At 73.9% G+C, this 170,895-nt stretch carries 142 protein-coding genes and 1 riboswitch; of the genes, 57 read left to right on the forward strand and 85 right to left on the reverse strand.

All coding sequences use genetic code 11. The annotated features are described in order from the left end of the window. Nucleotides 1–791, reverse strand: a 791-nt coding sequence (locus tag ACYVGT_RS10485; protein WP_460856534.1) for an ATP-grasp domain-containing protein, incomplete at its 3' end; no start/stop codon positions are given. Nucleotides 792–982: 191 nt separating this feature from the next. Here ACYVGT_RS10485 and ACYVGT_RS10490 point away from each other — a divergent pair. From ACYVGT_RS10490 to ACYVGT_RS10520, 7 genes are all read left to right on the forward strand, one after another. Then, nucleotides 983–2,392 (forward strand): MFS transporter, encoded by a 1,410-nt coding sequence (locus tag ACYVGT_RS10490; protein ID WP_460856537.1) that lies wholly within the window; start codon nucleotides 983–985, stop codon nucleotides 2,390–2,392. Between the two features lie 130 nt (nucleotides 2,393–2,522). Then, nucleotides 2,523–4,235, forward strand: coding sequence for a thiamine pyrophosphate-binding protein (locus ACYVGT_RS10495; RefSeq protein ID WP_460856539.1), 1,713 nt, complete (start codon nucleotides 2,523–2,525; stop codon nucleotides 4,233–4,235). A gap of 23 nt (nucleotides 4,236–4,258) precedes the next feature. Further along, on the forward strand, nucleotides 4,259–5,488 hold the full coding sequence (frc, locus tag ACYVGT_RS10500; RefSeq protein WP_460856541.1) for a formyl-CoA transferase: 1,230 nt from the start codon (nucleotides 4,259–4,261) through the stop codon (nucleotides 5,486–5,488). Between the two features lie 3 nt (nucleotides 5,489–5,491). Then, the gene (locus tag ACYVGT_RS10505; protein WP_460856543.1) at nucleotides 5,492–7,645 is read left to right on the forward strand and encodes an acetate--CoA ligase family protein; all 2,154 of its coding nucleotides are present in this window, start codon (nucleotides 5,492–5,494) and stop codon (nucleotides 7,643–7,645) included. 482 nt (nucleotides 7,646–8,127) lie between these two features. Continuing rightward, nucleotides 8,128–9,747 carry an Nramp family divalent metal transporter gene (locus tag ACYVGT_RS10510; protein ID WP_460856545.1) on the forward strand — a complete coding sequence of 540 codons (1,620 nt, stop codon included), beginning with the start codon at nucleotides 8,128–8,130 and terminating at the stop codon, nucleotides 9,745–9,747. Then, on the forward strand, nucleotides 9,747–10,319 hold the full coding sequence (locus ACYVGT_RS10515; protein ID WP_460856548.1) for a hypothetical protein: 573 nt from the start codon (nucleotides 9,747–9,749) through the stop codon (nucleotides 10,317–10,319). Before ACYVGT_RS10510 ends, ACYVGT_RS10515 begins: the two co-directional genes overlap by 1 nt. An 82-nt stretch (nucleotides 10,320–10,401) precedes the next feature. Continuing rightward, a complete protein-coding gene (locus ACYVGT_RS10520) occupies nucleotides 10,402–11,523 on the forward strand; it encodes a TerC family protein (RefSeq protein ID WP_460856550.1) in 1,122 nt (373 codons plus the stop codon). Between the two features lie 130 nt (nucleotides 11,524–11,653). On the opposite strand, the gene ACYVGT_RS10525 is transcribed toward ACYVGT_RS10520, so the two are convergent. From ACYVGT_RS10525 to ACYVGT_RS10545, 5 genes are all read right to left on the reverse strand, one after another. Then, a complete protein-coding gene (locus ACYVGT_RS10525; RefSeq protein WP_460856553.1) occupies nucleotides 11,654–12,244 on the reverse strand; it encodes an HhH-GPD-type base excision DNA repair protein in 591 nt (196 codons plus the stop codon). Nucleotides 12,245–12,421: 177 nt separating this feature from the next. Next, the gene (locus ACYVGT_RS10530; protein ID WP_460856555.1) at nucleotides 12,422–12,718 is read right to left on the reverse strand and encodes a putative quinol monooxygenase; all 297 of its coding nucleotides are present in this window, start codon (nucleotides 12,716–12,718) and stop codon (nucleotides 12,422–12,424) included. Between the two features lie 126 nt (nucleotides 12,719–12,844). Next, complete coding sequence (locus ACYVGT_RS10535) at nucleotides 12,845–13,372, reverse strand: hypothetical protein (protein WP_460856557.1); 528 nt, start codon at nucleotides 13,370–13,372, stop codon at nucleotides 12,845–12,847. Nucleotides 13,373–13,434: 62 nt separating this feature from the next. Beyond that, nucleotides 13,435–15,396, reverse strand: a complete 1,962-nt coding sequence (locus ACYVGT_RS10540) for a serine hydrolase domain-containing protein (protein ID WP_460856560.1) — start codon at nucleotides 15,394–15,396, stop codon at nucleotides 13,435–13,437. 60 nt (nucleotides 15,397–15,456) lie between these two features. Then, entirely contained in the window at nucleotides 15,457–16,044 is a 588-nt protein-coding gene (locus tag ACYVGT_RS10545) for a TetR/AcrR family transcriptional regulator (RefSeq protein ID WP_460856562.1), read from the reverse strand. Nucleotides 16,045–16,356: 312 nt separating this feature from the next. Between ACYVGT_RS10545 and ACYVGT_RS10550 the strand changes: the two genes are divergently transcribed. Further along, a complete protein-coding gene (locus tag ACYVGT_RS10550) occupies nucleotides 16,357–17,868 on the forward strand; it encodes an FAD-dependent monooxygenase (protein ID WP_460856564.1) in 1,512 nt (503 codons plus the stop codon). Between the two features lie 58 nt (nucleotides 17,869–17,926). On the opposite strand, the gene ACYVGT_RS10555 is transcribed toward ACYVGT_RS10550, so the two are convergent. After that, complete coding sequence (locus ACYVGT_RS10555; protein WP_460856566.1) at nucleotides 17,927–18,670, reverse strand: FadR/GntR family transcriptional regulator; 744 nt, start codon at nucleotides 18,668–18,670, stop codon at nucleotides 17,927–17,929. Nucleotides 18,671–19,144: 474 nt separating this feature from the next. On the opposite strand from ACYVGT_RS10555, the gene ACYVGT_RS10560 reads away from it, so the two are divergent. From ACYVGT_RS10560 to ACYVGT_RS10570, 3 genes are read left to right on the forward strand one after another with little or no spacing between them, the layout of a single operon-like run. Further along, nucleotides 19,145–19,891 carry a (Fe-S)-binding protein gene (locus ACYVGT_RS10560; protein WP_460856568.1) on the forward strand — a complete coding sequence of 249 codons (747 nt, stop codon included), beginning with the start codon at nucleotides 19,145–19,147 and terminating at the stop codon, nucleotides 19,889–19,891. After that, nucleotides 19,888–21,411, forward strand: coding sequence for a LutB/LldF family L-lactate oxidation iron-sulfur protein (locus ACYVGT_RS10565; protein ID WP_460856570.1), 1,524 nt, complete (start codon nucleotides 19,888–19,890; stop codon nucleotides 21,409–21,411). The genes ACYVGT_RS10560 and ACYVGT_RS10565 overlap by 4 nt, the downstream gene beginning before the upstream one ends. Next, the gene (locus ACYVGT_RS10570; RefSeq protein WP_460856572.1) at nucleotides 21,408–22,169 is read left to right on the forward strand and encodes a LutC/YkgG family protein; all 762 of its coding nucleotides are present in this window, start codon (nucleotides 21,408–21,410) and stop codon (nucleotides 22,167–22,169) included. The genes ACYVGT_RS10565 and ACYVGT_RS10570 overlap by 4 nt, the downstream gene beginning before the upstream one ends. A 101-nt stretch (nucleotides 22,170–22,270) precedes the next feature. On the opposite strand, the gene ACYVGT_RS10575 is transcribed toward ACYVGT_RS10570, so the two are convergent. Together ACYVGT_RS10575 and treZ are read right to left on the reverse strand one after the other, a co-directional pair. Continuing rightward, the gene (locus ACYVGT_RS10575; RefSeq protein WP_460856574.1) at nucleotides 22,271–23,326 is read right to left on the reverse strand and encodes a lipoate--protein ligase family protein; all 1,056 of its coding nucleotides are present in this window, start codon (nucleotides 23,324–23,326) and stop codon (nucleotides 22,271–22,273) included. Nucleotides 23,327–23,565: 239 nt separating this feature from the next. Beyond that, the gene (gene treZ, locus ACYVGT_RS10580; protein ID WP_460856575.1) at nucleotides 23,566–25,344 is read right to left on the reverse strand and encodes a malto-oligosyltrehalose trehalohydrolase; all 1,779 of its coding nucleotides are present in this window, start codon (nucleotides 25,342–25,344) and stop codon (nucleotides 23,566–23,568) included. Between the two features lie 380 nt (nucleotides 25,345–25,724). On the opposite strand from treZ, the gene ACYVGT_RS10585 reads away from it, so the two are divergent. After that, nucleotides 25,725–26,744 carry a zinc-binding dehydrogenase gene (locus ACYVGT_RS10585; protein WP_460856577.1) on the forward strand — a complete coding sequence of 340 codons (1,020 nt, stop codon included), beginning with the start codon at nucleotides 25,725–25,727 and terminating at the stop codon, nucleotides 26,742–26,744. A gap of 260 nt (nucleotides 26,745–27,004) precedes the next feature. Here ACYVGT_RS10585 and ACYVGT_RS10590 read toward each other — a convergent pair whose 3' ends face one another. From ACYVGT_RS10590 to ACYVGT_RS10605, 4 genes are all read right to left on the reverse strand, one after another. Continuing rightward, nucleotides 27,005–27,844, reverse strand: coding sequence for a putative RNA methyltransferase (locus tag ACYVGT_RS10590; RefSeq protein WP_460856835.1), 840 nt, complete (start codon nucleotides 27,842–27,844; stop codon nucleotides 27,005–27,007). Between the two features lie 146 nt (nucleotides 27,845–27,990). Beyond that, nucleotides 27,991–28,506 carry a putative immunity protein gene (locus ACYVGT_RS10595; protein ID WP_460856579.1) on the reverse strand — a complete coding sequence of 172 codons (516 nt, stop codon included), beginning with the start codon at nucleotides 28,504–28,506 and terminating at the stop codon, nucleotides 27,991–27,993. 27 nt (nucleotides 28,507–28,533) lie between these two features. Next, on the reverse strand, nucleotides 28,534–29,088 hold the full coding sequence (locus ACYVGT_RS10600) for a putative immunity protein (RefSeq protein ID WP_460856581.1): 555 nt from the start codon (nucleotides 29,086–29,088) through the stop codon (nucleotides 28,534–28,536). Between the two features lie 629 nt (nucleotides 29,089–29,717). Next, a complete protein-coding gene (locus ACYVGT_RS10605; protein ID WP_460856582.1) occupies nucleotides 29,718–32,339 on the reverse strand; it encodes an alpha-amylase family glycosyl hydrolase in 2,622 nt (873 codons plus the stop codon). Nucleotides 32,340–32,548: 209 nt separating this feature from the next. Here ACYVGT_RS10605 and aroQ point away from each other — a divergent pair, with 209 nt between their 5' ends. Both aroQ and pstS read left to right on the forward strand, forming a co-directional pair. Then, nucleotides 32,549–33,019, forward strand: coding sequence for a type II 3-dehydroquinate dehydratase (gene aroQ, locus ACYVGT_RS10610; protein WP_460856584.1), 471 nt, complete (start codon nucleotides 32,549–32,551; stop codon nucleotides 33,017–33,019). Between the two features lie 124 nt (nucleotides 33,020–33,143). Next, complete coding sequence (gene pstS / locus ACYVGT_RS10615; RefSeq protein WP_460856586.1) at nucleotides 33,144–34,256, forward strand: phosphate ABC transporter substrate-binding protein PstS; 1,113 nt, start codon at nucleotides 33,144–33,146, stop codon at nucleotides 34,254–34,256. A gap of 622 nt (nucleotides 34,257–34,878) precedes the next feature. Here pstS and ACYVGT_RS10620 read toward each other — a convergent pair. Beyond that, the gene (locus ACYVGT_RS10620; RefSeq protein ID WP_460856588.1) at nucleotides 34,879–36,774 is read right to left on the reverse strand and encodes a glycosyltransferase family 2 protein; all 1,896 of its coding nucleotides are present in this window, start codon (nucleotides 36,772–36,774) and stop codon (nucleotides 34,879–34,881) included. Between the two features lie 186 nt (nucleotides 36,775–36,960). On the opposite strand from ACYVGT_RS10620, the gene ACYVGT_RS10625 reads away from it, so the two are divergent. Continuing rightward, nucleotides 36,961–37,374 (forward strand): Rv3235 family protein, encoded by a 414-nt coding sequence (locus ACYVGT_RS10625; RefSeq protein WP_460856590.1) that lies wholly within the window; start codon nucleotides 36,961–36,963, stop codon nucleotides 37,372–37,374. A gap of 43 nt (nucleotides 37,375–37,417) precedes the next feature. Here the strand turns inward: ACYVGT_RS10625 and ACYVGT_RS10630 are convergent, their stop codons facing one another. Further along, nucleotides 37,418–38,440: an Lrp/AsnC family transcriptional regulator gene (locus tag ACYVGT_RS10630; RefSeq protein WP_460856592.1), complete on the reverse strand. Its 1,023-nt coding sequence runs from the start codon at nucleotides 38,438–38,440 to the stop codon at nucleotides 37,418–37,420. A gap of 208 nt (nucleotides 38,441–38,648) precedes the next feature. On the opposite strand from ACYVGT_RS10630, the gene ACYVGT_RS10635 reads away from it, so the two are divergent. The 7 genes from ACYVGT_RS10635 to ACYVGT_RS10665 all read left to right on the forward strand — a co-directional run bounded on the left by ACYVGT_RS10635 (nucleotide 38,649) and on the right by ACYVGT_RS10665 (nucleotide 46,925). Further along, on the forward strand, nucleotides 38,649–39,908 hold the full coding sequence (locus tag ACYVGT_RS10635; RefSeq protein ID WP_460856594.1) for a metal-dependent hydrolase family protein: 1,260 nt from the start codon (nucleotides 38,649–38,651) through the stop codon (nucleotides 39,906–39,908). Between the two features lie 90 nt (nucleotides 39,909–39,998). Further along, nucleotides 39,999–41,597: an AbgT family transporter gene (locus ACYVGT_RS10640; protein WP_460856596.1), complete on the forward strand. Its 1,599-nt coding sequence runs from the start codon at nucleotides 39,999–40,001 to the stop codon at nucleotides 41,595–41,597. A 124-nt stretch (nucleotides 41,598–41,721) separates the two neighbouring features. After that, nucleotides 41,722–42,966: a metal-dependent hydrolase family protein gene (locus tag ACYVGT_RS10645; RefSeq protein WP_460856598.1), complete on the forward strand. Its 1,245-nt coding sequence runs from the start codon at nucleotides 41,722–41,724 to the stop codon at nucleotides 42,964–42,966. A gap of 270 nt (nucleotides 42,967–43,236) precedes the next feature. Next, nucleotides 43,237–44,058: a glycerophosphodiester phosphodiesterase family protein gene (locus tag ACYVGT_RS10650; RefSeq protein WP_460856600.1), complete on the forward strand. Its 822-nt coding sequence runs from the start codon at nucleotides 43,237–43,239 to the stop codon at nucleotides 44,056–44,058. Next, on the forward strand, nucleotides 44,055–45,503 hold the full coding sequence (locus ACYVGT_RS10655; protein ID WP_460856837.1) for an MFS transporter: 1,449 nt from the start codon (nucleotides 44,055–44,057) through the stop codon (nucleotides 45,501–45,503). Before ACYVGT_RS10650 ends, ACYVGT_RS10655 begins: the two co-directional genes overlap by 4 nt. Before the next feature lie 229 nt (nucleotides 45,504–45,732). Next, a complete protein-coding gene (locus ACYVGT_RS10660; RefSeq protein ID WP_460856602.1) occupies nucleotides 45,733–46,137 on the forward strand; it encodes a nitroreductase family deazaflavin-dependent oxidoreductase in 405 nt (134 codons plus the stop codon). A 404-nt stretch (nucleotides 46,138–46,541) separates the two neighbouring features. Further along, complete coding sequence (locus ACYVGT_RS10665; RefSeq protein WP_460856604.1) at nucleotides 46,542–46,925, forward strand: RNA polymerase-binding protein RbpA; 384 nt, start codon at nucleotides 46,542–46,544, stop codon at nucleotides 46,923–46,925. Between the two features lie 287 nt (nucleotides 46,926–47,212). On the opposite strand, the gene ACYVGT_RS10670 is transcribed toward ACYVGT_RS10665, so the two are convergent. The 3 genes from ACYVGT_RS10670 to lnt form a co-directional block, all read right to left on the reverse strand. Continuing rightward, the gene (locus tag ACYVGT_RS10670) at nucleotides 47,213–47,983 is read right to left on the reverse strand and encodes an HAD-IIA family hydrolase (RefSeq protein ID WP_460856839.1); all 771 of its coding nucleotides are present in this window, start codon (nucleotides 47,981–47,983) and stop codon (nucleotides 47,213–47,215) included. Between the two features lie 134 nt (nucleotides 47,984–48,117). Next, nucleotides 48,118–48,702: an FxsA family protein gene (locus tag ACYVGT_RS10675; RefSeq protein WP_460856606.1), complete on the reverse strand. Its 585-nt coding sequence runs from the start codon at nucleotides 48,700–48,702 to the stop codon at nucleotides 48,118–48,120. Nucleotides 48,703–48,853: 151 nt separating this feature from the next. Further along, complete coding sequence (gene lnt / locus ACYVGT_RS10680) at nucleotides 48,854–50,635, reverse strand: apolipoprotein N-acyltransferase (RefSeq protein WP_460856608.1); 1,782 nt, start codon at nucleotides 50,633–50,635, stop codon at nucleotides 48,854–48,856. A 647-nt stretch (nucleotides 50,636–51,282) separates the two neighbouring features. On the opposite strand from lnt, the gene ACYVGT_RS10685 reads away from it, so the two are divergent. Next, nucleotides 51,283–52,509, forward strand: coding sequence for an ABC transporter ATP-binding protein (locus ACYVGT_RS10685; RefSeq protein ID WP_460856610.1), 1,227 nt, complete (start codon nucleotides 51,283–51,285; stop codon nucleotides 52,507–52,509). 69 nt (nucleotides 52,510–52,578) lie between these two features. On the opposite strand, the gene ACYVGT_RS10690 is transcribed toward ACYVGT_RS10685, so the two are convergent. The 5 genes from ACYVGT_RS10690 to ACYVGT_RS10710 form a co-directional block, all read right to left on the reverse strand. Then, complete coding sequence (locus ACYVGT_RS10690) at nucleotides 52,579–53,523, reverse strand: carbohydrate ABC transporter permease (RefSeq protein ID WP_460856612.1); 945 nt, start codon at nucleotides 53,521–53,523, stop codon at nucleotides 52,579–52,581. Continuing rightward, entirely contained in the window at nucleotides 53,520–54,893 is a 1,374-nt protein-coding gene (locus tag ACYVGT_RS10695) for an ABC transporter permease (RefSeq protein ID WP_460856614.1), read from the reverse strand. The genes ACYVGT_RS10690 and ACYVGT_RS10695 overlap by 4 nt, the downstream gene beginning before the upstream one ends. Before the next feature lie 130 nt (nucleotides 54,894–55,023). Beyond that, the gene (locus ACYVGT_RS10700; protein WP_460856616.1) at nucleotides 55,024–56,346 is read right to left on the reverse strand and encodes an ABC transporter substrate-binding protein; all 1,323 of its coding nucleotides are present in this window, start codon (nucleotides 56,344–56,346) and stop codon (nucleotides 55,024–55,026) included. 284 nt (nucleotides 56,347–56,630) lie between these two features. Further along, nucleotides 56,631–57,785: an acyl-CoA dehydrogenase family protein gene (locus ACYVGT_RS10705; RefSeq protein ID WP_460856619.1), complete on the reverse strand. Its 1,155-nt coding sequence runs from the start codon at nucleotides 57,783–57,785 to the stop codon at nucleotides 56,631–56,633. 319 nt (nucleotides 57,786–58,104) lie between these two features. After that, nucleotides 58,105–58,848, reverse strand: a complete 744-nt coding sequence (locus ACYVGT_RS10710) for a phosphotransferase enzyme family protein (protein WP_460856621.1) — start codon at nucleotides 58,846–58,848, stop codon at nucleotides 58,105–58,107. A gap of 401 nt (nucleotides 58,849–59,249) precedes the next feature. On the opposite strand from ACYVGT_RS10710, the gene ACYVGT_RS10715 reads away from it, so the two are divergent. After that, a complete protein-coding gene (locus ACYVGT_RS10715; protein WP_460856623.1) occupies nucleotides 59,250–59,555 on the forward strand; it encodes an ArsR/SmtB family transcription factor in 306 nt (101 codons plus the stop codon). After that, nucleotides 59,555–60,631 (forward strand): ACR3 family arsenite efflux transporter, encoded by a 1,077-nt coding sequence (gene arsB / locus ACYVGT_RS10720; protein WP_460856626.1) that lies wholly within the window; start codon nucleotides 59,555–59,557, stop codon nucleotides 60,629–60,631. Before ACYVGT_RS10715 ends, arsB begins: the two co-directional genes overlap by 1 nt. A gap of 162 nt (nucleotides 60,632–60,793) precedes the next feature. On the opposite strand, the gene ACYVGT_RS10725 is transcribed toward arsB, so the two are convergent. From ACYVGT_RS10725 to ACYVGT_RS10740, 4 genes are all read right to left on the reverse strand, one after another. Continuing rightward, complete coding sequence (locus ACYVGT_RS10725) at nucleotides 60,794–61,207, reverse strand: arsenate reductase ArsC (RefSeq protein WP_460856628.1); 414 nt, start codon at nucleotides 61,205–61,207, stop codon at nucleotides 60,794–60,796. Between the two features lie 244 nt (nucleotides 61,208–61,451). Beyond that, the gene (locus ACYVGT_RS10730; RefSeq protein ID WP_460856630.1) at nucleotides 61,452–62,501 is read right to left on the reverse strand and encodes a flavin-containing monooxygenase; all 1,050 of its coding nucleotides are present in this window, start codon (nucleotides 62,499–62,501) and stop codon (nucleotides 61,452–61,454) included. A gap of 56 nt (nucleotides 62,502–62,557) precedes the next feature. After that, complete coding sequence (locus ACYVGT_RS10735) at nucleotides 62,558–63,793, reverse strand: MFS transporter (protein WP_460856633.1); 1,236 nt, start codon at nucleotides 63,791–63,793, stop codon at nucleotides 62,558–62,560. Next, the gene (locus ACYVGT_RS10740) at nucleotides 63,790–65,172 is read right to left on the reverse strand and encodes an FAD-dependent oxidoreductase (RefSeq protein ID WP_460856635.1); all 1,383 of its coding nucleotides are present in this window, start codon (nucleotides 65,170–65,172) and stop codon (nucleotides 63,790–63,792) included. Before ACYVGT_RS10740 ends, ACYVGT_RS10735 begins: the two co-directional genes overlap by 4 nt. Nucleotides 65,173–65,267: 95 nt before the next feature. Here ACYVGT_RS10740 and ACYVGT_RS10745 point away from each other — a divergent pair, with 95 nt between their 5' ends. Continuing rightward, nucleotides 65,268–66,167, forward strand: coding sequence for a helix-turn-helix domain-containing GNAT family N-acetyltransferase (locus tag ACYVGT_RS10745; protein WP_460856638.1), 900 nt, complete (start codon nucleotides 65,268–65,270; stop codon nucleotides 66,165–66,167). A 213-nt stretch (nucleotides 66,168–66,380) separates the two neighbouring features. Here ACYVGT_RS10745 and ACYVGT_RS10750 read toward each other — a convergent pair whose 3' ends face one another. Genes ACYVGT_RS10750 through ACYVGT_RS10760 form a run of 3 tightly spaced genes read right to left on the reverse strand, consistent with a single transcriptional unit; the run spans nucleotide 66,381 to nucleotide 67,592 of the window. Next, nucleotides 66,381–66,560 carry a DUF397 domain-containing protein gene (locus ACYVGT_RS10750; protein ID WP_460856641.1) on the reverse strand — a complete coding sequence of 60 codons (180 nt, stop codon included), beginning with the start codon at nucleotides 66,558–66,560 and terminating at the stop codon, nucleotides 66,381–66,383. A gap of 32 nt (nucleotides 66,561–66,592) precedes the next feature. Beyond that, nucleotides 66,593–66,781 (reverse strand): DUF397 domain-containing protein, encoded by a 189-nt coding sequence (locus ACYVGT_RS10755; protein WP_460856643.1) that lies wholly within the window; start codon nucleotides 66,779–66,781, stop codon nucleotides 66,593–66,595. After that, nucleotides 66,759–67,592 (reverse strand): helix-turn-helix domain-containing protein, encoded by an 834-nt coding sequence (locus tag ACYVGT_RS10760; protein ID WP_460856645.1) that lies wholly within the window; start codon nucleotides 67,590–67,592, stop codon nucleotides 66,759–66,761. The genes ACYVGT_RS10755 and ACYVGT_RS10760 overlap by 23 nt, the downstream gene beginning before the upstream one ends. Nucleotides 67,593–67,769: 177 nt before the next feature. Between ACYVGT_RS10760 and ACYVGT_RS10765 the strand changes: the two genes are divergently transcribed. After that, nucleotides 67,770–68,315 (forward strand): ATP-binding protein, encoded by a 546-nt coding sequence (locus tag ACYVGT_RS10765; protein WP_460856648.1) that lies wholly within the window; start codon nucleotides 67,770–67,772, stop codon nucleotides 68,313–68,315. Nucleotides 68,316–68,690: 375 nt separating this feature from the next. On the opposite strand, the gene ACYVGT_RS10770 is transcribed toward ACYVGT_RS10765, so the two are convergent. Both ACYVGT_RS10770 and ACYVGT_RS10775 read right to left on the reverse strand, forming a co-directional pair. Beyond that, entirely contained in the window at nucleotides 68,691–69,794 is a 1,104-nt protein-coding gene (locus tag ACYVGT_RS10770) for an LURP-one-related/scramblase family protein (protein WP_460856650.1), read from the reverse strand. Between the two features lie 147 nt (nucleotides 69,795–69,941). Further along, nucleotides 69,942–71,204, reverse strand: a complete 1,263-nt coding sequence (locus ACYVGT_RS10775) for an MFS transporter (protein WP_460856653.1) — start codon at nucleotides 71,202–71,204, stop codon at nucleotides 69,942–69,944. 49 nt (nucleotides 71,205–71,253) lie between these two features. On the opposite strand from ACYVGT_RS10775, the gene ACYVGT_RS10780 reads away from it, so the two are divergent. Then, nucleotides 71,254–71,610 (forward strand): MerR family transcriptional regulator, encoded by a 357-nt coding sequence (locus ACYVGT_RS10780; protein ID WP_460856655.1) that lies wholly within the window; start codon nucleotides 71,254–71,256, stop codon nucleotides 71,608–71,610. A gap of 154 nt (nucleotides 71,611–71,764) precedes the next feature. Here the strand turns inward: ACYVGT_RS10780 and ACYVGT_RS10785 are convergent, their stop codons facing one another. From ACYVGT_RS10785 to ACYVGT_RS10800, 4 genes are all read right to left on the reverse strand, one after another. Continuing rightward, entirely contained in the window at nucleotides 71,765–72,592 is an 828-nt protein-coding gene (locus ACYVGT_RS10785; protein ID WP_460856657.1) for a hypothetical protein, read from the reverse strand. Between the two features lie 934 nt (nucleotides 72,593–73,526). Further along, nucleotides 73,527–76,388 (reverse strand): DEAD/DEAH box helicase, encoded by a 2,862-nt coding sequence (locus ACYVGT_RS10790; protein ID WP_460856659.1) that lies wholly within the window; start codon nucleotides 76,386–76,388, stop codon nucleotides 73,527–73,529. A gap of 170 nt (nucleotides 76,389–76,558) precedes the next feature. Next, complete coding sequence (locus ACYVGT_RS10795) at nucleotides 76,559–77,017, reverse strand: PaaI family thioesterase (protein WP_460856661.1); 459 nt, start codon at nucleotides 77,015–77,017, stop codon at nucleotides 76,559–76,561. A gap of 88 nt (nucleotides 77,018–77,105) precedes the next feature. Beyond that, a complete protein-coding gene (locus ACYVGT_RS10800) occupies nucleotides 77,106–77,966 on the reverse strand; it encodes a DUF1707 SHOCT-like domain-containing protein (RefSeq protein WP_460856663.1) in 861 nt (286 codons plus the stop codon). A 361-nt stretch (nucleotides 77,967–78,327) separates the two neighbouring features. On the opposite strand from ACYVGT_RS10800, the gene ACYVGT_RS10805 reads away from it, so the two are divergent. Further along, nucleotides 78,328–79,242, forward strand: coding sequence for a lysostaphin resistance A-like protein (locus tag ACYVGT_RS10805; protein WP_460856665.1), 915 nt, complete (start codon nucleotides 78,328–78,330; stop codon nucleotides 79,240–79,242). A 94-nt stretch (nucleotides 79,243–79,336) separates the two neighbouring features. After that, nucleotides 79,337–79,747, forward strand: a complete 411-nt coding sequence (locus ACYVGT_RS10810; RefSeq protein WP_460856667.1) for a VOC family protein — start codon at nucleotides 79,337–79,339, stop codon at nucleotides 79,745–79,747. 73 nt (nucleotides 79,748–79,820) lie between these two features. On the opposite strand, the gene ACYVGT_RS10815 is transcribed toward ACYVGT_RS10810, so the two are convergent. From ACYVGT_RS10815 to ACYVGT_RS10845, 7 genes are all read right to left on the reverse strand, one after another. Continuing rightward, on the reverse strand, nucleotides 79,821–80,861 hold the full coding sequence (locus ACYVGT_RS10815; RefSeq protein WP_460856670.1) for an alpha/beta fold hydrolase: 1,041 nt from the start codon (nucleotides 80,859–80,861) through the stop codon (nucleotides 79,821–79,823). A 93-nt stretch (nucleotides 80,862–80,954) separates the two neighbouring features. Next, a complete protein-coding gene (locus tag ACYVGT_RS10820; protein WP_460856673.1) occupies nucleotides 80,955–81,899 on the reverse strand; it encodes a diacylglycerol/lipid kinase family protein in 945 nt (314 codons plus the stop codon). Between the two features lie 879 nt (nucleotides 81,900–82,778). Then, nucleotides 82,779–83,180, reverse strand: a complete 402-nt coding sequence (locus tag ACYVGT_RS10825; RefSeq protein ID WP_460856675.1) for a DUF397 domain-containing protein — start codon at nucleotides 83,178–83,180, stop codon at nucleotides 82,779–82,781. 72 nt (nucleotides 83,181–83,252) lie between these two features. Next, complete coding sequence (gene tatC / locus ACYVGT_RS10830) at nucleotides 83,253–84,101, reverse strand: twin-arginine translocase subunit TatC (protein ID WP_460856678.1); 849 nt, start codon at nucleotides 84,099–84,101, stop codon at nucleotides 83,253–83,255. Between the two features lie 189 nt (nucleotides 84,102–84,290). Beyond that, entirely contained in the window at nucleotides 84,291–84,653 is a 363-nt protein-coding gene (locus ACYVGT_RS10835; protein WP_460856680.1) for a twin-arginine translocase TatA/TatE family subunit, read from the reverse strand. 15 nt (nucleotides 84,654–84,668) lie between these two features. Next, the gene (locus ACYVGT_RS10840) at nucleotides 84,669–84,896 is read right to left on the reverse strand and encodes a hypothetical protein (protein WP_460856682.1); all 228 of its coding nucleotides are present in this window, start codon (nucleotides 84,894–84,896) and stop codon (nucleotides 84,669–84,671) included. 106 nt (nucleotides 84,897–85,002) lie between these two features. Beyond that, complete coding sequence (locus ACYVGT_RS10845; protein WP_460856684.1) at nucleotides 85,003–87,069, reverse strand: helix-turn-helix transcriptional regulator; 2,067 nt, start codon at nucleotides 87,067–87,069, stop codon at nucleotides 85,003–85,005. Between the two features lie 84 nt (nucleotides 87,070–87,153). Here ACYVGT_RS10845 and ACYVGT_RS10850 point away from each other — a divergent pair, with 84 nt between their 5' ends. Next, nucleotides 87,154–88,356 (forward strand): DUF3866 family protein, encoded by a 1,203-nt coding sequence (locus tag ACYVGT_RS10850; protein ID WP_460856687.1) that lies wholly within the window; start codon nucleotides 87,154–87,156, stop codon nucleotides 88,354–88,356. A gap of 363 nt (nucleotides 88,357–88,719) precedes the next feature. On the opposite strand, the gene ACYVGT_RS10855 is transcribed toward ACYVGT_RS10850, so the two are convergent. The 9 genes from ACYVGT_RS10855 to ACYVGT_RS10895 form a co-directional block, all read right to left on the reverse strand. Continuing rightward, on the reverse strand, nucleotides 88,720–89,268 hold the full coding sequence (locus ACYVGT_RS10855; protein WP_460856689.1) for a TspO/MBR family protein: 549 nt from the start codon (nucleotides 89,266–89,268) through the stop codon (nucleotides 88,720–88,722). Nucleotides 89,269–89,491: 223 nt separating this feature from the next. After that, a complete protein-coding gene (locus tag ACYVGT_RS10860) occupies nucleotides 89,492–90,547 on the reverse strand; it encodes an FKBP-type peptidyl-prolyl cis-trans isomerase (protein ID WP_460856691.1) in 1,056 nt (351 codons plus the stop codon). Between the two features lie 184 nt (nucleotides 90,548–90,731). Then, complete coding sequence (gene pafA, locus ACYVGT_RS10865; RefSeq protein WP_460856693.1) at nucleotides 90,732–92,090, reverse strand: Pup--protein ligase; 1,359 nt, start codon at nucleotides 92,088–92,090, stop codon at nucleotides 90,732–90,734. A 258-nt stretch (nucleotides 92,091–92,348) separates the two neighbouring features. Continuing rightward, nucleotides 92,349–93,122: a proteasome subunit alpha gene (gene prcA, locus ACYVGT_RS10870; RefSeq protein WP_460856841.1), complete on the reverse strand. Its 774-nt coding sequence runs from the start codon at nucleotides 93,120–93,122 to the stop codon at nucleotides 92,349–92,351. Nucleotides 93,123–93,174: 52 nt separating this feature from the next. Then, nucleotides 93,175–94,023 carry a proteasome subunit beta gene (prcB, locus tag ACYVGT_RS10875; RefSeq protein WP_460856695.1) on the reverse strand — a complete coding sequence of 283 codons (849 nt, stop codon included), beginning with the start codon at nucleotides 94,021–94,023 and terminating at the stop codon, nucleotides 93,175–93,177. Between the two features lie 161 nt (nucleotides 94,024–94,184). Then, nucleotides 94,185–94,388 carry a ubiquitin-like protein Pup gene (locus tag ACYVGT_RS10880; RefSeq protein WP_460856697.1) on the reverse strand — a complete coding sequence of 68 codons (204 nt, stop codon included), beginning with the start codon at nucleotides 94,386–94,388 and terminating at the stop codon, nucleotides 94,185–94,187. 333 nt (nucleotides 94,389–94,721) lie between these two features. After that, nucleotides 94,722–96,248 (reverse strand): depupylase/deamidase Dop, encoded by a 1,527-nt coding sequence (gene dop / locus ACYVGT_RS10885; RefSeq protein ID WP_460856699.1) that lies wholly within the window; start codon nucleotides 96,246–96,248, stop codon nucleotides 94,722–94,724. 227 nt (nucleotides 96,249–96,475) lie between these two features. Beyond that, nucleotides 96,476–97,186, reverse strand: coding sequence for an ABC transporter ATP-binding protein (locus ACYVGT_RS10890; protein WP_460856702.1), 711 nt, complete (start codon nucleotides 97,184–97,186; stop codon nucleotides 96,476–96,478). Next, complete coding sequence (locus ACYVGT_RS10895; protein ID WP_460856704.1) at nucleotides 97,183–98,268, reverse strand: FtsX-like permease family protein; 1,086 nt, start codon at nucleotides 98,266–98,268, stop codon at nucleotides 97,183–97,185. The genes ACYVGT_RS10890 and ACYVGT_RS10895 overlap by 4 nt, the downstream gene beginning before the upstream one ends. 276 nt (nucleotides 98,269–98,544) lie before the next feature. Between ACYVGT_RS10895 and ACYVGT_RS10900 the strand changes: the two genes are divergently transcribed. Then, on the forward strand, nucleotides 98,545–99,852 hold the full coding sequence (locus ACYVGT_RS10900; protein WP_460856707.1) for a sensor histidine kinase: 1,308 nt from the start codon (nucleotides 98,545–98,547) through the stop codon (nucleotides 99,850–99,852). Further along, on the forward strand, nucleotides 99,849–100,535 hold the full coding sequence (locus tag ACYVGT_RS10905) for a response regulator (RefSeq protein WP_460856709.1): 687 nt from the start codon (nucleotides 99,849–99,851) through the stop codon (nucleotides 100,533–100,535). The genes ACYVGT_RS10900 and ACYVGT_RS10905 overlap by 4 nt, the downstream gene beginning before the upstream one ends. Before the next feature lie 153 nt (nucleotides 100,536–100,688). On the opposite strand, the gene ACYVGT_RS10910 is transcribed toward ACYVGT_RS10905, so the two are convergent. Next, complete coding sequence (locus ACYVGT_RS10910) at nucleotides 100,689–101,462, reverse strand: APH(3') family aminoglycoside O-phosphotransferase (protein ID WP_460856844.1); 774 nt, start codon at nucleotides 101,460–101,462, stop codon at nucleotides 100,689–100,691. Nucleotides 101,463–101,580: 118 nt separating this feature from the next. Here ACYVGT_RS10910 and ACYVGT_RS10915 point away from each other — a divergent pair, with 118 nt between their 5' ends. Further along, nucleotides 101,581–101,991 carry a hypothetical protein gene (locus ACYVGT_RS10915; RefSeq protein WP_460856711.1) on the forward strand — a complete coding sequence of 137 codons (411 nt, stop codon included), beginning with the start codon at nucleotides 101,581–101,583 and terminating at the stop codon, nucleotides 101,989–101,991. Between the two features lie 135 nt (nucleotides 101,992–102,126). Here the strand turns inward: ACYVGT_RS10915 and ACYVGT_RS10920 are convergent, their stop codons facing one another. From ACYVGT_RS10920 to ACYVGT_RS10930, 3 genes are all read right to left on the reverse strand, one after another. Further along, complete coding sequence (locus ACYVGT_RS10920; protein ID WP_460856714.1) at nucleotides 102,127–103,161, reverse strand: FAD-dependent monooxygenase; 1,035 nt, start codon at nucleotides 103,159–103,161, stop codon at nucleotides 102,127–102,129. Between the two features lie 473 nt (nucleotides 103,162–103,634). Further along, complete coding sequence (arc, locus tag ACYVGT_RS10925) at nucleotides 103,635–105,401, reverse strand: proteasome ATPase (RefSeq protein ID WP_460856716.1); 1,767 nt, start codon at nucleotides 105,399–105,401, stop codon at nucleotides 103,635–103,637. Nucleotides 105,402–105,773: 372 nt separating this feature from the next. After that, complete coding sequence (locus ACYVGT_RS10930; protein WP_460856718.1) at nucleotides 105,774–106,748, reverse strand: tRNA (adenine-N1)-methyltransferase; 975 nt, start codon at nucleotides 106,746–106,748, stop codon at nucleotides 105,774–105,776. A 270-nt stretch (nucleotides 106,749–107,018) separates the two neighbouring features. On the opposite strand from ACYVGT_RS10930, the gene ppgK reads away from it, so the two are divergent. After that, entirely contained in the window at nucleotides 107,019–107,861 is an 843-nt protein-coding gene (gene ppgK / locus ACYVGT_RS10935; RefSeq protein WP_460856721.1) for a polyphosphate--glucose phosphotransferase, read from the forward strand. Between the two features lie 376 nt (nucleotides 107,862–108,237). On the opposite strand, the gene ACYVGT_RS10940 is transcribed toward ppgK, so the two are convergent. After that, nucleotides 108,238–108,627, reverse strand: a complete 390-nt coding sequence (locus ACYVGT_RS10940; RefSeq protein ID WP_460856724.1) for a hypothetical protein — start codon at nucleotides 108,625–108,627, stop codon at nucleotides 108,238–108,240. A 196-nt stretch (nucleotides 108,628–108,823) separates the two neighbouring features. Here ACYVGT_RS10940 and ACYVGT_RS10945 point away from each other — a divergent pair, with 196 nt between their 5' ends. Together ACYVGT_RS10945 and ACYVGT_RS10950 are read left to right on the forward strand one after the other, a co-directional pair. After that, nucleotides 108,824–110,113: a helix-turn-helix domain-containing protein gene (locus ACYVGT_RS10945; RefSeq protein ID WP_460856727.1), complete on the forward strand. Its 1,290-nt coding sequence runs from the start codon at nucleotides 108,824–108,826 to the stop codon at nucleotides 110,111–110,113. 188 nt (nucleotides 110,114–110,301) lie between these two features. Further along, a complete protein-coding gene (locus ACYVGT_RS10950) occupies nucleotides 110,302–110,775 on the forward strand; it encodes a hypothetical protein (protein WP_460856730.1) in 474 nt (157 codons plus the stop codon). A 444-nt stretch (nucleotides 110,776–111,219) separates the two neighbouring features. Here the strand turns inward: ACYVGT_RS10950 and ACYVGT_RS10955 are convergent, their stop codons facing one another. Next, nucleotides 111,220–112,305 (reverse strand): site-2 protease family protein, encoded by a 1,086-nt coding sequence (locus ACYVGT_RS10955; protein ID WP_460856847.1) that lies wholly within the window; start codon nucleotides 112,303–112,305, stop codon nucleotides 111,220–111,222. Nucleotides 112,306–112,459: 154 nt separating this feature from the next. Here ACYVGT_RS10955 and ACYVGT_RS10960 point away from each other — a divergent pair, with 154 nt between their 5' ends. The 4 genes from ACYVGT_RS10960 to ACYVGT_RS10975 all read left to right on the forward strand — a co-directional run bounded on the left by ACYVGT_RS10960 (nucleotide 112,460) and on the right by ACYVGT_RS10975 (nucleotide 117,642). Next, nucleotides 112,460–113,290 carry a RecB family exonuclease gene (locus ACYVGT_RS10960; RefSeq protein WP_460856733.1) on the forward strand — a complete coding sequence of 277 codons (831 nt, stop codon included), beginning with the start codon at nucleotides 112,460–112,462 and terminating at the stop codon, nucleotides 113,288–113,290. 285 nt (nucleotides 113,291–113,575) lie between these two features. Next, a complete protein-coding gene (locus tag ACYVGT_RS10965) occupies nucleotides 113,576–114,805 on the forward strand; it encodes a sensor histidine kinase (RefSeq protein ID WP_460856735.1) in 1,230 nt (409 codons plus the stop codon). 330 nt (nucleotides 114,806–115,135) lie between these two features. Beyond that, the gene (locus tag ACYVGT_RS10970) at nucleotides 115,136–115,819 is read left to right on the forward strand and encodes a response regulator (protein WP_460856738.1); all 684 of its coding nucleotides are present in this window, start codon (nucleotides 115,136–115,138) and stop codon (nucleotides 115,817–115,819) included. A gap of 464 nt (nucleotides 115,820–116,283) precedes the next feature. Continuing rightward, on the forward strand, nucleotides 116,284–117,642 hold the full coding sequence (locus ACYVGT_RS10975; RefSeq protein WP_460856849.1) for a threonine/serine exporter family protein: 1,359 nt from the start codon (nucleotides 116,284–116,286) through the stop codon (nucleotides 117,640–117,642). 748 nt (nucleotides 117,643–118,390) lie between these two features. Here the strand turns inward: ACYVGT_RS10975 and ACYVGT_RS10980 are convergent. The 3 genes from ACYVGT_RS10980 to ACYVGT_RS10990 are packed head-to-tail and all read right to left on the reverse strand — an operon-like array spanning nucleotide 118,391 to nucleotide 121,304. Further along, entirely contained in the window at nucleotides 118,391–119,092 is a 702-nt protein-coding gene (locus ACYVGT_RS10980; RefSeq protein ID WP_460856740.1) for a LutC/YkgG family protein, read from the reverse strand. Between the two features lie 11 nt (nucleotides 119,093–119,103). Continuing rightward, on the reverse strand, nucleotides 119,104–120,588 hold the full coding sequence (locus tag ACYVGT_RS10985) for an LUD domain-containing protein (RefSeq protein WP_460856743.1): 1,485 nt from the start codon (nucleotides 120,586–120,588) through the stop codon (nucleotides 119,104–119,106). Next, entirely contained in the window at nucleotides 120,585–121,304 is a 720-nt protein-coding gene (locus ACYVGT_RS10990; protein WP_460856745.1) for a (Fe-S)-binding protein, read from the reverse strand. The genes ACYVGT_RS10985 and ACYVGT_RS10990 overlap by 4 nt, the downstream gene beginning before the upstream one ends. A gap of 1,247 nt (nucleotides 121,305–122,551) precedes the next feature. Between ACYVGT_RS10990 and ACYVGT_RS10995 the strand changes: the two genes are divergently transcribed. The 3 genes from ACYVGT_RS10995 (at nucleotide 122,552) to ACYVGT_RS11005 (ending at nucleotide 124,275) form a co-directional block, all read left to right on the forward strand. Continuing rightward, a complete protein-coding gene (locus tag ACYVGT_RS10995; RefSeq protein WP_460856747.1) occupies nucleotides 122,552–123,106 on the forward strand; it encodes a YciI family protein in 555 nt (184 codons plus the stop codon). 49 nt (nucleotides 123,107–123,155) lie between these two features. After that, on the forward strand, nucleotides 123,156–123,863 hold the full coding sequence (locus ACYVGT_RS11000; RefSeq protein ID WP_460856749.1) for an endonuclease V: 708 nt from the start codon (nucleotides 123,156–123,158) through the stop codon (nucleotides 123,861–123,863). Between the two features lie 217 nt (nucleotides 123,864–124,080). After that, nucleotides 124,081–124,275 carry a DUF5999 family protein gene (locus ACYVGT_RS11005; protein WP_460856751.1) on the forward strand — a complete coding sequence of 65 codons (195 nt, stop codon included), beginning with the start codon at nucleotides 124,081–124,083 and terminating at the stop codon, nucleotides 124,273–124,275. A gap of 125 nt (nucleotides 124,276–124,400) precedes the next feature. Here ACYVGT_RS11005 and ACYVGT_RS11010 read toward each other — a convergent pair whose 3' ends face one another. The 7 genes from ACYVGT_RS11010 to ACYVGT_RS11040 all read right to left on the reverse strand — a co-directional run bounded on the left by ACYVGT_RS11010 (nucleotide 124,401) and on the right by ACYVGT_RS11040 (nucleotide 133,546). After that, entirely contained in the window at nucleotides 124,401–125,027 is a 627-nt protein-coding gene (locus ACYVGT_RS11010) for an alpha/beta hydrolase family protein (RefSeq protein ID WP_460856753.1), read from the reverse strand. Nucleotides 125,028–125,114: 87 nt separating this feature from the next. Beyond that, nucleotides 125,115–125,501: an SdpI family protein gene (locus ACYVGT_RS11015; protein WP_460856755.1), complete on the reverse strand. Its 387-nt coding sequence runs from the start codon at nucleotides 125,499–125,501 to the stop codon at nucleotides 125,115–125,117. Nucleotides 125,502–125,627: 126 nt separating this feature from the next. Next, nucleotides 125,628–126,857 (reverse strand): tetratricopeptide repeat protein, encoded by a 1,230-nt coding sequence (locus ACYVGT_RS11020; RefSeq protein ID WP_460856756.1) that lies wholly within the window; start codon nucleotides 126,855–126,857, stop codon nucleotides 125,628–125,630. A gap of 324 nt (nucleotides 126,858–127,181) precedes the next feature. After that, entirely contained in the window at nucleotides 127,182–128,066 is an 885-nt protein-coding gene (locus tag ACYVGT_RS11025) for a glycoside hydrolase family 16 protein (protein WP_460856758.1), read from the reverse strand. A 390-nt stretch (nucleotides 128,067–128,456) separates the two neighbouring features. Continuing rightward, nucleotides 128,457–131,375 carry an aminomethyl-transferring glycine dehydrogenase gene (gene gcvP, locus ACYVGT_RS11030; RefSeq protein WP_460856761.1) on the reverse strand — a complete coding sequence of 973 codons (2,919 nt, stop codon included), beginning with the start codon at nucleotides 131,373–131,375 and terminating at the stop codon, nucleotides 128,457–128,459. Nucleotides 131,376–131,502: 127 nt separating this feature from the next. After that, a riboswitch (glycine riboswitch) is annotated at nucleotides 131,503–131,591 on the reverse strand. A gap of 346 nt (nucleotides 131,592–131,937) precedes the next feature. Then, a complete protein-coding gene (locus tag ACYVGT_RS11035; RefSeq protein WP_460856851.1) occupies nucleotides 131,938–132,432 on the reverse strand; it encodes a MerR family transcriptional regulator in 495 nt (164 codons plus the stop codon). A gap of 628 nt (nucleotides 132,433–133,060) precedes the next feature. Then, complete coding sequence (locus ACYVGT_RS11040; RefSeq protein WP_460856763.1) at nucleotides 133,061–133,546, reverse strand: hypothetical protein; 486 nt, start codon at nucleotides 133,544–133,546, stop codon at nucleotides 133,061–133,063. A 326-nt stretch (nucleotides 133,547–133,872) separates the two neighbouring features. On the opposite strand from ACYVGT_RS11040, the gene ACYVGT_RS11045 reads away from it, so the two are divergent. Together ACYVGT_RS11045 and ACYVGT_RS11050 are read left to right on the forward strand one after the other, a co-directional pair. Then, the gene (locus tag ACYVGT_RS11045) at nucleotides 133,873–134,769 is read left to right on the forward strand and encodes a hypothetical protein (RefSeq protein WP_460856765.1); all 897 of its coding nucleotides are present in this window, start codon (nucleotides 133,873–133,875) and stop codon (nucleotides 134,767–134,769) included. Between the two features lie 496 nt (nucleotides 134,770–135,265). Next, nucleotides 135,266–136,501: a PrsW family intramembrane metalloprotease gene (locus ACYVGT_RS11050; RefSeq protein ID WP_460856767.1), complete on the forward strand. Its 1,236-nt coding sequence runs from the start codon at nucleotides 135,266–135,268 to the stop codon at nucleotides 136,499–136,501. Between the two features lie 776 nt (nucleotides 136,502–137,277). Here the strand turns inward: ACYVGT_RS11050 and ACYVGT_RS11055 are convergent. The 6 genes from ACYVGT_RS11055 to ACYVGT_RS11080 all read right to left on the reverse strand — a co-directional run bounded on the left by ACYVGT_RS11055 (nucleotide 137,278) and on the right by ACYVGT_RS11080 (nucleotide 144,262). Continuing rightward, entirely contained in the window at nucleotides 137,278–137,748 is a 471-nt protein-coding gene (locus ACYVGT_RS11055) for a bifunctional nuclease family protein (RefSeq protein WP_460856769.1), read from the reverse strand. A gap of 148 nt (nucleotides 137,749–137,896) precedes the next feature. Further along, complete coding sequence (locus ACYVGT_RS11060; protein WP_460856771.1) at nucleotides 137,897–138,439, reverse strand: FHA domain-containing protein; 543 nt, start codon at nucleotides 138,437–138,439, stop codon at nucleotides 137,897–137,899. 353 nt (nucleotides 138,440–138,792) lie between these two features. After that, nucleotides 138,793–141,291: a sugar phosphate nucleotidyltransferase gene (locus ACYVGT_RS11065; RefSeq protein ID WP_460856775.1), complete on the reverse strand. Its 2,499-nt coding sequence runs from the start codon at nucleotides 141,289–141,291 to the stop codon at nucleotides 138,793–138,795. Nucleotides 141,292–141,385: 94 nt separating this feature from the next. After that, nucleotides 141,386–142,063, reverse strand: coding sequence for a CDP-alcohol phosphatidyltransferase family protein (locus ACYVGT_RS11070; protein WP_460856853.1), 678 nt, complete (start codon nucleotides 142,061–142,063; stop codon nucleotides 141,386–141,388). Between the two features lie 382 nt (nucleotides 142,064–142,445). After that, nucleotides 142,446–143,303, reverse strand: a complete 858-nt coding sequence (locus ACYVGT_RS11075; protein ID WP_460856778.1) for an SDR family NAD(P)-dependent oxidoreductase — start codon at nucleotides 143,301–143,303, stop codon at nucleotides 142,446–142,448. Nucleotides 143,304–143,494: 191 nt separating this feature from the next. Next, nucleotides 143,495–144,262: an SDR family oxidoreductase gene (locus tag ACYVGT_RS11080; protein WP_460856781.1), complete on the reverse strand. Its 768-nt coding sequence runs from the start codon at nucleotides 144,260–144,262 to the stop codon at nucleotides 143,495–143,497. Between the two features lie 220 nt (nucleotides 144,263–144,482). On the opposite strand from ACYVGT_RS11080, the gene ACYVGT_RS11085 reads away from it, so the two are divergent. The 3 genes from ACYVGT_RS11085 (at nucleotide 144,483) to ACYVGT_RS11095 (ending at nucleotide 148,963) form a co-directional block, all read left to right on the forward strand. After that, nucleotides 144,483–145,232: a TetR family transcriptional regulator gene (locus ACYVGT_RS11085; protein ID WP_460856783.1), complete on the forward strand. Its 750-nt coding sequence runs from the start codon at nucleotides 144,483–144,485 to the stop codon at nucleotides 145,230–145,232. A gap of 415 nt (nucleotides 145,233–145,647) precedes the next feature. Continuing rightward, nucleotides 145,648–146,772: a hypothetical protein gene (locus ACYVGT_RS11090; RefSeq protein WP_460856785.1), complete on the forward strand. Its 1,125-nt coding sequence runs from the start codon at nucleotides 145,648–145,650 to the stop codon at nucleotides 146,770–146,772. 46 nt (nucleotides 146,773–146,818) lie between these two features. Then, entirely contained in the window at nucleotides 146,819–148,963 is a 2,145-nt protein-coding gene (locus ACYVGT_RS11095) for an ATP-binding protein (protein ID WP_460856788.1), read from the forward strand. 88 nt (nucleotides 148,964–149,051) lie between these two features. On the opposite strand, the gene ACYVGT_RS11100 is transcribed toward ACYVGT_RS11095, so the two are convergent. Together ACYVGT_RS11100 and ACYVGT_RS11105 are read right to left on the reverse strand one after the other, a co-directional pair. Continuing rightward, a complete protein-coding gene (locus ACYVGT_RS11100) occupies nucleotides 149,052–149,723 on the reverse strand; it encodes a histidine phosphatase family protein (protein ID WP_460856790.1) in 672 nt (223 codons plus the stop codon). A 28-nt stretch (nucleotides 149,724–149,751) separates the two neighbouring features. Then, nucleotides 149,752–150,336: a hypothetical protein gene (locus ACYVGT_RS11105; RefSeq protein WP_460856794.1), complete on the reverse strand. Its 585-nt coding sequence runs from the start codon at nucleotides 150,334–150,336 to the stop codon at nucleotides 149,752–149,754. 94 nt (nucleotides 150,337–150,430) lie between these two features. On the opposite strand from ACYVGT_RS11105, the gene ACYVGT_RS11110 reads away from it, so the two are divergent. Continuing rightward, nucleotides 150,431–151,126 (forward strand): TetR/AcrR family transcriptional regulator C-terminal domain-containing protein, encoded by a 696-nt coding sequence (locus tag ACYVGT_RS11110; protein ID WP_460856797.1) that lies wholly within the window; start codon nucleotides 150,431–150,433, stop codon nucleotides 151,124–151,126. 87 nt (nucleotides 151,127–151,213) lie between these two features. On the opposite strand, the gene thyX is transcribed toward ACYVGT_RS11110, so the two are convergent. Both thyX and ACYVGT_RS11120 read right to left on the reverse strand, forming a co-directional pair. Next, a complete protein-coding gene (thyX, locus tag ACYVGT_RS11115) occupies nucleotides 151,214–152,014 on the reverse strand; it encodes an FAD-dependent thymidylate synthase (RefSeq protein WP_460856799.1) in 801 nt (266 codons plus the stop codon). A gap of 238 nt (nucleotides 152,015–152,252) precedes the next feature. Continuing rightward, entirely contained in the window at nucleotides 152,253–154,478 is a 2,226-nt protein-coding gene (locus tag ACYVGT_RS11120) for an anthranilate synthase component I (RefSeq protein ID WP_460856802.1), read from the reverse strand. Nucleotides 154,479–155,271: 793 nt separating this feature from the next. On the opposite strand from ACYVGT_RS11120, the gene ACYVGT_RS11125 reads away from it, so the two are divergent. The 3 genes from ACYVGT_RS11125 to ACYVGT_RS11135 all read left to right on the forward strand — a co-directional run bounded on the left by ACYVGT_RS11125 (nucleotide 155,272) and on the right by ACYVGT_RS11135 (nucleotide 158,867). Further along, complete coding sequence (locus ACYVGT_RS11125; protein WP_460856804.1) at nucleotides 155,272–157,725, forward strand: HelD family protein; 2,454 nt, start codon at nucleotides 155,272–155,274, stop codon at nucleotides 157,723–157,725. 104 nt (nucleotides 157,726–157,829) lie between these two features. Continuing rightward, nucleotides 157,830–158,093 carry a DUF2277 domain-containing protein gene (locus ACYVGT_RS11130; protein WP_460856806.1) on the forward strand — a complete coding sequence of 88 codons (264 nt, stop codon included), beginning with the start codon at nucleotides 157,830–157,832 and terminating at the stop codon, nucleotides 158,091–158,093. 243 nt (nucleotides 158,094–158,336) lie between these two features. Next, nucleotides 158,337–158,867 (forward strand): pyridoxamine 5'-phosphate oxidase family protein, encoded by a 531-nt coding sequence (locus ACYVGT_RS11135; RefSeq protein ID WP_460856808.1) that lies wholly within the window; start codon nucleotides 158,337–158,339, stop codon nucleotides 158,865–158,867. Nucleotides 158,868–159,131: 264 nt separating this feature from the next. Here the strand turns inward: ACYVGT_RS11135 and ACYVGT_RS11140 are convergent, their stop codons facing one another. From ACYVGT_RS11140 to ACYVGT_RS11150, 3 genes are all read right to left on the reverse strand, one after another. Next, a complete protein-coding gene (locus ACYVGT_RS11140; RefSeq protein ID WP_460856810.1) occupies nucleotides 159,132–159,779 on the reverse strand; it encodes a DUF6928 family protein in 648 nt (215 codons plus the stop codon). An 87-nt stretch (nucleotides 159,780–159,866) separates the two neighbouring features. Further along, nucleotides 159,867–160,487 (reverse strand): TetR/AcrR family transcriptional regulator, encoded by a 621-nt coding sequence (locus tag ACYVGT_RS11145; RefSeq protein WP_460856813.1) that lies wholly within the window; start codon nucleotides 160,485–160,487, stop codon nucleotides 159,867–159,869. 77 nt (nucleotides 160,488–160,564) lie between these two features. Further along, nucleotides 160,565–161,353: a hypothetical protein gene (locus ACYVGT_RS11150; RefSeq protein WP_460856815.1), complete on the reverse strand. Its 789-nt coding sequence runs from the start codon at nucleotides 161,351–161,353 to the stop codon at nucleotides 160,565–160,567. Between the two features lie 187 nt (nucleotides 161,354–161,540). Here ACYVGT_RS11150 and ACYVGT_RS11155 point away from each other — a divergent pair, with 187 nt between their 5' ends. The 3 genes from ACYVGT_RS11155 (at nucleotide 161,541) to ACYVGT_RS11165 (ending at nucleotide 164,944) form a co-directional block, all read left to right on the forward strand. Then, nucleotides 161,541–162,902: a sensor histidine kinase gene (locus tag ACYVGT_RS11155; RefSeq protein WP_460856818.1), complete on the forward strand. Its 1,362-nt coding sequence runs from the start codon at nucleotides 161,541–161,543 to the stop codon at nucleotides 162,900–162,902. Next, complete coding sequence (locus tag ACYVGT_RS11160) at nucleotides 162,890–163,528, forward strand: response regulator transcription factor (RefSeq protein ID WP_460856820.1); 639 nt, start codon at nucleotides 162,890–162,892, stop codon at nucleotides 163,526–163,528. Before ACYVGT_RS11155 ends, ACYVGT_RS11160 begins: the two co-directional genes overlap by 13 nt. Before the next feature lie 555 nt (nucleotides 163,529–164,083). After that, nucleotides 164,084–164,944, forward strand: coding sequence for an SAM-dependent methyltransferase (locus ACYVGT_RS11165; RefSeq protein WP_460856823.1), 861 nt, complete (start codon nucleotides 164,084–164,086; stop codon nucleotides 164,942–164,944). Nucleotides 164,945–165,015: 71 nt separating this feature from the next. On the opposite strand, the gene ACYVGT_RS11170 is transcribed toward ACYVGT_RS11165, so the two are convergent. The 4 genes from ACYVGT_RS11170 to ACYVGT_RS11185 all read right to left on the reverse strand — a co-directional run bounded on the left by ACYVGT_RS11170 (nucleotide 165,016) and on the right by ACYVGT_RS11185 (nucleotide 169,630). Continuing rightward, entirely contained in the window at nucleotides 165,016–166,176 is a 1,161-nt protein-coding gene (locus tag ACYVGT_RS11170) for an acyltransferase (RefSeq protein WP_460856825.1), read from the reverse strand. 77 nt (nucleotides 166,177–166,253) lie between these two features. Then, a complete protein-coding gene (locus tag ACYVGT_RS11175) occupies nucleotides 166,254–166,754 on the reverse strand; it encodes an MFS transporter (protein ID WP_460856827.1) in 501 nt (166 codons plus the stop codon). Beyond that, on the reverse strand, nucleotides 166,724–167,953 hold the full coding sequence (locus ACYVGT_RS11180; RefSeq protein WP_460856829.1) for an RNA-guided endonuclease InsQ/TnpB family protein: 1,230 nt from the start codon (nucleotides 167,951–167,953) through the stop codon (nucleotides 166,724–166,726). Before ACYVGT_RS11180 ends, ACYVGT_RS11175 begins: the two co-directional genes overlap by 31 nt. 57 nt (nucleotides 167,954–168,010) lie before the next feature. Next, complete coding sequence (locus ACYVGT_RS11185; protein ID WP_460856831.1) at nucleotides 168,011–169,630, reverse strand: class I adenylate-forming enzyme family protein; 1,620 nt, start codon at nucleotides 169,628–169,630, stop codon at nucleotides 168,011–168,013. A gap of 168 nt (nucleotides 169,631–169,798) precedes the next feature. Here ACYVGT_RS11185 and ACYVGT_RS11190 point away from each other — a divergent pair, with 168 nt between their 5' ends. Continuing rightward, nucleotides 169,799–170,404: a TetR/AcrR family transcriptional regulator gene (locus tag ACYVGT_RS11190; RefSeq protein WP_460856833.1), complete on the forward strand. Its 606-nt coding sequence runs from the start codon at nucleotides 169,799–169,801 to the stop codon at nucleotides 170,402–170,404. Nucleotides 170,405–170,895: the final 491 nt, after the last annotated feature.

Here is a 170,895-nt window from a genome sequence, read left to right on the forward strand (position 1 = left end):
GACATGACCAGACCCGCACCATTACCGATAATCCCGACCTCACCGTCAAGCTTGACGTAATTGAGGCCCTTCTCCTTGGCGCGGGCTTCGCGGGGATCGCCGTCCCGGTCTCCGGCCTCGAAGAAGGGGGCGCGCTCGGGGTGGCGGAATCCGGCGGCGGGGTCGAGCGTGACCTTGCCGTCCAAGGCGAGGACGGCTCCGTCGCGCGTCCGCACGAGCGGGTTGACTTCGACCAGGGTGGCGTCCTCGTCGGCGGCGGTCCGCCACAGGCGGCGCATCGCGGCGGCGGCACCGAGGCGGATCTGCTCGGGCAGCCCTGCGCGGGTGCAGAGCTCTCCCGCAGTGCGGTCGTCGAGGCCGTGTGCGGGAACGGGGATGCGGACGACGGCGTCCGGCGTCCGGGCCGCGACTTCCTCGATGTCCATCCCGCCCTCGGCCGAGCAGATGGCGAGGAAGTTGCGGTTGGCCCGGTCGAGCAGCACCGCGAAGTAGTACTCCTCGGCGATGTCGGTCGCCTCTTCGACCAGGACGCTGTGGACCGTGTGGCCCTTGATGTCCATGCCGAGGATCTCCTCGGCCCGGACTCCGGCCTCACCCGGGCTGTCGGCGACTTTGACGCCGCCGGCCTTGCCGCGACCGCCGGCCTTCACCTGCGCCTTGACGACGACGCGGCCGCCCAGGGAGCGCGCGCTGGCCGCCGCCTGCTCGGGGGTGCGGGCGAGCTGCCGTTCAGCGAGCGGGACGCCGTGCTCGCCGAAGAGCTGCTTCGCCTCGTGTTCGTAGAGATCCACCGGGCCTCCTCGGGTTCGCTGCCCCCGGAACAGTCATACGCGAGATTGTATGCAGTATTCAAGATGCGTTTCCGGGACACCTTCCGCGACTCGGCCCCTCCGGCCCGCCCGCCGCCCGGCGATCCCGATTGCGGGGGTAGGCAGCGCCGATCGGTGTATGAATACTGTATGCAACGCACCGGAGGTGAGCCATGGACACGCTCGATCCGCCCCCCGCCCCGCCCGCCGCATCCAGGCCCGCAGCGGCCCGGACCAACTTCGTTTCGCCCTACGCCGCACCGGCCGGCGAGTGCCGGGACTGGGCGGGGCGCCGCTACGTCGTCGGCCCCTCCGCCCGCACCCTCGCCGGGCGGGACCGCTCCCGCCAGCTCGCCGGTGCGGCGGCCGCGCTCGCGGCCGTCGGCATCCTGCAGTTCGGCTACGGCGCCGCAGTCCCGGGCCTGGCCGCCCTGCACGGCTGGAGCCCCGCCGCCGCCCTCCTGCCGCTCGCCCTCTGGGCGGTGGTCCAGGCCGGCACCGCCGCACCGCTCGCACTCCTGCGCGAGCGCGGGCGCGCCCGCCCCGCCGCGGCGGTCCCGCTGGGGGCCGCCCTCGCTGCGGCCGGACTGCTGGCACTGGGCCACGCCGACACCCTCACCGGCGCCGTGCTGGGCTACGGCCTGCTCGGCGGCGCGGGCGCGGGGCTCGTCTACCACTCCTGCGTGCGCCTCGCCGCGGCCTGGTTCCCCGAGCGCACGGCGCTGCACACGGCCTTCACCGGCGGCGCGTTCGCGCTGGGGACCGTCCCGCTGCTGGCGGCCGCGGGCGGGCCCGTCGCGCCCGGCGCACTGCCGGGGGCGCCGGCCGCGCTGGCCGCCGCCGTCGCGGTGGTCGGTGCCTGCGCGGGCGCCCGGCTGAGCGAGCCGCCCGGCGACTGGTGGCCGCCGGGCAGCGACCCGCGCCGCTGGGCGCTCACACAGCGTCGCCCCCGCGCCGGCCGCGACCTCTCCCCCGCCCAGGCGCGGCGCAGCGGTGCGCTGGGCCGGCTGCACCTGGTGGTGGCGGCCTCCGGCGCCGCCGCACTCTTCGACCTGGCTGTCCTGCCGCTCCTGCTCAGCAGTGCGGGCTTCGCCCCGGCGGCGACGGCCGCGGCGGCGGCCGCCCGGGTCGCCGGGAGCGGACTGGGCCGCGCCGCGGCCGCCCGGTTCGCCGAAGCGGGCGACCCCCGGACGGTGCTGGCTGCGGCGTGCTCCGTCGCGGCGGCGGCGCACGCCGGGCTGGCCGCCGCAGTCGCGGCCGGCTCGCCGTGGGCGGCGGCGCTGTGCGCACTGCTGGCCGGCGCGGGCGCCGGCCCCTGCTATCCGCTGACCCGCGAACTCGCAGCCGACTTCTTCGGCCGCCGCAGCGCGGCGCGGATCCAGGGCCTGGTCTACAGCGCCAAGGGCGTCGGCGGCGCGGTGGGCATCGGCGGCGGCGCGCTGCTCATCACCGCGGCGCCGGCGGCGCTGCCGGTCGCGGGCCCTGCAGCGGCCGGCGCGGCAGCGGCGGTGGCGGCGGTGGCCGCCGTGCGCCTGCGCCGCCCCCTGCCGGTGGCCGTGCTGCCCCGGCCGGCGCCGCAGTGACGCCGCACCACCTGCACTGAACTGGCACTTTCCCCTCGGGGGTGGACACCCGACCGGGGCTGAGGTAGCAATAATGCCCATACTGTATGCAGTATCCGGGCGCATCGGTGAGTGAGGAGACGCACCTTCCATGAGCAACGGAACCGGCGACGAAACCCCCGCCCCCACCCCCGAACCGGCCACCATCTCCGGTGGCCACCTGGTGGCGAAGGCCCTGAAAGCCGAAGGGGTCGAAGTAGTGTTCACCCTCTGCGGCGGGCACATCATCGACATCTACGACGGCTGCGCCGACGAGGGCATCGACGTCATCGACGTGCGGCACGAGCAGGTGGCCGCGCACGCCGCCGACGGGTACTCCCGCATCACCGGCACGCCCGGCTGCGCGGTGGTCACCGCCGGCCCGGGCACGACCGACGCGGTCACCGGCATCGCCAACGCCTACCGCGCCGAGAGCCCGATGCTCCTCATCGGTGGCCAGGGCGCACTCAGCCAGCACAAGATGGGGTCCCTGCAGGACCTCCCGCACGTCGACATGATCACCCCGATCTCGAAGTTCGCGGCCACCGTGCCGCACACCGAACGCGTGGCCGACATGGTGTCGATGGCCTTCCGCGAGGCCAACACCGGCGCGCCCGGCCCGTCCTTCCTGGAGATCCCGCGCGACATCCTGGACGCGAAGGTGCCCGCCGACGCCGCGCGCATCCCCGAGCCCGGCCACTACCGCGCCTCCACCCGGCAGGCGGGCGACCCGGCCGCAGTGGAGCGCCTGGCCGAGCTGCTGGTCCGCTCCGAGCGGCCGAGCATCCTGCTCGGCGGGCAGGTGTGGACGACGCGGGCGACCGACAGCGCGACCGACCTGGTGCGCTCGCTGAACGTGCCGGCGTTCATGAACGGCGCCGGCCGCGGCACGCTCCCCCCGGGCGACCCGCACCACTTCCAGCTGGCGCGGCGGCACGCGTTCTCCGAGTCCGACCTGATCATCATCGTCGGCACGCCGTTCGACTTCCGGATGGGCTACGGCAAGCGGCTCTCGCCGGAGGCGACCGTCGTCCAGATCGACCTCAACTACGCCACCATCGGCAAGAACCGCGACGTGGACCTCGGCATCGTCGGCGACGCCGACACCGTGCTGTCCGCGGTACTGCAGGCCGCCTCCGGCTACGGCGACACCGGTGCGCAGGGCCGCAAGCCCTGGCTGGAGGAGCTGCGCGCGGTGGAGGCCAAGGCCCGCGGCAAGCGCCAGGAGCTGCTCACCTCGGACGCCTCGCCCATCCACCCCTACCGGCTGGTCTCCGAGATCAACGACTTCCTCACCGAGGACTCGATCTACATCGGCGACGGCGGCGACATCGTCACCTTCTCCGGCCAGGTCGTGCAGCCCAAGTCGTCCGGCCACTGGATGGACCCGGGGCCGCTGGGCACCCTCGGCGTCGGCGTCCCCTTCGTCATGGCAGCCAAGTACGCCCGCCCGGACAAGGAGGTCGTGGCGCTGTTCGGCGACGGCGCGTTCAGCCTCACCGGCTGGGACTTCGAGACGCTGGTCCGCTTCGACATGCCGTTCATCGGCATCGTCGGCAACAACTCCTCGATGAACCAGATCCGCTACGGCCAGATCGCGAAGTACGGCGAGGAGCGCGACGAGCTCGGCAACACCCTCGGCGACGTCCGCTACTCGGAGTTCGCGAAGATGCTCGGCGGCTACGGCGAGGAGGTGCACGACCCCGCCGAGATCGCGCCGGCGCTGCAGCGGGCGCGCGAGTCCGGCAAGCCGTCCCTGATCAACGTCTGGATCGACCCGGAGGTCTACGCGCCGGGCACCCGCAACCAGACGATGTACAAGTGACCGCCGGCGCGCAGGAGGCAGCCATGGCACAGGCACTCGACGGCATCCGCGTCCTGGACATGACCCACGTGCAGTCCGGCCCCTCGGCCACCCAGATCCTCGCCTGGCTCGGCGCCGACGTGGTCAAGCTGGAGGCGCCCACCGGCGACATCACCCGCCGCCAGCTGCGCGACGTCCCCGACGCCGACAGCCTCTACTTCACGATGCTGAACTCCAACAAGCGCAGCATCACGCTGAACACCAAGAGCGACGAGGGCAAGGAGATCTTCCTCGACCTGGTGCGCCGCAGCGACGTCCTGGTGGAGAACTTCGCTCCGGGCGCGCTGGACCGGATGGGCTTCACCTGGGAGGCGCTCCAGGAGGCCAACCCGCGGCTGGTCTACGCCTCGATCAAGGGCTTCGGCCCGGGCGCCTACGCCGACTTCAAGGCCTACGAGGTGATCGCCCAGGCGATGGGCGGTTCGATGAGCACCACCGGGTTCGACACCGGGCCGCCGCTGGCGACCGGGGCGCAGATCGGCGACTCGGGTACCGGCATGCACACGGTGGCCGGCATCCTCGCCGCGCTGCTGCAGCGCTCCTCCACCGGGCGCGGCCAGCGCGTCGAGGTGGCGATGCAGGACGCGGTGCTCAACCTGTGCCGGGTGAAGCTGCGCGACCAGCAGCGGCTGGCCCACGGGCCGCTCGCGGAGTACCCCAACGACGAGTTCGGCGACGAGGTGCCGCGCTCGGGCAACGCCTCCGGCGGCGGCCAGCCCGGCTGGGCGGTGCGCACCGCGCCGGGCGGGCCCAACGACTACGTCTACGTGATCATCCAGCCGCCCGGCTGGAAGCACCTGGCGGAACTGGTGGGCCGGCCCGAACTGGCCGACGACCCGGAGTGGGCGACGCCCGAGGCGCGGCTGGACAAGCTCGACAAGGCGTTCGGGCTGATCGAGGAGTGGTCCGCCAAGCTGCCCAAGGGCGAGGTCCTGGATGCGCTGACGGCACGCGGCATCCCGTGCGGCCCGATCCTGTCCACCAAGGAGATCGTCGAGGACGAGACGCTGCGCGCCAACGGCATCGTCACCGATGTCGAGCACCCCGAGCGCGGCACCTACACCACCGTCGGCCTGCCGATCCGGCTCTCGGACTCCCCCGCCGACGTGCGGCGCTCGCCGCTGCTCGGTGAGCACAACACCGACGTCTACGGCGGCGAACTCGGGCTTTCGGCCGAAGAGCTGGCCTCCCTGGCACAGAACGGAGTGATCTGACCGATGGCCGAACCCAAGGCCGACACGAGGAGCTACGACACCGCGGCCGTGCGCCGGGTGCTCGACGCTGCGCGGGCAGAGGGCCGCACCGCGCTCACCGCGCCGGAGGGCAAGGCGCTGGCCGACGCCTACGGCATCCCGGTACCGGGCGAGGCGCTGGCCGCGACGGCCGACGAGGCGGTGTCGCGCGCGGTCGAGATGGGGCTGCCGGTGGTGGCCAAGATCGTCTCCCCCGACATCCTGCACAAGACCGACGCGGGCGGCGTCGAGGTGGGCCTGGACTCGCCGGCCGCCGTCAAGGAGGCGTTCGGGCGGATCACCGCCAACGCGCGCGCCTACAACCCGCAGGCCCGGATCGACGGCGTGCAGATCCAGCAGATGGCCGGCGGCGGCACCGAGGTCCTCATCGGAGCCACCACCGACCCCACGTTCGGCAAGGTCGTCGTGTTCGGCCTGGGCGGCGTGCTGGTGGAGGTCCTCAAGGACGTCTCTTTCCGGCTGGCGCCGGTCACCGAGCAGGAAGCCCTGGAGCAGATCGGCTCGATCCGCGCCGCCGAGGTGCTCGACGGCGTCCGCGGGGGCGAGGCTGTGGACACCGGGCGGCTGGCCGACGTACTGCGCCGCCTGTCCGACCTGGTCAGCGACTTCCCCGAGATCTCCGAGGCCGACCTCAACCCGGTGTTCGCCTCCGCGTCCGGGGCGATCGCCGCCGACCTGCGGTTCGTGCTGGACTTCGCTCCCGCACCCGGGCCGAAGAAGTTCGCCCGCGAGGAGATCCTCTCCTCGATGCGCCGCATCTTCGAGCCGCGCTCGATCGCGATCATCGGCGCCTCCAACGAGGCGGGCAAGATCGGCAACTCGGTGATCCGCAACATCGTGGACGGCGGATACGCGGGCGAGGTCTACCCGGTCAACCCCAAGGCGGACGAGGTCTACGGCCGCACCGCCTACCGGACGGTCGCCGACATCCCCGGCGAGATCGACGTTGCGGTGTTCGCGATCCCGGCGAAGTTCGTCGCCGGCGCGCTGGAGGAGGTGGGCGGCAAGGGCGCCGCGGGCGCTGTGCTGATCCCCTCGGGGTTCGCCGAGACGGGCGAGCAGGAGCTGCAGGACGAGGTCCTGGCGGTGGCGCGCAAGCACGGCGTGCGGATCCTCGGGCCGAACATCTACGGCTACTACTACACGCCGCAGAAGCTCTCGGCGACCTTCTGCACCCCCTACGACGTGGCCGGCGGTACCGCGCTGACGTCGCAGTCGGGCGGGATCGGGATGGCGATCCTGGGGTACAGCCGCAGCACGGAGACCGGTGTGTCGGCGATCGTGGGCGTCGGCAACAAGGCCGACATCGACGAGGACGATCTGCTCACCTTCTTCGGCCAGGACGACAACACCAACGCCGTGGCGATGCACCTGGAGGACCTCAAGGACGGCCGCGCGTTCGTGCAGGCCGCGCGCGAGGTCGTGCCGCGCAAGCCGGTGGTGGTGCTCAAGGCCGGCCGCACCTCGGCCGGGGCGAAGGCGGCCGGCTCGCACACCGGCGCCCTCGCCGGCGACGACAAGGTCTACGACGACATCCTCCGCCAGGCCGGGGTGGTGCGCGCGCCGGGCCTGAGCGAGCTGCTGGAGTACGGCCGTGCGCTGCCGGTGCTGCCGGCCCCGGCCGGGGAGAACGTCGTGATCATCACCGGTGCGGGCGGCTCGGGCGTGCTGCTCTCGGACGCGGTGGTGGACAACGGGATGTCGCTGATGGAGATCCCGCCCGACCTGGACGCCTCGTTCCGGTCGTTCATCCCGCCGTTCGGCGCGGCCGGCAACCCGGTCGACATCACCGGCGGCGAGCCGCCGTCCACCTACGAGCAGACGATCCGCCTCGGCCTGGAGGACCCGCGGGTCCACGCGCTGATCCTGGGCTACTGGCACACCATCGTCACACCGCCGATGGTCTTCGCCGAGCTGGTGGCGAAGGTCGCCGCCGAGGCCCGCGCCAAGGGCATCGACAAGCCGATCGTGGCCTCGCTCTCCGGCGACACCGAGGTGGAGCAGGCCAGCGCCCACCTGTTCGCCAACGGCATCGTGGCCTACCCCTACACGACCGAGCGGCCGGTGCAGGTTCTCGGCGCGAAGTATCGCTGGGCGCGCTCCGCCGGGCTACTGTGATCGGGAGCACATAGAGTCCAGTCCACTGATCCACTCCCTTGCCGCGATCCCCGCCGGCAGCCGGTCCAGCCGCCGGCTGCCGGCGGGGCCGGGCGGCCTGACGATCCCCCCTGATCCCCCTTCCCCCGACCGCCGACACTCCGCATCCGCTCCGTGAGCCGCCGGGTGCGCGATCGGCCCGGACCCGCACCGCGGGCCCCGGGCCGGCCGCGGATCCGGCCCCGACCGGCACGGCGGCACTGCCACTGCAGTGCTCCGCCGGCCGCCGCGCACCGCAGCCCGGCGCTGTCCGAACCGCCATCCGGACGGCGCAGGGGCCGACGCTGGGCGGCCGCGCTCCGCCAGCGCGGCCGGCCGCGTATCCGCACGCACCGCCGGCCGCATCCGCCGCGGCCGTGAGCACTGAGGAGGTGGGGCCGCGCCGCACCCGGGGGCGTATGAGGGGCAACCGCATCGGTGATCTGCAAGGGAGAGATCCCGCCATGGATTCCTCAGACGTCAACTCCGGTCGTTCCCGCCGCGGGGACGAACCCGTCTCAACCGAAGGCATCGGCGTACCCGGGCAGCGCGAGCCGCTGCCGCGGGAGGCCGCCGCGCCGCCCGCGGACCCGCCGTCCGCACCCTCGGCAGGCACCGGCTCCGACGGCGGCGCGCCGGAGGAGGAGCGCGTGTGGCGGGCCGGCCGGCTTGAGCCGATGCCGATCCGCAAGCTGCCGGACGCTCCCCCGTCGATCCACATCCTCGGCCCCACCGTGTTCCTGGTGGCGCTGGGCGTGGGCATGGGCGAGTCCTACATGTGGCCGCGCCTGGTCCTGCTGTTCGGGCCGGAGATCCGCTGGCTGTTCCTGGTGGGCCTGACCCTCCAGGCCGTGGTGATGCTGGAGATGTCGCGCTACGCGATGGCCACCGGGGAGAGCATCTTCTACGGCGCCGCACGCGTGTTCAAGCCGCTGATGTGGTTCTTCTTCGTCACAGCGATCGCGGTCTATATCTGGCCGGGCCACCTGTCGGCGGGCGCCTCGGCATTCGAGCAGGCGACCGGCATCCCCTGGCAGGCCACCGCGGTCACCGGCATGCTGCTGGTGGGTGTCCTGTTCACGCTGGCCAAGGTGATCTACAACCTGCTGGAGAGCGTGCTCTCCATCTGCATCGGCCTGCTGGTGGTCGGCACCTCGGTCGTCGCGGCGCTGGTGGGCAGCTTCGCCGACCTGTCGTCCACCATCTCCGGCATGTTCGCGTTCGGCTACATGCCGCAGGAGGCCATGACGGCCGCATGGTTCCCGGTGATCGTCGGTGCGATCGCCTTCGCCGGCCCCTCCGGCATGCAGCAGATGTGGTACACGCTGCACCTGCGCGACAAGGGCGCCGGGATGGGAGCGCACATCCCCCAGGTGCGCGGTCTCCGGCACGCCGGCGAGCAGGAGTCCATGCCCTCGCGCGGCTTCATGTTCGACACCGAGAAGCCGGAGGAGATGCAGAAGTGGAAGGGCTGGCGCCGCTGGGTCACCTTCGACGCGTTCGTCCTCTTCTGGGGCATCACGATGCTGGTCACCATCTCCTTCACCGTGCTGGCGCAGTCGGCCGTGCGGATCGACCCGAACGTGACGGGGGTGATCCGCGACGGCGAGCAGGAGGCCGCCCTCAGCGCGATGGCGGGCGCGTTCAGCGCCGCCGGCAGCCCGGTGCTGGGCGTCGTCTTCTTCCTGTTCATCGCCCTGATCGGACTGAACGCGACGCTGGGCCTGTTCGACTCGTTCTCCCGCGGCCAGGCCGACATGACCTTCCACTTCGTGCCCGGGGCGAAGAAGGTCGGCTTCTCGAAGCTGTACGCGGTCTTCCTGTGGGGCCTGATCGCCTTCGGCATCGGCATCCTGCTGTTCGGCCCCGCCGACGGCCCGGCGGCGATCTTGGACACCCTGGCATTCCTGTCGACCTTCGCGATGGGCGCCTACTGCGTGGTGCTGCTGCTGGTCAACAACCTCACGCTGCCCAAGCCCATCCGGCCGGGCATCGTCAGCAACGGGATCATCGGCTTCGCCGCGGTGTTCTACCTCGGCATGCTCTTCTACTCGCTGTTCGCCTTCGGAGTGGTGGTGAGCTGATGGGCGCCGCAACGCACACTGCGGCACCGGGCCCGCAGCACTACGCCGAGGTCGCTCTGCCGGGCGCGCTGATCGGCCTGTTCGCCGGACTCTTCGCGGCCGGCGTCGCCGCCCTGGGCGGGCTCGGCGCCGCCATGACCGCCGCGATCGCCGCTGGGATGGGCGTGCCGCTGGCACTGCTGGGCGCCCTCTACGGGCTGGTGGTGGCCACCGGCCGGGTCGCACCGGGCTCGGTGGCGCCGACCGCGCTGTTCTGGCTTGCCGGGTTCCCGCTGGCGCGGCTCGCCGAGGAGGTCTTCGTCTCGACGGTGATGGGCTTCGACCGCGTCCTCTCCGAGCCGCTGCCCGCGTTCCTGCTGTTCCAGGCGCTGCTCAGCGTGGGGTTCGCGATCGGATTCCTCTGGCTGCACGAACGCCTGGGCCCCCTCTGGCTGCGGCGGATCCGCGACCGCAACCCGATCGCCGCCGCCCTGGTGCACTACTACGCCCCGCCGGCGGCGCCGCCGGCCCGTGCGGGCGGCGGCGCGCGCCGCCGAGCAGCGGAAAGGGGGAGGCAGGGGCCGAGGGCCTAGCGCAACCGCTGGTATCGTCCCCGGGCGTGTCGGCGCCCGGGGAACGGGTCCGCCACGTCTCACACAACAGGAGCATCAGCACGTGGACATCGCACCCTGGGTCTGGGCAGTGACGATCGCCGTCCTGCTCGGCATCATCGCCATCGACTTCTTCATTACCGCACGCCGGCCGCACGAGCCCTCGATGCGCGAGGCCGGCACCTGGATCGGCGTCTACGTGTCGCTGGCGATCGTGTTCGGCATCGGCCTGGCGCTGTTCACCGACGGGCAGGCTGCCGACTTCTTCACCGGCTGGATCGTCGAGTACTCGATGAGTATCGACAACCTGTTCGTCTTCATCCTCATCCTGGGCGCCTTCGCCGTGCCGCCGGAGCACCGCCAGCGTGTCCTGCTCGTCGGCATCGCGCTGGCGCTGCTGTTCCGCGGCGCGTTCATCGCGCTCGGCGCCGCGGCCGTCAACGCCTTCGCCGGCGTGTTCTACCTGTTCGGCGCCTTCCTGCTGTTCACCGCCTGGAACCTGATCTCCGGCGGCGACGAGGACGAGGAGTACAAGGAGAACGCGGCGCTGCGCCTGGTGCGCAAGGTGCTGCCCACCACCGACGAGTACCACGGCTCCAAGCTGACGGTCCGCATCGACGGCAAGCGCATGGTCACGCCGATGCTGATGGTCATGATCGCCATCGGCATGACCGACATCCTCTTCGCGCTCGACTCGATTCCGGCGATCTTCGGCATCACCCAGGAGCCGTACCTGGTCTTCACCGCCAACGCGTTCGCGCTGATGGGCCTCCGCCAGCTGTACTTCCTGCTCGGCGGGCTGCTGAACAAGCTCGTCTACCTCAGCTACGGCCTGGCCGCGATCCTCGGCTTCATCGGGGTGAAGCTGATTCTGCACGCGGTGCACGAGACCACCGACCTGCACGTGCCGGAGATCCCGACGCTGCTCTCGCTGGTCGTCATCGTGCTCACGCTGGCCGTCACGACCGTGGCCAGCCTGCTCAAGTCGCGCAGCATGGCCCGCACGGCCGCCGAGGCCGAGCGCGCCTGGGCCGGCGGCACGGATTCCGAGGAGGCCGAGGGCACCGAGGGCACCTCGGACTCGGCGCAGTCCGCCGAGTCCGAGGACTCGGGTGCCGCGGGGGCCGGCTCCGGCGGCTCCGGCGACGGCGGCGAGCCGGGCGGCGGCAACCGCGTCGAGGTCTGACCCCGCGCTGCGGCGGCGCAGCAGCCGCGGCACTGCGCAGGGCACGCACCCGGGCGCCCCGGTCCCCCGCGGACCGGGGCGCCCGGCGCTGTGCGGGGCGCCGGCCCGGGCCGGCGGCCGGGCTGGCGGATCAGCCGCCGCCCTTCTTCTTCGCCGCGGCGCTCTGCTTGGCGGCCTTCTTCTGCGCGCGGACCTCTTCGAGGGTCTGCTCGTCGACGACGTCAGCGATGGAGAGCCGGCTGCCGTCCTCGCCGTAGGGACCGGCCGCCTCCCGCCAGCCCTGCGGACGCACCCCGTACTGCTTGCCGAGCAGCGCGACGAAGATGCGCGCCTTCTGCTCGCCGAACCCCGGCAGCGCCTTCAATCGGCGCAGGACCTCGCGGCCGTCGGGCGCGCCCCCGGTCCACACGGCTTCGGCGCTGCCGCCGTAGGTGTCCACCAGGTCGGCGCAGAGCTTCTGCACCCGCTTGGCCATGGAACCGGGGAACCGGTGCACGGCGGGGTGCTCGGAGAAGACCGCTGCCAGTGCGTCCGGGTCGCGGCCGGCGATGTCGGCGGCGTCGAGGCGGCCGAGCCGGTCGCGCAGCTTCTTCGGCCCGGCGAACGCCGATTCCATGGTGACCTGCTGGTCGAGGAGTGCTCCGATGAGCAGCGCGAGCGGGCTTTCGCCGAGCAGCCGGTCGGCGTCGGCGTCGCCGGTGAGGTGCAGCGTGTGTTCCATGGCCCGATCCTCCCACCGCGGCGCAGCGCGCCCCGGCAGGCGGCGCGGGTGCGGCGGAGCACGCCTGCGTTTCCCCAGCCCCCCGTGCGGGCCGGCGGCAGGTTGCGCTCCGGCACGAGCCTGCTCGCCGCCCGGGCCTGCCGCCGGTCGGCACCGGAGCAGTACTCGGACCGGGATTCAGGCGATGCGGGCCACACGGGTGAGCCGGCCTTCGCCGGCGAGGAGCGGCGCGACGCTCTGGAAGACGGATCTGACGTGGTCCTGGGCCAGATGCGCGTCGAGAGAACTCTGGTCGCGCCATTCTTCGGTCAGGATGATGCGGTTGTCGTCGTCCAGGTCCTGGACGAGTTCGTACCGCAGGCAGCCGTCCTCGCCGCGGGTGCGCTCAACGATGCCGGCGAGGTGGTTGCGGATCTGCTCTGCGTTTCCGTCAGCAGCGCTGATCTCGGCGATGAGCATGACGCGCTCGGTCACGGCTGGTGTCCTTCCGGTGGTTTCGCGGGATGGCGTCCGGCCCGGGCCGGCTTCGTTCCGGCACGGTCGCCGGTCCGCTGCAGCCAGGGGGCCGGTGCCCGGACCGCTGGTGGCTCAGGCTGGATTTCAGCGCCGGCCGCCGCCCCGGGCGGCTCGGTGCGCGGCGAAGAACCTCCGCACGCTCGGCGGGGCCCACAGCAGGACCGCCATGGCGACGTGCAGCAGGTCGGTGGGGATCACGACAGCCAGGTACATCCCGCCCATCCCTGCGGAGTAGAGGCTGCCGGCGGTGGCGATCGCCAGGTACGCGGTCAGGGTGATCCGAGCCCAGTTCCGTCCGCGCAGCACCTTGGGCGTCAGCCACACCAGCAGGACCACGTCGAGCAGGTGCAGCACGATCGAGTAGACCATTACGAACAGGACGACCCGGTCCATCCACTCCCCGCTGAGGGTGCCGGCCGTTTCGCGCTCGATCGCCGCGACCAGGTCGGCCTGGTTGATGAGCATGAGGATCGGCAGGCCGATGAGCAGCACGATGCTGGCGACGATGCCGACCAGCAGCAACCGCAGCGGGGCCGGGGCGCGGGCCGGCGGGCGGCCGGGCTCGGCCGGAAGCACGGAAGATTCGGACGGTGCGTGGTCGGGTGATGACACGGGGGTCTCCTCGGGGTCGGCGGCGGGATTGCCGCGAGAGGGAGGTCGGCGAGGTCGTCGGATCAGACGGTGAGGGTCAGCGGCACTCCGATCAGGCGGTAGAACACCGCGACCCCCACCAGCGCCCAGGCCGAGACGGCGACCGCGGTATAGGCCAGCCGGCCCCGCGGGCTCCACCAATTGCGCACCCAGGCGAGGATCGCCATGCCGGCGGTGGCCGCCGCGACCAGCCCCAGTACCGACATGGTGTTCAGCGCAATCGACAGCGCCGGGTGGCCGGTCAGCGGAATCTGGGACATCAGGTTCGCGTCGGCGGTGACGATCACGAAACCGACCGCGAAGACCACCGTGCAGAGCCCTGCGCACCAGGCAAGGACCTGCGCAACCCGCGCCCCTGCAGGCTGGCGTGAGCGGGCGCCCCGCCGCCGGGCGAGCAGCCGCACCGGGGGCGCGGCGAACGCCGCCAGCAGAACCAGGGCGGCACAACCGAGCACCGCCAGGTGCAGGGTCGGCGACTCGAACCACGCCAGCCGTTCGAACGTGCTGCTGGGCATCTGACTGGTGACGATGGCTCCGGACTCGGTGACCCCCAGGTCGGCGCCGCCGCCTTCCAGGACGAAGTGGTCCGGGGAGGTTGCCACCCAGGCTTGCTCCCGCACGTCCGGGTCGTTCGAAAGGCCGGTGGTGGTGATCCGTCCCGGCCCGTCGGCCTCAACCGTGACGGGGGCGGTCAGCGTGGAGACTTTCGTGAAGTTGGAGTGCGAGGACCGCGCCGACCGGTATGTGCCGGCCACGTCCGCGGCCCCGCCGGTATCGGCGGCGGCCGGCGCATCAGCGGGCGGGGGCGCCCCGCTCTCGGCGAACGCCTCGGCCACGACAGCCCGGACCAGTTCCTTGCCGCCCCAGAAGGCCGCCTGGTTCGTGCCGTCGCCGTTGTAGGCGACGTGGATGCCCAGGTCGTGCTCTGGCAGGAGCGCCATGTTGTGGTGGGTTCCGGGCTGGTCCCCGTCCTTGGCCACCACCGGACGGCCCTGCATCGCCCGCTGCTCCCAGGCGTATCCCATGCCGGGCAGGTCCGGATGCGCGGAGAACTGCCGGTGCTGCATCGCCTCCGGGACCCCGGCCCCCAGCGCCGAGTCCTCGCGCAGCTGGGCGACCATGAAGCGGCCCAGGTCGGCGCCTGTCGTGATGACGTCGGGGCCGGCCGGGGTGGCCGGGCTGAGCTGCCCGCCGGCCCGCTGCTGGCCGCCCCCGGCCGGCCGGTAGCCGGGCGTCACCGAGTCCGGACGGCCGTCCGGGTGCGGCTGCCCGACCGAGGTGTCGGTCATGCCGGCAGGACCGAGCACGTGCTCGTCGAGGTAGTCGGAGAAGTCCTGGCCCGAGGCGATCTCGACCAGGCGCCCGGCCAGCACGTAGTCGTAGTTGTTGTAGGCGATCAGCTCGCCGGGAGGGCGTACCCGCTCCGGCAGCTCGCGGTCCGCGAACCCGCCGAGGCCGGGGAGTTCCTGCGGGCCCCATTGCGACCAGCCGTAGACGTCGTCGTCGAAGCCGGAGGTATAGGTCAGCAGGTGGTGCAGTGTCACCGGTCGGCCCTCGAAGGTGTCCGGGACCTCGATGCCGGTCAGGTACTCGTTCACGTCCGCGGTGAGATCGAGCTTCCCTTGCTCGACGAGCTGCATGGCGGCGGTCGCGGTGAACAGTTTCGCTATCGAGCCGGTGTACACGCCCGTGGTCTCGGGATCCATGGGGGCGCCCGAGTCAGGGTCGGCTTCGCCGTAACCGCGGGCGAGCACGGTCTCCCCGTCAGCCACCACGGTGACCACCGCACCGGGGATGTCACCGTCGGCGAGCTGCGCGGAGACCAGCTCGTCCAGCATCGGGCCGATGCCGCGCAGGTCGGGTTCGGAACCTCCGGGGTCGGCGCCGGCGGAACCCGGTGCGCAGAGGGCCAGGAGCGCGGCGAGAACCAGCACGAGGCTGCCGCGCCCCCTCCGGGATCTTTGTTGGTACACCTGTGATGCCACGGCGCCAGATCGTAACAGCGCCCCCCAGCGTTGGCAACGGGTTGTGCGCACCCCGCCCGGTCACGCCGCCAGCGAGTCCAGGTGCGCACGCAGCACGCGCCGCGCCCGCACCGAGTCGCCGCGGACCCCCTCGAAGACGAGATGCATCGCCAGCCCGTCGAGCAGGGCGTGCAGGCGCTGCGCCTCGACCTCCTGGTCGGCACCGGGGGCAAGGTCCGTGCCGTTGTCCAGCGCGCCGATGAGAGTCCGGCAGCTGGCGCGGAGGGCGGCATGCGCCCGCTCGCGGTGCGGCGCGAGCTCCGGGTTCGCGCCGGCCGCCATGAACAGCGAAAGGTAGACCTCCATCTCGGCCCAGCGCTCGGGACCGAGCGGCAGGAACTCGCAGGCGACCGACTCGACGCCGCGGCGGTCGGCCACCGGCAGCAGCGGCTCGACCCGCCGCCGCACCCTGTCCAGCACCAGTTCCAGCGCGAACACGAGCAGCTCATCCTGGGTGGAGAAGACGTGGCGCAGCGAGCTCACGGTCAAGCCGGCCTCCGTGGCGACGCTGCGCACAGAGACCCGGCCGACACCGTCCCGGAGTAGGACGCGCCAGGCCGCCTCGGCCAGCTCTTCGCGTCGGCGCGCGTGGTCGATCAGCTTCGGCATGCGACCACCGTAGCGACACGGACGTGCTTCCAAAAACCGCCCTGGGCCCGAGACGGGCAGGCCCCCGGCCCCAGGGAGGGCACCGCGGGCCCCGCTGGGGCCTCCGATGGGCCCCTCCCCCGGCTCGGTGCTTCGCCCGCCCCCGCACGGCGATGATCGGCGGGAGGGCGCTTTCACCGGGCGGCCGGTCCCGCGGCGCGTTCCGGAGTCGGCCAGGGGGATCGACACCGCGCGGTCCGCGGAGTAGCACTGGAGCGACCGGGCGCTCGCCCGCGCGACCTGCGGGCTCCACCGCCCGCCGAGGAGGGGCCGATGGGCGTCATCGTGGTGGGAGCGGGGCCGACCGGTCTGCTGCTGGCGGGCGACCTCGCCCGGGACGGTATCCCGGTGACGGTGCTGGAGCGCCGCACGGAGGAGTCGAACCTGACCCGGGCGTTCGCGCTGCACGCCCGCTCACTGGAGCTGCTCGACATGCGCGGCTTGGCCGACGGGCTCGTCGCCGGGGGCAGCCCGGTGCCCGAGGTCCGCATCACGCTGGACGACGGCGGCACGGCGGCGCTGGACATGCGCCACCCGGAGAGCCGCTTCCCGTTCGTACTCGTCCTGGCCCAGGCGCGCACCGAGGCGGCGCTGCTGCGCCGGGCGAGGGATCTCGGTGTGGAGATCGTGCACGGCGCCGAGGTGGACCGGATCGCCCAGGGCGCGGCGTCGGTCACGGTGGGCACGGCCGGCGGGGCGGAGTACACCGCCGACTACGCGGTGGGCTGCGATGGCGCGCACAGCAGTGTGCGGCGGCTGATCGGCGCGGAGTTCGCCGGCCGCTCCTATCCCACCCGGATCCTGCTCGCCGATGTGCGGCTGGACCGCAGCCTGCCGCGGGCGATCCTGCCGGTACTGGGCCGGGACGGCGTCGCGCTGCTGCCGCCGTACGGCGACGGCTGGTACCGGGCGATCGTCTGGGACCGCCGCACCCAGGACGTGCCCGACGACGCGCCGCTCACCATCGGCGACCTGCGCGACTCGCTCATCCGCATCGCGGGCTCCGCCCTGGGGCTGGCCGAGATGGGCTGGTCGACGCGGTTCCTCAGTGAGCGGCGCCAGGCCGACCGCTACCGGGAGGGCCGGGTGCTGCTCGCCGGCGACGCCGCGCACGTGCACTCACCGGTCGGCGGCATGGGGATGAGCACCGGCCTGCAGGACGCGGCCAACCTGTCCTGGCGGCTGACCGCCCAGCTGCGCGGGTGGGCGCCGCCGTGGCTGCTGGACTCCTATGAGACGGAGCGGCACCCGGTGGGCCGGACCGCGCTGCGCCTGACCGACGCGCTGAACACCCTGGTGAACGGGCCGGCTGCGATCCGGGCCGTGCGGCCCCGGCTGGTGCCGCGGATGCTCTCCGTTCCGGGGGTGGCCCGCGGAATCCGGCGGACGATGTCGTCGCTGGGCGTGCACTACCCGGCTCCGCCCGGGGTCGAGGAGACGCCGTCGATCGGCCGGCGCGTCCCCGACCTGCCGCTCAGCGGCGACGGGGTGCCGGAGCGGCTGTACGAACTGGCCCGCAGCGGCCGCTTCGTGCTCGTCGACGCCTCCCCGGCGGGCGCGGCGGCTCCGGCGGCTGCAGCGTGGTCGGACCGGGTCGACGCGGTCCGCACCGGACCGTTGGGCCTGTCCACCATGGACACCCTCCTGATCCGGCCGGACGGCTACCTCGCCTGGAGCGCGGCCGACCCGGATGCGCACGCGGTCCGGGCAGCGCTGCGCGCCTGGACCGGCGCGCCTGCAGACGCGGTCGGCCCCGCAGCGGACGGGGCCGGGCCGGCGCTCTGAGCGCCGCGGCGCCGACCGCCGTCCGGCTCCGGCCCGGCCGCTCCCTGTGCGGGCGCCATCACCAGCGCGGGCCGGAGCGGACGGCCGGCGCTGCGGCGAGGTCGGCGCGGAGGATGCGCTCGATTTCGAGGATGTGGGCGGTCGCTGCGGCGCGGGCCGCCTCGGGCTCGCGGGCGCACAGTGCTTCGTGGATGCGCCGGTGGTCCTCGCGCAGGCGCGCGGCGGTGGCGGGATCGGCGGCGCCCTTCCACAGCCGCGCATTGAACGCCTGGGAGGACAGCGCCGCGTTCACTGCGGACAGCGTCGCGTTGCCCGCGGCGGCCACGATGGCCTCGTGGAAGCCCGGCCCGGCGTCCGGTCCGCCGCCGTCCGCGGCTCCTCCGCTGCCGACCAGGCTGCCGATCTGGCGCAGCTGCTCATCCGTGGCGCGCGCCGCGGCCATGGCGGTGGCGGCCGGCTCCAGCATCCGCCGCACCTGCAGAATCTCCAGCAGCGTGTCGCCGGCCGATACTTCGGCCAGGACCGAGAACGCCGACAGCAGGTCGGCGGGGCGCAGCGCGGTCACGTAGACCCCGGCGCCGTGCCGCGCCTCCAGCACACCGAGGGTGGTGAGCGTGCGCACCGCCTCGCGCAGCGAGCTGCGCGAGACTCCGAAGGCGACGCAGAGCTCCCGTTCCGTCGGCAGCCGGTCGCCGGGCCGCAGCTCGCCGTCGGCGATCATCTGCTTGATCCGCTCCACGGGCCGCCGAGTGACCGGCGTCCGCACCTCCAGCGCTTCCTCGGCGCAGTCCGAGACTGTCACGCCTGTCCACTCCCCCCACCGCGGCGTGTGCCGCGGAACCATCACCGCACTGCGTGCTCTCCGCCCATTTTGGCACCGGTGACCGAATGCCCGGGGAAGTCATCGGACCAGAAGGGGCCCACGCCACCGGGAGACCCACCCTGGGACCCGGAGTATCCCCAGGGCAGCGCGGCCATTTCCGTGCGCCCGGCGCACATTGGTTAAGATCCACGGTGTTCATCAGACCAATTCCGGGCCGGCTTCGCTCCGCTGGCGGACTGCTCCGCGACCGGCCTCCGCCCGTAGGCGGCCGGGCCGCTGCGAGGGTCCGTCCACCCGGTTGCGCGCTGCGGGCGGGGCCGCGGAGAAAGGCAGAACCGCCCGGCCCGGCGGCCCTGCCGACACGCGGAGGCGGTGCGGGGCGCCCGGCCACCGCACCCCTAGAGTCGGCAGGGATCGGCGCCCTGTGAGGCCGACCCGGAGACGAGGGAGCGCATGCGGATCGCCCTGTTCATCACCTGTGTCAACGACACCCTCTACCCGGACACGGGCCGCGCCGTCGTCCGGCTCCTCGAACGCCTCGGGCACGAGGTGGTCTTCCCCGCCGACCAGACGTGCTGCGGCCAGATGCACTACAACACCGGCTACCGCAAGGACGCCCAGGCGCTCGCGGTGCGCTTCCTCAGCACCTTCTCCGCCGCCGACGCCGACGCCGTGCTCGCCCCCTCCGGCTCGTGCGCGGCGATGATCCGGGACAACTACCCGCGGCTCGGCCAGGAGGGCAGCCGGCTGGCCCGCGCCACCGCCGAACTCGCCCCGCGGGTGTACGACCTCGCCGAGCTGCTGGTCGACGTGCTCGGGGTGACCGACGTCGGCGCCTACTTCCCGCACACCGTCACCTACCACCCCACCTGCCACGGCCTGCGGCTGCTGAAGCTCGGCGACCGCCCCTACCGGCTGCTCCGCAACGTCCGCGGCCTCAGCCTCGTGGACCTGCCCGAGGAGCGGGAGTGCTGCGGCTTCGGCGGCACCTTCGCGATGAAGAACGCCGACGTCTCCGCTGCCATGGGATCAGACAAGGCCCGCAACATCGCCTCCACCGGCGCCGAGGTCGTCTGCGCAGTGGACAACTCCTGCCTGATGCACATCGGCGGCACCCTCGACCGCGAGCGGGCGGGGGTGCGGGCCGTGCACCTCGCCGAGATCCTCGCTTCGACCGAAGAGGAGCCCGCCCGGATATGACCACGACCTTCATGGGGATGCCGTCCTTCCCCGCCGCCGCGCACGAGGCGACCGGCAACGCCCAGCTCCGGCACAACCTGCGCAAGGCCACCCGCACGATCCGCGGCAAGCGGGGCGCCGTCGTCGGCGGGCTCGACGACTGGGCCGAGCTGCGCGAGGCGGGCCGGCAGATCAAGGACCGCACGCTCCGCCACCTCGACGGCTACCTGGAGCAGCTGGAGGAGGCCGTCACCGCGGCCGGCGGCACGGTGCACTGGGCCGGCGACGCCACCGAGGCCAACGCCATCGTGACGCGCCTGGTGCGCGCCACCTGCGAGAGCGAAGTCGTCAAGGTCAAGTCGATGGCCACCCAGGAGATCGAGCTCAACGAGGCGCTCGCCGAGGCCGGCATCACCGCCTACGAGACCGACCTGGCCGAGCTGATCGTGCAGCTCAGCGATGACTTCCCGTCGCACATCCTGGTGCCGGCGATCCACCGCAACCGGGCCGAGATCCGGGAGATCTTCACCGAGCGGATGGCGTCCTGGGGCATCCCCGCACCCGAGGGGCTCGGCGACGATCCGCGCGAGCTCGCCGAAGCGGCCCGCCTGCATCTGCGCAAGAAGTTCCTGTCGGCGAAGGTCGCGGTCTCCGGCGCCAACTTCGCGGTGGCGGAGACGGGCAGCCTGGTCGTGCTGGAGTCGGAGGGCAACGGCCGGATGTGCCTGACCCTGCCGGAGACGCTGATCTCGGTGGTCGGCATCGAGAAGCTGGTGCCCACCTGGTCCGACCTCGAGGTCTTCCTGCAGCTGCTGCCGCGCTCCTCCACCGGCGAGCGGATGAACCCCTACAGCTCGGTGTGGACGGGCGTGACGCGCGGCGACGGTCCGCAGGAGTTCCACCTGGTGCTGCTGGACAACGGGCGCACCGACACCCTGGCCGACGAGATCGGGCGGCAGGCGCTGCGCTGCATCCGCTGTTCGGCCTGCCTCAACATCTGCCCGGTCTACGAGCGCACCGGCGGCCACGCCTACGGGTCGGTCTATCCGGGGCCGATCGGCGCAATCCTCACGCCGCAGCTGCGCGGCATGCAGGGGTCGATGGAGGCGTCGCTGCCCTACGCGTCGTCGCTGTGCGGGGCCTGCTACGAGGTGTGCCCGGTGGCGATCGACATCCCCGAGGTGCTGGTGCACCTGCGCGAGCGCTCCGTGCAGGAGCACACGCACGCGGGCGAGCGCGCGGTGATGGCGGCGGCGGAGCAGGTGTTCTCCTCGCCGAAGCTGCTCAACCTGGCCCAGCGCGCGGCGTCGGCGGCGCGCTCGGCGGTGCCGCGGCGGATCCCCGGCCCCGCGTCTGCCTGGACCGACACCCGCGACCTTCCGGAGATCCCGGACCAGCCGTTCCGGGACTGGTGGCGGCAGCGGCCGCCGTCGGGCGGATCCAGACGGGGCGGCGCGGCAGAGGGCAGACCGGGCGGCTCCGGCGGGGGCGCGGAGAGCACCGGAAGCAGCGAAGGACCGGGATCGGGAGGCGGGGTATGAGCGGGCTGGGACCGCTGGGCTCACTGGGGCCGCTGGGATCGCGCGAGCGGGTGCTGGCCAAGGTGCGGGCCGCGATCGCCGACGTTCCGGACAGCGAGGCGCCGGAGGACGTGCCGGTGCCGCGCACCTACCGGCGCGAGCACGGCCAGGGGCCGCCGCTGGACGTGTTCGCCGAGCGGCTGGCGGACTACAAGGCGGTGGTGCACCGGGTGGCCGACGCCGAACTGCCGTCGGCGGTCGCGGCGGCGCTGGCGCGCCGGGCGCAGGCGCTCGGCCGGAGCGCGGACGGCGCAGCGGAGGGCGCGGAAGCGGCGAAGCCAGCGGGCGCGGCAGCGAAGTCCGCCGGGGCGCTGCGCATCGGCACGCCGGCCGACGCGCCGGACGAGTGGTTCGGCGAGGCCGCCGCCGACGTGGTGCGCGATGCCGCACTCGGCGAGGAGCCGGTACCCGCCCCGGAGCTGGTCGCGCTGGACGGCGTGGTCACCGGCTGCGCGGTGGCGGTCGCGGAGACCGGCACGATCGTGCTGGACACCGGTGAGCACCAGGGCCGGCGCGCCCTGACGCTCATCCCGGACTACCACCTGTGCATCGTGCGGGCCCGCCAGGTCGCCGCCTCGGTGCCCGAGGCCCTGGAGCGCCTCTCCCCGGAGCTGCCCCAGACCTGGATCAGCGGCCCTTCCGCCACCAGCGACATCGAGCTCGAGCGCGTCGAGGGCGTGCACGGCCCGCGCACGCTGGAGGTCGTCATCGTCGGCTGAACGGGCCTGCCGTGCGCACCGCGGCGGAGGCCCGCGGCGGGCAGCGGCGCGCCCCGCCGGGAGCAGGTCCAGGCGGGGCGCAGGCCGGATCGGGGCGCGGTTCAGGGGACGCGGTTCAGCCAGTCGCGGGAGCCGAACTTGGTGGCGGCGAGCTCCTGGGCGCGGGCCAGCTCACCGGGGGTGACGGCGTCGTCGGTGAGGCCGTGCCGGGCGCGGAAGGTGCGGACCATGGTCTCCATCACCTTCTCCCGGGACAGGCCGGTCTGCCGGCGCAGCGGGTCGACGCGCTTCTGCGCGCTCGCGGTGCCCTTGTCCGACATCTTCTCCCGGCCGATGCGCAGCACCTCGGTCATCTTGTCGGCGTTGATGTCGTAGGCCATCATCGCGTGGTGCAGGACGGCGGCGCCGTTGGACGAGATCCGCTTCTGCGCCGCGCCGGCGATCTTGCCGCCGGTGGAGGTGATGTCGTTGATCGGCTGGTACCAGGCGTCGATGCCCATCTCCGCCAGGGCGCCCAGCACCCAGTCGTCGAGGAAGGCGTAGCTGTCGGTGAACGGCAGGCCCTGCACCAGTGCTTCGGGGGCGTACAGCGAGTAGGTGATGCTGTTGCCGGGCTCCTGGAACATGGCGCCGCCGCCGGAGATGCGGCGGACCACGGTCACGCCGTGCCGGGCCGCGCCGTCCGGGTCGACCTCGTTGCGCAGCGACTGGAAGCTGCCGATGACGACGGAGGGCCGGTCCCACTCCCAGAACCGCAGTGTCGGCGGCCGGCGGCCCTCGGCCACCTCGCGCACCAGCACCTCGTCGAGGGCCATGTGCACCTCGGGCGGGTAGGGGCCGTCGGCGATGAGCCGCCACTCGTAGTCCCGCCAGGTGGTGGCGCGGGCGATGCCGCGGCGCACGGCGACCCCGACCGCTTCGGCGCCGAAGCCGATCATCGCGGTGCCCTCCGGCAGCGACGCCTCGATGCGGCGGCCCAGGCCGCGCGCGTCGGTGTCGGCCGGCGCGCCTTCGAGCGCGCGGTCGATCTCCTCCAGCGCGTGGTCGGGTTCGAGGAAGAAGTCGCCGGCCACGTGCACGTCGCGCAGGTGCCCGTCGCGCACCGCGAAGTCGACGACGACCAGCTTCCCGCCGGGAACCTTGTACTCTCCGTGCACGCCACACTCTCCTGACGTCGCGCCGGCAGGCGTCCCCCGCCGGGTCTGCGCCTCGCCGCCCGTGCGGCGGCACGAGCCAGACTATGCCGGCCGGCGCGGGCGGAGCCGGGGCGTGCGCGGTGAGCTTTTTCGCGGGCCGAGCGGGAATGCGCGGCGGCCGCCGGAGGTTGCCCGGCGCGCTCGCCGGCGCTCGGGGTGCCGCCCGCTCCCCGCACCCGCGGCGCAGGGCCGCGGGCCCGCTACCCCGCCACCGTGGTCTCCACCACGGCGAAGGAGTGGCCGGGCAGGTGCAGCGCGGTGCCGTCGGCGGTTGCGCCGTTCGCGGCGAGCAGCACGTGCTCGGCGGGCGCGTCCAGGTCGGCCGTTGCGGGGTCGGGGCGCAGGTTGACGCCGACGCGCAGCGGGCCGCGGGTGAGCACCAGGACGCGGCCGTCGGGGGCGGCCTCCACACCGAAGCGGTCCAGGCGCGGGTCGGCGAGCTCGGGGCGGGCGCGGCGCAGCGCGATGAGGTCCCGGTAGACGGCGAGGACCGACGCGTGCGGCTCCGCTGCGGCCTCGGCCCAGTCCAGGACCGAGGAGTCGCGGGTCTCCGGCGCCATCGGGTCGGCCGCTCCGGTGCCGCCCGAGGCGGCGAACTCGCGGGCGCGGCCCTCGCGCACCGACGCGGCGAGGGCGGGGTCGGTGAAGTCGGCGAAGAACCGCCACGGGGTGGACGCGGCCCACTCCTCGCCCATGAACAGCTGCGGCGTGTAGGGCGAGCAGAAGATGATCGCGGCGCCGCAGGCCAGCGCTTCGGGCGTCGCCTGGGCGGCGATCCGGTCCCCCCGCGCGCGGTTGCCGACCTGGTCGTGGGTCTGCAGGTAGGCGAGGTAGCGGGCGCCGGAGGCGGTGTGCGGATCGACCGGGGCGCCGTGCGAGCGGCCGCGGAAGGTGGAGGTGCGGCCGTCGTGGAAGAACACGCTGCGCAGGGTGCGGGGCAGCGCGTCGGGGGCTGCGAAGTCGGCGTAGTAGCCGCCGGTCTCGCCGGTGAGTGCGACGTGCAGCGCGTGGTGCAGGTCGTCCGACCACTGCGCCGCCATGCCCTGGCCGCCGGCTTCGCGGGGCAGCGTGGTGCGCGGGTCGTTGCGGTCGGATTCGGCGATGAGCGACAGCGGCCTGCGCAGTCCTGCGGCGAGCGCGTCGGCCTCGGCGGACAGTTCGGCGAGCAGGTGGACGGCTCGGGTGTCGTGCAGGGCGTGGACGGCGTCCAGGCGCAGCCCGTCGAGGTGGAAGTCGCGCAGCCAGGAGCGGGCGTTGTCGATGACGTAGCGGCGCACCTCGTCGGAGCCGGGACCGTCGAGATTGAGCGCCGGGCCCCAGGCGGTGCCGCCCGGGACGAAGTAGGGCCCGAACCGGGGAAGGTAGGCGCCCGAGGGGCCGAGGTGGTTGTAGACGACGTCGAGGACTACGCCCATGCCGCGGGCGTGGCAGGCGTCGACGAACCGCTTGAGGCCGTCCGGTCCGCCGTAGGGCTCGTGCACGGCGTACCAGAGGACCCCGTCGTAGCCCCAGCCGCGCTCGCCGTCGAAGGCGTTGACCGGCATGACGTTGACGACGTCGATGCCCAGGCCGGCCAGGTGGTCGAGGCGCCCGATCGCGGCGTCGAAGGTCCCTTCGGCGGTGAAGGTGCCGATGTGCAGCTCGTACAGGACCGCTCCGGGCAGGGCGCGGCCGCGCCAGCCGGAGTCGGTCCAGGCGAACCCGGCGTGCTCGTAGACCAGGGACGGCCCGTGCACGCCGGCGGGCTGTCGGCGGGAGCGCGGATCGGGGTAGACGGCGGGGTCTTCGTCGAGGAGGAAGCCGTAGGCACGCCCGGGCTCGGGGGCGGGCTCCGGCAGGAACCACCAGCCGCCGGGCAGCGGCTCCATCGCGTAGTCCGGGGCCCCCTCCAGCCCGCGCGCTCCGGGTTCACTGATGCGCACCCGCACCCGCTCCCGGTCAGGGGCCCACACCGCATACCGTCCGCTCTGCACGCTCACGACACGTGCCTACCCGCACCCCGCGGAAAACAGACGCCCCGGCGCGCTCTCGCGGGCTCTGCTCCGCCGCGCGGACCCCCATCCCGGACCGGGCGGAGGGGAAGCCGGCGGCGCGGCATGGCGGGAGAGCCGACCGGTACCGGGACGCACGCGCCCCGCCCCCGGGTTCGCGCCCGGCCGCCTTCACCCGCCCGCCCCCGGCGGCACCCAACTCAGCCGGCACCCGTGGCGATCCGGGAAAACGCCGCTCCCGTTCTCGGCAAAGTCCCGGGGGTCAGCGCTGCCGGGCGGCGGATGGCGGGCAGGGTGGCGGAGCACGGCGGCGCGGCCCGGGGCGGCCGGTCGAATCCGGAGCAGGCGCGCAGAGGCGAGGGGGAGCTATGCGGGGCGTGGTGCTGTACGGGCCCGGGGACGTGCGGGTGGTGGAGCGGGAGGATCCGCGCGTCACCGATCCGGCCGACGCGGTGATCCGGATCGTCGCGACCTGTATCTGCGGCTCCGACCTGTGGCCCTACCGCGGGCTGGACGCGGCCGACCACCAGGTGATGGGGCACGAGTACGTCGGGGTGGTCGAAGAGGCCGGCCCGGCGGTGCAGACGCTGCAGGCCGGCGACTACGTCGTCGGCTCGTTCGTCATCTCCGACAACACGTGCGCGATCTGCCGCGCGGGCTACCAGTCCAAGTGCGTGCACGCCTCCTTCGTCGCCGACATCGGCACGCAGGCCGAGCGGGCCCGCATCCCGTACGCGGACGGCACCCTCGTCGCGCTTCCCGGAAAACCGGACGACGATCTCCTGCCCTCGCTGCTGGCGGCTTCGGACGTGCTCGGCACCGGGTGGTTCGGCGCGGACGCCGCGGCCGCCGGCCCGGGAAAGACGGTGGCCGTGGTCGGCGACGGCGCGGTCGGCCTCATGGGGGTGCTGGCCGCGCACGCACTCGGCGCCGAGCGGATCATCGCGGTTTCGCGCCATCCGGACCGGGCCGAACTGGCGCGCTTCTACGGCGCCACCGATGTCATCGCCGAACGCGGCGATGCCGGCGCAGCGCGGGTCCGGGAGATGACCGGCGGACTCGGCGCGCACAGCGTGATCGAGGCGGTCGGCACGCAGGAGTCGATGATGCAGGCCATCAACTCCTGCCGGGGCGGCGGCCATGTCGGCTACGTCGGCGTCTCGCACGATGTGGAGCTCCCGGGCGACCAGCTGTTCTTCGCGGAGGTCCATCTGCACGGCGGGCCGGCTCCGGTCCGCCGGTTCCTGCCCGACCTGATCCGCCGCATCTGGGACCGCGAGATCGCCCCCGGCCGGGTCTTCGACCAGGTCCTGCCACTGGAACGGGCCGCGGAGGGCTATGCCGCGATGGACGAGCGGCGGGCGATCAAAACGCTGCTGACCCTGTAGCCGGACCGAGCGGGCTGCAGCACCGGGCTTGCCTCGGCCGCGCCGCCGCGGCAGGCCTGCTCCGGGGCGCCTTCCCGCTATTGCCTTCTCCCCGCGCCGGTTGCGCCGCGGGAAAGGAATGCGAAGCGGGCTGCGAGGCCGCTGGGAGCCCTGGAAAGACCGGGTGAACCGGGAGCCGCCACTGCGTCCAGCCGCGGCGCCGCTGCCCTGCGGCGGGGTCGGCGGAAGGCCCTCAGGTGCCCTTCCAGCAACGGTGGCCTTCAGGAGGGGCGGAAGACGGAGAGGGTGAAGGACGCCGTCACCTCGACCGGGTCGGGGAGCCGGGCGATGGCGGCGGCGCGGGCTTCGGGGGCGGTGTGGTGGGCGCTGGGTCCCATGCCGGCGGCGGTTTCGGCGTCGCGGTGCGGCAGGCGCATCGGGTAGGCGATCTCGTCGGTGCCGGCGAGGGTGAAGTGGCCGGCCAGGGCCGCCGCGAGGCGTTCGCGCTTGCGTTCGCCGACCGAGACGAGGCCGGCCGCGTCGATGAGCTCGCGCAGGTGGCCCTCGCCCGGGGTCACCACGAGGAGCGCGCCGCCCGGGGCCAGCACGCGGCGGAACTCTGCGGCGTCGCGCGGCGCGAAGACGTTGAGGAGCAGCGCGGCAGCGCCGTCCTGCACCGGCAGGCCCGTCCAGGCGTCGCAGGCGGCCGCGCCGGAACGCGGATGCGACTTCGCGGCGCGGCGCAGCGCGTACTTGGAGACGTCCAGTGCCAGCCCTTCGGCGGCGGGGGCGGCGTCGAGGACGTGGGCGAGGTGGTGGCCGGTTCCGGCTCCGACGTCGGTGACGAGTCCGCCGCCGGGCGGCAGCAGGGCGGCGGCGCGTTCGGCGAGCCGGTCGGTGAGCGGCGCGAAGTGGCCGGCGGCGAGGAAGCCGGCCCGGTCGGCGACCATCGCGGCGGTGTCGGCGGTGCCGGTCGGCCGCGCACCGGTGAGGAGGCTGGCGTAGCCCTCGCGGGCGACGTCGAAGGCGTGGCCCGCCGTGCAGGCGAGCGCGTTGCCCGCGGCGCCGATGCGGCCGCCGCAGTGCGGGCAGGCCAGCGCGTCCAGGACGCCCGCGGGCATGCGCAGCCGGGCCAGCACGGGCGCCTCCGGCTGCTGATCAGTTCTCCCCATGACCGCCCAGCTTAGGGCGGTGCGCCATGGGGTCCGGACGCTGCCGGGCGGCCGTGGCGCGCGGGAGGTTCCGCACCGCGGCGCAGCGGCCGCAGTCAGACGTCGAAGACCGACCAGCAGATGTCGTTGCGGAGCCGCTGGTCGTCGAGGACGAGGCCGCGGATCGGGTCCGGCAGCCGGTCCTGCTGCCAGCGGCATTCGGCGCGGCGCGCCTCTTCGGCCTCATCCTCGGGGACCGCAGCGCGGGCGGCTTTGATCGCGTAGGCGGCCGCGCCGAGTTCGTGCGCCGCCACATGGGCGACGACGCCGGCCTGGCCGGCGGCGTAGGCGGCGTGCCGGGGCGCGCCGCGCAGGTCGCGGGCCGCACCCATGGCGTGGCCGCCGAACGCCCTCGTCTCCATCATCTTCAGTTCGCCGCGCGTCCAGGCCCGGGCGGCGTCGATGGCCTCGCGGGGGCGCAGGTCGTCGGGCCGGGCAGCCTCGAACAGGCCGAGGACGTGCTCGGCGCAGTCGGCGGCCCACAGGGCCAGGAGGCGGTGGTCGGAGTCGGTGAGGGTGCCGCCGCGGCGGACAGTGGTGAACCGCGGGTCGCGGACTTTCGGCAGGATCATGCGGCGCCTTTCGAGGAGGGGGAAGGCTCAGGCAGCGGAGCGCAGCGCGCGGTCGAGGGCGTGCATCAGCCGTGCGACGCGGCCGCCGCGGTCGGGCACGGCCGGGTAGCGGTGCAGCACGGAGACGAGCCCGGGCGCTGCCCGCTGCCGGGACCGCTCCAGTTCGCCCTCCGCCGCTTCGGGGCCGCCGCCGAGTTCGGCGATGCGCGCGGCACAGGCCGCGGCGCGGAGGATGTGGCCGACCTGGCTGGCGCGGCGGAGCGGGTGCAGGTAGGCGGCCGACGCGGCGTCGCCCGCGGCTTGCGCGGCCAGCCGCGCCGCCTCATCCGGGGCGTCCCGGGCGGCCCGGTGGGCATCCAGTGACGCCGTGCGCTGCAACTTCGTCCGCGGATCGCCGCCGATGAACACGCGTGCCGCGTCCAGCGCGGACCGCGGCCGCGGATCGCCGGGCACCGCCCGCTCGAAGACGGCCAGCACGTCGTCGCCATGGCCTGCGACGTATTCGGCGACGGTGCGCAGCTCGGCCATCGTCAGAGTGAAGTCTCCGTGCACTTCGCCTTCGGTCCGCCCGCTGCCGCCCATATCCGCAACCTATCGCCGAACCCCCGGTGCCGCCGCTGCCCGCTCGGACGCTCCCCAGCACGCGAATGGCGTGCGCGCGGTCCCTGCACCGTTCCGGAATGCCCGTGACCACCCGGTTCCCTGCCGGCTGCCGACACCCGCCGCGGGGCCCGGACACAGGCCGGTACCGGCTCTCGGCGCTGGCGGCGCCCGCCTCCCCCGGCCCAGCGGCAGGGTGCGCAGGCCTCGATCCGCGGAGCCGCCGCGGAAGCCCCCTCCTACCGGAGCGCCCTCTCCGATCCACGCGCTGCCCCGCTGCTCTTCCCCCTGCCCGGCCCCGTCTCCGCCGCCGGTGGGGCTGTCGGTGCCCCGCAGCCCGGGCTTCCCCGCCGCCCGGCGCCGGGACGCGACGCGGCCGTCCGTCCGTGCCCGCCCTCGCAGGCCCGGCGGGCGGCCGCACCCGGTGGAAGGCGCTCCGCCACCGGGTCCGCGTCCCCGAGGCACCCCGCCCGCGGGCGGGGTACGGCCCCGGCAGCGCAGGAACGCGACGGCGGGTCCGGCGCCGCCGGGCGGGGCAGGCCCGGCCGCCGCTGCGGCGCCCGGTCCGCCGGCGGGGCCTTAGGCTGCCCCGCCACGGATTGGCCCGCTGTTCAGGCGAGCAGGGCGGTAGCGCTCTCCGGGCGGGTGAGGAGGGCGACGGGGTAGTCGGACAGCAGACCGCCCAGGTGGGCGGTGCCGGATGCGGGGCGGCCGGTGAGCAGGTCGGTCCACGGGCCGTCGGGCAGGCGGAGGGTGGTGGAGCGCCAGCCGCCGGCGTCTTCGAGGCCGACCGGGAGGCGGGTGGCGACGGCCACCGCGGCAGGGGTGCCGCCGGCGTCGCTGCGGGCGAAGGCGACGGCGTGGTCCGCGGCGGGGCCGTCTGCGGTGAGTGGGGCGTACCCGGTGAGCGGAACGGCGCGGCGGAGCCGGAGCGCCTGGCGGACGACGTGCATCTTCGCCGCTCCACTGGCGTCGACCGGCGGCCGGCCGCCGTCTTCGAGCTGCTCGAGGATGCTCGCACGGGCGGCGAAGTCGACCTGGCGGCGGTTGTCCGGGTCGACGAGGGAGTAGTCCCACAGCTCGGTGCCCTGGTAGACGTCGGGCACCCCGGGCATGGCGAGCTGCACGAGCTTCTGGCCAAGGGAGTTGCTCCAGCCGGGCGCGGTGGTGCGCTCGGCGAACGCCTCGGCGCCGGCGGCCAGCTCGGGGTCGGCGAAGACGCGGCCGGGCCAGCTCAGGACCGCCTCTTCGAAGTCCGGGTCGGGGGCGGTCCACGAGGTGCGTAACCCGGCTTCGCGGGCCGCTTTGAGCAGGTAGGCGGCGAGCCGGTCGGCGCTGATGGGCCAGGCGCCGATGAGCGTCTGCCAGGCGAGCAGGTCCAGCGCCGGCTCGCCGAGGCTGCACCGCTCCCGCCAGCGCCGTACCGACGCAGCGAACGCGCCGGCGTGCTCGGCGACGGCGGCGAGGCGCGCACGGACGTCTTCGGACCGCTTGGTGTCATGCGTGGACAGCGCCGTCATCGCGGCGGGCCGGTGCCCGGCGCGCCAGAGCGCCGCGGCGTGGAACTCCGCGGGCGAAACGCCGAAGCGGCCGGGGTCGCCGCCGACCTCGTTGAGCGCCGCGAACCGGGTGGCCCGGTAGTAGGCGGTGTCCTCGACGCCCTTCGCCGCCGCGGCTCCGCTGGTCTGCTGCAGCCGGGCCGCAAGCTCGCCCCCGGGATCGGCGCGGACCGCGGCGTCGATGCGCTCCAGGGCGGCACCGGCCGCGGCTGCCTCGGCATCGGTGGACGGCAGGTGCCGCCCCTCCCCCGCCGCAGCGTCCCCGGCGCCGGCCCGGAGACCCCCCGGCGAGCCGCCCGGATCCGGGACCGGCCCTCCGGCAAGCAGCTTCTCGGCCCCCGCCACCGCCTGCTCCCAGGCGTCGGCCCCTTCCGGCAGATAGCTCCGGTAGACGGGGAACGACGCCAGCAGCGCGGCCACGGCGCTCCGCAGCTCCGCCGGCGGTTCGGGCTGAGTCCCGGCGGCGCCTGCTCCGCCGTCCGCCGCGCTCCGGCCCGCTGCCCCCGGTTCTCCCGACGGCGCGCCGGCAACCCCTTCCGGACCTGCGGCGGAGGTGTTCTCCGGCGCCCGCCCCGCTGCAGCGAGGCCGAGCGAGGCCGCGAGGGCGGCGATGCGCCGGACGTCACCGCCGAGGAGGCCGGCCACGGCTTCGCGGCGGCCCCGGGCGGCGGAGGCGCCGGGGTCGGTGGCGGCGCCGCAGCCGGCGGCCAGTTCGGTGAGCGGGGCGGCGGCTGCCGGGTCGATGAACAGGCCGCACACCTCGCGCAGCGCGTCGTAGCCGGTGGTGCCGTCGACCGGCCAGGAGGGCGGCAGGTCCGCCTCCCGCCCGGGTTCGAGGATCTTCTCCACGACGATCCAGCCCGGGAAGCGGGAGCGCAGCCGGCGGAGGTAGCCGCCGGGGTCGGCGAGGCCGTCGACGTGGTCGATGCGCAGCCCGTCGACCTCGCCGCGGTCCGCCCAGGCGAGGACGGCGGCGTGCACGGCGTCGAAGACGCGCGGGTCCTCCATGCGCAGCGCCGCAAGGTCGTTGATGTCGAAGAAGCGCCGGTAGGAGACGGTGTGCGCGGCGCTCCGCCAGGACACCAGCCGGTAGTACTGCTGGCGGTGCTGGGCGCGCGGGTCGGTCCCGGCACCGGTGCCCTTCGCCAGCGGGAAGCGGCGGCCGTCCAGCACGAGGGCGCCGGCGTCCGAGGTGAGCCGGTCGAGGGCGGCCGCGCCGCCGTCGCCGTCGTCGGCCAGCACGGGCAGCCGGATCGGGCCCAGCGACCAGTCGATGTCGAAGACGTGCGCGAAGCGGGAGCCGGGTCCGTCCCGCAGGACCTCCCACCACCACGGGTTGGCCTCGGGCAGGGCGACGGAGAGGTGGTTGGGCACGATGTCGGCGACGAGGCCGAGGCCGTGCGCGCGCAGCCGCTCGGTGAACTCCTTGCGGGCGGGCTCTCCGCCCAGGCCGGGGCAGGCGCGGGTGGGGTCGACGCCGTCGTAGCCGTGCGCCGACCCGGGCGCGGCGGCGAGCAGCGGCGCCGTGTAGACCGCGCCGGCGCCGAGGCGGCGCAGGTAGCCGGCGGTGTCGGCGGCTTCGCGCAGCCCGCCGTGCGGGCGCAGCTGCAGCCGGTAGGTCGATTCGGGGACGCGGCGCTCCACCGGCTCCTCCAGATCCTCGGCGGGCCGCACCGTTGCACAGCCCGGACCGTCTGCATCATCCCCCACCGCCCCCGTCCGGACCGGGAGGCGACGCGGGCCTGTGGACAACCCGCCCGGGGAAAACCGCCGGTGGAAGCACTCGCCCCGCACGCGGCCGGGGCGGCCCGACGCCCTAAGCTGGCGGCATCCGAACCGCCGACCCGCTCCGGTGCGGGTCCGACCTGGGAAGGCGCCCTGCCGTGACCCACGCTCCCGCCGCCGCCCGCCCTTCCGTGCTGCTGCTGAACGGGCCCAACCTCAATCTGCTGGGCCACCGCGATCCCGGGCACTACGGCACCACCGCGCTCGCCGACATCGAGCGGCGCTTCACCGCCCTGGCCGACGAGCTGGGTGCGGACGCGGAGTGCGCGCAGAGCAACCACGAGGGCGTCATCGTCGACCACGTGCACCGGGCGCGGGACCTGGACGGCATCGTCATCAACCCGGGCGCGTTCGCGCACTACAGCATCGCGCTGCGGGACGCGGTGGACGCCGTGGACACGCCCTGTGTCGAGGTCCACATCTCCAACATCTACGCGCGCGAGGAGTTCCGGCACACGTCGGTCACCGCGCCCGTGATGGAGGGCTCCATCTCCGGCTGCGGCATCCTCGGCTATGAGCTGGGGCTGCGCGCGGTGCTGGCCCGCATCGCCGAACGGCGCTCCGCCTGAGGGGCCGCGCGGCTGCTGTGCGGGTGTCAGCGTTCTGGGCAGTGTGTGCCGGTTGTTAGTTTCATGTGCGGCGCCTGTTCACCGGCGCCGTGTATCCGGTGTCGGACAGGGAGATCCACTCAGCATGCGCGCGTCCACATCCCGCTCGCTCTCCGCGGCGGCCCTCGCCGGCGTCGTCGCCCTGACCGCGGGGTGCGGCAGCGACAACGCCGTCCGCGGCAGCGACCAGGTCCCGGTCCCCGCCGACCTGGCCTGCTTCGGCGGCAGCCTGGCCGGCTCGGGCTCCAGCGCCCAGGAGAACGCGATGATGACCTGGATCGCGGGCTACCAGACGGCGTGCGACGACGCCCTCGTCTTCTACGACGCCATCGGCTCCGGCGGCGGCCGCAGCCAGTTCCTGGACGCGGCCGTGGACTTCGCCGGCTCGGATGCGCCGCTGGACGCCGACGAGGCCGACGACGCGGTCGAGCGGTGCGGCTCGGAGGCGGTGAACATCCCCGCCTATGTGGTGCCGATCGCCGTCGTGTTCAACCTGGAGGGTGTCGACGAGCTCAACCTGAGCCCGGAGGTGATCGCCGGCATCTTCCGCGGCGAGATCACCCGGTGGAACGACCCGGCGATCGCGGCCGACAACCCCGAGGCCGACCTGCCCGACGAGCGGGTCACCCCGGTGTCGCGCTCGGACGAGTCGGGCACCACCGAGAACTTCACCGCCTACCTGAACGCCGCGGCACCCGACGCGTGGCCGGAGGAGGGCGAGGGCTCCTGGCCGATCCCGCCGGTGGAGGCCGCGCAGGGCAACAGCGGCATCGCCGAGGCGGTCAAGGGCGGCAACGGGACGATCGGCTACGTCGAGGCGTCGCACGTGGGCGACATGTCGGCGGTCAACGTCGGCGTCGGCGGCGAGTTCGTGCCGCCGGAGCCGGAGTCGGCGGCCGCTGTCGTCTCCGCCTCGCCGGAGCGCGAGGGCAACGGGCGCTACGACCACGCGCTCGAGCTCGACTACGCCACCGAGGAGGCCGGCGTCTACCCGGTTGTCCTGGTCAGCTACCAGGTTGCCTGCCTGGAGTACGGCGACGCGGCCGAGGGCCAGCGCGTCGCCGACTTCCTGTCCTACCTGATCAGCCCCGAGGGCCAGGAGGCCGCGTCGGAGGAGACGGGCTCCGCCCCGCTTCCCGAGGACATCCGGGAGGGCCTGCAGGAGACGGTCGACCAGATCGCCGCTTCCGGCTCCTGATCTGGCCCGCCGGCCCCGGCAGGGCGGGCCCCGCAGGCCAGCCCAGCGCCCCCTGGCTCACGGCACCGGGCCTCCCGCACCGCGCGGTACCGGGGCTTCCTCCCGTGCCAGTCGCGGAAGGTATCCCGCCGGCCCGCCGCGCGGGCGCCCCTCCCCTGCCGGACGGACCGCCGGCGCACCCTCCTCCGCCGGCAGGCAGCACCCGTCAGCCCGCGGGCGCCGCGCACTCGTCCCTGCCCCGATGCCCCGCGCCCGCGCGCGCCGCATGCAGCGGCCGCGTCCCCGTGCGCACCCCGGCACCGGGAGCCTCCGGCTGTGCGGCCTCAGTTGGGCCGGGGCAGGGTTCCGGGCCGTTGGGCGGCCGCATTGGACGGGCGTTCCTGCCGCGGCTGCCGGACCGGATCAGCACTGGTCAGAGCAGTTTCTGTGGCGGCGCGGGGTTCATCCCGGCGCCGGGCTGCAGCGTTTGCCCGTTCACTCACCAGGGGTAGGACGGGTATGGCAGAGTGTCACCCCTGCCGGGCGGGCCGGCTCACCACTCTCCCCTCGGCCGCTGTCTTCCCCCAGCGGCCGACCGTGCGGCTGCCGGCCCGCCCGTGCTCCGCTCCGCTGCTGCCGGGCCCTAGTCCGGGACGGCCACCGGCAGCGGGCCGCCCGGCACGCTCGAACCGCTGGATTCCGGCGTTGCGCCCTCCTCTGCACCGCCATCCGCGCGTCCGGCGGGGACCGGCGGCGCTCCATCGCCGGGCAGCGGCACCGCCGCTTCCGGCTCCTCGCCGCCATCGCCGCCACCGCGGGCACCCCTGCGCCGGGCACGGCCCCGCAGCGCAGCTCCGGCCGAACGCAGCCGCCTGGCCCGCGCGGCGAGGCGGCCGGGTGCGGCAGCGGCCGCCCGGGCCGCACGGCGGCCCGCGGCGCCGACTCCCCCGAAGACCGCGGCCCCGAAGGGCCGCTCCGTGCTTCCGCCGTCTGCTCCGCCCGGCTCCGGCTCCGGCTGCGGCGCGCCGGGATCGGCGCCGTCCACCGGTGCGCTGTGCGCGCGCGGCCCTTCCGCGCTCTCCTCCGCCGGTGCTGCGCTGCCCGGTGAACCGGCAGACGCAGGCCGGCGGCCGGAGCGGAGCCCGTCTGAACGGTAGAGCCGCGCCGCGGGCTCGGTGAGGTCGGTGAGTGCCCCGTCGCCGGCCCGGATCCGGTAGCGGCCGTGCACTTCGGCCACTGCCTCGGCGAGCGTCTCGCCGCGCCGGCGCACCCGCAGCGCGCGCAGCAGCGCGCGGGTGCGCCACAGCCGGACGCCCGCGCCGCAGGTGGGCGCCGACTCCGGCACCAGCTCCACCACCCCGGCCCGGGAGCGCCGGGCCCGCTCGGCCAGCACGTCCAGGGTGTCGCCGGCCAGCCCCCAGGCCACCGGCAGCTGCAGCAGGAACGGCGACGGGAATCCGGTGCGCGGCGCCCGGTCCTCGAACCGCACCCGCGGATCGGAGAGGTAGGCGGCCTGCAGCAGCCGGAGTTCGAGGGGCCCCTGGCCGCCGTTCCCGGGCCGGTCCCAGTCGGCGACCAGGACCGCTTCGAAGTCGCCGTTGCCGCTGTCGAGGAGCCGGTCGACGCAGGCGCGCACGAGGTCGTAGGGGGCGCCGTCGATGTCGACGACGGCGCGGATGAGCGGCGCGCCGTCCGGGCCGTCCGACCCGGCTGCGCCGTCCGGGCCGTCCAGGGGATCCGGGGCCGTGCCGGGCGAGAACCAGGCGGGCGCGTCCCGGTCGGGCACGAAGATGCCGCCGGCATGCCACAGCCGGCGGCCGAGGTCGGGCAGTCCGCGGCCGTCGGGATCCTCCACCGCCTCGTACAGGTGGCGGCGGACGGCAGCGGCCGAGGCGCAGAACGCGGCGTGCCCGGACTCGCCGGCGAGCGCCAGGTCGCCGGTGCTCTCCAGCAGCGCATCGCGGTGCGCACACGCCCCTTCCGCGCCGAGTTCGTCGGCCATCGCGCCCGACATCGCGAGCAGCGCGGCGTCCTCGGAGTCCTCCGGCGCGCTGCGGGCGGTGAGCAGGTCGGCGACCGTGACGCATTCGGGGTGGAGGTGGTGCCACCGTGCGAGCATCTCCACGAAGAACGGGTCGACGAGCATGCCGGCGTCCAGCCAGCAGACGACGTCGCCGCGGCTGCGCCGCGCTCCGAGGGCGCGGGCCCCCGCGGGATCCGTTCCGGCGCCGGTCCGCACCACGCGCAGCCGCCGCGGCGCAGCGCTCTCCGGCGCCGCGCCGGGCCCCGCGACCACGACGACGTCGAGCAGGTGCGCCGGATAGGTCTGCACGGACAGCGCGGCGAGCGTCAGGTCGGCGCGGCCGCCCTCGACCGCGGCGACCACCACGCTGACCGAGAGCTCGGGCGTCCAGGACCCGGGCTCGGGCGGTTCCATCGCGGTCCAGTCGTTGCGGAAGATCCGCGTTTCCTGCTGCTCGCCGCAACCGTCGGAGCGCAGGCCGTCGCCGTGCGACGCGGAGAAACGATGTGGCAACACATAGTCACTATAACGGCACGGAGAGTAATATCTGTGCTTCCGGCGACAATACGCGTGCCTCGGTGCCCGGAGACCGGTCTCGCACCGATTCCGCCCGCCCACCCGGAATGCCGGGTGACCGTCCCCGCCGGGAGCGCCTCCGTGCGCCGCGTTCCGGAGCTACGCCGTCCCCCAGTGGAGCCGCCGATGGACACCGCACGGCACCGCAGGCCCCCGAGGCGCACCGCGCCCGACCCCGTCCGCCCGCTGGGGCGCCGCGCGCCGCGGGCACGCCTGCGCCACCCGCTGCACCCGGCCGAGCTCACCCGGCTGGTGCAGCTGACCGCCGAGGTCCTGGCCGGTGAGCGCGACCCCCGCCATCTGGCCGGCCTGCTCGCCCCGCGCGCCTACCGGGAGGTCTCCCGCAGGGTCGGCGCCTACCGGGGGCAGTACCGGCCGCGCGTGGTGCAGACCTGGGTGTTCGGGATCGGCACGGCCGCCGCCGAGGCGGGCGCGCTGGTCGCACTCGGCCCGCGGCACCGCGCCCTGGCGCTCCGGCTCGCCGCCCGCCGCGGGCACTGGACCTGCACCCACGTCGAGGGCGACTTCGGGCGCTCCTAGGACGGCTGCTCGGCGCGGCGAAGCGGGCCGGCGCCCAGCCGCGTCACGCCGCGGGGACGCCGAGGCGGAGGGGGACGGCGTCGGTGTAGTGCTCATCCGGATCCATCACGGCGCCCATGAGCTTGAAGACGCGCAGGACCATCCGGCGATCGGAGATGACCAGGCCGGGCAGCTCCTCCTGGAGGCGGCGCTCCACCCGGGTCAGATCGGCGACCGATCGCAGCCAGACGATGAAGTGGGTGTTCTCCGGTCCGGCGATGCCGCTGCACAGGCGCAGTTCGGGGATGCGCTTGCCGAGCTCCCTGGTGCGCGCCAGCTCCTGCGGCGCCATCGACCCCCACAGCACCGCACCGGTCGGCCAGCCCAGGACCGAGCGCGCGATATCGCACCGCAGCCCCACGATCCCGCCGCGCAGCAGCCGGTTGAGCCGGCGCGCCGCGGTGGTCGGGGCGATCCCGAGCTGCTGGGCGATCTTCCCGTAGCTGGCGCGCCCGTCCACGCACAGCAGCTCCACGATGCGCCGGTCGAGACCGGTCAGCCGGGTGCCGGAGGCCTCCTCGGGAGCCGGGGGCGCGAGCGCGCACAGCCGCCGCCGCTGCTCCGCGGACAGGGCGCGCACCTGCCACTGGTCGGCCTCGGAGAACAGGTGGGTGACGGTGTGCACGCGGTAGCTGAGGATGTCGGGGAAGGTCCCGATCCAGTTGAGCAGGTAGTCGGCCAGTCCGCGCCGGGGCGCCACCGTCAGCAGCAGCTGGTGCGATCCGGCGGTGAACTGGATGCTCAGCGTGGCGGAGCCGGCGGACAGCTGCGAGGCGACCTGCTCCACTGTCCCGTTCCGGCAGGTGAGCTCGACATAGGCCATGTTGTGCTGGGCCATCGTCTGCGCCCGGGGGAACAGCGTGATGCGCGCCAGGCCGTCCGCCTCCAAGCGCCGCCAGTGCCGGGCCAGCGTCGTGGCGTCGACGTCGAGGATCGGCGCGAGCTCCGACCAGGGAGCGCGCGGCGCCAGCTGCAGGGCGTTGATCAGTGACAGGTCGAGTTCCCCGGCGGTGCCCGATTCCTGCATCAATCCCTGCCCTCACTCCCGTTTCCGGCAATTTCGAGAGTCTACTGCGGCGCGGCCGTAGGTTTCCGCAAGGCCGAATACAGGCCCTGATCTGCATGTTTCCAGCGTGTTTCGGGATCCGCGGACCGGACGTCCGACTGGTGGAACGCGGCGCACCGCGCTCCCCGGAGCGGCACCCTGCACACCCGTCGAGAAGGGCAGGCGCACGATGGCGTCGGAAGGCATGACCGTGGTGGTCCGCAGCGGAACCGTCGTGGACGGCACCGGGGCCGCACCGCGCCCCGGCTGGACGCTGATCGCGCACGGCGGCCGCATCGACTGGATGGGCCCGGACGCCGAGGCACCAGAGGTCACCGGAGCGCACCGGGTGGTCGACGCGGCCGGCGCCACGGTCCTGCCCGGCTTCATCGACACCCACGTGCACATGACCATGCCCGCCAACGGCATGAACCCCGGCCACATGCTCGACCAGCCGCCGCACTACGGCTACTACGCGGCGATCCCGATCCTGCGCCGGACCCTGGAGGCGGGCGTGACCAGCGCCCGCGACCTGGCCGGCCTGGACATGGCGACGCAGCGGGCCGTCGACGAGGGCATCGTCGACGGCCCGCGGCTGACCATCGCCTACCGGGCACTGGGCCCGACCGGCGGGCACGGCGACTTCCGCACCTGCTGCGGCTTCGACTCCGGCACGGTGCTCGGGCCCAACGGCGGCATATCGATGCTCACCGACGGCGTCGACGAGGCGCTGCGCAACACCCGCGAGGCGATGCGGATGGGCGCCGGCGTCATCAAAGTGATGGCCAGCGGCGGCGTGTGGAGCCCGCGGGACACCCCCTGGCACGACGGCCTCAACGTCGCGGAGATGACCGCGGTGGTCCGCGAGGCGGCCTCGCACGACGTTCCGGTCGCGGCCCACGCGCAGAGCGCCCGCAGCATCCGCAACGCCCTCGCGGCCGGAGTGACCAGCATCGAGCACGGCTACGAGATCGACGCCGAGGGCATCGACCGGCTCGGCGCGCAGGGCGGCTTCCTGGTCCCGACACTGGCGACGGCGACCACCCGGCCCGACCCCGCCACATCCACCCCCTACGCGGTGGCGAAGAAGCTCAAGCTGCAGGAGAGCCTCAGCGAGAACATCTCCGCCGCGATCGCCGCCGGCGTCAAGGTCGCCATGGGCACCGACTCCGGCATCGCCCCGCACGGCCGCAACCTGCGCGAGCTCGCGCTGCTGGTCGAGCACGGGATGTCCCCGATGGGGGCCATCCAGGCGGGCACCCGCAACGCCGCCGAGCTCCTGGGCACCGACAGCGAGGTCGGCACGCTCGAGACCGGCAAGCGCGCCGACGTCGTCGTCTGCGCCGGCGACCCCCTGGCCGACATCGCGATCCCCGGTGATCCGGCCGCGATCACCGCCGTCCTCAAGGACGGCGTGGTCCGCAAGGACACGGCCGCCGCGGCGGCCTAGGACGCGCGCCCGGCGGGCTCCGCCCAGCGGCGGAGCCCGCCGGGCGCACCCAGGACCCCATCCCCGCCCCCACCCCTCGTGAGGTGACCCATGAGCACGCCCAGCCCGAGGCGGGCCGAGCGCGAGCCGGACGCCCAGCGCCCCGGAGCCATCGCGCGCACCCTCGACGCGATCGAGCGCGTCGGCAACAAGATCCCCGACCCGTTCGTCCTGTTCCTCATCCTCTTCGCGGTGGTCGCGGTGATCTCCTCGATCATGGCGGCCAACGGGGCCACCTATGAGATCCCCGGCAGCGCAGACGGCCCGCAGGAGATCCGGAGCTTCTTCACCGCCGAGGGCATCACCTGGCTGACCACGACGCTGGTCACCAACTTCGTGGGCTTCCCGCCGCTGGGCGTGGTGCTGACGGTGCTGCTCGGTGTGGGCCTTGCGCAGCGCACCGGCCTGCTGACGGCGCTGGTGCGCCGCGCGTTCGGCGGGGCGCCGCGCTGGCTGCTGCCCTACGTCGCCTCGTTCGTGGCGGTGGCCGGATCGATCATGAGCGACGCGGCGATGGTGGTCATCCCGCCGCTGGCCGCGATGGTGTTCAAGGCCGCGGGCCGCCACCCGGTGGCCGGCCTGCTGGGGGCCTACGCCTCCGCCACGGCGGCGTTCAGCTGCTCTCCGTTCATCACCAGCACCGACGCGCTGCTGTCCGGCATCACCAACCAGGCCGCCTCCGCCGTCGATCTGGGCACGCACGTCAGCCCGGTGTCGAACTACTACATCACCCTGGTCATCGCGCTGATCCTCAGCGTCGCGGGCGGCTTCATCATCGACAGGGTCCTCGAGCCGTCGATCCTGCGCCGCGGTGTCCGCCGCGACGAGATCCGCGACGAGGGCGATCCCGCCCCGGCCGACACCGGTGCCGCGCTGAGCGCCGAGCTCAGCCCCGCCGAGCGGACCGGCCTGCGCTGGGCCGGCCTGGCGCTGCTGGTCACCGCGGCCGGTGTGCTGGCACTGTGCCTGCCCGCGGGGGCGCCGCTGCGCAACCCCGACGGCAACTTCCTGCCCGAGTCGCCGCTGCTCGACTCGGTCGTGTTCATCGTGTTCATGGTGCTGGCGGTCCCCGGAATCACCTACGGCGTCGTCACCAAGGTGATCCGCAGAGGCTCCGACCTGGCCACGGTGATGGCGCAGACGGTCAAGGACATGTCGACGTTCATCGTCCTGGCGTTCGTGATGGCGCAGTTCCTGGAGCTGTTCAACTGGACCGGCATCTCCAGCTGGATCGCGATCGCCGGCGCCGAAGGCCTGGAGGCCACCGGGTTCACCGGCTTCCCGGCCATCCTCTGCTTCATCCTGCTGGCGTTCTGCGTGAACCTGTTCATCATCTCCGGATCGGCGATGTGGGCGCTGCTCGCCGCGGTGTTCGTCCCCATGTTCGCGCTGCTGGGCTACGAGCCCGGGTTCGTCCAGGCCGCGTTCCGCATCGGCGACTCGGTGTCCAACGTGCTCTCGCCGCTCAGCCCCTACCTGGTGATCATGCTGGGCTTCCTGCGGGCCTACGAGCCCAAGGCCGGCATCGGCACCGTCATCGCGCGCTGCCTGCCGTTCACTCTGGTATTCCTCGTGCTCTGGGTCATCGTGCTCGCCGTGTTCTTCTTCGGCGGGATCCCGATCGGCCCGGGGATGAACGCGCGCATCTGAGGCTTCCGGCCCGGGGCCGCGCTGGTCCCGGGCCGGGCGGCGCTGCCCCCCGCCCCCCGGCCCCGCAGCACCGGCGCACCAGGCGCCCCCCTTTTTTCCGTCCCGACCGCTCCCTGGAGGACGCATGACCGGCCACCGGACCCTGTACCGCAACGCGACCCTGATCGACGGCACCGGCGCCGCCCCCGTCGCCGACGCCGTGGTCGCCGTCGAGGACGGGACCATCGCCTACGCCGGGCCCGCCGCGGGCGCCCCGCCCGCGCAACCCGGCGACACGGTGGCCGACCTGGGCGGCCGCGCGGTACTGCCCGGCTTCTTCGACGTGCACGTCCACTTCGGCTTCGAGGACAGCAGCAGGCTGGCCGACAACAACATCGACCTGCAGCGCAGCCTGCACGCCTTCGAGACCGGCGACCGGATGCGCCGCACCCTGGAGGCCGGCGTCACCAGCGTCCGCGACCTCGGCGGCATCGACGCCGGATTCCGCGCCGCCCAGGAGCGCGGGCTGGCGGCCGGCCCGCGCATGCGGCTCGCGCTGCGGCTGATGAGCCACACCGGCGGCCACGCCGACTTCACCCGGCCCAGCGGTGTCGACCTGCACCAGTGCGGCATGCACGGGATGACCGAGATCGCCGACTCCGAGCAGGAGGCCCGGGTCGCCGCCCGCCGCCTCATGCGGGACGGGGCCGACGTCATCAAGGTGTGCGCCACCGGCGGCGTGTCCAGCCCCTCCGACACCCCCGACGACGAGGGGCTCACCACCGCCGAGATCGCGGCGATCGCCGAAGAGGCCGCCCGGCACGGCGGCCGCCCGATCGCCGCGCACGCCCAGGGCGCGGCCGGGATCCGCAACGCGGTGCGCGGCGGCGCCGCCAGCATCGAGCACGGCTACCTCGTCGACGACGAGGGCATCGACCTGATGCTGGAGCGCGGCACGGTACTGGTGCCGACGCTGTCCACGTTCGACTTCGAGGACCGCATCCACCTCATGTCGGCCAAGGCCGTGGCGACCAAGCGCGCGCTGGCCGACCGCACCTTCGAGCGCATCTCCGAGGCGGTGCGCCGCGGCGTGAAGGTGGCGCTGGGCACTGACGCCGGCATCTCACCGCACGGCGCCAACCTTTCGGAGCTGCGGCACATGGTGGCGGTGGGCATGTCGCCGATGGAGGCCATCACCGCCGGTACCCGCAACGCCGCGGAACTGCTCGGCGCTGCCGACCGGCTCGGCACCCTGGAGGCCGGCAAGGCGGCCGACCTTGTCGTCTGCGACGGCGACCCGCTCGCCGACATCGCCCTGCCCGCCGACCCTGACCGGATCGTGCTGGTCGTCCAGGGCGGCCGGACGGTCAAGGACCTGCTCACCAGCTGACTCTGCCCGCGCCCCGGCCGCACCCCCGCTCGCGGCCGGGGCGCCCGAGTCCCCGGCCCCGTCTCCCCGGGCCGCTCCGCGCCCCCTGCGGGCGCCCCGCTGCCGGAGCCGGCCACCGCCGGCAGCCCCGCCCGGATTCCCCGCACGGCGGCGCAGCGGACCGAACAGCAGCACACCTGCGCACCGACGGACGCGCAACAGCGGGGCAACGTCGTGCCGGGGAAGCGCCGGGGCCCCTGCACGCGCTGCGCGGCGCGGCATACTGCAGGGGTGACGCACCGGTATCTGGACTCCCCGACACCCATCGCCCTGGCCCACCGCGGCGGGTGGACCGACGGCCCCGGCGGCGCTGCGCGCGGCGCGCTGGAGAACACCGCGGCCGCATTCCAGCACGCCGTCGACCTCGGCTACCGCTATCTGGAGACCGATGTGCACGCCACCCGCGACGGCGTGCTCATGGCCTTCCACGACCCCACCCTGGACCGGGCCACCGGAACGCCCGGCGCGATCGCCGACCTGCCCTACGCGGCGGTGCGGCGGGCGCGGGTCGGCGGCACCGAGCCGGTACCGCGGCTGGACGAACTCCTCGGCTCCTGGCCCGAGGCGCGGTTCAACATCGACGTGAAGGACGACGCCGCCGCCGAGCCGCTGGCCGACGTCCTGGCGCGCACCGGCGCCTGGGACCGGGTCTGCATCGGCTCCTTCGACCAGCGCAGGCTGGACCGGGTCCGCCGCTTGCTGGGCCGGCGCGGGATGCCTGCCGCCACCTCCTGCGGCCCGCACGACGTGGCCCGGCTCCGGTTCGCCTCGCTGGTGCCGCTCCTCCTCCCGCTGGTGCGGCGCGGCGTGGACTGCGTGCAGATCCCGGTGGCGATGAACGGCTTCCCGATCCTCAGCCGCGACCTGATCGCCACCGCGCACCGGTTCGGCATGCAGGTGCACGTGTGGACGGTGAACGACACCGGCGTGATGGAGCGCCTGCTCGACGCCGGAGTGGACGGCATCGTCACCGACAACACGGCCGGACTTCGCGGTGTGCTCGCCGCCCGCGGCGCCTGGCCGACCCACCCGCCGGCGGCCCGCGCCCGCTGACCGGCTGCTCCCCCGCCCCGACCCCGCCCCCGACCCCGCCAAGGACGGACCGCCCCCATGACCTCCGCTTCCGCGACCCCCGCGCGCCCTCCCCCGACCCCGCGCAGCGCAGGCGGGAGCAGCGCGGCTGGTACCTGTACGACTGGGCCAACATGGTCTTCACGACCTCGGTGGTCTCGGTCCTCATCGGCCCCTACCTGAGCGGACTCGCCTGCGACGCGGCCGGCGCGGCCGATGCCGCCGAGTGCACCGGCGGGCCCTATTACGTGGCGCCGCTCGGCTTCGAACTACACGCCAACGCGCTGTACCCGGCCGTCACCACGGTCGCGATCCTGCTGCAGATCCTCACGCTTCCCGTCGTGGGCACGCTCGCCGACCAGTCGCGCAACAAGAAGGGGTGGCTGTTCACCCTGGCGATGCTGGGCTCGGTCTCGGTCAGCGCGCTCTACCTGGCCGGCGACAGCTACCTGCTCGCTTCGGCGCTGTTCCTGTTCGCCAACGTGGTCTACGGCGCCTCGATCGCCGTCTACAACTCGTTCCTGCCGGAGATCGCCACCGCGGACGAGCGCGACCGCGTCTCCAGCACCGGATGGGCCGTCTCCTACCTCGGCGGCGCGATCATGCTCGCCGCGCACCTGGCGCTGGTGGTGGCGGCGCCGAACCTCGGGCTGAGCCAGGGCGAGGCGGTACGCATCGCGTTCGCCTCCGCCGGCGTGTGGTGGGCCGGGTTCACGGTGCTGGCCGTCAAGCCGCTGCGCAACCGGGTCGGCGCGCTCGCCGCGAAGGCGCGGCGGCCCACCCCGATCGGCAGCGTCACGCAGTTCGCGCGCACCGTAAAGGGCATGCGCCACCACCCCCAGACCCTGCTCTTCCTTGCGGCGTTCATCCTGTTCAACGACGGCATCCAGGCCGCAGTGCGCTACGCGGCGCCGTTCGCCACCCAGGACCTGGGCCTGTCGCAGGAGATCATGATGGGCACGATCCTGATGATCCAGTTCGTCGCGTTCGGCGGTGCCCTGGCGGTCGGGGCGCTGGCCCGCCGGATCGGTCCGAAGAACGCCGTGCTGTGCACGCTGGTGGTGTGGTGCCTGCTCATCGGCTGCGCCTATGTGCTGCCCGCAGGCGAGCCGGCGCTGTTCATGGCGCTGGGCGCGGGCCTGGCGCTGGTGCTGGGCGGTGCGCAGGCGCTCGCCCGGGCGCTGTACTCGCTGCTCATCCCGGCGGGCCGGGAGGCCGAGTACTTCGCGCTCTACCAGATCAGCGACAAGGGCTCGACGTTCCTCGGCTCGCTCGCGGTGACCGTCGCGGTGTCGCTGACCGGCGGCTACCGGGTGGCGATCCTGTCCCTCATCGTGTTCTTCGTCCTCGGCGGCTTCCTGCTGTGGAAGACCGACCTGCGCAAGGGCATCCGCGATGTCGGCAACGAGGTGCCGGAGCGCGTCTAGGGCGTGTCGGGCGGACAACCGTCCTGCTGCGCGCCACCCACCCGACGCGCCCCAGCCCGCCGCGACCGGGTCTGCGCACCGCCCGTTCGGGCCAGCGTCGGCGGAATACGGAAGCGGCGCGTGTGGCTCTGGGGTGTGGGCGGGTACCGGAGCAGGGAGCGATAGCTCCGCCCGCGGACCGCGGACGCACGCACGCACGCACGCACGCACGCACGGATGAGGGGAACGCATGCTGTTCGGGAAAGAGCACGTCCAGCGCTACCGGGAGACCGACGGGGCCGAGGGCCACGACTGGAACGGCACCACCGTGCTGATCCTGACGACGACCGGCCGCCGCTCCGGTGAGCCCCGCAGTACGCCGCTGATCTACCGGACGGCGGGCAGCGACTACGCCATCGTCGCCTCCAAGGGCGGCGCGGACGACGACCCGCTCTGGTACAAGAACCTCTCCGCCGACCCCCGGGTGGAGGTGCAGGTCAAGGACGAGCGCTTTCCCGCGAAGGCGCGCACTGCGACCCCGGAGGAGAAGCAGCGCCTCTGGCCGTCCCTCGTGGCGACGTGGCCGCAGTACGACGAGTACGTCCAGAAGACCTCGCGGGAGATCCCGGTCGTCATCCTGGAGCCGCAGAAGTAGCCGCCGTGGAAGGTGCTGCCGACCGCAACCCCGCCCCGGCTGAGGCAGGGATCCGGCGGCCACCCGAGCCCACCGGCCGGGCGGCCGCCGGGCGCTCGGTGGCGCGCATCAGCTGCGGACTCTTTGCCCTGGATCGGGCGTGGCGGGAATCCAGGGAGTACCCGCGGGCGTTACACCTGGTTCGGGGAGAGTGCGGCGCCGGTTCAGCGGAGAGCAGGCGAGAGTGCCCGGGCGGGGCGTCCACCGCTCTGCCGGGCGGCGGAACGGCCCTGAGGGGCGATCCGCACACGGCTCTGACCGTCAAGTATTGCACGGTTGGAGCGGCAGGGTGCGGGGAATCCTGACACGGACCGGCACGTTACACGCACACGGAGACCGCTAGAGCGCCTGGAGGCATGCAGACGATGGCCGAGCGAGCACTTCGCGGCACCCGGCTCGGAGCCACGAGCTACGAGAACGACCGCAACACCGATCTGGCACCGCGCCAGGAGGTCACCTACGACTGCCCTCGGGGCCATCGCTTCTCCGTCACTTTCGCGACCGAAGCCGAGATCCCGGCCAACTGGGAGTGCCGGTTCTGCGGGGACACCGCGCTGATGGTGAACGGCCATGAGCCCCAGGAGAAGAAGGGCAAGCCGGCCCGTACCCACTGGGACATGCTCCTGGAGCGGCGCAGCATGGACGAGCTCGAAGAGGTCCTCGCCGAGCGGCTGGAGCTGCTGCGCAGCCGCCGCCGGGAGGAGCGCGAGCACATGGAAGCGATGGCGGAGCAGCGCCAGACCGCCTGATCCGCGGGTAGCGGTCCGGGCACGGCGAAGGGCGACGGCCAGTCGGCCGCCGCCCTTCGCCGTGTCATGAGCGGACACGCCGCCCTGCGTTTCCCTGCCGCGGCGCGCCAGCGCGCATCCGGGTCCAGGCGGCCGGCTCCCCACCGCCGGCGGAGGCCCCGGACCGCGTCGCGAAGGGGCCGAGCTCCCGCGCAGTCCCTGGGCGGCCGGCCCTCCGGTCCAGCCGGACCGCCGGCCGCTGCGGCAGTGTCCGGATCGGACCGTGGCGGGCACCGACCGGGCCGCGGTCAGTCGTCGTCGGTGAAAGGGTCGGCGGTGCGGCCGACGAGGTCGGCGATGGAGCCGGCGACCTGGGTGGGGCGGTAGGGGAAGAGGTCGGCGGTGTCCCGGTTGGAGATACCGGACAGCACCAGGATGGTGCGCAGGCCCGCTTCCAGGCCGGAGCGGACGTCGGTGTCCATCCGGTCGCCGATCATCACCGTGTTCTCGGAATGGGCGCCGATGGCCCGCAGCGCGGAGCGCATCATCAGCGGGTTGGGCTTGCCGACGTAGTACGGGGCCCGGCCGGTGGCCCGCTCGATGAGCGCGGCGATCGCGCCGGTGGCCGGCAGCGAGCCCTCGCGGCTGGGGCCCTTCTCGTCGGGGTTGGTGGCGATGAACCGGGCGCCGCCCTCGACCAGCCGGATGGCGCGGGTGATCGCCTCGAAGCTGTAGGTGCGCGTCTCGCCGAGCACGACGTAGTCCGGGTCGCGGTCGGTGAGGACGTAGCCGCTGTTGTGCAGCGCAGTGGTCAGGCCGGACTCGCCGACCACGAACGCCGAGCCGCCGGGCCGCTGCTCTTCGAGGAAGCGGGCGGTGGCCAGCGCCGAGGTCCAGATGGACTCCTCGGGGATGTCGAGCCCGGTGCGCAGCAGCCGCGCGCGCAGGTCCCGCTGGGTGTAGATCGAGTTGTTGGTGAGGACCATGAAGGGGATGCCGCTCTCGCGCAGCTCGGAGACGAACGTGTCCGCCCCGGGGATCAGGTGCTCCTCGCGCACCAGGACCCCGTCCATGTCCATCAGGTAGTTCAGGCCCGCGTCGTAGCTCACGGGTTCAGCCTAACCGCTGGCGCCCCGCGGGCCTCCTGCGCACCCGCCCGGCTGCGTCACACTGCCTGCCGGGGCTCCGGCCGCTGAACGGCGCCCGGCCGGCGTCAGGCCGCGGAGCCGCCCTGCGGCGGGATGACCTTGCCCTGGATGACCTTGCCGCGGCCGGGGCGCTCGCCTGCGTCGGAGCCGGAGCCGCTGCCCTGGCCGCCCGCGGGGCCGCTGGGGCCGGCCGAGCCGGGGCCGGCCGAACCGGGACCGGCGCCGCCGCCGAAGCCCGGGCCGCCCGCTCCGGGCGGGACCGTGCCGTAGACGGTGGCACCCATCCGGCGCATCCGCCGCTCGGCCATGGCCACGAAGGCCCAGCGCAGCAGCGGCCGGGTGAACGGCAGCGCCAGGACGGCGCCCACGGCGCCGGTGATGAAGCCGGGGATCGCCATCAGGACGCCGCCGACCAGCATCATCAGCGTGTCGAGCAGACTGCCCTGGGGCGGCGTGCCGGTGCGCATGGCGGCGTCGGCGTCGCGGAAGGTCTTGGTGCCGGCGCGGCGCAGCACGAGCACACCGGATGCGCTCACGGCGAACAGCAGGGCGATGGTCCAGGGCACGCCGATCCACCCGCCGATGGCGATCATCAGACCGATCTCGGCGAAGGGGAGCGCCATCAGCGCCAACACGATCAGCAGCGGCATGGGAACCTTCCCTCGGGACTCCGGTTCTGCATCGGAGGTCTTCCCCTAGGGCAACGCGCAGACCCCGGGAGACGTTCCCTCCCGGGCACGGTGCGCCCCGGCCGGCCGCCGGCGGGGCCGCAGGGGCGCAGCCGCTCCGGGCGCCCGGAACTCAGCTCCCGCCGCTTCCGGTGCCCGGCCCCTCCGCAGCAGCGCCGTCCTCCCCGCCGGCGGGGCCCGGCCCGGCTTCCCCGGCGGCTCCGTCCGCAGCTGCTCCTGCGCTGCTCCCGGACGCGGCGGCGCTGGTGCGCGCCCGCCGGGCGGCGACAGCGGCGGCGAGGACCGCGGCGGCCGCCACCGCGCTCAGGGCCGCCTCCGGCACCGCGCCCAGGCGGGTGGCGACGGTCAGCCCCTCCATGGCGGGCAGCTCGGCGGTGGCGGCGTCGGGCACGGCCTCCGGCGAGGTGTAGGTGGCCGTGCCGTCCGGCGCGACGAAGGCGCTGACGCCGCTGGTGGAGGAGACGACGGCGGGCCGGCCGTGTTCGACGGCGCGCAGCTGGGTGATGGCGAGCTGCTGGTCGGACTGGCCGGTGAAGTTGTAGTTGGCGTTGTTGGTGGGCACCGCCAGGATCTGGCCGCCGGCGGCGACCGATTCGCGCACCGGCGCGTCGAAGGCGACGTCGAAGCAGATGGCGGTCGCCAGCGTGGTGCCGCCCAGGGTGAGGGCGCCGGGTTCGGTGCCGGGCACCGCGTCGGCGCTGACCTGCTCCAGCCGCGAGATGTAGCGGGTGAGCACGTCGCGGTAGGGCACGTACTCGCCGAACGGCACCAGGTAGCGCTTGGTGTAGTGCTCGCCGGGGCCCTCGTCGTCCCAGACGACGCTGCGGACCTCGCGCTCGGTGCCGTCCGGGCTGAGCCGGGAGACGCCGATCAGCAGCGGCGCCCCGATGTCGCGGGCGGCGTCGGTGATGAGCTCGCCCGCCTCGGGCTCGGCGTAGGCGTCGATGTCGCTGGCGTTCTCCGGCAGCACGACGAGGTCGGGCCGGGGCTCCTCGCCGGCGCGGACGGCGTCGGCGAGCGCGTGGACGCCGTCGACGTGGTTGCGCAGCACCTGCATGCGCTCGCCGAGGATGTTCATCTGGCCCACGCCCGGAACGTTGCCCTGGACGAACGCGACGGTGGCGGTGTGCTCGGGCACGGGGGCGGAGATCCGCGGCGCGGCGGCGCCGAACGCGGGCACGGCGACCGCGGCCGCGGTGAGCGCCGCCGCAGCAGCCCGGGTCCGCCCGCGGCCGCCCCGGCGCCCGCTCCGCCGCGGGGCGAGCCGGAGGGCCGCAGCGAGCAGCAGGGTGCCGGTGAGGGCGACCGCGAAGGTGACCAGGGCCGAGGAGCCGAGCGCGGCGTAGCCGGTGAAGGCGGTGTCGGGCTGGGCGAAGGCGAGCTTGCCCCACGGGAACCCGCCGAGCGGGAAGCGGGCACGCACGGCCTCCTGCAGGACCCATAGGGCCGCGGTCCACACCGGCCAGCCGGGCAGGCGCGCGGCCAGCGCGATGCCCATCGCCATGGGGAGGAAGTAGACGGTTTCGGCGGCGGCGATAGCGAGCCACACGTCGGGGCCGAAAACCTGCTGCCACTGGATCAGCGGCACCATGAGGGCCGCGCCGGAGAGGAGGCCGAGCCAGGCGGCGCGGCGGAGCCGGACGCCGAGTACGGCGGCGGTGAGCAGCGCAGCGGACAGCGGGCCCAGCCACCACAGGCCGTACGGGGGCAGGGCGAGCAGCTGGGCGAGGCCCGCTGCCACTGCGGCGACCGCCCGCGGCAGCGCACCCGGGATCCACGCGCCGATGCCGCCGAGGGGCCCTCGGCGTGCCCCCGCCGGCACCGCCTGTCGATCGCGCCGGGGCGTATCGCCGCCGGCGCCATCCGACGCGGCCCGGGCCTGCTGCGCTACCACGTGCGGCTCCTGATTATTGGGGGGACGCGGAAAAGGCCCGAAGCACCCTTCGGACCGGATCCGTCTCGTCGGCGGCGAGCGCGGAGACCGTTGTCTACTGGATGTTCGGGCCTTTTCCGGGTCCAACCCCCCGCCCGGCCGCGGAACCCCGGCCCTTACCGCCGCCCCCGCCTGCACCTGGTGCGTGGTGCGGCAGCCGACGGAGCAAGGTCCGGACCGCTCGACCGGTCCGTCCAGTGCTGGACTGGTTCGTTAGATTACCCAGACTCCCGGCCGTGTGCCGCAACCACCGGCGGTGTGTGTCGGCTCCGTTCGGAAGCACTGCTCCTCGCGGGCCTGCGCGGGCGGGCCGGCGGGGTCCGCCGGTCCGGTTCCGGATAACCGCCGACAGGCTAACGCACTGGCCGAAGCGGGCGCCACTTGCGCGCGCGAGGCCCGCTGCAGGCGAATCCCCGTGTCGCCGGGGGTCTGCGCGCGGCGGCCGGGAGCGCCCCGCAGACCGAGACCGGATCGCAACCTGCGGGTCGGTCGACAGGGCGCGCCCGCTGTTGTTCGATGTGATCGAAACGACGATCGCAGTTGATCGGGGACCGATCACGAACCGGTTTCCCGCCTTCGGTCGACCGGATGCAGAGGAGCGCAGGCGCATGGCGAAGATCGTCCTGAGTGGCGTGGACAAGGTCTATTCGGGCGGCGTGAAGGCCGTCGACGAGCTGGACCTGGAGATCGGCGACGGCGAGTTCATGGTGCTGGTCGGCCCGTCGGGCTGCGGCAAGTCGACGGCGCTGCGGATGATCGCGGGTCTGGAGGAGATCACCGACGGCAAGCTGTTCATCGGCGAGGAGGTCGTCAACGACCGGCCGCCGAAGGACCGCGACATCGCCATGGTGTTCCAGAACTACGCGCTCTACCCGCACATGACGGTCGAGCAGAACCTCGCCTTCGGCCTGAAGCTGCGCAAGATCGCCAAGCCCGAGATCGAGAAGCGGGTGAAGGAGGCCGCGGCGATGCTGGGCCTGGAGGGCTACCTCAAGCGCAAGCCGGCCGCGCTCTCCGGCGGCCAGCGCCAGCGCGTCGCGATGGGCCGCGCCATCGTGCGCGAGCCCCAGGCGTTCCTCATGGACGAACCGCTGTCCAACCTGGACGCCAAGCTCCGCGTGCAGATGCGCGCCTCGCTCAACCAGCTGCACGAGCGGCTGGGCGTCACCACCGTCTACGTCACCCACGACCAGATCGAGGCGATGACGCTGGGCGACCGGGTCGCCGTGCTGCGCGACGGCCGCCTGCAGCAGGTGGACACGCCCAAGAACCTGTTCCGCAACCCGGTCAACCTGTTCGTGGCCGGCTTCATCGGCTCCCCGGCGATGAACTTCGTCTCCGCCGAGCTGAAGCGCGGCAGCGACGGCAAGGGCGCCGAACTGGCGTTCGCCGACCACACGCTGCCGGTGCCGGAGGAGGTCCTGCAGGAGCGCACCGGGCTGTCCGACTACATCGGCCGCTCGCTGATCCTGGGCATCCGGCCGTCCGACTTCGACGACGCGGCCCTCTCCTCGAACGGCGGCGCCTCCATCGAGGTCACCGCGGACGTCACCGAGGAGCTGGGCACCGAGATCAACGTGATCTTCAGTGTGGACGCCCCGCCGGTCCGGCACGAGGAGGCCGCCGCACTGGCCGCGGACGCGGCCGATGACGGCGAGGACGCGGCGAGCGCGTCGCTGCCGCTGGCCGGCGACAAGTCGGTGTTCACGGCACGGGTCAACCCGCGCAGCGAGGTCACGCCCGGCCACCCGGTGCGGCTCGGGGTGGACGTCACCCAGCTGCACTACTTCGACCCGGAGAGCGGCCTGGCCATCGGCCACCCCGCCAACGGCTGACGCAGCGCCGGCTGCACTGCGGCCCCGCCGGCTCCCGGCGGGGCCGCACGCGCCTGCGGCGGGCCGCGCCTACTTCACCGCGCCGGCCATCACGCCCTGCACGAAGTAGCGCTGGAACGCGAAGAACACGACGAGCGGCACCAGCATGGACAGGAACGCGCCGGAGGAGATGACGTCGATGTTCGCGCCGAACTGGCGCATCTCGGCCTGCAGGGCCTTGGTCATCGGCTGGTTCTCGGCGTCGGCGAAGACCAGTGCCACGAGCAGGTCGTTCCACACCCACAGGAACTGGAAGATCGCCAGCGACGCGATCGCGGGTCCGCCCAGCGGAAGGATGACGCGGCGGAAGATGGTGAACTCGCGGCCGCCGTCCATCCGGGCCGCCTCCAGCAGGTCGCGCGGGATGGCGGCGAAGAAGTTGCGCAGTAGGAAGATCGCGAACGGCAGGCCGAATCCGACGTGGAACAGCACGACGCCGGCGATCGAGCCGTAGATGCCGAGGCCGCCGTAGAGCTGGGCGATGGGCACCAGGGCGATCTGCAGGGGCACCACGAGCAGGCCGACCACGCCGAGGAAGAGCCAGTCGCGGCCGGGGAACTCCAGCCAGGCGAAGGCGTAGGCGGCCAGCGCGCCGACCACCACGATGAGCAGCGTCGAGGGCACCGTGATGAGGATGGTGTTGGTGAAGGAGGCGGTGAAGCCGTCGTTGGCGAGCAGGCCGGCGTAGTTCTCCAGGGTCAGCTCAGCGGGCCGCAGCAGCGCCGTCCACCAGCCCGATTCGGCGTTGTCGGCGGGCGTGCGCAGGCTGGACACGAACAGGCCCAGCGTCGGCATCAGCCAGAACAGCGCCACCAGCACCAGCAGGAACTGGAACACGCCCGATCCCAGCCGCGCCGCGATGCGGCCGACCGGCCGGCGTGCCGCGCCGGAGGCCGGAGCGTCCGTGCCGTTCGGGGAGGGCGCGCCGTCCGGGGCGGGGCGGCCGGCTGCGGCGGGCGGCGGTGCGGAGCTCATACGTTCTCCCGGCGGAACCGTCGGATCTGGAAGACCATCGCGGGCACGACCAGCAGCAGCAGGAACACCGCGAGTGCACTGCCCAGCCCCTGGTCGTTGACGCCGAACGCCACCCGCCACATCTCCACGGCGAGGACGTTGGCGTCGGCCTGCACCGACCCGGGCGCGATCACGTAGACCAGGTCGAAGATCTTGAGGACGTAGATCATCAGGGTCACGAAGACGACCATCAGCACCGGCGACAGCAGCGGCACGGTCACCTTCCGGAACACCTGCCATTCGGTGGCGCCGTCGACGCGGGCGGCCTCCAGCGCGTCGCGCGGGATGGCGGCCAGGCCGGCGGCGATGAGGACCATCGCGAAGCCCGCCCACACCCACAGGTAGGCGCCGATGATGGCGGGGGTGACCAGGCCGGGTCCGAGCCAGGTCACGCCCGCGTAGGGCGGCGTGAAGTTCCGCTCGGAGAGCTGGATGGAGTAGGCGCCGTGCGCGTCGTCCAGGCCGTCCTCGAAGGCGAACGTGCCGTCGGCGGCGGTCTCGGTGGTGGCCACCGGGTCGCCGCCGTCTTCGGGGATGAGCTCCACCAGGACGCCGGGCAGGCCGCTCTCGCCGGGATCGACCGCGCCGTCGGTGCCGCCGCCTCCGGGGGTGAAGTCGAGCCAGACCGTACCGGTGAGCGCGCCGTCGGCAGGCTGGGCCTCGGCGGCCTGCCCGGCGCCGGCCGGGAGGTCGTCGGGCGCGACGCCGACCAGGCCGAGCTGCGCGGTGTCGCCCGGCTCGAACTGCATCCCGGACGACATGCCGCCGCCGGGAACCGGGTTGAGGTCGCCGTGGCCGTCGCCCTCGCTGCGCGGGCGGGCGTCGGGGTAGAGGCCGGCCGGGCTGACGGTGTCCTGGACGGTGGTGATGACCGCGTTGGCGATGCCGCGCTCGGGGTCCTGCTCGTAGACGAGGCGGAAGATCACGCCGGAGGCGAGGAAGGAGACGGCCATCGGCATGAACACGACCAGCTTGAACGCCGTGGACCAGCGGATGCGCTCGGTGAGGACGGCGAAGATCAGGCCGGCGACGGTGACCAGGGTGGGTGCGACCACGACCCAGACGAGGTTGTTCCGCAGCGCGGTGAACGTACCGGGGGTGGTGAACATGCGGGCGTAGTTGTCGAGCCCGACGAACTGGGTGCCGGCCGCGTCCCACAGGCTCCGGTACACCGAGAACAGGATCGGATAGACCATGTAGGCGCCGAGGAACAGCAGCGCGGGCAGCAGGAACAGCCATGCGAGTCCCCGCGGGGGCCCCAGGCGCCGGGCGCGCGCCGCGGGGGGATCTGCCCGGCCCGGTGGGGCGGGCCGCGGTGCGGTGTCGGCCATCGCCGTCCTCTCTGTCGTGCCCTGCTTCCGTGTGCCTGTGCCGCGCGGCGCGCAGGGGCAGGGTGCGGCCGGTCCGGCGGTGCTGGCGCCGGACCGGCCGCTACTCCCCTGGCTGTTCCGGGCGCTGCGCCTACTCCGCGCCGGCTGCGGCGTCCTCCAGCTCCTGAGCGGTGGCCTCGGGGTCGCCCGGGTCGCGCAGGAAGTCCTGCAGGATCGACCACATGCCGCGGCCCTCAGTGGCGCCGAACTCGCTGGGCACCTGGTCGGAGAGGTCGTAGCGGACGGAGTCGCCGGCGTCCAGCACGGTCTGGCCGAGGTCCTGGGTGAACTCGTCGGCGTAGGCGTCGGGCTCCACGTTGGAGTTGGCCGACAGGTAGCCGCCCAGCCCGGCCCAGGCGGTCTGCGCCTCGGCGGAGGCGAGGTAGGCGAGCAGCTCCTGGGTGCCCTGGTTCTCGCTCATGGCCACGGCGAGGTCGCCGCCGACCACGACCGGCGCCTTGTCGCCGACCGAGGGGAACGGGAAGGCGAGGGCGTCTTCGCCGACGGTGGCGCCGGCCTCGGTGGCGTTGGCGGCCACGAAGTCGGCCTCGAAGACCATGGCGGCGTCGTCCTGGCCGTAGACCTGGGTGACGCAGGTGGGGAAGTCGGTCTGGACGGCGCCGTCGGTGCCGCCGTTCATGAAGCCGGCTTCGCCCCACACCTCGGCGAGGGATTCCAGGGTGGCGACGACGGTGTCGTCGGTCCACGGCGTCTCGTGGGCGACGAGGGCGTCGTAGGCGTCCGGTCCGGCGTGCGAGAGGTAGGCGTTCTCGAACCAGTCGGTGAGCGTCCAACCGGAGGCGCCGCACATGGCGAACGGGGTCGCGCCGGAGTCGGAGAGCGTGGGGGCGGTCGTCTCGACCAGGTCGTCCCAGGTCCGCGGGGGCTGAACGCCGGCGGCGTCGAAGGCGTCCGGCCGGTACCAGATGATGGATTTGTGCGCGGCCTTCATCAGGAAGCCGTAGGCCTCGCCGTCGACCGAGCCGAGGTCGCGCCAGTAGTCGGTGTAGTCCGACTCCAGGGTTGCGGCCGCCTCCCCTTCGAGGGGGTAGAGGGCGCCCTGCTCGGCGTATTCGGCGAGCAGGCCGGGCTGGGGCAGCATGGCGACGTCCGGCGGCTCGCCGGCCTCGATCTTGGGGCCGAGGTAGGCGCCGGTGTCCTCGCCGGTGGGCTCGTAGGCGATGGTGGCTCCGGTCTCCTCTTCGAAGGCGGCGAGGACCTCTTCGAAGTTCTCCTGCTCCACGCCGGTCCATTTGCCGGCGACCTTGAGCTGGACGCCGTCCAGGTCGCCGCCGCCGGGCGGGCCTTCGCCGCCGCCCGGTGCGCAGCCGGCGGCGGCCAGCAGGCCCGCCGCTGCCAGGGCTGCGCCGCGGCGCAGCCGCGCCCTCCGCCTGTCCGTGGGGGTCTCAGCCATCGCGTCCCTCGCGTTCCCAACCGGCGGCGCCGTCGCCGGTGCCGATGTCGAAGAAGTCCGGGCGCCCGTGCCGGTCCGAATGCGCAGCGGGGCCCGGTCCGGCGGGCGCTGCCTCCGTCGTATCAACCTTTGTTGCGGGCGCCCAGGGCACGTCCGAACGCCGTTACGAATGAGTTACCAATCGGGCAAACCATCCGAAATTGACCCGTCCGGGATCGGCCAGAAACGGCGGCACCCGCGGCGCCGGCCGTGCCGGTGACGCGGGTGCGGACCAAGGAGCGCGGCTAGCGGCCCTGGGTGAGGTGGCGGCCGATGACCATCCGCTGGATCTGGTTGGTGCCCTCGACGATCTGGAGGACCTTGGCTTCGCGGAGGTAGCGCTCGGCGGGCAGGTCGCGGGTGTAGCCCATGCCGCCGAGGACCTGGACGGCGTCGACGGTGGTCTTCATGGCGGCGTCGGTGGCGAAGAGCTTGGCCATGGCGGCCTGGCGGCTGAAGGCGCGGCCGGCGTCGCGGCGGCGGGCCGCGGCGAGGTAGAGCTCGCGGGCGGCCTCGACCTGGGTGGCCATGTCTGCGAGGAGGAAGGACAGGCCCTGGAACTCGGCGATGGGGCGGCCGAACTGGCGGCGGTCGCGGGCGTAGTCGACGGCGAGGTCGAGGGCGGCCTGGGCAAGGCCCACGGCGCAGGCGGCGATGCCGAGGCGGCCGGAGTCGAGGGCGGCGAGCGCGATGGGGAAGCCCTGGCCCTCCTCGCCGATGCGGGCCCCGGCGGGGATCTCGGCGCCGTCGAAGCGGAGGACGGCGGTGGGCGAGGCGTTCATGCCCATCTTGCGCTCGGGGGCGTCGGCGGCGATTCCGGGCAGGCCGGTGGGCAGGTGGAAGCAGCTGATCCCGCGGGCCCCGGAGTCGGGGGCGCCGGTCCGGGCGAAGAGGGCGGCGAAGTCGGAGACTCCGGCGTGGGTGATCCAGGATTTGGCGCCGGTGACGCGGTAGCCGGCACCCGTGGGCTCGGCGCGGGTGGACAGGGCGGCCGCGTCGGACCCGGAGTGCGCTTCCGACAGGCAGTAGGAGCCGAGGAGGTCGCCGCCGAGGAGCGCGGGCAGGTGCTCGTCGCGCTGGGCCGGCGTGCCGTACTCGGCGAGGGGGAAGCAGGCCAGGGTGTGGACGCTGAGCCCGAGGCCGACCGCGAGCCAGGCTCCGGCGAGCTCTTCGACGACCTGCAGGTAGACCTCGTAGGGCTGGTCGCCGCCGCCGTGCTCAGAGGAGTACGGCAGCCCGAGTAGCCCGGCAGCGCCGAGGGTGCGGAAGAGGCCGCTCGGAAACTCGCCGCGCTCCTCGCCTTCGGCGGCGCGCGGCGCCACCTCTTTCTCCGCGAGGTCGCGGACCAGACCGAGCAGCTCGGTCGCCTCGTCGGTCGGCAGGATGCGCTCAACGGCCATGTCGTCCCCGTCGCTCAGTAGCCCAGATCCATCGGTCGTCCGACTACTTCTTCGGACGTCCGACTATCTGCCAATACTGGCATGCCCTGAATCACACCCTTTCACCCGCCCTGGCGTCGGGGGGCCAGGCTCCGGCCCCCTCCCCCGCCCCGGCCGCGGGGACGCCTCCCGAGAGCACGACAAGAAAGGACGGCTTCGCCGGCAGCATTTTTGCCCTGTGCCGGCGCTTCCTACCTCGGCTTCCCAGTCCTCCGCCATCACTGGGCCGGGAAGAAGGCAGCAGCGGCGGACCCGCCGGACCGGCCCGCTGCCGCAGGCGCTAGCGCGGCTTCAGCCCCTCGCGGATGGTCTCGGCTTTGGTCCGCACGTATTCGACGTCGCGCAGGTACAGGTCGGCGTGGCCGTCGGCGATGTCCTTCGCGAACTTCTCGTCACCCGCTCCGGCCCGGGTATGCATGAGGTCGACGAGGCCCCGCAAGCGCTCGCAGACCAGCTCGGGAAGTGCTTCGCGGTCTTCGGCGGCCAGCCCGTAGGAGTCGCAGAACGTCCGGGCCCTGTCCACCTGGGAATCCACCGTGCCGAACCCGTCGGGGTGCTCCGGGGCGGCGAGCGGAGCGAACCGGTACAGCGCATAGGCGATGTCCCAGGTGCGCGGCGCGGGGTGTGCGGTGTCGAAGTCGATGATCCCGACGGCCTCTTCGCCGCGGAAGACGCAGTTGTAGGGCGCGAAGTCACCGTGGCACACCGTCTCCTCAGGGGGCCTGGCCGGCAGCATCCAAACGTCGTCCGGGCGGTGCTCGAAACCCTGACCGGCGTCGTGGAGCCGCCGCAGCAGCGCCGCCGAGCTCACCAGGGCCCGCTCCGACCGCACCGCGGCCGAGAGCGGATAGTTGCCCACGTCACCGGCGATGAAGCCGACTACCTCCCGCCCACCCTCGATCCCCCGAGGCTCGGGCACCGGAAGCCCCTCTGACCGCAGGTGGCGCAGGAGGCGGTGGACAGTCGGCGTCCATTCACCGGCTTCCCGCACGACCCCGGAACCGCTGAACTCGATGCGCGTCATGCCTGCCTCTCGATGCGGAGGGGTCACCGGGCGCTGCGGCCAACCAGGACCTCCGTACCGCTCGAACGCCCATCGCCGCCACATGGCCGCCCGGCCCGCTACAGCCGGAGCTTCCCGGTCCGGCCACCCCGCATCGGGATGGTACGCCTAGGCCCGCGAAGGGACCCCGAAAAGGCCTCAGTACGCCCATGTTCGCCAGCGCAGCTGCCGCCTGCCTTGCCCGTCATCCGGCCCCGGCTCCACCCGCCAGCCTGGGCAGGGATCGGCCGAAGGAAAGCCTGCCAGCGCCCTCCTTCGCTCGCCTGACCAACGCCGTGCCGCAGCTACCCCTGCGGACACGGCTATGCGGACCCCCATGGCCGCACGTCCTGGTGGCTCCACACTTGAGTTAACATCATTCCATGATGATGTCAGTGGAATCTGATGTGTTGCGGGCTCTTGCCGATCCGCTGCGCATGCAAATCGTGACCCTGCTGTCGCGAGAGACGCTGTGCACAACCCACCTCATGGAGGAGACAGGCGCTCGGCAGACGAACCTGTCGAACCACTTGCGGGTGCTGCGCGAGGCGGGGCTGGTGGAGACCGAGCCGTGCGGACGGTACACCTACTACCGGCTCCGTCCCGAGGCCCTGGAAGCCGCGTCGGCGTCTTTGGCCGAACTGGCTGGGGCCGCACGCACCAACGCAGAGAACAAGAGGCCGTGCTGATGGCGCGCACCGATACGAAGCAGCACTCTGGTTCGGTGGCCGCCGGCCTGTCGTTCCTCGACCGCTTCCTGGCGGTATGGATTCTGCTGGCGATGGCTGCCGGCCTGGGGCTGGGGCGCCTCATCCCTGGTCTGGGGGAGGCGCTGGCCGCTCTGGAGGTCGGCGGGATCTCACTGCCGATTGCGCTCGGCCTGCTGATCATGATGTACCCGGTGCTGGCCAAGGTCCGCTACGACCGGCTGGACACCGTCACCCGGGACACCCGGCTGCTGGTGTCCTCGCTCGTGGTCAACTGGCTCGTCGGGCCGGCCGTGATGTTCGCACTGGCGTGGATCTTTCTGGCCGACCTGCCCGAGTACCGGACCGGTCTGATCATTGTCGGACTGGCGCGCTGCATTGCCATGGTGATCATCTGGAACGACCTGGCCTGCGGCAATCGCGAAGCCGCGGCGGTCCTGGTGGCCCTGAACTCGGTGTTCCAGGTCTTGGTCTTCGGCGTACTGGGCTGGTTCTATCTGTCGGTGCTGCCCGGGTGGCTTGGTCTGGACACCGGCGGCTTGGAGGTCTCGGCGTGGCAGATCGCCCTCAATGTCGTGGTCTTCCTCGGCATTCCGCTGCTGGCCGGTTTCCTCACCCGGCGCATCGGCGAGAAGCGCATGGGCCGCGAGCGGTACGAGACGGCGTTCCTGCCCAGAATCGGGCCCTGGGCGCTTTACGGACTCCTGTTCACCATTGTCCTGCTGTTCGCCCTCCAAGGCGGCACCATCACGTCCAACCCGCTGGACGTGGCCCGCATCGCCCTGCCGCTGCTCGCCTACTTCGTCATCATGTGGTTCGGCACGTTCGCCTTCGGTAAGGCGATCGGCCTGCCCTATGACCGTACGAGCACCCTGGCTTTCACCGCGGCCGGCAACAACTTCGAGCTGGCCATCGCGGTGGCCATCGCCACCTTCGGCGTCACCTCCGGTCAGGCCCTGGCCGGTGTGGTGGGGCCCTTGATCGAGGTACCGGTGCTCATCGCCCTGGTCTATGTGTCCTTGGCGTGGCGGCGCCGATTCCCCGCCGGCAAGCGCTGAATGCGTGCACTGCCACGGTGACCGGCGGGCCCGGGGAGAAGGTCTCCGCGGGCCCGCGCACCCCCAGCGGCTCCAGATGGCCAACCACCGGCCGGAACCTGGTGCACCAGATGACTGCGTGCCAGGTGCGGGATGCGGCCGAGCGCTCGAGGTGACGTCCGCTCAGTAGCGGGCGTCGACACCGAGGTCGGCCAGCAAGCCGCGGACGCGGCGGGCAATCTCGTCGCGGATCGGTCGGACCGCTTCAACCCCCTGGCCGGCCGGGTCGTCCAGCCCCCAGTCGAGGTAGGTCTTGCCGGGGAATATGGGGCAGGCGTCACCGCAGCCCATGGTGATGACGACGTCGCTGGCCTCGACGGCGTCGATGGTCAGGATCCTTGGGCGGGCCGCGGTGATGTCGATGCCGACCTCCTGCATGGCCTCGACAGCTGCCGGATTGACCGCGTCGGCCGGTTCCGATCCGGCGGATCGGATCTGGACCGCGTCACCGGCGAGGTCGGCGAGCCAGCCTGCGGCCATCTGGGATCGGCCCGCGTTGTGCACGCACACGAACAGGACGCTGGGCTTGTTGGACATGGTTTTCCCTAGTTGCTCATCGGTCAGGGCGATCTGGGACGGGAGCGCGGGCAGCAGGACGCTACACGCGCTATTGATGTCGTTGCGTCTGTTGTCGACCTCGGTAAAAGTGGCGCAGGGAAATCGCCTTCTCCTCACCCGCGTTGCCGGCCACGGACACGGCGGCCTCTCCACGCCGCCTGGAACCCTCCTCTCGCTGATGTGCGCCCCTCGGGTCCGGCCCGTGCTCTGTAAAAGGCGTGTGTCAACGATGGGTGCGGGTGAGCAGCCGCCGTACGACATAGCGGGCGTCGCGGCCGACCCCGCGCAGGGTGGCTGAGGAGAAGCTGCGCTGGAACTCCATCCCGACGTATCCCAGACCCGGCACGGTGGTGGAAATTCCGCCCCGGTGCCGCGGAAGCCCTTGGGCGTCGAGCGCGCCGGCCGGTGCGAGGTGATCCAGAGCGGGCCGGTAACCCGTGGCCAAGATCAGGGAGTCGACCTCTTCCACGATTCCGTCAGACCACGTCACCTTGGCATCGCCCAAGCGAGTAAACATTTCCCGCCGATCGGGATTGCCCGTCGCGAATGCTGCACGGTAGCGGCCATCATCGTTCACCAGGGTCGGACCCTTGGCCCACACACGGCCCAGCGGGGCAGCGTCAAGCCCAGTGCGCGTGAACCACCAGTGGATGTCCTTGCCCAAAGGCCGCTGATTCGCCCAGGCCACCGGAGACCGGGTTGCGAGGCTCACCCAGGCCACGCCGGCGAGCTCCGCGGCGATCTGCACTCCGGAATTGCCACCTCCGACCACGACGACACGTTGCCCACCGAAAGGCCCGGGTGAGCGGTATTGGGCCGTGTGCATGATGGTTCCGGTGAAGTCTGCCAACCCGGGCAATGCCGGCTGGTGGGGGCGAGTGAAGCCGCCCGAGGCAGAGACCACCGCCGCGGAGCGCACACGGACTCCTTCTGCCGTCGTGAGGACAAACCCGTTCTCATCCTGTTCGACCGTGAGCACCCGCTGGCCGCAGCGCAGGTCGGCGTCCAAGTGTGCGGCGTAGCCGCGCAAGTAGGCCACCACCTCATCTCGGCGGGGATAGCGTTCCGGGTCACCCTGCATCGCGCGTCCGGGCAGTGCAGAGAATCGTGCAGGGGAAAACAGGGTCAGGCTGTCGTAGTAGTGCGGCCAGGAACCGCCCGGCCGATCGGCCGCCTCCAGCACCAGGGGGCGGACCGCCTCGCGGTTGGCGGCCCACGCCGCGGCCAGCCCCGCTTGGCCGGCGCCGATGATAGCGAGGGGGACTTCTTCCATGGCGGGATCCTTCGTGCTCGAGGAAGCGACCGTGCGATGCGTGACCCGCAGACCGGTCAATACGGGGGCGCGTCTCGGTCCTGCTTGCTGCGGGTGCGGGTAGCCAGGCTGGTGACGGCGCCCAGGGCGGCCAGGGCTCCCAGCGCGAGGAAGGCGGCGGTGTATCCGCCCAGCGGGCCGGCCAGTGCGGCGCCCGCCCAGGGGGCGAGCGCGATGGCCAGCATGAGCGGCGTGTGCATGACGGCGTTCACGGTGGCGTAGTGCGCGGTGCCCCACCGGTCGGAGACAGCGGTGGCTTGGAGGAGCGTGAGCAGGCCGCGCGCCATCCCCGCCACCACGGCAACGGCCAGGATCAGCCCCAGATGCCCCGGTGCCAGCGCCAGCAGGAGGGTGGTTGCCGAGCAGGCGCCCAATACGATCGCGGCCCGCAGCACCGGGCCGGTCCAGCGGTCCAGCGGCGGGTAGACGAGCCGGCCGAGGACCTGGCCGATCCCGCCGGCACCGAGCGCCCAGGCGGCCTCTGCCGTGCCGAATCCGCGCTCTGCCAGGAGGGGCACCAGGTTCACCATGGCGGCGAAGACCGTGAAGGACCCCAGGGCCAAAGACACCGCCAGGGCGAGGAACGCACCGCTGCGCACCACTGCGCGGGCTTCCCGGTTCCGGCCGCCGCGGCGCTGCGGGCCGCCGGGGGACCAGCCCCGCGGCACGGCGAACACCAGCAGCGGAACCACGGCGACCAGCAGAAGGAGGGCGAGCACGAGGTAGGTGCCCCGCCATCCCCACGCCGACTCCAGCGCCGCGGTGAGCGGGGCGAAGATGGTGCTGGAGAGACCGGCGACCAGGGTCAGGGCGGTCAGCGCCCGCACTCTCGCCGCGCCGAACCAGTGGGTCAGGGCAGCAAAGGCCGGCGGGTAGAACAGCCCGGCCATCGACACCCCCGCCGCCAGCCATGCGGCGGTGAAGGCCCACAGGTTCGGTGCCAGGGCGATCGCCGCCACGGCCGGCACGGCGAGCAGCGCCGCCGCAGTCATCGCCGGCCGCGACCCGCGTGACTGCAGCCAGCGCCCTACCGGGATGCCCGCCAGCCCCGCCACCACCTGCGCGGCCGAGAACAGCGCGGTCACCGTCGCCAGTGACCACCCCGTGTCGGCGGTGATGCTCGGCGCCAGCACCGGGAAGGCATAGAACAGCACGCCGTAGCCGGTGGTGACGGTGATGCACAGAACCGCCAGCCCCCGGCGCGCACCGGCCACCGCGGGGGCGCCGGAAGCCCGGCTGGGAGCAGCAGTCACGGAACCCGGGCCGGTTCACCCGGCCCATCCTGCTGCACCGCGCTGGAGCAGCTCTGCTCCGCCGCTGGGCCTTCCCGTGGTTCGGCGACTGGGCCGCAGCCGCCCGCGTCGGCCTCGGGCGGAATGGGCGAGTCAGCCAGGCCGGAGCCGCTGCACACACCCGTTTCGGGTAGCACGAGCTCGACACGGGCCGCGCTTTCGCGGTCCCCGGCCAGGTGCGCGGCGATACTGCGCGCCTGCTCGTACCCGGTCAGCGCCAGGAACGTCGGAGCGCGCCCGTAGGACTTCATCCCGGCGAGGAAGAACCCTTCCTCCGGGTGGGAGAGTTCGGCTGCGCCGTGCGGGTAGACGGTTCCGCACGAGTGCTGGTTGGGATCGATGAGCGGCGCCAGAGCGGTCGGCGCCTGGAGCGTGGCGTCCAGGCCGAGGCGGACCTCGGACAGCAGCGACAGGTCCGGCCGGAAACCTGTCAGCGCCACCACCTCGTCCACCGGCTCTAGCTCCCGATTGCCACTGTCCACCAGAATCAGGCGCCCATCCGCCGAGCGCACGGACGCGATGCGGAATCCGGCAACCACCTCGATCAGTCCCGCTTCGGCAGCGGCGCGCGCCCGCTGGCCGAGAGCGCCGCGCGCAGCGAGCTGGTCGTCTGCGCCGCCGCCGAAGGCGTCGCCGATTTCGCCGCGCCGCAGCACCCACACCGCCTTCGTGCCGGCATGTTCCTGGGCCACCGCGGAAAGGGCCACGAGCGCCGTCAGTGCCGAGTGGCCGCTACCCACCACGGCGGTAGTCCGGCCTGCGTAGCGAAGCCGTGCCTCTTCCTCATTCAGGTTGGGGACTCGGTAGGAGATCCGCGCGGCGCCCGCGGCTTCGCCCAGTGCGGTGAGGCCGTCCGCGCCCAGCGGATTGGGAGAGCCCCACGTTCCGGAAGCGTCCACGACCGCACGGGCCAGCACTCGCTCTTCGCCCTCGCTGCTCTGCACCCGCACGGTGAAGGGGTGCTCTTGCCGCTCGGCATCCACTACGCGATCCCTGCCCATCCGGCTTACGCCGGTCACCCGGGCACCGAAGCGCACCCTCGGACCAAGGGCGTCAGCGAGCGGCGCGAGGTAGGAGTCGATCCATTCGCGGCCGGTCGGATACGTGTCGTCATCCGGACGCGCCCAGCCCTCTGTTGCGAGCATCTTCTCCGCGGCCGGGTCGACCAGATCGCGCCAGGTTGAGAACAGCCGCACGTGCCCCCACTCGCACACCGCCGCCCCCGCGTGGTCGCCTTCTTCCAGTACAAGCACCGGAAGTCCCCGCGCGACCAGTTCTGCTGCCGCCGCCAGCCCTGTGGGACCGGCCCCGATCACCACGACGGGACGCTCGTCGGACATTGCGCACCCCTTTCATCGATTTACATCAATGCTCGGCGACTCTATCGATGGCAAACGATGGACGCAACCATTGATTGACGTCGATACTGTGAAGCATGACCGCGACACGGCCCGAGCCCACCGCGCCGGCACTGCCCCAGACCGATGCCGAGACCTACGCCGCCTGGTTCGCCTGCCTAGCCGAACCGGTGCGTGTCCAGCTCCTGCACGCCATCGCCTCCGCTCCAGGCGCAGCCAGCGTGGGCGCGCTTGCCGAGATGGTGGACATCCGGCAGCCCACCGTCTCCCACCACCTGCGCAAACTCGCCGATGTCGGGTTCGTGACCCTCACCAGGGTGGGCACCTCCACGCGGGTCGCCATCAATCCCGCCTGCTGCACCGGCCTTCCTCATGCCGCCGACGCGGTGATGGGCATGGTCAACGCGCGGCCCTGCTGCCCCACGGACCTCCCGGACGACGTCACCACCCGCACCATGATCGACGCCGACCTGGACGTAGTCAGCCAGATCTACGCCCAAGGCATCGCCACCGGGCATGCCACCTTCGAAACCGAAGTGCCTCCCGTTGAGGCTTTGAAGGACCGCTGGCTGCCCGGACACCGATGGGTAGCGGAAGCGGACGGGGTCGTGGTGGGCTGGGCCGCCGCCGCTCCCACCTCCAACCGTGCGGTCTACGCCGGGGTGGCCGAAACCTCCGTAAATGTTGCCGAAGACGCGCGTGGGCGCGGCGTAGGCAAGGCCCTGCTGCACCGGCAGGTCACTGAGGCCGATGACGCCGGCCTATGGACGCTTCAGACCTCGGTCTTCCCTGAGAACCGCGCAAGCCTGGCTCTCCACCACCAGGCCGGTTTCCGGACCGTCGGTGTCCGCGAGCGCATCGCCCTCCACCACGGCCACTGGCGGGACACTGTCCTGTTGGAACGGCGGCGCCCGGACGGCGAGGCTGCTCACCGCGCGGGTCTCCGGGCCGATGGCCCCGACTGTTCGGCGCCTTGACGGAGAGCTCATCTCATAGGGTTCCCCGTGCTGGCTGGGTGGCGGCAATGATCGGCGCGGCGCTGTAATTGGAAGAAGCCCGGATGAGCGCTCTCGCCAATAGTGACGGAGCAGGGGAAGCATGCCCTCGAAGCTGAGGGCTGACCCACGATCAGCGCTCGTCTCCCGAGGGGTGTGGGATGCCCGGCCGCCCGAGGACGGCCGGGATGGGGATTAGAGGGCGGTGTGCTTGATGGACTGCAAGAAGGCGGTCCACTCCCCTGGGACGACAGAGAGGTGCCCGGCTGCTCTGTTTTGGGTGTCGCGGACCTTCACCTGATCAGGCGTGTCGGCAACCTCGACACACTCGCCGCCGTGTCCTTGGCTGTAGCTCGACGTGCGCCAATCTGGCATAACGCTCCTTCAGAGAGGTACTCAGCCTGGCACTAAAAGCGTTCCCGTCGAGCGCTCTGGATGAACGCAGCCCACTCCGCTGCCGCAACGGACAGGTTGCATAGCAGAGGGTTCTGGCTGTCGCGGACGGCGACGCCGTTTTGGGTGGTGGCACGGCACTCGACGCAGTTGTCAGCGCCCTTCTGGCTGTAGCTGGACTTAGCCCAGTCCGTGCCCAACATCGTCGTACTCTCTCCTGATCTTTTCGATGAGCGCTCGGGACGCAGAGGGCGGTAGGGCCTCTGAACAGAGGTCGCCGAAAACACTCGCGTAGTCCTCGACGGCCTCCGTGTCATCCCGGGGCACGCTGGCGTGGCGGGTCTCAACGTAGGACACGCGCCGCTTCTCCGGGACCGTGAAGAGGATGAATGGGCCGTCGACGCCGTGGTGGACTTCCGATGACATCGGTATCACTTGGATCGTGATACGCGGTCCAGCGGATGCCTCCAGCAGGTGGCTCAGCTGCCGCCACATGATGGCAGGGCCCCCGATCGGCCGCCGCAGCACGTGCTCTTCGAGCACGACTTTGAGGACTGGACCGCGCTCTGCCCGCAATCGCTCTTGCCGCTTCATCCTGGCCGCGACAGCCTCGTCGAGTTCGGCCGGAGTATCACCCGGACGGCCAGTCTGGATGACCGCGCGGGCATACGACTCTACTTGCAGGAGTCCGGGCACGACAGACAGTTGATATGCCCAGATTTCCGTTGATTCGCGCTCGATCGCCACAACATCACGGAACCAGGGGGCGTAGCCGTCCTCCTTGTTGAGGTCATCCCACCGCTTGAGGAGTGATCCTCCCGCATTGAGAACCGAGTCCATCCGCTCTATGTGCTCGCGCCGAGTGCCCTTATTGCCCCGCTCTAGGCCACTGATCTGGGACTGCTTCAGGAATACCGCTGACGCCAGTTGTACCTGTGTCAGGGCGGAACGGTCACGCCATCGGCGCAGGTCAGCGCCAAACCGGCGCCGTGCAGCCGAATCCGAATCTCCCATGATTCATTCATATCACCGGGATAGTCATCGATACAGCGGAGCATTTTTATTCTTCACCACCCAGTAATAACAGTAGAACCCGCGGGCTAGTTGCGCGCATGCTCATTCATCAAGAAGCCCCGGCGGGTGCGTGAACACCCCCGGGGCACGGCCTCCACCTAAATACGAGGTGCAGACATGAACGACTCTAGCTATTCCGGCGGGGTTCCCGCATCTTCCGCGGGGCGGGTGATGGAGCGGCGGGCTGTCCTGCCGTGCGACTCCTACGGACTGCGGCGGGCGCGGTCGATGACGCGGATCGCGGTGCGGCCGATCGCCGGCGACGCCGTCGTCGACAGCGCCGAGATCTGCGTCGACGAAGCCTTCTGCAACGCCTGGCGGCACACCTGGTCCGGTGCGCCCGGCGGCACCGCCCGCCTCCGCCTGCACGCCGCCAGCCCCGGGCCGCTCTGGATCGAACTCGCCGACGACGGCCCGCTCGTCCGCGGCAGCCGCCCCCGGATCGCCGACGGCGCCGGCGACCCCGACTCCGAGTCCGGCCGCGGACTCTTCCTCATCGACTGCCTCGCCGCCTCGTGGAGCTACTCGGCCGGGCCCGGCAGCGGGCTCCTGCGCATCGTCCTCGCCATCGACGGCGCCGACGCCTCAGACGCCCAGCCGCGCACCGCCGCGCGCCTCCCGCTGACCGGCTCTTCCCGGGCCCCGGCGCCCCGCGCGGGCTAGCTTCCCGACCGGGGCCGCCCGCGCCGCACTTCCCCACGGACGGGCGGCCCCTTCCTTCAATCCCCCTCTGCGGAAGCGCACCTCGGGCGTCACACGCCCCGCTCCGGCCGGGCGGCGCACGAGACAGGCCACCGCACCAACACCGATCCGAAACGGCCCGCGCTCATGCGGTTCGCGCCCACGCAGGGAGGGGCCGCGAGGAGCGCCAGGGGACTACGGGATCCGACCGGATGCTGGGCAGGACCAGGCGCACCGCCGCGACACAGCGGAAAGGCTTCCGGCGAAGCCGTCCTTTCCTTTGGCGAAGCCCCGCCCGCATGCCCGGCCTTGCGCCCGCCCGACTCCGGTCGGGCGGGCCACTCAATCCCAACCAGCTCAGCGCTTGCGGCCGCGGGAGCCACCGCCGCGGCGGCCCGACGACTTGCGCGGAGCGGAACGGCGGGCCGATCCGGAACGGCCCGCGCTCTTGCGGTTCGCGCCCTTGCGGCTCGCCCCGCCGCTCCGCGACGCGGACGCCTTGCGGGCACCGCCCTTGCCGCCCTTCCCCCCGCTCTTGCCCCCGCCGCTCTTCGCGCCGCCGGCGCGGGCCGACGAGCCGATGCCGCCCGACGACGAGGAGCCGCCCAGCAGCCCGGACAGGAATCCGCCCTTGCGCGCACCCGACGGCTTCGCCGCCCCAGCCGTGCCACCCTTCGACCGCGCCGGACCGGTCCGCGACCCGAGCGTCCCCGCAGCCGCCTGCGGCGGGTTCGGGGCGCTGCGCGCGCCGCCGCCGTCCTTGCGGTCGTTGCGCCGCGCCGCCCGCCGCTCCGCCCGGTCGTGCCGGTGCCACTGGTGGTTCGGGTGGTGCTGGTGGTGCCCGTAGTGGTGGTGCCGATGGCGGCGGTCATAGCGGGACGACGAGTAGTAGTAGTCCGGCTCGCGCTCGTGCAGCAGCACATCGACGGTGACCGCCGCGGCCACCACCAGCTTGCGCATCGCCGGGTGCAGCTGCCCGGCGAACTCCACCGCGTACCGGTCCTCAGTGCCGAACCATGCGCCGCGCAGCCCGGTGTGGCGCTTGTTGATCCGCGCTGCCTCCGCGCCGTGCAGCTGCACGCGGAAGTCCCACCCCGTCCAGTTGCCGCTGATCTCCCCCACCGTGTGCCCGTGCGGGTCCTTGATCCGGAACTGGCTGCCCAGCAGCGACCGGCCCTGGACGATGGTCCCGATGAAGTGCCCCATCGCCCACACGTGGATGTGCGGCTTGCCCATCCGCCACGGCTTGTCGATGACCATGAGCTCTTCGCCGCGCACGCCGTACACGCTGAACCGGTGCGGCCGGCTCTTCCCGCTCCAGCCCGACCACGCCGACCGGTGTTCGGCGACCGTGGCGACCGGCGCTCCCGCACCGTCGAACACCTGGTAGCGCCCGCCGCTGGCGAACAGCCGCCGCGGCTGCTCCACAGTGAGGACGGGCGCTGCGTACAGGGGGACCATCGCGGGGACCTCGCATCTCTGCCGTTCCTGCGCACGAACACGCAGTCCCGGCAAAGTACCGGACTTCGTACCGCCCGCCGCAACCGGATCCGCTCTTCACCACCGCTTTGACCGGCACCGGCCCGCCCGGCAGCGGTGCGGAACCGCCTACCCGCCGACCGCGTCCTCAGTAGCCGCCTCCCGGCGCCGACCTGTATCGCGCGGCGCCCCGCTGACAGGCAGCCGGACCGCGAGGACCGCGAGGAGCAGGCCCAGCACGGCGAACGCCGCTCCCCCGAACCCGCCCCAGCGCAGCAGCCCCGCCGCGACGCCGAGGCCGCCCAGCGCCGCACCGATCGCATTGGCCAGATTGAACGCCCCGACGTTGACCGCCAGCGACAGAGTCGGCGCCGCTCCCGCATGGCGCAGCACCAGCGACTGCAGCGGCGCGATGGTGGCGGTGGACAGCAGGCCGAGCACCAGGACCAGGCCCACCATCGGTACCGGATCCCCCGCCGCAAGCGGGAACGCCGCCAGGGTGAGCACCAACGCGGTGAACACGCCCGCGAGGGTGCCGCCGAGCGAGAGGTCGGCCAACCGGCCGGCGATGAGGTTGCCGGCGAACCCGCCGGCCCCGTAGGCCAGCAGCAGCGCCGGGACCACGCCAGCCGCGATACCGGTCTCCCGGGTCAGCAGCGGCACCAGGTAGGTGAAGACGACGCTGACGCCGGCGAACCCGATGACCGTGGTCGCCACGGCCAGCAGCACCGGCCCGCGCAGCAGTGTCCGGAGCTCGTCGCGGACCCCCGTGGCGGGTGCGGGGGTGCGGGGCATCGCCCGCGCCAGCAGTGCGACCCCGAGGACCGCCGCCGCGGCCACGATCGCGAACGGCAGCCGCCAGTCGGTGTTCCCGCCCAGCAGCGCGCCCAGCGGAACCCCCATCACCGTGGCCACGGTGAGCCCGGAGGCCACGATCGCGACCGCCCTGCCCTGGCGGGCCGGGCCCAGCGCCGCGGCGGCCGTCATCAGCCCGATCGCGAACAGGGTCGCCTGGCTGGACGCCGAAACCACCCGGCCCACCATCACCCACGGATAGCTGGGCGCCAGGACGGTGACCAGAATGCCCGCGACGAACACGGCGCCGAGCGACAGGGCGAGGCCCTTGCGCGGCAGCCGCGCCGTCAGCGCGGTCACGATCGGCCCGCCGATCGCGACGCCGAGCGCGTAGGCGGTCACCGCCTGGCCGGCCGTCGCGATGGTGACCGAGAGGTCGCCGGCCATCTGCGGCAGGACTCCGGCAACGAGGTATTCGGCGGTGCCCGTGCAGAAGACGAGCAGGACAAAGCCCGCCAATGTGAGAATCGGCGAGGCGTGCGGAGTCCGGGGAGCCGGAGTCGGGGCGGTGTGTGTGGAGTCTTCGTGGTTGTTCACGCCGCTATGCTCAAGGTTCACATCAATGTGAAGGCAAGCGAGGAGCCGTATGCGCATCTCCGAGGCCGCTGAGCGGACCGGGATCCCCACCCGGCTGCTGCGCTACTACGAGGAGCAGCAGCTCCTGGCGCCGAGCCGGAACGCCTCCGGCTACCGCGACTACACCGAGGCCGACATCGCGGCTGCCCGCAGGATCCGCCGGCTCCTCGACGCCGGGCTCAGCACCGCCACCATCCGCACCGTCCTGCCGTGCCTGGACGAGCGGTCCGGACGCCTCACCCCGGTCTGCGCCAACACCATCAGCGACCTCCGCCGCGAACAGGACCGCATCGAGGCGTCGATCGACGCGCTTACCGCCTCCCGCGACGCGATCAAGGCTGTGATCGCCGCCGGCCCCTCCTCCTGACTGCGCCTCCCCGACTCCAACGGCCGGACAGGCAGCGTCGGCTGAGGCGAACCGGGCGCTCCCCTGCGATGGTGCCCCGCAGAGCCGCCGCCGGACAGGCACGACGAAGGCACCGCCGACTGCCCGCGCAGCCGTCGTCTGCCCCGTGGATGTACTACTGCGCGTACCAGGGAGGCTCGCGGTCCAGGTGCGCGGGGAGTTCGGTCTCGGAGGGGTCCCAGGTGATCGTGACGTCGCGGCGGAGCCGGTGCAGCTCGTGGTCGGGGAAGCGCCGCTGCTGCCAGTAGCCGTCGACGTAGGGCACCGACACCCACCCCGCCCGCCAGTAGTCGGTCGGAGTGCCGCCGACCGTGATCTGCTTGCTCGGCGGGGCCTGCCCGGCCTCCAGCGCGGCGAGGCAGGCCGGGCAGGCGGAGACGGTGCGGTCGGCTCCGCCGTCCGGGTTGAACCGGGCCTTCCCGGTGAGCGGTCCGTGCGCGGGGTCGAAGAAGCAGGGGGCGCCGCGGCGCGGGCGGGGCTCACCGCGGCCGAGCGCGTCGACGACCGCGAGGAGGTAGCGGGCCTCGGCGATGTGGCCGGTCGCCTCGGTGATCCCCTCGGCGGTTCGGATCGGTGCTGCCTCGTCGAACAGCGCCGCCTCGGCGGCCTGAAGGTGCCCGATCAGCCGGGTGCGGTCGACACCCGGCTCCACCGAGGACAGAAGCTTCGCCTCCCCCGCCAGCTTCGACCACTCGGCGCTCAGCAGCGGAAGGTAGGCCGCGACGACCTCCGCGTCCCGGGGCCCTTCACGGAGCCGGAGCAGCACGAACACCGCTGCCCCCGCCGCGACCACGGCCACCGCGGCCCCGACCGCGATCAGGACGGCCCCCGCTCCGGCCCCGAGAAACAGCACGACCATGGCGGCGGCCACTGCCAGCAGCACCGCGGCGGCGGTCGCGGTCTGCACGACCACCGCCAGATTGAGTTCCCGACGCCTGCCCATCCCAGCACCTCACAGGTCGCACGGCCACCGGCTTGGAGGATAACGGTGCAACTCGGCGGCACCCCCGGGGCAGCATCCACCCTCCCCAGCGCCGCCCCGCGCCCCTGTGCGACACAGCACGGACACGGCCCCCGCCTCAGACCCACACCGCACGCCCTTGGAATCGGCGCATCCTGCTCATCCTCGGCGTCTGCCGCAATATCCGGCTGAGCACTGCCCCGTGGGAGCGCGAGCCGTTCGCGCCTGATCGACTGGGACCCCCGCCATTCCGCTCTACCCGCCGAGGCATGCAGCACGCCTGTGCAACGGCCGGGGTGCATGGCATCCATGGGAAACAGGTGATCGGTGAAGATCGTTTCGACGGTTGGCCTCGAAATCGCCCCTTCTCTGCTGTGCACTACCGGAATCTCTCCCGACGGCGATGCGGAAATCGGATGAGACTGCAATCCCCAGCACTTCTCATGGCCCTCACAGCTGCCATGGGCGCATCCGCACCATCGGATTCCGGCAATGGCGAGGACGGCGATACCGTGGTGTACCAGTACCCCCAAGAGCAGCCAAAGGTGCACAGGGTGAAGCACACGGAGGGGTACTGGACCAAAGAGAAGCGGGATAACGCAGTACCCGCATCCACCGATTCCAACAGCACCCTCAACGAGAACACCCGCTTTATTGTCGAGGGAATCCCGAAACCTCAAGGAGGCAGCGGCAAGAGCCAAGGGAGCCCCCCCGGGGAAACGGGCCACCTGAGGGTTCAGCCCGGGCATATCATCGATAGCCGAAATCCAGCGACGGGATTGCGGACTCGAAAACCTGCTGCACGTTCCACACGTCTGAATCTGGCTGAGCGGAGGCGTGGGCCGGCCCGCGCGGCGCGGTGGCCGGGCCGGCGGCCCGCCCACCCGCTTGCGCAGGCCGGCGGGCCGCCGGGTGGTCAGTTCAGCGACGTGTAGGCGACCACGCCGCGCTTGACGATGTCGACGGCGCGGCGGGCCGACTGGCGGACACCCGACTCCTCCGAGGCGGCGCCCGAGATCTGGCCGAGGAGGTCGATGAGCTGCTTGCTGGTGCGGACGAAATCGCCGGCCGGCATGCCCGCCTCGGCGAGGATGCGGTCGAGCCGGTCGCCCTTGGCCCAGCGGTGCGTGATCCAGACGAAGCCCAGGTCCGGGCGGCGCAGGAACGACACGCCGTGGTCGCGTTCGGCGTCGTGCAGCTCGCCCCAGAGCCGCTCCATCTCCATCAGCACGTCGGCGATGCGCCCGTCCGGGATCCGCGGGTACTCGTCGTCGCCGCGCCGCGACTCATAGACCAGCGCCGACACGGCCTCGGCCAGTTCCTCCGGCCCCAGGCCGTCCCACACGCCGCGGCGCAGGCACTCGGCGACCAGCAGGTCCAGCTCGGAGTAGACGCGCGCCAGCGCCGCGCCGTCCGGAGTCACCGTGTCGCCGTCCTCGGGGTCGAGGTAGGAGAGCTGCTGCAGCACGCCGCACACCCGGTCGAACGTGCGCGCGATGACGTGCGAGCGGCCCTCCACGCGCCGCCGCACGCCCTCGGTGTCCTTCTGCAGCCGGAAGTACCGCTCCGCCCAGCGCGCGTGCTCCTCGCGGTCCGCGCAGCCGTGGCAGGGGTGCGCCTTCATCTCCGTGCGCAGCCGCGCGACCTCGGGGTCCTCCCCGCCGCCGTCGCGGCGCGGCGCGCGCACCGTGCCGTCGATCTCGCCGGAGTCGATCCGGGTGCGCAGGGTGGACGCGAGGTCGTTGCGGGACTTCGGCGATTTCGGCGAGAACGACTTCGGGATGCGCAGCCGCCCGGCCGGCTCCACCGGAACGGGGAAGTCGGAGGCGTTGACCCGCTTGACCTGCTTGCCGGTGGTGAGCACCAGCGGCGCCGGGATGTCGCTGCGCAGGCCGGGGTCGAGCACCACGGCGAACCCGGTGTGCCGCCCGGCGGGGATGCGGATGACGTCGCCCGGCCGCAGCTTCTCCAGCGACGCGACGGCCTCCTCGCGGCGGCGCGCACCGCGCTTCTTCGACTGGGTGTTCTCCAGGTCGCTGATGCGGCGGCGCAGCGCCGCGTACTCCATGAAGTCGCCGAGGTGGCAGGTGGCCGCCTCGGCGTACCCCTTCAGCGCCTCCTCGTGCTTGCGCAGCTGCTTGACCAGCCCCACTACGGCGCGGTCCGCCTGGAACTGGGCGAACGACGCCTCCAGCATGTTGCGGCTGCGCTCCCGGCCGACCTGGCCGACGAGGTTGACCGCCATGTTGTAGGACGGCTGGAAGCTGGAGTTGAGCGGGTAGGTGCGGGTGCTGGCCAGGCCGGCCACCGACTCGGGGTCGATGCCGGGCTGCCACACCACCACTGCGTGGCCCTCGACGTCGATGCCGCGCCGCCCGGCGCGCCCGGTGAGCTGGGTGTACTCGCCGGCGGTGAGGGCGACGTGCGCCTCCCCGTTCCACTTGTCGAGCTTCTCGATCACCACGGTGCGGGCCGGCATGTTGATGCCCAGCGCCAGCGTCTCCGTCGCGAACACCGCGCGGATCAGGCCGCGGGAGAACAGCGACTCGACGATCTCCTTGAACGCCGGCAGCATGCCCGCGTGGTGCGCCGCGAAGCCGGCCTCCAGCGCGCGCAGCCACTCGTGGTAGCCGAGCACCGACAGGTCGGCCGGCGGGATGTCGGCACACTGCCGTTCGGCGTACTCGCGAATCTCCAGCGCTTCGGCGTCGTCGGTGAGGCGCAGGCCGGAGGCGACGCACTCGGCCACGGCCCCCTCGCACCCGGCCCGGCTGAAGATGAACGTGATCGACGGAAGCAGGCCCTCGCGGTCCAGCTCGTCGACGATCTGAGCGCGGCTCGGCGGCGCGTGCTTGGTGCGCGGCCGGGGGCCGCCGCGGGCGCGGCTCTGCGGGTGGCGGCGCCGGTGCGCGAGCTGCGTGACCCGGTCGTCCTCGATGGCCATCCGCACCAGGCGCGGATTGACGAGCATCCGCTCGCCGTTGACCGCCATCTCCACGGACTTGGTGCCGCTGCGGTCGCGGTCCCGCTTGCGGCTGCGCTTGCTGCGCTTGCCGGGCGGGCCTTCATCGCCGCTCTCGTCCGCACCGGTCTCCTCGGCCGGCACGAACAGGTCGTGCAGGCGGCGGCCGACCATGACGTGCTGGGTGAGCGGCACCGGCCGCTTCTCGTCGACGATGACGGTGGTGTCGCCGCGCACCTGCTGCAGCCACTCGCCGAACTCCTCGGCGTTGCTGACCGTGGCCGAGAGCGCCGCGATGCGCACCGACTCGGGCAGGTGGATGATGACCTCTTCCCACACCGCCCCGCGGAACCGGTCGGCGAGGTAGTGGACCTCGTCCATGACCACGAAGGCCAGGCCGGAGAGCGTGTGCGAGCCCGCGTAGAGCATGTTGCGCAGCACCTCGGTGGTCATCACGACCACCGGCGCCTCGCCGTTGACGCTGTTGTCGCCGGTGAGCAGGCCGACCTTGTCGGCGCCGTAGCGGGCGACCAGGTCGTTGTACTTCTGGTTGGACAGCGCCTTGATGGGCGTGGTGTAGAAGCACTTGGCGCCGTCGCGCAGCGCGAGGTGGACGGCGTATTCGCCGACGATGGTCTTGCCGGAGCCGGTCGGCGCGGCAACGAGGACGCCGTCGCCGTCCTCAAGGGCCTTGCAGGCCCGCACCTGGAACGGGTCGAAATCGAACCCGTAGAGCCCCTGGAACTCCTCAATCGCGGCACTGGAGGCGGCCTGGCGGGCCCGGAAAGCGGCGTAGGAGGCGGCGTGCGTATTCATCGCCTTCCACATTAGGGCGTAGGGCCACCATCCCGCTCCGGCGCGGCGCCGCCCCAGCGCAGGCGCGGTGGTGCGGATGTCCCAGCGGGCTAGGCACAGCCGCCTGCGGACCGCTTGGATGCCGCCGGCCGGGATGCTCACCCCTGCGGGCCGGCCTGCTCTCCGCCGGTCTACGGCCCGCCGCCGGGCACTGGCCGGACCAGCGCAGTCGCCGTCGCGGTCGCCACCGTGCGCCCTGCTTCGTCGAGCAGCTCCCCGGCGAGGAAGGAGACGTCGCGGCCGCGCCGGACGATGCGCCCGTGCCCGGTCAGGGTTCCGGGGCGGGCCGGCCGGAGGAACTGGACCTGGAGGTCGAGAGTCGGGGCGAAGTAGCCCGGCGGCAGGGTGGCCACCAGCGCCGGGCCGAGCGTGTCGTCGAGCATCGCGGCGAGGAACCCGCCCTGGACGGTGCCGATCGGGTTGAGCATGTGCGGTCCGGCTTCAAACGCGATCTCGATGGTGCCGGATTCGGGGTCCGCCGACAGCATGTGCGCGCCCAACGTCACCGCAACGGGCGGCTGCTCGGCCCGCCCTTCCTGAATGTCCCAGAAGAGGCCGCGCCGCCCGCCGCCGTGCTCTACGTCGCTCATGGCGGGAACGCTAGTGCGCGCCTCCGACAGCGTCCATGGCCAAGGGCCCGGCGGATCGGCTCGACGGTGCGGGGACCGCCGCCGGCCGCTACTCCGGGTAGGTCACCGGCTTGCGCAGCAGCCACTGCCAGAAGGTGCGGCGCGGCGGCCGCACGATGACGCTGCCGTGCGCCTTCTTCCCGACCAGTTGAACGCGGAGCACTGCCGGCGCGTCGGCCTCCCCCGGCGCCGTGCGGCGGGCCACTCTGCTGTGCACCAGCTGCAGATCGTCGGTGTCGACCTCGACGCCGGGGCGCGTGATGATCGTCAGGTCGCTGCCCTTCATCTGCAGATCAACGTGTAGCACCGGCTGCGTGATGACGGCGCGGGTGAAGTCGAGCGTCACCGCGGTCCACTTCGGCGCGATCTCCATGCGGCGCGGCACCACCCAGCGGCCAGAGCGTTCGACCGCGGAGCTGTGCACCTGCTTGATCCGGACCAGGTCCTTCACCTCGGCGTCCCGAGGGAGTAGCAGCCCGCCGGCGTTCGGCAGGTCGTCGGTGAGGCCGGCAAGGTCGCCGAGGGTGCGCGCCGACAGCGCGGTCTCCAAGCGCTCGTCGAGCTCCTCTGCCGTGAGCCTGCCGTCGGCCGCTGCGGTGCGCAGCGCATCGACCACCCGGTCGCGGTCCTCGTGGGATGCGCGCATGTCGGCGTTGGCGGCCCGGCGGTCCGCAGAGGCCGCGCCGCCTTCCTGGGATCCGCCGGGCGTCGCGAGGTCGCCCAGCAGCCCGGACACCGCATCGGTGGCGTGCCTGGACCGCGCCTCCGAGAGCCGCGCATTCAGCTCCTGCGCGGTCAGCCGGCCGGCAGCCGCGGCGTCGCGCAGCGCACGGGACACCAGGTCGCGGACTTCCTGGGACGCGGGGACACCGGATTCACCGGGCCTGCCGGGACCGCCGTTAGAGCCCATGCCGTCCGCCCGGTCCTCTCACCTGGGCCGCCCGCTGCGGCCCCCTCAAACAGCACGATAATGCGTCCCGCCATCCTGGCCGCCTCCCGAACACCCGTGCGGGCGCCGGACCAGCGTTGTCGGCACCTGACCGGAACCGGTCGAAGCCCTGTGCCGGCGGCGGCCTGCCCACCTGCCGCTGCCGCCGAGGGGCGGTGCGCGAGCCCATCGTGACCTGGCTGAACGCAACGGGGCGCCGCTACACCGCTGACGGCGCCGAGCACGGCGGGCCGCGCGTCCTCCGCCGTGCTAAGGATGGCCCGACGGCGTCTCACGCGGACGGCCCCGCGCCCCATCCCCCGCCACACCCGAAGGACGTGCCGTGCCGAATCCCCCACCCGCTCCCCTGGCCCCACCGCGCCCGGCCGGCCCCGCCGACACCTGGAGGTGGCTCCCCGGTGTCGCCGCGGTCCTGGTGGCGGCCGCTGCGGTCGCTGCCGCTGCCGCAGGGCTGCCGGAGACCGCGCGAGAGCTGGGCGGCGCGCTCGCCGACGGCGCGCTGTCGCTCGTCGTCCTCGCGCCCCTCCTGGCGTGGGCGCTCTACCGGAAGCCGGGCGCCTGGCGGGTGGTGCTCGTCCTGGTGGTCCTCGTCGCCTGCAGCCGATGGGCGCTGTTCCTGCCCCGCGTCGGCGTGTTCGCCGAGCTCGAATGGAACTGGCAGGGCAAGACGCTGGAGCTGCTCTGGCTGGCGGCGCTGTTCGCGGTGGTGTGGCCGTGGGCGCGGGACGAGGCGGGGCTCGGCTGGCGGGTCCGCCCCGGATCCGGTGCCCCGGTCGCGCGGGTCATAGCCGTGGTGTTCGCCGTGGCGGGCGGACTCACCTACTGGGCGCTCGCCGACTCCGGGGCTGCGGCGGCTCCCCTGTCGGCGGAGCGGCTCCTGTTCGACGCCGGGCACGCCAACCTGACCGAGGAGCTGCTGGTCCGCGGCGCGATGCTGGCACTGCTGGACCGGATCTGCGGAACTCCACGGCGGTTCTTCGGCGCCCAGGTCGGGTGGGGGCTGGTGATCACCAGCCTGCTGTTCGGCCTCTGGCACGGACTGGCGGTGTCCGGCGGCCTGTCGCTGGATGCCGGCGCGATCGTGTCGACCGGGATCGCCGGCCTGCTCATCGGCTGGGTGCGCGCCCGCAGCGGATCGGTCTGGCTCGCCTACGCGGCCCACTGCGCTCCGGAGCTGGGTGCGAACGCGGCGCAGATGGCGTGGGCGGTAACCGCCGGGGCTGCCCCAGTGGCCTGAACAGCGGCGCCGAGGATTTGCGCCCAAGACCGATGAGCCCTGCGGTCGGCAGGAGTCGATCCTGCGGATCGATCATCGAGGAGAGGACCCGCCAATGCCGCCGTTCATCAGCATCGCCCTGCCCGTCGCCGACCGCGCCGCCACGCTGCGCTTCTACCGGGAGGCGTTCGGCTGGGACCCTCTCGGCGAGCCGAGCGAGGACGGCATCCCCGAGCCGCTCGAGTTCGCGCTGGACGCGCGCGCCCGGCTGACGTTCATCCCGACCGGCGGCTTCGAGTGGGTGATCGGCGACCGCGCCGTGGCGGCCCCCGGCACCAGCGAATGCCTGCTGACCATGCCCCTGGACGGTGAGGCCGCCGTCGACGGCCTCACCGAGCGAATCCGCCGGGCCGGCGGCACCGTCATCGCCGGGCCCGAACGGCAGCCCTGGGGCTACACCGCCGCCTGCGCCGATCCGGACGGCCACCTCTGGCAGATCACGACGGAGGCGGACGCGGGCGCGTGAGGAGGGGGCTCGGCTACCGCCGGCGGCGCCCCTTCCCATCCGTCCGGCCGCCCGCGCCGGGGCGGGCCGCCGGTCAGACCGTGCTGCGGCCGTCCCGCACAGCTGCACCGACCCGGCCGATCGCCGCCTGCAGCGCCGCATTCATGTCCGGGCCGCCGGTGTGGCCGGTGCCGACGGCGGTGAGTTCGGCGCCCGGCCAGGCATCGGCAAGGTCCGCTGCCACGGCGAGCGGGCCGCCCAGATCGAGCCGGCCGTGGACGAGCGCACCGGGGATCCCGGCGAGGTTCCGCGCGCCGTCCAGCAGGGCGCCGTCCCCCAGCCAGGCGGCGTGGGAAAAGTAGTGGGCGCAGATGCGGGCGAACGCGACGAGCGCCGCGTCGCTCCCGCGGTCGCTGTAGGCGCCGGGGCGGCCCTCTTCCTCGTGCGCGATGACGGCGTCCTCCCACGCACACCAGTCGCGTGCCGCCTGCAGCCGCACGTCAGGATCGGGGTCGGCGAGGAGCCGGCCGTAGGCGGGCAGCAGCCGGGCCGCCGACCGCTCCCGGTGGTCGCGGACGTCGCCCGGTCCGGCGGGGCCGGGGTCGGCGGGCCCGTCCAGCCCGGCTGCGGCCCCGGCCGCGAAGGCGTCCCACGCGCGCGGTAGGAAGCGGGCGACGCCGCCGTAGAGCCATTCGACGTCGCGGCGCCGCGTCAGGGTCACCCCGCAGACCACGATGCCCGAAACCCGGTCGGGGTGGCACTGCGCGTAGGCCAGCATCAGGGTCGAGCCCCACGACCCGCCGGCGAGCATCCACCGCTCGAACCCGAGGTGCTCGCGGAGCTGCTCCATGTCGGCGACCAGGTGGTGCGTGGTGTTGGCCGCCAGGCTGGTGGCGGGGTCGGCGGCGTGCGGCAGGCTCTCCCCGCAGCCGCGCTGGTCGAAGAGGACTGTCCGGAACAGGTCCGGGTCGAAGAGCCGCCGCGCCCCGCGCCGCCCGCCCCCGCCCGGCCCGCCGTGCACCCACACCGCGGGCAGGCCGCCCGGGTTCCCGGCGGCTTCCCAGTAGACCCGGTTCCCCTCCCCCACCTCGAGCAGTCCCGAGGCGTCCGGCTCGACCCGGGGATAAAGGTCCATCGTTCCTCCTAACGAATCCAGCCCGAACTGCGGATCCAAGGGATGCGCACGGTCAGCCGACGGGGCAGGCGTTTCACCCCCGGGCGCCCTGAGTCAGGCGCCAAGCAGCACGGTGACCCCTTCGGGGACGACCTCGCAGGTGAGCGGGGTGGGGCCGACGGGGTCTCCGTCGGCGTAGCCGAGGACGGCGCCGCCGTCGGGGGCGGGGCCGGCTTCCACGGTCACGCGGCGGCCGTGCAGGACCTCGACCTCGTCGAGCTCGGTGTGGGTGCCGGCGAAGACGCGCGGGAAGAAGCGCAGGAAGTCGGTGACGCCCACCGCGTGCAGGAAGACGACCTCCAGCACTCCGTCGTCGGGCCGGGCGCCCGAGCAGACCGCCATGCCTCCGCCGTAGCTGCGGGTGTTGCCCACCGCAGCGAGCATCCCCTCGGCCTCCAGCACGGTGCCGTCCACGTCGATCCGGTAGGGCACCGGACGGAAGGTGCGCAGTTCCGCGCCGACGCCGATCACGTAGTCGACCGCACCGAGCGAGACCGGGAACCCGTTCACGCGCTCGTTGACCCGGGAGTCGAAGCCGCAGGCCAGCACGCTCAGGAAATGGCGGTCCACGCCTGGCCCGCCGGCGCTGTCCGTTTCGCCGGGACCGGTGCAGCGCACGGTGTCCAGCGGTGTGGGCACGCCGCCCAGCAGGCGCTCGACCGCGTGCGGCACCGACGTGCCGACGCCGAGTTCGCGGGCGATGTCGTTGCCGGTGCCCGTGGGCAGCAGGCCCAGCGGGACTCCGGTGCCGACGACCGCCTGCAGCGCGAGGTGAACGAGGCCGTCGCCGCCGACCGCGACCAGGGCGTCGGGGCGCAGGGCGACCGCCTCGTGCGCGCGGCGCGCAGCGTCGGCGGCAGAGGTCCCGATGTGCACGGTGACGCGGGCGCCTTCGGCGCGCAGCCCGGCGATGAGGCTGCGGGCGGCCACCGCGGAGCGGCGGCGGCCGGAGGCGGGGTTGACGAGAAGGGCGAAGTGGGGAGCGGAGCCGGGGGGCATCGGGGTTCCGTTCAGGGATGGGCCGCGGATGGGGTCCGGCGGAGCCTACCGGGTACGGCCCGCGGCCGCCCGCACGAGGTGGGCCTTTCCGCGCCGGCGAGGATGCGCCACACCGCGATGAAAGAGGAAGCGCGTCCGTGCCGCCGCCGGAAAGTCGGGCGGAGCAGGCGTGAACGGTGGTGGAAAAGCGAAGGTTGGGGTCCATGTGACAGGTGGTGCACATGACCGGATCGGCACCCCAGTGGCAACGCCAGCGGACCCGCGCACCGAAGCGGACGACGCCCGACAGCGCGACAGCCCCCGCCGGCCGAAGGAATCCGCGGCTTACCCGGCGCGCAGGCACTCGGGCCACACCGCTGCCCTTGCCGGGTATCGCCAGACTCGTCCTGAACAGGAAAGGCGAACTTCTCCACGGCAGGGACGCAGGCCGCCGCCTCCATCGAACGCACCGCGCCAGGCGCCCACCACCTGCATCGTCCCGGAAGCGCACCCTGCGGCTTGCGCGCCGCCCACCGGGCACGCCGACGCGGCAAGACTCTCCAGCGGCGGCTCTCCGCTGACACGGCAGCGGAAGGCCGCCATCAGGCGCGGCCTGAACAGGACCAGCGGCCTTCTCGCCAACGCCGCAGCGGCTCAACGCAGGACAGCCGGGCTTTCGGACGCGGCTCGGCAGGCACCCGCCACCAGCACCGGCCCGGCGGCACCCCGCGACGCGGTGTGCGGGGCGCTCGCCACCGAGCACGCCGACGTGGCCGGGATCCCGTCCCTGGCCGCGGAACCGTTGCTGCGGCGGTGGGCTCCTGCGCCCCTGCCAGGAGCAGCCGCTCCGCCGGCGCGGCGCCGGCTGTCGCCGTCGAACGTGCCGGCGGGCCGCTCGGCTCAGGGCTGCGGGGTGTCCTCGGGGCGCTTCTTGTTCAGCGGGGAGGGCACCGCGGTGACCGGGACCTCGCCGCGCTGGATGGCGGCCTCCTCCTCGGTCAGGTACTCCTCGGGGATGTCGAACTCGCCGTCCTTGGCGCCGAGGACGAACGCCTCCCACTCCTGCGGGGTGAAGAACAGGATCCCCTTCTCGGGGTGCTTGCCGTCGCGGACGGCGCGGAAGCCGTCGTCGAACTTGGCGACCTCGACGATCGCGTCGGACTCCTCCCGGGAGAGCGAGGAGCGCATCCACACCGCGTCGGTGGTGTCGTGCCACTTCTCGTTGCCCATGGCCTCGGGCGGCAGATCCCGCTTCGCCCCCTGCTCCGCGGGGCGGTCGCTGGCGTGTCCGGAGTCGCTCATTGGGGCGGCCTTTCTGGTGCGGAGGGACGTGCGCACACGGGCCTGCGGAGCGGCCCTGACTGCGCTCCGAGCCTACTGGTTCGCCCCGCTCCGCGCCGCGTCGTCGCCATCCTCCAGCGGAGAGATCTCGTCGTCGTCCAGGCCGTCGAGGTCGTCGCCGCGGCGGGCCTTGCGGCGGTCGTTGAAGAAGCAGAAGAGCTCGGCCACCTCGAACAGCAGCACCAGCGGGATGGCCAGCGCCAGCATCGACAGCGGCTCGGCCGGCGTGACGACGGCGGCGACGCAGAAGATCGCGAAGATGATGATGCGCCGGCGCTTGCCGATCGCCTCCTGGGAGACCACGCCCATCATGTTGAGCAGGATGACGATCAGCGGCGTCACGAACGCCACCCCGAACACCAGGATCATCAGGATCATGTAGTTCAGGTAGTTCGTGATGGTGATCATCGCGGTCATCTGCTCAGTCGCGAAGCCGAACAGGACCTGCATCGCCAGGCCGGTGATGTAGTAGGCCAGGGAGGCGCCGGCCAGGAAGAGCGGCACGGCGGCGGCGATGAAGTAGTAGGTGTAGCGGCGTTCGCGGCCGCGCAGGGCCGGCGCGACGTAGGCCCAGAGCTGGTACAGCCAGAACGGGCTGGCCACCACCAGGCCGATCACGATGGCGACCTTGAACTTCAGCACGAACGGGTCGAAGATCCCGGTGAAGATCAGCTCGCAGTCGGAGCCGCCGTCGCGCACCGAGGTGGGCAGGTTGCAGTAGGGCGCCTGGAGGAAGTTCCAGACCGGGTCGAAGACGAAGAACCCGGCGACGACGCCGACCGCGATGAACGCCGCGGCCTTCAGCAGCCGGTTGCGGAGCTCCTTGAGGTGCGCCATCAGGGGCATGCGGGCCTCAGGGTTTCCCTTCGCACTCCGTGACATGGACCGCCTAGCTCCTTGCACCGGGCGCCCTGCGGCGCCCCCGTCTGTCCGCCCGCGGCCGCCGCGCCCCGCTGCTGCGGTCGCCGCCGGCCGTCCTCCGCCGTCTTACCTGCCGCGGCTGCCCGGGCAGGTGCCCGCGGAGCAGCCGGTCCGGGCGGCGCGCCTGCGGCCGCCGCCCCCGATCGCGCTTCAGTCGTTGTGGCGGCGGACCGGTTCGCCGTTCTCGTCGACGATGCGCTGCCCGGCAGGCAGCTCGGGGTAGCCCTGCTGCTGCGGGTACTGCTGCTGGGCCTGCTGGCCGTACTGCTGCTGCGGGGCGGCGCCGTTCTGCTGCGCCCCCTGCTGCGGCTGCTGCCCGGAGTTCTGGGCGTTCTGACCGGAGTCCTGGCCGTCCTGGCCCTCGCCCTCCTCATCGGCGAGGCCCTTGGCCTCGGCCTTGAGGATCCGCGCACTGCGTCCGAGCGACCGCGCCAGCGTCGGCAGCTTGGTGGCGCCGAACAGCAGGAGTGCGATCAGCAGCAGGATCAGGAGGCTACGCGCGTCCAACCCCATGTGTCTCTACCTCTCTCAACGGCGCCGTGCGCCTTCAGATCGTACGCCCGAACCGGTGTGCGCACACGGGTCCGCACTCCGGGTCCGCGCACGGTACGCGCGGTAGGCGGGCTCGACCTCGCTCTGCGTGCGCGCGATCTGCGCGCGCAGCCGCGCCAGCGCGGCCGCGGCGCGGACGGCCAGCACCGCCGCAACCAGCAGGCCGAGGCCGGTGACCGCGGCAAGGACGAAGATCGGAACCACACGACCACCTTACTGCGTCGCGCAGGACCGCAGCCCCGCCCCCGGGTTGCGCCCAAGCGGCCGGGCAGCGACGGACCGGTGGCCGGTGCGCGAAAGCGCCGTCGATTCAGCTCTGCGGGGCCCGCTGGGCCCCCGAAGCGTAGCGGTCCAGGGCGCGGCGGGCGTCCGCGCGCACCTGCTCGGCGACGTCGGCCGGCGCGACGACCCGCGCCGCCGGGCCGAGCCGCAGGGCCAGGCCGCGGACCCAGCCGGGCACGGGGGTGCGCAGCGTCGCGCGGACCCGGCCGCCACCGAGTTCGCGCACGCCGGTGCAGACGTAGTCCTCGGTGACCCAGCGCGCCTCCGGCTCCAGGTCGAGGGTGACGTGGGCGTCGGCCTCCGACGGCGGCAGCAGTCCGGCGCTGAAGTCCCGCCGGCGCACACCCCCGGGGACCGCGGCCGGCTCGGCGAGCACGGTCAGGTCCAGTACCCGGTCCAGCCGGAACAGGCGGACGCCGCCGCGCAGCCGGCACCAGCCCTCCAGGAAGGCGTGGCCGTCCTGGATGAGCAGGCCCATCGGGTCGACGTCGCGCTCGGTGACCTCGTCGACGTAGCCGGACAGGTAGCGCAGGTGGAGCCGCTGGCCCTGCTCCAGGGCGTGCTGGCAGCGGCGCTGCTTCTCGCGCTCCTGCGGCCCCAGGTCGACCCGGACGGTGACGGCGTCGGCGAACTCCTCGGCGGCGGAGCCGGCCGCCTCGCGCAGCTTCTCCCGGACGCGTTTGAGGGCCGCGCCGCCGTCGGCACCGGCTCCGGCGGCGCCGGGCAGCTCGGCGAGCAGGTCGAGACCGGCGATGAGGCTCGCCGCCTCGTCGGCGGTGAGCCGGAGCGGGCGGGCGAGAGTGTCGGCGTTGGAGATGATGATCTCGCCGGTGGACTCGGCGGCCTCCAGGTCGACGTCGATGAGGTCGCCGGGGGTGTAGCCGGGCAGGCCGCACATCCACAGCAGCGCGAGGTCCTTGAGCACCTGCTTCTCGGAGACGCCGAACTGCGCGGCGACGTCGGGCACGCGCACGTCCCAGCCGATCGCGTAGGGCACGAGCATGAGCAGGCGGCGCAGCTGCTCGGCGGCGACGGCCGACCGCGGCGGCTCAGCGGCGTCCTCCGCCCCGCCGCCCGCATCGGCGCCCCCGTCCGGCACGGGGCCCGCCGGGGGCGCCTCGGCGACGGCGGCGAGGTGGGCGGCGACCGCGTCGCGGGCGTCGGCGGGCTCCACGACAACGGCGCGCTCGCCGAACCCGGCGACGGCGCGCACCAGGTCGGCACGGTCGGTGTAGGGCAGGGTCAGCTCGTCCCAGCGGTCCTCCAGCGCGGTCGCGGCGCCGGGCACGATGCGCCGCGCCGAGCGGCGCAGCACGTGGCCGGAGTCGCCCCGGACGTGCAGCACGGCGGAGTGCACCGGCTCGGCCCGCTCGGCGGAGACCACCGAGCGCACGTCGACGCCGTCCGGCACCTCCACGGGCGGGCCGGAGGCGAGGGTGCGGACCTGGCCGACCATGCGGCCCAGCCGGAAGACGCGGCGGGCGCCGCGGATCCGGTCGTGGCCGGCGACGTACCAGCGGCCGCGCACGTTGACGATGCCCCACGGCTCCAGCAGGCGCCGCTCGGCCTGCGGCGCGCCGGGCTTGCGGTAGTCGAACTCGATCGGCCGGCGGTCGCGGACCGCCTGCCAGACGGCGAGGAACGCGGGCTCGTCGGCGCCGAGGACCGGCGTGACGGCGGGCGCTGCCCCGGTGTCGACCGGCACCCCTGCGGCGCGGAGCTTCATGACGGCGCCGGCGGCCGTACCGCCGAGGGCGGCGTGCCGCCAGGCGCGGGCGGCCAGGCCGAGCACGGCGGCCTCGTCGGCGTGCAGCGCGATCTCGGGCAGCGTGGCCGCGGCGGCGGAGATCCGGTAGCCCTCTTCGCCGCTCCACACGTCGCCGCCGCCGGTCTCGATCGCGATGCCGGAGGCGCGCAGCTCCGCCTTGTCGCGCTCGAACATCCGTTTGAAGGCGACGTCGCCCGCCGCGTCCTCGGTGTCGGCATCGCCGTAGCCGGCGACGGTCGCGCGGATCTCGCGGGCGGTGAGATAGCGCCGCGTCGCCATCAGGCAGATCACCAGGTTGAGCTGGCGTTCGGTCTTCTTCTTCGACATCGGTTCCCCGCCCTTCGCGCCGCCCGCGGCCGCGCGGCGCGCCGTCCCGGCGCCGCGTCCCGCACCGACGGTACCGTGCTCGGCGTGATCCGTTGGCGGGAAGCGCGTGTGCGGTCGATCCGGCGCGAGTGGCCGGGCGCGGTCGAGGCCGAGGTGGAGGTGGCTCCGCCGCCGGGCGGCGCAGTCCGGGCTGCCGCGGACGGCACTGCGGACGCGCTCCCGGTGCCGGAGCAGGGTTCCGGCGGGCCGCCCGGCGAGTACCTGCCCGGCACGTCGGACGGCACCGGCGGCGGCCCGGACGGCCTGTGCCGCGCCCTCGCCTACACCGGCCTGGTCGGGGTGCCCGAGCCCGGCGACCGCGTCCTGCTCAACACCACGGCGCTGGCGCTGGAGCTGGGTACCGGCGGCTACGCGCTGATCGCAGCGCTGCCCGACCGGCTGCCGCCGGACCGCCCGGCAGCCGGCCACCTGGTCAAGGCGCGCTACACACCGCTGCAGACGACGGTGCTCGGCGTGGACGGCCAGGACTCCCCCGACCACGCGCTGCTGCGCGACGCCGACGACCTCGCGGGCCTGCCGGTCGTCACCGCCGACCTGCACTCCGCCCTGCCGGCGATCACCGCCGGCGCACTGCACGACCGGCCCGGCGCCCGGATCGCCTACGTGATGCTCGACGGCGGGGCGCTGCCGGCCGCGTTCTCCCGGACCGCCGCTGCGCTGCGCACCGCCGGGCTGATCGCCGGCACCGTCACCACCGGCCAGGCGTTCGGCGGCGACGTGGAGGCGGTCACTGTGCACACCGGGCTGCTGGCGGCACGCCTCGTCCTCGGCGCCGACCTCGCCATCGTGGCGCAGGGGCCGGGCAACCTGGGCACCGGCACGGCGTGGGGGTTCTCCGGCGTCGCCGCGGGCGAGGCGCTGAACGCAGCCGGGGTCCTCGGCGGGCGGCCGGTGGCGTCGCTGCGGGTGAGCGGCGCCGACCTGCGGGAGAGGCACCGCGGAATCTCCCACCACAGTCTCACGGCCTACGGACGGGTGGCGTGGTCGCCCGCCGACGTCCCCGTGCCCCTGCTGCCGGGAGCGTTCGGCGCACGGGTCCGCGCCGAGGCCGCCCCCCTCGCCGAGCGCCACCGCCTGGTCGACGTGCCCCTCGACGGGCTCGACGCGGCCCTGCGCGCACTGCCGTTCCGCCTCTCCAGCATGGGCCGGTCCCTGGACGACGACCCGCCGTCCTTCCTCGCCGCCGCAGCCGCCGGACGCCACGCGGCCGCACTGCTCGACGGCTGAGGCGGCACCGGACCCCGCTGGCCGCTGCCGGCCGCGCACCCCTGCGCCGCTGCCCGCAGGTGCAGCCGCCCGGACGCTGGACCGGGCTGCTGGCCGCCGCCGGCACCCCGCGCATTGCGGCCGGTGCTGCGGCTGCCACCGCCGCGCCCGGCAGCCGCAGCGCGCTCCACCGGCCCGAGTGGAGGGGCGGTACCTGTGCACGGCTAGCGGGCCGGCTGACCGGGCCGCCGGACCGGCCACCGGTGCAGGCCGCCGGCGCCGTGCATCCTGGCCCCGTGCAGGCGCTGGAGAACCCGCCCGCGCCGCGCTGCGGAGGCCCCGGCCGGCGGCCGCGCCCGCAGGGACCGCAGCCCGCCCTGCCCCTCAGCCGTTCAGCCGCCAGACCTCGGCGTTGAGGGCCGCGGCGTAGAGGGTCCAGAGCAGGTAGGGGGCCAGCAGGAGCGCCGCGGTGCGCGAGTGCCGGGCGAACGCGGCGATGGTCGCGGCAAGCACCGCGATCAGCACGCAGATCTCGGCGAAGGCGATACCGCGCAGGCCCGCCGCGAAGAACAGCGGCGTCCACGCCGCGTTGAGCGCCAGTTGGACGGCGAAGAGCACGAGCGCGCCGCGCGCGCCGGTCCGCCGCCACACCAGCCAGCAGGCGACCGCCATCAGCACGTACAGCACCGTCCACGCGGGGCCGAAGAGCCACTGCGGGGGAGCCCACGCCGGGCGCTCCAGCGCGCCGTAGACCGCGCCCGCGTCCGACGCCGCCGCTCCCCCGATCACGGCGGCCGCGACCACGCACACGGCGATCACCGCGGCGCCCGCCCCCTGCGCGGACGCCGACCGCACCGGCGCGGCACCGGGTCCGCGCGCGCGCGCGGCCCCGGCCGCTCCCGTCCGCTCCGGTTCCCGGTCCGGTCGCGCCATGGCTGAATACCCCCCGCATCATCCGCTCGCCTGCACGGGGCGGTGCCCCGCTCCCCCGAGGCTTCCCCAGCACGGTGCGTCCACTCCTGGAATCAAGGAGTGAAGGAGAGGCGGTCCGCCGGCGCCGGAGCGGCTCTGCGGAAAAGCCGCGAGGGGCGGCCGGACGGCTCCGGTGGGAGCCGCGGCCGCCCCTCGGGACGGGTGGCGAGCGGTGCGCTGCGGGCTACTGCTCTTCCTGGGGCTCCTCCTCCGGAGGCGCCTCTTCGCCGCCCTCGGCCCCGCCCTCGGGCGCCTCGGGCTCCGGCGGCGGGTCGACCGCGGCAAGGATGTCGATGACGAAGACGAGCGTGCCGGCGGGCTGGCCGCCCTCCTCGGCCTCCTTGCCGTAGGCCAGATCCTCGGGAACGACGAGCATGACGCGGGAGCCGACCTTCTCGCCTTCGAGGCCCTGGTCCCAGCCCTCGATGACCTGGCCCTGGCCGAGCGGGAAGTAGAACGGCTGCCCGTCCTCGCCGAAGGAGGTGTCGAACACCTTGCCGTCGTCCCAGCGCACACCGGTGTACTGGGCGACGACCTGCTGCCCGTTCTCCACCGCCGGCCCGTCGCCCTCGATGAGGTTGGCCTTCTCCAGGTCCTTCGGCGGTTCGGTCTCCTCGGGGATGGAGATCTCGGGGGCTGCGGCACCGTTGTCGGGCGCGGTGGGCAGGCCGTCACCGCCGTCGGTGGTCTGCTCGCCCTCGACCGTGTCGCCGTTGCCGAAGCGGTCGCGGATCTCCATCACCGAGACCGTGTCGCCCTCCTGCGGCGGCATGCCCTGCATCTGCGCCTGCGCGGGGTCCGGCGGCGGGGTGATGAACGCGATCTGCGCGCCGACGTTCTGGTCGACCAGCGTGGTCCCGAACTCGCCCAGCTGCTCCACGTTGATCAGCAGCGGCGAACCGGACTCATAGCTGGAGTTGGCCTTCTCCGCCTCGCCCTTGCCGGTCCAGGAGTACTCGACGACGTCGAGCATGACCAGGTCGTCCTTGCGGACGATCGCCTCGCTCTCGCCTTCCCGCAGCACGCCCTCGACCTGCTCGCCGGGCGGCTCGATGTCGGGCAGGTCGACCTTGGGCTCCTCCCCCGGATCGCCGGTGACCGTGGGCAGCCGCTCGTCCACCTCCGCCCCGGTGCGCATGAAGGCGGGCACGCGGTACTTCTCCGGGATCGAACTGCAGCCCGACAGCGCGAGCAGCGCGATGGAGAGCGGCACCGCGATGGCGGCGGCACGTCGTGGCATAGGGCACTACCTCAATATCCGGCTCGGTTCCCCGTCACACTATCGAAAACGCCATGGTGCCGTACCTCCGTAAGAGGCCGATAAGAACGTGGCCGGAACGCGGGCGGGCCGCCCCGCAACGGATGCGGAGCGGCCCTTCCGGGAGCGGGCGGGGGCGCCGGCCGGCACCCCCGCCCGCTTGCGGCTACATACCGGCGATCAGCTTCTCCACCCGCTCGTCGACGGCCTTGAAGGGGTCCTTGCACAGGACCGTGCGCTGGGCCTGGTCGTTGAGCTTGAGGTGGACCCAGTCAACGGTGAAGTCGCGGCGCTTCTCCTGGGCGCGGCGGATGAACTCGCCGCGGAGCTTGGCGCGGGTGGTCTGCGGCGGGACCGATTTGGCCTCGAAGGTCTTCAGGTCACCGACGACGCGGTCCATCTGCCCCTTGCGCTGCATCAGGTAGAACAGGCCGCGGTCGCGGTGGATGTCGTGGTAGGTCAGGTCGAGCTGGGCGATGCGGGGCGAGGACAGCGACAGGCCGTGCTTGTCGCGGTAGCGCTCCAGCAGGCGGTACTTCGCGACCCAGTCGATCTCCCGCTCCACCAGGGACAGGTTCTGCGTCTCGATGGCCTCCAGCGTGCGGCCCCACAGCTCCAGGACGCGCTTGCCGGTGGCGTCGGTGCCGTTGCGGTCCACATACGCCTGGACCTTCTCCAGGTACTCGCGCTGGATCTCCAGTGCGCTGGCCTCGCGCCCGTTGGCCAGGCGGACCTTGCGGCGGCCGGTCATGTCGTGGCTGACCTCGCGGATCGCCCGGATCGGGTTCTCCAGCGTGAAGTCGCGCATCACCGCGCCGGTCTCGATCATGCGCAGCACGAGGTCGGTGGAGGCGAGCTTGAGGAGGGTGGTCACCTCGCTCATGTTGGAGTCGCCGACGATGACGTGCAGGCGGCGGAACCGCTCGGCGTCGGCGTGCGGCTCGTCGCGGGTGTTGATGATGGGGCGCGAGCGCGTGGTCGCAGAGGAGACGCCCTCCCAAATGTGCTCGGCGCGCTGGCTGACGCAGAAGAGCGCGCCGCGCGGCGTCTGCAGCACCTTCCCGGCACCGCAGATGATCTGCCGGGTCACCAGGAACGGGATGAGGATGTCGGCCAGCCGGCCGAACTCGCCGTGCCGGCCGACCAGGTAGTTCTCGTGGCAGCCGTAGGAGTTGCCGGCCGAGTCGGTGTTGTTCTTGAACAGGTAGATCTCGCCGGCGATGCCCTCTTCGTGCAGCCGCTGCTCGGCGTCGACCTGCAGGCCCTCCAGGATGCGCTCGCCGGCCTTGTCGTGCGCCACGAGGTCGGCGAGGTCGTCGCATTCGGGCGTGGCGTACTCGGGGTGGCTGCCCACGTCCAGGTAGAGGCGGGCGCCGTTGCGCAGGAAGACGTTGCTGCTGCGCCCCCACGACACGACGCGCCGGAACAGGTAGCGCGCCACCTCGTCCGGCGACAGGCGGCGCTGTCCCCGGAACGTGCAGGTGACGCCGTACTCGTTCTCCAGGCCGAAAATGCGGCGATCCACGCTGCCTCACCCGTCTCCCGTCCCGTGGCAGCGGACCGACCCGGCCGGGTCCCCGGCCGGGAGCCCGGCCTGCTGCCGACGACTCCACCCTATTTATCGGCTCCGCCCCGGCTCCGGAAACCGGTGCCGTCCGGCATTCTCGGCGGGCGGAACCGGGCCGGCGCGCGGCTGCGGCGCTCCGCGGGCCCGAGGCCGCCGGGGCGGGCGCGTCCCGCGCCCGCCCCGGTACAGGCCTCCGGCCGAGCCGGCCGCGTCCGCTCAGCTGCCGCTGGAGCCGCTGCCGCCGCCGCTGGCTCCCCCGTTCCCGCTGCCCTTGGAGCCGCCGGACGCGCTCTCCTCGGCGGCGCGCGCCTCGGTGATCAGCCGCTCCAGCCGGGCGCCGCGGATCCGCCGGAACTTGCGGTGCTCCCGGGCCCGTTCCAGCACGGCCACCTCCAGGTTGGCGGCGTCCAGCTCGCGGCGCTCGTTCTGCTCGTGCGAGAGGGCGTACATGGCCGCGGCCAGCGCCTCGCCGAGCGGCGCGGTCCGGTCGAACCGCTCGCGCAGCGCGCTGGTCACCGCCTCTGCGGAGCCGCCCATGCCCACTAGGCCCTTCTCATCGGCGACCGAGCCGTCGAAGGTGATCCGGTAGATCTGGTCGGTGTCGGCGTCGTCGCCGACCTCGGCGACCACGATCTCCACCTCCCAGGGCTTGTTGCTCTCGCTGAAGACCGTTCCCAGGGTCTGGGAGTAGGCGTTGGCGAGCATCCGCCCGGTGACGTCGCGCCGGTCGTAGGCGTAGCCGTGCTGGTCGGCGTAGCGGACACCGCCCAGGCGGAGGTTCTCGAACTCGTTGCCGCGTCCGACGGCGGCGAACGCGATCCGGTCGTAGAGCTCGCTGATCTTGTGCAGCGTGCGGGACATGTTGTCCGCGACGAGCAGGATGCCTCCGTCGTACTGGAGGACGACGGCGCTGCGGCCGCGCGCGATGCCCTTGCGCGCGTAGTCCGCCTTGTCCTTCATGCTCTGCTCGGGCGAGACGTAGAACGGCATCGTCACCGCTGATCGTTCCTTTGCTAGTCGGGGCCGGCCGTAGTGGTGCGGGTCAGCCCAGGGGGGCGGTCGGGCCGTCGGGGTGTTCGGCGCGGCCGGCGACGACCGCCTCGGCGACTGCCGCGACCTCGTCGACCGGCATCCGGCGGTAGCCCTCCTCGGTGACCACGTCGATCAGCGGGAAGATCCTGCGGTGGATATCCGGGCCACCGGTGGCGGAGTCGTCGTCGGCCGCGTCGTAGAGGGCCTGGACCGCGGCCTTGACCGCCTGGGCCTCGTCGATACCGTCGGAGTAGAGCTTCTTCAGCGACCCCAGGGCGTAGACCGAGCCCGACCCGATGGAGTGGAAGCGCTGCTCCTCGTAGCGGCCGCCGGAGGGGTCGTAGCTGAAGATCCGGCCCTCGCCGCTGTCCTCGTCGTAGCCCACCAGGATCGGCACCACGACGAAGCCCTGCATGGCCATGCCGAGGTTGCCGCGGAGCATGCTGGCCAGCCGGTTGGCCTTGCCCTCCAGGGAGAGCGGCCGGCTCTCGCGCTTCTCGTAGTGCTCCAGTTCCACCTGGTACAGCCGGGCGAGTTCGATTCCGATGCCGGCCGAGCCGGCGATGGCGACGGCGGAGAACTCATCGGCGCGGAAGAGCTTCTCCATGTCGCGCTTGGCGATCGTGTTCCCCGCGGTGGCCCGGCGGTCGCCGGCCATCACCACACCGCCGGGGAAGGTGAGCGCCACGATGGTGGTGGCGTCCGGGGTGAGTCCGCTCGTTCCGCTTCCGCCGCGGGGCAGGTCCTGCCAGTTGGGCAGCAGGTCGGGATGGGCTGCGGCGAGGAACTCGGTGAACGACGACGACCCCGGATTCATGTAGGCGGCGGGCAGCCGTCCGCCCTCGAAGGTTGCGGACACGCGACTCCTTCCGGTGGCTTTCCAGTACCGCTGACCCTACTGAGCGGCGCCCTCGGCGGGGTAGCGCTCGCAGGCGCGTCCGCTGACGGCGAACCGGGGCCGGACCGCCGCGGCGGCGGTCCGGCCCCGGTGCCCTGCGGTCGGCGCAGAGGCCGTGGGCGTCACTGCCCGCCCTTCTGGACGAACTGGCGCACAAAGTCTTCGGAGTTGGATTCCAGGACCTCGTCGATCTCGTCGAGGATGTCGTCGACGTCGGCATCGAGGTCTTCGTTGCGCTCCTGGGCCTCGGTCCCGGCCTCGACCTCCTCGGTCTCCTCCTCGCGCCGAGTGCCGTGCTTCTGGCCGCCGGTGTCCTTGGTCGCCATCCCACAACCTCCTCGATCGGGGCTCTCGCCCTTATCTTGGCCCGCCGGACCACGGCTCAACCGCGATCTCCGGTGCCGTTGTCCGCACGTTACCGGCCCGCTGTCCGAATACCCGTTCGATACGGCGCGCGAAACCGGCAGTAGCGGACCGGAAGCACGCGGGCACGCGGAACCGCCCGGACAACGCAGACCGGGGCAGAGCATCCCGATCCGGGCGGCCCTCGGCTGCGCCGCCGCGGCAGAGCCTCCGCCCCCGCGCCGCGCCGGGGCCGGCGCAGCGCGCTCCACCCGGCCCAGAGCCGCCCGTACGCCGCACCCGGCGGGCGGCCGGAGTCAGCCCGCGCCCTGGTCTCCGGTGAGGATGGCGACCAGCTCCTCCGCGGTGGCCGCAGAGTCGAGCAGGGCTCCGACGTGCTCCTTCGTGCCGCGGCTGGGCTCCAGGGTGGGCACCCGCTGCAGCGAGTCGCGGCCGGGCAGGTCGAAGATGACCGAGTCCCACGACGCCGCGGCCACCGCGTCGGCGTAGCGCTCCAGGCAGCGGCCGCGGAAGTAGGCGCGGGTGTCCTCCGGCGGCTCGGTGACGGCGCGCTGCACCTGCTCCTCGGTGACCAGCTGCTCCATCCGCCCGCGCCCCACCAGCCGGTTGTACAGCCCGCGGTCGGCGCGCACGTCGGAGTACTGCAGGTCGACCAGCTGCAGCCGGTGGTGGTCCCAGTCGAGGCCGTCGCGGCTGCGGTAGCCCTCCAGCAGCGTGAGCTTGGCGACCCAGTCGAGCTCGGCGGACAGCTGCATCGGGTCCTCACCGAGCCGGTCGAGCACCGATTCCCAGCGGCGCAGCACGTCGGCGGTGTCCGGGTCCGGCTCGCTGCCGTACCGGTCCTGCACGTACTTCTGGGCGAGCTCCAGGTAGGAGCGCTGCAGCTGCAGCGCCGTCATCCGGCGGCCGTCGCGCAGCCGCGCCTGGTGGGTGAGCGACGGGTCGTGCGAGAAGGCGCGCAGGTCGGCCACTGGCGTCTCCAGCGCCAGGTCGATGTCGATGAACCCGTCCTCGATCATCGACAGCACCAGCGAGGTGGTGCCGAGCTTGAGGTAGGTGGCCGTCTCGCTCATGTTCGCGTCGCCGATGATGACATGCAGGCGGCGGTACTTCTCCGGGTCGGCGTGCGGCTCGTCGCGGGTGTTGACGATGGGCCGCTTCAGCGTGGTCTCCAGCCCCACCTCGACCTCGAAGAAGTCGGCGCGCTGGCTGATCTGGAAGCCCGAGCCGCGCCCGTCCGCGCCGATCCCGACCCGCCCGGCGCCGCAGACGACCTGGCGGGAGGCGAAGAACGGGATGAGGTGGCGGACGATGTCGCCGAACGGCGTCGCCCGCCGCATCAGGTAGTTCTCGTGGCAGCCGTAGGAGGCGCCCTTGTTGTCGGTGTTGTTCTTGTAGAGCTGGATCGGCTCCGTGCCGGGCACGCCCGCGGCGCGGGCGGCCGCGTCGGCCATGACGCGCTCCCCGGCCTTGTCCCACAGCACCGCATCCAGGGGGTTGGTGACCTCGGGGGCGGAGTACTCCGGGTGGGCGTGGTCGACGTAGAGGCGCGCGCCGTTGGTGAGGATGACGTTGGCCAGCCCCAGGTCCTCGTCGGTCAGCTGGGTGGGGTCGGCGACCTCGCGCGCCAGGTCGAAGCCGCGCGCGTCGCGCAGCGGGTTCTCCTCCTCGAAGTCCCAGCGGGCCTTGCGCGCCCGGGCGGCCGCCGCCGCGAGGTAGGCGTTCACCACCTGGGTGGAGGTCACCATCGCGTTGGCCCCGGGGTTGCCCGGTACGGAGATCCCGTACTCGGTCTCGATGCCCATAATCCGCCGCACAGTCATGAGGGAAGATTATCGGCCGGAGGCCCGATGTGAACTCCTCTCCGCCACCCTCTGCGCGCCGCCCGGGCTCTGCGTGACCCCCTGGGGCGTACGGGATCCCCGCTCCCGGCAGCCCGGCCCGCGGCACCGGCGGGCCGGACCCTGCCTGCGGCGCGGCGCAGGCGGCCGGGGCCGCCCCGCCGCGGCCGGAGCCGGACAGGGCGGCCGCCACCTGCGCTGCGCGCGGCTCACCCTGCGCCGGCCTCCGCATCCGCCCCTCCGGCGCCGTCCGCCGCGGCGAGCCGGCCGTCGTGCATCCGCCACACCCGGTCGGCCCGGTCGAGGTAGGCGGTGTCGTGCGTGACGACCAGGGTCGCGGTGGCGAAGGTGCGGGTGGATTCGGCGATCAGGTCCATGATCGCCGCGCCGCGCTCGTGGTCGAGGGCGGCGGTGGGCTCGTCGACCACGAGCACCGCGGGCGCGCCGGTGAGCGCGCGGGCGATGTTGACCCGCTGCCGCTCCCCGCCGGACAGCTGCGCTGCGCGCCGGTGGGCGCGCCCGTCGAGGCCGACCGAGGCGAGCAGCGCCTCCGCCGCGCGGCGCCGGGCGCGCACCGGGCGCCCGCGCATGTGCTCCACGGCGAGGAGCTGCTCCACGGCGGTCAGCGACGAGACCAGGTTGGGCTGCTGGAACACGATGCCGACGCGGTGCATACGCAGCCGGCTCAGTGCGGCCGGCCGCTTTCCGGACAGGTCTTCGCCGTCGATCAGCACGGTTCCGGACTGGGGCCGCACCAGTGCCGCGGCCACCGACAGCAGGCTGGACTTGCCTGAGCCGGACGGGCCGACGATCGCGTGCACCTCCCCCGGCGCCGCCGCGAGGGAGACGCGGTCCAGCGCCGTGACGCGCCCGTCCCCGTCGGGATAGGTCAGTGTGACGTCGTCGAGCTTGATGCTCATCGGACTCCTCCCAGTGCGGTCAGCGGATCGACCGAAGTGATGCGGCGGACGGCGAGGACGGCGCCGGCCATGCCGAGGGCGGTCATCGCCGCGACCGGAAGCGCGGTGGTGGCGGCGCTCGCGGAGAACGGGACCGTGCCGGCGATCAGGGCGCCGATGCCCGCACCGGCCGCTCCGCCGGCCAGCGCACCCGCGGCGAGGACCAGGAACGCCTGCACGAGGGCATCGCGGACCAGGTAGCCGGTCGAGCCGCCGAGGGCCTTGAGGATGGCGATGTCGCCGGTGCGCTGGATGGTCCACACCGTCAGGAACGCCCCGGCGACCAGCGCGGAGATGCCGTACAGGAAGCCCTGGATCATCAGCAGCGACCCGTTCTCCTCGGCGAAGCCGCCGATGCCCGCACGGCTGTCGGACAGCGTCGCCGACACGGTTCCGGCAGCCTCGTCCGCCGCATCGGCTCCGGTCGCGCCGGCTGAGGCGACCACGGTGCCGGCGGGTGCGTCGGCGCCGGCGGGTGCGAGACCGCGCCAGGACTCCAGGGTGGTCCACAGGACCGGCGTGTGGCTGAAACCGCCGGTGAATCCGTCGCCGGCGCGCACCGCGTCGACGGTGAAGCCGGTACCGGCCAGCTCCACGGTGTCGCCCTCGGCGAGCCCCTCCTCCGCAGCGGCTTCCTCGGGGACCAGGAGCCCGCCGTCGGACAGGCCGTCCGGAGCGAGCTCGCCGCCCGGCACGGCTCCGAACACGGTCACGGCGGCCGAAGAGCCGTCCTCCAGTTCCAGCCGGCCCTGGGTGACGGCAAGCGGCTCGGCCCACTCGGCGCCGCCGGCCTCGGCCCACTCATCGGCCTGATCCCAGGTCACGGAGCTGTCGGAGAACGACACCTCCGGCGCGTCGGAGCCCGAGGCGCCGAACGCGATCCGGTCGGCGGGCAGGTCCTCGACGGCGCCGGCTGACTGCCGGGCGAGCCCGGCGGTCAGCCCGGACAGCAGCACGACCAGCAGGGTGATCAGCGCCAGGACCGAGCCCATCAGCGCGAACCGCCCCTTGGCGTGGCGGATATCGCGGACGGCCACGAACACGGCGGCCTCCTTCCTCGGCGGTGCGCGGCGGGCGCACCAGTGCGTTCAGACGGGGTTCCGGGCGCTGCCCTCGGACGGCGCCCGCTGCGGAGCGGGGCGGCGGGGTGCACCCGCAGTGGGGCCCGGCCGCACCGCAGCTCCGGCCCCTTCCAGGCTGGTCCGCGGCGGACCGGATTCCATCGGTGCGACGGACGATCCTGCAGCGCAGCGGGTGCAGTGCGACATCAACCCTTCGGTTGATGCGTCTGCGCAGGCCGCGGGCCTACGGTGAGGGGGATGTCCACTGTCCCCGCGGCCGGTGCCGCGCCCCCCGGCGGTCCGCTGCCGGCCAGCGCAGCGGGCGGCACCGGCGGCACCGGGCTGGTCCTGCGGGTGCTGCGCGGCTGCCTGCACGCGGCGTTCTTCGCCCTGCTCGCCGTCCCCGCACTGCGGCCGCTGCTGCCCGGCGCCGAGCACGGGGCCGACCACTGGGCGTGGGCCGCGTTCGGCGGCGCGGTGCTCCTGGGCGGGGTCTACGCCTCAGGCCCGCTGCTGATGGGGCGGCTCGGCACCGGGCGCCGGGCCGCGCTGGCGTGGCTGGCCGCCGTGACGGCGCTGTGGGCGCTGCTGCTCGTGCACGACCCGGACTTCTCCTGGGTCGCGTTCCCGCTGTTCTTCCTGCACCTGCACCTGCTGCGGCGCGTGCACGCCGTCGCAGCGGTCGCCGTGATCGCGGCCGCCGTCGTGGCGGCCCAGGGCCTGCACGCCCACACGCTGACGCTGGGGATGGTGCTCGGCCCGCTGTTCGGCGCGGCCTCGGCGGTCGTGGTCGGGCTCGGCTATGCGGCGCTGTACCGGGAGAGCGAGCAGCGCCGCCGCCTCATCGTCGACCTGGAGCAGGCGCGCGACGCACTGGCCCGCTCCCAGCACCGGGCCGGGGTGCTGGCCGAGCGCGAGCGCATCTCCCGCGAGATCCACGACACCCTTGCCCAGGCGTTGTCGAGCATCGTGCTGCTGCTCCGGTCCGCGGAGTCGGCGCTGGAGCCCGGCGGCGCCGGCGACGCGGCCGCGCGCGGCCGCGTCGCCGAGGCGCACCGCGCCGCAGCCGACAACCTGGAGGAGGCGCGCCGCTGGGTACGCGGCCTCTCCCCCGCTGCGTTGGAGGGCGGGTCGCTGCCGGAGGCTCTGGAGCGGCTGTGCGCCCGGACGGAGGCCGAGGAGGGCGCCCCCGGCTGCCGGTTCCGCGAGGAGGGCGGCCGGGCGCCGCTGCCGCCCGGCCACGAGGTGGCCCTGCTGCGCGCGGCCCAGGTGGGGCTCTCCAACACGGTGCGGCACGCCGGGGCGGGCACCGCGGTGGTGACGCTGGCCTATCTCGGCGACGAGGTGGCGCTGGACGTCTTCGACGACGGCCGCGGCTTCCGCCCGGCCGAGGACCGGGGCGGGCGCTCCGACGGCACCGGCTACGGCATCCGCGGCCTGCGCTCCCGGGTCGAAGCGCTCGGCGGCCGGCTCCAGATCGAGTCGGCCCCGGGCGAGGGCACGGCGCTGGCGGTGGCGCTGCCGATCCCGGCGGGCGAGAACGGCGGCGAAGGGAGCAGGCGATGAGCGGCAGGGACGGCGCAGCAGGGCGGCCGCTGCGGCTGCTGCTGGTGGACGACCACCCGGTGGTGCGGCGCGGACTGCGGGCCATGTTCGACAAGCGCGCCGACATGCGCGTCGCCGCCGAAGCGGCCGACGGCCGGGAGGCGCTCGCCGCCCTGGACGCCGCGGAGCGCGGCGGGGAAGGCGGCGGCGCCGGGCGGATCGACGCCGTCCTGATGGACCTGCAGATGGGGGCCGGGATGGACGGCGTGACCGCGACCCGGGAGATCGCGGCGCGGCCGGGCGCCCCGCCGGTCCTCGTGCTCACCACCTACGACTCCGACGCCGACATCCTCGCCGCGGTCGAGGCCGGCGCGACCGGCTACATGCTCAAGGACGCGCCGCCGGAGCAGCTGTGCAGCGCGGTGCTGGCGGCGGCGCGCGGCGAGACGGCACTGGCTCCGGACGTCGCCGCGCGCCTGTTCCAGCGCCTGCGCTCGCCTGAGCCGGCGCTGAGCCCGCGCGAAGTGGAGATCCTCGGCCTGCTCGCCCGCGGCCTCAGCAACAAGGCGCTGTCCCGCGAACTCTTCGTCAGCGAGGCAACGGTCAAGACCCACCTGGTGCACATCTACGCCAAGCTCGGCGTCGACAACCGGACCGCCGCCATCCACACCGCCACCGAGCGCGGCATCCTCCGCTCCCGGTGAGGCCGCCGCGCCCGGGCACCGCACGGCTTGCGGTGCACAGCCTGCCCGAGGAGGCCGGCGGCCGCCGGCTCGCTGGCCGCACGCGGGGAAGCCGGCCGCTCCCCGGCCGCACACGAGTAGCGCAGCTTCCAGTCCGCAGCGCGGAAGCCGCAGCTAAAAGAACTCGTCGAGCAGCCGGTAGTAGGCCAGCCGGTCCGGGTCGATGAGGTCGTCGCCGTAGTGCACGGCGAAGGCGCGGGCGAACGCGGGGCCGTAGGGCTCCCCGGCGAGGTCGCGCAGGGCGAGGGACAGATCGCGGTGGCGGTCGGCCGTGCCCAGCCGACCCGTGTCCACGAAACCGGTCCACTCCAGGGTGGCGGGGTCGATGAGGACGTTGTCGGGGGTCAGGTCGCCGTGGCAGACGACGATGTCGTCCGCCCGCTCATCCGGACGACTGGCCTCCAGGGCTGCGAGTACCTGCTCCGGCGGCTCGCCCCGGCGCTCCGCGTCGAAGCTGCCGGACTCCACGAGGCCCGCGGCGACCCGCTTGCGCGCCAGCGGGACGGCGGTGTCCAGCCGGCCGTCGAACGGGCAGCCGCCGGCAGCCAGGTCGTGCAGCCGACGGGCTGCCCTGGCGAAGGCGGCCACGACCGGCGCCCGCAGGTGCGCCGGCCACTCCCCCGACACCGGCCGGCCAGGGACGGCGGTGCTGACCAGCCATCCCACGCCGTCGCGCTCGCCCTGCTCCACCGGCTCCGGCGCGGCCGCGCCCGCACCGGACAGCCAGGCAGCGCGCTCGGCCTCCGCGGACAGCTCCGCGGGATCACCGATCTTGGCAAAGAGCTTCGCGCGGCCCGACAGCCGCCACACCTCCGCCCCCGGTTCCCCGCCCGGCATCCGGGTCCACGAGTACAGGAGATAGCGCCGCCGCAGCCGGCGCCGGACCATTTCATTCACCCCGCCATTCACCCCGCCAGTCTGCCACCGGCGGAGGGCCGCGCTCTGGGGCGGACCTGCGCGGCCGAGGGCTGCCCTGCAGGGGGATCAGCTCTGGCAGGATGCCGGGGTGGTGATTGCACAGGGCTGGGAGGCGATACGTCGCCGCCTCCATTTCGGCCAGCGCTTCCCGGGAACGGTGGTCCGGGTGCCGAGTCCTGGCGCGATCGGCGTCTTCGTGGATATCGGGCTGCCGGTCACCGGGTTCGTTGATGTGGTGCTGCTCCCGAGGACGGCCGAGCGCTGGCCCGTCGAGGGTGCCACGTCGGAGTTCGAGGTGTGGTGGGCTGATGAGCGGCCGCAGATCCGGCTGAAGCCGGCGGATTCCCGATTCCTGCGCGAGGACTTCTCCGACTGGCTGCCCCGGTGGCGGCCACGGTGGCCGCAGGAGCAGGGTCTGCCGGTCACCGCCGCCGACGTCCCGCATCCGGTAGGTGGAGAGGGCGGTGCTGGCGCTGGAGGATGCGGCCCAGAGCGTTGACTGGAACTGCCAGGACAACACCTGCGCGCCCCGATCCGGCACGTACCGCCACCTCGGCAGGCAGCCCTGCCGCGCCGATGTGCGGGCGGGCACCGCAGTGCTGCCGGGGGCGGTCCGCTCCGCGGCCCCGCATAGTCAGGCGAAGCGGGCCAGCATTCCCATGGCGCGGTAGCGGACTGGGGCGAAGCGGCGGGCGGTCGCCCACCGGTTCAGCAGCCGGGACACGCGGACCGTCCGCTGTGCGGCGCGGCGGCGCCGGCGGTCGAACAGCGGCAATCCGCCGGCCACCGATCCGGCCGACGCCAGCGAGTCCGCGAGTTCCACCGCATCGACCACGGCCTCGCATGCGCCGCGGCCGGCGTTGGGCGCCATTGCGTGCGCGGCGTCTCCGATGATGACGCGGTGGCCGCGGAACCACGGGCCCAGCGGAGGGACGTCGTAGAGGACGCGCCGGTCGACCTGATCCGACTCGATTTTGCGCAGGACATCGCGGACTGCCGGATGCCAGCCGCCGAAGGCTGCTGCAAGGAGCTCTGCACGGGGCCGGCCATCGTCATACTCGGCAAGCAGGTCGCGCCGGATACTCGCGAACCAGTTCGTCGTCTCCGCGTCCTGCGGTGTAATGCCGAACAGGCGCCCTTCGCCCCACGTTTCGGTCACCGTCTCTACCGCGCCGGGCACGGTTCCGCGGAACGCGACGGTGCCCAGCGGGCGGACATCCGCCGTTCTGGCGGCAACCGCGCCCCGGAGCCGGCTGTTGATGCCGTCAGCTCCCACGACCAGGTCCGCCTCCGGGAGTTCCGCCGGGTCGCTGACCCCTGCCCCCCAGTGGACGGCGCCCTCCAGCGCGCCGTCGAACAGCGCCCGGTGCAGCGCGGGCCGGGAGATCAGGTAGGCCGGCTCGCGCGGACTCACCCGCGCGAAAGGAACGCCGTCGGGGCGGAGGAACGCCGCCCCCTGCTGGCGCACCCCTTCCTGGCGGACCCGGTCCCCCAGCGAGAGGCGGTCCAGCGCGGCCATGGCCTCGGGCCACATGCCCAGGGCCGTGCCCGAATCGGGCAGGCCCTCGGCGCGCTCGAAGACCTCGACGCTCCACCCGGTCGCCGCCAGGGCCCGGGCCGCCGCCAACCCGCCGATCCCCGCTCCGACGACCACCGCGCGGCGGCTCATCCAGCGCGCCCCTGCCCCGTCCCGGGGCCCGGCGGCGCCGAGCGGCAGGGCTGTTCCGGCAACTCCATCACGTCCTCCACGGCCGACAGGTGGCAGCAGCATCCCACCGTCCCCGCGCCGATCGCGGCAAACGTCCGGAAACGGCCGCGGATGGCGCCGCGGCCCGGGAAGCCCGCCCGCAAGCACCGATCGGACGAAACACACGGCACTTCCGGTTTCCTGCGCCCGGAAACCGGTCTCGGAATTGCCCGGAACGGGGGTGGTACTCCGCCGGCAGTCCCCGCACGGAATTGCGGCGCGCGATTCTCCGACGGCAGCCCGGGGCACCGCAGTTCCACCGCGGAAAACACCGCATTACCGGACTATTCTGCGCAATTCCCGGACTGGCCGGAAAGTCCCCCGTACAAACCAGCCCCGGCCCGCTGGAACGCGCGGAGCGCGTCCAGCGGGCCGGGGCTGTGACTGCCTGCGGCCTAGAGGTACTGGCCGGTGTTGGCGACCGTGTCGATGGAGCGGCCGGAGTCGGCGCCCTTCTTGCCGGAGACGAGCGTGCGGATGTAGACGATCCGCTCGCCCTTCTTGCCGGAGATGCGGGCCCAGTCGTCCGGGTTGGTGGTGTTGGGCAGGTCCTCGTTCTCGGAGAACTCGTCGACGCAGGCCTGCATAAGGTGGGAGACCCGGATGCCCTTGGAGGTGTTGTCGATGAAGTCCTTGATGGCCATCTTCTTGGCCCGGTCGACGATGTTCTGGATCATCGCGCCGGAGTTGAAGTCCTTGAAGAACAGGACCTCCTTGTCACCGTTGGCGTAGGTGACCTCCAGGAAGCGGTTCTCCTCGGACTCGGTGTACATCCGCTCCACGACCCGCTGGATCATGGCGTCCACCGTGGCCCGGCTGGACCCGCCGTGCTCGGCGAGGTCGTCCTCGTGCAGCGGGAGGGCGTCGGTGATGTACTTGGAGAAGATGTCGCGGGCCGCTTCGGCGTCGGGCCGCTCGATCTTGATCTTGACGTCCAGCCGGCCGGGCCGCAGGATCGCCGGGTCGATCATGTCCTCGCGGTTGGAGGCGCCGATGACGATGACGTTCTCCAGCCCCTCCACCCCGTCGATCTCGCTGAGCAGCTGCGGAACGATGGTGTTCTCCACGTCGCTGGAGACGCCCGAGCCGCGGGTGCGGAAGATCGAGTCCATCTCGTCGAAGAACACGATCACCGGCGTGCCCTCGCCGGCCTTCTCCCGGGCCCGCTGGAACACCAGGCGGATGTGCCGCTCGGTCTCGCCGACGTACTTGTTGAGGAGCTCCGGCCCCTTGATGTTGAGGAAGAAGCTCTTGCCGACGTCCTGGCCGGTGCGCTCGGCGACCTGCTGGGCCAGCGAGTTCGCCACCGCCTTGGCGATGAGCGTCTTGCCGCAGCCCGGCGGGCCGTACAGCAGCACGCCCTTGGGCGGCCGCAGCTGGTGCTCGTAGAAGAGGTCCTTGTGCAGGTAGGGCAGCTCCACCGCGTCGCGGATCTGCTCGATCTGCCCGCCCAGGCCGCCGATGTCGGTGTAGGCGATGTCGGGGACCTCTTCGAGGATGAGCTCCTCGACCTCGGACTTGGGGATCCGCTCGTAGACATAGCCCGAGCGGGACTCCAGCAGCAGCGAGTCGCCGGGCCGGATGGCCTGGTCGAGCAGCGGTGCCGCCAACCGGACGATGCGCTCCTCGTCGTGGTTGGAGATGACGAGGGCGCGGTCGCCGTCGAGCACCTCCTTGAGGAGCACGAGTTCGCCCACCGTCTCGAAGGACTGCGCTTCGACGACGTTGAACGCCTCGTTGAGCATGACCTCCTGGCCCGGGCTCAGCGCATCGACGTCGACCGATGGGCTGACGTTGACCCGCATCTTGCGCCCGTTGGTGAAGATCTCGACGGTCTCGTCCTCGCGGGAACCGAGGTACACGCCGAACCCGGAGGGCGGCTGCGCGAGGCGGTCGACCTCCTCCTTCAGGGCGACGATCTGGTCGCGCGCCTCCTTCAGCGTCGAGGCCAGACGCTCGTTCTGGCCGTTGACCGCCGCGAGGTTGGACTGCGCCTCGCGAAGGCGCTCTTCCAGCAAGCGCACATGGCGGGGGGAATCGGCGAGCTTGCGCCGGACTACGCTGAGCTCCTTTTCCAAATAGGAGACCTGAGCGGTGAGCTCTTCGACTTCTCGGTCGCGCTCCGACCGGCGCTCGTCGTCGCGTTCGGCCACGTCCGCCACCTCCTATAAGAGGACGACTACTCGGGAGCCTACCTACCCATGGACTATTCCTAACCTCTACACGGCCGCCAGTGTCGGGGGACTCACTTTTCGATCTTGTAAAACCCCTGTTCAACCTAGACAATGACGACACTGCGTAATGAGAACGTAACGTTACCGGGCGGCCAGGTCCGGCCGCGCGCCGAGAACCGGCCCCGCTGCGGCGATGCAGCGCCGCCGGGGCCGGCCGTCCGGTCCGTCCGGGAGCCGGGAATCGGCACCGCTGAAACACCGGCCGGAAAGCAGAAAGCGAGGCCGGTGCAGAGATCGGCTCCGCACCGGCCCCGCCGCGCCGTTCGGGGCCCCTTCAGATGGCGCCGTTCAGCAGGCGGCTCAGCCCTGGCCGCCCTCCGCGGGGGCAGCCTCCTCGGCGGCGCCGCTGCCGGCCGGGGCGCCGCCCGCAGCGGCGCTGTCCGCCGTGCCGCCCTGCGCGCTCTGCCACTCGGCCCCGTAGGCGCCCTTGGCCGGGCGGCGGCGGCGCTCCGGGACCCGCGCGTCGTCGGCGAGCCGGCGCGCCGTCACCAGGAAGCCGGTGTGGCCGATCATCCGGTGGTCCGGGCGCACCGCCAGGCCCTCCACGTGCCAGTTGCGCACCATGGTCTCCCAGGCGTGCGGCTCGTAGAAGGAGCCGTGCCCGCGCAGCTCCTCCACCACCCGGGACAGCTGGGTGGTGGTGGCGACGTAGGCGCAGATCAGACCGCCGGGGATGAGAGCGCTGGCCGCGGCCGGGATGCACTCCCAGGGGGCGAGCATGTCGAGGACGATCCGGTCCACCTCGGTCGGCGCACCGGGTTCGGCCAGCTTCTCGTTGAGGTCGCCGACCGCCAGCTCCCAGGTGTCGGGCACCGCCCCGAAGTAGCGCTCGACGTTCTTGCGGGCGATCTCGGCGAAGTCGTCGCGCCGCTCGAAGGAGTAGAGGCGGCCGTGCTCGCCGAGGGCGCGCAGCATCCAGGAGGACAGCGAGCCCGAGCCGGCGCCCGCCTCGATCACCCGCGCGCCGGGGAAGATGTCGGCCTGGGCGAGGATCTGCGCCGCGTCCTTGGGGTAGACGATGGTGGCGCCGCGCTTCATCGACAGCGTGAAGTCCAGCAGGAGCGGGCGCAGCGCGACGTAGGCGGTACCGGAGGTCGCCTGCACGACACTGCCCTCGGGGCGGCCGATGAGGTCGTCGTGGTCGAGGCGCCCGCGGTGGGTGTGGAACGACGACCCGGACTTCAGGGTGATGGTGTGCATCCGGCCCTTGGGGTCGGTGAGCTGCACGGTGTCGCCGTCGTCGAAGGGTCCTCGGCGGCCATGGATGCCGGTCACTGGCGCTCGTCTCTCCGGGTCGTGGTCACAGTGCCGGCGCGCAGCCGGCGGATCGGTTGCGCGCACCGCACGGGCGGATCCCGGCAGGGCGCCGCAGCGCCGCGGAGTCCAGGGGAGGGGGTGCGCGACCGCCCAGCGTATCCGTCCAGGACAGCCCGGGCGTAATCGGCGCCGGGCGGGGCATCTGGACTGTGCAGCGGCGGCTGCAGCGGCAGTGGCGTCGGCAGCGGCGCGTCCGGGAGCGGGCGCGCCGGCATGAGGAGGATCCGGATGGCGAACAGCAGCCCCCAGGCGGCAGCGACCGGAGCGGCGCCGCCGCCGGCCCGGCGGGCAGAGCCCGCGCACGGCGCGGGCCTGGGCGTCGACATCGGCGGCAGCGGCATCAAGGGCGCCCCGGTGGATCTCGCAACCGGCGCGTTCTGCACTGACCGCACCAAGATCGCGACGCCGCAGCCGTCGACCCCCGACGCCGTCGCGGACGTGGTGGCGCGGATCGTGGCCGAGGCAGCACCGCACGCCTCGCCGGGTGCTCCGATCGGCGTGACCTTCCCCGGGGTGCTGCACGGCGGGGCGGTGGGCACGGCGGCCAACGTCGACGCGTCCTGGGTCAGCGTCGACATCGAGCAGCTGCTGGGCGCGGCGACCGGACGGCAGGTGGCGGTGGTCAACGACGCCGATGCTGCGGCGGTGGCCGAGCACGCCTACGGTGCGGCGCGCGGCGTGCCCGGCGTCGTGCTGCTGACGACGCTGGGCACGGGCATCGGTACGGCGCTGATCGCCGACGGCACGCTGGTCCCCAACACGGAGTTCGGCCACCTGGAGATCGACGGGCACGACGCGGAGTCGCGGGCGTCATCGGCGGCACGGGAGCGCGACGGCCTCTCCTTCAAGCACTGGGCCCGCCACCGCCTGCAGCGCTACTACGACGAGGTGGAGAAGCTCCTCTCCCCCGACCTGATCGTCGTCGGCGGCGGCGTCAGCCGCAAGGCCGACCGCTTCCTCCCCCACCTCACCACGCGCGCCCCCATCGTCCCCGCCGCTCTGCGCAACTCCGCCGGAATCGCGGGCGCCGCGCTCCTTGCTGCCCGCCACCGCTCCACCATCGGCGCCTAGCCGCTCGGAGTAGCGGCCTCTGGTCCTTCGTTCGTTTCCGCGCACGCGCGCGCCGCGCGCGCGTGCGCGGAAGGCGGTGGTGCGCCCCGGCCCGCGGCGGGCGGGGGCCGAGTGTCCGCCCGGCCGGGGCCGGCAAGGGGCAGCGCCCGGGCAGCAGCGGGACGCGTGTGCGCAGCGCGGATCCTCCGCGTCTGCAGCTGAAGCGGGGACGCGGGGCAGGCCCGCGCCCTCCACACACCGGGGAGGCGCGGAGGGCGCGGGCCCGTGGCGGCGCGCGGGCGGCATGAAGCGCACCGCGGGCGCTCGCCGGGAGGCGTCCGCCGGCCAGGACCGCGGACGCGCAGGTTCTCGGGACGGAGGGCGGGCCTCTGCCGACTCAGCCGATCCGGTCGGCGGCGCACTGGCGCTGCTCGGGCACCATGACTCCGGCGATGCGACGGGCGGCCGCGCCGACGTCGGCGGCCGGGGTGAGCGGCGTGTGCTGCAGCGCGCACCGCCGGGCGTTCGGGGCCTGCTCGTCCTCCCAGCGCAGCCACCAGTAGAGCCGGCCGCGGTGGGGGCGCAGTACTGCGCGCTGCGCCCGCAGCGCCCCCGCGGCCGCGGGCCGCAGCGGCCGCCGCGCCTCGACGACTCCGGTGCGGCCGTCGATGCGCGCCTCGAGGCCGTGCGAGCGGAGCTCCGCCGTCAGGCCGCTCAGCGCGCGGGCCCACACCGCGTCCGCGCCAGCCCGCGCGCGGCCGTCAAGCCGCTGACCGCTTCCGGTCATGCCTGATGCCCGGAATTCGGGCCCCTCCGCACTCATCCATCCTCCCGGCACCGTCGGAATCCCTGGCTGGCAGGGACTTCAGTCCCTTGACTGTGCCCGATCCGGGAGCGGAGCGATAGCGATATGCGTGCTACGCATAGCACCATTTCTCTCACACATAGCCACCAAGCCCAGGTGGTGACTCTAACCTAGGCTCATGCCCCAGCGAGACGGCGCACTGCCGCCGGAGTTCTGGACCCGCCCCGCCCTGGCGTCGGCCCTCGCGACCTGCGACATCCCCGCGATCGTCAACGAGGTCCGCAGCGCCCGGGGCTGGTCCCAGGGAGAGCTGGCCCGCGCGGTCGGCTATTCCCAGAGCTGGGTGTCGCGCGTGGTCAACGGCCAGCAGGCACTCACCATCGACCAGGTCCGCGACCTGGCCGGGCGTCTGGGCGTCCCGATCCACCTCCTCCGGTTCGGCGTCGCCGAACAGGACAAGGGGGTTGATCCCACGCGACGCAGGGAATTCGGGAAGGCCGTAACGGTCTCCGCGCTCACACTGCCGTTCACCTCCAGCGCCCCGCCCGCCCACTCCGGAATCCATGAGCAGACCGCTGCGACTCTGCGTGCGATCACCGGCGGCCAGCGGCGGCTGGACTCGTCCTCGCCGGCGCGCGACCTGGCCCGCGGCGCAATCGCGCACGTCGAGCTGTCCGGCCGCACACTCGCCCGCGCGCAGGAGACCCCGTTCGCGGCCGACGTGGCGGCGGCCGCCAGCGAGGCGGCCGGCTTCGCGGCCTGGCTGCACGCCGACATGGGCGACGCCGGCACCGCCCGCGCCTACTACCGCACGTCGGTTGAGCGGGCCCGGCACGCTGGCAGCCGCCTGCTCGACGTGTACATGCTGGGCAGCCTGGCCGCCTTCGAGATCGAAGCCGACGACCCCGCACTCGGCCTCTCCCTGGCCGGCGAGGCGGGGCGGCGCCTCGGCCCGGGGGCCCACCCCACCGCGATCGCCTGGCTGGCGTGTGTCCGGGCACTTGGCCACGCCGGGCTGAGCGCCGCCGCTGAGGCCGACCGCGAGATCGCGCTGGCGGAGCGCTCAGTGGAGCGCTCCGACAACGCCGAACCGCCGTGGCCGTGGGTGTTCGCCTTCGACCACGCCAAGGTCGCGGGCTACCGCGCGCTGGCGTCGGTGCGCCTGGCCCGCCCGCAGGACGCGCGCTCCGCCTTCGCCGAGGCGTTCTCCGGCACCCGCCCCGGCCCGAAGCAGGGCGCCATCCTCCAGGTGGAACTGGCCCGGGCGCACGCCGATGCCGGCGACGCCGACGAGGCCGTCCGCCTCGCCACCGACGCCCTCGACATCGGTGCGCGACTCAAGTCCGAGCGCGTCGTCGACCGGGTCCGCCGCTTCCGCCGCTCCGTACCGGCCCGCGGCGCGGGCTCCGAGGGCCTCGACCGGCGCCTCGCGGCCGTCCTCACCGGCGGCCTTCCGACCGAACTCTGATCCGACCGGGCCCGCCGCTCCCACCCTGCCCCGTCCTGGCACAGCCAGCCAGCGGAACGGCCGGCCTCCGCGCTGCAGCGCCCCGCCGCGGCGCGTATGGCCCCACCCACCTCGGGTATTTCCACGGCACCCCCGCCGCGGGGAGCCGTAGCACGAGCCGGACCTCCGGTCCGGAAGGGAGTACGACCGTGCCGCGCATCGCCGTCACCGGCCACCGTGGACTACCGGACGCCGCCCGCGGGCAGATCGATGCCGAACTCCGCACCCGGCTGGCGTCGGCCGCCGATCCGGTGGGGCTGTCCTGCCTCGCGGACGGCGCGGACGCCCTCTTCGCCCGCGCGCTGCTCGACGCGGGTGGCACGCTGGAGGCCGTCGTCCCAGCCGCGGAGTACCGCGACGGCCTGCCGGACGAGCACCTGCGCACCTACGACGAGCTCCTGCGCTCCGCCGCCGCCGTGCACCGGCTGCCGCAGGTGCGCTCAACGGCCCACGCCCATCTGGAGGCGGGCCGGTTCATGGTGGACCGCTGCGACGAAGTGGTGGCGGTGTGGGACGGCCGTCCCGCCCGCGGCCCCGGCGGCACGGCCGACATCGTCGCCTACGCCCGCTCCGCCGGCCGCCCGGTCACCGTCATCTGGCCCGAAGGGGCCCGGCGGCCCTGACGGAGTGCTCTGCCGCGCGCTCTGATTCCGGCAGCCACCCTAGTGCGCACCGCTGCCGGGCATCCACCCGCCAGGCTGGCGCTCCTGCGCGGGCGGCGGGCCTGGAGACAAGGCAGCGAACGCGCCCGCACCCGCGGCGGGGCAGCACCGCGGGAGACGCGGCGGGCGCCGAGCCGGTATCCCCGCGGCGGCGTCGGGCAGGCCGGGCGGCCCGCCTGCTGCCGACCGGGCGGCGTGCCGCAACTGCGCCGGAGCGGAGCGGACAGCCCGCGCCGGCCGCCCCGACTCCGCCCGGCACTCATTCCGCGGCCGCATGCGCTCAAGCGCGGGCGCAGGGGCGCCCGAGCCGCTGCATGCGGGCCGCGCATTCCCGGAGGGATCCGGCGGTGTGCGCGGCTCGCGCGGCTGCGGCCCGCACCGTCCGCGGCCCGGAGCACGGGCCGCTCAGGAGCGCGTGATGGCGTTGTTGACGTCGGACGTGCGGAGCACGCCGGCCAGCGAGCCGTCCGGGTCGACCAGGAGGTACTCGCCGGCGGGCGCGGCGCGCAGGGCCGCCAGCAGCTGCTCGCCCTGCAGATCGGCGCCGACGGCGGCGTCCGGGGCGAGGGAGCGCGCCACGTAGTCGACCGAGATCCAGGGCCGGCGCTCCTCCGGCACCGCGCGGGCAGCGTCGGCGTTGACGATGGACAGCGGCGTGCCGCCGGTGTCGGTCACCACGATCGCGCCCGCACCCACCGCATCCGCGCGCCGGTCGGCCTCGGCCAGCGGCGTTCCGGTGGGCACCTCGACCGCCGGGAGCGCCAGCGACCGGGCGCGGATCCGCGGGATGCGCTCACGGATCAGCGCGCTGCGCAGGGCGCTGCCGGCACCCACCCACATGAACCCGCCGAGCAGCAGCCCCAGCACGATCATGAACACGCCGGGCCGCTCGCCCACGGGCAGCGCGACCAGGAACGGCAGCGCGATCACACCGAGGGCGAGCAGCCGCCCGCCCCACGCGGCGACGACGGTTCCGGCGGTCGGGCGGCGGGTCAGCGCCCACACCGCCGCGCGCACCAGCTTGCCGCCGTCCAGCGGCAGGCCGGGCAGCAGGTTGAACACTCCGACCAGCAGGTTGGCGACGAACAGCTGCCAGATCAGCACACCGACGACGGTTGCCGGGTTCACCAGCAGGTAGGCCGCGCCGCCCACGGCGGCGAGCACGAGGGAGAGCAGCGGACCGGCGAAGGCGACGAGGAACTCGCGGCCCGGGGTGCGCGCCTCACCGCGCATCTCGGTCACCCCGCCGAGCATGAACAGGGTGATGCGCTCCACCGGGATGTCGAACCGGCGGGCGACGACGGCGTGCGCGAGTTCGTGCACGAGCACCGAGGCGTAGAGGAGGACGGCGAACACGAACGCGACCGCGTAGGAGGCCGGCCCCAGGTGGAGCACCGCCTCCACCATCGGCTCGTAGAGCAGCGTGATCACCGCGGCGATGACCAGCCACGACGGAGCCACGTAGACGGGGATGCCGAACGGGCGCCCCATGACCCAGCCGCGGCCGCCGCGGCCCCGGGCCGGCGCCGCCCCTCCGCCCTGGCCGCCGGACGCGGCAGAACCGCCCTCGCCTGTTTCGCGCTCATCCCTCACAAGCCCAGGCTATGCGGTGCCGGACGGAGCCCGGCGCGCCTATCGTGGGGGGATGCCTTCCGCCCACTCGGCGTCCCTCCCCGCCCTGTCGCCGTCCCGCGCCCAGGACTTCCTCCAGTGCCCGCTGCTCTACCGGTTCCGGGTGATCGACCGCCTGCCGGAGAAGCCCAGCAGCGCCGCGCTGCGCGGCACGCTGGTGCACGCGGTGCTGGAGCGGCTGTTCGAACTGCCTGCGGAGACCCGTACCCCGCGCACGGCGCACGCGCTGATCGCGCCGCAGTGGGAGAAGCTGCGCACCTCCCGGCCCGAGGTCGAGGAGCTGTTCGGCGAAGGCGGCGCGGAGGACCTCGACGCCTGGCTCACCAGCGCCCGCGGGCTGCTCGACACCTACTTCGAGCTGGAGCACCCGCACCGGCTGGAGCCGCGCGACCGCGAGCTGCGGATGGACGTCACGCTGCAGTCGGGGCTGCGGCTGCGCGGCTACGTGGACCGGATCGACGTGGCCCCCGGCGGGCAGATCCGGGTGGTCGACTACAAGACGGGGAAGTCGCCGCGCCCGCGGTTCGAGGACAAGGCCAAGTTCCAGATCTTCTTCTACGGCGTGATGCTCTGGCGCGAGCTGGGCGAGATCCCGGCCCGGCTTCAGCTCCTCTACCTGGGCGACGGCAGCGCCCGCTGGTACGACCCCACAGAGGAGGAGCTGCGCTCCGCCGAGGCGGAGATCCTCGGGATCGCCGAAGACATCGCCGCCACCGAGCGCTCCGGCGACTGGCGGCCGCGGCGCACCCCCCTCTGCGGCTGGTGCGACCACCAGGCCCACTGCCCCGAATTCGGCGGCACTCCGCCGCCCCTCCCCGCCGTTCCCGTCCGCGCCCAGCGCTGACTGCCGGCCCGCCACGCTCGGCTGCGGCGCTTCCGGCCCACAGCGCCAGCACCGCCGGCTCCCGGGCCGGCCCGGTCCGGGCGCCGCAGCGCCGCCGCGATCACCGCCTGCCGGTGCGCCTCCAACGCTCGGACCGGGACGGGCTCCCCGCCGCGGCGCCGGTCGGCGGCGCGGTGCGGCGGCGGGGCAGGCCGGTCCAGGTGCTTGGCCCTCGTTCCGCGGGATGAGGGCGGATCCGCCGGCGGGCGGTGCCGGCCTGCGCCGCGCGCGGCCTACCGTTGGCGTGTGAATGCGTCTGCACCCGCTGCCGCTGCACCACTGGGCGGCTCCGTGCCCGGCACGGACCGCCGGCGGGCACTACTCGGGGACGCTGCGCTGGCCGCCGGCCTCGCGGCCGTCAATTCGGCGAGCCTGCTCCAGCTCGCCCACCCGGACTCGCCGCAGGACCTCTGGGGCTGGGAGCTCGGCGGCCATCTCACCGGTGCGGGGCTGGCGCTGCTGCTGCTCCTGCGCCGCACCTGTCCGGTGCCGGTCGCCCTCGCCATGATGGCCGGCGGGCTCGCCGCGGAGTGGGCCGGCGCGTTCGCCTGGGCGGGCGCGTCGTTCGGCATCGTCGCGGCGGCGTACGCCGTGGGGCGCTGGATGCCATTGGCACGCAGCACCGCCGGCATCGCAGTCGTGCTGATCGCCGACACCGCCGCTCTTGCGGTCTCCGTCCAGCCCGCCGAAGGGCCGTGGTGGGGCCGCTACGCCTTCGCGCTGGGCACGCTGGCGGCGGCGTGGTGGCTGGGGCGGGTGGTGCGGAGCCGCGCATCGACGACGACCGAGCTGGCCGAGCGCGCGCAGCGGCTCGAACGCACCCGCGACGCGCAGATCCGGGCGGTGGTCGCCGAAGAGCGGTCCCGCATCGCCCGCGAGCTGCACGACGTGGTCGCCCACCACGTCAGCGTGATGACGGTGCAGGCGACCGCGGGCCGCAAGGTCATCGCCCGCCGCCCCGAGCGCGCCGAGCAGGCGCTCCAGGAGATCGAGCGCACCGGCCGGCAGACACTGGACGAGATGCGCCGCCTGGTGGGGGTGCTGCGCACCCCGGAAGACGGAATCGCCGGCCCGGATCGGGGACCGCAGCCCGGTGTCGACGACCTGGGCGCTCTGCTGGCGTCGGTGTGCGACGCAGGTGTCGCGGCGCGGCTACGGGTGACGGGGCCGGAGCGGCCGCTGCCGCCGCTGCAGGGTGTGACCGTGTACCGGCTGGTGCAGGAAGCGCTGACCAACGTGCTCAAGCACGGCGGCACGGGCACGGCGGCCGACGTGCACCTGTCCTATGAGCCCGACGCGCTCGTCGTGGAGGTCACCGACGACGGCGCCGGCACGGCCGCACCCGGCAGCGGAGGCGAAGGCCCCGGCCACGGCCTGCTCGGCATGCGCGAGCGGGCCGCGCTGTTCGGCGGCTCGCTCACCGCCGCTCCCGCACGCGGGGGCGGCTTCACGGTGCGGGCGCGGATCCCCTTCTGACGCATGCCCCCGGCCCCGCCGGCTGCGCTGCGCCGCGGGAGCGGCGGCAGCAGGGCCTCGCGAACGGCGGCCCGCGCACGGCGCGCCGCCGGCGGCCACCGCAGGTGAGGGCGGAGCACGCCGCGTTCGAACCAACCCGGCATGGGCCGGGACTCCCGTCCGGGCCCGGCCCTCCCCCGCCGCGGCGGCGGCCGCATCCGGCCGACCGGAGACTCCGCACAGCGCGGACCGGGGCGTTCAGCGGGCTCCGCGGGGCAGCGGGGACCGGTCCGGCGCCGCGCACGGCGTCCCGCTGCACGGCGCGGGACTGGAATCCGAAAGAATCGGGCTATGCCCATCCGCGTTCTGCTCGTCGACGACCAGCCCCTGCTCCGCACCGGATTCCGCCTCATCCTCGAGTCGGAGGACGACCTCGCCGTGGTCGGCGAAGCCTCCGACGGCCGCAGCGCAGCGGCGTCGGCGAAGCGGCTGCTCCCCGACGTGGTGCTGATGGACATCCGCATGCCCGGAGCCGACGGCATCGAGGCGACCCGGAGCATCCTCGACTGGGCCGGCACGTCCGGCCACCGCATGCGGGTGCTCGTCCTCACCACCTTCGACCTGGACGAGTACGTGGTCGAGGCTCTGCGCGCCGGCGCCAGCGGATTCCTGCTGAAAGACGTGCCGCCGGACGAACTGGCCAACGCGATCCGGGTCGTTGCCGACGGCGCCGCCATCGTCGCGCCCACCGTCACCCGCCGCCTGCTCGACCGGTTCGCCGCGCACCTGCCTTCGGCGCGGGAGACCGCCGACAGCGGGCTGGACCGGCTCACCGAGCGCGAGCAGGAAGTACTGCGCCACCTCGCCCGCGGCCGTTCCAACGCCGAGATCGCCGAGCGCCTGGTCGTCAGCGAGACGACGGTGAAGACGCACGTCGGCAACGTCCTCACCAAGCTGGGCCTGCGCGACCGCGTCCAGGCGGTCGTGTACGCCTACGAGACCGGTGTGGTCCGCCCGGGGCAGGACACCGACTGACGGCCGAGCCGGGCCGCGCGGACGCCGGCACTGCCGCGGCGCCCGTTCCGATCCGGCCGCACGGCGGGTCAGGAAAGGTTCAAGTCCCGCGCGTACCGGGGCCGCTCAGCCCGCTCCGGCGTCCAGGCTGGCACGATAGGCGCGGTGAGCGACCTCACCCGCTGTAACCGCGCGGGCAGGCCAACCCGCCCGCCCAGCACGGCGTCACATCCGTGACCGCCCGCGCCGCGCGGCCCGCCGGGCAACCCGCGCGGCCGCCCGGCGCCGCCGCGCAGAGCACGAGGGCCTTCCGGCGCGGCGCAGCGGCCACCCGCATCCACCAGACAGCGAGGCAGCGAGAAACGCCGATGGCCGACCACCCGCCGGAGGGTCCCGACCGCTCCGACCCCGACCGGGACGACTTCGAGGCCGACGACCCGATCCCGCTCACCCAGGACTTCGATGAGGAGAGCCTGCTCAGCAGGCTGCGCGACTGGAGTCCGGGCTCCGACGGCGCGGACGGCGACGACGACCCCGACGGACTGCCCGATCCGCGCGCCATCGACCTGGTGCTGCGCGTCGGCGAGCTCATGCTCGCCTCCGGCGAGAGCACGGAGGCCGTCAGCGAAGCGATGCTGAGCCTGTCGGTGGCTTTCGAGCTGCCGCGCACCGAGGTCTCGGTGACGTTCACGGTCATCTCGCTGTCCATCCACGCCGGCAGCGACACCCCGCCGATCACCGGCGAGCGCGTGGTGCGCCGCCGCAGCCTCGACTACTTCCGGGTGAACGAGCTGCACCGGCTGGTGCAGGACGCAGCGCTGGGCCTGACCGAGCTGGAGAGCTCCCTGGCCCGGCTGCAGCAGATCAAGCGCGCCCGGCCGCCCTACCCCAACTGGGGCGTCATCACCGGGTTCGGGCTCATCGCCTCCAGCGCGACGCTGATGATGGGCGGCGGGCCGATCGTGGGAACCGCGGCGTTCATCGCCACCGTGCTCGGCGACCGCGCCTCGGCGGCACTCGCCAACCGGGGCATCGCGGAGTTCTACCAGATGGCGGTGGCCTCGGCGCTCGCTTCGGCGATCGGCGTCGGGCTGCTGTTCGCCAGCTCCCAGCTCGACCTGGGGCTGCAGGCGGGCGCGATCATCACCGGCAACATCATGGCGCTGCTCCCGGGGCGGCCCCTGGTTTCCAGCCTGCAGGACGGCATCAGCGGCAGCTACGTGTCGGCGTCGGCGCGGCTGCTGGAGGTGTTCTTCACGCTGGGCGCGATCGTGTCCGGGGTCGGCGTGGTCGCCTACACGGCGGTCCGCCTGGGCATCGACATGGACATCGAGAACCTGCCCTCGGCCGGCACCGACATGGGACCGCTGGTGCTGATCGGCGCGGCCGGCATCGCGATGGCGTTCGCCGTTTCGCTGACGGTCCCGCCGCGCCTGCTGCCGGCGATCGGTGTGATGGGCGTCGTGATCTGGGTGATGTACGCGTCGGTGCGCGCGGTGTTCGACGCGCCGCCGGTGATCGGCGCCGCCACCGGCGCAGTGGTCATCGGCGTCATGGGCCACTGGTTCGCGCGGCGCACGCGCCGGCCGGTCCTGCCGTACGTGATCCCGGCGATCGCGCCGCTCCTGCCCGGCTCCATCCTCTACCGGGGCCTGCTGGAGATGACCATGGGCGAGGCGATGCAGGGCCTGCTGACGCTCACCGAGGCGGTCACCGTCGGCCTGGCCCTGGGTGCCGGCGTCAACCTCGGCGGCGAACTCGTCCGCGCCTTCCAGCGGGGCGGGCTCGCCGGCGCGGGCCGCCGCACCCGCCCCGCGGCGCGCCGTACCCGCGGCGGCATGTGACGGTCCGCTCCGTCCGGGTGCCGCTGCACGCCGGCGGCACCCGGTCAGGCCGCGGGCCGACCGGCGCGAAGGGCGGGCGCACGGCCCCTGCCCTCCACCGCCCGCCTCCACCGGCTGCACGGACCGGTGCGCCGGTGCGGGCGAGCAGGGCTTCCGCCGCCGGGCGCCCTCGGGAACCGCGCTCGGATACCGCCGTACCGGCCCCGCACACCGCTGCGCCGCTGCGCCGGCGCCCCGCGGCCGCAGGCAGAGGCGGACACGGCCGGTAGCGCACCGCGGGATACCGACGGTGCCCGGGCCGTCCGCGGCGGGCGGCGCCGTGCCGCGTCCCCGTCCGGCCCCGCCCGCGCGGCAGCGGCGCGGGCAGCACCCGCGACCGCCGCCGCCTCTGCTCCAGCGGGGCCGCCCTGCCCCGGCGGATGAGGCCGCAGGCGGCTCCCGCGCGGCGACCTCGCTCCGGCAGCACACGTCACTGCGCTGCCGGCCGTCCGCACCGCCTCGGTCTGCCCGAGCCGCCGAAGCGGCATGCCCGCCCTCCCGCCGGGACCGCCGCCCGCTCCCGGCGCCGCAGCGCGCTGCTCCCCCGCGTGTCCCGGCTCCCGCGGAGCCGCCTGCCCCGGTCGCCCATCCGTCCCGCGGCGCCGCGCGCCGGCCACCGGACCGCCGCACCGCTGGGACGCTGGCGGACCGCCGCCCTGCCGCGCCGCCAGGGCGACGCGCAGCCGGACGGCCGGCCGCCGAACACGCCCTAGTCGACCAGCACCACGTCGATGCGGCGGGGGCCGTGCACCGGGCCGGCCGGGACGCCGTCGACGGCGGTGGATTCGGTGGTGCCGGTGAGCCAGGTGGTGGGCCGCGCCGGGTCGAGGGCGGCGAGGGCCGCAGCCATGTCCGCCACGACCTGGCCGGACTCCACCACGCACACGTGGTAGGGCGGCAGGGCGGCCAGGCGCCGCGGCCCCTGGCCGACACCGCCGTCGAACACGAGGGTTCCGGTGTCGGCGACCGCAAGCGCGCAGCGGGTCACCGAGGCGCCCACCCCGTCGAGGGCGCGTACGGACAGCGGGGCGCGGGGCGGGTCGTCGCGCATCGCCCACACGCCGTCGAGGTCGGAGAGCCACCGGGCCGGCAGTCCGGCCGGCACCGCGACCCGGCGCACCCCGCGCGCCCACAGCGCCGACGCGATCACCCGGGGCAGGTCGTCGACGCCGCTGACGTGCTGCACCCCGACGCCGACCGCTGCCAGCCGCTCGCCGAACAGCTCCTCCAGCGGGCGGCCGCGCCCGCCCCCTTCTGCCGGCTCCGCGAAGCCGGCATCAGAGGGGCCGCCGCCCGCCTGGCTTCCGGCGGCGCCGGAGTCCGGCCCCGCATCCGCCGCTTCGCCCGCCACCACCGCGGCCTGGCGGACCCGCGCCAGGATCTCCTCGCGCGCCGCATCGCCGCTGCCCATCCGCGCCCCCTTCACGCGCCGCCGCCGGACCACCAGTCGCGGAACGACCGGCGCGGCGGTTCCGGCAGGTCGCGCGCATCGGTCCACCGGCCGAGCAGGCCCGGCAGGCGGCGGATCCGGCCGTCGCGCGCGCCGAGCACCGCCCACCGCCGGACCGTGCCCAGCGCCCTGCGGTAGCGGCGCGCGTCGGAGAGCACCCATTCGGCGCTCTGCGCGGCGACCCGCTCCGGCGGCGGCACCGGGTCGGCACGCCGCTCGTCGACCACCTGCGCCCGCAACTCCAGCAGCACCGACGGGATGTCCACGCCCACCGGGCAGACCTGCGTGCAGGCGCCGCACAGCGTCGATGCGAACGGCAGCGAGGCCTCACGGGCGGCGCGCGTGCCGCGCAGCTGCGGCACCAGTGCCGCGCCGATCGGACCGGAGTGCACCGATCCATAGGGCCCGTCGCCGACCTTCTCGTAGACCGGGCAGACGTCCTTGCACGCACTGCACTGGATGCACTGCAGCGCCTGGCGCCCGGTGCGGTCGGCCAGGGCGCGGGTGCGCCCCCCGTCGACGAGGACGACGTGCACGGCATCCGGCCCGTCGCCGGCCGCGACACCGGTCCAGGTAGACAGCGCGGGCGGCATCGGAGCTCCGGTCGCCGACCGCGCCCACGCCCGGGCCAGCACGGCCAAGTCGCTCCAGGACGCCACCACCTTGTCGATTCCGGCGACGGTGACCAGGGTGCGCGGCAGCGCGGCCCCCAGGCGCACGTTGCCTTCGCTCTCCAGGACAGCGACGCTGCCGGAATCGGCGACCAGCGCATTGGCCCCGGTGAGCGCCGCCTCGGCTTCCAGCAGGGCCTCGCGCAGGTAGTCGCGGGCCGCACCAACCAGCGCCGCCGGCTCGGCCGGCAGGCCTGCGGGCGCTCCGGGCAGCCGGGCCGCGAGTGCGGCGCGGGCGCGCGCCCGCCCGTGGCCGCGGGCGGTGCTTGCGGTGTCGGACGCCTCCGCGACAAGGTCGCCCACCGATGTCGGGCAGGTCGGCACCCCTGCGCCGTGCAGCGCGGCAGCGATACCGAGCTCGCCGAGAGTGGCGGAGGAGGCGCGCGCGACGGCCGCGGCGGGCGGCGCGCCGCGGCCGGTGCCGGTCGCGGCGAGGAGGCGGGCCACCGTGCGGCCCGCCTCATCGGCGTCCCGCGCCCAGTGCACGGTCGCTCCGGCCGCCGCGGCGTTCTTCTCGAAGGCGAGGAGGTGCCGCTCCAGGTCGGCCAGCGCGGCACGCCGCACGGCGGTGGCGCGGCGGCGCAGACCGTCCCAGTCGGGTTCGGCTGCGCGGCCGCGGGCGGCAGAGTCCCGCCGGCTCTGGGCCGCAGCAGAGCGGGACCGGCGGGCGTCGGTATCGGCCAGTGCGGACCGGGCGGTGTCGGCGAACCGCGGCGGTCCGTGCGGCGTCCGCCGGGCCCGCGCACCACCGAGGGCGCGCAGCACTCCGCTGAACGGGCGGTTCACCGCGGCGCCCCGGCGGGCGCCGGCGCCGTGGCGGCGAGGATCTCGGCGATGTGCACCGTGCGGGCACCACTGCGCAGCCGGGAGAGGGCCCCGCCGATCTGCATGCGGCAGGCGTCATCGTCGGAGCAGACGACATCGGCGCCGCTCTCCCCGATGCGGCGCACCGCGTCGGAGGCGAGGGCAACCGAGGTGTCGGCGTTCTTCCAGGCGAAGGTGCCGCCGAAGCCGCAGCACTGCGGTCCGGGCAGTTCCACCAGGTCGATGCCGCGCACGGCGCGCAGCAGCCGCAGCGGCCGGTCACCGCCGCCGGCCGCCTGGCAGGTCGGGTGGTAGGCGACGCGGTGCGGGAAGGCGGCGCCGACGTCGGTCACACCCAGCACGTCGGTGAGGAACTCGGTGAGCTCGGCGACCCGCGGCACGTCCCCGATACGCGGATCGCGCCGGGCCAGTTCGGGGTAGCGGGTGCCGACCATCGCAGCGCAGGAGGCTGACGGCGTGACCACGGTGTCGCAGTCGGCGAAGACCCCGGTGAACCGGGCGGCCAGCGCAGCGGCCTCGCGCCGATAGCCGGAGGCGTGGTGGGCCTGGCCGCAGCAGGTCTGGCCGGGCGGGTAGACGACGGTGCAGCCGAGCCGCCGCAGCAGGCGCACGGCGGCACGCCCGGTGTCCGGGTAGAGGGCGTCCGTGACGCACGCGATGAACAGTCCGACCCGCAATCGCCCTCCCGACAGCGCCCGCGCGCCCCCGCGGCCGCTCCAGCCGCCCCCGGCCCGCAGCGACATCCGACACACGACGATCGACATACTAAACACGGCGATTCCCGCGCCGCAGGGGTTCCAGCCGGAATCCGCCCCGATCCGGACGGGCCTTCCGCGGCTGCTGGTGGAGCGGCAAGGTCCACGGCGGGAGGACAAGGCCGGCTTCGCCGACAGATTCTCCCCCTGTCCCGCCACTTCGAAGTCGGCGCATGACCAGGGGCGCTGATGCTCGCCGGGCTCGGACGGCTGAGACCGCAGGCTCCCGCTTCTCGGCAGCCGGCCAACCGATGGCCATTGCGTCGGGCAAGCGCAATAGCGGCAGCAACGGCGAGCCTGGACAGAGGGCTCGGGCTGGTCGGCCGGGTGGCGGGCTGGTCGCGGAGCGCGGGTGGGGGGCAAATTCCATTAAACGGACGCCGCAATGGGGGCCCTGCAAACCCGGACCGAGCAGGAGACACCCTCCCCCCTATGGACCCTGTACGCAGAACCCAATTCCGCGCCACGCTGAACTTCACAAACTCGGGGTCACACAGTGTGGCGATGTCCGATTTCCGCACACCCACCTTTTCCGCGGCCAGGCCGGCGAAAAGGCGCGAGTCGTGACGCCGAATTGGGCACTTTGGGTGATGTGAGGCAGCAGTGATCTGGCCATCCCCCGAAAACGAACGCGCCGCGCTCCTGCGCGTGGGCCCCAAACCGGACACCCGCGCCCCGCCGGTGACTGACGCCCGGTTTCGACCCGCATGTCGCCACGCAGAGTGAAAATAGCCCGGTGAAGTGAGCCGCGGAAGGATCACGCCTCTCGATTCCGCGGGGATTTGCCGCTGGAAAGGTGGCAGTTGCGGCGCCGATTGGGTGTTACCAAGGGTTCGCGAGCCGCCCGCCCGCGCCCGGCCGCCGCCCGAGGGCCCGGACACCGCTGCCGTCGCTGCCGTCTTCGGCTTGTCCGACGCACTGAACGCCGGGAAGCGGGCTGCAGAGGTGCGGGAGCCTTCGGTCTGGTCCACCCCGCTCCGCGAACAGCAGAATCACTGGTCGCACCGCGATCCCGAAGCGGCGGGGCAGAGCAGGAGAAGCTCCCGGCGAAGCCGCCCTTCCCTTGGCGCGTTACGTCCCACCCGCGACTAGCTCGCCGCCCGGCCGGCCGCCCCGAGGCACCTCAGCGCCCGGAGGCGTCCTTGCCTTGGCGCGTATAGTCTCCCGCCATGCTCTTCTACGTCCGCGCCGTCGACCGTCCAGGAACCGGGGATGCTTTGGAGGCGCTCTCAGAAGAGCACCAGGTTTTCATGGACAGCTACGCCGACCGGCTGGTGTTGCGCGGACCGACGGAGTCGGCGGACGGCGCTGAGCACACTGGGAGTGTGCACGTTGTCGACGTCGACGGCCGTGCCGATGCGGAGCGCTTCGCCACCGAGGAGCCGTTCTGGCAAGCGGGCCTCTACCGGGACCTCGCTATCCGCAGGACCGACGTGCTGCTCGACCGCGGGCGCGAAGATCCGGCGTCCCTTCTCGCCCTGGCATCCGCGACGTGGCCGCACGGTCATCGCACTGCTGCGGCGGTCGGAGAGGTTCTCGGGGAAGCCCCCGACCACCGGATACGGTTCGCTGCCGCCCTCCTCGATGACGCTGGAACCGAGGCGGACGGAGTCGTCTTTGTCGTCTCCGCGCCGACAGACGAGGCTCGAGCCCTCATCGCGTCCCTCGCCGACGGTGCCGACGTCACTGCCGACCGGTGGCGGCGCGGCGGCAGGGACGCCTAGTGAAGTCCTCTGGATGGATCAGCAGCGCACCCATGCGAGGATCGCCCGTGTGAACGAGCCTTCCGCACCCGATGCCCTCGACCCCGGGGACCCCGCGCTGTGGCCGGAGGAGCCGGCAGCAGCCGAGGAGCTGCAGGTGAGGCTTGCGGCGCGGGTGGCCGAGGAGGAGCTCGATGCCGGCGCCGTGCGGACGGCCGCCGGGCTCGATGTCACCTACGACGACGCGGCCGGGCGCCTGGTGGCGGCCGCCGTCGTCCTCGCGCTGCCCGGCTTGGAGGTCGTCGACTCGGCCACGGCCGCCGCGGAGCCCGGGTTCGCCTATGTGCCCGGCCTGTTCGCGTTCCGGGAGCTGCCGCCGCTGCTCACCGCGGTTGAGCGGCTCACGGTCACACCCGACGTCTTCGTCTGCGACGGGTTCGGCATCGCCCATCCGCGCCGGTTCGGGCTGGCCAGCCATCTCGGCGTGCTGCTGGACCGGCCCGCGATCGGTGTCGCGAAGTCGCGGTTCACCGGCAGCGCGGACGAACCGGGCGCCGAGCGCGGCGCGTGGACACCCCTCGTCGACTCCGGCGCCACCGTCGGCCGGGCCGTGCGGACCCGGGCCGGCGTCAAGCCCGTCTACGTCTCGGTCGGCCACCGCGCGGACCTCGCCGGCGCCACCGCGCTCACGCTGCGCCTCACTCCGCGCTACCGGCTCCCGGAGACGGTGCGCCGCGCCGACCGGCTCTCCCGCGACGCGCTCGCCGGCAGCCGCTGACGCGCGGCCCCCGCCCCGGCCGGCTCCCGGTTCCGGGGCCGCGGGACCGCGAAGAACCGGCCGTCCGGATGCGGCCATCCGGGTGGCCGGGTCGATCCATACGCTCGCACTCCGCGTCGGATTATGCGAGAACGCACACAAGGGTGTGGTCCAGCCCACTATGGTTCCCTCGGGGCCGCGGTTCGGCCCCGCACGCACACCAGACCGGAGGCGCGCCATGTGCCGACACGAGAACCAGTGCCCGACCTACGACGCCATGGACCGCGAAGCGGCCCGCGTTGTCGCCGAGCACCCCGAGCAGGGCTGGAGCCTGCTCTGCAACGGGGTCGTCCTGTTCGAGGACACCGGTGAGCTCCTTCCCGACGGCCGTACCGTCGCTCCCCATCGCCCGTCGGTGGCCTCGGCGGCCTGAGACCGCAGTCGACGAGGGCCACAGCCTCGCCAGCTGGAGCGGCCCGTGCCCGCGGGGCATCCCCGGCGGGCACACCCATCCCCGGAGCGGCCGATTCTTCCGGGGGGCGGCGCCCGCCGCCACCGTCAGCGCGGCGGGAACCGTTCGGCGAGCCATCCGGCCACGGCCGAAGCGACCGCCGCCGGATCGCGGGCCAGATCGTGCCGCTCCCCCGGCAGCACCACGACCGTCTCGGCGTCGCCCGCATCGGGCACCCCGAACGGGTCGCGGTCGCCGTTGACCACCAGTACCGGTACGCCCGCGCCGCGCAGCTCCGCGGCGCGCGACCGCTCCGGCTTCTTCGGCGGATGCTCGGGGAACGCGAGGCAGACCACCGCGGCCGCACCCAGCCCCCGCGCCGTCCGGCAGGCCACCCGGGCCCCGTTGGAGCGCCCGGCCAGCACCAGCGGCGGGCCGCTCCCGGTCCCGGCACCGGTCTCCGCGCACAGCTCACGGATCAGCACCGACCATGCCTCGTCCTGCGGCCCGGTCGCGGCGCCCGGCATCGCCCGGCCCGCGACCCGGTAGGGCTGCGTCACCAGTGCGACGGCCCCACCGCCGGCCAGGACAGCGGCCCGCACCGCGTCGATGTCGGCCGCATCCACGCCGCCTCCCGCTCCGTGTGTGACGGCCAGCAGCAGCCGCGGCTCGCCCTCCGGCTGCTCCACCGTGACGCGGCCCGGCCCCTTGGCGGTCTCGATCTCCAGGTCCATGCCCCCAACCTAGGGCGTCGGCCCCGGCCCGCCGCACCTGCGGCACGGCGGCGCCGCACCGCGCTCGGAGCGCCGGCGGAGGCGGGGCTAGCCGCCGTCCGGCGCCGCTTCTGCGCCGGCCCTGCGCCCAGCCCGGACAGCGCCGATACCGCCCAATGCCGCCGCCGCGGCAACCGCACCCGCCAGGATCGCCGCCTGCACATCGGCCCTGCCGCCGAGAAGGACGGCCGGGATGCCGAGGAACGCTGCGGCGGCCCCGGCGATCATCCACCCGGCAGCGGCCCGGTGCACCGCGTACCACGCGCGGTCGCTGCTCTGCGCGGCCTTGGTGCGGATCCCGACGAGTTCGTTGGGCGCCAGCCGGCCCGAGCGTCCGAGCAGCCCGACCGCCAGCATCGTCCCACCGACCGCGAGCAGCGCTCCGACCGCTCCGATCAGCCCGCCCGCGTCCATGGCGGGAACCGCGCTTCCCACTGCCTCTCCCCCATCAGCCGCCTCGGCGCCACTGCGCCCGCCGCGGCGTTCCCCGCGCCGCCCAGCGGGCAGGAGGAGGCTACCCAAGCGGCGCGGCGGACGGCTACCGCAGCCCCCGCCCCCGGCTCACTCCGGCTGGTCGGGCCAGCCGTCGGGGAGCACGGGGCCATCGGAGCCGGACGCCTGCCGGAGGCGTTCGCGGAAATCGTCGTACAGGGCGCGGCCCCACACGTAGGAGCCGGGCATGCGGACCGCTCCTTCCAGGGCCCGGCGCAGTTCGGCCACGCGCACCTCGCCCTCGACGACGGGCAGGGCCGCCCGGGCGTGCAGGTCGCCGAGTGCGGCGAACAGCTCGCCGGCCAGCATCGGCGTCGTCCCCTCGGCCTCCGCAGCCTCCAGGAAGGGGTCCCACCAGGCGGCTGCCTCGTCGCCCTCACCGTCGCCCGGGAGGAAGCCGCGCCGCAGCCGGGCCCGCACGTCCTCGGCGACGTCGGCGTCTGCGTGGCCGGCGCCCTCCTCCCAGACCTGGGCCGCCGCATCGGCGTCGCCGCGCACCGCCAGCAGGCGGGCCAGCAGCTCCGTGGCTGCCGCGGCCGTTCCCGGCCCGACGCCGGCCTCTCCGCGGTCTTCGGCGCGCCGCTCCCCCGCTGCCTGCGGGCCGCCCCCCTGCGCCGCGGAGCGGCGCGCGGGACGCTGCGGCGCGGCCGCGTCGACCACGGCCCCGAACTCGGCGATGGCGCGCTCGACATGGACCGCGCCGAGAAGCAGCCGCAGCCCCGGCTGCTCGTCCTTCTCCAGGCCGCGGTGCACGGCCTCCTCTGCTTCGGCCGGCAGGCCGCGGGCCAGCAGGCGCTCGGCGTAGTCCTGCGCGGCCGCGGGAGCGGTCGCCGGTCCGCCGTCCAGGGCGCCCTGCCAGTGCGGCTGGGCGGCCTCGGTCTCGCCGCGGTCCTCCAGGATCCGCGCCAGTCCGTGGTGGGCGGCAGCGGTGTAGCGGTCGTTGCCGCAGTCGAGCGCGTGCCGCCACGCCTGCTCGGCGCCGTCGTCGCGCCCTTCCTCCTCGAAGGTGAGCGCCAGGTGGCAGGCGGCCCGCGGCCCGTACTCCGGGTCGTTCGTCGCCATGGCGGCCCGCGCGGCGGCGCGCGCCTCAGCCACCTTGCCGGCGCCGTGGCGGGCGACGGCCAGTCCCATGGCGGCCTGGGCGCGGTACTCCTCGGACCCGCCGTCCAGCACCCGCTCATAGACCTGGGCGGCCCGGGCGTAGTGCCCGCTCGCCGCCAGGTCGCGCCCCTGCTCGCAGAGGTCCGCGGGATCGCCGTCGGGGGTGCCGGTGGCCGAGGCTCCGGTCGTCGCTGTCATCGCTGCAGTCTCCGGGGGCGCGGGGGCGGGCGCCCTCCGCCGGGGCGGCCGAAGGCGCGGTCCGAAAGGAGACTAGCGGTTCCTGCACCGGCCTCGGCCGCCTTCGTTCCGGGTGTTGCGGTGCGACCGGCGTCCGCCGGGGCGGTGCGGCACACATCCCGCCGCCTTTACGGCGTAGATTTCCGCGGCGGCAAAGCGCTCCCCCGGCACCCCAGGCCTCCCCTGCGGCCGCCCCGGAGCGGACCCGTCATCGGTCCACTCCGGGGCGTCAGCGGCGGCAGCAGGGCCGAAGTGCGCGCCGCCGGCCCGGCGGAGGACTGCGCGTCAGCTGTCGTACAGGCGGACGTAGTCGACCTTCATCTCCTGGGGGAACTCGGTGGTCTCGTCGGGATAGCCGGGCCACTCTCCCCCGACCGCGACATTGAGGATCAGGAAGAACTCCTGGTCGAAGACCCACTCGTTGCCGCCGGTGTCGGCGGGGGTGACGGTGTGGAACGGCTCGCCGTCCACCGACCAGGTGATGGAGCCCGGCTCCCAGTCGATCGCGTAGACGTGGAAGCCGTCGGCGAAGTCGCCGCCCTGCGGGTGGTCGTAGCCGCCGGTGATGCCCTCGCCGCCGGAGTAGCCGGGCCCGTGCACGCTGCCGTGCACCGTGGAGGGCTCGAAGCCGACGTTCTCCATGATGTCGATCTCGCCGGAGTTGGGCCACTCGGTCTCGGGGAAGTCGGCGCCCAGCATCCAGAAGGCCGGCCAGATGCCCTGGCCGCGGGGGATCTGGATACGGGCCTCGACCCGGCCGTAGGAGTGCTCGACCTTGTCCTTGGTCACCATCCGGGCCGAGGTGTAGCCCTCGCCCTCCTGGCGGGCGGTGATGACGAGGTTGCCGTCGCCGTCGAGGGCGGAGTTCTCCCGGCTGGTGGTGTAGTTCTGCAGCTCGCCGTTGCCCCAGCCGTGGTCGCCGGTCTCGTGGGTCCAGTTCGCGGCGTCCGGGGCGCCGCCCGCCTCGCCGTCGAACTCGTCGCTCCAGACGAGGTCGGCCGCGCCCGCGGCCGGCTCGGCCGCCGACGGGGGTGCAGCGGCGACGATCCCGAGGGCGGCGGCCGCGGCGAGGGAGGCCAGCGCGGCCGGGACGGCCGGGCGGATCCCGGCCGGGCGGCCGGCGGAGCGGCGGCGCCGCCCCGCGGAGGGGGACGAAGCAAAGGGGGACATGGGGGCTCCGATCTGCCCCGCCCGGGCGCGGGAGCGCCGCGGATCGGGACGCGGGTGCGGGATGACCGAGCGCGCCTGCCCGGTCACGGATCGAATCAGTGGCGACGCTACGGCGGCACCTGGGCGCCCGCAAGAGGGGCGCCACCAGAAAATGGGAACGCTCCCATTCGGCCGCTGCATGACGTGCGCGCTTACCGAAAACAATCTTTCCGATAATTCCGTCCGCACCGCCGCGCACCAACCGCCGAGCCCCCGCCCCACCGCCCCTCCAGCGCCGGGGTACCGACAGCACTGCCCCCGCCCGGGCTCCGGGCGGGGGCAGTACAGGTCCCGCCGGCCGCTGCAGCGGCCGGCGGAGCGCGGTCCGGACCCGCGGGCCGGACCGGTCGGTCACATGCCCTCGAACGCCTCCGGCGGCGGGCAGGAGCAGACGAGGTTGCGGTCGCCGTAGGCCTGGTCGATGCGGGCCACCGGCGCCCAGTACTTCTCCCGGCGCAGCCGCGCGACCGGGTAGGCGCCGCGGCTGCGCGGGTAGGCGTGGTCCCACTCGTCGGCAGTGAGGGCCTCCGCGGTGTGCGGCGCGTTCTTCAGCGGGTTGTCGTCGGCGTCATCGGTGCCGTCGGCGACCCGGTCGATCTCGTGCCGGATGGCGATCATGGCGTCGATGAACCGGTCGAGCTCGGCCAGGTCCTCGCTCTCCGTCGGCTCCACCATGAGGGTGCCGTTGACCGGGAACGACATCGTCGGCGCGTGGAAGCCGTAGTCGATCAGGCGCTTGGCGATGTCCTCGTTGCTGATCCCGGTCCTCTTCGCCAGGGCGCGGACATCGATGATGCACTCGTGGGCGACCAGGCCGCCCTCGCCGGTGTAGAGCACCGGGTAGTACGGCTCCAGGCGCTTGGCGACGTAGTTCGCGGTGAGCACCGCGGCCTCGGTGGCCGCGCGCAGGCCGTCGCCGCCCATCATGCGGATGTAGGCCCAGGAGATCTGCAGGATGCCCGCCGAACCGAACGGCGCCGCCGAGACCGGGCCCACACCGGTGTGCGGGCCGGCCTCCGGCTGTCCGGGGTGGTTGGGCAGGAACCCGGCGAGGTGGCTGCGGACCGCGACCGGGCCCACACCCGGACCGCCGCCGCCGTGCGGGATGCAGAAGGTCTTGTGCAGGTTGAGGTGGCTGACGTCGGCGCCGAACTTGCCGGGCTTGGCCCAGCCGAGCAGCGCGTTGAAGTTGGCGCCGTCGACGTAGACCTGGCCGCCGGCCTCGTGCACGAGGCGGCACACCTGGGTGATGGACTCCTCGTAGACGCCGTGCGTCGAGGGGTAGGTGACCATGATGGCCGACACCGCGCCGGCGTGCTTGTCGAGCTTGGCGCGCAGGTCGTCCAGGTCGACGTTGCCGGCGTCGTCGCAGGCGACCACGGCGACCCGCATCCCCGCCATGACGGCGCTGGCGGCGTTGGTGCCGTGCGCCGAGGACGGGATCAGGCAGACGTCGCGGCCGGTCTCGCCGCGGCTGCGGTGGTAGCCGCGGATGGCCAGCAGGCCGGCCAGCTCTCCCTGCGAGCCGGCGTTGGGCTGCAGCGAAACGGCGTCGTAGCCGGTGACCTCGGCCAGCCAGCGCTCCAGGTCGCGGATGAGCGCAACGGTGCCGGCCGCCCCGGACAGCGGCGCAAGCGGGTGCAGCTGCGCGAACTCCGGCCAGGTCACCGCCTCCATCTCGGCGGTGGCGTTGAGCTTCATCGTGCACGAGCCCAGCGGGATCATGCTGCGGTCCAGCGCTAGGTCCTTGTCGGCGAGGCCGCGCATGTAGCGCAGCAGCGACGTCTCGCTGCGGTGCGAGTGGAAGACCTCGTGGTCGAGGTAGTCGACCCCGCGCTGCAGGTCAGCGGGGAGCGCGCTGCGCGGTTCCGCGGCGGCGCTGGAGGGGTCGGTGCCGAAGACAGCGAGGACCGCAGCGATGTCGGCGTCGGTGGTGGCCTCGTCGCAGCTGATGCCGACCGTGTCGTCGTCGACGCGCAGCAGGTCGACGCCGCGCTCAGCGGCCGCGGCGACTTTCGCGGCCGCCCCGCCCTGCACGCGGACCCGCAGCGTGTCGAAGAACTCCGGGTGCACCACCCGGGCGCCGCGGGCGCGCAGCCCGTCGGCGAGGCGGACGGTGCGGGCGTGCACGTCCTCGGCGATCGCGCGCAGCCCGTGCGGCCCGTGGTAGACGGCGTACATGCCGGCCATCACCGCGAGCAGCACCTGCGCGGTGCAGATATTGCTGGTGGCCTTCTCGCGGCGGATGTGCTGCTCGCGGGTCTGCAGGGCGAGCCGGTAGGCCGTCTTCCCGGCCGCGTCCTTGGAGACGCCGACCAGGCGGCCGGGCAGCTGGCGCTGAAGCCCTTCGCGGACCGACATGTAGCCGGCGTGCGGGCCGCCGAAGCCCATCGGGACGCCGAACCGCTGGGTGGAGCCGACGGCGATGTCGGCGCCGCGGGAGCCGGGGCTGGCCAGCACCGTGAGGGCGAGGATGTCGGCGGCGACGACGGCGAGCGCGCCCCGCTCGTGCGCGGCCGCGATGACCGGGCCCGGGTCGCGGACCGCGCCGCTGGACGCCGGGTACTGCACGAGCACGCCGAACAGGTCTCCGTCGGGCAGGCCCTCGGTGAGGTCGGCGGTGACGATCTCGATGCCGAGTGGCTCGGCGCGGGTGCGCAGCACCGCCAGGGTCTGCGGGAAGACGTCGGCGTCGACGACGAACACGTCGCTCTTGACGCGGGTGGCGCGGCGGGCCAGCGTCATCGCCTCGGCGGCGGCGGTGGCCTCATCCAGCAGCGACGCGCCGGCGACGGCGAGCCCGGTGAGGTCGGCGACCGCGGTCTGGAAGTTGAGCAGCGCCTCCAGCCGGCCCTGGGAGATCTCCGGCTGGTAGGGGGTGTAGGCCGTGTACCAGGCGGGATTCTCCAGGATGTTGCGCTGGATGACCGGCGGAACCAGGGTGCCGTAGTAGCCGCGGCCGATCATCGGGGTGCGCACGGTGTTGCGGTCGGCGTAGGCGCGCAGCTCAGCCAGCGCCTCCCGCTCGCTCGCGGCGGCGGGCAGGTCGAGCGGGGCGGGGGTGCCGGGCGCGGTCAGGATCGTTTCGGGCACGGCGGCCGACATCAGCGCGGCCGGCGAGTCGAAGCCGACGGTCTTCAGCATCTCGGCGATCGCGCCGGGGTCGGCGCCGATGTGCCGGTCGGCGAAAACGCGCGCGGGGGCGCCGGCCGCACTCGCGGGGCCGGCCGCTCCGTCAGGGGCGGATCGGGGGGTCGTCGGCTCCGACATGGAGACCTCCTGGTCGCATCTGCCGCGGGTGCGGCTGCTCTCCTCGGTGTCTCCCCCTCTGTCGCTCGCGGCCGTGAGGCTGCGGGCTTCCACCCGTGCGGGCGCGCGCCCGCCGCTTCAGAGTGGCCTTCTCCGCGCGGTCCTTGGTGCCTGAGAGGTTACTGGGGAGTATTGCCCCGTCGGCGCCCCGTCCGGGGTCTCTCCCACGCGGTATCGACGGCCGATGCAGTTGTATCTGGCTGCGATGGGTCGCGGCCGGTCCTACTCGTGGACGATCATCTGGCCCAGTATCCCGCGATACGCCGCATTCCGGCACCTTCAGCGCCGGTGCGCCGCTCCGGACTGGCCGGACCGCCCGTGTCCATTGTGTCGTACTACGGGTAGACGTGCCCCACTGTAGGAGACGCCGCGCTGCGACGCGCGGGAGGATCAGGCGGTTGCGGAAAACCGCGTGCGCGCAGAGGGCGGCGCGGGCCAGGATGGGGGCCGCCGCAGCGGGCTGGTGCACACCGCCGCGCAGTGCCGGCGCACCAGGCGCTGCGGAGCCGCGGGGCGCCGCGGGTCAGCCGGTCTTGCGCTCGCGGCGGCGGCGCGCCAGCTCGTCGCCGGGGTGGGGGGTGTCGGGAAGCGGTTCGGCGAGCCGCTCGCCGGGCACCTCGCCGAGCGCGGCCTCCAGCTCCCGCCAGACGCGCCCCAGTGCGATGCCGAACATGCCCTGGCCGCCCTGCATGAGTTCGATGACCTCGTCCGGCGAGGTGCATTCGTAGACGCTGACACCGTCGCTCATCAAGGTGATCTGACCCAGGTCGGCGGTGTCGCGGCCGCGCAGGTGGTCGACCGCGATGCGGATCTGCTGGAGCGAGATGCCGGTGTCCAGCAGGCGCTTGACCACCTTCAGCATGAGGATGTCGCGGAAGGCGTACAGCGGCGCTCCTGCGCCGCCGGGGTCGGGCAGCACGCTCGGCCCGACCAGCTTGGTCCGCGCCCAGTAGTCGAGCTGGCGGTAGGTGACCCCCGCCGCGGCGCACGCGGTGGGGCCCCGGTAGCCGATGTCCATAGGCAGCGCCACCACGCCCTCTTCACACAGTAGGCCCTGCTCCCCCGCTCGCTGTGTCGCCGATGGATCGGGGGCGGAAGCCTGTTGACCGCCGCTCATAACCGCCACGCCGAACCTCCGGCCTCTCAGGCCCGCGAGCGCCAGGGGGTTGCGAAGGGTTGCGCCGCGGGTGCTTCGACATTGAAGGTAAGCCGGTCGCGCAGAGAGCGTCAACGACACCCCCCGGCGCGTCGCGGAACCGTGCGCCATCCGGTGTCATCCACCGGTCGGGGGGCGGTTTCGGCAGCTCAGCAGCGACTCGTGATCATCGTAGGGCGTGGCGGCCGCGGATTTCGCGCGCGACACGCCGGTGCCATCAGCAGGTTTGCGCCGTTCCCTGTGGCCCCGCCCGCCCGGTGACGCACCGTAGTGCGCTGACCGGGGCGGCGGGGCCGAGGCCGTCCCGAACTGTTATTCGCGCCACGGCCGGCCGCCGCTCGCACCGGGTCGGCTGCCGCACGCCCGCCCGGCGCACCCGGCGCAAGGCCGGCGAGAGCGTCAGGGCGGGTTTTCCCAGTCGAGAAGAGGAGAACGCAGCGAGGGCGTGCCCGGGCGCCGCGCAGCGGGACAGGTGTCCACCCGACACGCCCTAGGGACGCTCGACGTCCGTCTCGATCGCCAGCTTGAACTGGGCGTGCTCGACCGTCGCCGCCGAGCTGCCGTCATGGCGGACCTGGAGTGCCAGCGGGACGTCCGGGTGCACGAACAGGGCGTGGTGCTTGGCGGTGTACTGGCCGCCGGGGGTGGCGGCGTGGTCCTCGGTGCAGGTGGTGTCCGGGCCGCCGGCGAGGCCCAGCGGGTCGCGCACGAGCTGGCTGCGGACCTCCCGATAGGACCCGTCGGACCAGTGGATCATCGCGGTCACCGTGCCCCAGCCCTCCGCGGAAGGCCAGATGAGGGCGGAGCGCTCGTCGGGATAGGCGGACTCGGCGCCGTCGGGCTGGGCGGCGGCGTGCATGTTCCACAGGTCCGAGGACTCCGCGTCGCCGTACGGGAAGCGGAGCGTGTGGTATTCGCCGTCGGCCGGCACCGACTGGTTCGCGTCGACGATGAGGGAGCAGATACGCAGACTCACGGGGGACCTTCCGTCACGGGGAATGAAGGGGCGACCACGATACGCGACGGAGCCTGGTTCCGGCAGTGTTTTCGGGCCCTGGCCCCCGGCGGTCCCGGCGGCCGGGCCCCGCGCGCAGCCCGCACAGGCACCCCGCGGGAAAAGCCCGAACAAGGGTTGACCAATTCGCACCGCTATATCTCTGTATCGGCCCATTTTGATGCTTCTGTGGAAGACGGGCCCGCCGCGGCGGGCCTCCGCGACACCGACAGCGCGCACCCGCCGGCCGGCGGCCCGCCGAGAGCGGGCGCGGCCCAGGCGGGCGCGCGGCCCGGGGAGGAGGGCCGATGGTGCAATCCGCCCTGCGCGGCGCCCCCGAGGCGGTGCGGCGGTACTGGAGCACCCCGGAGCGGGGCTGGCTCCCCATCGCGGCCGCCGCCGCGGTGCTGCTCCTGGCACTCGGCGCGCCGCCGATCGCGGCCGCGGCCGAGCCGGGGGCGGAGCCTGCCGAGGGCCGCGTCACGGTCGCCGAGGACAGCCAGCGCACCGCGAGCCTCGCGTTCGGCTCCGGCTGGGAGCGCCGTGCCGGCGCGGCCGCGGCGGGCGCGCCGGCGGTGTTCGCCCACGGAGCGGTCGAGCTGCGGGTCACCGCGCTCGCCCCGCCCGGCAGCGCCGAACCGGAGGATCTCTGGGACGGCCTGCGCGACCAGCTGCGCACCGCTGACCGCTCGATGCGGCTGGGCTATCCGTCGCCGGTGCGGTCCCGCTCCGGGGCGGACGGGCTCGCCGGGCGGCTGCGCAGCACCGCGGAAACCGGGCAGGCCAGCGTGTACACGGCTCCCGGCGGCGGCTTCGCCGTGGCCATGGTCCTCACAGCCGGCCGCGGCACCGGCCGGTCGGAGACCGACGCGGCGGCAGTGGTACCGCGGTCGATCGCCTTCACCTCCAAAGACGCCGCCGCGGAAGACGAGCAGGACGCCGGGGCGCCGCTGGGGTCAGGTGCGGCGGTGCCGGCCGCCGCCGAACCCCCGGGACCGTGCAGCGATACCTGGCGTGCACTGCTCCGCGGCCTCGGCCGCGCCGCGCTGGACGGGGCCGCCGGCGCCGCAGTCCAGGCGCTTCCCGCCCCGGCCCGGGCCGCCGCTTCCTGCTCTCCCCAGCACAGCCCCGGCGGCCCGGGGGGCGACACGCCCGCCGGTGTCCCGGCCGCTCTGCAGACGCAGGTGCGGGAGGCCGCGCAATGAGCGGGCGCCGGCCTCAGGCACATCCCGCTCAGACGCTGGCGCGGCGCGGCCCCGGGAGCGCGGCGCCCGGCGCCCACGCCGGCCGCCGCGGTGAGGAACCGGCGCCGCGGGCCCTCCCCTGCCCGCCGCCGGCCCCCGGCGCCCCCAGGGAAGGGGCGGGATCCCGCCGGACTCCGCCTGCGCTGCCGCGGCGCGGCCGGCGTCAGCGCAGCGCTCTGCCTGCCTCTCCCGCACGACCGCGGCAGCGCGGAGGCCTGCGCGCCGGCCGCCTTCGCGGTCGGCCCGCACACCCGGTTGCGGAGGGCCGCGCGGTGAACCCGGTACGCGGATGCAGCCCGCCCGCCCCTCCCCTGGAAGGTTCCAGGCCCGCGCGCGGCGGCGCATTGCACCGCCCGGCACGCCCGCGGCAGCCCGGGCACCTGCGCCGGCAGCACCGGCGTGCACAGCGTGGAACCGGCACGGCCGGCCATCCGGCCGGCGCGAAGGGGGTTGGGCGATGAGCAGGACCGGACCGGAGCGGCGGGGCGGCGATCGCGGGGCCTCGGCGCATTTCGCGGATGGCACGGACCGGCCGGGGGCGGGCGGGGGAGCTCCGGGCTCCCGGCGCCGAGAGGACCCGGGCAGCTCGGACACCCCGGTCCCGCTGCCGCGCGACGAAGCCGCCGGCGGGTCGCGCCGGCGCAGGTCCCGCCAGAACCGCCGCCGGCGCTCCGATGGATCGCCGCTGCCGCGGGGTGCGTCCGGGCTGGCGGTACTGCTGCTCGTACTCGCATCCGCGGTGGGCGCGGTGCTGCTGGTGGTGCGCTGGTGGCCGGCCGCCGCGGCGCTGCCGTGGTCGGCGCTGACGACGCTGGTGGTGTCCGCGGCGGCGCTGGTGCTCGGCGCGGCGCTGCTGGCGCGGCTGCGCCCGGTGCGCCCGCCGCACCGGATCCCGGCGGGGTCCGCGCTGGTGTGGGGGGTGCTCGCGGTCGGCGGGATCGCGCCGGTCGCGGCCGCGTCGGCCACGCCGGCGACACCGTTCACCGCGGTGCCCGGAACCCCGTGGAGCGGCGGGTTCCTCGACGCGCTCGCCGCCGTCGCGCTGATCGCGTGCGGCGCGGTGCTGATCGCCGTCGCCGCGCCCCGCGCACTGAGCGGCCCGCTCGACGGCTTCGTGGCCGGGTCCCTGGCGGGCATCGGAGCACAGGCGGCCGGCTACGCGGCGGGCGGCGCAGCGGCGGCTGCGAGCCCTGCCTGGGGGCAGGGCGCCTTCGGCGATGCGATGGCGCTCATCGGGACCATCCTGCTCACCGGCCTCGGCGGTTCCTGGGCGACGGGGGCGGTCGCCGGCACCGCGGTGGGGCTGCTCGCGGCAGCGTCCTGGCGGCCCAACGCGCGGCGGGCCTGGGCGGCGCTGCTGCTCCTGGTGCTGGCCGTGGGCGCGCAGTGGATGGCCGCCGCGGCGGCGGGCGGCCCGAGTTGGGGGGCGCTCCTGGCGGCGCTGACGGTGTTCGCCCTGGCGATGGTGGTCTCTGCAGCCGTCCGGATCCCGTACCGGTCGCGGATCCGCCATGCCCTGGCCAGCCAGGGCGCAGCGCTCGACCTCGAACGGCGCGACGCCATGGAGCTGGCTGACCGGTCCGGCCGCCGGGAGGCCCTGCTGCGGGTCCCGGGGCCGGAGCGCAAGCGCGTCGCTGCCCGGCAGGAGAAGCTCCTGGCCGCGGCGGAGGAGGCCGCGGACCAGCGGACCTGACCGCGCAGATCGGGACGGGGGCCGGGCTGCACCCTGCGGCGGAGCTGGTCCTGCGCAGCAGAGCCGGCCGCCCGGCACGCCGGCGGTGCCGCGGTCCGGCGAGGGGGCGTTGCCAGAGAGCTGCCGCACGGGCGGGAGCAGCCGCAGCGCGCGCCGCGGACCGCAGCTCTGGGCACGGGCCGTGCCGCGCAGGGACTCGGCCGCGCGCCAGGTACCGGCCTCCGGCACGCCGCGCTCCGGGCACAGCAGCGGTGCGCGGCCCGCGATGGCGCTACTGGGCACCGCACGGGGCCGGATCACGCACGGCGCGGCCGCAGTCGGCCACGGCAGGCCGAGCACCGACGCGGTCCGGCACCGATCGGGAATGCCAGGACGGAGCCGAACGGACCGGCACCCGGGCGGAGGCCGCGGCCCCCGCCGCAGCAGCCGCCGCCTCCGCGGCGAAGCCGCCGGCGGCCCGCGGGGTCTCCCCCGGCGGCCGCTCCGGACGGAGACGAGCCGCGCGCGGAGCCCTCCGCGCCGCGCCGCCGGCCCCACTTGCCGCGCGCGGCCGCGGAACGCCGAGCACCGGCGCGGATCGGCACCGATCAGGAATGCCGGGAAAGAACGGAACCGAGCTCACCTGCAGCCGCACTGCCGGCAGAAGAAAAGAAGGGCCGCGGCGGGATGCCGGCCCCTGGAGGCCCCCGGAGGCCGCTCTGGACGGAGCGGGCCGCTCCGGCTACGCTGCGGCCGGCCGCGGAGCCGGTGCAGCGCACCGCTCCGGCGGGCGGCGGCTACGTCGTACGCCCGAAGTCCTCGGGGGTGATGGTGTCGAGGAACTCGCGGAACTTCTCCACTTCGTCCTCCTGCTCGTCGGGGATGGGGACACCGGCCTCGTCGACGACGTCCTCGTCGGCGTAGATGGCGGCCCCGGTCCGCAGGGCGAGCGCGATGGAGTCCGACGGGCGGGCGCTGACCTCGATGCCGTTGGAGAAGGCGAGCTCGGCGTAGAAGATGCCGTCGTTCAGCGCCGTGATGGTGACCGTGTCGAGCGTGGCGCCGAGGGCGTCCAGCACGTCGCGGAACAGGTCGTGGGTGAGCGGGCGCGCGGGGGCGACCCCCTGCTGGGCCAGCGCGATGGCCGTTGCCTCGACCGCGCCGATCCAGATCGGGAGGTAGCGCTCGCCGTCGCTCTCCTTGAGCAGGACGATGGGCTGATTCGAAGGCATCTCAACCCGGACGCCGACGACCTCCATGTGCTTCACCGCGTCTCCGTCCCACGACTCGTCGCGTCCGAGGGGTCCTGCGGACCGCCGGTTGCCGGCGGGACCCGCCGACGCTCTTCCCTACAAGGCTGTCCGGTCGCGGGCGGCCGCAAACCATCCGGCCGCGGCCTGCCCGGGCCCGTCGCCGTCAGCGCCGCGGCTTGGTGAGCAGCACCAGCCGGAACTTGCCGATCTGCACCTCGTCGCCGGCGCCGATCTCCGCCTCGTCGATGCGCTCGCGGTTGACATAGGTGCCGTTGAGGCTGCCCACGTCGCGGACGCCGAACCCGTCGCCGCGGCGGAAGAACTCCACGTGGCGGCGGGAGACGGTGACGTCGTCGAGGAAGATGTCGCTGTTGGGGTGGCGGCCGGCCGTGGTCACGTCGGAGTCGAGCAGGAACCGGCTGCCGGCGTTGGGGCCGCGCTTGACGACCAGCAGCGCGGTGCCGGCGGGCAGCGCCTCGACGTTGGTGGCGTCGGCGCTGACCTCGTCGCCGCCGTCGACCTCTGCCTCGAGGGCCTGGATCCCCGCGATGGAGATGGTGGACGTGGTCTCGCCGACGGAGTCGCGGCGCTCGCCGGCACGCGGGGCGCTCTGACCGCCCCCGGCCACGGGGGTGCCGCAGTGGGAGCAGAAGCGGGCATCATCCGCAACGGCATGACCGCAGTGCGTGCAGTTAACGCTCGACATAGGTCGGCTCGGCCTCCTACCGCGCGGGGCGGTGCTCAGATATCGGCTGCTGGTCGGGTGTGCCTGGATGCCGGAGATTCTCACCTCCCGGGCAATCTCAACTGGGCAACGATGGGAACGCACCCCATGTTCCCGCCGTCCTCATCCCTCCGGCGGCGGACCGGCCCGCGGCCGGCCCCTGCGCGATCCCGCGCGTACCAGGCGTTGCGGGAACACTCGACTCTAAACCATATCCGGGCCTGCACGGCGCCCCCGGGCCCTTCGCCCGCACAACGGTTTTCGGCCGACTCCGGCCGTTCCGGTGCCGGGTCCGGCCGGGCGCCGGGCGGCGGCCGCCCGGCGCCTGCGCCCGGTCAGCCCTCGGCCCGCTCCACCACCGCGGCCCACCGGTCGAGCAGCGTCTGCGCGGTATCGGAGTCGGCCCCCTCGGCCCAGATATGGGTGACCGCTTCAGAGGTATCGGGCAGGACCAGGGCCCAGGATCCGTCCGGCTCGACGACGCGGACGCCGTCGGTGGTGTCGACGTCGCGGTCGGCGGCGGCCTCCACCACGGCGCGCATGACGCTGCCCTTGACGGCCCACGGCGTGGGCACCGAGCGGCGCAGCTGGTGGGCCTGCGGGATGCGGCGGTCGATCTCGCCGAGCGCGAGCCGGGTGCGGGCCACCAGGCCGAGCAGGCGCACGAACGCGGCGATGCCGTCGGAGGTGCGGGAGAACTCGGGCAGGATGTAGCCGCCGCGGCCGTCGCCGGCGAACACGATGTCGTCGGCCTGGGCGGCCTTGGTGAGCTCGTCGGTGGCGGTGGGGGTCCACTGCACGGTGACCCCGTGGAAGCGGGCGACGTCCTCGGCCACGCGGGTGGTGGTGACCGGCAGGGCGACGCGGCCGCCGCGCCGTTCGGCCGCGACGAGGTCGAGGACGACGAGCAGGGCCCGCTCGTTGTCGATGAGCTCGCCGTGCTCGTCGACGATGGCCAGCCGCTCGGCGACCGGGTCGAAGCGCACCCCGAAGTCGGCGCCGGATTCGGAGACCAGCTCACCGAGGTGCTGCAGGTCGCGCATCTGCTTGGCGAGGGTGTCGGTGGGCGACTTCTCGTCCAGCCGGTTGTTCAGGGTGAGCACGTCGGCACCGATCCGGCCGAGCAGCGACGGCAGGATGAGCGCGCCGGTGCCGCCGGCCGCGTCCACCACCACCTTCATCTCCGCCTCGGCGATACCGGAGGTGTCGATCCGCCGGAGCAGTTCGTGGGCGTAGTTCTCCATCCCGCGGGAGGGGAAGGAGAGTTCGGCGATCTCGCCGGGGAAGGCGCGGCGGAACTCGGCACGGGAGTAGACCCGCTCGAGCTTGCGCTGCGCGGCCGGGGAGAGGTCGGCGCCGCTGTCGTCCAGGAAGACCAGGTCGACCGCCTGGGGGTCGCCGGGAGAGGTGCGGATGGCGATGCCGCCGGCCACGCCGCTGCCGGAGGTGTTGAACCGCGCCACCGGCATCGGGACGGCTTCGAGGTCGCGCACGTCGATGGCGCTGGCGGTGAGCGCGCTGACGACGGCGCGCTTCAGGGTGCGCGCGGCACGGGAGACGTCCCGCGAGGTGGTGACGACCGACCCCTTCTTCAGGGTGGTGGCGTAGGCGCTGGCCAGGCGGACGGCCAGCTCCGGGGTGATCTCGACGTTGATCAGGCCGGAGACGCCGCGCGGGCCGAACAGCGACCGCTGGCCGCGGGACTCCCAGATGACGTTGGTGTTGACGACCGCGCCGGCCTCGATCGTCTTGAACGGGTAGACCTTGACGTCGTTGGAGAGGTAGGCCTCGGACTCGATGACGCACTCTTCGCCGATGATGGCGCCCTCTTCGATGCGGGCGCCCGACATGACGTCGGTGTTCTTGCCGACCACGCAGCCGCGCAGGTTGGTGCTGGCGCCGACGTAGACGTTGTCGTGCACCACCGAGCGGTGCAGGAACGCCTCGGAGCGGACGACGACGTTGCTGCCGAGCACGGTGTACTCGCGCAGTTCGGCGCCGGCCTCCACCTTGGCGTAGTCGCCGACGTAGAGCGGGCCCTTGAGCACGGCCTCCGGGTCGACTTCGGCGCCCTCGGCGACCCAGACCCCGGGGGCGACCTCGAAGCCGTCGATCTCGACGTCGACCCGGCGGTTGAGCACGTCGGCCTGGGCGCTGAGGTAGGACTCGTGGGTGCCGACGTCCTCCCAGTAGCCGTCGGCGATGTAGCCGTAGACCGGCTCGCCGTCCTTGACCATGGTGGGGAAGACGTCGCCGGACCAGTCGACGACCTCCCCGGCGGCGACGCGGTCCAGGACCTCGGGCTCCATGATGTAGATGCCGGTGTTGACGGTGTCCGAGAAGACCTGGCCCCAGGTGGGCTTCTCCAGGAAGCGCTGAACGCGGCCCTGCTCGTCGACGATGATGATGCCGAACTCGAGCGGGTTCTCCACGCGTTTGAGGCCGATGGTGACCATGGCGCCGTTCTCGCGGTGGAAGCGCAGCATGTCGGTGAGGTCGATGTCGGTGAGCGCGTCGCCGGAGATGACGATGAACGGCTCGCCGCGCAGGTGGTCCTCGGCGTTCTTGACGCTGCCGGCGGTGCCCAGCGGCACCTCTTCGGCGACGTAGTGCAGGTGCATGCCCAGCTCTTCGCCGTCGCCGAAGTAGTTGCGGATCAGGGTGGCGAGGAACTGCACGGTCACGACGGTCTCGTCGAACCCGTGCCGCTTCAGCAGCCGCAGCACGTGCTCCATGATGGGCCGGTTGACGACCGGGAGCAGCGGCTTGGGCTGGTTGGCGGTCATCGGGCGCAGGCGCGTGCCCTCCCCGCCGGCCATGACGACGGCCTTCACCGGTGCCACCTCCGCCCGCGGGCGCGCAGAGCCGGCTCCCCTGCCGGGGGCGTCGCCCCGGTCCTCCTGTGGCACACCGTGTCCAGGCGTCGGTTCATGGTGAAGATGCCGCTCCCTTCCTGTCACCGGGGGGCCGGGGGCCGTCGGAGGCCGCGGCGTCCGACGCCGGGGTGCGCTGGGGAGCACCTCCGGTACCGCCGCGTGCGCCCGGCTCTCCCGCGGGGGCCTCCCCCTGCGCGGAGCGGTCTTCGCGGCGGGCCTGCCTGATCAGGCCGGAACCTTGGACTGCGTAGAGCAGCCCGGCCCACCAGTAGATAGCCGTTCCCCAGATCGCGAACGCCCAACCCACGATCCGCGCGACCTCGCCCACAACGCCGGCGTACTCGGCGATGAACAGCAGCGGGAACGAGTAGAGCAGGCAGAGGGTGGCCGCCTTGCCGGCGAAGTTCACCGGGAGGGTGCCGTAGCCGTAGCGGCGGAGCACGGGGAGGGCGGCGACGATGAGGACGTCGCGGAGCACCAGCAGGGCCATCAGCCACCACGGCACGACGCCGCGGACGACGAGGCCCAGCACCGCCGCGAAGATGTAGAGGCGGTCGGCCATCGGATCCAGGACCGTGCCGAGCCTGCTGGTCTGGTTCCAGGCGCGGGCGATCTTGCCGTCGAGCCAGTCGGTGAGGCCGGCGACCACGAGTACGGCGACCGCCCACCAGTCCGCCTGGGGCACCAGGACCAGCCAGAGGAACAGCGGCACGCCGAGGAGGCGGGCCATGCTGAGCAGGTTCGGGACCGTCCATACGCGGTCGGCCTGCTCGTTCGTACCGTTCGCCACCCCACCTCCAGTGTTCCCCGGTCCTCGAGCCTACCGGTCCGTTCGTCCGGAATCGGGCTGCCTCGCACGCTCCTGGCCCCGGTCACGGCCCCTTGCCGGTGCCAACGAACGCGCCCTCCCCCGGGTGCCGGGAAACGTCCGGTCTGCGGGCCTTTCCGGATGGTCCGCGCCACGCCACGGCTGCACCGGGAGCCGCGCCTGCACCGTGCGTCCCGAGTCCGGCGCGCGCTGTCGCCGGCCGCCGCGCCGGCGGCGCGGCACGCTGCGCGGCCGGAGAGCACCCGGCCCCGGAGCGCTACCGGGACCGGGTGCAGGGCGCGGGTCACAGCTCGAAGGGCAGCTGCGGCTCGGCGCGGGACAGGATCATGTCGGTGCGCGGCTGCAGCGCCGGGTCGAGCTGCTCCGGCTGCGGCACCACCCAGTAGCGGCCTTCCGCGACCATCGCGAAGACGCGGCGCGCGTGCTCCTCGGCGGTCAGGCCCGCCTCGTCGGCCTGGCGCTGCAGCGACGCGTTCAGCGCCTCGGCCGGGGTGGGCTCGGCGCCGTCGCCGCTGCCGGACCGGGCCACCCGGAAGATGTCGCTCTTGACCGAGCCCGGCGTAACGACGGAGACCTGGACCGGCGCCCCCTTGATGTCCATCTCGTACTTCAGGCTCTCGGTCAGCGCCAGCACCGCGAACTTGGTGGCGCTGTAGGGCGCCATCAGCGGGCTGGGCAGCAGCCCGCCGACCGAGGACACGTTGACCACCCAGGCGCGCTCGCCGCGGGCGAGCATGCGCGGCACGAAGGCGCGCAGGCCGTTGACGGCGCCGCCGACGTTGATGCGCAGCGCGGCGTCCCAGCGCTCGGCCGGGATCTCCCAGGAGTAGCCCATCGCCATGATCCCGGCGTTGTTGATCAGCAGGTCGACCGCTCCGAAGCGCGCTTCGGCGGCGCGGGCCAGCGCCTCGACCGCGCCGGGGTCGGACACGTCGGTCGCCACGGGCTCGGCCTCGGCGCCGGCGGCGGTGAGCTCGCCGGCGAGGGCGCGGAGGCGGTCAGCGTCGATGTCGGCGAGGACCAGGCGCATGCCCAGTCCGGCCGCGTGCCGGGCGAAGCCGGCTCCGATGCCGCTGGACGCCCCGGTGATCACCGCGGTCTTGCCGCGGAAGAGCTCTGCTGCAGATACTGCCGGCGCCATCGCCGGCCTCCTTCCACTCCGGCCGGGTCGCCCCGGCCGCTGTTCGTTCCTGGTTCGCCGCGCCTCCCGGGCGGGCCGGTCCACCGGGGCCGCGCCACGCGGGCGGGCAGCCGTCCCCCGCCGGCGCAGGTGGGGTGCCGGGCGGCCGGGCCGGGGCCGCGCCGGCGGTCCGCAGCCGGTCTGCCCCGGCGCTACTGGCCCAGGACGTAGGAGACCGTGGGCCCGGCGGTCCAGCCGCCGTCGACGGCGATCTCGGCGCCGGTGATGTAGGCCGCGGCGTCAGAGAGCAGGAAGACCGTCGCTGCGGCGATCTCCGCCGACTCGCCGACCCGGCCCATGGGCGTGTTCGGGTAGTTGCCCTCGCCCTGGGCGATACCGGTGGCGGCGGTCATCGGGGTATAGGTCATTCCCGGGTGCACCGAGTTGACGCGCACCCGGTCGGTGCCCCACTCGACGGCGCCGACCTTGGTCAGGCCGCGCACGCCCCACTTGGAGGCGCCGTAGCCGGCGGTGAGCGCGAGGCCCATCAGGCCGGCCGCCGAGGAGATGTTGACGATCGAGCCGCCGCCCCCGCTCTGCAGCACCGGGAAGGCGGTCTTCATGCCGATGAAGACGCCGGTGAGGTTGATGTCGAGCACCGCGCGGAAGTGCTCGATGCTCTCCTCGGCCAGCGGGACGCCGGTGGACACCCCGGCGTTGTTCACCAGCCCGTGCAGCCCGCCGAACTCGGTGACGGCGGTGTCGACCGCGCGCTGCCAGTCCTCGGCCGAGGTGACGTCGTGCCGGACGAAGCGGGCGCGCTCGCCGAGCGCGCGGGCGGTCGCCTCACCGTCATCGGACACGTCGGTGAGCACGGCGCTGGCTCCGGCCTCGACGGCTTGGCGGGCCGCCTCGGCCCCGAGTCCGCCGGCACCGCCGGTGATGAGGATGGTCTTGCCGTCGAGCCTGGTGTCGGCCATGTCCTGCTCCTTCGCAGTCCGGTGCGGTCCGCCGGCGGAGCGCCCGCGGCGGCGTGCGCGGAGGTGGCGGCCGCAGCCCCCGTGCACAGGAATTCACATTATGCCCATATGGCACAACGTGCCACTTTGGCAGGTATTCCCGCCACCGGGATAGGCTGGCGGAGCACGGAGCAGCGCGACCGCAGAGCCCGGGCCCCGGCCCGTACGAACGGAGGTCCCGGTGGCACACCCGGCCGGCGACGACGCACCCCCCGCCGCGGAGGCCGACACCGGCACCGCGGGGACCGACGCGGCCCCCGCGGAGTTCCGCACGGACTCCGCGCGGGCCCGCGCAGGCACCGCGGGCAGGCAGGCCGCCGGGAGCCGGACGCGCCGGCCGACACTGACGGAGCGGCGCAAGGCCGAGACGCGGTGGGCGATGGCGAGCACTGCGTGCACGCTGTTCGCCGAGCGCGGCGCAGCCGGCACGACCGCCGAGGAGATCGCCGCCGCTTCCGGCGTGGGCCTGCGGACCTTCTACCGCTACTTCCGCTCCAAAGAGGACGCCGTCGAACCGGTCCTCGCCGACGGCGCCCGCCGCTGGCTGGACCTGGTCGCCGCCGGCCCGCCGGGGCTGCCCTCCCCGGCCGCCCTGGCCGACGTCGCCGCCGCGGCCCTGGCCCCCGACGACCCGGCCGGCACTGAGGCGATGCTGCGCACCGGCGCCCTCCTCCGCGACGCCGACCCCGCCCTGGAAGGCGTCTGGGCCCGCGTCAACCTCCGCGCCGAACGCGACCTCGCCGCCCACCTCGCCCGCCTCGCCCCCGCCTCCCCTCCGCTCAGTATCCGCACCACCGCCGCAGCCGCAGCCACCGCCATCCGCGTCGCCATCGAAGCCTGGGCCGCCTCCCCCGACCTCCCCACCACCGGCCCCGCCTCCCCCGCCGCAACCGTGCGCACCACCATGCAGAACCTGGCCGGCAGGGACTGACAGCGCGGAGGGCGGCCCCGCGACGCTCCGGCCTGCGGGGTCCGGTCCGTATACGCCGCCCGCCCGCCGAAGTGCTCCGGGAACCGCAGGATCCGATGGCAGAATAACCGGGCGATTTCTGTATTATGGCGCCATGCCGCCCCCCTGCGATTCGCGTGCCGAATTTCCACTGGCTCCGCCCACCGCGCACATTCCCAGACCAGGGAATTTCCCGGCAGGAGCGAAACCCGGCCCACTCGCGGAGATCGCATACCGAATCCCGAGTGCCGCCACTGCGCGGAACGCGCCCGCACCTGATCGGCGGAATGGGCGCACCGACGCCGGCGCCCGACCTTGAGACCGCTGTTCTGCCGGACCAGCTGCGGCCGGTTCCAGCCGCCTGCACCCATTTCTGGAAACGCCGCGGAGGAGGCCCATGTTCGACGCCGAACAGCTCGCCCAACTGCGAGAGCTGGTCGGTGCCCAGGTCGAGGCGGGAAAGGCCGAGCTCGACCGGCTCGTGGCACAGGCCGAGGCGCTCCGTCCCGGCGTGAAGGTCATCCGGCCCCGGGCGAGCACGTCGGTCGCTCTGATGGCGTCGGACGGCGGCAACAACGCCGTCGCCTTCAACCCCTTCTCGATGCAGGTCGTCCGCGTGGTCGACTCCAACGGCAAGGAGCTGTGCCTCGACGTCGTCTCCACTGCGACCGACATCGACGCCCTCAGCCGGCGCCAGTTCCACCGCGACGGGCGCCCGCGCACGGCCCTGGGCCGCATGATGGCCGCCCTGGACGCCGACACGCTGCGCGACCTCTCCCCGATGATGTCCGGGGAATCGCCGAGCTGGATCAAGGCATTCCGCGACCTTTGCGAATGGGCGACACTCCACGAACTCGTCTGCCATCGCGACTATGCCGGCGACACCCTGATCGTCCGCGACGGCCTGCTGCGGAGCAAGGTCTTCGCGCGCGACCTGTTTGTGCGGCTGGGCGAGCTGATGTACGCATCGATCGAAAAGACCGCGCGTACCGAACGGCGCCGCGTCTGGCTTGCCGGTCTCGCAAAGAAATCCCAGGTCCTCGAGCACTACCGGTTGGCGATATCACTCTCCGGGCTCTTTGACAACGGCGCGCCCTGCTACGCGAAAGTCCCTGCCGACATGCTCTCCGAGGCGTATATATGGGAGGAGTACACGCGCGACATCCGCGAGGAGCGCAGCGGCGAAGCGCCGAAGTACAACATCGGCGCGATGCATTTCGTGCGGTTCGGGCCGCACACGGGCGACCCCGTCTGGACCGTCGACCTGCTGGCCCGCCAGGAAGGCGACGCACAGGCGGTCCTGGGCCACCTGCAGCAGGACGCCGTGCACGGGTTCCCGATCCCGCTCTACCCGAACTCCCTGCAGCAGGCCGACGCCTTCTCCCGGGTGGCCGACTTCGACCTGGACATCATCGAGGACCAGCTTGTCGACGCGGTGCGCGACCAGGTCGGCGCGGAGAAGGCCCCCGTCGTGGACGCGCTCCGGCTCGCCTCCGACGTCGCTGCGCGGCGCTACGAGTGACTGTGCCCCACCACCAGCCCACCGCCCCCGTCCGCTGAGGACTCTCATGAGCATGTTCGACCGCGACAAGGTGATCGGCAGCTTCCGCGGCTTCGCCGAGAGCGGTATGGAGTTCCACGCCGACCTTGTCCTGCCGCACCACGACGGCTTCCAGACCATGGCGATGCACGGCCAGTTCGTTCTGGTCCAGCTCGAGCACGAGCGGGAGGCGATCCTCGGCCGCATCACCACCGTCGCGTCGCAGGGGCGGCTGGTCTCCTCCATCGGCGAGGACTATGCCACCCGCGCCGTCCGCGACCAGCGCCCCATCCCCGACGAGCTGCGCGAGCGCTACCTGAAGTACCGGGTCGACATCCGCATTCTCGGAGTGCTGCGCCAGGACGGCGGCCGGCACGTGTTCGTGCCGAGCCACCGCCGGCTGCCGCACGTCGGGGCGCAGGTGGCGCTGCTCTCCGACGAACTGCTGTCGGAGGTCGCCAACGCCAACGACAGTTCCGAGGGGGCCATCCCGATCGGCTATCTCGCCTTCGGCGAGTTCGTCTACACCGGCGGCGACCCCCGGGCCGGCGACACCTCCTGGATGCAGGTCCAGAGCCCCGCCATCATGCCGACCTTCCAGATCCAGAAGCTCCTGTCGCGCCGCAGCTTCGTGTTCGCACGAGCCGGATTCGGCAAGTCCAACCTGGTCAAATACCTGTTCTCGGCGCTGTACTCCGGGGAGCCGTCCGTTCCCTCCCGCACGGGACCGCTGCCGGTCGGCACCGTGGTGTTCGATCCCGACGGCGAGTACTTCTGGCCCGACTTCAAGAGCCGGCCCGCACTGTGCGACGTCCCCCACCTGCAGGACCGTCTCGTGGTCTTCACCGACCAGCACGGGCCGAGCCCGTACTACAGGTCGTTCGCCGTGGGCGGTGTCCGCCTCAACATCAAGGAGCTCAAGCCCGCCCGGCTGCTGGCAACGGCGCTGCCGGCGGAGAAGCAGGACCAGCAGAACGTCGTGAAGCTCAAGTCGCTGCCGGCGGAGCGCTGGGGGCGGCTCGTCGACCTCGTCCACCGGGACCGCTACGGCGCCGACCGGTCCCAGGTCCAGGCCCTGCTCAACCTCGACGGCTCCGATGAGGCCCAGACCAGCGCCGCCATCGGCAACATGGCGCGCGTCGTCGACGCACTGCACGATCCCGGCAGCACCCTGCTGAGCACCCTCAAGTCCTGCCTGGCGCAGGGCGCCCTCTGCGTCATCGACATCTCGCAGATGAGCGGCGACCAGGGGCTGCAGCTGGCGGGCGTGGTGCTGGGCGAGATCTTCGCCCACAACCAGGAGCAGTTCACCCGCGCCGAACCGCGCCCCCTCCCCACGATCGCGGTGATCGAGGAAGCCCAGTCGGTACTCGGCCGCTCCGCGCACAGCGAGGACGGCCCGTTCGTCTCCTGGGTCAAGGAGGGGCGGAAATACGAGCTCGGCGCCCTGCTGGTCACCCAGCAGCCAGGCAGCCTCCCGCACGAGATCCTCAGCCAGGGCGACAACTACTTCGTCTTCCACCTGCTGTCCCAGGGGGACCTGTTCGCCCTCAAGAAGGCCAACGCCCACTTCTCCGAAGACCTCCTCGCGACTCTGCTCAACGAGCCGCTCGTGGGCAGCGGCATCTTCTGGTCGAGCGCCCCGGGCACCGAGCAGGGCTCGCGCCCCTACCCGATCTCGGTGCGCGTACTGAGCTTCGACGACGCCTACACCCCGGCAGACCCCGACTTCACCCGCGCCGCGCCCGAGCACTTCGCCGCCGCGGTGCGCGCCGCCGACTCCGCGCGGCGCGCGGAGGGCGCGGCAGCCGAGCACAGCCTCCAGGAGAGCCATCCGCGCGGCGGAGGGCCGTCGTCGGACGGCGGCCCGGTGGACGAGGACGCCTCGGTCGCCATCGCCGCGCTGCGCGACACCCCGGAGTTCCAGAAGAAGATCGGCACCCCGCAGGGGATCAAATACGGGCGGGTGGGATACCTGCTCGCCGAGCACGCGCCGGCGGCCGAGAAGACCGCCGGGACGCCGGTGAAATGGGCGTTCGGCCGCGTGGTCGCCGCACTCAACCGGCTCTACCCGGCGCAGTGGGAGGTCGTCGTCCGGGACGGGGACGAAGGACCCACCAAATGGGTCGTGCTCAAGCAGGCGCCGGAGCGGGAGGCGGGCGCAGGCGGGTAAGTGCGGGGCGGGCGGGCAGCGGCGAACCGCCGGTGCCGGTCCGGGGCACGCGGCGGCGCCGGCGGTTCGCACTGGGGCCTGCCGGGGGTCAGGGCTGGTGGAGGGGGGCCTTGTCGGCGGTGCCGGCTACGGGCTGGCCCTCCCAGGCTTCGGCGTGCCAGCCGGTGGCGGGGGTGCCGGTGAGGATGACGATGCCGGTGTTGGCGATGGGGTGGGCGGCCGCGTAGGGGACGTCGACGTTGGCGGCGCGGGCTGCGGTCCAGGTGCGGATGACGGCGCCGTGGCTGACGAGCGCCGCCGGCTGCCCGCTCGCGGCGGCCTCGGCGACGACCTCGTCGAAGCGGCCGAGGACCTCATCGCCCGTGTCCCCGCCGGGGATGCGCACCGAGGTGCTGCCCTCGGACCAGCCGAAGATGGTGCGCATGTAGGCGTGGTGGGCGTCGATGTCGCCGGACATGTCCCACTCCCCCGCACCGATCTCGCGGATACCGGGCCGGATCTGCACGTCCAGGCCGCGCTCCGCGGCGAGCGGGGCGGCGGTGAGCTGGGTCCGCACCAGGTTGGAGGCGAAGAGCTGGCCGATCTCCTCCCCGGCCAGCGCCGGCGGGAGCGCCGCCGCCTGCTCGCTGCCGAGCTCGGTCAGCCCGGGTCCGGGCGCCCCGGTGTCCAGGAGTCGGGCGACGTTCGACGGCGTCTGGCCGTGGCGGATGAGCAGCAGGCGCATGGGGCGGCTTCCTCCCGGAAGGGTCAGGCGGATCATCGGGTGATGAAAGGGGCGTCGACCAACATCAACGCCCGGGCCCTACTCTGCCTTCCCGCACCTGATCCGGGCCACCGGATCCGCGCCGCTGCGCCCACGGCCCGCGGAAGGCCACCAGTCCGGCAACCATCGCGGCGGCGAGCAGCAGCGCCCCGCCGTCGGTCACAGCGGTGGGCAGCACTCCGGGTACGCCGTAGAGGTCCAGCGACGCGCGGTGCACTTCCGGTGGCACCGCGACCACGCCCGCAGCCTGGCCAGCGTTGACGCACAGCGCGGTCCAGAAGACCCACGAGCGCCCGGTCAGTGCGAGCAGCCCGACGAGGTTGCCCGCAAGGAACACGCATCCGACCGCACGTAACGGGCCGAGGAAACCGGGCGCCGCCTCCGCTGCCTCGGCCGGCCCCATGCCGGCCAGCCGCATGGAGTACTCCAGCATGGCGAGATCGACGACGGCGAACCCCTGCAGCGCGGTCCCCAGCGCGAACACCGCGGAGCAGACGGCGGTGGCAGCCTGGAGCGGGCGGGTCCACCGGGTGGCGGTCCAGCGCGGAACAGCAGTGCCAGAGGTGCCAGAGGTGCCAGAGGTGCCAGAGGTGCCAGAGGTGCCGGCCATGGTTCCTCCCTGCGGGACGGAGCATTTTCTCTATCAGCGATAGATGTTCTCTATCGATGATAGAGGAACTCGATCGGTGATAGGTTCCGTCGGCGTGGACACATCCGGTCACGGCCCCGCGGAAGGCGGGGCAGAAGCGGGCCGCGCGCCGGCCGCTCGCGCCCCGCGGCTCGACCGCGCCCGCATCACCGCTGCAGCCGTCGAGCTGCTCGACGAAGACGGACTGGGCGCGCTGAGCACGCGGCGCCTCGCGGCGAAACTCGGCGTGCGCTCGCCGACTCTGTACTGGCACGTCCGCAGCAAGGCCGAGCTGCTGGACCTGGTGGCCGAGGCGATCTGCGCCGACGCCTTCCGCATCGACACCGCACTCCCCTGGCGGGACCAGCTCAGCGCCGGCCTGCACCAGTTCCGGGCGCTCCTGCTGCGGCACCGGGACGCGGCCGCGCTCCTGCAGCAGCGCCCGCCGACCGGGCCGAACCGCCTCGCCCACATCGACACCACTGCCGGCATCCTGCTGCGCGCCGGGTTCACGGCCGCCGACGCGGCCGCGATCGCCCGCGTGCTCACCGCGCACGTGCTCGCCTCGGCCGGCGGCGCCCGGCACGGAGACGGCGGCCAGGCGGCACCCCCGCCCGCGCTCGCCGACCCGCCGGCCGACCTGCCGCACCTGCGCGCCGTCGGCCCGGCTCTGGCCCGCCTGGACGCCGACGCCGTCTACGCCACCGGCGTCGAACTGCTCCTCGACGGGCTGGAGCTCCGCCTGGCCCGCACCCCGCGGTCGGCCGGCTGACCGGTTGAGCGGCCCCGCTCACCGGCCCGGACACGCGCAGCCCCCGGTCCCAACAGGTGGGGCCGGGGGCTGCGGGCGGAGTGCGGGTCAGACCTTGCGGTAGCCGGGGGTCCAGGTGCCGTCCTCATCGACGGTGTAGTCGCCGAAGAGGGCGGGGGCCTCGTCCTTCAGGGCAGCGCCGATCTTGCCGAACAGGAGGCGGATCTCCTCTTCGGCGCCGGGGGCGGTGCGGGCCTCGATGGTGTGGCGGAGGGTGCGCACGTTGGCGGTCCACACCAGGCCGGTGGCCACGCCCTCGGGGGCGAAGCGGCGCATGAAGGAGGTGCGGTGCTTCTTCTCCGCGAACTTCACGCCCTCGTCGTCGAGGCCGAAGTGCTCGGCCATCCAGAACTGGAACTCCTCCATGCGCGCCAGCATCTCCTCGGCGCGCTGCATCAGCTCCGGGTCCTTCTCGGCCCACTCGGGGAACCAGAACGGCAGGTCGGTGAGGCGGACGAAGCGCAGCGACTCCTGCGAGACGGCCACCCCGGGCCGGTGCCGGATCAGCTCGTGGGTGAGCACGCGGCTGACGTTGTGCAGCACGAAGCTGAAGCTGACGTGCTCCAGCACCGAGCCGTGCAGGCTGCGCAGGATGTTCTGCAGGTAGGCGTCCTGGTCGGTGCGGACCCGGGTGACGTTGGGGTTGAGGCCCGGCTCCCACGAGCGGTAGCAGAGCCGGCCGGCGAACTCGGCGAGGTTCTGCGGGTCGTTGAGGTGGGCGTCGAGATCACCGCGGTCGAAGCGCTCCAGCCACGCCTCACCGCCGACGTCGGCGAGGTAGGCGGCGATCGCGTCGTAGTCCAGCTGCGGCTTGGCCACCAGGTGGATCTCCGGCTCGACGTGCTTCACGGTGTGTCAACTCCCCATGTCTCGGGCTCCCCCGGCTCCCGGGCCGCACTGACCTTACACTCCGGCCCCGACACCCGTGACCGGGCCGCGGGAGGAGGCCCCGCCCGCTCCCGGCCGCCGGACCAGCGCACTCACCGGCCGGCCCGGCGCTCCCCGGCGCCCGCCCGGCACGGGGCCGGGCGGGCCGGGGGCGGTGAGACCCGTCTCTCGCCGGGGGCGGCCACCCGCCAAACACGCCCTAGCCTTCCCGCTGGGCGCCGGCCCGGACTCCGCGGGCGAGGGTGAGCGCGCGCGCGACGATCCCTTCGCCGACGGCGGCGGTGAGGATCGACTCCGGGTGGAACTGCACGGCCCAGTGGCCGGCCACCGGGTCCTCGATGGCCATGGCGACCTGCTCCTCGCCCTCACCGGCGACGGCGGTGACGGTGTAGCCCTTCACCCGGTCCGGCGCTGCGTAGACCGAGTGGTAGCGGGCCGCGGTGAAGTCGCCGATACCCGCCAGCAGCGCGCCGCCGTCCACCCGCACCGTGCCGGGCTTGCCGTGCACGGGCTCGGCGAGGGCGGCGAGCTCGCCGCCGGCGTGCTCCACCATCGCCTGCAGGCCGAGGCAGACCCCGAACACCGGCAGGCCGCGCCGGCCCAGTTCGCCGAGCAGGGCCGCGGTGCCGAAGTCGGCGGGCAGGCCGGGCCCGGGCGAGAGGACGACGAGGTCGGGCGCCAGCTCGTCGAGCAGGCCCGGGTCGAAGCCGTGCCGCAGCGTGGTGACCTCGGCGCCGTGCCGGCGCACATAGTCGGCGAGCGTGTTGACGAAGGAGTCCTCGTGGTCGACGAGCAGCACCCGCATCCCCGCTCCGGCCGGCTCGGCTTCCGGCTCCGCCGCGGGCTCCGCGGCGGCGGGCGCACTGTCCATGGCCAGCGTCTCCAGCAGGGCGCGGGCCTTCAGGAAGGTCTCCGCCTCTTCGGCCGCGGGGTCGGAGTCGTACAGCAGGGTCGCTCCGGCGCGCACGGTGGCGACGCCGTCCTTGATCTGCGCGGTGCGCAGGGTCAGGCCGGTGTTCATGTGGCCGTCGAAGCCGATGTGGCCGACGGCGCCGCCGTACCAGCGGCGCGGCGAGTCCTCGTGCTGCTCGATGAAGCGCATCGCCCAGGTCTTGGGCGCGCCGGTGACGGTCACCGCCCACATGTGGGTGAGGAAGGCGTCGAGCGCGTCGAACTCCGGGCGCAGGGTGCCCTCGATGTGGTCGACGGTGTGGATGACGCGGCTGTACATCTCGATCTGGCGGCGGCCGATGACGCGCACGCTGCCCGGCTCGCACACCCGGGACTTGTCGTTGCGGTCGACGTCGGTGCACATGGTGAGCTCGGATTCCTCCTTGGCGGAGGAGAGCAGGGCGCGGATGTTGTCGGCGTCCTCCAGCGGGTCGGCGCCGCGGCGCACCGTGCCGGAGATCGGGCAGGTCTCCACGCGCCGGCGGCCTTCGGCGCCGGTGCTCACCCGGACGAACATCTCCGGCGAGGCGCCGACGAGGTACTCCCGCTCGCCGAGGTTGAAGAAGAACTCGTAGGGCGCCGGATTGCGGTCGCGCAGCCGCTCGTAGAAGCGGGCCGGGGAGCCGCAGGTGCCGTAGGTGCGGTGGCCGGGCACGACCTCGAAGAGGTCGCCGCGGCGGAACCGCTCCTTGGCGCTGGCGACGACCCGGGCGTAGGAGCCCGGCTCGGGCTGCGGCGGGACGGTGTCCGGCACCGCGGCCGGCGGGGTGGGCGCGGTGCGGCGCGGCAGGCCGTCGGTGCGGCCGCCGCCCTCCCCGGGCGCGGTGAACTCGTAGCGGTGGACCATGCAGGTCTCGCGCTTGCGGTCGCGGACGACGACGGCGTCGGGCAGGTGCAGGACGAGGTCGCGGTCGCCGGGGTCGCGCTCGATGGCCGGCTCCACCGGTTCGAACTGGAAGGCCAGGTCGTAGCCGAAGGCGCCGTAGAGGCCGAGGTGGGGGTCGGCGCCGCTGGCGAAGAGGTCCACCACCGAGCGCAGGGCGGAGAAGACGCTGGGCCGGCGGGTGCGGTTCTCCTCGGTGATGAGGACGGATCCGTCGGGTTCGGGCACGGTGACGGCGGCGGAGCCGTGGTGGTCGTGGCCGGACGGCGGCTGCTCCGCGACGGGGCCGTGTGCGCCGAGGGCCGCGGCGACGGCGGGCAGCAGCACGGCGCCGCGCTCGTTGAGGGCGGTGGCGGTGATGCGGCGGCCGCGGGCGGCGAATTCGAGGCAGGGGTCGACATAGCCGAGGTGCCAGCGGCTGTACCGGCCCGGGTACTCCATGCCGGAGGAGAGGACGCCGCCGCGCCGCGACTCGACATCGAGGACGAGCTCGGCGAGGACGCCGGGATCGCACGGTTCGCTCGTGCGGCGGACGGCGACCCCGCCCGCGGTGCGGAAGGCGGTGGACGGGGCGTCGGTACTGGATGCCACGGGCGGTCCTTTTCGCGCTGGTGGTGGATGCGACCTGGCGGACGCACGCAGCGCGGGCGACCGCCGTGGGGCGGTCGCGTGGCCGTGGGAGTTGCGAGACCTCGGTGCGCCGCCTAGAAGCGGCGCCACCACTGGAGCGGGCGCTGGAGCGCGCTGGGATCCGGGGTTCGCATGCGACGAAGTCTAGCGGGATCTCAGCGGCCGCGAAAGCAGACCGCGCGTGCGCCGCCCAGGCCAGCGGCAGCAGCCGGCCCGCAGCGGCGGTGCGGGCGTCCGGGCCGCGCGCCGGCAGGGGCCGCATCCCGGGGGCAGCAGGGCCTCTCCCCGCGCCGGTAGGGCGGGCGCCACCCGCCCTACCGGTCCGGGCCGGAACAGATCCCACGGGAACGTCTGCACTCCACCGCTCTACGGGCGGGGCGGGAGCCGCTGCCGCGCGCGGAACGCCCGGGCGTGGCCTGGAGCTTCGGGACTGGACGGCAGCGCGCAGAGCCGTCCGCCGGATCCCGGGGCGCAAGCGCGAGGTGCGGCGGGCTCGGGCACGGGTCCCGCCCGTCCGGCTGGCCGGAGAGGCGGTGCACTGGCAGCCCCGCGCTGCGCAACGGCGGGATGCGCGCGGGCGGACTGAGCCGACCTCCTGCGGAGCGCGGGCCTTGGGCCCGGCGCAGCGGGCCGTGCGAGAGGGATGTGTGTGCGTGCGCACGACGGGACTTGCCGAGGGGGTGATGTACGGTTACCCTGATTGCTCGCCAATTTTGGGCACAACAAGTACAGACACTTGGAGTGTACACACATCATGGACACGAGTCAAGCGCCGGGCGCAACCCGTGCCGCCAGTGCCGCCCCTCCGGGGGCTTCGGGCGACGGAGGCACCGCGGCCGGCGCTGACGGCGCACAGCGCGCCCTGGAGTCCGAGCAGTCCTACGTGGCGTTCCTGTACGGGCGGCTGGACGAGGCGCGCGCCACTGCCGAGGCGGCGCTCGCCGAGGCGCTGGGCCGCGGCGGAGCCGGCGGCTACAGCGCCCTGATGGACCGCGAGGCCACTGCGGCCGAGCAGGGGGCGGCGCTGCAGCGGCTGCAGGCCGTCGAGGAAGGGCTCTGCTTCGGCCGCATCGACGCCGCCGGCATGGCGGGGGCCGCCGACTCGCTCTACATCGGCCGGCTGGGCCTGCGCGACACCGGCCACGAGGTGGTGCTGGTCGACTGGCGCGCGCCGGCGGCCCGCCCCTTCTACGCGGCGACGCCGCAGGCCCCGCACGGCCTGGCACGCCGCCGCCACCTGCACACCCGCGGGCGGACCGTGACCGGACTCGACGACGAGGTGTTCGACCTCGACCGGCTGAGCGACGCCGACCGCAGCGAGCTGTCCGGCGAGGCCGCGCTGCTGGCGGCGCTGCGCTCCGGGCGGACCGGGCGGATGCACGACATCGTCGCAACGATCCAGGGCGAGCAGGACCGCGTCATCCGGTCCGAACTGCAGGGCGTGCTCGTCGTGCAGGGCGGGCCGGGTACCGGCAAGACGGTCGCGGCGCTGCACCGCGCCGCCTACCTGCTCTACACCCACCGCGCGGTGCTGGAGCGGCGCGGCGTGCTGGTGGTCGGCCCCAACCCGACGTTCCTGCGCTACATCGGCCAGGTGCTGCCCTCCCTGGGCGAGACCGACGTCGTCATGACGACCGTGGGCGGGCTGTACCCCGGGGTCCGGGCCGAGCTGCACGACCGTCCCGCCGCGGCAGCCGCCAAGGGGGCGCCGCGGATGGCGGACCTGCTCCGGGGCGCGGTGCTGGACCGGCAGCGGGCACCCGAGGGCGGGCTGCGGGTGCCGGTGCACGACATGGTCCTGGAGGTCGGCGCGGAGGAGTGCCGGGCGCTGCGCGACCGCGCCCGCGACCTGGGCGCCAAGCACAATGCCGCGCGCACCTTCTTCGCCAACGCGCTGCTGCGCGCGCTGGCGAAGAACCAGCAGGACCAGCTGGAGGCGTCGATGCGGGAGGCGGAGGAGGACGCCGGCCTCGACGCAGTCACCGCCGCCGTGCCGGAGCTGGAGGACCCCGACGCCCCGCTGTGGAGCGAGGACGACCTCGAGTCCGCACGCGAGACCCTGTGGGGCGACGGGCGGGTGCGCGCCGCGATCGACGCGCTCTGGCCGCCGCTCACCCCGGAGGAGCTCGTCGACGGCCTGCTGTCCGACGCCGGCGCAGTCGAGGGGGCCGCGCGCGCCGCGGCCGCGGACGACCCCGCCGCCGCGCTGCCCGACGCGGCCGAGCGCAGTGCGCTGCTGCGTCCGGCCGGTGCGCCGTGGACGGTCGACGACGTGCCGCTGCTGGACGAGGCGGCCGAACTGCTCGGCGACGACGGCAGCGCGCAGCGGCAGCGCGACCGCGCCGACGAGGCGCGCCGCCGCGAGGCGGAGCGCTACGCCAAGGGCGTGCTCCAAGTGTCCGGCCTGTGGGAGGACGCCATGATGACCGAGGCCGACCTCGCTGCGCGGCACAGCACCGACGGGCCGCAGGGCACCACGGCCGAGCGGGCTGCGGCAGACCGCTCGTGGGCCTACGGCCACGTCATCGTGGACGAGGCCCAGGAGCTGTCGGCGATGGCGTGGCGGACGGTGATGCGCCGCATCCCGACCCGCTCGCTCACGGTGGTCGGCGACGTGGCGCAGACCGGCAGCGCGGCCGGCGCGACGTCGTGGTCGGGTGCGCTGGGCAGCTACGCGCACGGCCGGCTGCACGTGGAGCACCTGCGGGTCAACTACCGGACTCCGGCGGAGATCATGGCGGTGGCCGCCGACGTCCTCGCCGATGTCGCGCCGGACCAGGAGCCGCCGGAGTCGGTGCGCGACGGAGGCGCGCCGCCGCGGGCGCTGCGGGTGGCGCCGGAGGGCTGGGCCGAGCGGCTGCCGGAGCTGGTCGCCGAAGAGCTGGCGGCGGTCGGCACGGACAGCGGCGCCGGCCGGGTGGCCGTGATCGTTCCGGATGCGCGGCACGCGGAGTTCGCCGCGCTGCTGCCGGATGCGGCGGCCGACGCCTCTCCGGCGGTGCTGGACTCGCCGGTGTCGGTGCTGACCTGCACGCTGTCCAAGGGCCTGGAGTTCGACGCGGTCGTCATCGCCGACCCGCGGGCGATCCTCGGCCAGTCGCCCCAGGGCGGCCGCGACCTCTACGTCGCCATTACCCGAGCGACACAGCGGATGACGGTCCTGCACGAGGACGGACTGCCCGCTGTGCTGTCCCGCCTGCGCGGCTGACCCGTCCGCCCGGCGGGTAGTGGACCCGCCGGGCGGACGGCGGCGCGGCCGGCGCCGGACCCTTCCGCCTTCCGAACGTCGGACCTGCGGCGTAGCGTCGGAGCATGTGCCGCAATATCCGTCGGCTGTACAACATGGACCCGCCGACCACCAGTGACGAGACCCGCGAAGCCGCACTGCAGTATGTGCGCAAGATCAGCGGCTCGGCGAAGCCGTCCCAAGCCAACCAGGAGGCGTTCGACGCCGCGGTGGAGGAGGTGGCGGCCGCAACGCAGCGCCTGCTGGACTCCCTGGTCACCCATGCGCCGCCCCGCGACCGCGAAGCCGACGCCGAACGCCGCCGCCGGCGCTACTCCGCCTCCGCCTGACCGCCGGCGGCCGCAGGAGCCGCAGCGCGATGGGCGCCCGGTGGGGAGCGCCGCCGCTGTGCCGGTGCAACCTGATGTCCGCTCCGGGCGGGCCTCGGCTGCCGAGCGGAGCGGCCGGTGCGGTCCCCGGCGCCCGATCCGGTGGCCGGGCGCCGGGGACCGATGAGATTCGGACATCCGGGGCGTCAGAGGGACGGAGTGCCGAACGGCGCCCCTGATCTCCCACCGTCCCGGAAGGACACCATGGCCGACTCAGCGATGGGCACCGCACCCGTTCCCGCCACCGCGACCGTGCCCACAGCGGACGGCCCTCCCCTGGCGTGGGAACAGGCCCTCGAAGCGCTGGCCGGTGCGCGCACCTTCTGGCTGTCGACGGTGCGGCCCGGCGGCGCGCCGCACTGCGCGCCGGTGCTGGCCGTCGTGGTCGACGGAGCCGTGCACGTCGCGGCCGGGCCGGCCACCCGCAAGGCGCGCAACCTCGCGGCCGACGCGCGCTGCACGGTCGGGGCGAGCGGCGGAGGGCTCGACCTCGTCGTCGAGGGGGCCGCGGACCCGGTGACCGGCCCCGGCGAGCTGGACGCGGTCGCCCGCGCCTACACCGCCGCCTACGGGTGGGCGCCCGAGCCCCGGGACGGCGCGCTCTGGGCCGAGGGGGCGCCGAGCGCCGGCCCGCCGCCGTACGCCGTCTACCGGGTGGCCGCGTCGTCCGCCTTCGCCTTCCCCACCGACGGTGCCTCCACCCCCACCCGCTGGCTGTTCGCCGCACCGGGCTGATGCGGCGGGGCTGGCTCTCGCCGCAGCGCAGCGGCGCACGTGGGGGTCTGGGCGTGGCTACCGGGGCGGCCGCCGGCCTCCTCCCCGGTGCCGGACGCCTCCGGCTCCGGCAACCGGGCGGTGTGCGCAGACGCGCTGCTGCCCGCCGGGCCGCCCCCGCGCCGGCTTCCAGCACCGGACCGTGGCAACCGGGATCGACGGCCACCGCGGCGGGGGGCGCGGTTCCGCACCCGGCGTGCACCCTGCCCGGGCCGCCGGTCCCGGCTACCGGAGCACCGGTGCGGACCTGCCTCGGCGGCGGGCCGGCGCGAAGGTATCGAGTTCGATGGCGAAGGGGTCGACGGCCGGGGCCGGCCCCGGGGCTCCCTCGGCGTAGAAGCCGAGGAGATGGCGCAGCGCGGCGTCACCGAAGGCGAGCGGGGCGAACGGCGGCCTACCCGGCGCATCGGACCCCGGGCAGGAGTCGGCGTGGCCGCCCGCCCACCACTCCTCCTCGAACGGCAGGGGCGTGCCGGTGCGCCACGGGGAGCCCTCCCGGCGCACCGCCACCGCGCGAACCAGCGTCTGGTCCGCCCACACGGCGAACAGCGCGATGTCCGTGGCGGAGTCCATCGTGTGCAGCAGCGCACCGCGCCGGGGCGACGGCACCGGCGGCCGCGCGAAGTCCTTCGGCACGCGCGCGGCGGGCGCCCCGCAGACCAGCTCGACGCCGCCGAAGGCGCCAGCAGCCAGCGGACCGGTGGGCCGGTTCGCCCGGTCCAGGTCGGCCGTGCCCAGCGGCGCGCCGACGCGTCCGGGCAGCGCCTCCTGCAGGAACGCCGCGGCGGCCGCGCTGTCGGTCTCCGGCGCTCCGGCCAGCACGCCGAACGGGTCCGTGTCGTAGAACGCCAGTACTGCGGTCCGCGCTCCCATGGAGCTCCTCTACTGCCGGCGGCGGGCCCCGCTAGGACGCCGCGCCGCGCGCCCGGGTTCCCGCCGCGCCGCTGCAGCCCGGGAGGCTCAGGACGGGCCCGGCGCGTCCTGGATGATGGCGCCGACTACGGCGCGGGTGAGGTCGGCGATGACCGCCTCCTCGGCGGCCTCGGGGTGGTCCAGCCACCACTCGCCCGCGGCCTGGACCATGCCGACGACGGCGTGCGCGGTGATCTGGGCGCGCCGCGGGTCGGCGATGTGGCCCTCGGCGACGAACATGCCGGCGAGCTCCTCGCCGAGCCGGCGCACCATCATCCCGACGTCGCCGCGGGTCTGCGGGTCCTCGGAGGTGGCCCGGTCCATGAGGAACCGGTACAGGTTGAGGTTGCGCCCGATCATCTGCAGGTAGGCGCCGACGGTCGACCGGGCGCGCACCCGCAGCGGGTCGCCGCTGTGCAGCTCGGACCGGATGCGCTCGATCAGCGGATCGACGTGGCGCTCGGCCAGGGAGCGGTACAGGCCGCTCTTGTCGCCGAAGTGCCGGTACAGGATCGGCTTGCTGATCCCGGCCTCGGCGGCGATGGCGGCCATCGGGGCGTCGGGGCCGTCGCGCTGGATGACGCGGTCGGCCGCATCCAGGATCGCGCGGCGCCGCTCCGGGCTGCGTCCGCGCTGGGGACGGGTCTGCTGTGCGGGTTCGAGGGCCACAACGCCCCACGGTAACCGGCCCCGGGCCGCCCCGGTACAGGAGCGGTGCGGCGCCTCCGGCCGCCTCCCGGGCGGGACTACTGCGGCGCGCCGGCGAACGCCGCCGGGTCCACGGTGATCCAGACCGCTTCGGCGGAGGCGATCCGGGCGCCCTCATGGTCGAACAGCGCGGTGGCGGTGGCGACCTTGCGCCCTTCGGAGCCGAGCAGGCGCCCGACCACGACGTGCTCCCGGCCGATCTGCGGCGGCCGCAGGACCTCGGCGGTCATCCGGCCGAGGAGCATCGGGCGCTCCAGGAGGCTGCTGGACCAGCCGCCGGGGCAGTCCAGCGCCGCCCACGCGGCGGCCGCTCCGGCCGTGCGCCCGCCGGGTTCGGCGGCGAGCGAGGCATCCGGGGTCCAGGCTGCGGCGACGGTGCTCCCGTCGCCTCCGGGCACCGGTCCGGCGAAGATCCGCAGGCCGTCGCCATCGCCGCGGCCGGTGCCGCAGACGAAGCACGAGGGGAACGGGTGGGCGGCGAAGCCGCGGTAGCGCCCGCCCGCGGCGCGTGCCGCGGGCGCGGCCACCCGCTCGACCGGCGCGTGCGGCCGCTCGGCCGGTGCTGCCTCGGCAACGGTCCGCCCGTCCCGGGTCAGCAGCAGGCCGCCCGCCCCGGCCGCGACGTCCATCGGTGTGTCCAGCGGCGGCGGGGTGCGCAGCGTGACGCGCACGGCCGGGGCGTCCAGGCGCGCCGCGAGGAGCCCGGCGAGGTAGCCGCCGTTGGCGGACTGGGGCGGCCCGTTGAAGCGCGCCGCGACGGTGATCGGCGCTGCACTGCCGGTGCGGGCGTCCTCCGCGGCGGAGCCGGCCATGGCGTATCGGGTCATGGGAGGAGAGGATAGGCGGGCTCTTCCGGTCTCCTGCGGCCAGGGCCCGGATCGCCGTCCGGCCTGCGCGTTCCGGCCGCCGGCCGCGTACGCAGCCCGGAACGGCCGGCCGGTGCAGCGGCCGCATCAGCGGAGAGTGGAGCCCGCTCCACCGACTCCGCCCGCCCGACACGGAAGAATCGGCGGCATGCCCCCTGACAGCTCGCCCGCCACGGCGCCACCGGACCCGGCACCCGGACACCCGCACAGCGGCCCCCCTCCGGACGCCCCCCGCCCTGTACTGCGGTGGATCGGAACGGGAGCCCGCGGCGCGGCCTACCTCACCGCCACGCTCGGTTCGGCCATGGCCGCGCTCCTCATCCCGCCGCTGCTCGCCGTGGCCGTTCTGACCCTGGCCGTCGGCGGCCTGGGCCTCGTGCTCCTGCCCGCCGCCACCGACGCGCTGCGGTCCTGGGCCGATCTGCACCGCCGCGGCGCGGCGGCCTACCTCGGCACCGGCATCCCGAGGCCGCCGGGCCGGCCCCGCCCGGACGGCGTGCTCGCCCGGTTCCCGGCGGCACTCACCGCGCCCCGCACCCGCCGCGATGCGGCCTGGGCGCTGCTGCAGATCGGCCTTGGCCTCCCGCTCGGGCTGCTCGGGCTTCTCGCCCTGCTCGGCCCGCCGGCCACCGCCGCGTCGATGCTGCTGTGGCCGCTGGCGCCGCACGGCGCTCCGCTGGACCTGGCCGGGGTGCCGGTCACCGACTGGCCGACCGCGCTGGCCGCGGGCACCGGGCAGCTGGCCCTGACCGCGGCGGCGTTCGCCGCGTCGCCGCCGCTGGCCCGCCTGCACGCCCGCGCAACCGCAGCCGTGCTCGCACCCTCGCAGGCCGAACGGCTCACCGGGCGGGTGGACGACCTCGCCCGGACCCGCGCCGGCGCCGTGCACTCCCACGCGGCCGAACTGCGCCGGATCGAGCGCGACCTGCACGACGGCACGCAGGCGCGGCTGGTCGCGCTCGCCCTGCGCCTCGGACTGGCGCAGCGCACCCTGGGCGACGACCCGGCAGCCGCGGCCCGGCTGCTGGAGCAGGCGCAGAACGGCGCCGAGGAGGCCATGGCGGAGCTGCGCGCAGTCGTGCGCTCGATCTATCCGCCGGTGCTGGCCGACCGCGGGCTGGAGGGGGCGCTGGCAGCGCTCGCCGCGGACTGCGCCCTGCCGGTGCAGATGGACTGCCGCGGCCTCGGCGGCCTCTCCCCCGCCGTGGAGTCCACGGCCTACTTCATCGCGGCGGAGTCGCTGACCAACGCCGCCAAGCACGCGGAGGCGTCGCAGGTCGAGGTATCCCTCTCCCGCGCGGACGGCGAGCCGGGACTCCTGCGCATCCGCATCCGCGACGACGGGCGCGGAGGCGCGGCACCGGACGGCGCACCCGCTGCGGACGGCGCCCGCGGAACGGGTATCCCGGGGATGCGGCGCCGGGCCGAGGCCCTCGACGGGACTCTGGCCGTCACCAGCCCGGCCGGCGGGCCCACAGCGGTGGAGGCGGTGCTGCCGTGCGCATCGTGATCGTGGAGGACAACGCCATTCTGGCCGAAGGGCTGGAACTGCTGCTGACCTCCTCGGGGATGCGGGTCGAGGCGGTCGCCGGCGACAGCGCCGAGTTCCTCGACGCGGTGCGCGCGCACCGGCCGGACGCGGCCGTGGTCGACGTGCGGCTGCCGCCGGAGTTCCGCGACGAGGGGGTGCGCGCTGCGCTGCAGGCGCGGCGCGAGATCCCCGGCCTGCCGGTACTGGTCTTCTCCCAGTACGTCGAGCGGGTGTACGCGCGCGACCTGCTCGCCGACGGCTCCGGCGGCGTCGGCTACCTGCTCAAGGACCGGGTGGCCCGGGTCGGCGACTTCCTGGATGCGCTGCACCGGGTGGCCGCGGGCGGCACGGCGCTCGACCCCGACGTGGTGGGGCAGCTCCTGACCCGGCGCGCCGACCCGCTGTCCGCGCTCACCGCGCGCGAGCGGGAGGTCCTCGGGCTGATGGCGCAGGGGCTCGGCAACGGCGAGATCGCGGGCCGGCTCGTGGTGACGGACCGCGCCGTGCACAAGCACATCGGGAACATCTTCGCCAAGCTCGGCCTGGCCCCCGAGGACGGCGGGCACCGGCGGGTGCGGGCGGTCCTCGCCTTCCTCGACGGCTAGGGCGTGTTCGGTGGACAACTGCCCTGCTGCGCACCGCCCTGCCCTGCCCCTCGCGGAGTTCTCCCCAGTCCAGGAGGCGAGCAGGCTGAGCGGTCCCACCCTGCTCCCCGCCGGCCGTGCGCCGGGGGCACCCGGCGGCACCGCTCGCGGCAGGCGCCCCGCACCGCACCCCCTGAGGCGGCGCTCCCCGCTGGCGGGCCGCCTGCGCGGTGGGCTGCTGCGGTGGCCGCCCGCGACTGCGGGGGCGGATGGGACGCGGCGGAGCGCACCGGAGCGCATTTCAACGGTGGCGGGCGGGGGTGCCGGCGCTGTTTCCGAAGGTGCCGCCGCACAATTCCCACCTGCGCCATCTGCAGCGCAGGGGAATCCGAAATGGCCGGTCCATCCGAAACCGTCGTCGCGCGCGGAATGCGGATGTACGATGACGGCTCGCCGAACGCCCGCTCGGGAACGGCACCGGATACTGCGGCACCGCACGCTGCGCCGCCGTATTCCGCCCGCTTTCCGCGGCTGGATGTCCGCAGAGCCACCCTCAGAGCCACCGGGAGCCCCCACGTGAGCGACGACTCCGCGCGCAGGACGGACTGGACCGCGACCAAGGCGCCGCCGACGATGGACATGAGCCGCCCGACCGTCGCGCGCACCTATGATGCGCTGCTCGGCGGAAAGGACAATTTCGGTCCGGACCGGGAGGCCGCGGCGGCGCTCGAAGAGCTCAACCCGGGCACGATCCAATTGTCCAAGGACAACCGCGCCTATCTTTCCCGCGGCGTGCGCCATGTCGCCGAAAGCGGTGTGCGGCAGTTCATCGACCTGGGCTCGGGCCTGCCCACGGTGGAGAACACCCACCAGGTCGCCCAGAGCGTCCGCTCCGACGCCCGCGTGGTCTACGTGGACATCGACCCGATCGTGCTGGCCCACGGCCGCGCCCTGCTGACCGACTCGCCGAACACCACCGTCATCACGGCCGACCTCCGCGACGTCGACACGGTGCTCGGCGACGCCGGAACGCAGGAGCTGATCGACTTCGACGAGCCGGTGTGCATCATGCTCGTCAGCCTGCTGCACTGCATCCCCGACCGCGACGACCCGTTCGGGCTGCTCCGCCGCTACTTCTCGCACCTGGCCCCCGGCTCCGCGCTGGTCTCCTCGCACCTCACCTCCGCGGATCCGGAGTTCGCCCGGGTCTTCACCCAGCAGTGCCTGGACTCGGGCATGGACTGGGGGCGGGTGCGCTCACCCGAGGAGTGCGAGGAGGCGTTCGACGGCCTGGAGATCGTCTCGCCGTCGCTGGACGGCTCCGCCGGGCCGGTCCTGGTCGACTGCCCGACGTGGCGCAACCCGGGCCACCCGCCGGCCGAGCGGCCCGAGAAGAAGCTGTGGGAGCACTCCGGCGTGGGCTTCAAGCCTGCCTGAGCACGGCCCCCGCCGGCGTCGGGCGCATCCGGTGCGGCCGGTCGGCCGGAGCAGTCGGGCGCGCCGCCGGTCTAGACGGCCGCGCGCAGCCCCGGGATCCGGCGGAGCGCGGCGACCGCGGCCAGGCTGATGGCGGCGGTCAGCAGCGCGTAACCGCCCGCGGCGGCCAGTGCCGCCGTGCCGTCCGGCCAGCCGAACGCGTCGCGCAGCAGCATGAGCACCATGACGTGGATGAGGTAGACGCCGAAGCTCAGGCCGGAGACCGCCGCGGCCGCGCGCAGCGCGGCGCGGGCGAACCGGTGCTCCGACGCCGCCAGCCGCGTGCCGGCGGCGCGCAGCAGCAGGAGCGCCCCGACCGAGGCGAGGACCACGGTGGGCGACAGGTAGTCGTAGACGTATTCGGCGCCCGCACCCCACTCCCCCGCGGCGGCGGCCGCGGCCCAGGCGCCGCCGGCGGTCGCGGTGGTGCCCAGGGTGAAGGCGACGATGCCGCGGCGCAGGGCGCGCGGCCCGGCGTCGCCGGTGAGCAGCAGCCAGCCCAGCAGGTAGTAGCCGAGGAAGGGCAGGAAGCGGGTGGCGGCGGTGGCGCCGCCCGCACCGTCCACCAGCGACAGGATCTGGTCGGCGGCGCCGAGGGCGACCGAGAGGCCGGCGAACCACCACAGGCCGGTGCGCGGGGTGTGCGCGACCACGGTGCGCAGGAACGGCGTCAGCAGGTAGAGGCCGGCGATGACGTAGAGGAAGTAGAGGTGGATGGAGGGGGCGCCGGACGCGGTCTGCGCGGCGGCCCCGGAGAGCCCGATGCCGTCGCGCCACTGCTCGAAGAGCAGGTAGAGCACCGTCCACGCCAGCAGGGGGACGCCGATCTTCGCCCACCGCTTCGCGTAGAACTCCCCTGCGCCCTCGGCGCGCGGGCGCAGCAGCAGCGCGCCGCTGATCATGATGAAGACGGGCACGCACCAGCGCAGGGCCGAGTCGGCGGCGTGCGCCGCCCACCAGGTCCCGCTGCCCAGCTCGGCCTGCGCCGTGCTGACCAGCGGCGCGGCAGCGTGGACGAGGACGACGGCCGCCATGGCGCAGACCCGCGCGGCGTCGATCCAGGCCGTATCGGCCAGCGCGCCGCCGCCGGGCGCCGCGGCACGCGGCGCAGTACCGGACCCGGCCGGCTCCAGCACTGCGGCCGGGCCCGGTGCTGCCGCCGGTGCGTCCGCGCGGATCTCGTCGGTTCGCATCCTCCCATCGATATCATCCCGTTACCTAAAATCGGCCTTAGTTTTGAAGGCGGGCGCGGGTCGGGGCCACTGGACCGTCAGGTGGCGGTGAGGTCGGCCCCGCGCGACTCCCGGATGAAGATGCAGGACAGCCCGGTCAGCACACAGAGCACGATGATGTATCCGGTGAACAGGCCGTCCCTCCCCCACGTGCTGAACAGCTCGCTCAAATAGGGCGCGGTGCCGCCGAACACGGCGACCGAGGCCGAGTAGGCGAAGCCGATGCCCTGCGTGCGCACCCGGGTGGGGAAGCTCTCCGACAGGACCGCGGACAGGATCGACGCCGGCGCCGACACGACGAGCAGCGCGAGCGTGGCGGCGACCAGCAGCGTCCACCCCTCGTCGGTGATCATCAGGAGCAGCGGGTGGTATCCCGCCGCCATCACGGCGGCGAACCCGATCAGCAGCGGCCGGCGCCCGATGCGGTCCGACAGCAGGCCCCAGAACGGCAGCGAGACCAGCGCGATGGCCTGGGCCAGCACCAGCGCCCATTGACATCCTCCCGGATCTAAAGTCCCGGGATTCCCGCCTGCTCCCACACCAGCTGTGTGGATCGCTTCGGGTGGGTTCCTGCTTCGTCGCGCGGTGCGGGCACGGGTGCCCGTCTTACCTGCGCTCCGCAGGCTGACACGGCCAGTCCGGCCGCCTTGGCGACGTTGACCGCCGCATTGATATCGCGATCCAGGACCACCCCGCACGCCCGACAGGCCCAGGTGCGGACGTGGAGGGGTTTGGGGCCGTCCTTGCCGCCGCACGCCGAACACACCTGCGATGTCGGCTCGAACCGGTCAATCTTGACGAAGGTGCGGCCCCACCGTGCGGCCTTGTACTCCAGCATGCCCACAAACGCCGACCACCCGGCGTCGTGGACGGACTTGGCCAGGCGCGTTCGGGCGAACCCTTTCACCGACAGGTCTTCCACGGCGATCGCTTGGTTCTCGCGGATCAGCCGGGTGGAGAGCTGGTGGTGGAACTCGCGGCGCGCATCGGCAACCCGCGCGTGCTTGCGGGCAAGGCAGAGCCTGGCCTTGCCCCTGTTCTTGCTGCCCTTCTGCTTGCGGCACAAGTTCCGCTGGGCCTTCTTCAGGCGCGCCTCGGCCCGGCGCAGGAAGCGCGGACTCGCGACCTTCGTCCCGTCAGACAGGACCGCGAAATGCGTGAGACCGAGGTCGATACCGACCGAACGTTCCGACTCGGGCAATGTGTCTTGGCGGCCGGTCTCCACGACGAAACTCACGAAGTACCGGCCCGCCGCATCCCTGATGACCGTCACCGAGGACGGAACCGAAGGCAGGCGGCGCGACCAGCGCACAGCAACGTCACCGACCTTTGGTAGGCGCAGCTTGCCGCCCCTGGTTATCCGCCAGCACCTAGTCCCGGTGAAGCGGATCGACTGCCGCCGGTCCCGCTTGGACTTAAAACGAGGCGCACCCCAGCGCGGGCGCTTTCCCTTGAGACCGTCGAAGAAGTTCCGGTAAGCGGTGTCCAGGTCCCGCAGGGATTGCTGGAGAACGACTGCCGACACCTCACCCAGCCAGGCCCGTTCCGGAGTTTTCTTCACAGCCGTCAGGCGCCGCGACAACTCCGCCGCGCTCACAAATGGCAGCCCTGCAGTGCGGGCCTGCTCGCGGACGCGCAACGCATCGTTGAACACAACCCGCGCACACCCGAACGCCCTCGCCAATGCCACACGCTGACCGGCACTCGGGTACAAGCGGAACCGGTACCGAAGCTGCATAGCGAGCACTCTGTCACGAACCTGTGACACTGCGCGGGGAACCGCAAAGTCGGCAGGTCAGCCCTGCTCGCGCAGGGCCCGGCGGCGGATCTTGCCGGTGAGGGTCTTGGGGAGGGCGTCGACGAGGTGGATCTCGCGGGGGCGCTTGTAGGCGGCCAAGTGGTCGCGGGTGAAGGCGATCAGCTCCTCCGGGGTGGCTGCGGCGCCCTCGGCCAGGGCGACGTAGGCGACCACGGACTCGCCGCGGTAGTCGTCGGGGCGGCCGACGACGCCGGCCTCGTACACCGCGGGGTGCAGGTAGAGGGCGTCCTCCACTTCGCGCGGCCACACCTTGAAGCCGGAGACGTTGATCTGGTCCTTGAGCCGGTCGACCAGGTAGACCCAGCCGTCGGCGTCGATCACGGCGACGTCGCCGGTGCGCAGCCGGCCGCCCGGCAGGGTGGCGGCGGTCGCCTCCGGCGCGCGCCAGTAGCCGGGGACCACGGCGGGCCCGGTCAGCTCCAGCTCGCCCTGGGAGCCGGCGGGCAGCGGCGTGCCGCCGGGGGTGACGACGCGTGCCGCGGTGCCGGGCAGGGGGCGGCCGATGGAGAGCGACCCGCTGCCCGGGTCGACCGGTGCTTCGGTGCCGCGCGGCACGGCGATGACGCCCGACGTCGTCTCGGTCATGCCGTAGGCGTTGTGGATGTAGGGGCCGAACCGCTCGCGGAAGCGCTCGACGGTGGCCGGCGGGATCGGCGCGCCGCCCGAGTAGAGCGCTTTGACGTGGGCGAAGTGCTCCGGCCGCGCGGCCGGGCAGCCGTAGAGGGCGTTGTAGGCGGTGATCGAGCCGACCGTGAAGGTCACCCGGTGCTCCGCCATCGCCTCCAGGGCCACTTCGGGGTGGAACCGGTTGGCGAAGACCAGCTGGGCGCCGCGCACCAGGGCCACGGCGGCGTTGATGACGGCTCCGGTGATGTGGAAGAGCGGGGCGATGGCGAGGACCGAGTCGCCGGGCTCGATGCCGGCCCAGTCGCCGAAGGTGGCGGTGACGGCGAGGACGTTGGCGTGGGTGTTCATCGCCCCCTTCGGCGGACCGGTGGTGCCGGAGGTGTAGGTGAGCAGGGCGATGGCGTCCGGGCCGTGGGCGGGCTCCGGCGGCTGCCGTCCGTCGTAGCGGCGCAGCAGGTCGCCGACGCTGTCGCCGTCGGCAGAGGTGTCCGCGGGTCCGGTGAAGGCGCGCGGGTCGCCGCGGGTCTGGAAGTCGCGGTCGTCGGCGCCGGTGATCCAGCGGACGGTGCTGCCCTCGAGGTCGGCGCGGAGCTCGCCGGTCCGGCTGCCGGCGGCCAGCACGCCGACGGGTTCGGCGTCGTCGACGATGCGCCGCAGCTCCGCGCCGCGATACATGGGGTTCAGCACCAGGGCCGCAGCGCCGAGCTTCCAGAGCGCCAGCAGGGCGAGCGCGTAGTGCGGGATGTTCTGCAGCGCGATGCCGACCCGGTCGCCGGGGCCGACGCCCCGGTCGGCGAGGGCGGCGGCGAGCGCGCCGGCGGCGCGGTCGGTTTCGGCGCCGCTGAGGACGCGGTCGAAGTAGGCGATGGCGGGGGCGTCCGGCGCTGCGGCGGCGCGCCGCGCCCAAGCCGCGTCGAGCGTTGCCGGGCGGTCGGTGCCGCCCGTGTCGGGGCCGGCGGGGTGCAGCACGGGCATCTCCTTGCCGTCGGGCGGGCCTGCCGGGGCGGGCTGCGGCAGCGCGGGCCCGAACTGGCAGACCGATCGGTCGTTCGGTCCCGCGGCACACGGTAGTGTCGTGGCTCACACAGGCGGTGTCAATGGACCCGCAGCAGCTGGGGATGCAGAAGGGGGCCGCCAATGGCCGGGTCGTGGCGCGAGTTCGGGCCGGACCGCTTGCCGCCGCCGCTCTCGGCCGCACTGGCGTGCTTCGCCGAGCACGGGTTCCACGGAACGTCGATCCGGTCGGTCGCCGAGCGCGCCGGCCTGTCGGTGGCCGGGCTCTACCACCACTACCCGTCCAAGCAGTACCTCCTCGAAGCCCTGGTGACGGCGGTGATGGAGGAGCTGCTCGAGCACACCGGACGCGCACTGGCCGAAGCCGGCCCGAGCGCGGACAAGCGGTTCGACCACGTGGTGGAGTGCCTGCTCCGGTTCCACATGCACCGGCGCGACCACGCGTTCATCTGCTCCAGCGAGCTGCGCAGCATGCGCCCGCAGATGCGGCAGGCGTGCGTGGCACTGCGCGACCGGCAGCAGCGGATGCTCGACGGAGTGGTCGCCGACGGCGTGCGCGACGGCGCCTTCACGACGCCGCACCCGCACGACGCGAGCCGCGCAGTCACCACCATGTGCGTCTCCGTGGCCCAGTGGTACCGCCCCGACGGCCCGCTGGGCCCGGACACGCTCGCCGCCCGCTACCTGGCCTTGGCCCGCGCGACGGTGGGGGCGGCCCCCGCCTGCTGACCCCGGCCGGGCTCCGGGCGCGCCCGCCACCGGTGCCCCTCCCGGCCGGGCACCGCCGCGAGGCCGCCGGCCAGGGCGATGCGGCCTCAGTGCGGGGGCGGCGTACCACTCCCTCGGCGCCGGGGTTCCGGCCACCGGCGCCTTCCGCGTCGCGCATGCGGCGCGGTGCGGACCGCGCACGGCCCTGCCCCGCCCAGGTCCGCCCGGACGGCTCCGCGGCCTGCACCGCCGGCGGACGGCGGGCCCGGCACAGGCCGGCGAACGACGCCGCGGGACCGCATCGCCCCCGCCGGTTCGCCGCGCCGACGCCCCGCAGCATCGAGGTTCCCGCCCGCGGCGGGCTCCGCGGCGGGCTGGCCACACGCTTCGGGGCCCGCGCGCCTTCACACGGGGGCGGCCCGCAGGACTCGGCACCTGCGTCGGACCCGGCGCGGACGGCCGGGCCCGCTGCGCCGGACCGGCTGCGTCGGGACCGCCGGTTGCGCGCGGGG

The organism is Nocardiopsis coralliicola, from assembly GCF_054779695.1.

What these genes read in the sequence shown, in the direction of transcription:
- ACYVGT_RS10940 (WP_460856724.1), bottom strand. Translation starts at nt 108,627, where the DNA reads ATGACCGGAAGCGGTCAGCGGCTTGACGGCCGCGCGCGGGCTGGCGCG.
- ACYVGT_RS11170 (WP_460856825.1), bottom strand. Translation starts at nt 166,176, where the DNA reads ATGCGAACCGACGAGATCCGCGCGGACGCACCGGCGGCAGCACCGGGC.
- ACYVGT_RS11100 (WP_460856790.1), bottom strand. Translation starts at nt 149,723, where the DNA reads ATGATCCGCCTGACCCTTCCGGGAGGAAGCCGCCCCATGCGCCTGCTG.
- ACYVGT_RS10820 (WP_460856673.1), bottom strand. Translation starts at nt 81,899, where the DNA reads ATGCCCCCCGGCTCCGCTCCCCACTTCGCCCTTCTCGTCAACCCCGCC.
- ACYVGT_RS11025 (WP_460856758.1), bottom strand. Translation starts at nt 128,066, where the DNA reads ATGTCCCCCTTTGCTTCGTCCCCCTCCGCGGGGCGGCGCCGCCGCTCC.
- ACYVGT_RS10880 (WP_460856697.1), bottom strand. Translation starts at nt 94,388, where the DNA reads ATGGCGACCAAGGACACCGGCGGCCAGAAGCACGGCACTCGGCGCGAG.
- ACYVGT_RS10825 (WP_460856675.1), bottom strand. Translation starts at nt 83,180, where the DNA reads ATGAGCGACTCCGGACACGCCAGCGACCGCCCCGCGGAGCAGGGGGCG.
- ACYVGT_RS10695 (WP_460856614.1), bottom strand. Translation starts at nt 54,893, where the DNA reads ATGGCCGACACCGCACCGCGGCCCGCCCCACCGGGCCGGGCAGATCCC.
- ACYVGT_RS10790 (WP_460856659.1), bottom strand. Translation starts at nt 76,388, where the DNA reads ATGAATACGCACGCCGCCTCCTACGCCGCTTTCCGGGCCCGCCAGGCC.
- ACYVGT_RS11180 (WP_460856829.1), bottom strand. Translation starts at nt 167,953, where the DNA reads ATGCAGCTTCGGTACCGGTTCCGCTTGTACCCGAGTGCCGGTCAGCGT.
- ACYVGT_RS11010 (WP_460856753.1), bottom strand. Translation starts at nt 125,027, where the DNA reads ATGGACCTGGAGATCGAGACCGCCAAGGGGCCGGGCCGCGTCACGGTG.
- ACYVGT_RS10995 (WP_460856747.1), top strand. Translation starts at nt 122,552, where the DNA reads ATGCTCTTCTACGTCCGCGCCGTCGACCGTCCAGGAACCGGGGATGCT.
- prcA (WP_460856841.1), bottom strand. Translation starts at nt 93,122, where the DNA reads ATGCCGTTCTACGTCTCGCCCGAGCAGAGCATGAAGGACAAGGCGGAC.
- ppgK (WP_460856721.1), top strand. Translation starts at nt 107,019, where the DNA reads ATGGCGAACAGCAGCCCCCAGGCGGCAGCGACCGGAGCGGCGCCGCCG.
- ACYVGT_RS10800 (WP_460856663.1), bottom strand. Translation starts at nt 77,966, where the DNA reads ATGGGCTCTAACGGCGGTCCCGGCAGGCCCGGTGAATCCGGTGTCCCC.
- ACYVGT_RS11035 (WP_460856851.1), bottom strand. Translation starts at nt 132,432, where the DNA reads ATGGACATCGGCTACCGGGGCCCCACCGCGTGCGCCGCGGCGGGGGTC.
- ACYVGT_RS11080 (WP_460856781.1), bottom strand. Translation starts at nt 144,262, where the DNA reads ATGGCCGACACCAGGCTCGACGGCAAGACCATCCTCATCACCGGCGGT.
- ACYVGT_RS10980 (WP_460856740.1), bottom strand. Translation starts at nt 119,092, where the DNA reads ATGGGCAGCGGCGATGCGGCGCGCGAGGAGATCCTGGCGCGGGTCCGC.
- ACYVGT_RS10645 (WP_460856598.1), top strand. Translation starts at nt 41,722, where the DNA reads ATGACCGGCCACCGGACCCTGTACCGCAACGCGACCCTGATCGACGGC.
- ACYVGT_RS11095 (WP_460856788.1), top strand. Translation starts at nt 146,819, where the DNA reads ATGAGCATGTTCGACCGCGACAAGGTGATCGGCAGCTTCCGCGGCTTC.
- ACYVGT_RS10955 (WP_460856847.1), bottom strand. Translation starts at nt 112,305, where the DNA reads ATGGGGCGCCCGTTCGGCATCCCCGTCTACGTGGCTCCGTCGTGGCTG.
- ACYVGT_RS10750 (WP_460856641.1), bottom strand. Translation starts at nt 66,560, where the DNA reads ATGCCAGATTGGCGCACGTCGAGCTACAGCCAAGGACACGGCGGCGAG.
- ACYVGT_RS10545 (WP_460856562.1), bottom strand. Translation starts at nt 16,044, where the DNA reads ATGCCGAAGCTGATCGACCACGCGCGCCGACGCGAAGAGCTGGCCGAG.
- ACYVGT_RS10660 (WP_460856602.1), top strand. Translation starts at nt 45,733, where the DNA reads ATGCTGTTCGGGAAAGAGCACGTCCAGCGCTACCGGGAGACCGACGGG.
- ACYVGT_RS10725 (WP_460856628.1), bottom strand. Translation starts at nt 61,207, where the DNA reads ATGTCCAACAAGCCCAGCGTCCTGTTCGTGTGCGTGCACAACGCGGGC.
- ACYVGT_RS11020 (WP_460856756.1), bottom strand. Translation starts at nt 126,857, where the DNA reads ATGACAGCGACGACCGGAGCCTCGGCCACCGGCACCCCCGACGGCGAT.
- ACYVGT_RS11050 (WP_460856767.1), top strand. Translation starts at nt 135,266, where the DNA reads ATGAGCAGGACCGGACCGGAGCGGCGGGGCGGCGATCGCGGGGCCTCG.
- ACYVGT_RS11150 (WP_460856815.1), bottom strand. Translation starts at nt 161,353, where the DNA reads ATGACCCGATACGCCATGGCCGGCTCCGCCGCGGAGGACGCCCGCACC.
- ACYVGT_RS10715 (WP_460856623.1), top strand. Translation starts at nt 59,250, where the DNA reads ATGATGATGTCAGTGGAATCTGATGTGTTGCGGGCTCTTGCCGATCCG.
- ACYVGT_RS10730 (WP_460856630.1), bottom strand. Translation starts at nt 62,501, where the DNA reads ATGGAAGAAGTCCCCCTCGCTATCATCGGCGCCGGCCAAGCGGGGCTG.
- gcvP (WP_460856761.1), bottom strand. Translation starts at nt 131,375, where the DNA reads ATGTCGGAGCCGACGACCCCCCGATCCGCCCCTGACGGAGCGGCCGGC.
- ACYVGT_RS11070 (WP_460856853.1), bottom strand. Translation starts at nt 142,063, where the DNA reads ATGGCCCGCCTCCTCGGCGTGCCGCTGTTCCTCTGGCTGGTCCTGGTG.
- ACYVGT_RS10495 (WP_460856539.1), top strand. Translation starts at nt 2,523, where the DNA reads ATGAGCAACGGAACCGGCGACGAAACCCCCGCCCCCACCCCCGAACCG.
- ACYVGT_RS10765 (WP_460856648.1), top strand. Translation starts at nt 67,770, where the DNA reads ATGAACGACTCTAGCTATTCCGGCGGGGTTCCCGCATCTTCCGCGGGG.
- ACYVGT_RS10690 (WP_460856612.1), bottom strand. Translation starts at nt 53,523, where the DNA reads ATGAGCTCCGCACCGCCGCCCGCCGCAGCCGGCCGCCCCGCCCCGGAC.
- ACYVGT_RS10550 (WP_460856564.1), top strand. Translation starts at nt 16,357, where the DNA reads ATGGGCGTCATCGTGGTGGGAGCGGGGCCGACCGGTCTGCTGCTGGCG.
- ACYVGT_RS10905 (WP_460856709.1), top strand. Translation starts at nt 99,849, where the DNA reads ATGAGCGGCAGGGACGGCGCAGCAGGGCGGCCGCTGCGGCTGCTGCTG.
- pstS (WP_460856586.1), top strand. Translation starts at nt 33,144, where the DNA reads ATGCGCGCGTCCACATCCCGCTCGCTCTCCGCGGCGGCCCTCGCCGGC.
- frc (WP_460856541.1), top strand. Translation starts at nt 4,259, where the DNA reads ATGGCACAGGCACTCGACGGCATCCGCGTCCTGGACATGACCCACGTG.
- ACYVGT_RS11190 (WP_460856833.1), top strand. Translation starts at nt 169,799, where the DNA reads ATGGCCGGGTCGTGGCGCGAGTTCGGGCCGGACCGCTTGCCGCCGCCG.
- ACYVGT_RS10670 (WP_460856839.1), bottom strand. Translation starts at nt 47,983, where the DNA reads ATGGACATGGACGGGGTCCTGGTGCGCGAGGAGCACCTGATCCCCGGG.
- ACYVGT_RS10675 (WP_460856606.1), bottom strand. Translation starts at nt 48,702, where the DNA reads ATGCCGCTGCTGATCGTGTTGGCGCTGATGGCGCTCCCCTTCGCCGAG.
- ACYVGT_RS10755 (WP_460856643.1), bottom strand. Translation starts at nt 66,781, where the DNA reads ATGTTGGGCACGGACTGGGCTAAGTCCAGCTACAGCCAGAAGGGCGCT.
- ACYVGT_RS10595 (WP_460856579.1), bottom strand. Translation starts at nt 28,506, where the DNA reads ATGATCCTGCCGAAAGTCCGCGACCCGCGGTTCACCACTGTCCGCCGC.
- ACYVGT_RS10685 (WP_460856610.1), top strand. Translation starts at nt 51,283, where the DNA reads ATGGCGAAGATCGTCCTGAGTGGCGTGGACAAGGTCTATTCGGGCGGC.
- ACYVGT_RS10945 (WP_460856727.1), top strand. Translation starts at nt 108,824, where the DNA reads ATGCCCCAGCGAGACGGCGCACTGCCGCCGGAGTTCTGGACCCGCCCC.
- ACYVGT_RS10900 (WP_460856707.1), top strand. Translation starts at nt 98,545, where the DNA reads ATGTCCACTGTCCCCGCGGCCGGTGCCGCGCCCCCCGGCGGTCCGCTG.
- dop (WP_460856699.1), bottom strand. Translation starts at nt 96,248, where the DNA reads ATGACTGTGCGGCGGATTATGGGCATCGAGACCGAGTACGGGATCTCC.
- ACYVGT_RS10910 (WP_460856844.1), bottom strand. Translation starts at nt 101,462, where the DNA reads ATGGTCCGGCGCCGGCTGCGGCGGCGCTATCTCCTGTACTCGTGGACC.
- ACYVGT_RS10780 (WP_460856655.1), top strand. Translation starts at nt 71,254, where the DNA reads ATGCGCATCTCCGAGGCCGCTGAGCGGACCGGGATCCCCACCCGGCTG.
- ACYVGT_RS10570 (WP_460856572.1), top strand. Translation starts at nt 21,408, where the DNA reads ATGAGCGGGCTGGGACCGCTGGGCTCACTGGGGCCGCTGGGATCGCGC.
- ACYVGT_RS11060 (WP_460856771.1), bottom strand. Translation starts at nt 138,439, where the DNA reads ATGTCGAGCGTTAACTGCACGCACTGCGGTCATGCCGTTGCGGATGAT.
- ACYVGT_RS10635 (WP_460856594.1), top strand. Translation starts at nt 38,649, where the DNA reads ATGGCGTCGGAAGGCATGACCGTGGTGGTCCGCAGCGGAACCGTCGTG.
- ACYVGT_RS10630 (WP_460856592.1), bottom strand. Translation starts at nt 38,440, where the DNA reads ATGCAGGAATCGGGCACCGCCGGGGAACTCGACCTGTCACTGATCAAC.
- ACYVGT_RS10740 (WP_460856635.1), bottom strand. Translation starts at nt 65,172, where the DNA reads ATGTCCGACGAGCGTCCCGTCGTGGTGATCGGGGCCGGTCCCACAGGG.
- ACYVGT_RS10515 (WP_460856548.1), top strand. Translation starts at nt 9,747, where the DNA reads ATGGGCGCCGCAACGCACACTGCGGCACCGGGCCCGCAGCACTACGCC.
- ACYVGT_RS10585 (WP_460856577.1), top strand. Translation starts at nt 25,725, where the DNA reads ATGCGGGGCGTGGTGCTGTACGGGCCCGGGGACGTGCGGGTGGTGGAG.
- ACYVGT_RS10625 (WP_460856590.1), top strand. Translation starts at nt 36,961, where the DNA reads ATGGACACCGCACGGCACCGCAGGCCCCCGAGGCGCACCGCGCCCGAC.
- ACYVGT_RS11105 (WP_460856794.1), bottom strand. Translation starts at nt 150,336, where the DNA reads ATGGCCGGCACCTCTGGCACCTCTGGCACCTCTGGCACCTCTGGCACC.
- ACYVGT_RS10560 (WP_460856568.1), top strand. Translation starts at nt 19,145, where the DNA reads ATGCGGATCGCCCTGTTCATCACCTGTGTCAACGACACCCTCTACCCG.
- ACYVGT_RS11075 (WP_460856778.1), bottom strand. Translation starts at nt 143,303, where the DNA reads ATGGCGCCGGCAGTATCTGCAGCAGAGCTCTTCCGCGGCAAGACCGCG.
- ACYVGT_RS10770 (WP_460856650.1), bottom strand. Translation starts at nt 69,794, where the DNA reads ATGGTCCCCCTGTACGCAGCGCCCGTCCTCACTGTGGAGCAGCCGCGG.
- ACYVGT_RS10920 (WP_460856714.1), bottom strand. Translation starts at nt 103,161, where the DNA reads ATGAGCCGCCGCGCGGTGGTCGTCGGAGCGGGGATCGGCGGGTTGGCG.
- tatC (WP_460856678.1), bottom strand. Translation starts at nt 84,101, where the DNA reads ATGTCACGGAGTGCGAAGGGAAACCCTGAGGCCCGCATGCCCCTGATG.
- ACYVGT_RS11130 (WP_460856806.1), top strand. Translation starts at nt 157,830, where the DNA reads ATGTGCCGCAATATCCGTCGGCTGTACAACATGGACCCGCCGACCACC.
- ACYVGT_RS10705 (WP_460856619.1), bottom strand. Translation starts at nt 57,785, where the DNA reads ATGGCCGTTGAGCGCATCCTGCCGACCGACGAGGCGACCGAGCTGCTC.
- ACYVGT_RS10810 (WP_460856667.1), top strand. Translation starts at nt 79,337, where the DNA reads ATGCCGCCGTTCATCAGCATCGCCCTGCCCGTCGCCGACCGCGCCGCC.
- ACYVGT_RS10565 (WP_460856570.1), top strand. Translation starts at nt 19,888, where the DNA reads ATGACCACGACCTTCATGGGGATGCCGTCCTTCCCCGCCGCCGCGCAC.
- ACYVGT_RS10960 (WP_460856733.1), top strand. Translation starts at nt 112,460, where the DNA reads ATGCCTTCCGCCCACTCGGCGTCCCTCCCCGCCCTGTCGCCGTCCCGC.
- ACYVGT_RS10590 (WP_460856835.1), bottom strand. Translation starts at nt 27,844, where the DNA reads ATGCCCGCGGGCGTCCTGGACGCGCTGGCCTGCCCGCACTGCGGCGGC.
- ACYVGT_RS10795 (WP_460856661.1), bottom strand. Translation starts at nt 77,017, where the DNA reads ATGAGCGACGTAGAGCACGGCGGCGGGCGGCGCGGCCTCTTCTGGGAC.
- ACYVGT_RS10700 (WP_460856616.1), bottom strand. Translation starts at nt 56,346, where the DNA reads ATGGCTGAGACCCCCACGGACAGGCGGAGGGCGCGGCTGCGCCGCGGC.
- ACYVGT_RS10490 (WP_460856537.1), top strand. Translation starts at nt 983, where the DNA reads ATGGACACGCTCGATCCGCCCCCCGCCCCGCCCGCCGCATCCAGGCCC.
- ACYVGT_RS10785 (WP_460856657.1), bottom strand. Translation starts at nt 72,592, where the DNA reads ATGGGCAGGCGTCGGGAACTCAATCTGGCGGTGGTCGTGCAGACCGCG.
- ACYVGT_RS10640 (WP_460856596.1), top strand. Translation starts at nt 39,999, where the DNA reads ATGAGCACGCCCAGCCCGAGGCGGGCCGAGCGCGAGCCGGACGCCCAG.
- arsB (WP_460856626.1), top strand. Translation starts at nt 59,555, where the DNA reads ATGGCGCGCACCGATACGAAGCAGCACTCTGGTTCGGTGGCCGCCGGC.
- ACYVGT_RS11155 (WP_460856818.1), top strand. Translation starts at nt 161,541, where the DNA reads ATGCCCCCTGACAGCTCGCCCGCCACGGCGCCACCGGACCCGGCACCC.
- ACYVGT_RS10665 (WP_460856604.1), top strand. Translation starts at nt 46,542, where the DNA reads ATGGCCGAGCGAGCACTTCGCGGCACCCGGCTCGGAGCCACGAGCTAC.
- ACYVGT_RS10890 (WP_460856702.1), bottom strand. Translation starts at nt 97,186, where the DNA reads ATGAGCATCAAGCTCGACGACGTCACACTGACCTATCCCGACGGGGAC.
- ACYVGT_RS10525 (WP_460856553.1), bottom strand. Translation starts at nt 12,244, where the DNA reads ATGGAACACACGCTGCACCTCACCGGCGACGCCGACGCCGACCGGCTG.
- ACYVGT_RS10505 (WP_460856543.1), top strand. Translation starts at nt 5,492, where the DNA reads ATGGCCGAACCCAAGGCCGACACGAGGAGCTACGACACCGCGGCCGTG.
- ACYVGT_RS10860 (WP_460856691.1), bottom strand. Translation starts at nt 90,547, where the DNA reads ATGCCACGACGTGCCGCCGCCATCGCGGTGCCGCTCTCCATCGCGCTG.
- ACYVGT_RS10600 (WP_460856581.1), bottom strand. Translation starts at nt 29,088, where the DNA reads ATGGGCGGCAGCGGGCGGACCGAAGGCGAAGTGCACGGAGACTTCACT.
- ACYVGT_RS11090 (WP_460856785.1), top strand. Translation starts at nt 145,648, where the DNA reads ATGTTCGACGCCGAACAGCTCGCCCAACTGCGAGAGCTGGTCGGTGCC.
- ACYVGT_RS10710 (WP_460856621.1), bottom strand. Translation starts at nt 58,848, where the DNA reads ATGACGCGCATCGAGTTCAGCGGTTCCGGGGTCGTGCGGGAAGCCGGT.
- ACYVGT_RS11125 (WP_460856804.1), top strand. Translation starts at nt 155,272, where the DNA reads ATGGACACGAGTCAAGCGCCGGGCGCAACCCGTGCCGCCAGTGCCGCC.
- ACYVGT_RS11140 (WP_460856810.1), bottom strand. Translation starts at nt 159,779, where the DNA reads ATGGGAGCGCGGACCGCAGTACTGGCGTTCTACGACACGGACCCGTTC.
- ACYVGT_RS11045 (WP_460856765.1), top strand. Translation starts at nt 133,873, where the DNA reads ATGGTGCAATCCGCCCTGCGCGGCGCCCCCGAGGCGGTGCGGCGGTAC.
- ACYVGT_RS10745 (WP_460856638.1), top strand. Translation starts at nt 65,268, where the DNA reads ATGACCGCGACACGGCCCGAGCCCACCGCGCCGGCACTGCCCCAGACC.
- ACYVGT_RS10970 (WP_460856738.1), top strand. Translation starts at nt 115,136, where the DNA reads ATGCCCATCCGCGTTCTGCTCGTCGACGACCAGCCCCTGCTCCGCACC.
- ACYVGT_RS10845 (WP_460856684.1), bottom strand. Translation starts at nt 87,069, where the DNA reads ATGTCGAAGAAGAAGACCGAACGCCAGCTCAACCTGGTGATCTGCCTG.
- ACYVGT_RS10855 (WP_460856689.1), bottom strand. Translation starts at nt 89,268, where the DNA reads ATGGCGCGACCGGACCGGGAACCGGAGCGGACGGGAGCGGCCGGGGCC.
- ACYVGT_RS10815 (WP_460856670.1), bottom strand. Translation starts at nt 80,861, where the DNA reads ATGGACCTTTATCCCCGGGTCGAGCCGGACGCCTCGGGACTGCTCGAG.
- ACYVGT_RS11135 (WP_460856808.1), top strand. Translation starts at nt 158,337, where the DNA reads ATGGCCGACTCAGCGATGGGCACCGCACCCGTTCCCGCCACCGCGACC.
- ACYVGT_RS11005 (WP_460856751.1), top strand. Translation starts at nt 124,081, where the DNA reads ATGTGCCGACACGAGAACCAGTGCCCGACCTACGACGCCATGGACCGC.
- ACYVGT_RS10760 (WP_460856645.1), bottom strand. Translation starts at nt 67,592, where the DNA reads ATGGGAGATTCGGATTCGGCTGCACGGCGCCGGTTTGGCGCTGACCTG.
- ACYVGT_RS10510 (WP_460856545.1), top strand. Translation starts at nt 8,128, where the DNA reads ATGGATTCCTCAGACGTCAACTCCGGTCGTTCCCGCCGCGGGGACGAA.
- ACYVGT_RS10835 (WP_460856680.1), bottom strand. Translation starts at nt 84,653, where the DNA reads ATGGGGTTGGACGCGCGTAGCCTCCTGATCCTGCTGCTGATCGCACTC.